This window comes from Chitinophagaceae bacterium (assembly GCA_016713085.1).
Classification (GTDB): Bacteria; Bacteroidota; Bacteroidia; order Chitinophagales; family Chitinophagaceae; genus Lacibacter.
In genome coordinates this window covers 1,557,129-1,723,344 of sequence record JADJPV010000002.1, presented here as the reverse complement: position 1 = coordinate 1,723,344, position 166,216 = coordinate 1,557,129, and the positions used below count along the sequence as shown (strand labels likewise).

Here is a 166,216-nt window from a genome sequence, read left to right as displayed (position 1 = left end):
AAGTAGGCAGGATAATCATAACAAATCCCTTCATTGGGAAGGTAACGGTCAATCCATCCAAGTCTTGCTGCTATCCATTCTTTTAAATAAATGATTTCTGTATTGTATGTAAAGGCAATTGGCTGAGGGTTGGGCCATACGTACTGGCCAAGTGTTGGCCATTTCTGAAAATGCCGTTGTCTTGCTTCTTCTGTTAATGTATAAACTGAATCAATCAATGTATTGATGCGTGATAAACTTAAACTTGTTGCACGGACCTGCTTCCAGCGGCAGCGAAGATTTGACTGAAAGGTTTTATCCTGCATAAAGTTTTTCCACCAGAATGGGTTGAGCCAGAAATCCTGAGGACAGGTGCTGTTGAAATTGTAAGCCCATCCAGATGTATCGCTTCCATTACAATAATTCGCATTGCGGAAGGCAAGATCATAATCCCACACGGGGCCTGCAATTATTTTTCCGTTCTTGCTTGCACGGTCTTTATAAAAATAAGAGCTCAGCCTGTAGCCGTCTACATTGCGGCTTAATTCATTCACAATAAAAAAATCAATGAAGGATGCTTCATCAGCAAACTTTCTCCATTCATTTGCTTTTTTTGGATCGGTTGAATTGTATAAAGCAGTTTCAAAACTGTCAACATAACTTACCAGGTAGCTCTGTTGTTGAGGTACAATGGCCGTTATTTTCGGGTATATATAACTGTACCTTATTTGCTGGTTGGCTGTGCCGTTTGGCGGCGTATAATCAGAATACCAGCCGTCGGCTTCCTTATCAATACTGAACAGGTAACCGCCTGTTACAGCATCGCCTGTAATATCTGTTGCTGCAATCTTACTGATGTTCACACGGCCGCTTCCACGTTTTATTTTTTCCATGAACACATAAATGCCGATATACTGTCCGTTTAAAATTACTTCCACATAGCGGCAGTTAGATGCCCAGTGTCCCATTTCCCTGCTCATGGTGTAAGCAAGAAAATTCCGCATCAGTGTTTTATCAGTATAGGGAGCATACAGTACCCAATCGCTTTCCTTGGGTAAACCAAACAATGATTTATCAACTGAATTACCGGTGGCATCCTGCAGTTCAATACTGTACGATTTCATGGGAAACATCTGTGATGACTGTCCTCTTATTTCAATCCCGATCTTTCCGTTATAATGATTAAATGCATCAGTGATATTGTTTCTGTTGCTTCCGTTATAAATAATTCCCATATCGGCACTGATCTTTGGTTCATCTGCAATGGTTTGCCCATTTGTATTGATGCTGATGATGGGAAGGTTGGAAGAACTTAGCATTTGCGCATTACCATAAGTAAAGGCAGAGATACAAATCAACAGCAGGCAGGTTCTGAAAGCAATCATGAGAAGGTAAAATTACAGCTAATACAAATCAATCGGCACTGATTGTTATCAATGCTGTTATAGGTAAAACAGGAATGATTATAAAAAAAAGTACCCGCTGCTGCGGGTACTGGTATTGAGTTTAATTTCTTCTGCTTTCGCTTTTCTTTTTTTCTACCGGTTTGTTTTTTTGCGGTGAAGGTCTGGTAGAAGGAGAGGGCTTTGTTGAAGGCCTGGTAACTGCCGGTCTTTTGTTGTCACTTGGTGCAGGCCTTGTTGTTACCGGTGGCTTTGGTTTGGAAGAAACTGTGTTGCCGGGTCTTGTAGAAGGTCTGTTAGGTTTGGTTGTTTCAGGTCTTGTACCCGGTCTGCCTCCGGGGTTAGTAACTGATGAATTATTTCCATTAGGCCTGTTGGGTCTGGATTGAGGAACCCTGTCGTTGGCAGTAGGGGCATTGGGATATTTTTTTCTGAACGATTCTGAACCAATTCTTGTCTGATCGGGTCTTGAATAGGTAGTTCTGTAATCGCCCCGCTGTACCCTGTTATATACATAAGGTGATCTTACTCTGCGTGTATTGTAATAGGAAGTTCGCCATGCCGGGTAACGGTAGTAATTGCTTCTCCTGTAATAACCATAGTAATGATAATTCCAGTGGTAATGATACCCGTAATAGTTATGCCAGTATAAGGGTCTCCACGGGTGCCAGTATGAAGGATAATAACCATAATGCCAGGGTGAATGCCAGATGGAGTAAGAAGGCAGGAAGATATATCTTACCACCGGCCACTGTGCAACTTCATATGTTGTAGTATTATGAATGATAACGGTTGTGTTACCTGTATAACCGGGATTTGGAGTAGATGTTTCGGCTATCTTTTCATCATCGCTATAATTGGGTTCAATGATATAATCTTTCCCGTACAGATCTTCATCACCAATTACCTGTATCTGCACTTTGCCGTTTTTGTCTTTCTGCACTACAAAAGAAGCAACATCCTGAACTTCATTTTTGTTGATTTCAACCTGCAGTACAATGGTGTGGATATCAGCATCAACATTATCAACCACTTTGATATAATCAATTTCGTTGTTGCCATCCAGATCAAGGTTGTTGATTTTTGAATCTTCTTCATTTAATTTCTTCTCAAAAATTTCAAGTGTTTCTGATTCCTGGAAAATTTTTAATACGGCATAGAGGTTCAGGTTATCGCCGGGTAAACCCAGTTGTCCCTGGTCCTTATTTTCCTGAGCTGTTGCCTGAAAGGCAAAAAGAAAAATACTGCAAGCAAAATAAGAAGTGAGTGCTTTTTCATAAAAAAAATATTATTGATAAATGTATTGCTTTTTAAATAAAAAACTTTGACCTGTTAAACACAGTTTGGTTTAATATGGCTGAAACAGAAACAGGATTAATACTGGGTTTAATCACAGTGCAAGTAAACAAAAAAAGATCCCGCCATAAAATGACGGGAATAAAACTTTGTTGTAAGAATGTTATTTTTTTGGCACAGGAAATTTCCTGGTCTTTTCATCCAGTACTGTAATTTTTCCGTTTTCAATTTTCGCATCATTTACAACTGACATGGAATCTACTTTTCCTTTTTTATCCGTTACAATCTGTTTGTACCAGAGTGTTACCCATTCATCTTTCTTGTCTTTGGAAATTACGGATTCGTAATCACCCATTACAATCTTTACACTGGCTGTATTTTTCCAGCCTTCCGTAAACATAGCCCTTAAGCTGTCTTTCGAAAGTTTCTGATCAAAATAATCACTGCTCCACCACACACTGTCGGCAAACCCGGCTAATGCTTCTTCTATATTGCCAGTTTCATAGCCTTTCAGTGATTTAAGAACAATGGCAATGTTTTTCTGATCACCCCTATCCCAATTGTCGGGTCCGTGATCTGATGGAAGATAAGCGTAATCAATTTTTTCTGATGAAGCTGTTTCTGTTCCTGCCTCTTTTGCTTCCTTTGAATCTGTGCTGTTGTTGCATGCTGCAAAAAATGATGCGCACACAATGATGAACATTTTTTTCATGTTTAGATTGGTTTGTTTGATGAATAAATCAGCAACCGGTTGTGTCAACTTGCAGCTGAATAACTTTCCTCAGAGGAGCGGACGATTCACAAGGAAATACGGGGGTGGAATTAAACGTGTGCAGTAAGATATACTAATTTTTGAAAGGAAGGAAATTAATAAGAAGAGATTTATAAACACTTCGGCATATATCAGAAAAGAGAAAGCTGCTGCTGATATACTTTCTTTTTTTGTTTCGCCGGTTTCTGTTGTGGAGCCCCGTTAAGGTTTTCTATTTTGAAAACAGGAGATTCTTCATAACGGGAAGCAACAATAATTACAGTTCCTGCGGCATGTTGTTTAAAGAGGTCATCTACGAGCTCAGGTTTATTATTATTTTTTGATAAATGTGAGAGGATGAGATGGCTCATGAATTTCGGCCGGTGTGTGTTGAATAATTCCAGTGCCTGTATATTCGACAGGTGACCCTGTCCGTTGGTAATACGCTTCTTCAGTATATACGGATAGTTCCCGGTTTCAAGCATATCCACATCATAGTTTGATTCAAGAAAAGCAGCATGGCATTGCTGAAAATGATGAACAAGGTTTTTGCAGGCAATCCCCAGATCAGTAAAAATTCCCACTGTTACTGTTGAAGAAGAAACGGTAAAACTGTGCGGATCATGTGCATCATGAAATTTTTGAAAAGGCGTAACTGTTAACTCTCCAACCTGTACGGGTTCATCTGCTTTAAACCGGTTGATGAGATGTTTTTCTAATTTTATTCTTGCCTTCTTATGGGTTGCTTCAGTAATGTAAACAGGGATCTGGTGTTTTTTTGATAACACAATAACACCATTAATATGATCGCTGTGTTCATGTGAAATAAAAACAGCTTTCACTTTTTCCATCGCCAGGCCAAGGCGTTTCATCCTGATTTCTGTTTCCCTGCAACTGATGCCTGCATCAATGAGCACAGCTTCACGTTCGTTGCCGATATAATAGCAGTTGCCGTTACTGCCCGAATTCAGTGAAGTGATGTATAGTGACATTTTTTGCAGCGGCAATATACTGCATGATGCAGGGGCTGACAAAAAAAGAATCCCGGTTGGGGATTCTTTATGATTTGAATACAGCGGGTGTTAAATGAACTGCTTAATTAAGTTCCAGTTCTTCAATGGGCAACGGTTTCATGCAGAAGAACCAGTCCTTGCAATAAACGTTTTCATCTTTCCCGGCCATACGGTCGGCTGCTACACCACAACTGTTGGCAGGAGGAACAATGACATCTTCACCGGGTTTCCAATCGGCAGGAAGTGCCACCGCATGTTTATCGGCAGTCTGCAATCCAATGATTACACGCTTCAGCTCATCAAAGTTTCTACCCAATGAAAGCGGATAGTAAATCATAGCACGGATAGTACCTGCAGGATCTATAAAGAACACGGCTCTTACAGCCTTGGTTGTGCTTTCATTTGGCTGAATCATGCCGTACATCTTTGCAACGTCCATACTGATGTCTTCAATGAGCGGGAATTTTACTTCAACGTTTTTCATATCCCTGAACTCAATTTTTTCTTTAATTGTACGAAGCCATGCAATATGACTGTACAGTCCGTCAACGCTTAGCCCTACCAGTTGTGTATTGAGTTTGGCAAAATCGCTTTCCAGTTTGGCAAAAGTCATGAATTCTGAAGTGCAAACCGGTGTAAAATCGGCGGGGTGGCTGAAGAGGATCACCCATTTGCCTTTATAATCATCAGGAAAGTGAATTGGTCCCTGAGTTGTAACCGCTTTAAAAGAAGGAGCAGCATCACCAATTCTTGGCATTGAGGTATGCACGCTGTCTGTCTGAGTTGTCATAATGTTTGTTTTTATTAGTGATTGAACAATGCAAGTTAATGGAGCATGATTCAGTAAAACAATGAGTGCTGTCATCCTGCTCATTGATTCTGCTCCCTTTTAAATTTTGCTTTGAACAAAGTACATGCATACAATAAATGAATATTGTGACTTATGTCTCATAACAAATCAGACAGTATTTTTAAATGATGATTTAAATCAGGAAAAATCAGTTTAAAGGCCCCCCCGAGTGGATAAAATTATTCTGCTGAAGGCTTTATTTCCGTTCTTCTTGTACCGGAATACAATTCATATTCAAACAAGCGGCAATCAATGGTACTGTTGTAAAATTCAATGCGCCGTTTGGCTTTCAACCCTATTTTTTTAGCCAGTTCAAGATTGCCTGTGAACACATACCCAAAATATCCACCGCATTTCTTTTTCATAAAATCACCAATGCGGCTGTAGGTTTCTTCCAGTTCTGTAATATCACCCAGTCGTTCACCATATTCAGGATTCACCATCATGATTCCTTTTCCATCTGCCGGGACTTCTGTTTCAGCAAAATCACATACAGCAAATTCAATCAGCTTATGCACACCTGCTGCTATTGCATTCTTTTTTGAATTTTCAATGGCTTTGAAATCATAATCGGTTGCAATGATGCGGAGACCGGGAACATCAACAATCTGTTCCTCTAGCAAAGCATCTTCTTTGTGATAAACAGTTTCATCGTATCCCTGTAAATGCATGAACGCATAATTGGTTCTGTACAAACCGGGTCTTCTGTTGGTAGCAATCAATGCAGCTTCAATGGCAATAGTCCCTGATCCGCACATGGGATTAATAAACGGTGACACACGATCCCAGCAGGTTGCATAAATAGTTGCTGAAGCTAATCCTTCCAGCATGGGAGCAAGACCGGGAATTTTTCGGTAACCATGTCTTGCCAGTGAATCGCCGGATGTATCAATAAAAATTTCTGCGTTTTCATTCTTCCAGAATAAATGAATGACCGTTCCGGTTAATTCAGATCCGGTTGATGGGCGGGTTCCTCTTTTATCACGGAGCCTGTCAACAATGGCATCTTTCACACGCAGGTTAGCAAACATGCTGTTGTTAATGGTTGGGTTGTTGACATTGCTTGTAACAGAAAAATATCCGGGATCGGGTAAAATATTTTCCCAGTGATAATTATGAAGATTATTGTAAATGTCATCCGCATTCTCTGCTTCAAACTGTTTGAGGCTGTACAATACCTGGCTGGCACAACGCAGGTTGAGATTGAGTTTAATACAATCGTTAATGGTACCTGTTAATTTAACACCGGTAATAAATGTTTCATCAACTGTAAAACCAAGTTCCTCTACTTCTTTTTCAAGATAGATTGCAATCCGCTTATGACAGGTGATGGTGATGGTGGAACTGGCTGTATATAAATTCATATTATTTATGTTGTCTGTCTTTTTTTGATCGATTGTATAATATGCAGCGCATGTTCTCTTGAATTTTCAATGAACAAACGATGTGTATTCATCCCTCCGCAAATAACACCTGCAAGGAATACATTCTTTACATTGGTTTCATGCGTCAGTTCATCATAACTTGGTTTTCTTACTTCATCATCAGACAACAAGATGCCGATGCGTTGTAAAAAATCAAGGTTGGGTTGATAACCTGTTGCAGCAATTACCCAATCGTTTGGCAGCGTAACAATTCCATCAGCTGTTTGAATTTCCACTTCCTGTTCTCTTATTTCAACTATTGTTGATTCAAAATAAGCTTTGATAGAACCCTCGCTGATGCGGTTTACAATGTCGGGCCTTGCCCAGTATTTTACACGTTCACCAATTTCTTTTTCACGGATCACCATGGTTACTTCGGCTCCTTTGCGCCATGTTTCCAGTGCTGCATCAACTGCTGAATTATTTGCACCAACCACCAGTACTTTTTGAAAAGCGTAAAAATGAGGGTCTTTATAATAGTGTGTTACTTTCGGTAAATCCTCACCAGGTACATTCAGCAAATAAGGGATATCATAAAACCCAGATGCAATGATGATATAGTTTGCAGTGTATCGGTTCTTTGATGTTGTGATGATGAAGTTTTCTGTTGTCTTTTCTGTCTGTAATACTTCTTCAAACAAATGAATGTTGAGCTTAAATGTATCAGCCACTCTCCTGTAATATTCCAGCGCTTCCGCTCTTGTTGGTTTGGGATTGTTACTTACAAAAGGAACATCACCAATTTCCAGCCGTTCAGAAGTGGAAAAAAAAGTCATGTTGGAAGGGTAGTGGTAAATTGAATTAACCAGGCATCCTTTTTCAAGTATGAGATAGGGAATGCCTGCCTTTTTTGCTTCAATTGCACAGGCCAGTCCAATAGGGCCACCCCCAATAATAATGATGGGATAATGCGTTGTTTCCATTACATAATAAGTTGCCAGCGAATAAAGTGTTTGATTGGTAATGAAACAATTTTTATTTCGCCACAGCAATCTTCACTTTTTTATTTTTAATTTTTTCATCCTTAATTAAGTGAAGTACATTATTTGCTTTTATTTTTTTTACAGCTACAAAGCTGAAAAAATCTTTTACTTCTATCAACCCGATATCTTCTTTTTTGAGATCCCCCTTTTGAGAAAGAAAGCCAACAATATCAACCTTGTTTACTTTATCTTTTTTCCCTGCAGCAATAAACAGCGTACTCCATTTTGGTTTCTCGGGTATAATGGCTGTTTCAGGTAATTCAACCGGCTCAGCATCTTTTGGAATGTAAGCAGGCATTTTTTCATCAGGCCCCAGTATTAAAATAGCTGTTCCACTTGCATCCATCCTGGCTGTTCTGCCATTACGGTGAGTGAACATATCTTCAGTATGCGGCAAATGATAATGAATAATGTAACGGATATGTGCAATATCCAAACCTCTTGCTGCAAGATCAGTTGTTACCAATACATTCGATGTGCCGTTTCTGAATTTACACAAAGCAGCATCCCGTTCCTGCTGTTCCATCGCACCATGATAGAAAACATTCAGGATATCTTTTTCTTTTAATAAAGCACTTGTACGTTCAACTGATTCACGGTGATTGCAGAAGACAATGGTAGAACGGTTGCCCAGCATACAGATCAACCGGAACAAAGTATCCAGCTTGTCTTTATCGGGGCTCAATAATGTTTTAATTGCTAACCCTGTATCTGCATCTTCAGTGCCGGTTAAAAAATCAAGTTTCGCCGGTTCAGTCAATCCTACAAAATTAGGAATCTCTTCCATTTCTGTTGCAGAAGTGAGTACTCTTTTATTAATAGCAGGTAATGAACCAATGATGAACGACATTTCTTCCTGGAAACCGAGTTCCAGAGATTTATCAAATTCATCCAGTACCAGTGTTTCAATTGTATCAACTGAAATGTTTCCCCTGCGGATATGATCGGCCAAACGCCCCGGCGTACCAATTAAAAGGGCAGGAGCCTGTTTTAAATTATTTTCTTCAATCTCTCTTTTATGACCGCCATAGCAGCAGGAAACTTTCAGGTTCAGCCCCATGCTTTTAAACACATGCTCAATCTGCATGGCCAGTTCACGGGAAGGAACAATGATAATGGCCTTTGTTTTTGACGGATCGGCCTGTAACATAGAAACAAGCGGTATCAAAAAGCCAGGGTTTTACCTGAGCCGGTAGCTGATAATAAAATGATGTCGTTTTTTGCGGAATGAGCTTCCATTGAGGCCAGCTGCATTTCGTTGAGGGCCTTAATTTTAACGTTGGCTAACACTTCTTCAAGCCATTCTTTATTCTGTTGCATAGGGGCGAAGGTAAACAAGTTTAGCCCGACAGCCGGTTTTCACCCTGAAACGCCTTGCAGCAATGGTTTTTAATCAATATCTTGATATAGAAACATTGTTTAACTCACCCAAACCAACCGCCATGACAGCCGCAGCTAAATCTGTTTATTACTTCGGTTTCTACCTGTATATGGTAGGAATTACATTGATGGCCGTACCCAATTTTTTATTAACCACCCTGAAATTACCTGAAACGAATGAAGTATGGATCAGGGTTGTTGGTGTTCTTGCTTTAGCCATCGGCTATTACTATCATCGTGCAGGGGCAGGGAATATTTATGCATTTTTTAAGCATACTATTCCAACAAGAGGGTTTGTTTTCCTTACATTTTTTTCTTTTGCATTGCTGGAGTATGTGTCTCCCATGTTGATTTTATTTGGCGCAGTTGATCTTTTAGGAGCTGCATGGACATGGATAGCATTGAAGAATCAGAAATAAACAGTTCTGAAAAAAAGAACCAATCTTAGAAATAAAAGAAGCCCCGATCCTTAAAAGGACCGGGACTTTTCACTCCTGGTTATTGTAACATGATTTTCTTTGTGACGGTTGTATTGGTTTTTGTATCAGTGATACTTAACAGATACATACCCGGATGAGCAGTTAACGGACGCAGCAAGGAGAAATTCTGCTGCGGCAGTACTGAGATTCTCTTTTCCTGTATCACTCTTCCATTGATGTCAGATAACTTCCATACAATTTCCTTCAGGCTTGTATTATTTAACTGTACGGTAAGCACATCTTTTACAGGATTAGGGTATGTGATGAAACTGTTTTCAGCGGCATCATTTCTGATTGTAATGAAGTTTGTATAAGCCGTATTGCCGTTTTGTTTTACCACACGAAGACGGTAATAGGTTTTTGAATGTCCCGGCTTAGTATCAGTAAATAAATAAATTCCATTTGTGCCTTTTACCTGCTGTTGGTAAATGGCGGTATACTGGCTTTCATCGCTTCGTTTCCTTTCAAGAACATATTCTTTCAGATCAGACTCGCTGTTTACTTTCCAGCTGATCAACACATCAGCACCTGATTTTTTGCCCTGCAGCTTAATATTACTGTCATCCAGAACCATGTCGCAGTAACCCGTTATCCTGTAATACGCTAACCTGGTAATACATCCGGTTTGTAACTCAACTTTACAAACATACATGGCTGTATCTGCAAGGGTGATAAAAGGAATATAATAACTGGAAGTATTTCCGATCAATATACTGTCAACTGCTGAAATCTTTTTGTACCAGCTGTAAGTAGCACCGGGTACAGGATCAACACTAAGATTTGCCGTATCGAAAATACATCCTCCCTGTACATTAATAACAACGTTTACAAGAGGCACTGTACTGATATCGTTGATAGAAGCGTTTCCGCATGCATCAAGTACTCTTAACCTCACCAGTGAATAAGCTGTTCCATTATTGATATTGAAAATAGGACTGCTTTGAGGCGGTGCAATGATGGATGGTGTGTTTGGAATGCTTCCGATGATTTCATACATGGCCGGAGTAATTCCTCCAGTTGTAACAGCTGTTATATTAAAACTGTTATCATCACAACGGTAAAGTGTTGAGTTTTGCAGTGATGGATATTGATAGGCAGTTACTGTAATTGTATCATACAAACTCAGGTTACATGAATTATTCACACGGCTCCTGATAATATAAGTTCCCGGCTCCAGGTCTTTAAACGTAAAGACTGTTTGTGAAGAATTGGAGAATGAATAGGATATACTCACCGTTGCTCCATCCTTTTTTATGATTGAAGGAAATACTTTCGCAAGATTTGAGTTCAGTGTCAATTCAATGTCGGATGATCCTTGTGTAAATGAACCACCCGGGCAATTTCTTGTAATAACAGAACTCTTTGTAAAGTAAGACGCTACCGGTGCAACTGTTGTTGTTGCAAGGTTTCCACAACCATCACTTACTGTTACCGTGTATCGGTCACCAGTTAGGAGATTTGATAAACTGTCAATAACAATCGTTGTATTGCTGGTATTAATAGTGGTTATGAGGGTGCCCGACTGATCAAAGATTTTTAATTCGAAAGGCCCCGTACCTGTATCAACTGTCACAGTAATTTTTGTTTGATCTATACTGCAGGAAGCTCTTGCTTTCACTGTAATATCAATTACATCGGCCAGTACTTCAAAACATTTTTCAATGGTTGTATCTGCACAGGAATCAGTTACTCTTATACAGTAGTTGCCAAAAGCAAGACTGTCAAAAACTCCTGTTGTATTGCAAATGATCAGTACATTATTTTGATACAAACAGAAGCTCGGATTAAACATGTTCTGTGTACCGGGTATGGTTGCTTTGAATAAGCTGCATGTTTTTTCAGTAATTACATCATCAACAGACGGAGCAGGTTTTGTTACCGTAAAGCATCTTGTAAAGGTGGTATCGGCACATGCTCCGGTAAGAATAGAAGTTTCAATGGTCATACAGTAAGAGCCAAATGCAAGACTGTCAAATACACCTGTGTAATTACATCCAATTAATACGTTAAGGCTATCGTATAAGCAGTAATGTGCATTGCCAAGTCCGGTAGTGCCGGTAATTGTACCTGTGAAAGAATTACAGTTGAAATTCGAAAAATCAACACCAACTCCCGGCCCAAGCTCAACAGGAGCAATGGTAAAGCAACGCTGAATCGTTGTGTCGTTACAGATTGAACCTGATATCTGCATACAATAATTGCCAACGGGCAAATTATTGAAAACGCCGTTGCTGTTACAGCCTATCAATACATTCAGACTGTCGTACAGGCAAAATTGCGGGTTGAATAAATTTGTTTGTCCACTTACCGATACATTAAAATGCTGGCAGTCATCTCCGTTTGTAACGGTTACATTGGCTGCAACATTTGGAATTGGTTTTACAGCAGTAAAGCAACGGGTAATTACAGTGTCAAAACAAACATCGGTCATTTTAATGCAGTAGGAACCATAAGCTAAACTATCAAACTGGCCGCTTGTGTTACAGGTAATTAAATTATCAACGCTGTCGTACAGGCAGTAATTCGGATTGGTAAGGTTTTGCTGGCCGGTAACTCTTACAGAGAAAAAATTACACTCCTGATTGAATTGTGTAACCGCAGAGGCAAGTGTTGGTTTCTTGTTGTCGGTCCAGTTTACCGTTTTAATATTACCGCATTTATCTTTTGCAAAGAGTTTCAGAGTCCTGAAATTTCCGAGCAGGATCTGGAAGTTGTTTGTGTTAAATGAAATCGTATCGCCGGCTGGTGTAATGGCTCCGTAAGTAAATCCATCAAACATATTTCCCGATGTATTTACGTTTCCGAAAATATCTTTCAGCTTAATGAAAATATCTGCACTGTCGCAATCAAACTTTGTAACAGATGATTGATCGATAAACCAGTCGTAGTTAAGAATGCTGATATTCCTTGTTTGAATACCACCGCAAGAATCTCTTTGCTGAATAAAATAGGAGCCGGCAACTAAGTCAGTAAACACACCGGTGGAATTGGTTGTGCCAATTCCGTAAGTTGATGGGGCTACAATTGTATAAGAAAAAGGCGGACGGCCAAATTGCACATTGTCAACTGTTATAGTTCCGTCAGTTCCGTTGATGCAGGTAACATTTGTTCTTAACAGATCAAAGCGTGGATCGTGATAAGATCCGCCAACTATTACACTTGGGATAGTATAAAAACAACCATCAACTACATCTTTTACAAAAACCTGGTACACACCGGCGGGTAACCCGTCAATCGTATCATTTGATGTATAGGGAGTAGAAACAGGACCTGTTACTGAATAGTTATAGGTACCCGACCCATTGGCGGCGGTAATAATAATTTTACCTGTTGCAGCACATCTCGATTCAATCGTTACAGCTGATGCAGTAAAATTATTACAAAACTGCGCAGAGGTCCCTGCAGCAAATAAAAGAAACAATAAAAAAAATGGGTAAAATTTTTTACTCATAAGCTACGGATTTTAAATTTCACACCAGGATCAGAAACTTGTTTTGGCTATCAGGGGGTGAGTGCAAGGTCCGACAAGTTCCGGTTAAAAAAAATAGGGGAACTCCCTTTTAATACAGTGTTTTTGCTGTATAAGGGTTCATTGCCGACGCCGTTCAGATGATTTACTAGGCAGGAAACAGGGTTTTTACTTTAGGCCAATGAACCTTAATGTCGTCTGAATTTAATTCCGGTTTGCCTTAATAGGCTAAAGTGAGCCCGGCTGAAAAAGAAACATACAGTTTACAGCCTTCTCCCGGTGATGATTCAATTTTCATGTGCCCTTTATACAATTGTAAACGGGTTTGAATATTTCGCAGGCCAAGGCCGGTTTGAATCTGCTTTGTATCAAATCCTTTTCCATCATCTGAAATACGGATATGTACATTGTCATTCCTGTTTGAAATAGTTATATCAATGTGACCTGCATCTGCGTATTTAATAATATTATTCAGCTGTTCCTGAACAATACGGTAAACCAGCAATTTGTGCTGATCGTCCAGTTCTCCCTCATCGAGATCTGTAGAGTTGAGATGAAAACCTATTTTTTTAACACGGATAATGTCAGCAATCAGTTTATCCAGTGCCTGGTTTAATGTTGTAAAAGAAAAAACCGGTGGTTTAATACTCGATGAAAGCAATCGGATTTCCTGCTGTGCTTCTGTTACCATTTCTTTTGCTTTGAGCAGCAGGGAAATATTCTCTTCCTGTTTCAATTGAATACTTGAAAGGTATAGATTGGACACTGAAAGCAGTTGCGATACATTGTCATGTAATTCCTCTGCCCAGCGGTTGCGTTCATTTTCCTGCGCTTTAATGATGGACGAAGCAAGACGTTGTTTATGTTTCAGCTGCTGATCATAATAGTCTGCCTGCAGATTTTTTAATTTACTGATATCCTGTATTTCGCCAATCAGTTGAATGGCATGGCCAGTTTCTTTATCATGTACGATGTAAATGCTGTTGACAACATGGTAGTAGTCGTTATCGCCTGCAAGAAGACTGTATTCGGTTTTCCAGATATCGTTCTGCGAGTTAATGATGTCAGTATACTCCTGTAACACTCTTTCCTTATCGTTTGGATGAATGCGATCGTAATAACGGTTCAAAAAATTATCAACAAAAGAAGTGGAAGAGGGCAGAAAGAACTTCATCTTTTCATTGATCGTTGCTGTTTGTGTAATTAAGTTCAGATCAATAATGCCACTGCGTGCAGCTTCATTCAGGGCTGCAAAGCTTTGCTCCATCATTTCATTTTTCTGAGTACTTAATTTCAGGTCGGTATAAAATTTATTGCTTAAGAGATATAAAACAGTGGCTGAAATTCCCACAAAAAGCAGCCCTTTCATCGACTGTAATTTTTCAAGCATGTTATGGTCATTGCTTGCAAATGTATAAACGGCCCAATCGCCAAGCAAAATCCAGGTAATGCTCAGGATGAGGTACACGTAAGTGAGTTTTGCTGCAGGAGTAACTGCAATTGAAAGTAGCTTTTTGCTGATAAGATTTTGTTGCTGTTGCATAGATAATGGGGAGCACAAAATTGGCATTTTAAAATAAGGGTAAAATGAGTAAGGTCATGAATTCAAATGATTCGGCTCATAAGCTTTGTTTTATAAATTACAACTGCTCGGATGGGTTTTGTTTAACAAAAACAGATTAGAGGTAAAACTTTAATTGAGGTTAGGCATATACATGAAGCAAAACCAGCTAGAACCGGGTTCGCTTTTCTGTTTCATTCACCTTGAATTTTCCGCCGTTTACAAGTTTGGGTGCAGGAACGGGAGGTTGTTTTAGGTTACCTTTGTGTCTCAATAATCAACGATTTGCAATTATGAAAGAAGTGTATATTATTTCGGCGGTTCGAACCCCGATGGGCAGCTTTGGTGGAAGCCTGAAACAGGTAAGTGCCACACAGTTAGGGGCTTCGGCAATTAAAGGGGCTTTACAAAAGGCAGGCATAAAACCTGAACAGGTACAGGATGTATTAATGGGCTGTGTAATACAGGCCAATCTCGGTAAGGCACCTGCAAGGCAGGCAGCAAAATTTGCCGGACTTCCCAACGAAGTGAATTGTACAACAGTAAATAAGGTTTGTGCCAGTGGTATGAAAGCTATTGCACAGGCAACACAAAGTATTTTACTTGGCGATGCTGACATTGTAATTGCCGGAGGTATGGAAAGTATGAGCAATGTTCCTTTTTATGCAGAGAATATGCGTTGGGGTCATAAATACGGGAATACCATGTTCATTGATGGGTTGGCAAAAGATGGATTAACTGATGTGTATGATGGAAAGGCAATGGGGAATGCTGCAGAGTTATGTGCAAAAGAATGCGGCATCAGCCGTGAAGAGCAGGATGCATTTGCAACTGAAAGTTATAAACGGTCACAGGCTGCATGGGAAAAAGGATTGTTTGATAATGAAATTGTGCCGGTAGAAATTCCGCAGCGCAAAGGCGATCCAATTGTGTTTGCAAAAGATGAAGAACCTTACAATGTAAAGTTTGATAAAATTGCCACATTACATCCTGCATTTATAAAAGAAGGAACAGTAACGGCTGCCAATGCAAGTACCATGAATGATGGCGCTGCTGCTTTGGTATTGATGAGTAAAGAAAAAGCAGATGAACTGGGATTAAAACCCATTGCTAAAATTCTTTCTTATGCAGATGCTGAACAGGCTCCTGAATGGTTTACAACAACTCCATCTGTAGCTGTTCCGAAAGCAGTTGCCAAAGCCGGATTGAAAATGGAAGACATTGCATACTGGGAATTAAATGAAGCATTTGCTGTTGTGGGAATTGAAAACAGCAGACGAATGAAACTCGATCCGGCAAAAGTCAATGTACATGGTGGTGCTGTATCACTGGGCCATGCATTAGGTTGCAGTGGTGCAAGAATTATCGTTACACTCATCAATGTATTAAAAGCGAATAATGCAAAGTATGGTGCAGCGGGAATTTGCAATGGCGGTGGTGGGGCAAGTGCGATGGTGATTGAGAATGTGAGTGGTAAGTAATGAGTTTGTTGTGAAGCTCCAAAGTACATGATAGAATAAATAACTATCCGGTTTTCGGAGTGTTATTTATTTCAACAGAAATTATACCTGTGAGCAGTAAAAAGACAAAGCCGGTTATTAACCGGCTTTGTCTGTAAATGATAATCTCAAGTCAGCAAGAAAGCTTTTTGATAAATTTTCCCCTGTGAATATCTGTTAATGTTGAGGCTCAGGTAATTTATTCTGGTAGTTTTCAAGCTGTTGTTTAGTGCTGGATTGGGATGCAGAAAAAAATGATTTCATTCTTTCAGAGAAAGACTTTTGCCGGGGTTCTTCCAGAACAGGTAGTTCCTCAGTGATCATTTTTGGCGCATCATCTTTATAGCCACATTCTTTAAAGTAATCCTTATAAGCGTTTTTGATTTCGTTATCTACATTGAACCAGCGGTTAAAAGGATTCCATTTCATGGTCATTTATTTTGAAGGTTAGTGAATAAAAAAAGAATTGATTCTTACAGTGTAAACTTAATTTATATCAGAACAGAACTCAAGCGGAAGTGTACCAATGGAAGCTTTGGATATATAAAGTGAGATTTCTTTGTATTGTGATGTTAACACTGCCACCACCTATTAGTTCAACAGATTTTTGCTGATGAAAGAATACTTCGATTGGGAGTTTGTATCAGAGTTTTGAAAACCGCTCCAGAAATTCATCTTTCCTGTTACGGGAAAGAGCAATAGAAGTGCCATCTTCCATTATGATTTCCCCACCTTCGCCACGGATGTATTTTTCAACAAATTTCAGATTAATAATATAACTTTTATGAGCCCTGAAGAAGAGTTCATTTTCTTTAAGAATATCTTCAGCCTCTCCCAGTTTTTTTGAAATGAGGATTTTCTTTTTGTCTTTTAGTATAAAATTACAGTAGTTGCCATCGCCTTCAATACGTATAAGTTCATTAAGGTTGATAAACTGCAGACCTGCGTTGGTAGAAAGCGCAATTCTGTCTGTTACTTTCTGCTTCTGCATTTCCGTTAGTGATTCAATCTGTTTTTTACTGGTGAGGGTTTTCTTGTTGTGTACCCGTTCCATCGCCTTTACGAGTTCGTCTTTATCTATGGGTTTTAGGAGGTAATCCAGTGCATTGAGTTTGATTGCTTTTACTGCATAATGATCGTAAGCAGTGGTAAAAATTACATCAAACGAAATGTCTTTTACCTGCTCCAGCATATCAATGCCATTCATTTGAGGCATTTCCACATCCAGAAATACAAGGTCAGGGCGATGGTGATTGATGAGAAAGATACCCTCAGAACCGTTTTGTGCAGTAGCTGCTACTTTTACATTTGGACAATATTCTTTCAAGTTCCAACGCAAAGTTGTAATGCAATGCTGCTCATCATCAATAATGATCGCTTTCATCGTTTCAGGTTTTACAGGTAAGTCTTTTATGTTTTGTTTGTAACTGTTTAGCTTACTCATTCGTGTGGTTATTCTTTTTTTACTGCTGAGTAGTTTACTGATGCTGATGAAAATAGTTATACGGGTACCTGCTGGTTGACCAACGTCATTTTTCAGGTCTGCAATTTCTATTCTGTTGTCGGGATGTAAGCTTGTAATTCTCTTGGAAGTTATTTCCATGCCGTAGGATTTTTGTTCATTACTTTTTTTACTGTTTAGTTGTGCAGCTTTGTCTCTTCCTATTCCATTGTCCAGTATTTCAATGTGTAGAAAGTTTGTTCCCATTTTAATGATAATATCAAGCCTGCCTTTTTTATCCTGGTGCATTAATCCATGCCAGATGGCATTTTCGGCATAAGGCTGAATAATGAGCGGTGGAACTCTTACGTATTGTTCATCTGTATTTTCATCAATTGAGATGTTGTATTCAAACTGATTTTTAAACCGCAGACTTTCCATCAGAAGGTAAAGCTTCATGGTTTCCAGTTCCTTTTCCAGTGGGATAAATTCATTTTTTGAGTTTTCCAGTATCAAACGAATAAGCCGTGAAAATTTTGTGAGGTAATCACTTGCCAGATGTGTCTTATTTTCAACAATAAAGCTGTTGATACTGTTGAGTGAATTAAAAATAAAATGCGGATTCATTTGCACGCTGAGCCACATCGTTTCATTCTCTGCTATTTTTTGTTTCAGTTTAGCTTCTTTACGGATATCGCCTATTCTTTTTTTTGATAAAAGAAAAATACTGCCGACTATAAGTGAAAAAAGGGAAGCATAGAAAAGAGAAGTTTGCCACCACGGTGGTTGAATGATTATTTTGAGTGTGGTAATGTTATTGTTTTTTACACCGTCACTGTTGGAGGACTGTAATTGAAATATGTATTCGCCGGGGGAAAGTGCCGTATATCCTGCCATATTATGATTGCCATTGTTGACCCACTCATTGTTTACTCCCAACAGCCGAAAGTAAAAATTATTTTTTGGCGATCCTGAAAAATTATTCACAGCAAAAACAAGGGTTAAAAAATTTTCATTGTACGGGAGTTTTAGTTCTTTCAGATGTGAAACTGATATTTTGCCATTCCAGGGATTGCCATTGATGATAATAGCTGTTAAGGTAGGTGGAGGGCTGAAGGTATTTGTTTTAAGTGCGGCCGGATTGAACTTTGTAATTCCGCCTACACCTCCGAGTATAATTGAGCCGTCTTCTTCTTTTAAAATGCAGGCTGTATTGTATTCAAGAAACGAAAGGCCATTACTTCTGCTATAATTGAGAAGCGTATATTTTTTGCCATCAATTTTATACAGCCCATTGTTACTGCTTGCCCAAAAATCACCGTTTCTGTCTTTTTCAATTGCATAAACAACACCCGATTGATTAATGGCTCCGTTTATACTTATTGAAATATGCCTTACTACCGTTTCGTTTTTGTAATTGTAAACGACTACTCCATTATCTGTAGCCAGCCAAAAATTACTCCCATCTCTGAAAATGTAACGTACATATTTACTGATTTTCCGTACCTGTTCACAAACGGTTATTTTATTGTTTCGAATATCGTATTTTAAAAGCCCCTGTCCAATACTGGATATCCACAAAATATTATTTTCATCTTCATGAATATATCTGGCAATATAGCTGAATGATCCAGCCTCTGGTTTGCATGGTTTCCATTGGTAATCTTTCAGTGAAAAGAAAGCTAATCCGTTTTCTCCTGTAATAAAGAGGCTGTCAGCATTTCTCAGTTTGAGTATGCCATATAATTTTTGTGAAGTAAGGAATTTCGGGTCTTTATAAAAGTCGAGTTTTCTGTTTTGAGTATTCAGTTTCAGCAAACCTCCCCAGCTTGCTACCCAGAGATTGTTTTTTTTATCTTCTGTAATGTCATAAATAGTATTGCTGATGTTGCCAAATCTGTACGATTCATTGAAAGGTATAAATTTATTCTGTTTGCCGTTCCATTCAATAAGCCCTTGCGTTTGTGTACCGATATAGTAGCGTTCATTTTTGGCTTTGTATATATCAAAGACCATATTGTCGGGAAGTGAATTGCTGTTGCCTGTTTCGTTGCCGAAATTCTGAAACTGATAATTTAATGGATCATGTTTGGAAACTCCACCTCCGCTTAACCCTGCCCAGATAATACCCTGTCTATCAGTAAACAGCGATAATACAAAGTTTTTGCCCAGAGTTCTGTCATTTTCTGATTTGCTTACTGTTGTAGCAAGATCTTTTGTTGCCGGGTCATAAATTTTTATGCCATTGCCACGGGTACCTATCCAGATTTTGCCTCCATTATCTACTGTAAAACATCCCGCTCCACCACTTGTAGACAGTGAGGTAATTATTGTATCCTTTCCTTGTGCTTCTGCTATATATATACCGTAATTTAAAGTGCCGATCCAGAGTTGTTTTTTATAGGAATAGAGTTCTTTTATTTCAGGAAATTTTGTCACAGGTAAGAGATTTTTGACACTCTTTCCTGCTGAAGACACATTTAGCTCATATAATCGCTGCTGTACTGATGCAATGATTCTTCCGTTCCATTTTGTTACACTTGTTACTTTTTTAGAATTAGCAGTATCTGAAAAGAAAACAACTTCTTTTTTGTCAAGTGTATTTAACCGGATGAGTCCTTTGCTGTAGGTAACAACCCAGTATTCGTCTTTATCGAACGATATAATTTTTTTACATCGCAGTCTTTAATGCTTTGAGCATAAGGATAAATATCTGTTACTTTATACAGGGAGTCGTGTGCCGGATTGTAAATACAAATTCCCTGTATAGTTCCCACCCATAATAACTTTTGTACTTTATCAAAATACAGAGATGAAATGAAGTTGGATGGTAGGTTGCGGCCAATTTGGTTCTGGGGCAAATAAACTTTAAACTGATTGCCATCGTAGCGGTTCAGTCCATCCTGAGTACCAAACCATATAAAGCCATCGCTATCCTGCTCAATACTATAGCAGCTGTTTTGTGACAGGCCTTTTTCGGAAGTATAATTTTCAAAAAAATAGTTCTGTGCCGATACAGGATTGCTAAACGCAGCTAAAATTATAAGTAAACCCGAAAGAAAAAATTTGCCGTCACCTGAATTCATGCTTTAAAGTAGGTAAAAGAAAACAGACTGCGGGTTTGAGTGTATAAAATGCGGGTTCTGACGTACGAAATAGGCAGAAAAGGATGGTTGACCCCGAGCAGGTAATAAATGTCTTTTTTTTACCACTTAGCTGTTACCATACAATTTCATATTTGTGTAACAAAAAATCATTGTTATGCAAAGAAGAAAATTTATTACTCTTTCAGCTCTTGCTGCAGTACCATTTTCAGCAATGGCAAAAATGGCAGGTCAGTTATCAGCTGCAGTTCCGTTTATTGTAAAAAAAGGGGAAAGCAGGTTTGGTGATGTGGTGAAATTTTTGGGTGTACATCCAAATGATCTCAAGATTTCTTCAAAAGATACTGACGGACAGTTATCTGTTTTTGAATACACAGGACTAGGCAAAGTGGGTCCTGCATTGCATGTGCATTTTAAACAGGATGAAATATTTACAGTAACAGACGGGGAATACCGTTTTGTTGTGGGCAATGAAACCAAACTGCTGAAAGCAGGTGATACTATTTTTCTCCCCCGCAATATTCCGCATACATGGATACAAATCAGTGAAAGAGGAAAAATGATTTATTTCTTGCAGCCTGCCGGGAAGATGGAAGAATTTTTTGTAATCATGAACGGGTTTAAAGAACGGCCAACACAGGAAGAAATTGATAAAATTCATGCTGCCCATGATATGAAAGTGATGGGACCGCCTCTGACTTTGTAACACTGTTTTCGTTTTTTGCCGAAATAGATTATCTTGAAGAAACATTAACCAATCAAACAGTGCTCTTCTTATAGCATGCTGCTGAAAGATTTTATACCATCTCCGGCTGTAAGTGAATTTGTACAGTTGTACAGGATTGTGCATTTGGTGTTTGAAAAAAATCAGGCACTGCCTTTTAAGGCATATCCTCCGAGGCCGGAACACTGTCTGGCATTTTATCCGTATGATACAGAAAAAGTGGAGTATGCTGATAACGGTAAACAGATCCATTCACTTCCTGTTGTACTGTATGGCCAGCAACTCGGAGTAACCAACCGGTTTGTTGGCAGAGAATTTCTTGTGTTTCAGATTGTTTTTCATCCCGGCGCTTTATACCGCATTACAGGCATCCCTGCATTTGAACTGAATAATGAATACCTCGATGCAGAACTTGTTTTTTCATCTGAGCTTAAACTGATCAATGAACAGTTGTATCATGCGAAATCTTATGATACAATGATCAGTGTTGCAAATAATTTTGTGCAGCAGCTCATCCGCAAAGTAAAAAAGGAACATCAACCGGTTGATAAGGTAAGCCAGCTGTTGATTGCACAGAATGGAAACCTGCCTGTCAGTTATATGGCAAAACATTCTTTCTTATCAAACAAACAATTTGAACGGAAATTTAAAGAACGTACAGGTATCAATCCCAAGCTTTTTGCAAGGGTTGCCCGCTTTGATAAAGCGTTTCGCTTAAAAAACTTATATCCTCACTACGATTGGCTGCGCATTGCATTGGAATGTAATTATCACGACTACCAGCACCTTGTAAAAGACTATAAAGATTTTACGAATATGACGCCCACTGCTTTTCATGAAATTGAAAACAAAGCACCTGAACGGAATTTTGGTTTGGCAGAAGTTTTCTATGATACGGCTTTGTAATTATTTTATTAATGCAGCTGAATTCTATTTTCAAAGCGTTTCTGTTAAAACGAAACAGCAGGTCATAAAAATCCCTTCTCAGCATTTGCCGGGAAGGGATAAAATATGATCAACACTTTTTGATTTATTTCGAACCGAGGTCAGCCCTCAGGAAAAGCATTTCGCTCCAACGGCTTTCCACAGCTTTTGCATAGTCCACCAGGAAATAATTCCATGCAGCTTCGCCATGTGCAGCATTAAAGCGTTCGGCCATTGGTTTTCTGTAACCGGTACTTAATTCTTTTAAACCGTTCTTTAATCTTGTTACAGTGGTGATTTGCGGGGCACCTGAGCCTATGGGATTATATACGGCAACACTTTCATTGCCGGCTACCCATACTTTTTTCAGCTTGCGTACAAGTTCTGTTGCCTGCACGATCATGCCGGGTTTCACAAACATGTGGTTGATAATGATCTTGTCACTGTAATCAGTTAATGCTACATTGCTCAGCTCAGCATTAAATTCTACATACGAAGAACTGCCACGGTCAACTGTAAGCGGCGCTACATTCTTTGCCCAGTCGGCAGTGTGTTCTGCACCAAGATCGCCCCTTGTATCATACTGTTCCCAGCTGAGCGGACCTTCAATTACATGAAAGCCTCCGCCATCAGGTCCGGTTTCAATGGAATACACACGCCATTTCCATTCACCTGTGTGATACTTTTGTGCATGTGCAGCAAATGCTTTTTCAAATTCCAGTAATTTTTCAGGTTTGGGGAAAACTCTGAATGTGCTGATTACATTTTTTGTCTGGCTTATTCCAATTACAGGAATAAGCAAACAGAGAAGAAGAATTTTTCTCATGTCTGGTTGGTTTAAATGTGTAAAAAAATTGAGGGTAGAGTTGGGATAGGGGGCGAAGCAATAGTAAGGTAGAGAACTAAACAACTAATTCAAAGCAAAAAAAATATTTGTTTCAAAAAATGTTTCCAGTTGCTGAACGGATATAGATGAAATCAGCAATGTATATTTCGTCTGGCTTATTTATTAGAAAAAAATTGCACATTTATTTTTTATGGAGAAACACTTTCATTGCTGAACGGTATTTCCCATTTTTGCATGGTTACCAGAATTTGCTCTTAACTTGCAGGAACGGTTTGCTGAAAATTAAACAAACGCTTTATGGATATTCAATTCAATAAGAACGAAGATGTGATGAAACTTTCGCTGAATGAAGTGAGAAATAGGTTGAAAAAAATTTATGAAGGCGGCGGACAAAAATCAATCGACAAACAACGGGAACGTAATAAACTAACTGCCAGGGAGCGGATTGAATACCTGCGTGATGCTGATTCTGCCTTTACAGAAATTGGTGCATTTGCAGGTTATGATATGTATAAAGAGCAGGGTGGCTGCCCTGCCGGAGGAACAGTTGCAGGTGTGGGTTATGTAAGCGGAAGACAATGTGTAATTGTTGCCAATGATCAAACCGTAAAAGCAGGCGCATGGTTTCCCATTACAGGTAAAAAGAATTTGAGAATGCAGGAAATAGCCATGGAAAATCATTTGCCTGTAATTTATTTAGTTGACAGTGCCGGTGTATTTCTTCCCATGCAGGATGAAATTTTTCCGGATAAAGAACATTTTGGCCGCATCTTCCGCAACAATGCAAGAATGAGCGCTATGGGCATTACTCAAATTGCGGCAGTAATGGGAGCATGTGTAGCAGGCGGTGCTTACCTGCCCATCATGAGCGATGAAACATTAATGGTGGAAGGAAACGGTTCTATTTATTTAGCCGGTCCTTATTTAGTAAAAGCTGCTATTGGTGAAGAGGTGGATACAGAAACCTTGGGCGGCGCCGTTACACATACAGAAATATCAGGAATAGCAGATTATAAATTCAAAACAGAAGAAGAATGCCTGGATGAAATTAAAAAGCTGATGGGTAAGCTCGGCAAAAAAGGAGAAGCCGGGTATGACCGTATTGCTGCAATTGCACCGAAGAAAAATCCGCAGGATCTGTATGGATTATTTCCTGCTGATGGAAAGCCTTATGATATGCTGGAGATCATTGAACGCATCGTTGACGACAGTGATTTCGATCAGTTTAAACAGGATTATGGAAAAACGATTCTCTGCGGTTATGCAAGAATTGATGGATGGGCTGTTGGGATTGTTGCCAATCAACGCACCATCATCAAAAACAAAAAAGGTGAAATGCAATTGGGTGGTGTAATTTATAATGACAGTGCTGATAAAGCAGCAAGGTTTATTCTCAACTGCAATCAAAAGAAAATTCCATTGGTATTTTTGCAGGATGTAACAGGATTTATGGTGGGCAGCAGAAGTGAACACAGCGGCATTATTAAAGATGGCGCAAAAATGGTGAATGCAGTTGCTAACAGTGTGGTACCTAAAATCACAATTGTTATTGGCAACTCTTATGGTGCAGGTAATTATGCGATGTGCGGTAAAGCATATGATCCCCGTTTTATTTATGCATGGCCTACTGCAAAAATTGCCGTGATGGGAGGTGATCAGGCAGCCAAAACATTATTGCAGATACAGGTTGCTGCTATGAAATCAAAAGGCAAAGAAGTAAGTGCTGCGGAAGAAAAGAAATTGCTCGATGAGATCAAAGGAAAATATGATGAGCAAACCTCAGCTTACTATGCAGCAGCACGGTTATGGGTGGATGGAATTATTGATCCGCTTGAAACAAGAAAAGTGATCAGTGAAGGAATTAAAGCTGCCAATCAGAATCCGCATATGGATGAGTTGAAAGTAGGCGTGTTCCAGGTGTGATGGAGGAAGCAGGAGGTAAGAAGTAAGAAGACTCTGCTTACAATAGTATCTTCAGTATTTCTTCCCAGGATGAAACTCTTGTATGATGTTTATCATCCTGCCCATGATTATGCGGCTGTGTAAACAAATATGTTTTCCCTGTAAAATAATCCAGGTTTTTAAAATGATCATCAATCATGATATCAGCTTTGATGATTGTCTTTGATCCGCAGAAAACAAATTGATGCCAGGTAAGAAAAGGAAAATGTTCTTTCAGCCATTCCAGTTTTTCAGGTAAACTCAACGGAAACTCCATAGCAGCCGACACAATAAACAGATCGTATTTCTCATTCAGTTCCTTAATCGCTGCAACAGCTCCATCAATAACAGGAGCGCCACTGAAAAAACCTTTCGTCATTACATATTTGCGTTCATGTTGAAATACTTCGCTTTCCGGTCGGCCCAATATATTTTCCCATGGCTGACGGATACCAAATTCTTCTTCTTCCATTTTCAGAAACTGGCTGTACACATCTGCCAGTACTCCATCCATATCTACAATGAGCCGTTGTTTTGTTTGCATGCTTATTCTGCTGTTTCGCTAAAATTATCTGTTTGAATTCAATTGAACAAGCAAAGCTTTATAAATGGAAAAACGAATTGTAATCAAGATGTGTGTTTTTTAAAACTGCAGAAGAGAAAATTCTGTTTAGTGCGGAATGGAGTAATATGATCTTCTGTAATACAACGGATCTTATCGAATCCTGTTTCCAGTTGATCTGTCAGCTGATCTTCTGTGTATTGCTTTACCGGAAGCCCGCTGCACTTCTCAGGTCCTTTGTCTGAAAAAGTACCAATGGTAAGAAACCCTTTTACAGCTTCACTTGCGGTACAGATGTATTGATTGATCTGTTCGGGAGTAGTAAGAAAATGAAAGGTTGCACGGTCGTGCCAGAGATCATAGGTTTGCTGCGGATGGAATTCTGTAACATCACTTACAACCCAGTTTACTTTTTTTGCCTTTTCACCGAGGCGTTGTTTCACTTTGTCCAGAGCTTTTGCAGAAATGTCAAGAACAGTAATGTTTTCATAACCTTCATTCAGTAAATGATCAACCAGTTTACTGTCGCCGCCTCCAACATCAATAATGTTTGCATTTTTCGGTAACTGAAAACCATGAATAAACTCAAGCGAAGTTGCAGGGTTTTCCTGTGTCCAGCTTACCTCGTTGGATTGTTTTGTGGTATATATCTTTTCCCAATGCTGTTGCTTTTCTCTGTTCATGAGTTTAAAATTACTCTCATTGAAGCAGTTGCCCTGTGATATTAATCACGGCAAACTGTGATATAAATCAAACTGAGAGAATAAAACTGAAAAGCCAGCGTATCCTGAGGTTTCAACGTTGAAAAAAGCATTTACCGCCAATCCTGGTAACCCCATTCCTGGTCTTCCTTCAAGTCAGCACCGTTATGTTTCCCATGCCTGATGACGGTATAAGCCAACCAAACCAGTACTGCAGGAGAGAAGAAAAAAAGCGCAGCAGTTACATTGGGCAGAAAACCCATTTGCAGGAAGATGACATAAACCAGCAGGTAAACTGTTGTAAACACAGCGGCAAAAATTGGGTTCTTATACATGACTGACTGTTTAATTAAAAACAACCGGTACTAAGATTTTGTTGCAGCGTAAAGTTAAAGATTGTAAAAATCAGTTCAATGGTTTTCGTTGACGGATGAAACGGACTGCCAGTGCAATGATGGCGGTAAACAGTAAGAGAACAGTAACCATTGTTAATATCCATTTAGCAGTTGTGGCAGCAGATCCAAATGCTGCTGTTGAATGTTTGATGATTGGGTAACTTTTCAACATGGCTGTCACAATTCTGTTTTCAATAAAGTCTGCCAGCATAATTAATGCGGGAAGTATAATGAAAAAGGACCAGTTTGGATTACTCAGCTCAAGTTTATTGATAAAAAATACGAGCAGTAATATCAGTAATGCAGTATAAACAAAAGGATAAATTGAATCGATAACATTCAGACCATATGAATAAGAGTTCCTTCCTTCAGTTCCCATCTTAGTAAAAAGATCCATCACATCTTCTTTTGAATAGCCCATCCTTAAATCCAATGGCTGTAAATCTGTCCCCTCGTATTTCACAGCAGTTGAAGGAAACAGGTAAAGATTAAAAAACAAAACCAATCCGGATAAGAAAAGAATAATCCGTCCATTGGCCGCTTTGCTGAGCAGTTGTTTCATTGGTTGAAGATAAGCAGAACCGGACTTGCTGGATGCTGACCAAAAAGTGTTGATTTTGATAATGGAGTGGAGTTGCCGCATGAAGCAGTGTGTCAATTCTTTTTCAAATTCCACATTCCCCAGCATGCAAGAATCAGTTCCAGTGCTAATCCAATTAAAAATAAAGTTGAAGGAACTCCATCAACAATTAAGCTGAATATTCTTCCTGCTGCCAAACCGCTCATGAAAAGAACATTGGCAATTGTTGCGCTTCGCCGGTAAGCAGGTTTGTAAATACCGGTAACCCAGAAGGCAGTCATGGCTAAATATAAACCCATTGTTGCCCGGAATACCTGCTTTAAATCAGTTGAATCAACGGTAAAAGAAAACAACCTGGATAAAACTTCGTTCGGAAACAGACCATATCCCAATGCAATGATAGTGATAAGAATTGCAGATACAGTTAAGTGAAGGTTTTTAAGTTTATTCAAAACAGTTTAGGTTGAATTCTGTGTAAGGTTGTCAATTCTGTAAAATGAAAATACAATAAAACTGGCTATTAGGCCATTGTTGTTCGCTGACCAACAAGAGTTGCTGTTTGTTAATCATTGTCGTTGGTCAGCGACCAGACGACGGCTTGCTTCTTATAGTAATGATCAAAAAGGCGAAAGACATATAGGATAACAATTTGAGCCTAATTTCATTTAAGGTAGTGCAGACGAAAAAAAGAATATTAACTTTGAAAATAATGATAAGTCTAATCTATGAGTTGGTTCTATAATTTATTAATTGGATTATTTGGCGCTATAATTGGCTTACTAGCTTTTGCTGATGAGATTGCAAAAAAGATTAAGTATTTAGAGCCTGTAAAATCATTGTTGTTTAAAATTCCTTTTTTTCTGTTGGCTACTTTTTTTATTATCTGGGCATCCATTCAAAAAGATTCTGAAAATGAGGATAATGCAAAAAATGAAAAGCAAGCTCTGGAGAAAAGAATAATTGAATTGGATAGTAGCTATAAAGTTGAAAAGAAAAAAAGTGATAGTATAACACAAAAGAAGTTGCAAGATATTGTCGATAGTAGTTATGCTAAAAGTATAAAGGCATCAAATGAGGCTTTAGCAAAATATAATTTAATTTTAATTGATTCGCTGCAAAATGTAGCAAGCTCTATTAATTTACGAACTGCTCAATCGCAACTTGCCGTTGAGCCTGTTATAAATGGAGTTCCACCTATTTATTTAATTGAGGATGGAAAGACTGTTCGAATTAAAATGCAGTCAATTAATGGAACCTCTTATAATATTAAAATCAATTCATATTTTGTTAAAATATTGGCTAATGGAAAAGCTAAAATCCTTCATTATGAAGTTGTTCCATTTACAGATAATTTCCTAGCAGCGGATAGGACTCGTACAATTGGTTTTGATATTAACTCCCTTGTTCGCAATGAAGAGCTTGTCTTTATTGTGTTACTAGGGTCATTTACAAGAGATAATCAAGGTAATGAGAAAGTAAATTATGGTGAAGCTTATAAATTTGATTTCAAGAATAATAAATATATAGGACGGGGTGCAGAATTGAATCTGAAATACTTTGAGGAATATGTAAAAAAAAATGAGCTTGATAAGAATTAAATCTATTTCCTGAAACTCTTACTCGCCACCAACTCTTTATTTCCCGCCACATAGGTATAAAATCCTTCCCCATTCTTCACACCCAATTTTCCGGCAGTAACCATATTCACCAGTAACGGACAAGGCGCATACTTCGGGTTGCCAAAACCATCCTGCAATACTTTTAAAATAGACAGACAAACATCCAGTCCAATAAAATCAGCTAACTGCAAAGGACCCATTGGGTGGGCCATGCCGAGTTTCATTACCGTATCAATTTCTTCCACTCCTGCAACGCCTTCGTACAAACTGTAAATAGCTTCGTTGATCATCGGCATTAAAATGCGGTTGGCAATAAAGCCGGGATAATCATTCACCACGCAGGGCACTTTACCCAGCTGCGTACTCAGTTCAACAATTTTATCAGTTACTTCTTTCTTAGTTGCATAACCATTAATGATCTCTACCAATTTCATCACCGGCACAGGGTTCATGAAGTGCATGCCAATCACCATACCGGCACGTTTGGTAACGGAAGCAATCTTTGTAATGGAAATAGAAGATGTATTGGTAGCAAGAATACAGCCTGGAGGTGCGGCTTTATCAATCTCTTCAAAAATATCCAGCTTCAGCTCCACATTTTCTGTTGCAGCTTCTATAATCAGTTCGGCTTTACTTACTCCTTCAAGCAAGTCGGCGGTTACAGTAATATTTTTAAAGGCTGTTTGTTTCTGTTCTTCTGTAATGGTTCCTTTGGCTACCTGGCGATCCATGTTTTTGCTGATAGCGGCCATTGCTTTCTCTAATTGCGAAGGGTTAACATCAAATAATTTAACATTGAATCCTGATTGAGCAAATACATGTGCAATTCCATTTCCCATGGTACCTGCACCTATAACAGTAATCTGTTTCATAAAAAATTACATTTTAGTATATGCAATATATGAAAGGAAAAGATAGAATTCGGGAGACAGCAATCAGAGAAGTGAATAACCCAGATCATTTGTTTGCCAAATGATGGCTTGTAAGATATACATACAGGTTTTGGGTAGTAAGGAAAAAAGAAAATTGCCGCTAATGCGCAAAGTCACGAAGCGGAACAAATAACTCTCAAAACATGTGATGATTAAAAAGAAGGACAGCAGCTTATGTATTTCCCTTTGAGAACTTAGAGCCTTAGCATCTTTGTGGCAAAAGGCGCTTAATCTTTCCGTTTAAAATCGCCCCGTTTCCATGCCTGTATAAATTCGTTCCAGGCAATTGGGTTGAAGATATTCTGCGGACGGTACTGCCCGTTGTAAGATTGCTGCTGTGCATACTGGCGCTGCACATTTCTTGAATTTTCACCACCATCTCTCGGTAATGATTGCTGCAGAATCCTTGATTGTGCGGTTAAGGTATTTTGCCTGGCCACTTCAATTTTATCGGCCGGTACATCTGCATTCACAAAATCCCGTTCAAACTGTTCCCTTCTTGGCCGGGCCTTGATGATTGTTGCAGGTAAATAAACGGTATCCACCACCATCAGCTGAATAATGCTGAATGCATTGCCTTCCAGGTTAGTGGGTATGGTAACAACTTTGGGTTTAAAACCAACACTTGTAAATTCAATGATATCACCTTTCAGCACCACCAGGCTGAACACACCCTGTTCATTTGTATAAGTGCCACGGTTCTGGTTGCGGAGCTTTACTGTTACGGAAGGGAGCCCACGAAGGCTATCGGCTGTCATCACCACACCATACAACTGTACAATTGAATCTTTAAATGATTCAAACTGGGCCTTTGCAGCAAAGGGCGCAAGCAATGAAATGACAATACCGAGGAGTAGAAATTTCTTCATCTGCATCAAAAATAGTGGAAAACATGATTTCACTCATTAAATGAAAGGGTTCAATGGTTAATTTTGCACTCTTAAATCTCTCTTTTAACAAATAATACGAATATGACAAAGGAACAAGTGCTGCAGGCTTTGAGTAATGTACAGGAACCCGACCTCGGAAAAGACCTCGTTACGCTGAATATGATCAAAGACATTGTAATTGATGGTAATAAAGTGTCTTTCACAATTGTATTAACCACCCCTGCCTGTCCCATGAAGGATATGATGGGTCGTGCAGCAACCAACGCCATCGAATTACTGGTGAATAAGGATGCCGTGGTGATTGTGAATTTCACTTCCAATACAAGCAGTAACCGGAAAGATCCAAAATCGGTATTGCCGAATGTAAAGAACATCATTGCAGTAGTGAGCGGTAAAGGTGGAGTAGGGAAGAGCACAGTGAGTGCCAACCTTGCAATTGCTTTGGCACAGGGTGGAGCAAAAGTTGGCTTGATGGATGCTGATATTTACGGACCGTCTGTTCCAATGATGTTTGGTGTAAGAGGTGAGCGTCCGAAAATGCAGGATGTTGATGGAAAGGGAATGATTGTACCCATGGAAAAATTTGGTATTAAATTCATGAGTATTGGTTTACTGGTAAATGAAAAAGATGCCATCGTTTGGCGTGGGCCAATGGCCAGCAGTGCCATTAAACAATTTGTGACAGATGTATTGTGGGGAGATTTAGATTATTTAGTAATTGATATGCCTCCCGGCACAGGTGATATTCATTTAACGCTGGTTCAAACAGTTCCTGTAACAGGAGCGATAGTTGTTACCACTCCGCAGGATATTGCATTGGCTGATGCAAAGAAAGCAGTTGCAATGTTTGGACAGGCACAGATCAAAGTTCCCATCATTGGATTGGTGGAGAACATGGCTTATTTCACTCCGGCTGAATTACCCAATAATAAATATTACATTTTTGGTAAGGATGGTGGTAAACGTTTGGCTGATGAATTTGAATTGAATTTCCTCGGCCAGATTCCATTGGTGCAAAGCATCCGTGAAGGTGGCGACTACGGCACACCGGTAATGGCAGGCGATGAAGCTATTACCAAAAAAGCATTCCAGGATTTTGCTTCAGCTGCAGTAAGAAGTATTGCGATGCGTAATGCAGAAATGCCGGCAACAAAGACACTGGAAATACTGGCGTAAAAGAATTTTTGTGTTACCGGCTTTTGTGCAGTTGGCATCTTTGTTGTGTCACTCACTTCAACTTTCTGTTGTCAATGAACAAAAAGATTCATTGCAATTGACAGAATGAAGTTGTAAGTTTAGTAGCAATGATCAGTTTCATTGTATTATTCACACAAAAAAGAATGTATGCATATTATCGCAACACTTTTAATTGGAGCAATCGCCGGTTGGCTGGGCAGCCAGATCTTTAAAGGAGGTGGACTTGGTTTGATCGGCAATATTGTTGTCGGTATTCTTGGAAGTTTTGTTGGCTACTGGTTACTGGGCAAACTTGGAATCAGTTTCGGTACAGGCTGGATAGGAGCTATCCTTACAGGTGCACTCGGTGCTGTAGTTATACTGGCCATTGTTAACCTGTTTACAAGAAGCAAATAAGAAACAAAATGAATTTAATAAGGCGGGCTTTGTCCGCCTTATTTTTTTGTTACCTCTTTACCAAACAATCGTCTCAAGTTTCCGCTTTCAATCTCTTAGCTTAACTTAGATTCATGTACAGTCCATCATATTCCAGGGAGCCCGATCAGGCAGTTGTCATTGATTTTATGAAACAGCATCCATTTGCAATGCTGATTGGTGTTGATGCAGAAACCAAACCTGTTGCAACACAGGTACCCTTATTTATTGATGAACGTGAAGGAACAATATATCTCACAGGGCATGTTCAGCAAAAAACCGATCATTACCATGCGTATGAACAAAACAGCAATGTCCTTGCCGTATTTACCGGTGCCCATACTTATATCAGTGCAAGCTGGTATGATGATAAACAGATGGCTTCCACCTGGAATTATATGAGTGTGCATGCGAAAGGTGTATTGCGGTTTTTGAATGATGCTGAATTACTGGAAGTGCTGAAGCGGACAACTTCACATTTTGAAAATGATCCGCATTCTCCTTCACTGGTAGAAAAAATGACAGATGAATATGTAGCAAAAAACATGAAAGCTATTGCAGCATTTGAAGTAGAAGTAAAAAACTGGATGCGGTGTTTAAACTCAGCCAGAATCGTGAAGAAAAAGATTATGATCAGATTGCCCGTCGATTAAAAGAGCAGGGTGGTGAAGCAGCTGAAATAGCCAAGCTGATGGAAGAACGAAAATCAAAAGTATTTCCATCATGAAAACTCAGCTTACTTTTTTGCTGTTCATTTTTATTCTTGCCTGTTCAAATAAGCTTATGCAGAAGAATGATACGAAAACTCCTCCCTCAAATGATTGGGGGGCTTTTGATAAACAGGGCCATCGTGGCTGCCGTGGATTAATGCCGGAGAATACCATCCCAGCCATGATCACTGCTTTAGGGTTAGGTGTTACTACTTTAGAACTGGATGTGGTTGTTACAAAAGATAAGCAGCTGGTTGTTTCACATGAACCTTTTTTCAATCATGAAATTGCAACAAAACCAAATGGTAAACTGGTAACGGAAGCTGAAGAAAAAAATTTGAACATTTACCAGATGAGTTATGCAGAAGTGAAAAAGTTTGATGTGGGGATGCGTCCTCACCCACGTTTTCCGCAACAGAAAAAAAATAAGGGCATACAAACCATTACTGCGTGAGTTGTTTGATACTGTTGCTCATTATATGACCATGAGCCGCAGACCTCATCCATACTTTAATATTGAAACCAAGTGTTTACCCGTTGGCGATAATCTTTATCATCCCAAACCGGATGAGTTTATTGAATTGCTGATGGCAGTAATCAAAGAAAAAGAACTGGATGACTATGTCATCATTCAGTCTTTTGATTTCAGAACACTGCAATACCTGCATCAGCATTATCCGAAAATTAAAACTGCAATGCTGATTGAAGATTTTGATAAACGTGGAATTGAAAAACAAATCGAAGCATTGGGTTTTGTTCCAACCGTTTACAGTCCGGCTTATTCATTGATAAATGAAACCTTGATCAACTATTGCCATGAACGAAAGATTAAAATCATTCCATGGACGGTGAATACCAAAGAAGAAATCGAACGGTTAAAAAAAATGGGCGTTGATGGAATTATCAGCGATTATCCAAACTTGTTTTAATAGTTTCGCCACATGCAGTTTCAATCAACACTTGCTTTTGCTCAACAGCTGGATCAGGATGATCCTTTACAATCATTTCGTCAGCAGTTTATTATTCCAACAGAAAACGGAAAAGAGAAAGTATACTTCCTCGGCAATTCATTAGGACTTCAACCCAAACGGACAAAGGATTCGATTCAAGCCATCATGAATGACTGGGCTGCCCATGGAGTGGAAGCATTCTTCGGTGCTGATGAACCATGGATGGATTATCATGATCAACTTACAAAACCTCTCAGCAAAATTGTTGGTTGTCTGCCACATGAGCTATCGGTGATGAATAATTTATCGGTGAACCTGCATTTAATGCTGGTGAGTTTTTATCGTCCACAGGGAAAGCGATATAAAATTTTATGTGAAGTCAAAGCATTCCCCAGCGATCAGTACATGATGGAGACACATGTAAAACATCACGGCTTTGATCCAGCTGATGCAATCATTGAAATAAAACCAAGAACAGGGGAGCATACCATCCGCAATGAAGATTTGTTGCAGATCATTGTGCAGCACAGGGAAGAGTTAGCATTGGTATTGTTTGGCGGAATTAATTATTACAGCGGACAGGTGTTTGATATGCAAACCATCACGCAGCTGGCACAACAGGCTGGTGCAAAAGTTGGATTTGATCTGGCACATGCTGCCGGTAATATTGAATTGAAATTACACGACTGGCATGTTGATTTTGCCTGCTGGTGCAGTTATAAATATCTCAACTCTGGTCCGGGTGCAGTGGCTGCTGTATATGTGCATGAACGTTATCACAAAGATGAAACCATGAATCGTTTTGCAGGCTGGTGGGGTTATGAAAAAGCAACAAGATTTAAAATGGAGAAAGGCTTCAAGCCCATGCAATCGGCTGAAGGCTGGCAGTTGGGTACACCTGCGATGCTGCTCTATGCAAGTCACCGTGCAGCATTGGAAGTTGTGGAAGAAGCCGGTTGGGAAAAGATCAATGCAAAACGAAAATTACTTACTGCTTATTTATGGTATATCCTTGATGAAGTCAATGCTTCTCAAAAGCAACCCATCATTGAATTTATTACTCCACGAAAAGAAACTGAACATGGCTGCCAGGTAAGTATGAATATGCTGCAGCGTGGTAAGGAAATTTATACTGAACTGATGAAGCAGGGGTTTTATGTTGACTGGCGTGAACCTTCTGTGATTCGTTTAGCGCCCGTTCCACTGTACAATACATTTGAAGAAGTGTGGAAGTTTGGAGAAGCGTTGAAGAAGATACTTAGTCGGTAAGTCAGAAAAGCCCGGAAGTCCGAAAGATTTGAGATTGATTAATCGTCCGGCTCATTCTTTCGGACTTGCCGTCTATTGACTTTCGGACTTTTCTGTCTTTTCCGACTTTACTTATCTTCGCCGCATGACAAGGCAGCAACTCGTTGAACAAATCTTTCAGAAGCAATCCTATCTCTGTGTTGTGTTAGATACCGACCTCACAAAAATCCCCAAACACCTGCAATCGCATCCCGATGCAATATTTGAATTCAACAAGGCCATCATTGATGCCACGCTTCCGCATTGTGTAAGTTATAAGATCAATACTGCTTTTTATGAAGCAATGGGTTTGAAAGGATGGGAGGCAATGGAACGCACGGTAAATTATATTCCATCAACACATTTTAAAATTGCTGATGCCAAACGTGGTGATATTGGCAACACTTCTACACAATATGCCAGGGCATTTTTTGAAACCATGAATTTTGATGCCATCACTGTTGCACCTTATATGGGTGAAGACAGTGTGCGTCCATTCTTAGAATATGAAGGCAAGTGGGCCATTGTGTTGGGCTTAACTTCCAATAAAGGAGCCAATGATTTTGAAATGAAACAGCTGCAAAGTGAAAATGGTGAGCAGCATCTGCGTGCTGAATATCTGTATGAAAAAGTATTGCGTACAGTTTCTAAATGGGGAACTCCTGATAATTTAATGTTTGTTGTTGGTGCCACACAGGCAGAAGAATTTGTAAACATCCGTGAAATGATTCCTGATCATTTCTTACTGGTTCCCGGTGTGGGTGCACAGGGCGGAAGTTTGAAAGATATTTCTGAAAAAGCTTCTAATAAAGATTGCGGGCTGTTGGTAAATGCAAGCCGTGCTGTGATCTATGCAAGTGGTAAAGAAGATTTTGCTGATGAAGCAAAGATTATTGCAGAGCAGTACCAGTTTGAGATGAAGGGGTATTTAAAATAATTTTATTCTTAACCGCCGTCAGGGTTTGCAACCGCTGACGGGGTTACTTCAACTCTTTCATCATGACTTCTTTCACTTTCTCCGCCCATCTCCCATAATCTTTTACTGATGGATGCAATCCATCTTTTGTAACCAATGTTTTATCATTTGCAGCTTCCTTTGTAAAGGCGGTGATGTTGATGTAATGAACTTTGTATTGGTTTGATATTTTTTCATTGATGGCGTTGAAAGCATCAATCTCTCTGGCAATCTTTGCCCTGTCTCTTCCCTCAGCAAACGGTGTAACACCCCAGTCGGGAATACTTAATACAATCACATGATTTGGTTTTTCTCCTGCAAAGCCAATTGCCTGTTGAAGCATTTGTGTAAACTGCACAGCATATTCATCAGCACTTCTTCCACGGTATTGATTATTTACACCAATGAGCAGTGTTATAAAATCGAATGGCACCTGCAGTCTTGTGCGGTTCAGCATTTCCTGCAGTTCATCTGTTGTCCACCCTGTTTTGGCAATGATGGCAGGATCTTCTATGGAAATCTTTTCTTTCCGTAACAGTGCAACAGTTTGATTGGGAAAGTTCTTATTCAATGCCACACTTTCACCAATTGTGTAAGAATCACCTAAAGCTAAATACCTGTATGATTTGGTTTGCATAAAAGCTGTGTTGGTAAATAACAAACTAAAGTAGAAGAATATTAGTGATTTCATTTTTTGTCTTTCAAGATGCTTAATAGGTATGCCATACCTATTGATGTATAATTATATTTATCAGTGTAAAAAGGTATGGCATAACTGTTTACAACTTTTTTTCAGGAATACCCGGTTTAAAATTTCCCGTTGGTGCTGTCCACCATGGCCTGATATCATAAGCTAATCTTCCTGATGAAACTGCCGGATCAGTTTTCAGCAGTTGTTCAACTTCTTCTTTTGTTTTACAATCGAAAATAAAAATACCCAGCCAGTTACCATTATCACCAAAAGGTCCGGCTACTTTTAATTTTCCTTCGTAATACAGTTTGTTGATGTTGGCCATATGTCCTTCCTGAATTTTGGCTGCAGTTGCAGAATCCTGTGTACGGTTATTTCCTTTCAGCAGCATCACAAACCAGTACTGCCGTATCTGGTCTTCCATCTTTTCTGTTTTTTGCTGGGCAAAGGAAATGTTCATGAATAATAATGCCGCAGCAAGAATGGTCAATTGTTTCATACAGAAGTTTTTGCAATCAGAAAAGTACAACTTTTTCCCTGTCGTGGCTGCTCCATTCGTACATTTGAAACCTCACCCTCTTTCCCTCTCCAAAAGGAGAGGGAGGTCGGACTATTAATATTCATGATCTTTTGTGCTGACAATTCATCAGCTCAATATATTTGCACAGTATTTAAAAATTGCTTCCGATATGTCAGTAAAACAAGACCTTTTCCAAAGCCCCGATTATTTCCAGGTAGATGAGTTATTAACAGAAGAACATATCATGATTCGTGATACTGTTCGTGCTTATGTAAAAAAAGAAATTTCTCCCATCATCGAAGAGTATGCACAGAAAGCAGAGTTTCCTGTACAGATTGTAAAGCAGATGGGCGAGCTTGGATGCTTTGGGCCAACAGTACCGGAGCAATACGGCGGTGGCGGTTTAGATTATATCAGTTACGGTTTAATGATGCAGGAACTTGAACGTGGCGATAGTGGTGTACGTTCAACCGCAAGTGTACAGGGATCGTTGGTAATGTTTCCCATTTATGCTTATGGCAATGAAGAGCAGCGTATGCGTTTCTTACCTAAACTTGCAAGCGGTGAATGGCTGGGCTGTTTTGGTTTAACTGAACCCAATCATGGCAGTGATCCCAGCAGTATGCTTACGAATATAAAAGATGCCGGTGATCATGTGATTCTGAATGGTGCAAAAATGTGGATCAGCAATGCACCGTATTCGCATGTTGCAGTTGTTTGGGCAAAGGATGAAGCCGGCATTGTAAGAGGTTTGATTGTTGAACGGGGAATGGAAGGTTTTTCTACACCAACAACTCATGGAAAATGGAGCTTACGGGCAAGTGCAACCGGTGAGCTGGTGTTTGATAATGTAAAAGTTCCCAAAGAAAATATTTTGCCGAATGTACAGGGATTGAAAGGTCCACTTGGATGTTTAACCAAAGCCCGTTACGGTATTGCATGGGGCGTTATTGGCGCAGCCATGGATTGTTATGATGCAGCTTTGCGTTACAGTAAAGAGCGTATTCAATTCGATAAGCCAATTGGTGCATTTCAGTTACAGCAAAAAAAGCTGGCTGAAATGATTACTGAAATTACCAAAGCTCAGTTATTAAACTGGCGATTGGGTGTATTAATGAGTGAAGGAAGAGCAACACCGCAGCAGGTGAGTATGGCAAAGCGCAACAGTTGTGAAATTGCAACGAATATCTGTCGTGACGCAAGACAGATGCTTGGCGGTATGGGCATCACGGGAGAGTATCCTGTAATGCGGCATATGATGAACCTGGAAAGTGTGATCACTTATGAAGGAACTCATGATATTCATTTATTAATTACCGGAATGGATGTAACAGGATTTAATGCGTTTAAATAATATACATGAAACAACTACTGCTGATATCAGTTTTTTTCTGCTCAATATTTCAATTAGCTGCACAGAAAAAACAGGCTTACCAGATCTTTGATGCAAAGGGAAAGAAAGTTTCTTATGAAAAGATGCTGAAGAAACTGAAGGAAAAAGATATTGTGCTGTTTGGTGAATTTCATAACAACCCGATCATTCACTGGCTGCAGCTGGAGTTAACACAGGACCTGGGTAAAACAAGAAACCTTATTTTAGGTGCTGAAATGTTTGAAGCTGATAATCAAACAGCACTCAGTCAGTTTGTAGCTGGCGAAATTGATGATAAACAATTAGCAAAAGATGCAAGGTTATGGAAGAATTATCCTACTGACTATGCGCCATTGGTGAAGTATGCAAAAACGAACAAACTTGTTTTTGTTGCAACAAATATTCCACGCATTTATGCATCAAGGGTTGCAAAGGGTGGCTTTGAAGTGCTGGATACATTACCTGAGAATCAGAAAATGTGGATTGCTCCATTACCAGTTTCTTATGATGCAGAATTGCCCGGGTACAAAGCAATGCTGAAAATGATGGGTGAACATGTAACACCAAATCTTCCGAAAGCACAGGCAATCAAAGATGCTACAATGAGTCATTTTATTTTAAAGAATTACAAAGAGGGTTCATTGTTTATTCATTACAACGGTTCTTATCATTCTGATAATTATGAAGGCATACTCTGGTATTTGAAAAAAGCGAAACCGGAATTGAAATATGGAACCATCGGGGCAGTTTCTCAAAAATCTGTGAATAAACTGGAAGCAGAATATAAAGGCAAAGCTGATTTTATTATTTGTGTGGATGAGGATATGACGACTACTTATTAAACAGGAAATAACTTTTATAATTTCTCTAAGTGTTCCCTGGTGAAATGCTGCAGACCGGGTTTGCCGGGGGTTTTTGGGGGGTTGGGGGGGGGGGGGCGGGCCGGGTTTGGCGGGGGGGGGGCGGGGGGGGGGGGGGTGGGGCCCTCCCCCCCCTGCCTGGGTTTTTTTTTTTTTTTTTTTATGGTGTTTAGGGGGGGGGTTTTTTTTTTTAGGGAGGTGTAACCTTTTTTTTTTTAAATCGTTTAGGTAAGATAAGATCAGCTGCATTCCATTTCAGATGAGCATGATCAGCTGCTGACGGAACAACTACGCATTTCATACGTGCAGCTTTGGCAGCAATCATTCCATTGAATGAATCTTCAAAAACAATACATTCTGTTGGTAATCTTCCCAGCTCATTGGCACAATTCAGAAAAACTTCCGGATGCGGTTTGCCAAATGCTAAGTGCTGTGCTGAAGTAAAAATCTGAAACTGTAAACGAATGTTCAGCTTGTCAACTACTACATCAATCAGTTCCATTGGTGATGAGCTTGCAAGTGCAATCTGAAAATTATTTTCCCGGAAAAAATGGAGGATATGATCAACTCCATCCATTGGTTCGGCCTTCGCAGCAATTTTATCAATGGCTTTTTGAATAATTGTATTGGTTGCTTCTGTTACATGCTGCATAGAAATATCAAAAAAACGAAACCAATGTGTGATCCATTCTTCTGTTCTTAACCCTGTTGAAGAACTGTACTGTTCCTGAGTTAGTACTTTTCCAAATTCTGCAAGTGTTTCACTGCCTGCTTCTTCCCAATAAGGCTCACTGTCAATGAGTAACCCGTCCATATCAAAAATAACTGCCTTGTAACGCATTGGTCAAATATAAGCCTGAAAAAGGCATGAAAAAGAGCGAAAGACAACCTAAAATTATTATTTGTGTATATTATCAAATTGTTATCTTGCAGCACCTGAATCAGACGTCAATCAACTTTAACCATGTCCACTTTCTTAGAAAGAATTAAGAATTTGAATTTATCACGTCGTATCATTTACGGGGTTGTTGGTATGATCACTTACCCCGGTGTTGCACTTATTAATAAGCTGCAGGTAAACGGTGCTGAAAAATTAAAGGACCTTCCCAAAAGGAATGTGTTATTTGTAAGTAACCACCAGACCTATTTTGCCGACGTAATGGTATTCCTTCATATTTTCTTTGCCGCTAAGTGGGGGAAATACAAAGGTCTTGGAATTCCTTATTATTTGCTGAACCCCGTTACAAAAATATATTATGTTGCTGCTGCGGAAACCATGAAAGATACATGGCTTACCCGTTTGTTTGCAAAAGCAGGAGCAATTACTGTAAAACGTACCTGGCGTGCCGAAGGCAAAGAAGTACAGCGTGGATTGGATCCGGGCGATACAAGAAAAATTGCAAGAGCACTGGATGACAGCTGGGTAATTACTTTCCCGCAGGGAACAACCAAGCCATTTGCACCGGGCCGTAAAGGAACTGCTTACATCATCAAACAGAATCAACCAATTGTTGTGCCTATCGTCATCAATGGTTTCTGGCGTGCATTTAATAAGAAAGGATTAAAGTTTAAGAAACGTGGAAGTTTACTTTCTGTAACAATTAAAGATCCAATGGAGATTGATTATAATGCTCCTGTTGAAACTATTCTCGACCAGGTGATGGATGCTATTGAACAGAGCAAAAAGTATATGCTGAAGGGTAAGCATCATTTGATGACGATTGTTGATAAGTAAGTAAAGTGATTCGATTTTTACTATTCATATTTTTTATATCTGTGCAACAGCTTGCTGTTGCACAGTCGTTTTATATCAGGGGCAAAGTGCTCGATGGTGAAACTCTTGCGCCGCTCAAAAATGCCAGTGTATATATTAACAATTCTACGAAAGGAGCAATTACAGATGATAACGGAGAATTTCAGCTTGGCCCATTACAGGCCGGCCATTATGAACTTGTAGCTTCCTATGTTGGATTTGAAGCATTGCTTTATTCGGTAGATATAACAGCCGGAGGATTTAAAATCACTTTTCAGCTCTCTAAAAAAGAAAAGCAGATGAGAGAGCTTCTCATTCTTCCCAATGAAACAAGAGTCCGTTACCTCAAAATATTTAAGGATAATTTACTGGGGTTTACCAATGCAGCACAAAGCTGTAAAATAAAAAATCTCAGTGAGGTGCAGTTTGCAGCAGGCAGTAATAAAAATGAAGTGATTGCTTATGCTGATACCTCACTCATAATAGAAAATCCTGAGCTGGGATATATTATTCATTTTACCATTATTGATTTTTATTATAACCGCAGTACAGGACTTTCTTATTTCTCCGGCTATACACGTTATGAAGATATGAATAAGGAAGGGGAACAAAAACGCAGATGGAAACGCCGGAGAAACGATACATATGAAGGCAGCACGCAGCATTTTTTTCACAGCCTTGTAAAAAGGAAACTGAACGATGAAGGATTTACTGTTCAACAGGTGATAGAAAAGAAAATCGCAGTAAAAGACAGCCTTCCAAAAAATAATTCTATTGTAATCAGGAGTGGTCCATCAAAAATAAATATTGCCAGAACAGTTACAGAAGACAGTTTGCTTTGTCTTTATTCTGATTCAGGATATAAAATTTATGAATTAAATGCTGCCGACTGGTTGCGTGTAATCTATAAAAAAAATACAACGCTGAAACAAGATATGCAGAAGAAGCAGTTATTAACCGGGCAACCACGTTCAGGAACCTTTTCTGGCTTGAGGTTAAATGTCAGGCCAATTCTGCTTGATTATAAAGGAAGGCTTTTAACTCCCCTTGCAGCTTACTATGATGGTATCTGGGCATTTGAACGCCTGGCGAATATGTTACCTGAAGATTTTGAGCCTGATTAATCTTTTACAAAAAAAGCTTTCAGTTCAACTGCATCATCAGGATTCATTTTTCCACCAAGAATTAAACGCAACTGCCTGCGGCGTAAAGCACCTTCGAACAATTTAATTTCATCTTCTGTTTCAGGAATCAGCTCGGGTACCTTTCTTACTTTGCGTTCTTCATCAAGTGCCACGAATGTATAATAGGCTTCATTGCTTTTGTACCTGTTCTGGTGATTGAAGTCTTCGCTCCATACTTGCATATGCACTTCCATAGACGTATTGAACGCTCTTGATACTTTTGCTTCTATATGAACAATGTTTCCCAGTTTGATCGGGCTTTCAAAGGAAATATTATCTACACTGGCAGTTACAACAGGGGAATTACAATGCTTGCTGGCTGCAAGCGCTGATGCAATATCCATCCAGTACATCAGTCGACCTCCCATTAAATTTCCAAATGTATTTGTATCGTTGGGCAGAACCAACTCCGTCATGATTATCTGTGATTCTTTTGCTGTTTTGCTCATGGCCTCATCCTCGGTCCTTCTCCAAAGGAGAAGGAAGCCAAACTTTTTTTATTTTGTTAAGCTTTGTTACTCATTCTTCAAATGTTGAATACAATTTCTACAATACAAGTGTGCGACGCAACAACAGCTTAATAGAAATCGGTAAGCTGGTAACACAAATGTATTTCTCCCTTTAGGGCCGGGGTTTTATATCACCAGCATCGCATCTCCATAACTGAAGAAACGGTACTTGTCTTTAATTGCTTTTTTGTAAGCTTCCATTGCTAAATCGTAACCGGCAAATGCACAGGTCATGATCAGTAAACTTGTTTTAGGCAGATGGAAATTCGTTACTAATGAGTCAGCAATATTAAAATTGTAAGGAGGATGAATAAAAATATTGGTCCAGCCTTCGCTTGGTTTTAATAACTGCTGTGCAGTAAAAGATGTTTCCAAAGCACGCATGGTAGTTGTACCAATAGAACAGATGCGGTTCTTGCCTTCTTTTGCTTTGTTTACAATCTTACATGCAAACTCATCAATCTTATAATATTCAGCATCCATTTTATGTTTGCTGAGATCTTCCACTTCAATCGGACGGAAAGTTCCTAATCCTGTGTGTAAAGTAACTTCTGCAAAACGTACACCCTGAATTTCCAAACGTTTGATTAGTTCCTGGCTGAAGTGCATACCTGCAGTTGGTGCTGCAACAGCGCCTTCATGTTTGGCAAACACAGTCTGGTAACGTTCACGGTCTTCATCATCCGGTTTGCGCTTGATGTATTTTGGAAGTGGTGTTTCGCCCATGTTGTACAGCACAGTGCGGAACTCTTCATCTGTACCTTCAAACAGAAAACGGATGGTACGTCCACGTGATGTAGTGTTGTCAATTACTTCAGCAACCAGGTCCTCAGTTTCTCCAAAATATAATTTATTACCAACACGGATCTTTCTTGCTGGATCAACAATTACATCCCATAAACGGTTCTGCTTGTTCAGTTCACGGAGAAGAAACACTTCAATCTTAGCACCTGTTTTTTCCTTACGTCCGTACATACGGGCAGGAAACACCTTTGTGTTATTTACAACAAATGCATCCTTATCGTCGAAGTACTCCATGATATCACGAAACGTACGGTTTTCGATTTGGCCTGTTTTACGGTGAACAACCATTAAACGGCTGTCTTCACGTTTTTTTGTTGGATTCTGAGCAATAAGGTTGAGAGGGAGATCAAAAGTAAACTGGGATAATTTCATACTGCGTAAAAAAAGATTTTGGTAACAGATACAAACGCAGCGTTGGGGTGAATACTAAGAGAACCCTTCCAAACCCCGTCTTACAGCACCGGGCTTGAACCTGTTACTTTTTAATGCGGGCAAAGGTAGGGAATTAAGGCCAAATTCGGGGAAACTTATCCACCCTTAACCCACCGGGCTTGCAATGCCGGGGATTGCAGCCAGTAATTGCCTGGTATAATCCGATTGTGGACGGTAGTAAATATCATCAGCCCGGCCCATTTCTTCAATGCGGCCTTTGTTCATAACAATGATCCGGTCGCAGATATAACGCACCACCGAAAGATCATGGGAAATGAAGATAGAGGTGAAACCGAATTCTTTTTTGAGATCATTGAGCAGGTTCAGCACCTGTGCCTGTACACTTACGTCGAGCGCAGAAACAGATTCATCCCAAACGATGAAGGAAGGATGAAGTGCCAATGCACGGGCAATAACAATTCGCTGCCGCTGACCACCGCTGAATTCATGTGGATACCGGTTAAACTGGGCAGCAGTGAGATTTACTTTCTCTAATAGCTCAATTACTTTCTCCTTAGCCTGCTTTCTGTTATGTTGTAAACCGTGTACCAGCATCGGTTCGGCAATGGCATCACCAATGCTCATGCGTGGGTTGAGAGACGAGTAGGGGTCCTGGAAAACGATCTGCAGATCTTTCCGCTGCTGTTTGAATGCAGCCATTGATTTGCTGAGAATATTTTCACCGTTTAACAAAATACTTCCTGATGTTGAATCAACCAAACGAAGTAGGGCTCTGCCCAAAGTTGTTTTGCCGCAACCGCTTTCGCCAACAAGTCCCAATGTTTCGCCATTATACACTTCAAAGCTTACATCACTCACTGCTTTGATATAGGTAGATGATTTACTGAAGAGTTTCTTTTGTTCCGGAAACCAAACATTCAGATTTTCAATTTTCATTAGTGGTTCGGCGTTGCTCATTGCCGGTTGGATGCTGTTACTAACGACTATCGCCTCACGACTAACGACTGAGGTTTCTTCAAGAAAATCACTTACCACCGGCAACCGTTTTCCTTTTGGATGCAGTGCCGGTCTGCAGGCGAGTAATGCTTTTGTATAAGGATGCTTGGGTTGATGAAAGATTTCAGCAACAGTTCCCTGCTCTACAATTTCACCTTTGTACATCACCACAATTTTATCAGCAATATCATGTACCACACCAAGATCATGTGTAATAAACAAAACACCCATGCCTGTTTCCTGCTGCAGTTCTTTGATAAGTTGCAGGATAGTTTTCTGTACCGTTACATCCAATGCAGTTGTTGGTTCATCAGCTATTAATAAAGATGGATTACAACTCATGGCCATGGCAATCATTACACGTTGTTTTTGCCCACCGCTTAATTGATGCGGATAACGGTGCAGCATGGCTTCCGGGTTTGGCAGTTTTACTTTTTCAAACAGTTGCAGGGTTCGTTTGGAAGCTTCTTCTTTATTTACTTTTTGATGGAGCTGTATTACTTCCATTACCTGTGATCCGCAGGTGAAGACAGGGTTTAGCGAAGACATTGGTTCCTGGAAGATCATTGCTATTTCATTGCCACGAATGGTTTGCAATTCAGTTGCTGATGCTTTCAGCATATTGATTGTTGATCCATCTTTCTTAGTGAATATGATTTCACCATTTGGATAAACAGCAGGAGGCTGGGGAATCAACTGCAAAGCTGAAAGTGAAGTAACCGATTTGCCTGAACCTGATTCACCAACAACAGCAACTGTTTCAGCTTTGTCAATACTGAATGAAATACCATGAATAGCTTTTACAAGGCCTTCTTCTGTTTTGAATTCAACTTCCAGGTTTTTGATATCAAGTAATACCGGCATTCTTATTCAAACTTCAGATGTTTCACAGTATGACCATTATTGATCAGCTGCTTGAGTGAATCAATCCCGATATTGATATGCCGTTCAACAAAATTGGTAGTTACTTTTTTATCGCTTTCTTCCGTCTTCACGCCTTCCGGTGTCATGGGACTATCACTAACGAGCAGCAAAGCACCAGTTGGAATATGATTGAAAAAACCAACAGTAAAGATGGTAGCTGTTTCCATATCAATCGCCATTACACGAATTTTTTCTAAGTAGGCTTTAAACTCTTCATCATGTTCCCATACTCTTCTGTTAGTGGTGTAAACTGTTCCTGTCCAGTAATCACTGTCATGATCACGGATGGTGGTGGATACCGCTTTCTGCAAAGCAAATGAAGGCAGTGCCGGAACTTCAGGAGGGAAATAATCACGGCTTGTTCCTTCTCCACGAACGGCAGCAATTGGAAGAATTAAATCACCGATTTTGTTTTTTGATTTTAATCCTCCGCATTTTCCCAGGAATAAAACAGCTTTGGGTTCAATGGCCGACAAAAGGTCCATTACAGTTGCAGCGGTTGCACTTCCCATACCGAAGTTGATAATGGTAATGCCTTCAGCTGTTGCACATTGCATGGGTTTATCGCCACCGGTTACTTCCACATTGTTCCATTCGGCAAATAAACTAACATAGTTGCTGAAGTTGGTGAGCAGGATATACTTGCCAAATTCATGTAATTGTTTACCTGTGTAACGGGGCAGCCAGTTCTTTACGATTTCTTCTTTTGTCTTCATCTTTGTGTAATTAAATTCTGCTAAATTAATCATTTACTTTTGAGCAATGATAAAAGTTGTGTTCCCCCCGGCCTCTTTCCAGATTAAAGAGAAGGATTCAAAGGAAATAATCTTTGATGAGATACGGAAAAGCTGGGTTGTTCTCACTCCTGAAGAATGGGTGCGTCAGAACTTTATTCGTTACCTGGTTCAAACAATGAATTATCCTTCAGCATTAATTGGAATTGAAAAAGAAATTGCATTGGGTGAATTGAAGAAACGTTTTGATGTACTGGTTTATGATACTAACCACAAGCCATGGATGATGATTGAATGCAAGGCAATGGATGTGGAGCTGAGTGAAAAAGTACTGGAGCAAATTGTCCGCTATCATGTTTCTGTTCCTGTTCCATACATTGTAATCACGAATGGAAGCTATACGTATGCATGGGAGAAAAAAGAAAGCCGGCTCATCGGTTTGAATGAATTGCCGGCTTTTGAATAGTTCTTTATTGAACGTTTTTATTTATTGATTTAATTTTTCATTGATCACTCCTTTGGCTTTGTCAAATTCTTTTGGTCCTTTTTCCGGTTTTGCTAATGTTAATCTGGGATTTGAAACAATCAACCCCGGATTAAGGCTGCACCAGATATAATATTTCTCACCAGGCTTCAGATCAACTTTCAGTTTAATTTTAAATTCCATTTCTGCAGACAGCATTCCCGGACCAAATTGTTTTACCGGAATAATGAAACGGTTATGATTGCGGACAGTGCAGAGTGTTGAGTCGTTGAGTTTAAGATCATACTTTACAATTCCCAAATCGAATTTGTCTGAACGGTAGATATACAACCAGGCATACTGGCTTGAATCAATTGATTCTGTTTTATCCTGTGCAGCAACAAATGAACTACTGAATGAAATCAGTATGATGACGAGTAATTTTTTCATGATTATTCAGTTTGGTTAATACTGCAGAAAAGGTAAGAAAAACTATGCACTCTCAAATATTATACAGAAGATTTATCCATCAAATCCCTGATAGCAACTGAAGCCACAACAGCCCCAAATACAGCAGGCATGTAAGAAACAGTTCCATACGCTGATTTTTTATAATTCTTTCCATCGGTAAGCATTAAGCTTTCCTTAATTGGTTCTTCCGGTGAGAACACAACTTTGACTCCTTCTCTGATTTGATGCTGCTTCAGCATTTTTCTGATCTGTTGTGCAAAAGGGCAATTGTATGTTTTTGAAATATCCACTACCTGCAATTTTGTGGGATCGAGTTTTGCACCTGCACCCATACTGCTCACCAAGGGCAAACCACTTTCAAAAGCCAGTTTAATAAAAGTAATTTTTGGTGTAATGCTGTCGATGGCATCAATGATATAATCGGGTTTAGTTTGCAGCATTTGCACAACCATTTCCGGGTTGATGAATTCTTTGATGACTGTTAATTCCAGTTCAGGATTGATTGCCTGCAAACGTTCAGCCATAATTAATGCCTTTGACTGACCATGATTGGTTGCAAGAGCAGGTAACTGTCTGTTTCGGTTTGTAGGATCAACCACATCTCCATCAATGATTGTCATTTTTCCAATACCGCTGCGTGCAATAAACTCGGCAGCATAGGAACCAACACCACCAAGCCCTACTATCATTACATGCGATTTTGTGAGAGACCGGAGTTTATCTTCACCAATTAATAAACTTGTTCTTGAAAGCCAGGAAATATCCATCATAATTGTATTGCCGCAACGCCAAAAACAGCAGCTGCATTTTTTTGGAGCTGCAAACTAAGTGAATCTCCGGTAATCTGTAAAGCTTCTGCTGCCAGGGTATAAATTTTTTCAATTTCAGTTTCAGAATCATCGGTTTCTAAAAAGAGATTTTCGGGAGATAGCGAAGCCATCAATTCACGTACACGCTGATGCTGTAAATCTTTTCCAAAAGAAATATAATATCCCTTGCTGATAATTTTAAGGGCAAGCTCTTTGTTCTTATTAAAACCATGAAAAATGACCGGTACTTTGTTTTGATGTTTTGATAAGAGTTGAAGTACATCTTCATGCGCCTTTACGCAATGAATGATCAGTGGCTTTTGCAGCTCGTTTGCCCATTGAACCTGTTTAAGAAAGATGACTTTTTGCAGAAGAAAATCGGTACTGCATACTTTATCCAGTCCGCATTCGCCAATTGCCAGCACAGTTGGCTGAACACTCCATTTCTTCAGCTCTTCAATATCTGAAATAACTGTTTCCTCATTCAAATACCAGGGGTGCAGACCAATAGAATAGTTTCCGGATACCGCAACCTGCTCAAAATGCTGATAAAGGTTTTGAACTGCCCATTCATGATGGGCTGCAGGTAAATGTGTATGTATGTTGATGAACAATAAGTACAGTTTAGAAAATAAAGGTAATAAGCTCTGCGAAAAGCAAAGGATTCTGTAAAGGAAACAGGTAAACAGCTGAACAAAATGCTCAGCTGTTTACCTGTAATTCAATAGCGAACTAATTCAATTAATCGTTTTCTTCAAAATGCAGATGCTGATGATGGGCGCCTGCTGCAATATGTAGGGCAAAACCAACAATGGCTGTATCCTTCAGTAAATTGATTAAGGCCCATTGCCTCATTTCGGGGGCACCGGCATTAAGTGCATTGGGCAGGTGGATGGTTAAAATAAAAATGATGAGTAAGCCTGCTAACAGGTAACTGGTGAATTTAACATACCGGTTGGTCATAAACGAAATACCTACAAGAATAAAAGCCCCGCCAACAACATAGGCCCAGCGGATACCTCCTAAAAGGAAGTCAGGCACATACACCAAAAGGTCGTAGGGATATTTGAAGTGGAAAATGCCGAAAATTATGAGCACAACAGATAGCAAATAGATTGCAATTCTTGATACAATGTGTGAATGTTTCATGTTCATATAATTTAAGGATAAGATATATCTGTTAAGTTACTCAAAAAATGATCTGTGTCATAGTTTCAATTTTGCACAGATGGTGCAGAAGCTATATAGAAGCAAACAGGCCTAATTCTGCACTTTTTGATATGCCTTGTTTCAGAAGGCCTTTCAATACAGGTATTGGCTGGTAAAAAGAGTCAACAAAAATGGGGTTACTTATGAACCGGGTTTCGGGAGAGGATGGTCAGCAGTTTCAAAATGGCAGGGTTTTCAATGTATCACCAGCGTTAAGAAGAATGTATATCAACTGAAAAGCCCCGCAGCAATGCGGGGCTTTTATGGGCTTCAATTTTTTTTGTTGTGTTTCTTTGTCCGTTTTACTTGGGGTACAGAAGCCATTCTTGGTTTTCATAGAACCGTGTTAACGGTCATTGGATTTTACTTGGTTTTTCAGGTATTGGTCAAAGGTTTTTCAGATGCTGGATCTTCGGTTTTTTAAGTATTGGATTTGTTTTATAAATGTAGACGGATCATTTTATGTTGCAAAACAATCTGTACTGTTTGTTGTAAAAACCAGTAACTACAGCAGTTTTCAGTAAGGGGTATTGCTTACTGACTTATTTATCGTGTTCTAAAATCAGGCTGCCGGAGCGCTAAAAACAGGCCGATATCTCTGAAACTTAACATAGCAATCGCTGAAAATGGGCTAACTTAGATACAAACGATCAAAGATGAACTGGTCAATTATCATTCCTGTTGGAATTGCTGTGATTGCACTGATTGTGTACCTGGTGATACGAAATCAAAAGGATGAAAAGCAATTTGAACAGCAAATTAAGAATGATTACCCCAAAGCAAAAGATGAAGAGGGTGATGCAGAAATTGATGAAGTATTAAAATAAACGATACTGAAGGAAGTATTTAAAAGCCCCGCAGTGATGCGGGGCTTTTCTATGGCTTCAATTTGTTGATATTTCTGTTGTCCGTTCTCTTTAGGTACAGAAGCCGTTTTTTGTTTCATAGAGCCGTGATTTAAACGGGCTGTTGGATTACCTGGTTTTCAGGAATTGGATTTGGGTAACTTCAATTGCTGGAGTAAAGGTATCCCTGCGTTTGCAGGCCTGCAACAATTGAAAGCGGTATGTTTCAAAAAGCAGTATCAATACTATATTGGCTTAAGTGCAATTCCTTAGTGTTGCCTGATTGGAATAAGGAAGATGCATCAGTTTTCTTTTACGTATTCACAATGTTCTTTTGTAATCAGCGGATGTTTCCCTTCCAGTTTGTTATCTGCCAGGGTTAAACTGAAATAAATAAAGTACACATCTGTGATCCATGGTTCAAGGGTAAATGTAAAATGATTGAAGTTTTTTGTGTTGAGACTGAATACAGATTCCCGTTCAGGCACAAATTCAAACAGCACATGAATTGAATCGGTTGTAACAGGAAGTTTGATGAGGCCGCTTCCATTTGCACGGACAGGATATTCGTCATTTTTCAGTTTGCCGCTATAGGCATAGATATAGTTATTCAGTACCGGGTTTTTCAAATCAAACTGGAGAAAGATAAATGCTCCATCTTTTTTACTGCTGTCGGTTAATTTAAAATCTTTACCCTGGTGAGGACTGCTGTTGAAGATGATTTTGTTTCCCTGCTGTTTCCATTTTCCTTTTCCGTAACGGTCAAGTGCGCCATAAGAAAAGAAAAACTCAAAAGTGGAGTCGGCTTTTAATTCAAAACCGGAAGCCATTTCTCTTACTCCCTGTAACAGATAAGTTCCAACAGGGCTTTTTTGCTGGGCGTTGGTCATAGCTGTTACAATAAGTAATAATAAAAAAACCAATGAATATTTTTTCATGTGGCTCATACTGTTTTGTTTAAAATTAAAAGTAAGAAAGTATAATAAAATCAAGCGAGCAGTATGAACAAATCAACTGAGGAATCAATTAATAATAAATCAACTCTTACAATGGAATATTGCCATGTTTTTTTCTTGAACGCTTGGCCACTTTGTTTTCAAGGATTGCAAAACTCTTTATCAGCTTTTTTCTTGTTTCTCTTGGCTCAATCACTTCATCAATAAATCCACGCTCAGCAGCAAGATAAGGAGTGGCAAATTTTTCTGCATACTCTGCTTCCTTTTCTAATAATTTCTTTGCGGGGTCAGCAGCTTCTGCAATTTCTTTTTTGAAAATAATTTCACTGGCACCTTTAGCGCCCATCACCGCAATTTCTGCAGTAGGCCATGCAAAATTCATATCAGCACCAATATGTTTTGAATTCATTACATCATAAGCACCTCCATATGCTTTACGTGTAATCACCGTTACACGTGGCACTGTTGCTTCACTTAATGCATACAGCAGTTTAGCGCCATTGGTAATAATGCCGTTCCATTCCTGATCAGTACCAGGTAAAAAGCCAGGTACATCAACCAGTACCAGTAACGGAATATTAAAACAATCGCAGAAACGTGTAAACCTTGCCCCTTTTTTTGAGCTGTCAATGTCCAGTACGCCTGCAAGACTCATTGGCTGGTTGGCAACAATGCCAATGCTTCTTCCTGCCAGTCTTGCAAAACCAACCACAATGTTTTCTGCGTAGTCTTTATGTATTTCAAAAAATGTTTCTTCATCACAAATTCCAGTAATCACATCCCTGATATCATAAGGTTGATTGGTACTTGGCGGAAGAATGGTTTCTAATACTTCTCTTGTTTCATCGGTAAATGTGTAAGGATCTTTTGGTGTAATGTCTTCACAGTTTTGAGGCATATAACTCAACAGCTTTTTAATCTGCTCAATGCATTCCATATCATTGGCAGAAGTTAAGTGTGTAACCCCGCTTTTGGTTGAATGAGTTGATGCGCCGCCGAGTTCTTCAGAGCTAACTTCTTCGTTGGTAACCGTCTTAACAACGTTGGGTCCTGTAACAAACATATAACTCGTGCCTTCCACCATTAAGGTGAAATCAGTCATAGCGGGAGAGTACACAGCACCGCCTGCACATGGTCCCATGATAGCAGAGATTTGCGGAATAACACCACTCGACCAAACATTACGGTAAAAGATATCGGCGTAACCACCCAATGAACGTACACCTTCCTGTATTCTTGCACCACCTGAATCATTCAATCCAATCATTGGCGCACCTGTTTTCATTGCAAGATCCATGATCTTGCAAATTTTTTCTGCATGCGTTTCTGATAGGGCACCACCAAACACTGTAAAGTCCTGTGCAAATACATACACTAAGCGACCATGTACTGTGCCATAACCAGTGATAACACCATCACCATAAAACTGCTGATCTTCCATGCCAAAGTCTTTGGTGCGGTGCAACACCAATGCACCGATTTCTTCAAATGAACCCGGGTCCATGAGCAGGCTGATGCGCTCTCTTGCAGTGAGTTTTCCTTTCTGGTGCTGTTTATTATTCCTGTCTTCACCACCCCCTAACTTTCCCTCTTCCAGTTTTTCTCTGAGTATATCAACTTTTGATTTCATGCGTTTGTATTTACTTTCTTATTTTTCATTTCTTATTTCTCATTCCTCATTTCTGATTTTATCTAAGCCAGCCTTCGTTTCCAGCTTGTGCCATTATGTTTAACAGGTTGCGTAATCGTTTGTTTTTCCATCCAGTATTTTAAAGCAACCAGTGCTGCAATCTCTGCATCGGCTTTATGTTTTTCTTTTATTTTTTCAGGTGTGTAATAGTTTTTTACAAAATGTGTATCAAAATGCCCGGAGAAAAAAGCTTCATGTTCAAATACAAATGTGCCGAAGGGAAGGGTAGTGGCAACACCTTCAATCTTATAATCTTTGATTGCCTGCAGCATTTTTTGAATGGCTTCAGTTCTTGTTTTTCCATGTACAACCAGTTTGGCAATCATAGGATCATAATAAATAGAAATGTCCATCCCTTCTTCATATCCATCATCCACACGAATTCCTTCGCCTGTTGGTTTTACATATTTGGTTAAAGTGCCAATGGAAGGAAGGAAATTATTCAATGGATCTTCAGCACATACACGCAGCTCAATGGCATGTCCATTTAGTACAAGATCTTTCTGCGAAAAACTCAATACTTCACCTCTTGCAATTTTAATCTGTTCTTCCACCAGGTCAAGACCGGTGATCATTTCTGACACTGCATGTTCTACCTGCAAACGGGTATTCATTTCCAGGAAGTAAAAATTCAGTTTGTCATCCATTAAAAATTCAACTGTACCGGTGCTGGTATAGTTACAGGCTTTTGCCACCATCACAGCAGCATCACCAATCTGTTCACGCAATTCAGGAGTGATGATAGCCGAAGGTGTTTCTTCAATTACTTTTTGATGACGGCGTTGTATGCTGCATTCACGTTCAAATCCATGAATGATATTTCCGTGCTGATCGGCTACTACCTGTACTTCAATATGACGGGGAGAACTGACATACTTTTCAATAAACACAGATCCGTCACCAAATGAAGCAGTTGCTTCACTAACGGCCCGCAGCATCTGTTCTTCAAAGTCTTCTTCTTTTTCAACAATACGCATTCCTTTACCACCACCACCTGCCGATGCTTTGATGAGAATGGGATAACCAATTTGTTTCGCTGTTTCTTTTGCCAATGGAATATCATCAATGGCTTTATCAATTCCCGGTACCATGGGAATATTGTATTTCTTTACACATTCTTTGGCTGCCAGTTTTGACCCCATGATCCGCATAGCTGCAGGGCTTGGACCGATAAATGTAATTCCTGCATCTTCCACCTTCTGTGCAAAGTCTGCATTCTCACTAAGGAAACCATAGCCGGGATGGATAGCATCCACTCCTAATTCCTTTGCAAAGGCAATGATCTTGTCTGCATTCAAATACGATTCACTTGATGGCGCCGCACCAAGGCATACTGCTTCATCTGCAAATAATACATGCGGGGAACGTCTGTCTACATCACTATAAACAGCTACAGACTGAATACCCATTTTTCGGATCGTCCGCATAATGCGTAAAGCAATTTCTCCACGATTGGCAACCAATATTTTTTTCATAAAAGAATTTCTAAAAATGATTAATCAAGTTCAACCAGTAACTGTCCTTTATCAACGGCCTGTCCTGCAGTAACGGCAATACGTTTAATTGTTGCACTGGTATGAATGAGAATACTGTTCTCCATTTTCATAGCAACAAGAATCAATAGCTTATCACCTTCTTTTACTTCCTGTCCTTCTGTAACAGCAATTTCCAGAACCAGCCCCGGCATTGGTGCTTTAATTTCTTTAATCTGTTTATTGGCAACAGCACCAAAGCCCATCTTGTCAAGCACCTGGTCCAGCTCATCTTTAATTTCAATATCGAAATTTTCACCATCCACTTCAATAGTCATTTTCTTGGCATCATTGTCAGCTTCTATCAGTTTTGCATTTACTGAGCGGTGATCTTTAATGAGATTAAATTCTGTGGAAGATTTTTTTACGAGGTCAACAGCATCAATCTGTTCTCTGGTGAAAGCAAATTCAAATTCGTTCACTTTTACTTTGTACACTGGCAGACTGTTCGGCATATATAAGGAGTTTGTTGTAAGTTAATTCATTCAGGAGAATAAAACAGCTGTTCTGTTTAGCTGAAACTCATAGATTGTTTGGGCTATCACTAACCGATTTACACCATATCACCTTACAATTCTACTGGCTAAGGTTGGTATTAAAATTCAATTTTGCTATGATTACACTCATTCATTTTTAGAATTCAGGTCATGACTATCAGGTTGTGTCATTTTTTATACTGCCATGTAAGCTTATTCAACACTCAACTGGGCGCTCATCCTGCTGGCTGCATTTATTATTGGCCTTTCCAAAGCGGGGTTAAAAGGCATGGACATGCTCAATGTAACCATTATGGCTATTGTATTTGGAGGCAAGGCATCCACCGGAATTGTATTGCCCTTGTTATGTGTGGCAGATATTGGTGCTGTATTTTTTTACAACCGTCATGCACAGTGGAAGCATTTCTGGAAACTGATACCATGGATGGCCATTGGAATTTTAATTGGCGTATTTGTGGGAAAAGATTTGAATGAAGAAGTGTTCAGAAAAGTGATGGCCCTGATCATTCTTATTACTGTAGTAATTATTCTTTACATGGAATTTCGCAAAACAATCAGCATACCAACGAATCCTTTATTTGTATCCGGTACCGGTTTGGTGGCGGGCTTCACCACCATGCTGGGCAACCTTGCCGGAGCATTCTCGAATATTTATTTTCTGGCCATGCGTTTACCTAAGAATGATTTTATTGGTACAGCTGCATGGGTGTTTTTGGTCATCAACCTCTTTAAACTTCCTTTCCAGGTTTTTTACTGGAAGAATATTACTGCATCCAGTTTACAAACGGATATTGTGTTATTGCCTGCTTTGGGAATTGGTTTCTGGATGGGATTGAAAATTGTTCATAGAATTAAAGATGAGAATTACAGGAAAGTGGTGATAGTGTTAACACTGATAGGTGCTGTGTTTATTTTTTTGAAACAATAAACAACCCCTGTTTTATTCAGATCATTCTTCTTTATTTTGCAGCCATGCTTGACTGGTGGATTTATGTAATCATTTGCTTTGGTGCTTTGTTCGCAGGGTTTATTGATGCTGTTGTTGGCGGTGGCGGCTTAATACAGGTACCCATGCTGCTCATCCTGTTTCCCGAACTTACACATGTGCAGGTAATTGCCACCAATCGGTTTGCATCGGTTGCAGGTACAGCTGTTGCTGCATTTCAGTATATCCGCATGGTAGGGGTTGATCTTTCTGTTGCAGTTGTTACAGGTATAACTGCTGCCATTGCATCTTTCAGTGGAACCTTTGTCATGGAGCTGATTCGCCCGGAGGTATTTAAACCATTGCTGCTTGTAGTAATTATTGTGCTGGCTGTTTACACATTTATCAAAAAAGATTTTGGCGCTGTGCATGAAGTGAAATACAAAGGGAAAACCTTTCTTTTTGTTTGCGGAGCTATTGGAGCGGTGATTGGTTTTTACAATGGTTTTATCGGGCCCGGCACAGGCAGTTTACTTGTATTTGCATTTGTAAGCGTAGCCGGAATGAATTTCCTGCATGCATCTTCCACTTCAAAAATTATTAATGCTATTGCTGATGCAGCTTCATTGATTGGTTTTTTACTCAATGGAGCTGTATTGTTTAAACTTGCTTTGCCTATGATGGTTTGTAATATGCTCGGCGGTTATATTGGCAGCAAAGCTGCAATCTTAAAAGGCAATGTGTTTATCCGCTATGTATTTCTGCTGGTTATTAGTTTACTCATTATCCGTTTGGGCAGGGATGTAATTATGGAATGGAGGTAAGACAAACTCCAAAATATAATTGGGAGAAATAAAAAGCCCCGCAATGTTGCGGGGCCATTATGAGGCTTCAAGTTTTTCTGTTTCTGGTCCTTTCATCCTTGGGTACAGAAGCCATCCTTTGGTTTCATAGAGCCGTGATTTAAACGGGCTTTTGGATTTGTTTGGTTTTCACCGGTATTGGATCCTGAATTTTTCAGGTATTGGATTTGTTTAGTAAATGTAGGCTCAGTTTTGAAGCGAACAAACAAAATGGTATGTTATGTTTCAAAAACCAGTAGGTACAGTAAGTTTGACTAAGCATGTTTACTTAGTTATTTACAGAGCAGTTACTAAAAAAATGAAGAAATAAATTAAATGATAAAACTACCAGGTAAAACTACTTACGCAGAAACATACCGTAAACAGTTGTTTCATTTCAATTATATACAGAAGCCTCAAAATCTTTTCACATCAGTTCCTGCATACGTCCTACTTTTGACAGCAATACAGAAGAACAATTCATTTTATGAATCAATCAAACGACCCGCTGCATGGCAAAACATTAGAGTTTATTGTAACTGAACTCGTGGCACATTTCGGCTGGGAGGAGCTGGGCGAACGCATCCGCATCAATTGTTTTATCAGTAACCCCAGCATTAAATCGAGCTTAACCTTTCTGCGTAAAACTCCCTGGGCAAGGAAGAAGGTGGAAGATTTGTATGTATCGATCCTGTAATTGATTATAATTCTCCATTATTTTTATTTTCCTGATTAATTTGTTATTTTAGTATCAGTTCTTCATCCTTCCTTTTGATCACTTAAGATTTGGCTTTGCTGCTGAAACCGGTTTATTTAACAGGAATCTTCATCCTTTAAATACATGGTTATGTCTACTAAAAATTCCCACATCCGCATAAGCAGCTGCTTGCTGCTTATCCTGCTTTGTACAAATTCTATTAATGCTCAAAAGCCACGGCTTATCATAGAACCGGCAGTACCTGTAACAGTAATTGGGTCTGAGCAAATACTGGAAAAAAGATCATTTTCCATTGGCAACCTTACTGAAACCATTCTCCGTTCGCCGAAAACACATAATGTGGTTCAGCGCACTTCTCAGTATGATTATAAAACTGCCGGTGGAGGTATGCGGATCGATAATTTTTATTTTGATAATCAACATCAATCTGCCTATTTAAACTCAGTTGTTTCAGATATCAATTCAATTCCCATCAGTGTTATTGAAGAAATAAGATCAGTGAATGTTATTCAGCAAGGATATAAATGGACTGATTTGCCCGGTTCACAAAGCTCTTTTCAGTACAACATAAATACTAAAAAGTACAGCCAGGTTACATTTGCACCCGGATATAAACTCCAATGGAAAGCTCCTGCTTACAGTGATATGGGGGCAACTGTTTCAAGTACGTTGTGGAAAGAGAAATTGAACAGGATCATGGAGAAAAAGACGGAGACGGAATCAAAAGCTGATGATACATACGGGGCAGGGGGAATTGCCGAGTATAAATACAAACCTTTTACAGGTTATAATAATGTTGAAACAGAAACCATTCAGTACAAATACTTAAATGGTACTGTACGTAAAGAAATTTACCGTGAGTATTACAGCGATGGATTTATGTATGAAGAAGTAACCTATTATGATTGTAACGGGAAACCTGTTCATTTCGACAGTTCAATGTATGATGATTACGGGGATGAGTATGAGTATACAGAAATTGAATACAAGAATGGAGTTGCTGTTGCCGGCTACCGTGATATAGAAGATGAAGACGAAGAAGGTTATTATGATTACAGGGAATATTATAATCCGCTTACCGGACAGTTTGAACAAAACAGAATGGGTGATGGTGGTTGGTCTTTTTATAAGCATTATCAATATGAAGGACCTTCTTTAAGTGTATGTGGAGATTTTCCCCGCAACCAGATATTTCTGGCAGGATCACTGCTGCGTGAAGACGCTAAGCCTGGCTTTAATTTGTATGGAGGATTACTTGAGTATACAAGATTTCTGAATCCAAAAATCGGTATTACTGCAGATATACGTTTTAATGCAGGATCAATGAACAGTACAAAATATACAAAGTTAAATTTAATGGCAGGAATCACTTATGTGCCGCTTAAAGATGCAGGGCTGGATGATCGTTATACCTTCTCTGTTCATGCATTGGCAGGGGTTGTAAACTTAAAAAGTAAATACAGCGGCGGTATGTACAGTAACAGTCAAACACTGTTTAATGCAGTTATTGGACCCAGGTTTGATTATAATTTCTGCAGCGGTCTTGGAGCAGGGATACAGCTTGAACTGAACCCGGTATTTCCAAAGGGTGGAGGAAATACATCTTATAATTTCAGTTCAGCTATTGGTGTTAGGTATAGTTTTTAAACTGATAAAAAACAGATTCATTTCAAACAATGCTTCTGCAGCAATACTGTTGCAGAAGCATTGCTGTTTAATATAAGGTTCAGTATGCCAGAAATTACGGACATTTATACAACCCGGAATTCTTCATGCAGGTTCTGTATTTCGTTTTGGTAACCGGTACTCTTAATGGGCAATCTTTTCCTGCTTCTTTTTTTTCAATACCCAATACAATCCTTTTACATTGGCTTCCCAGTTTGGCAGGAGGCTGACCATAATAATTTCTTCAATCAGTTCCAGCCCGGTAAGAATTACTGCTGCATAAAATAATGGAAGAACAGGCTCTGGCAAAAAGAAAACAAGAATCAGGAACACACCCTGTAAGATGGCAGCTGTTTTTGCAAAATAAGTATGGAAGCTGGTTATTTTGCCGTAGCGGATAAATGAATAAATGATCTGTGTAAGATGCAAGGCTAAAAGCAGACCAATAAGAACCATGTGCTGTTTGAGGAAAAGGGGTTTTATTACAATCAAGCCAACAATGGCCGCAACAATTAGTCTTGTGCCGAAGATGCTCGTTACTCTGAACTTTCTTGCCAGGAAACCATCAATGAAATCCGTAAAAAAACTGAAGACGAGCAGCCATTTAAAAAGATCATACTGTTTGAACAGCAGTATCAACAGTAAAACTGGCGCAGCAATAACCCTGTAAATGGTTATGCCGTTGATGACATAATAAGCGGGTTTATGTGTACTGCTTTTCATGGAGCAATTGTAAGATGAACTGCACAGCAGAATTTATTTACTCAACAATGTAAGTAAATAGTCTGATCAGAAAAATGATTGCAGGTTTCTTATTTCTTCTTCAGCATCTACAATTTCCTGATCCAGATATTTCTGAATTGTACTTTGGAATCGTGATCCTGTAAAGAAATCACATCTTCAGTATGTGCAGAATGGTAGTTGTGTAAGCCGGTATAATATGTAAGGCCGTGAATGGTTACATTGTTCTGCACCACTACACCATTATGTAACACGGTAATTCTTGCAGGAGCATCTAATTGTCCATCGGCTTTAAACCGTGGTGCAGTATAAATTACATCATACACGTTCCATTCCTGCGGGGTACGCATAGCATTTACTAACGGAGGATGATCTTTATAAATACTTCCTGCCTGGCCGTTACTGTAAGTTCTGTTGTTGTACGAATCGAGTATCTGCAGTTCATACCGGTTCTGAAAAAACAAACCACTGTTTCCTCTTGCCTGCCCGCCGTTTTCAACCGCATCAGGTGCACTCCATTCAATATGCAGCTGGCAATCACCAAATGCCATCTTTGTTTGAATACCACCAGAAGCGGGAACCACTTCGAAGTAATCGTTGTTGATTATTTTCCAGGGAGCAGGTTTTGATTTGTCTTTCTGACTTATCCACTGATCAAGATTTTTACCATCAAATAAAATGATAGCATCAGAAGGGGCTTCGCCAGTTTTTTTGCCGGGAGTAACCAGTTTTACTTCAGGGTTCCAGATCTCCGTCATTTCCGGTTTCATGGGCATTGGTGAAATTTCAGGTGGAGTATTCACATATGTTTTTTGTGCGGTAGAAACATTTGTACATAAAACAAAGAAGAGCATCAGGCTGGTTGATATTGATTTCATATAAAAAGTTACAAACGTTAAAAAAAAGCTGTGTTTATTTTCTTCTGTTACTTTCTCATCCCTCATTTTTAATTCTTCATTTATTATTTCTTTTACTATCCCTGCACAATCTTTTTTCCAAATGGCATCAATGAAATTTCAAGCAATTTAAAATGTTGCCTGCCCCAGGGAATGCCAATGATAGTAATATACAAAAGAGCACCCATTACAAGATGCGTAACGGTAACACACAATCCGCCAACTAATATCCAGATGATATTGGCCACAACAGACAGGCATCCAGTTTGACTTGTATTGCTCACCACCTGTTTGCCAAATGGCCACAGCACAAGACCTGCCAATTTAAAACACTGCAGTCCGAATGGAATCCCAACAATGGTGATGCAGAGAACGATTCCTCCAAAAAAATAACCCAGTGCAGCGAAGAAGCCGCCAAAGATGAGCCAGATAAGATTGCCAAGAAAGTTCATGTGTGCACTGTTATGTGAATGATTCTGCTAACTTAAATGAAATGTTGGAATCTATTAGTTAAAAATTTGCTGTCGTCCTTATTGTTTTATCAGTGTAAAGTTCTGCTTAGCGATTTTTGATAAACAATCTTCTCCCGTACAGGCGATGACAACAGTTCCTTTGAATTCTTTTATCCGTTGCAGGAAATAAGTCTGGTTACTGTTACTTTCTTTTTCTGTTGCTGTATTTGTACGCTTACCAAACAAGGCATCTGCTTCATCAAAAAACAATACCCAGTTCTTTTCTTCAGCTGTGTTAAATATGTGTTCCAGGTTTTTTTCCGTCTCGCCAATGTATTTACTTACTAAATAAGATAAGTCCACCCTGTACAAATCCTGTTTTTGCCGGGCAGCAAGCCAGCGCCCGGTATTGATGTTTGCATTTTTATCTGCACCATTAAAAATCAAATGCTGTTGCTTTGTAACACTGATTAATTTGGTCAGCTGATTTTTAACCGGTTCTTTTAGTTTGAGCAAACTGTCGCCCGGTAATATTTTTATATAACGGGCAAATGTTGTGTTATTATCAGCCTGAGCAAATGCTCCTGCGAAATAAACAAGACAAAAAAAGAAGAACACAGTTTTCAGCATGGTGTATTTTTTATAAATATAAAAAATCTGCCATTGCCGGTTGCAGAATAACAGCGACTTAATAAATTTAATTTGTACTTACAGCATATTTCAGCATGGCTTTATCACCCTTCGGCATTTGTGCCGATTGCGATACAATGATGTTACCCTCAATTTCTTTTTGGATTGCCGTTATCTTCACCTTTCCGGTAAAATGCCAGTACAGGTATTTGGTTGCTTTCATGCAGGGGCTTCCCTGTTTAATTAATTCAAATGTGCAACATCCCTCTTTGCATTTAGGAAAGCTGGTTTCTTTTACTCTTCCCTTTAAAATAAAATTTCCATAAGCATCAACTCTTCCCTGGAAATCGGTACACTCGGCCAGCATTCCATCCTTTGGATATTCCATGTGAAATTCGATGCTTCCTGTTGCCTGGTTTTTTTCATCAATGATGATGTGCAGATCTGAAAGGGTAATACTGTATTTCGATTTCATCTTACTGTTATCATCGCCAAATTCAACCTTCCCTTTATAATCACCTTCGGCCATTACTGCATCAATAACAATGAGACTTGCTGTTGCTGTTTCACCATTGGAAGCATTGATGGATACAATGTCGAGCCATTGCCGTTTATCCTGGTAATGAAAGATCAAACTGTCACCGGTTAAAGCAGAACGCAGGGTCATCAGTTCTTTTCTGCTTCCGGGTATGCAACTGTAAACATACATCAGCACATTCTCCGATTGCGTATTGTTTTTTACAATGATGGTTTTCTTTTTGATCTCCATATTTTTTAACCGGTAGATTTTTGCAGCCATATAGGGGATGGTAGTTGTAACTGTATCAGCTGTAAACTTTTCATCAAGCCTGATCAGTTGCGTATGTGCATTTCCTGCAAGGGCAGCAGGTGACGTGTCAATGGCGGCAAACCCTTTATTGTCGTAACACCACTTAATATAGTTATGATATTCCCGGCCAATGCTTACAGCTCCCAGTTCTTTTACATAAGTATCAAGCACGGTTCTGGTATAAGAAGTTTTATTCTGAGTGGGGCGAAAAAAGAATTCTTTGAAATCGGCATGTGCACCGGGCCTGTAATACAGTAGATAACTGAGAAAACCACCTGCTGTATACCAGTTGGGTTCTTCGTTGCAATCATCCCATGAACGGTGCAGAACGAATGAAAGATTCTGACTGCTTTCACCCGCATACTGCTCTGCTTCATACGGTTTGTTATTGGGAAAGACCAAACGGTCGGCCTGAACAGCCAAAGCTTCCCACCACCATTTGGTAGCCATACCTGCAGCTACAAGACTGTAGTGTTTCATGGTTACATAGTGCAGCAGTTCATGTGTGCAGGTTTTCTGTAAAGCAAGGGCTGTACTCATGCCACGTTCGGGTGGAACCAATGTGTTGATCTTAATACTGGCCGATGAGGTTTCGCCATCAATTGATTTTCCATTGGCGTCTTTGATATCTTCCACATAAATGAGAATCTTCAACAAAGTGGGGGCTGCTTTTTTTTCTTTTACTTCACGCTCATAAAATTCGGCTTCCTGCATTTTTGCTGTAAGACCAAGTGATACATATTTATCAAAGGCAGTCTGCAGGTAGAGACCCATATCCTGGATATAATAGGGAACGGCTGCTGTTGTATGCTTTGCCTGCAGCGAAGTATACCGGTGATCCTTATTCGATGGAACGTCAGACGAATCGTAATGAATAAGAAAGTTATCTGTTTTATAAACCCTTTGCTGCGCAAAAGATAACTGCACACCTGCAAGCAGAATGAGCAGGGAAAGAGGAAGGTATTTCATGCTGTGCTCTCCGTTTCATTGGAGCCACCTAATGTTAGGTGAAAGAAATTAAATGACCACTGAGATTTGTCAATCATTGCAATGATTTGCATCATTCAGATTCATTGTCTTTGCTGAACGTTCAGCTGCAAAGATTCCTTACAACTTAATTACCTGATATAAACGCATCATACAAACAGTTCACCGTTTTCCTGATTGTTGTCTGAAAGCCATCAGTATAACCGGGGTTGCACCCATTGGTAATAACAACGATCCCGAATTTTTCTTTTGGATGAAAAAACATGGTGCTGTACAGACCGTACGCTGAACCCGTATGCCCCTTCATTGTTTTTCCATTGATGAGATTGTCTGATGTCATAATGGCCATACCATATCCTTCTTTATCAGAAAGTTTCGTTTGCATTTCATGTGCACTCTTCTTCGATATGATTTTTGTTCCTTTTGAACGTCCCTGTTTCATGTGCATGATCATGTACTTTGCCAGGTCGGTGGCAGTAATCTTCATGCCACCTGTTGGGGAAAAGATGGGAGTGCTGTAGCCCATAACATAATTGGCAATTTCTTCACTGCGGGGATTATAAGCCGCAGGTGCAGCCTCTAATTTCTTTGTTGAATCATTGTATTCATAAATAGTAGCAAAGCGGGTTTTATCAAGTGAGTCAACACAGTAACCGCCATACAATCCGAGTGGATCGAGAATATGATGTTTCACATACTGATCAAAACGTTCACCAGAAATTTTTTCTATGATTGTACCCACCATATTATAATTCAGATTGCAGTAACGGTAACCTGTTCCCGGTTCGTAATCGCTGTAACAGTTTATCCAGTTAGGATTCTTTGCAGGATTGATTGCATCGAGTGTAAAATAGCCCTGGCTGTCGTTAATGCTTGAACGGTGCGATAAGATCATGCGGAGTGTGATCACTGTTTTGGGAAACCTGGGGTTCCGTACTGCAAAGTCAACCAGCTTGCTTACATCATCATCTAATGAAAGTTTTTTTGCTTCCACTAATTGCATAATGGAAGTTGCCGAAAAGGATTTAGAGATAGAGGCTATGCGGAAAAGACAATCATCTGTTAAGGGAGTATTCGATTCTACATCTTTCATACCGAAGGAATGCGTATAAATGATCTTTCCTTTTTTAACCACTGCAACTGAAAGACCAACTACATTATTTTGCTGCATAATTTCCTGAATGCCTGCTTCCGCTTTTTCTGTTTGTGCAAAACTGTGCAGGGAAACAAAGAGCAGGAGAAAAGCAGTGATAAAAAGCGGAAAGGGAGATGGTTTGGTCATTACAAAAGAATTAAAGGATAAATATCCGGCATTGTTAGTAGCCAGCCAACAAAGATTCAATAACAGGGATGCTGAGAGAGAAGAGGATGTCTTTACAAATCATTTTCTAAAGTAACCGTCACCTGTACATGGGTGCCTTCGCCGGGTTCACTGTGAATGCTGAAAACGCCGCCAATCATAAATGCCCGTTCACGCATACCAATTACACCCAGTGTTTTCCGTTGTGTAAGTTCTTCTATTGAAAACCCTCTTCCATTATCACTCACTGATAAGAGCAAGGTGCCATCGTGCAGATCAAGTGATGATTCAACCACAGTTGCTTTTGCAAAACGGGCAATATTGGTTAAACATTCCTGGTAAATACGGTAAAGTGCAGTAGCTGTTGCAGAAGAAAGTTGCAGCATGTCGAGCTCGGTATAAAAATTTACGTTGATGCCTGTTTGACTTTGAAATTCTTTTGCAGAAAGCTTCAATGCTTCTGCCAAACCGAGATCATTAATTACGGGCGGGCGGAGATCAGTAGATATTTTACGGATGGTATGAATGGTTTTATCCGACAACTCCATCATTTTTGCCAAACGTTCCTGTTTCTCTGCTTTATCTGCTTCTGCATTGTTCTGCAGCCAGCCCAAATTCACTTTTAACACGGTTATCTGCTGTCCCAGTTCATCATGAATTTCACGGGCAATATGCAGACGTTCTTCTTCACGCAGGTTTTCCATATGTTTGGTCAGTTCCCTTAACTGTGCATTTACCAACTGCACTTCTTCCTCAGCTTTTTACGTTCAGAAATATCCAGGCCTGTACCAACAACACAGGGCTGCCCGTCGTACATCATCCTTACGGCTGTAAATAACATGGGTATTTTGCGGCCGCTCTTGGTAACGAACAGTTCTTCTGCTGTAACACTACCTTTCTCAAAAACGGCTGCAATGAGTTGCTGCATGCGTTGTTTTTTTGTTTCTTCAAAAAAATCGAGAGGATGCATGCGTTCAATTTGCTGCTCTTCATAACCGGTTATTTTGGCAAAGAGGTTATTTTTTTTTAAGAGTGTTCCGTTGGAATCGAATAGATAAAAGATACCGGGAATACTGCCCAATACATTTTCTGACAGTTCTTTTTCCCGTTTAATCTGTTCTTCGGCCCTGTTTAAGCGGATGGTATTGAAACGGGTAATATAGATAAGCATGAGTACAATAAAAAAACCCATGAGCACAATGCCGAAGTTATGTACATACAAACCGTAGAGCTCGCCCTGTAAACGGAGCCATCCAAAGGCCAGGCTTAAAAAAATACTGATGATAAGTGCACGGCCATTTACTTTTGCGGCACTTGTTTTTTTAGTAAAAGGTGCCAAAAAACCATTTTCCGATTTGCCAAAGAAGACAGCGCTTATAAGCAGGAAGCTGATCAATACTGCAAGCAGCGACAATTTGGAATAACCGTTAAAGGAAACCGATTTTCCCAACTGGAAAAAATACCCCATTACAATGATGAAGGAAACACTCCACAGCGGAATAAGCAACAATTCAGTAATGAACTTTTCTTTTTTATACGCAATGCTCAGCAATACAAAGGGCAGTACCAAAAATTGCAGGGCCGAACCAAGCGACATACGGCCGGGGTAGTTTGCAACGGGTGTAACAGCATCTTTAAAAAACAATTCATCAATGCCTGCATTAAAATGAAAAGCATATTCAGCAAGCGTAATACAGCTGATAAGCAAAACAAGCAGTGCAAGAACCAACGCAGTTCTTTTCTGTTTACCGAGAGTGATGAGCAGGAAAGAAATGCCGGTTAATAAAGCTGAGAGTGCTGTATTGAATTTTGTTATTGACTGATGCATACCGTATTTCATGAGACCGGGTAAATCGGCCACCCATAAAAAAATCACTGCCAGCGAAAGCAACAGCGCTGTAACTAAACAGAGCAATGAGATACGGGTGAAATTGCTTTCTTTGATTGTAGTAAACGGCATGGTACGGTTTAACGAACGTAAAACTCGTGTATTCGATTTGATTTTATTGTACCATATAAATAAAATAAGTGGAAACAGGTAGTTGCATGTAGCAGGGCAGGGGAAATGGTTGTAGCAGCATTGCAGTTTACTCACCGGAAGGATTCGTTCAGGAGGCCACAAGCCTTCCTGTTGTCAGGCAATAATGAACAGGCATCTTATTTCTTTTGCGCATTCCCAAATATTCCAAACAAATCATAGGGCTTTTCTTTAAACTTTTCATTGAACAGCGATGCAGTAATAAAAATGTAAGCAATAAAGCCTGCTACAATCAGTAATTGAACAAGAGATGTTTTTTGAATGTCCTGTTTTGCTTTTACATCGCACACTTCACCAGGGCAGTACTGGGCCTTTTCTTTATACACCCACTTATAAACAATACATCCCAGGCAAATACCAAATGCTGATTCAAAGAACAGGAAGATGAGGCAGATTAAACAAACAATACCTGTTATGGGGCTGTATGAATTTACCAGCACCATAAAAATAAACATGGTGAATGAAAGCACCAGGCCAATGATCCATGCGAATTTTTTTTGTTTTGCACCCACATATTCGGGGTTCTGGTTTCGTACAATCAAGCGCCCGATGATTAAAGTAGGCGCATATTTGGGGTTAATAAACACACGGATGATAAAATCGGTGAGAAATAAAGTGATGACATACTTGATGGGTACAAAATTATTCTGGAATATGATCATCATTAAAGAAATGAATGTGGCTAAGAACAAAATACCTGCAGCTGCCCTTATTTCACGTTCATTTAAAACTGGAATGTTATAACCTGCTACTTCCTCTCCAAACTGAATTGTTTTACGCATGGTATTTTTTTGTGGTTGATGGTGAATGCAAAGATGGGGGTATTTCTGATTGCTAATCAAATGTGGCTTTTTATTTATCACTGCTTAAACCGGCCCGCCACAATCGCAAAGAAACAGGTGGATAACTGACCATGGACATGCGGATAAACTGAATGCTGCTGGCTTTATTTTTTGTCTGATGAAAATCATTTCCTGCTTTATTGGGGTGAAGTAAGTTCATGCAATGAAAACGCTTTTAACTGCCACTGCACTTTTTTTGGCTATCAGTTGCTTTGCACAGGAACCTAAACTGATGTTACCCGATGGACACACTGATTATCCTGAAAAGATTATTTATGACAGGAATCTTGATGTTGCAGTAACATTCGGCGGGTTTAGAGATCAATCAATCAAAGGGTGGGACAAGAAAACAGGATTACTGCTTTACACAATTGACAAAGGAAGAACGCCTGTTTATCATTTGCCGACTCAAAGAATAGTAACTGTTTTAAGTGACAAGGTTGCAGTATTGTACGCTTTAAAAACAGGAAAGGAAGTTCATCGTTTTTTGGAAAATGCGGCCACTTTTTATTTATTCAGCTTTACACCCGATGGAAAAAGTTTACTGGCTTTTTCATCCATATCTGACAGTACCTTTCTGCATTTGTATGATTGTAATACAGGGCAACATATATACAAACTGTTTTGTGGTGATGGAGGTATTACCCCGTGGGCATATCCACAATTGCTTATTACTCCCAACGGTAGAGAAGTTGTTACTACCACGGCAAAAGACCCGGGAGTAAAATTATGGGAGATAAAAAACCGGTAAGCAGCTGCATGTTTTTTCAGGAAATAAAACAGAGATACTCACATTTTCTATGAGTCCTGACGGATCGAAAGTATATTCTTATTCATGGCGTGATTCAACCGGTTTTATTTGGGATATCAAAAACAGGAAAGAAATCAGCAGACTGAAAGTTGAAACAAGTTTGTTTTCTGCATTTGCCGGAGTATTATCCAACAATAACCTTTACCTCATTACACAGAACAAAATCATGCCCGAAGAAATTGCTGTATGGGAGGTGAGTACTGGTAAGAAACTGTACGAATTGGGGAAAGGGGATGATTATGACAGAAAACAATATCCGGCCATGGCTGTTTTCAATAATGCTGGTAACAGTATCCTCTGTAATGATAAGGGATGGGTAACCCACTTGATGAACCTGAAAACAGGCAGGATACAATTGACTATTTCCGATTCAAGTAAAATTGCATTTCGGGATTCGGCACAAACCATTCCTTCAGCAGCTACTGAATTTTCATTTTCGCCCAATGGTGAATATATCATTACAAGAAATATTCATGAAGTGTTGAAAGTGTGGAACGTAAAAACCGGGAAAATGCTGTATTCTTTTGGAATCGGTGATGCAGTTATCGCTTTTCAGTTTTCAATTGATGGAGAATATTTGCTGGTAAGAAGTAAAATGAAAATAAATGTATTGGATCTTGCAACGGGTAAACTAATTCAAACCTTTTCTGTAAAAGGGCATACAACGGAAATAACTGCATCCTGTATCAGCAACGATCATTCCCTTCTTGCAACTGCAGGAAAAGATTATCACATCAGGTTATGGAACCTGCAAACCGCACAAATGATGAAAGTAATGAGCGGACATTCAACACTAATTCGGGCAATGAATTTTAATCCGGCTAAAACTATGCTAGCAACAGGTGTTGAAGGAAAAGCTGCCTGTACATGGGATATTGAAAAGGGCTGGGTTGACAAAAAATTTGAACACGGGCACCAGGTGACGGATGTTTCATTCAGTGCAGATGGAAAAACATTGCTGACAGCATCAGCTGATAGTTTTGTAAGGACATGGAATGCTGAAACAGGGAAACTGATGAATAAGATGCGGCATAATGGTTCTGTTTTTTCGGCAAAGTTCAGTCCTGATGGGAAGCATATCATTTCCGGATCGTATGATAAAACAGCAAAAGGTTGGGATGCAGTAAGTGGTCAGATACTGTTTACATTAAATCATACAGGTTGGGTTGATGCAGCTGCCTATTATCCTGACGGAGAATCCATTTTAACACATGACATAACAGGAAAGTATTTTGTATGGAACAGTGATTTCCGTAAGGATAAAATGGAACTGATTGAAGAACACGGAGGCACAGGTCTTTCATTTACCTGGCAGTTAACTCCCGATGGTAAATATGATGTGGCATGGTTCAGGGATACATTATGGAAATGGAACAGAAATACAGGTAAGCTTCAGAAAAATTATTTCCCCGATGGTAAGTATAAGATGAATTTCAGTAACGATGGGAAATGGCTGTATACAAACGCCGGTTCAGAACTAAAGTTTTATTCAGCCAACGATTTTACATTCAGGTACAGGATTGTTGCAATTGACAGTGCTGATTATTTTACACAACTCCCTTCCGGCTATTACCAGTGTACACCTGCAGCTGCCAAACAATTGCATTATGTAACCAAAGACCAGAAGATCATCACTTTTGATCAGCTTGATGTAAAATATAACCGTCCCGACAAAGTACTGGAAGCAATTGGAAATACAGATACTGCTTTTATCAACTCCTTTAAACGGGCTTATATTAAACGCATTAAAAAACTCGGTATCGATACCGCACAGTTTACGGATGGATACAGCGTGCCTGAAGCTGATTTTGTAAACAGGGAACAAATTACTTATCAGCAAAAAAAAGAAGTACTGACAATCAGGATTCATGCAGCCGACAGTATGTACAGGCTCGATCATTTTAATGTATGGATCAATGAAGTGCCGCTGTTTGGGTTAAAGGGCATCAGCATCAAACATCGCCGCAGCAAGTTATACGATACAACCATTGCCGTGCATTTATCGCAGGGCGAAAACCGTATTGAAACATCTGTTACCAATGTTAACGGAACAGAAAGTTATCATATGCCCATGTATGTGAATTATACTCCTGTAAAGGCTGTTACAGAAACGGTTTACTTTACCGGTATCGGCATCAATGAATTTGCCGACAGTACACATAACCTTCGCTGGTGTGTAAAAGATATCCGCAATTTAGCACTGAAGCTGAAAGAAAAATATCCCGCAATTGTAATTGATACATTATTCAACAAAGATGTAACCATCAGCAATGTGCGCCAATTAAAACAACGCTTACTCAAAACCGGCATTAACGACAAAGTGATTATTGCCTACTCAGGTCATGGTATGCTCAGCCGGCAGTACGATTATTATCTGTCTGCTTACAATGTAAACTTCAGTGAGCCCGGTGAAAACGGAATTGCCTATGAAGAAATTGAAAACCTGCTCGATGGAATTCCTGCACGTAAAAAGTTATTACTGCTCGATGCCTGTCACAGCGGCGAACTTGATAAGGACGAACTTTTGGCCATACAGGATAATAAACTGAAAACAGGTAACAGGGGTTTGCTGGTGAACCGTGGATCGAGTGAAGAAGGGAATAATCAACGAAGAACCGTAGGACTGCAGAATAGTTTTGAACTCATGCAATCCTTGTTTGTAAATGTAGGAAAGGGAACAGGTGCAGTTGTAATTGCAGCAGCAGGCGGTGTACAGTTTGCACAGGAAAGAGGCGATCTGCAAAATGGTGTATTCAGTTATGCGTTGCTTGAAGCGATGGAGCAATACAAAACCATAACTGTATCGCAGCTGAAAGCCTATGTTGGAAAGCGTGTTGAAGATATTACCAGGGGAGGGCAGCGGCCAACCACAAGAAATGAATTGAAAGAAACAGACTGGACAGTGTGGTGATAAAAAGAAGATTTGTTTTGGGAGGCCACCAATTACACAAATTGACACGATGCGACCCGCTTTTGATCAGGAGACTGAATTCTGCAACAGGGTAGGGAAAACCATAACCCCTACTTTTGCAAAAAAAGAACATGAACATTTCAGCATTGAATCAACAGTTTGGCAGTAAGGATCATTTGGATTTTTTTGAAGGACCCGGCTCTCTTCCCTGTGTAAAAATCAAGAATGCACATGCAGAATGCACCCTCTCTTTATACGGTGCACATGTGTTAAGTTTTCAACCGGCAGGCCAGCCTGATTTATTATGGATGAGTGATACAAGTGCGTTTGAAAATGGAAAAGCCATTCGTGGTGGTATTCCACTTTGTTTTCCCTGGTTTGGTCCGCATGACAGTGACAGCAGCAAACCTCAGCATGGTTTTGCAAGGTTATCAGAGTGGAAAGTAAAATCAGCACAGCAGTTACAGGATGGAAGTACAGAATTGGTGCTTACGTTAAAAGAGAATGAAGAAACCATGAAACTGTGGCCTTATTTATTTGAAGCAGAGCTCACAGTTATTGCAGGTGCTGCTTTTAGCATCCGTCTTCAAATTAAAAACACAGGCGATCAAACCTTTACTTATACAGATGCCCTGCATACCTATTTTAATATCAGCGATCTTACCAATATTCAAATCGCAGGATTAGCCGGTACTTCCTGGTACAATGGATTTGCATCCACAACAACGGAGCAGCAGGAAGAAGTATTAACCATTGCCGCAGAAGAAAACAGGCGCTATATCAATCATGAAAAGGATTGTGTTATAACAGACTCCGGGTATCAACGCAAACTCATTGTATCAAAAACAGGAAGTAAGGTGACTGTTGTGTGGAATCCATATATTGAAACGGCCAAAAATATTGGCGATATGCCCGATGATGGTTACAAAACATTTATCTGTGTGGAAGCTGCAAATGCTTATACCGATGCAGTTGTATTAGAGCCGGGACAACTGCATACGATATCACAAACATTCAGTGTGCAGTAAAATAGTTGATGTTACAGGGTTTGCGGCCACTAACCTGCCTGCCGACAGGCAGGTTACACGAATTTACACGAAAGGCTTCGACTTTGTTTGTGAGACCGAACCGGTGCATTGGTATGAGTTTATTTAATAAGTATTTTGCTGACGTCATGAGCGGGACTTTTAACCCAACCTCAAAACTTTTTTAACTGCTCAGCAATAATCCTTCCTGCTTTTTCTTTCAGTGGATAATCAAATGAGCCCATGGAAGATTCAATGCGGATGGAAGCAATGGTTCCCATTTTTATTTTTTCAACAGCAGAAGAAGACAGGGTATAAAATGCAAAGAGCCAGCAGCCATAACCCATCGAAGATTTTTTTGAACTGTAATCAGCACGGCTGGGTAAACTGATGACTGATCCATCACTCATGATTAATTTGGCAACCTGCCCTGCATAAATAGAAAAACTATTCGTTCGTCCCGTTTGTATAGAAAACTCCAGTGCAAAACCACTGGCATATTTCAACACCGTACTTTTTATGTAATCGCCAACGGTGCTTCTTTTATCCCGGCCTGACCCATAGGTATCACCGGCTGAAACAGAGAGCCGTTCTTCGCTGGTATAAAACACCGTGTCGCCGCTTTCTTTACTGATAGTATATTTTAATTTTCGCTGGGCGAAGGCGGTTGTTTGCAAGAGTAAACATATCAGTACATATTTCATGCAGTTGGTATTGTATTTTAAAGGTAGGAATGATTTTTTTTATACCCTGGTTGCTGAGAGCCAGGGTTCTATCTTCTTTAAATCTGTTTTGCCTTTGGATTGTACTATCGCTAATTCTATTATTTATCCAGTAATTTATTTCGTTCTATCCTTTCTTTTGCTTCTATCAGGATACTGTGTATTTTTTGTTCTAATTGTTTTTTGGGTGGCAGTTCTGTCCAGTATTCAGCTACCATTATACCGTCTTTGTACATTTCCAGTAATTCAATTTGCTCCCGGCTGCTTTCGGCACAAAGTATTAAGCCTACTGGTGACAACTCTCCTTCTTTCTTTTCGTACTTATCCAGCCATCTTAAATACAATTCCATTTGCCCTTTGTGACTGGCTTCAAACTTTCCTAACTTCAATTCTATGGCTACCAGGCGTTTTAAATTACGATGGTAAAAAAGCAGGTCCAAATGAAAATCTTCCCCGTCGATTATCATTCGTTTTTGACGATCAACAAAAGCAAAGCCTTTGCCTAATTCCAGTATAAATTGTTCTAATTCTCTTAAAATGACCTGTTCTAAATCTTTTTCCAAATATGTATTTTGCAATCCTAAAAAATCTAAAAAGTAAGGGTCTTTAAATGTATTGTGAATAGCAGGATGGTTGCCGGTATTTTGTAAATTAGCTATGCTGCTTCGTTCAAAAGCTTTCGTACTGATTTGTTTGCGTAAATCTCTTATACCTAATGTTTGGTTGGCAGATGCCCGGGCATAGTACAGTCTTGCCTCCTGGCTTTTGATCGGTAATAGTGTTACAAAATGCGACCAACTCAATTGTGTAGACAGTGTCGACACAATCTCAATATCGGTGAATAGCCCGGCAAACTGCATCATTCTTTGTACGTTTCTCAATTCAAAATTTTTGCCGTACTTATCCCTCAATTGTGCCGACAGTGTCGGCACAATTCGTTTTGCATACTCTGCCCGTTTGTTTTGCAGTATGTTTTCATTGATGCGTTTGCCTACTTGCCAAAACAGCAAGGTAAGGGTGCTATTGGCCTGCGCCACCACCTGCTGCTGGCTTTGCTCAATCAATAGGGCCAGCTCCTTCAGCAGGTTTGCTTCAGTTTGTATTACCCTCTTCTTTTTTACTGCTTTTGCCATGGCATATTATTTATTCTTTTTCATCACTTTCCAATTCCTTACCCATACGGTATTTTATATCCATAATTAATAATGAAATCAATACTGACTGTATAAAAATAATGAAATAACAGAGAAAGTACTTTGTGCTTTGTAATTGATGACGCTTCAAAGGCTGATGATTCTTGTTTACGTCTCCTACGCCTTGGTTCGTGTCTCACGAACCAAGTTTAATCACTTTTCCAGTTCGTGAGACACGAACCGGGGCGTTGAACTCGCCTGTGAAGAAAAGGACAATGGATATCCACCCAACGTTTTAACAAATCGTATTCAAACTTAGCCCGCCGTTTGCCATCTAATGGTTGTAATTATTCATCTTAAAAACAATCATTATGAAAAAAATTTTTACTTATTCAATTTTAGCTGTAATGGCAACACTGCTGTTTACCAGTTGTGTTAAAGACAGAGTATATCAAAACGACAACTCCTACTGGCTTTCACAGGAACGGGGCGATGTGATATACAGTAATAACAGCTGCGGGTACTATGTGGTAGAAACCAATTATGGCTATACCATCATCCGTAACCTGGATGGATTAAGGACTTACGACGGCGATGTGCTGTATGGCGACTTTGGCGCTTATGGCAGCCGTAATTTCTATAATTACACAGTGGATTTAATTACCAGGGGAACCGTGGTGGAATACGATCTTTCCTATAACGAAGCACTGGATGCCATTGATTATTATTGTCCTTTATTCAAATCCAGCGGGGCAACCATCAGGCAAAGTACCAATGCTGCAAAAAAAGTACAGCGAAACGCAGTTCCCGCCAAGCAATAAATTATTTTCTTCAACAACGTCTCTTACGGGACGTTGTTTTTTATTGCTGCGGAAGGTTTGGTATGCCACGAACCGGGAATTAGAGGAATACCTGCAGCAGCGAAATAAATGATGTTACCGGCAGCATAGTTTCATGGCATCAACTGTTGCATCGCACTCTTGTACGTTCCATATTTCAAGGCAACAGGCAAACCGGTCGGCACGCTGCAAGCGGTCTGAACGATTTGTTCAATGGGGGAAATGCGTAATCCTGTTCATATGTAACGAAGCCCGCCGCACTGCTATAATCCAAGCGGACAATCTGTTGATAATTATATGTAGCTGAAAGAGTAAAAACAAGTAACGTCTTAGCATCAAGTCGGCAGACCTGCGCAATAAGGGCATTAATACATGTGATCAAATTGCCGATTACAGGAAAATGATCGACTGATAAACCGGAGGAATTTTGTATCTTAAATAAAGAAATGAATGCACTGTATGGGGTTGAGTTTACATTATAATGGAAAGTTCGGCAATCCGGAATTGTTAATGCAAATGATTGACGAAGTGGAAGATATTGTCCGTATTTATAAATGGAAATATACAGTTCGCCATACCGAATTTCCAATAGGGAGCTTTCAAAACAAAGCGCATGATCATAAAGTATATGGAATAAGTTTTACTCCGCCAGACTGTGAAACCGTTTCAATCTGTTTTTTATCTAATGGCCGGATGAGTAGCTCTTCTCTTTTACAATTTTATGGCGACAGCACAGATAAAACCAGCAAGGAATGTTTATATATGCTTTCGGTAAAAACACAGTTTGCCGGCTGGCAAACACATTTGTTCATTGTTCACTTGTTAAAATATTTATCAGGCAAATATTTTCAGAGTTGAATGTGAGCGATGAAGGAGAATATTGGGAAACAGGCAATGAAGAAATTTTAAAACAAAACTTTAGCCGCTATAATAACTTACTGAATAGTGTTTCTACAGCTTTTGAAACCTTTCCTGTGAATGAAGGCGAAACGATGGACAACTATATTCAACGGATGATGGAATTTGTGAGTAAGAAATTACCGGACGATTAAGGTAAGAGTTGCCAACCTTTAAAGGTTGGCAACTCTATGAGGTTGGCAACCCTGCTTATTCATTTGTTTTTAAGGAGACTTGTATGGAAGAAAGGATTCTCTTTTACGCCACCATCCCCATTTCAAATACTTCTACAAACTCCTTCATCTTGAAAATAATCCTTTCACCAATTGCACGAGCCTGTAATATGCTGGGTCGGTTTCCTATACATTTAAATACATCGTCACGTAAAGGGTCTTGACCGCTGAAGATGTATGCCTCTATCAATGCTTTAACCTGTTCTTTATCTAAATGCTTTTCATTACACAGCTTCTCTAAAGCCAATACCTTTTGTTCCTGCCAGTATTTTTCAAACTCATCCTGTATGTTGTCGGCATCATCAATAAGCGGTAAGTTCTCTAAAATAAATTTCTCAATCAGTTCACGTTTGCTTCTTAATTCAATATCGCCACCTAACAAATCCATAATGGCTTTTTCTGTTGTTGTGCTTCACTGGCTTTTGCCTGCTTCAGTTTTGCCAATAGCTTAATGATATAAGCTACATTGATCAAATCCCTGTGTATAAGTTCTAACTCAAAATCAATATCATCAAGGATAGAAGTTTTTTCTTTTTGATTTTCACTTTTCACCTTTTGATATAGATCCAAATACTTGCTTTGTAGTTTTCAAAAGTTTGTTCATCTATGCCCAAACCTTCCCAGCTAAAATCGGTGTAAGATTCCAATACATTTTTTGCACGCAGCAAGGCTCTGAATGCCTGGATGAATGCCAGTTCATCATCTTCAGTTAACAAGTCATCAACGCTTTGCCATGTGGGTGTAATGGAAAGTAAAGCTTTAAGAGCTTCATCAAATTTTGCGGCAATTACATGATAAGGTGGTAAAATAATTTCTTCGATGGCTTCTTTATTACTAAAAAGCGTAATGGCATCATCTGTTGCCTTTTTTAAATTGCGGAAGCATAAAATATTGCCCTGCGATTTTTGTTCTCCTAAAATGCGGTTAGTTCTTGAGTAAGCTTGTATAATGCCGTGATGTTTCAGGTTCCGGTCTACATAAAGTGTGTTAACCTTCTTGGCATCAAAGCCGGTAAGGAACATACTTACCACCAGTAAAATATCCAACCGATCCTCATCTTTAGCAGTTTCTTTTTCTCTTTCTTTTAATCGTTTGCTGATGTCTTTAAAATAATTTTCAAATGCCTGGCCGTCCTTTGTTGAAAAACTACAACCGTACATTTGATTGTAATCAGCTATGCATTTTTCTAATTTATCTCTTGTGTGACTTGACAAATAAACAACCTTTGCTTCTGCTGCCATTGTTAGCTCTTCTTCATCGCCCGGTAAATAATCCTGTGCATCTTCATCTTCTTCATTGGTGCCGTAAGTGAAAATGGTTGCAATACGCAGATCATGTTCGCCTGCTTCTTTTTTCTTTTGCAGGATGTCATAGTATTTTATAGCGTTGGCAATACTGCTTACGGCAAATATGGCGGAGTAATCTTTGTTGAATGTTTTTTGCCCGTGATAGGCAATGATATAATCGGCAATTTTGCCAGGCGCTTTTCATCATTAAACACTTCTGTTTTATCAATGTCTTCTACTTCAATATCAATAAAGGTGTTGCCTTTTTGTTTGTATTTACCAATGTACTCAATACCAAAGCGCAATACATTCTGATCCCTGATAGCATCGGTGATCACATATTTATGCAAACAGGTACCAAACAGGTCTTTGGTGGTGCGTTTGCCCAAATCATTTTTGCTGGCGTTGGCTGCAAAGATGGGTGTGCCTGTAAAGCCAAACAATTGTGCTTTTCTAAAGTACTCAGTAATTCTTGCATGTGTATCTCCAAACTGCGAACGGTGACACTCATCAAAAATGAAAACGATCTTTTTATCTTTTAAATGCCCCAGTTTGCTTTCGTAATGATGTTTGCTGATGGCATTGTTCAGTTTCTGAATGGTAGTAAGCACCAGTTTGGTATCATCGGTTAATTGTTTTACCAGCGAGGCGGTATTATCCGTTACATCCACACTGTCTTTTTTAAAAGCGTTGAACTCCTGCATCGTTTGGTAATCCAGGTCTTTTCTGTCTACCACAAAAACCACTTTGTGTACCTCCGGCAATTCCATAATAACCTGGCTGGCTTTAAAGGAAGCAAGGGTTTTGCCCGAACCCGTAGTATGCCAGATATAGCCGTTATCATTACCTATTTTAACCTGGTTGATGATGGCCTCTGTTGCAAAATACTGGTACGGCCGCAGCACCATCATATTCTTAAAGGTTTCGTTCATTACCACGTAATGCGAAATCATTTTTCCTAAATGATCAGGATTTAAAAACGCATAGGCAAACTCCGTAAGGCCGGTTATATTTTTATTGTTGGCATCCGCCCAGTAAAAGGTTTGTTTTACAGATTGCAACCTGTTATTGGCTAAATATTTTGTGTTTACGCCATTGCTGATTACAAACAACTGCACATACTGAAACAAACCGTGATTGCTCCAGAAAGAATGACGCTGGTAACGGTTGATCTGATTGAAAGCTTCTTTGATTTCTATCCCACTTCGTTTGAGTTCTATTTGCACAAGCGGCAACCCGTTTGCCAAAATGGTAACATCGTAACGGTTCATAAAGGAACCCTGTACCTGCACCTGGTTGGTAACCTGGTATTTGTTTTTGCTCCAATCTTCGTTATTAAAGAAGCGTACATACAAAGAAGTGCCGTCTTCTTTATTAAGCACAAAACGATCTCTTAATGTTTTGGCCTTATCAAATACATTGCCTTTTGCTAAGTGATTTAAAATGGCATCAAATTCTTTGGCAGTAAATGTTGTGTTATTAAATGTTTCTAATTGTGTTTTGAGATTGGAAACAAAAGCATCACCATCATGGATATTTACAGACTCATAACCTAAACTAACGAGTTGCCTGATTAAATTAGCTTCCAGTATGGCTTCGCTTTGATGACTCATACAAACATTTTCTGCAACAAGCCTTTTTTAAAGGATTGGGTTTGGGTTATTTGATTATTTACGATTTCTATTTTGTTATCGACACTGAATAAATAATTGGCAATCTTTTTTTGTTCCTCTTTTGAAGGGAATGGCAATTTTATTTCGGAGAAATATTTATAACTTATCATTTTACCATCTCTGATACCTTCCAAATTCTTTTGTAATTGCATTATATATCCTGGAGTTTTAAAATAGTATTTATAAAAGTCCCCTTATTATAAAATCACCAACCTGTACTACCTTATAACTTGCAATGCTGCTATCAGTAACTGTCATTTGATAGTTAATCATTTCTCTCGGTATTGCACCTTGGTCTTGGGTAATCGCAAGTATTGGTAAATCAGAATTATGTTTCTTATCAGATATACTATCAAATAATTTATTACCACCAACTAAGTCCCACTTCGGAAATACCTTTCCCTTCTCATCTTTAAACCTCAATTTACCCAAGAAGAGTTGTTGCATCACCCCTTTTTTGTATTTCTCCAGCAATTCTTTTTTGCGGGTAAGCTGTAGTATCTTTTCATCAACCGCTGATAAGAAAGATGCTATTTTCTGTTGTTCTGGAAGAGAGGGCAAGGAATAATAAACTGAGGATAGTTCTTTCATATTTAGAACTGGTTGGGCTCCACCAACTTGATTTAAAAAAATCAGCTTGTCAATTTTCTTTTCAAGAAAAAATTGACATACTTTGAACAACTAAGTTTTTTATGCTAATTCGTGCAACAGACCGTGATATGTTTGAATTATCAGATATTCTGGAACCACTGCGAGCTTTCAACATTACCTCCAACTACTGTTATTATAATGTCATCTTTTATTACTCTTGATCTTTGATAAGGTTTATCTATAGCTTTTGAAACTTTATACATTGTTCTAACGTCATTCCACCCAGTAGAATAGTCTTGACTTCTAATCATTATAACGCCATTTGGATCATATTCGCCAGGCTGAACAATACCATAAGTGATTTTTTTATCATCGTTTAATAAATCTGAAATTGATTTAGTTATAACCTGGTTATTTTCAAATCCCTTAAATCTCAATTTAGGAACAAGTGTTTCTTTCTTATGTAAAATTTTAGTTGCTCCCATAATTAAAACGGCGTATCAATTCCCAATTCCCTGCAATATTTTGCAATACTGGCATCAGTGGTTCGTATTTCTTTTTCTAAGTTCTTTAATTCTTTTGATACTATTTTTAAATTCACGGCTTCTTCTTCTTCAAAAGTATCTACATACCGGGGTATGTTCAGGTTATAATCGTTTTCGGCAATTTCGCTTAACAGGGCCACATGGCTGTATTTGTCTTCATCTTTTCGTGTTTTATAAGCTGTAATAATTTTATTAATGTCGGCAGGCCGCAATATATTTTGTGTTTTTACTTTTTCATAATGCTGGCTGGCATCAATAAACAATACATTGCCGCTGTGCTCTCTTTTTTTCTTCAATACTAAAATGCAGGTAGGTATGCCGGTGCCATAAAAAATATTGGCAGGCAAACCTATAACGACATCCAACTGGTTTTTATCTTTTATTAAGTACTCCCGTATATGTCCTTCGGCACCGCCTCTAAATAAAACACCATGCGGCAATACACAGGCCATGGTGCCGTTACCGGCCAACTGATGTATCATGTGTTGCACAAAAGCAAAGTCGGCCGTGCCTTTGGGAGCTAAACGGCCATAAGGTGCATAGCGGTCATCGCTCATAAACAAAGGGCTGGCGCTCCACTCTGCACTAAAAGGCGGGTTGGCTACAATGGCTTCAAAGCGCTTGTCAATATGTTGCGGTCGCTCCAGGGTATCTTCATTTTTAATGTCAAACTTTTTGTAATGCACATCATGCATGATCATGTTCATGCGGCAGAGGTTGTAAGTGGTAGGGTTACTTTCCTGTCCGTAAAATGCAGCTACTTCTTTTACTTCTTTGGCAACACGCAGCAATAAAGAACCGGAGCCGCAGGTTGGGTCGTACACACTTTTTAGTTTAGTTTTGCCAATGGTTACCAAACGCGCCAATACACTACTTACTGGTTGTGGTGTATAAAACTCGCCAGCTTTTTTACCTGCACCGCTGGCAAACTTACCAATCAGGTATTCGTAAGCATCGCCCAATACATCGCTTTCGGTATTTTTTAAATCAAAATCAATTTCGCTTAAATGAGAAAGTACTTTTACAATGAGTTCGTTTTTTTGCGGTTTCGGTTTTGCCAAGTTTGCTGCTTGTTAAATCTAGGTCTTCAAACAGGTTTCCAAAATCTTCCTCGCTTTCGTTGCCCATGGTGCTTTGCTCAATGGCGGTAAGTACTTTAGATAAATCATCTAAAATAAATTTGCTTTTGCCTTCGGCATTGCCCCGGCGGGCCAGTTCGTTAAATAGTTCGGATGGTTTTAAGAAGTAGCCGAGTTTATCCAGTGCTTCTTCTTTAACGGCTGCCAGTAATTCTTTTTTGTCTTTATGTTTTTCTACCTGGTCGTAAGTTATTTTATCGGGCTTTAAAACAGTGTTGGCATAAGCCTCCATTTTTTCGCTCAGGTATTTGTAAAAGATAAAGCCCAGTATATAATCCCTGAAATCATCTGCATCCATTTTACCACGAAGGGTATCGGCTATTTTCCAGAGTTGTTGTTCGAGTTGTTGTTTTTTATCGTCGGCCATTATTCTACAATCTATTATTAAGTATTGACAATTGAAGTTGGTAGCCAAATATACAACAGCATACATTTAGTTGAATAGAATTACCGAATGATAAAAGCCCGCCTGACCGGACAGGTGGTTGCCAACCTTCAAGGTTGGCAACCCTGGTGCCCCGATTAATCTTCAATCGCTGCGTTGGATTCTTCGTAGTACTGAATCATGCTTTTATGTGCTTCAATAAAGCGGTCCTTATTTCCGAACCATGTAAGCACCTCATTGCGCAGCAAACGAGTAGGAGATGCTGATACCATTGTTTGCCAGGAGGACCATTGCCAGCCTGTAAAATCTTTTACCAGTTTATGTTTGAGCGGATTGGCATGAATGTAAATAATGGCTTGCGTAAAATGAGTTTCTTTTTCCAGCTTTAACCGTTTAAATGGTTTGTAAAACAGGTTGCCCTTCCTGTTATGCTGTTTATTAAATGCAAGTGAATAAGACTGAAAGAAACGTTTAAAACATTGTTCTGTCAGTTCGCTGAGATTGATTTGCTGATCTGTGAATTTCTTTTCGGTAGGTGTAAGTTCTTTCAGTTCTTTACTTTTCAGATATGCCTGAATATTTTCCACCGATTTTATCTTAATCAAAAAGTGAAAATGATTGGGTAATAAACACCAGCAAAAAGTATCAGCAAATGAGGAAAGGTATTGATCATACTTTCTGAGAAAGAAGCGCCTATTCTCATCACTCAGAAACAATTTTTCTTTGTTGTTGGTTCGGTTGTACACATGATACATACAACCTTCCTCAAAGTCGGCCAGGTATTTTTCAGGAATAGGCATTCAACAAAATAATCATTTTTGTGAAGTGTTCATAGGGTTGCCAACCTTTTAGGGTTAGGGTCAGGGTTGCCAACCTTTCAAAGGTTGGCAACCCTTTTCAAAAACGCCATCACATCAACTCCATCTGCATAATCCATCAGCGATGGTTGCTGTGCCTGCCCAAATGGTAATCCGCCAGCACCAACAATTGCCTGGATTTCTTCTTTGGTTTTGAGTTCGGTTTGCAGTGCAGTAAAATCGGTATAAAAATCGTAATGCAGTGTGCCAATGGGCGAGAAGGGGTTGGGATTTTTTACGAGTACAATGCAATCGTTGGTCATGTAATAAATATTATTCATGAGGTAGATGGCGAGCTGGTAATCGTAATTATTGCGGTACTTATGATGATCGAACATCCACTGGTATTTACGTAATGCGCCAAGCAGGGGAACAAAATCATAATCGGCGGGTGTATAAATCTGTGTTACGTTGCGGCAGCCGAGACCAAAGTAAGTCATGATATCATCGGCGAGTAAGGTTAGTTCGTTTGCTGTTTCTTTACCGGTGAGGATGGCAACAGAGGTTCTGTTTTTACGGATAACGGAAGGGTAGCGGCCAAAATAATAATCGAAATAACGTGCACTGTTATTGCTGCCGGTGGCAATATAAGCATCGCAGCCTTTGAGCATGGCTGCAAAGCTTACGTGGTTCTTCATGTCTGGGTTCCACTCAATCATTTTATCAACGAGATGTTTGAGCAGGAACTGATCTTTACTGCTTAGTTTGATGAGTTGTTTGTGCCCGCTGATGAACACACATAAAAAATCATGAAAGCCCACTAAGGGAATATTGCCGGCCATGATGATGCCAACTGTTTTGGGAATAATGTTATCATCGAGATGATAGTGGTCAGTCCACTGCAATAATTTTTGTTTGTCTAAAAATTCAGTGGCAATGGTTTTTGCAGCGAGTTGAGTGTACTGATGGGTGAACCAGTTGTTGTGCTGTAAGGATTTTTCCTGAATATTTTGCCAACCTTCGTCAGTACTGGAAATATATTGTTGAAGTTGTTGTAAAATTTCTACTCTTTCTTGTAAGTTCATTCAACTGTTTATTTTACATTTGAGCAGCAAAGTAACTGAATAAGGTACGGGCTGTGCAGATAAGGAGGAGAAAGTTAACAACGGGCCCGCAGTACGGATTATAACGATTGACTTACTGACAATTCAAGATAAAATCCTAAAAATTAAAGATCATGGCTATTAAAATTACAGAAGAATGTATCAACTGCGGGGCCTGCGAACCTGAGTGTCCCAACAATGCTATTTATGAAGGCGGGGTAGAATGGGCCGTTGCCGATGGAACTGCCGTAAAAGGAAGTTTTACATTGATTGACGGAACAAGTGTAGATGCAGATGCAAAGAATGCACCTCTTGCAATGGATGTTTATTATATTACTCCCAACAAATGCACCGAGTGCCAGGGTTTTCATGAAGAACCACAGTGCGCCAGTGTTTGTCCGGTTGATTGCTGCGTACCTGATGAAGCGTATGTGGAAACAGTGGATACGCTGATGGCAAGAAAGGCTGTGTTGCACGGGTAAGACCCCAACCTGAGTTTGCCTGAGTTGTGTCGGATAATCCGACTTCGCCAAGGCTGAGTCGGATGAAAAAGGTGCATAAGTATTTGAATCATTTGTTGACGAAACAATCTGCTTTGAGTAACTTAACAGCAGATATTGTAAAGAAACATTTTTTTCACGATGGATGAGTTCCCGTAAGGATGATTCCAGAATACGGCGGGTGATATTTCCCGTTAAGAAAAAGGTGAAGGCTTGAAAACCTTCACCTTGCTTTTTTTATACAGGTCTGTAAATTCGGGAGCTGTGAAATTGCTCATAATGTACGGGCTTCCCCTCTCTGAAATAAACCCTGAATCATTATCTTGCATACATGCGGAAGAATTTACTTTTTTTGTTGACAGCTGCATTACTGTTTACGGGTTGCGGTTTTTTTGAGGAGAAACCTGTTGATCTGTTGGTTGAGAAAAAGGACCCGGATACTGAAATGGCCATGCAGGAAATGGTGGATACAGATATTGCTTTTTCGGAAGCGAGTGCAAAGGAGGGGATGAAGAATGCGTTTCTTTATTATGTGGCAGATGATGCAGTGCTGCTACGCCCGGGTTATTTACCGATTGTGGAAGGAGATGTGATTCAGTTTTTAAAAGCACAGGAGGATACTTCGTTTACCATGACATGGGTGCCGAAGGGTGCTGATATGTCGGTGGCACATGATCTTGGATATACGTATGGTGTTTATACCGTAAAGACAAAGGATACAACGATGCAGGGAACTTATTTATCGATCTGGAGAAAACAGAAGGATGGGAAGTGGAAGTTTGTGGTGGATACGGGGAATCAGGGGGTTGGGGAAGGCAAATAGGCAACGAGGCAGAGGCAAAGGCAAAGAGGGAAGACAAAGGCAGGGCTAAGAGTTGAAAGGAGGGGAAAGAGGGAAAGGAGTGAAGGCAACGAGGCAGAAGCAAAGAGGGAGAACAAAGGCAAATAGGGAATACAGAGGCAAAGAGTGGGGAAAGGCAGGGCTAAGAGTTCGAAGGAGGGTCCTTCGACTATCGCTCAGGATGACAAAGAAGAGAAAAAGAGGGAGAAAAGCGGCATTGTTTTGGAAGAGAGAAGAACATTCGATTTTTATACACAACCATATGCAGAAAAATATTGCCCTTGTTACGGGCGGGTACAGCGGTGAGGCGGTGATCTCTTACAAAAGCGCCAAAACCATTTACAGTCATTTAGACAAACAGAAATACAATGTATTCTTAATTGATATTTCCAAAGAGGGTTGGACGTATACAGATGCTCATGATCATAAACAGATCGTTGATAAAAACGATTTCACGGTAAAGGTGGATGGAGAGAAGGTTCATTTTGATTGTGTGTTTATTGGTATGCACGGCACTCCCGGTGAGGATGGAAAACTGCAGGGCTATTTTGATGTACTGGGTCTTCCTTATACTTCCTGCAGTGCGGCAACTTCTGCAATTACTTTTAATAAACGGTATACAGTAGCAGTGGCTGCTTTTGCCGGTATCAATGTGGCAAAGAGTGTACACCTGTTCGAACATCAGCCGGTTGATGCAAACAGTATCCATTTAAAATTTCCTGTGTTTGTAAAACCAAATAACGGCGGCAGCAGTATTGGAATGAGCAAGGTGAGCAAACAGGAAGATCTTGCAGCAGCCATTGATAAAGCATTTGTTGAAGATGACCAGGTGCTGGTGGAAGAAATGATTAAGGGCCGTGAGTTTACGATTGGTGTGTTTAAAAGCAAGGGCGAAATTATTGCGATGCCGATGACGGAAGTAAAAGCTGACCCTGATATGGAGTTTTTTGATTTTGTGGCGAAGTATCATGGCAAGAGTACAGAAATCACTCCTGCTGAAGCAAGTGATGAAATTTATCAGAAGGTAAGTGCGGCGGCCAAGAAGGTATATGCAGTTTTTAACTGCGGTGGTGTGATACGGATCGACTTCATTTACAATGAAGAAAAGAATGAACCGTTTATGTTAGAGATCAATACTATTCCGGGGCAAACGGATGCCAGTATTGTTCCGCAGCAGGTGAGGGCCATGGGCTGGGAACTGGAAGAGTTTTATTCAGCATTGGTGGAAGAGGCATTGGCAAAACATTCATCTTAATATTATTACCGATATTCGGCAACCAAATTCAATTTCCGTGTTTCAATCAATTACAAGTCGTTCTTTTTTGTTAAACCTGCTCATTGCTATTGCATTGGGACTGGCTATTTTCTTTATCTTTTTCCTGCTGCTGGATAAGATTACACAGCACGGGGATTATATTAAAGTGCCCGAAATCAAAGGAAAAAATATTGAAGAGGCAAAGAAATTACTGGAGTCGCAGGGCTTCCAGGTGCAGGTACAGGATAGTGTGTATTTCGACAGCTTACCAAAACTTTCTGTTGTAAAACAATCACCTGCTCCCAATGAAATGGTGAAGGTGAACCGTACTGTTTATTTAACGGTGAACCGTTCAGAAGCACCGCTGGTGGCGATACCCAACTTTGTTGGTCAAACCTACCGCAGCGTTTTGTTACAGTTGAATACATTGGGATTGAAGTTCGGCGATACTACTTCCCGTCCCGATTTTGCAGTTGGGTCCGTACTTGAACAACTATACAATGGAAATACAATTGTGCCGGGAACAAGAATCCCGATGGGAAGCCGCATCAGTTTTGTATTGGGCGGAGGTATTAAGCAACATGAAATGCTGGTACCTGATTTACTGGGAATGACCTTTGCAGAAGCGAAAGTATTTTTAGAAAGTAATGAACTGTTGCTGGGTGCGGTGATTGTGGATGGTCCGGTGGGAGATAGCTCTGGTGCATTTGTGATCAGGCAAAGTCCGGCAAGAAGGGATGATGAAGGAAGACCAATCCGCATTCGTGGAGGTCAGCTGATGGATCTGTACATCAGTATGGATAAATCGAAGATGGATACTACACAAAGACCCAAAGCGGTGATGCCGAAAACAGAAAATGAATACTAAAACTATCAATCATGCGAACAATAACTGTTGAAGAATTAAAGGCAAGAATCGATGCTGGCGAACAATTGAATATTGTAGATGTCCGTGAACCAAATGAACATGAAGAATTTAATATCGGGGGCATCCTTCATCCGTTGGGAAATATCCGCAATATGGATGTGGAAGTCATTGAAAATTTAAAAGACCAGGAAGTGATTTTCTATTGCCGCAGTGGTAACCGCAGCGGACAGGCCTGTATGTTTGCAGAAACATTGGGTTTTGAAAATGTAGTGAATGTAACGGGCGGGATGCTTGCGTGGAGAGAGAAGTTCGGAGGGTAGTTTCAACACAGAGGAGTGGAGGAAAGAAGAAACACAGAGAAGAAAATAGTTTTGGTGAGGCTTGAAGAAGTGCTCACTTTTTTATGTTGTGATGTCCCGTAGGGACGGTACCGAGTAATAAACTAATAAGAAGCATGAAACGTTCCGAAGGAACGTGTGATGCTTTCATTAATGATTCAACCTATGAGATGTACCTACGGCACATGGTTTCACGCAGAGGAGAGGAGGAAAGGAGAAATACAAGGAAAATATATAAAGAGGTGATCGAATGAATTCGATCACCTCTTTTCTTTTATCAGAGTTTTATATTGATACCGGCGAGGAAATTTATTCCGGCCATGGGATAATAAAAATTCTCGGTGATGGTTTGTGCACCATAGATATAGCTGAAGGTATAGCCATTGGTTTCGTACAGTTCATTAAACACATTGTTGAGCTGGAATGTCAAATTAATTTCTTTAATTCTTTTTAAATGGATGCCATATTGCAGCCGTAAATCGGTCACAAATGGTATACCGTAATTCCCATATTGATATTGTTGTCCGGTGTTTAAGCTTAAGTTAGGCTGCTTGTCACGTGAACTATATGGATCAATACTTCTTTTTACATCTCCTGTGTTATCCAGAAATTGGCGTGATACATATTTGTTAAGTAAGCTGATCTCCATATTCTTAAAAGGAATAAAGTTAAGCGTAAGTCCAGCAACTGCAGCAGGCGAGAAGGAAAGTGGTGTAGAAGTAAATTTATTTTCCTGCTGTCCGCCATTATCATAATCATCAACAAATTCTGTAAAGTTGAGGATGCGGTTTCTGCTCAGCGTTAGATTACCGCTTGCATTAAACCAGCTGATGGGTTTTATACCTGCCTGTAATTCCACACCCGCACGATAGCTTTTTGGAACATTGATACGATTGTAAGCACCAACGTCATTAACCTTTCCGGTAAGGACAAGTTGATTGTTATAATGCATGTAGTAACCCGTAACGCTCCAGTTATACATTTCTTTAGGCTGTTCAATATTTAATTCAAGATCGTATACTGTTTCGTGTTTTGGTTGTTGGTTTACACCTGCTTCAAAATCTTCACGGTTGGGTTCTTTATTTCCAACACTATCGGATATAAAACCAAGTCATCCTTTACTATCCGCCTAAGACAATCCAACTTTCGGGTTAAAGAAATTGAATTGGTTATCGAGTTTCAGGGTTGGTGTTTTACGGAAGCCATTAATGGTATATGTTACAGAACGGAACTGCAGATCTGCAAATGCTTCCCATCTTGTTGCAATGCGGCGCTGGTATTTTGTATAGATGTTGAAATCATTTTTAAATGCATTCAAATCATACCATTTATAATCTTTGGGTACAGATACTTCACTCCAGATGATTTTTCCATAGTGCAAACCTTTGTAACGGGTATATGCTCCGCCAATGGTTAGCTGGTCCTTGTCTTTTTTGTATTGAGCAGAAAAGGTGGTTCCGTAAAACCAGTTGTTGAGCCAGAGCTGACGGATGATGTCTGCATCAACTGCACTGCTTAGTCCATAATCGCCGAGGTCTTCCTTGTATTTGTATTCTTCATAATAACCACGGCCTCTTGTTAAGAAGAAAGCCGCATTGAAATTCCAGGCTTTGTTCAGTTCATGATTGAAGAATAACTGGTAATGATCCTGCTGGTAATTATCGGTTTGATTTTTATAAGTGAATACATTGTAGGTTCTGTTATTATTATTATCAAACAGGTTCAGTGAATCTGCTGTTGTTGGATAACTGTTGTTCCAGTAATGCTCCATGAGCTTTGCATCGTTGCGATGCAATTTATATTCAGGAATACCATTCCATGACTGGTAGGTTTTTTCTTTACCGGTGATGGCATTAAAACGGATGGATGTTTTATTGTTGATATAAGCAGTTGAGAAATACAATGAACTGAGCTTCGATGCGCCTCTGTCGATAAATCCATCACTGTTGATAAATGATAATCTTGCATCAACGGTAAAATGATTGCCCATCAAACCGCTTCCTGCTTTAATGGTTTGCCTCCATGTGTTAAAACTGCCGAAGCCATTGTTCAGTTCTGCATAAGGCTTATCGTTAAACTCATTGGTGCTGAGATTTAATGTGGCACCAAATGCACCTGCACCATTGGAAGATGTACCAACCCCTCTCTGGATCTGGATAGAACTTACCGAAGAAGAGAAATCAGGAAGGTTCACAAAAAACAATCCCTGGCTTTCCGGATCATTGTAAGGAATGCCATTCAATGTCATGTTGATCCTTGTTGCATCAGTACCACGGATGCGGATACCGGTGTAACCAATTCCGTTTCCTGCATCAGAATTTACCACCACGGATGGAGTTTGATTGACAATGAAGGGAAGGTCCTGCCCGAGGTTTACTTTCTCAATTTCTTTTTTGTTGAGATTGGTTTTGCTGAAGGGCATACGGTCGCCTGCACGGATGGCGGTTACTTCAATGGGTTTTAAAAACAGCTTATGCTGTTCCAGTGAAAAACTGAGAGTTGTTTCTTTGTCGGATACGACAAATACCTGTTCCCATGTTTTGTACCCTACGCTGCTGATGCGGATCCGGTAGGTTCCTTTTTTTGATAGTCCGGTATTGAATACTCCGGCACTGTTGGTTTGCGTAACTGCAGTTTGATTGATTTCTACAGTTGCATTTTCAAGCGGAGAATTGGTTGCTCCGTCGTTGACTTTTCCGCTCAGTTTGTACTGAGCCACTGAAATTTGTTGTGATACAATCACCAACATTCCCAGCATCAATTTTTTCATCATCATTTACACTTTTTACAGTTAAAAATTGAGTCGGAAATGCTGCGAAACGAAAAGAGGGGAAATATAGAACCTCCTTCCCTGCGCAGGCATTACCCTGATCAGGTTCTACGGGTTTGATCTCAGCTCTCCTGCGGTTGGCAGGAGTTTAGCACCCCGGGGAATCTGTGTCAAAACCGGCATTCACCGCTTTTTGACGGGTCAAAGGTAAATTGTTTTAGGATACCTGTAACATTCTGCTTTGGTGAGCCGTATCATACAAAACGAATATTATGCAGAAATTGATGTTCACCCTTATCGCTATGTCTTTTTTCCTGCTGGCAAAGGCCCAGGAAACCAAAATTGAAGATCCGAATGCTGAAACAAGGACGGTGAAGCCATTCCGTTCCATTAAAGTAACCGACGGGATTGACTTGTATCTTACCCAGTCAAATGAAGATAAAGTGGTGGTAAGTGCCTCCAGAGATGAATACCGCTCCCGCCTGAAAACAGAAGTGGAAGATGGCCAGTTGAAAATTTATTATGATCGTGAATCTTTCAGCGACTGGACAAGCACCGGCAAAAAACTCAAAGTATATATCTCTTTCAAAACTCTGGATAAACTTACTGCCCATGCCGGAAGCTCTGTGAAAGTGGAGGGTGTAATAAAGGAAGAAGTGCTTAGTCTCTATCTTCAATCGGGTGCCGATTTTAAAGGGAAGGTTGAAGCAGGTAAACTGATTGTTGAATCAGAAAGTGGTGCGAAGGTTTCAGTGTCGGGTTCAGTTGGAACATTTAATGTGCATGCCAACAGTGGAGGCAGAGTGGAAGCATATACTTTGTCTGCCGGTAAAGCAGATATCCGTTCGACCACAGGTGCCAAAATAGAAGTAACAGTGAACGATGAAATGAAATTATATTCATCCACCGGCGGAAGTATTTATTATAAAGGCACAGCAAAGATCAGTGAAGTGGGAACTAATGTTGGTTCTATCATCCGCCGTAAAGACGATTAATCTTAACATCAAAACATATACACATGAAAAAAATAATCTTATCATTTGTTGTACTGGTTGCTGTATTCAGCATTGTATCTGCACAGGATGTAACAGTGATCAACGATAAAAATGCACAGGCAAGAACAGTGGGCAGTTTCCACGGTATTAAAGTGTCGAATGCATTTGATGTCATCATTCAGCAGGGGAGCAGTGAAGGTGTTGTAGTAAGTGCCAGCGAAGAAAAATTCCGCAGCCGTATTAAAACCGAAGTGATCAATGGTGTTCTCCGTATTTCTTACGATAATGATAATAAAGTATGGAAATGGAGCAGTGAAAACAGGAAACTGAAAGCCTATATTTCAGTAAAGAATCTTGATTATATTGAAGCTTCCGGTGCATGTGATGTAAAAGTGGATGGTGTACTGAAAGGCAGTAAACTGAAACTAGAATTAAGCGGTGCTTCCAGTTTAAAAGGCGAATTGAATTATACTGATCTTGTGGTGGATCAAAGCGGTGCATCAGATGCAAATATCAAAGGAAGTGTAACCAATCTTACTATTGAAGTAAGTGGTGCCAGTGATTTTAAAGGATTCGACCTTGTAACTGAAAATTGTAAAGCCGAAGCTTCCGGCGCATCTGATATCAGGATTACTGTTAATAAAGATCTGCGTGCAAATGCAAGCGGGGCAAGTGATATAGAATATAAAGGATCAGCCATGATCAGTGATTTTAAAACAAGTGGTGCTTCCAGTTTAAAGAAAAGAAATTCAAAATAAGTTTCATACTTGATGATGAGCAGAGAGGCAGAATAAAAGTTCTGCCTCTTTGTTTTGGGTGCAATGCTATTTACCCTTACTTTTGCCGTCCATTCCGCGAAGTAGAGCAGCGGTAGCTCGTCGGGCTCATAACCCGAAGGTCGGGAGTTCGATCCTCCCCTTCGCAACAAAGTCCCGCCTCTGGCGGGATTTTCTTTTTAAGTTAATAGCGTGTAGCTTGCAGCTTACAGCAAGCAGCTTCTTTTATGAAAGTTGGATTTGTAAACATATTTGGTAAACCCAATGCAGGCAAAAGCACTTTGCTGAATGCTCTGTTGGGAGAAAAATTAGCCATTGTTTCACCAAAGGTGCAAACAACCAGGCATCGTATTAAAGGGATTCTTACTACTAAGGAATACCAGATTATATTTTCTGATACGCCCGGTATCATTGATCCCAAGTACAAACTGCAGGAAAAAATGATGGGCAGTGTTAAGAGTGCACTGGAAGATGCTGATGTGGCGTTACTGTTACTCGACATCAAAGACAACTGGCAGGAAAATGATGAGTTATTTGCATCACTGAAGTTAAAAGTTCCTACAGTTGTTGTACTGAATAAGATTGACCTGGTTGATACAGCGAAGCTGGCTGAAGCCAAGGCTTTTTTTGAAGCAAGGCCTTATTGCAAACAGGTAATCACCATCACTGCTTTATCAGGTATCAATATCAAAGCATTTATCAAACCTATTCTCGACCTGCTTCCTGAAGGCGAGCCTTTCTTTGAAGAAGATCAGCTAACGGATCTGAGCACCCGTTTTTTTGTAGCCGAACTGGTTCGTGAAAAAATATTTGATCTCTTCAGTGATGAGATCCCTTATCATACCACCGTAGTTGTTACTGCTTTTGAACAAAAAACATCCTTAATTAAGATTTCAGCTGAAATTATTGTACAGCGTGAAAGCCAGAAAGGTATTTTGCTGGGCACAAAGGGTGAAATGATCAAGAAACTCGGCAGCCTTGCAAGGGTTGAAATTGAGAAGTTTGTGGATTCAAAAGTGTTCCTTGAACTCTTCGTGAAAGTAAGACCCAAGTGGCGTGATAGTGACATGTTTTTAAAGGAATACGGTTACAATTAAGAGGGCATCGTGACGCCCGGATTGAGATAGACCGGTCTTCTTACTGTTTAATTCAGTACCTTCGCCAACTTTATAATTTTATTATGGCAGGTTTTACCGTTGCAATTGTGGGCAGACCCAATGTGGGAAAAAGTACATTCTTCAATCGATTATTGCAGGAGCGTAAAGCTATTGTGGATGATGAAAGCGGGGTTACCCGTGACCGCCAGTATGGTGTGGCCGACTGGAATGGAAAGTCGTTTAATATCATTGATACGGGTGGATTTGTTCCCGACAGCAAAGATATTTTTGAAACAGAGATCCGTAAACAGGTGAAAATAGCTTTGGATGAAGCAAATGCAGTTGTGTTTATGTGCGATGCTGCAACAGGAGTTACTGACCTTGACGAAGCAATGACCGATGTATTGCGCCGTTCCACCAAACCGGTTTTTCTGGCGATTAACAAAGTAGATAATCATGAACGCCTGCTGGAAGCAAGTGAATTTTATACGCTTGGTTTCGACAAGATTTTTTTTCTCAGCAGTATGTCTGGTAGCGGCACTGGTGAATTATTAGATGGAATTGCAGAGTTGATTCCTGCTGACCAGGAAGATGAAGTTGAATCAACAATTCCAAAGATTGCGATTATTGGTCAGCCGAATGTTGGTAAATCATCTTTGTTGAATTCTTTACTTGGTGAAGAAAGAACCATTGTAAGTGATATTGCAGGTACAACAAGAGATACGATTCATACAAAGTATAAACTGTTTGGTAAGGATTTTATTCTCATTGATACAGCCGGGATACGCCGTAAAACAAAAGTGAATGAAGATCTGGAGTTTTATTCTGTGATCCGTGCCATCCGTGCACTGGATGAAGCAGATGTTTGTTTGCTCATTATTGATGCAGAGAAAGGAATTTCCCAACAAGATTTGAATATTTATTCTTTAGCAGTAAAGAAAGGAAAGGGGATTGTGATGCTGGTGAACAAGTGGGACTTGATTGTAAAAGAAACCAACACTGCCCGTGATTACGAAAAGGAATTAAAGAACCGTCTTCTTCCGTTTAATGATATTCCGATCCTGTTTATTTCTGCAACTGAAAAAACAAGAATCATGCAGGCTATTGAAGCTGCCTTGCAGGTTGTTGATAACAGGCAACGTAAAATTGCAACCTCTGAATTAAATGAAGCGGTGCAGAAATCGATCCAGGCTTTCCATCCGCCGGTTGTAAGAGGCGTACCTGTGAGTATTAAGTATGTAACACAGTTGCCAACGCCGGTTCCATCGTTTTCATTTTTCTGTAACCACCCGGATGATGTAAAACAACCTTATAAGAATTACCTGGAAAATCAGCTGCGTAAAGCATTTGATTTTACCGGAACATCCATGCGGTTATTTTTCAGAAAAAAATAACAACTGTATCCTGATTTATTTCCGGCGATTACTAATTTCACAGTTCAAAAAAATAACAAATGAAAAAATTATTCATCGTTCTATTGTTAGCGTCTTTCTTTATTGCCTGCAATAACGAAGCAGAAAATAAAACCGATAACCAAAAGGTAGAATCTTCAGAAGCCGCTGAAGCAGCTGATACATCCAATGCAATTGACAAAGCACAGGAAAAAGCAAATGAGATTGTGGATACCCTGCAAAGCAAGGGAAACAAAATAGGCGACACCCTTCAGAAAAAAGTGATTGAACCGGTTAAGAAAGATGTGAAGAAAGCTGGTGAAAAATTAAAAGAAAAGGTGAATGAGATTGAAGAAAAAATAAAACAATAAGAGATTACGAAGGCCGCCTGAACAGCGGCCTTTTTACATTGAAAATGTTTTTGCTGCATTCAGCTGTACGATTATCTTTGCCATCCTTTACGGGTCACTCTCCCGATAGCTATCGGGATGGATAGACGGTCCTGCTTATAAGCAGGAAGTTTGTCGGTTCTGAGAAGGATAAATTGAAATGATAAATGGGGGGTTAGCTCAGTTGGCTAGAGCGCTTGCATGGCATGCAAGAGGTCGTCGGTTCGACCCCGATACTCTCCACCAGCAATGGACAATTCTGAATTTTTAAGAGTTGTCCATTTTTGTTTTCTTCTGTCAGCTAACAGCATTGTATAAAAGGAGTGTCAATGAAATCTACAGAAAATAATCTTCCATTCTGCTTGATAGTTGTTCATATGGATAAACAGGGAAGTTTATTTCAATAAGGTGAAAACTCTTTGATACCTGTTCCGGTGTTTTTTTAAGCAAGTGTTTTACGGATACGACTGAGTGTTTCAGGCTTAATACCTGAAAGTGAAGCAATATGTTTCACCGCAAAGGAATTGAAAATGTCAGGAAAAGAGTTATACAGGTAGTCGAGTTTCTCCTTACTGTTCATATAAAGCATACTGGTAAGTTTTTTTTGATAGTAAAGAGATTTGTCATTTAAACTATAGAGCAGATGCAGATAAGAAGGGTTTAACTCTGACTGCATAATCTGCTCAAAGCGATCTTTTTTCAATACCAGCATTTTCGTTTTCTGGCAGGTTTCCATAAAAATATCAGACGGTTGGTTTTTCAGGAATGAAGTAACAGATGTTGCAATATTCCCTTCATTTGAGAGAAGAAACACCTGCTCATAATTGTCAACTGTATAAGTGAAAATTCTTGTTGAACCGCTGATGATAAAAAAAAGCGAATTACAGGAATCGCCCTTCCTGATTAACTGAGTACCTTTTTTAAATTCAATGTATTCATAGGAGCTTCTTAAATGTGCTTTCATATCGTCTATACGGGGAAATCCCAGAAAATAATATAGTTTCTCAAGTTGTGTGAAACCAAAGTCAATCGTATTATTATGTGAGCCTGCATGGAACTTATCGTTACTGTACTGTTCAAAAAAAAGATTCATCATGCTGCAAATATATTGCGGGAATTTATCTGACTATCAGGTCAGGGTCAGGACGATTTTTTAATTTACAAAGTTGCAGTTGTTTCAAAATAATGACAAAAGTCATGAAATAGATTCTTAGCCACTTTGCCTGCAACCGATATGAATCTATTCAGGTCTTTAAGCTTTACAATTCCCGCCAGGGAGTGATTCAACCCAATGGAAATCCAACCAAAATATTCATGATTGAAAATCAGTAAAGTGCAAAAACAGGGGATTGCCCTGATTGACGGACCAGATATTTATAAACCTTATCATCAGTTTTTTTGCAACGTACAACTGAATTGTTGCAGCGTTCCTGTATAAGCCAGGATATTAAATTAAATTTTAAATCGTACAACATGAAACAAAATTTTACCCAATTTCTAACGCTGGGATTTTCTCAAATGAGCCGTAAGAATTCAGAGCACCTGCTTTCAGGAACCAAGGCTGGAAATTGCAATCAGTCAAATGTGTGCAGCCAGAAAAAGGTTATTGTAAAAGCAAAGACGAACATCAGTACACTTGTGAAAATGCTGCTTGTATTGTGTTTAACAGGCATGAGTTTTAAACCGGTTTTTGCCGCCACCGGCCGCATAGGAATGTCGGCAACTATGTGTAAGGGAACTTCTGTGGTATTCCCTCTTAATAATCTGGCTAAAGCCGGTAATAGCAATTATCCGGCACCCTTTTTTGCTTTGTCACTTTATCTGCATAATGGCGCTTTATATTTATTAGTGCCGGCCGCCGATCCTATATACAGTCTGGTAGATACAGATGGTAATGGAACTGCTGATGCTTTAAGGGTGCAAATGAATAATGCATCATCTTTTACTGGGAATGTGATGCTGCGTATTAATACAGGAGATGGCAACAATAACGCAGTTGTATTTGATTTGCTTTTAACTGTTGTTGACTGCACTGCAATGAATAGTGGTTTGAATCTTGATTATGGTGACGCTCCGGATATCCCCGGTGGAGCAAGTACAGGAGCTGGTAATTATAATACACTGGATGCTGACAATGGGCCAAGACATCTTTTCAACAATGAATTATACCTCGGCAATTCTGCACCGGATGCTGATCCGGGAACTCTTCAATCTGTTGCAGCGCAGGAAGATGATATCAGCAATACAGGTTCAACTGATGATGAAGACGGTGTTAGTGTGTTTCCGGTTATATCTACAACTTCAACCAGCGTTTCTTTTACAGTTAGTGTGTTTAATAATACCGGTGCAGACGCAACGCTGGCATGCTGGTTTGATTTTAACCGTGATGGTGATTTTCTTGATGCCGGTGAAATAACTTCTGTTACAGTTCCCCCAAGCGCTTTACAACAAACTGCCAGTGTAACATTTACTGGATTTACAACGCCGGTTGCAGGAATAAGCTATTTGCGTTGCAGAATAGCGGTGAACTCATCTGAAGTGTCAGCTCCTACAGGACTGGCATCAACAGGTGAAGTAGAAGATGTAGCCGTTAACATACTTGCAAATATCAGTGGGTATGTTTATAATGATGCAAACGGGTTAACTGATCTTACCGTAAACGGTACAGGAACGAATGTTGGCGGGTCTATCTATGCGCATTTATTTTCTACCGGAATAGAAATTGCTAAGTTTGATGTTTTAGCAAATGGAAAGTATGAATTTTTAAATCTTACAGCAGGTGCTTACACCGTTCTGATTAACAATTCTCCTTCGCCCTCTTCCGGTACAACATTACCTCAGGGCTGGATCAATACCGGCGAAAACATAGGAGTATCTGAGGGAAATGATTTAACAGTAAATGGAACAGTGAACCCTGTAATAATCACTACAGCAGATATTACGGATGTTAATTTTGGAATAGAAAAATTACCGGAAAGTATCACACAGTCATATACAATTTCACAACCCGCAGCAGGAGCTTTGATTTCATTAAATGGTTCCGGTTCTGCAGGCAGTCCCGGTCCATTAACAGGAAATGATTTTGAGGATTTATATACGACTGCTTTTCTCATTGGGAAGACAGTACAGATAACAACGGTTCCTTCAAATGCAGATTTACTGTATGATGGAATTAAATTGAGTAATGGGGATATCATCAGCAATTATAATCCAGCATTATTATCTGTTAAATTAACCAGTGCAACCGTTGGGGCACTCAGCACAAGTTTTACATATGCTTATAGAGATGCTGCAGGAGCAGTTGATAATACTCCGGCAACCTATACAATCAATTGGGCAATTGCATTACCGGTAACACTGAAATTATTTACTGTTCAGGTGAATTCAGATTGTTCAGCTATCATGTTAAAGTGGAGCACAGCAGCAGAACAGAACAGTAAACAATTCCTGGTAGAGCGAAGCAGTAATGGAAGAGACTGGAAAGTGATCGGCAATGTTGCTGCTTCCGGTAACAGCAGTTCCGAAATGAACTATCAGTATGCTGATGCATCAGTGACTGCAGGTAACTACCTCTATCGCTTACGCATGGTTGATGTTGACATGCAGGAAAAAATCAGTGAAATTGTGAGTGTAAACTTTAACTGTTTTAAAGTGCAATATTCTGTTTACCCTGTTGCTGTTCGTGATATGCTTACTGTAGAGCTGAAAGGTAAAGGGCTTAAGCAACTTTTGATTTATAATAGTATGGGGCAGATTATAAAATCTGAAACAGTTAATGGAGCTTCTGTTTTGCAAATTAATACGAATAACTGGAGCAATGGGATATATGAAGCAGCAATTATACAGGATAACAGGAAAATATATACAAAACGGATCATTAAGCAATAGAGATGGAAATCTGCAGAAAACCGTTTCAATTGCGCTCATTAATTCACTAGTGCAATACGCATTAATCAGTAGTAATTTTTCATGGATTAATAAGGTACAGGTTTGATGGAACGCCTGCTATTTCCATAGCGGGCTATTTTAAACAGTATAAGTATTGTCGTCAGTTGCTTTTTAAAATTTAGCAGTCATATATATAATGCTATAAGAAAAACTATCCGGAGAAAACCTGAAATTAGAAGTTAAGCCAGTTGTTTCAACAGCCGGCTTTTACGTTTTAATTCACCAGAGGTTGTTTTTTTTACGGACTGCAACTTTTTCAGCAGTACAGTCGTCTTTACCGTTAAGGCTTGATGAATTGTGTAAAATATTCTGGCAGTTACCTGGCTTTTGTTTGCAGGTGGGCAACGGGTTGCGAAAGTGGCCCGTTTATTTGCATGCAGTAAATTTTATATGTACTGAACAACCGGACAATCAACATCAGGCAGTTATTGTTCGATTGTAACAGGATTGGACAGATAACAGAGATATTTGCAATGAAGTGCAGACCAATTAAGACACCATATATAGTTTAATCCGTATTAAAAATACTCAGATGAAACCGTTTCAGTACAACTGAAGAAAACCTGCTGTTTGCAAAAAAAAAGTACAGGTTTAATGGTTAACAGTAACATCATCAGACAAGCTTATGAATGACGTTTTGGTTATCTGATCTATTTATAGACGATCAGACCAACAGAAAAGTTTCTAAGTGATAACTATTTAATACGGATAAAGGTCAAAAAAAATATGGGAAAAGAAAGTGACCAGTCAGCAGAAACCAGAGTCTTAATTGAGAAAAGTATAATTGGTGATGAGCGGGCATTTAAGAAGCTATATGATATGATAGCAGGAAAAATGTACAGTTTGTGTTTGCGGCAAACCGACAACACACAGGATGCCAATGACATTTTTCAAAGTGCTTTCACGAGATTATTTCTAAATCTGAAAAGCTTCAGATATGAAGGATCATTTGAGGGTTGGGCCAGGCGAGTTTTCGTTAATACCTGTCTTGATTTCTATAAGAAGAAAAATATTCATTTTATAGAAAGCAATGAAGATTTACCAAGCGAGGCAAATGGCTTTACCGGGTTTGACAAACTTGCACTTGAAGACCTGTTTTCATTAGTCAAGAAGCTGCCACACGGTCAACGAACTGTTTTTAACCTTTATCTTGTTGAAGGCTATGATCATAAAGAAATCGCTGAAATGCTGCAGATATCTGAAAGTGGCAGTAAAGCACAGTTGCACAGGGCAAAAAATCAATTAAAGAAATTATTGGCTGATGAGCAACAATAACTACGATATTTTCAAAAGACTGAAAAATTACAGTGTAACGCCTCCCCCTAAAATATGGGAAGCTTTGCAAGATGAGTTTTTTGGTAAACCGGGGGATGCGTACCTGAAAATAAAGAGCAGGGAGTTGCAGAATTTTGAACAAAAACCTCCGGAAATACTGTTTGAACAAATCAAAGTCAATTATCAAAGAGAAAATATACAGGCCCAGCAAAGGGTGACAGGAAATGAAAGAACCTCGGGAAGAATTATTTTTCTTTTCAGGAAGTATGCCGTTGCTGCAGCTATTTTTATTTTCATACTGGCAGTGCCATTTCTATTAAAGAAATACAGCCCTCAGAAGCAGAAGGGACCAGATACTGTTAAAGTGAAAAGTGCTGATAAGTTACTGGAAAATCAACCGAAGCTTAATGAAAAAAAAACACAAGCAGAACTTACTGCAAACAAGTCACATCAAACAGCACCTGGCAAATTAAGCTTTCACAAGCAGACCGATAATTGGCTGGCTGTTTCTTATGTACAGATAAATGGAGATAATCTGATAGTATACGAGAATGATCTGTTGTACACATTTGCAAAACTTAAACCCAAAACAGTGCCATCCTTTTTCAGAAGTTCGGATGGGAAAGAGATACAGATTTCGATTAATGAGTTCACGAATATTTCTGTTTCCTCCTATATGCAGACCATAATTTCTGAATTGTATAAGACGGGTCGAAAAGGGAAACCAACCTGGAAAGCAAGAAGAGTGAAAGGAAGAATTGAGAAATGGAGGAAGAATGATGTGAAACTGTTTGATAAAAAAATGAATGCAAATCCACTTGATATTATTGATATGGGTGATAGCCTGTTTAATTACTGATCCATGAGTAAAAAAATCTGGTCATATATTATTTTAATTTTCGGGTTACTCCTCTCGTGTGAGCTATTAAGCGCACAGATACAGGAGAATTTACCTTTTATTGATACAAGCGGTGAATCCGATTTAACGGTTTCCTACTCACTGAATATCAAATCACTTCAAAAAGAAGGATATGCTGAAACGTATAATGGCGGATTAAAAACGTTGTTTATCAGTAAAGGAAGGGTAAGAAACCGGTTGGTTTCATTAATGCGTATGCAAAGTGTTTTTTATTTTCGGGAAACAGGTAACAGGGAAAGAACAATCGCTATTGTAAATGAATCAGGTAAGGATAAATACAAAACCTACCTGTCGCTGAAAGAATGGCAGCAATACAACCGTAAATACGACAGCAGTACCTGTATACTAAGTAATGACAGTATTCTTATTTTGGGTTATCAGTGTAAAAAAGCAACAATTATTCTGAGTGAAGAACAAAAGATCGTTGTTTTTTATACTGAATTGATCAGGAATTCAATGTTTGAAATTGCTGAACCGGCATTTGCGGGTATTCCAGGGTTGGTATTACAATATACGTACGAAAATGAAAGAGCCGTTTTAACATATACTGCTGTAAGTATATCTGATCTTGCAATCGCTCCTGCTGTTTTTCAGATTCCGGCAATGGGTTACCCGGTGAGGAAATTTGTACAGACTAATAGCAGATAAAAATGCAGATATCAGAATAGAAATTTAAGTGCTCCTGTATTTAGTTTTTATATTTTTCCAGCCCTGTCATTCAGATTTTCAAAAAAGGTGTGAAAATCAGATATGTTTACAGAATAAATAAAGCCGTTTTGGTCAGCCAGACTCACTGTATTCTTGTGTTGATATCTTACATACAGTACATCATCTTTTTTAATATCAAGCCTTCCCAGTTTTATATATTCCTCATCAATGCAATCTTTACAGGGAATGCCTGTTTGACAAACGACACAGTTTGTTCGGTTGTGTGGTTGAAAGAAGCCTGTTTCAATATTTTTTATCGTAGTTAGTGCTTTTACCAACACTTCGTTTTTTTTAGTCAGTTGTTTTTTTTTACTTCAATTTCCCGGGAATTTGTTTTAGATAAACTGAACAATGAACGGGAAGCTGTTTAAAATCAGGTTCATAGGTTAGAAGGAAATACTTCCTCAAATCATTTATAGTAGAATTTAGAGAAAGGGCCTCAACAGAAACCTGCAAAGGCGCCATTTCTGTCATTAACCACCAACAGTATCCAATCTGCAAGTGAAACTTTTTCATTAATAAGACTTTTTTGTTAGAATATTAGTTGCAGGTAAATACTTATTCAGCAAAATAAAACAGACGATAGTCTTTTTATTTTACAAACAGCAACTATTCCATTTATTTAAAAGTCATAGTGTAAAATATTTTTTATGAAAAGAGTATCCTGTTTAGTTATGTGTTTTCTGTTTATGACTATTATTGTTAATGCACAAAGTAAATCAACCAAGAGCAGTAGTTACAAAACAGCTTTGGGTGTAAAAGCCTGGGATGGGGCTGGCATAAGCTTTAAACATTTCTTTCATTCTAAAGATGCAGTTGAGCTTACAGGTTATTTTTGGGGCCATGGGATGCGATTAACCGGTTTGTATGAAATACATACTCCCATTGCTAACGTAACCGGTTTGAAATGGTATATCGGACCCGGTGCCCATATTGGATTTTACAATACGAATTACGGTGATGGCGTGTTTGCCGGAATTGACGGGGTCTTGGTCTTGATTATAAATTCAAATCACTGCCACTAAATATGTCTGTTGACTGGCAGCCGGCTTTTGAATTTGGGAATAACAGAGGTTTTGTTGGGAATTGGGGAGGGCTTGGAATTCGATATACATTTTAAGTTATGTATTTAAGGAGCAGTTTGACTAAAATTTAATGAAATTAAACTTGTAAATAATGAAATATCGAATAATGTATAGTTGCAATGTAACAGATGAATGTATGTAGATTTTTTTTTCGTTTGAAAGAAAAAAAATTGCCAAGCAAACTGCCTTCCACCCCCCACACACACCATAGCGGGTTTAAGGTTTGTCAGTATTCTTCACAAAGCACAGTACATTGCCGAAGCCCTTCCCTGTGAAGGGTTTCGTCTTTTACTGCATATCCGGTTTGTGTAACAACAACCTGCATTCCGAGCACAAAATTTGGGTATTGAATGGGTGTCAAAAATCAAAGAAACGGGAAGTATTGAAAAGATTACCGGCAAATAGAATTGCAGTTAAAACCGAAAAAGATTTGGCAGCAGATGAATTTGATGAAATGCTGAACAGCTACACGCTTTCTGAACAACAGCCACAAATATTTCTTTAAAAGAAATACTGATTGAGCAGCGAGCATTTATTCCCGTTACTTTTAAAGTCAGTACTTGTTTATGTACATTCTCAGCTGGCCTGAGCAACCGGGTTATATTTTCATTCCTGAACTGAAACAGATAATGGAAAAGAAGTTAAGTTGAAACTGCTGCCGAAAGGAACATTTATTTATCTTACAGCTATTGTATTGGATGAGGTTGATCGTATTATTGAACTGTATTTAAAATGATAACCGAAACGGCTCAAACATATTCTGTGTAATAATAAGGAAGCCGTCCTGAGTAAAGCAGAAGGGTATGTTTTATCGAAAAAAAGGATAAACAGAAATGAAAAATAGTCAGAAGAAAGTTATTCAATCAATCACCATTTATTTCCTGCTGTTTGTATTTGGTTTTAGTGCTCCTGCACAAACTAAGTACTCCGGCTTTGTGAATCCTTTCATCGGTACGGGCGGCCATGGACATACATATCCAGGCGCCAGTATGCCCTTTGGCATGATGCAGTTGAGCCCTGATACGAGGCTGGAAGGATGGGATGGTTGCAGCGGTTATCATTATTCAGATTCGCTGATCTATGGGTTTTCTCATACGCATTTGAGCGGTACAGGTATTGCCGATTATTGTGATGTACTGGTAATGCCGTTTACAGGTAATGTAAAATGGAAAAACACTGAATACGCATCTCCCTTTTCGCATAAAAAAGAAAAAGCAGCTCCCGGTTACTATGAAGTAGTGCTTGATAAACACAATATCAAAGCTGAACTCAGTACATCTTATCGCTCCGGTATGCATGCATATACATTTGATGCAAAAACAACCGATGGTAAAATACTTCTCGATCTTCAGCACCGGGATGAAGTACTTGAATCGTCAATGGAAGTTGTAAATGCATATGAAGTTAGAGGTATGCGCCGGAGTAAATCGTGGGCAACTGATCAGTCTTTGTTTTTTTATATCCGTTTTGAAAAACCAATCAGGGAATATGGGATTGCTGTGAATGATGTATTGCAAAAAGGGATACAATCTGCTGCAGGAAAAAACCTGAAATCATATTTTGTTTTTGACCTGCAGGATAGCAGGCGTGTGCAGATGAAAGTGGGTATTTCCGGAGTAAGTATGGAAAATGCAAAGCTTAACCTGGATACGGAAATTACAAATTGGAATTTTTCAGCACTTAAAAAGAAAGCGGAAGACGAATGGAATAAGGAGTTGGGTAAAATTGAAATTAAAGGGGGAACAAAAGACCAGCAGGTTTCTTTTTATACAGCGTTGTATCATGCCTCGTTAAGTCCGAATATATATACCGACGTTAATAATGAATACCGGGGAACCGATCAACTTATTCATAAAACAGATGGGTTTACGAATTACTCTGTTTTTTCATTGTGGGATACGCACAGGGCATTGCATCCTTTAATGTCAATCATTAACAGTAAGCGAACAGGAGATTGGATTAATACTTTTTTAATGCAATACAAATACGGAGGGATGTTGCCGGTTTGGGAGTTAAGCGGAAATGAAACATTCTGTATGATCGGCTATCACTCGGTTTCTGTAATTGCAGATGCATACCAAAAAGGAATCAGAAATTTTGATACACAGCTGGCGTTAAAAGCAATGATGACTTATGCAGAAAGCGAGCGGTTTGGTTTGCAGCAATACAAGAAGCAGGGTTTTGTAAGTAATGATTTTGATCATGAAAGCAGCTCTAAAACAGTAGAGTATGCTTATGACGATTGGTGTATTGCACAGTTTGCACAATGGCTTGGCAACGATGATGTGTATCGGAAGTATTTACTGCGATCACTCAACTACCGAAATCTGTTTGATCCTTTTTCCGGTCATATCCGGGGTAAAGTACAGGGGTTTTGGTTTTCGCCATTTAATGCAACAGAAGTTAATAATTTTTTTACCGAAGGTAATTCCTGGCATTATTCTTTTTCAGCGCAGCAGGATATAGAAGGATTGATAAAGCTGTATGGAGGCAAAGAGAAATTTTTGCAAAAGCTGGAGGAGCTATTTAGTACTACACAAACACTAAGCGGTCGTGACCAGGCAGATGTAACAGGTTTAATTGGACAGTATGCACATGGAAACGAGCCAAGTCATCACATCGCCTATCTGTTCAATTATGCAGGTAAACCCTGGCGCACACAGGAGTTGGTGCATAAGATATGTACAGAGTTTTACCCAAACAGCCCCGATGGTTTAATAGGTAATGAAGATTGCGGGCAGATGAGTGCCTGGTTTGTGATGAGCTCGATGGGTTTTTATCAGGTAACCCCCGGAAGCGGAATATATGCATTAGGTGTAGCATTGTTTGATGAAGTGAAGATTCATCTTGAAAACGGGAAGACATTTACAATTACTGCGAACAACAGGAAGCCATCGAATTATTATGTAAATAATGTAATACTCAACGGAATACCATATGCTGCAACCTTTATAAAAAATACAGATGTTGAAAATGGAGGAGAACTTGTATTTGAAATGAGCAATCAACCCAATTTAACACGTGGCGTGAAGAAAAGTGAAATGCCTGTTTCGTTTGTGAATGATGAACAGTTTGTTGCAGTGCCTTTTTTTAAAATGCCCAGTAATAAATTTAAATATAATCTGAATATTGTGTTGCAACATCTTGATGCCAAAGCAACACTCTTTTACAGTATTCAAAGAAAAGGTGGAAGCCCATCAGCTTTTATTCGCTATACTAAGCCTTTTGCAATAAATGAAACGGCTGTTGTAAAACTGTATGCAGAAAAGAAGGGCTTTAAAAGTGCGGTTATCACGCAACAATTTCATAAAATTCCTTCCGATAGAAGTATTAATGTATTAAGTAAAGTGCATCCGATGTATACGGGAGGAGGGAACAATCTGTTAATCGATGGAATTACAGGAGCAGCCAATTGGAAAACCGGTGACTGGCAGAGTTATTATGATACGGATTTTATAGCTGTTATAGATTTACAGCAAACAAGACCCATTAACTATGTAGGAGTTCATGTATTGCAGGAGGTTAGCCCTTGGATTGTTTTTCCTGGAGAAGTGTTCTTTGAAGTGAGCAAAGATGGTAAAAATTTCATACCGCTTGCAAGGGTTGTGAATACGGTTACAATGAATGAACGGGGGCCTATTGTGCAGGAGTTAGGCAGTAATGTAAAAGCAAGTGCAAGGTTTATACGGGTGGTTGCAAAAAGTGGCGGCAAATTACCTGCATGGCATGAGAGTGCAGGATCGCCTTCGCATATTTTTATTGATGAAGTGATTGTGAAATAAGTTGATGGCAGATTTTAAACTAAATTGGAAAAGGCATTTAACAGGTATCAGGCTATTGTGCTGATTATACTATTATAAATGTAAAACACACAAACGTAAGACTGCTATTTTGTAATTTCTGTTATTCGCAATGCGATATAAGGTTTTGCTGGCAGTCTGATTTTTTTTCTATCCTTATCATATAAACGGTAATCTTCTGCCGGAGTTGTTTCAAATACAGCAGTAACAGGTGTAATCGTCATATCCCAGGTGTCAATAATTTCTACTTTATATTTTTTTCCTGCGGTAAGCCTGGTGAATGAACCATTTCTTTGCGGAAGATTGAAATACCAATACTCATTCATCTCTTTTCCGAAATAAACAATGAAGTGTCCGTTGCCGCCTGATGCTGTTTTAAAATCACGGCTTCCATCAGATGCTTCTAATGGGCCGGGTGCTTCTTCTAAAATCTTCCTTAAAAACCCTGCTCTCTTCCAGCTTGTACCTTTGAATGTTCCGCCTTTTGCCCAGAAGATGGTATCAGTTGCATCTTTAAACATATACGATTCGCCATGCGTAACATAAGTACCCCCAATAGCACCCATCCACATCAGGTAGTTCATCTCTTCGCCACTATAGCGGCCCCAGCGGCTTACAAGGTTTCCTTCATAACCCACTTCATCATAAATAACAGGTTTATAATAGGCATTGCGTAAAATAACAGCCGCACCCCAATGCAAAACCGGGCCTTCATCCTGTATGCTTACATGCGTATAATACGGCAACCAGTATTCAATATATTTTGCAGTGCTTCCATGTATAGAAGTTAAATGATGATAGGGGTCAGTTTCGGCTACAGCTTTTGACAACGCAATCCAATCGTCATGTGATTTATATTTTACCAAATCCCATTCGTTTGCAAGTGACCACCATACATTCCGGAACGAGCCTAACCTTGCAACAATGTATTTGATGTATTTGAAATTTACATCCATTGGTAATGAATCAAAACCCCAGCGGCCTTTATCATACGGATGAAAAAGAATCAGATCAGCTTCAATGCCCAATTGATTCAATTCATCAATTTGTTTTTCCAGCACACGGAAAAAAGCGGGGTTAAAGGTGGTGAAATCCCAGACCTTTCTTTCTTTTCCATTCGGCCCTTTTTCTATTCCGGCTGAAACGAAAGGGTATATTTCGGGTTCTTCTTTTACCAGGTTGTAATCTTTGGGAAATACACACATACGCACTTTATTGAAACCAGATTGTTTTAATGATTGCAAAGTCATTTCCTGCACTGGCTTACTCATGTGGTTCCATGCATAAGCAGTAGTACCTACAGGATAGTATTGTTTGCCATCTGCATACTTGAAATTATACGTATTGCTTACCCTTACTATTCCATGATTATTGCCTGATGCAGCTACACATTCAAAATTTCCTTTTTGATTGTTGAGTTGCTTTATGTTACTGCTGGTAACGTAAGTCCAATGGCCGGGTTTTTCCGGCATAAAACGGATTATAAACGTATTATCGCCATCATAAAATCCATCTGCAATATATGTCGTGTCTTTGCTGATAAATTTAGCGGTAAGCTTTACATTGGCAAAAGCATTGCCATTGTATATTTGTTTTAATACAACTTCAAACCTGTTCCATTGCTGTACTTGCTGTTGGGCAAAGAAAAGAACCGCACAGCAAGAATAATAAAGTAGCTGCTAAGCCGGCTTTGAATTTCTGTTTCATATGCCTGAACTGATGTGATTATTTTTTATGATTAAATACTGTTGAATTTCATGCTGCCAACCCTTATATTTTTTTTCTGCATCAACAGTATTGGCTGGAGTGTAATGTTTTTTATCTGTTTTCATTTTCTTCAGAGCATCAATACTTTCATATACCCCGGAGCTAAGGCCTGCCAGCAATGCTGCCCCCAACGCAGAAACGTCAGGCATGCCAATGGTAGCTACCTTTTTATTCAGCAAATCAGCGATTAACTGAATCACAAACAGGTTGGAGCTGATACCTCCATCCGCATTGAGCTCTTTTAATGACAGTCCTGCGTCTTTTTCCATAGCAGTTACCACGTCCATTATCTGATAGGGGATAGATTCAAGTGCCGCTCTTACAACATGATTTTTAGTTGTGCTGAAACTCATTCCTGAAAGCGAGGCCCTTCTGTCCATTTGCCAATGTGGAGAACCCAAACCACTGAATGCCGGAATTAAATACACCCCGCCATTATCTGCAACAGCATTGGCCATGGCTTCTGTTTCTTTGCTGTCATTAAAAAGATGTAATTCGTTTTTCATCCATTCAATTGCAGCGCCGCATGAAACAATCACACCTTCGTAAGCAAAGTCAATTCTGTTTTCTATACTCCAGCATACGGTTGTAACCATTCCGTTTTTTGAAGGCAATGGTTTGCTACCTATATTCAGTAAAATACTGCAACCTGTTCCTAATGTGGCTTTGGCGGTGCCTGTTTCAAAACAACCTTCGCCAAATGCGGCTGCATGTGAATCTCCGATAAGTGCAGTTATGGGAACAGCATTTTTAAACAATCCGTTGAGCAGCGTTTCTCCAAACAAAAAGGAGGATGATTTTATTTTCGGTAATTGAATACCTGTCAGTCCATAAGCATCAATTAATTCTTTATCCCATTGCAGTGTATGCAGGTTAAAAAGTAATGTACGGGATGCATTTGTGTAATCTGTTGCGTATTCTTTTCCGTTTGTTAATTTGTATAATAACCAGGTATCAATTGTTCCGAAAAAAGCATTGCCGCTTTTAACTGCATCTCTGATGGTTTCATTATTCTGAAACAACCAGATAAGTTTAGTAGCAGAAAAATAGGGGTCAATCACCAGGCCTGTTTTTTGCTGTATGCTTGCTGACAAACCTTTTTCTTTTAACTGCTCACATACCTGCACCGAACGTTTGCATTGCCATACCACGGCTGGATATAGTGGTTTGCCATCTTTATCCCAGATAACAAATGTTTCCCGTTGATTGTCTATACCTATGGCAGCTATATCTGTTTCTTTAAAACCCTTTTCGTAAAATTGTTGTAAACATTTTTTTACTGATGTCAATACATTCTGATATATAGCTTCAGGGTCCTGTTCCACAAAACTATTATCAAGGTAATTGCTGTGAAGGGGTTCTGAACCTTTGGCAATTGCGTTGCCATCTGAATCAAATATTAGCGACTTCGTAGAGCTGGTACCCTGGTCTATTGCCAGTATATATTTTTTGTTTTGCAAAATAGTTTATTCTTTTTTATCACCCATTTTATCAATAATAACTGCCAGTAATATCACTCCACCTTTCACTACCTGCTGCCAGAAAGGAGAAACATTCAGCAATACCAAACCATTATTTAATACGCCGATAATTACAGCGCCAATAACAGTACCCCACACACTTCCTTTACCACCATTTAATGAAGTGCCGCCAATGACAACTGCTGCAATAGCATCCAGTTCGTAACTGATACCGGCATTGGGTTGTGCAGAATCTAACCTTGAAGTAACAATCACACCACCAACAGCAGCCAGTGCTGCACCCAAACTATACACTATTAATTTTACCCTGTTAATGCGAATACCCGAAAGTTTAGCGGCAGTTTCATTGCCACCAATGGCATAGATATATCTTCCGAGTTTTGTTTTTTTGGTAATAAAAACCGCCAGCAAAACTACAATCGTTGCAATCCAAACCGGCACAGGTATACCAATAAAAGAACCTGCACCGATATATGCAAAATTATTTCCAAGGTTGCTGATAGGGTGGCCTCCTGTATACAACATGGTGAAACCTCTTGCAATAGTTAGCATGGCTAAAGTGGCCACAAAGGGCGGTACTTTAAATTTGGTAATCACAAGTCCGTTGAATAAACCCAGTAAACCACCAATAATAATTGCACCCAGTACAGCACCTAAAATTGTGAAGCCAATAAAAAGGTCTGCTGAGGGAAACTGCATGCCATTTTTTAATAAACCGGCAGTGATAGCGCCGCATAAAGCTAAAACAGAACCGACAGATAAATCAATACCTGCTGTAAGTACTATTAACGTCATACCGGTGGCGATGCAAACATTTACTGCAACCTGTCTCAGTACATTTACTCCATTGGCAGCAGTAAAAAACTTATCGGTAAGAAAACTTAATACAATGCATAATACCAGCAGTGCAATCAGCGATTGAAATTTACTTAAGTTACTTTTATATGATAATGCAGTTGTTGTCATTCGTTCAATCAGTTTTTATGGATGGCATATTTTAGAATTTCCTGTTCGTTAGCAGCAGCAATTGGCAGATTGGCTGTCAGCTCTCCTTCACACATTACCAGAATTCTGTCTGATACAGCCAGTATTTCAGGCAGCTCAGATGAAACCATGATGATACCAAGACCCTCAGCTGCAAGTGATTTCATCAACTTGTATATTTCTGATTTTGCAGTAATGTCGATACCACGGGTAGGTTCATCAAGCAACAATATTTTTGGATTGGTGGCCAGCCATTTTGCAATAACAATTTTTTGCTGATTACCACCACTCAGGTTTTGTGCAGCATTATTGCCCGATGACGTTTTAATGCCAAGCCTGCTGATATAATTTACCGATAACGCTTTCTCTTTTGTATTACTCAGCATAATGCCCCATTGCTGCAATTGCTGTAAAATGGTAAGGCTTATGTTTTTACTTACAGATTGATTAAGAATTAAGCCCTGCAATTTTCTATCCTCCGGTACCAAAGCAATACCGGCCTTAATAGCGTCGCAGGGGGACTTGATTTTTTTTACTGACTCTTCAACGAATATTTCACCACTTGCATTTTTAGGATGAAGTCCAAAAATGGTTTCCATCAGTTCTGTTCTGCCTGCACCCATCAATCCATAAACCCCTAAAATTTCGCCTTTGTATAAATTGAAGGAAATATTACTGAGCAAACAGGTGGTTTTTATTTCAGGATGACGGAGGTATATTTTATTAGCAGAAAGTAATATTTCTGCTTCAGTTGCATTCCCTGTTCGCTTTTGCAGTGTAACATCTCTGCCTGTCATTTTTTGAATCAACGATTCCTGTGTTGCCTGTTGCATATCGCCAGCATCTGCAGTAGCGCCATCTCTTAATACAACATAGTGGTCGGCAATGGCAAAAAGCTCTTTAAACTTATGAGAGATATAAGCGATTGTTTTTCCTTCACTTTTTAACTGAGCAATAATGGCAAACAGGTTATCCACTTCTTTGTCGCTGATGGCAGAAGTAGGTTCGTCCATTATAATAACAGATGCATTGGAATATAATGCTTTTGCTATTTCCACTAACTGCTGCTGGCCAACTTTTATTTCAACAATTTTTGTATCGGGGCTTATGGAAAGATTTAATCTTGAAAGTAATTGCTTTGTAATTTCATTCATCCTTTTTTTATCCAGCACACCAAAGGCATTGGTAAGCTCCCGGCCCAGAAAAATATTTTCTGCGATGGTTAAATGCGGAACAAGGTTCAGCTCCTGGTGAATGATGGCAATGCCTGCATCTTCGGCTGCTTTTGTACCGGAAAATTTAACCGGCTTTCCGTTATAAATAATCTGGCCTTCATATTGAGTGTATACTCCTGAAAAAATTTTCATCAAAGTAGATTTACCTGCTCCATTTTCACCAATGATTGCATTTACCTTGCCGGGATGCAATACAAGATTGATGTTTGAAAGGGCAGTAACACCCGAAAATTTCTTTGATATATTTTTTGCTTCCAGCATTTAGTTTACTATTTGCAGGCGGAGAGGAAGCAGTTCCAATCCGTTCCATTTAATATGCTCTTTGTTTAATTCAACTGCAGCAGTGATTTTCAGTTTATCTCCTTTCTTTACACTTTTCCTGAATATGGGCAATACAGTTGTTCTCACTGTTTTATTCAGTTCTTCAGAAATACTGTTTAAATCGGATGTGTTAGAGAAATCTTTCAGATCTACCAATGCAGAGGCATCACGGATGGCATTGCCATAGATATATTCTGTGGCAAGTACAGCATTCAGTGCAGAGTCGGAAACAGATATTTGAATCAGTAATTCATCTTCATTTACAGCTGTAACAGTTGCCTGGGTTTTAATCAATGCGTACCGGTAATTACCAATGCCCAAAGCATTTGAATAATTGTTAAGTGCAGCTTCTTTGTCAGCAGTAACTGCGTTTATCAAAACTGCTAAATCAACAGCACTGTCAAGTTTTTGTGGCATTTTTTCGGACCACAATTGTTTAGAAAAAGTTACGGCATCAAATTTCTCAACAGATGAGTTTCTTACATCACTAAGCTTTTTAAAGTAAACTGAGTTATAACCCACTAAACCTGTGATGGCTGCAATAAGAATATATGCTACAAGTTTCTTCATTGGTTGTTTATTTTTTACCGTAAGCAATGTAATCGGCAATATTTTTTACAGTAACCAATTCAACTGCAACAGGTATTTTTTCCGGAAAATCTCTTCTTCCTTTTATATATTCATCTGCAAACTGTGCGGCCGTTTCGGCCATTACTTTAGGGAACTGCATGCCGGTTGCTGCAATTTTATTTTCGCCAATAGATGTAATTACATCTTCTGCACCGTCAAATCCATATACTTTTATTTTATTTGCCTTTCCGATTGAAACCAATGCCTGGTAGGCTCCGCTTGCCATGCCATCGTTACCACAAAAAACGGCATCAATACCAGGGTGGGCCTGCAAAATGGATTCCATTACTTCCATTGCTTTGTTGCGGTCAAAGTCGGCACTTTGCTGCGCAACCATTTTTAACCCCGTGTAATTATCCACCACACTGTGAAAACCCTTGCTTCTTGCCCAGGTATTATTATCACCCACAATACCGAGCAGTTCTACATAGGTTCCTTTTTTATTTAATTGCTGAGTAAAATATTTTCCAATAGCAACTGCACCGGAATAACTGTCGCTTAAAATTTGTGAGGTGGGATCGTTGCTGTTTACTTCCCTGTCCATGCAAAACACCGGTACACCGGCAGCTTTTGCTTTTAATACATTGGCTACAGACCCATTTGCATCGGTAGAATTAAAAAGAATTGCATCAAAACCCGAAACAATGATATTTTCGAAATGATCACTTTCTAAAGCTGTGTTGTTTTGGGAATCAAAAATCTTCGCTTCATAACCCAGCGCCTTTGATTTTGCAGCAGCTGTTTCTGCAAGGAAAACAAACCAGGGATTATTGAGTGTAGAAACAACAATAGCAATCTTGTGCTGTTTTTTGTCTGTTGTTTTGGTTTTACATTGAGTAAAAAAAAACAGCATTAACAATAATAGCAGCAATGGAGAAAATGGCACCCGTTTTTGCATTGAACAAATTTTACTTTGTAATTCAATCGTTAAAATATATTCCTGTGGCCGGTACTTAAAATAACCTGTTAATAGTCTCTAATGCAACAAATAACTTAAGAGTGCACCGGTTTTTTTTCTAATAATTTATTCACCTCTTCAGCAATACCTTCTTCATTTATTCCATAATGATTAAAAATATCCTGTTGTGATCCTGTGACGGTGTACTCATCAGGTATTCCAATAATTTTAAATGGTTTTGCAAACTGGTTCTGCAGCAGGTAAGAAGCACAGGCTTCACCCAATCCACCATTCACACTATGCTCTTCTACCGTTACAATTGCTTTACATTTACCGGCAACAGTCTGTAATAATTCTGTATCCAAAGGTTTAATGGTATGCATACTGATGACGGTAGCATAAACTCCTTCACTTTTTAATTTAGCCGCCGCCTGTAATGCCGGGTAAACAGTTTCTCCGGTTGCAATGATTGCAACATCATTTCCTTCTGTAATTATTCTTCCTTTTCCAAATACAAATACATCATTATTTATTGCTTTCAAAGGAGGCATTGGCTTTTTGCCAAAGCGCAGATAAATTGGCTGATTGGTTTTAGATGCCAGCTCAATAGCCTGTTCGGTTTCAAAATTATCAGCCGGTGCTACAATCATTATATTATTGATTGCTCTTAAGGCAGCATAATCATGTAAACTGTGATGTGTACTTCCCAATGCACCATAACTGACGCCAGCACTTATGCCAATCACATTAACGGGATTATCACTGTAGGCGACATCATTCTTTATTTGTTCTAATGCCCTTGCGGTTAAAAAACAGGCAGGTGAAACGGCGAATACTTTTTTGCCGCATGCCGCTAACCCGGCAGCAACACCCACTAAATTTTGTTCAGCAATACCAATTTCCACAATCTGTTTCGGGAATTTTTTCCCAAAGGGCACCAGTTTTCCTGAGCCACGGCTGTCACTGGTTACAGCAATAACATTCTTATCATCTGCAGCTAAGCGCTGTAATGTTTCTGAAAATATTTCTAAGTTTGCCTTGTAACTATTTGTATTGATCTGATCTGCCATTTTATATCAGGGTTAATGCATGATCTAATTCTTTCTGCGCTGATTCGTACTGTTCTTTATCAGGTACACCATGATGCCATTTTACATCGTTCTCCATATAGCTTACACCCTTACCTTTTATCGTGTGTGCAATGATTACCGAAGGCTTTCCCTTTTCAAAGGGTAAGCTGTTGAACGCTGCTTTTAATTCATCCACATCATTGCCGTTTATTTCTTTTACGGCCCAGCCAAAACTCTCAAATTTTTTATCCAATGGGTCTGTATTGCAAACTTCAGCAGTAGTGCCGGAAATCTGTAAATTGTTTTTGTCAATAACAGCACAAAGGTTATCCAGTTTGTAATGTGCCGCTGTCAAAGCCGCTTCCCAGTTTGAGCCTTCAGGTAATTCGCCATCTCCCAGTAATGTAAATACTCTGTAATCTTTTTCATCCATTTTTGCAGCGAGTGCTGTTCCAACACAAATAGGCAATCCATGTCCTAATGCACCGGTATTTTGTTCAACGCCTTTTATTTTTTTTGTTGGATGGCCAATGTAGTGGGATTTATATTGGCAGAGGGTATTCAAATCATCTTCAGGAAAAAAACCTTTGTCTGCAAGTACTACATATAATGCTTCCACACAATGCCCCTTGCTTTGCACATACCTGTCCCTGTCAGGTGAAGTGAAATTTTGCGGAGATACATTCAAAACTTCGTTATACAGTACATTTAAAATATCGATACTCGACAAACTGCCGCCGGTATGCCCGGCTTTTGCTTTGGTGATGTACTGTAAAATCTTCTTACGGTATATCAGCGATTTTTGTTTTAATTCTTTTGTTGTCATTTTACCTGTTCAGTTTCCAAGTCAGGAATGAGAATAGGTTTCCCATCCCAAATAATTTTCAAATGCTTCTTTTAAAATGCCTGCTGTTTTACTGGCATTCATTACAACATGGTGTTCAAAGCCATTACGGCACACATACTGCATTAAACCCTGCAGGTTGTCAATTTGCGCTACTGCTCTGTTACCAAATGTGTTTAATGCATCGTTGGTTAATTCACCTTCACCAATATATGCTTTGATAATTCCTTTACAATCATCTGTACTGATTCGGCCATAAGTAAGAGGCATGGCTGGTGTACGTCCATCTAATGCTCCATATGTATTTTCAGTACCTACAGAAGTACCAAGGATTGGAGCGGTGCTGATGGTTATATCGGGCAAAAATGACTTGGCCCAGTTACCACAGTGAAACAATACGCATTTTGTATCGTCATCTGCATAGTTATTATTCCAGTCAACCAGGGCAGAAGGGGAGCCGCTTGCCAATTGCATAGCATACATACTTAATGTTCCGGTAACATCTACTTCACAGGCAGATGGCAGCATATGCTCACTCATCATACTCATACTGGTGCACACATTACAGCCATAGTTTTGCTGCAACGATGTCCAGCATTGAATAGCAGATGCGTCCAGATAATTTTCAGCCATAAAATTGGCCAGCACTACATCCAGTTTTGCTATCTGTACTAATTTATCCGGTGGCGTTAATCCTGTATTTGTATACGCATGAATTTTTTCTAATTTTTCTTTTACTGATTTATCATCAGCAGTTAGTTTGTTGGCATTGCCTAATATTTCTGATAAATCAACCGTAGTAACCGAAATACCATTGCGCTGTAAAATCTTTTCACTGTAACGGACTGTATTAAATGCTCCCGGTCTTGCTCCAACTGCACCAATGCGCACTTTACGTAAGCCTTTCACCACACGGCATACTGCTGTAAATTGTTTTAAGTCGCTGATAAACGATTCGTTTTTCGGACTTACTACATGCTTTGTTGTTAAGGAATATTTTATACCAAACTGATATAAATTATTGCAAACTGAAATCTTACCACACCAGGCATCCCTTCTGTTTACAACATCCATTTTGCCCAAATCATCAGGATAAGCCTGTATTAAAACAGGAACATTCAAGCCTGACCATTTAATGGTTTCAGCCACACCTTTTTCGTCACCAAAGTTGGGAAGGACTACAAGGATACCGTCAATTTCTTCCGCATGTTTATTGAACAGAGCCGCACATTTTTGTGCTTCTGCAAAAGTTTCTACACCACCCAGTTTTGAATCGGCATCGCTCAATAAAACGGGAGTGATGTTAAGTTTTTTGAACAAGTCAAGAATTTCGTTTCTTGCCTCAGCAACCAGTTTGTCAGGAAAGAAATCACGGTTGCCAATGATTACGCCCAGTGTTGTTTGTTTAGTATTTGCCATTGTTATCAGCTTGCTATTATTAATTCAATTTCATTATCCTTAAATACCTGTTTGTGCTTTTCTTCAATGCCGGCATCTGTTATGATGTAATCAATCAGGGATAAAGCACCCAGGCTTGCAAAAGCGGCTTTGCCTATTTTAGTAGAGTCGGCCAGCAGATATGTTGTTTCGGCTGCTTCAATCATTGCTTTTTTAACTACTATATCACTTATACTTGGGTAGGTAAGACCGGCTTTTAATGATATACCCGCTGTAGCCAAAAACAACTTTTGAACATGCAGCCCTTTGAAAAAATCTGCAGCCTTTTGGCCTGTTAATGACAGAGTAGGCGGTTTAAACTCTCCGCCGGTAACAATCACTTCAATTCCAGGCTCTGCTCCAAGCATTAATGCTATATTGAGCGCATTGGTAATTACGGTAAGGCCTTTCATGCCTTTCAGTTTTTTGGCCACTTCGGTAGTGGTGGTACCAGAATCCAATATAATTGTATCCCCGCTTTCAATGAACTCAATGCATTTTTCTGCGATCAACTCTTTTTATCAAGGTTCTCCTGGTGCACTAACGAAAAAGTCTGAACCTGATCTTTAATGTTTTTAATATAAGCTCCACCATGTTCACGGGTTATGGAGCCATCCTTTTCCAGCTTTTCAAGGTCCTGCCGGATGGTTACCTCGGTTACCTTAAAGATTTTTGCCAGATTTAATACTTTGGCCGAACCATCTTCCCTCAGTAAGTCTAATATCTTCTCTCTTCTATGCGTTGCAAGCATAATCGACATTTGACCAAAAATAAGCCAATAATGAAAAAAAAAAAAAAATAATCGTAAAAAACGAAAATATTATAAAGCCAGTGAATACGGCTTACGCATTTAAGTAATGATTTGCTTGTTTTTAAAAGGATTTATTAAGTGAGTTGAATCTCATCACCAAGAATGGAAAGCAGTGGTATAAAATATGAATGGTGTGGAAGCACCACCACTTTGGTTAACGGTACATCAGGAAATCGTTGATTTTCCCGGAAACGAATTATATGAAAGTAAATGAAGTTGTAAATGCTGGAACTGTTAATTTTACAGCAGTTTAATTTTATCTCTCAGGAGATCAACATGTGTGGAGCACTTCTGCAACACCAATGACATTTAAATACAACAACCAATCAAGGGTAGCAACCAATTTGGCATTTACAGCCTGTAACAAATTTGTATTTTCCAGTAATGGTTCTTACGATATAATTTACAAGGTAAATGCGTACGGCAAACTGGTATTGCTGGTCTGCCAAACCGGGCGGTAATAATATCAGCGCACCAGGCACAGGTTCTTACAGGGTAATATTTATAAAATTCAAAAAAGTAAATGAGAAAAATACTTTATACAGCAGGGCTTTTATTTGCAGCAGTTGCATTGTCATCTACCTGCAAAAAAAATAAAATGACTCCGGATCCGGTTCCTCCAGTTGTTGAAACAGGATTTGTGAAAGGAGCTGATATTGGCTGGATAACAGAGATGGAAGCATCAGGTAAAAAATTTTACAATGCATCGGGTGCAGAAACAGAGTGTTTTGCATTGATGAAATCACTTGGCATGAATACCATTCGCCTGCGAGTATGGGTTAACCCAAGTCCTGCCTGGAACAATGCTGCTGATGTAGTGGCAAAAGCGCTGCGTGCAAAAAATCTTGGTTTGCGTGTAATGATTGATTTTCATTACAGCGATTCATGGGCCGATCCTGGTCAGCAAACAAAACCGGCAGCATGGGCAGCAATGAGTTTTGCAGATATGAAAAATGCATTGTCAGCACATACCACTGATGTGTTGAATCAGTTAAAAACAGCAGGTGTAACTCCCGAATGGGTGCAGGTGGGTAATGAAACCAACAATGGTATGTTGTGGCCCGAAGGAAGAGCATCCACCAACATGAGTAATTATGCGCAACTCGTAAATGCAGGTTACGATGCTGTGAAAGCAGTGTTTGCTTCTGCAAAAGTGATTGTACATGTTTCAAATGGCTGGGATAATTCTTTATTCCGCTGGAATATTGGCGGACTAATCAGCAACGGTGCTAAGTTTGATGTAATTGGCATGTCTCTGTATCCTTCTTATGTAGCGGCGGGATGGGGGAGTGCCAACCAACAATGCCTTGTGAATATGAACGATATGGTTTCACTTTACAATAAAGAAGTGATGGTTGTTGAAGTTGGGATGCCCTGGGATAATGCGGCAGAATGTAAATTGTTTATAACAGATCTTATAACAAAAGTAAAATCAGTAACAGGCAGTAAAGGTTTAGGTGTACTGTATTGGGAGCCTCAGAGTTATGGTGGATGGAAAGGCTATACACTTGGTGCGTTTGATAACAGCGGAAAGCCAACTGTTGCAATGGATTCATTTAAGAATTAAGTTTCCTTCAGGTGAATATTATTTGCCGGATAACGGCATGAAAAAGCTGATTTTGTAAAATCAGTAGTTTTTAAATTCTTCCTCTGTTTCTACAGGGAATTTTTCAGATTATACACTGTTAAATAATAAGCTGTAATGATTTATTTCAAGAAAGCAGTCTTTTGTTTTGTGTTATTTTTTTCTGTTACAATGCTTGCTGCACAAAAAACAAAGCAGGCTAATCTTGTTTATGCAGATAAACAGGGAGTACTGCGTTACACTTCAACGAAAGCAGAGGCAAGTTTTTTTGGCGTAAACTACACTACCCCCTTTGCACATGCATATCGTGCACACAAAGTATTAAATGTTGATCTGGAACAGGCTATCCGTAATGATGTTTATCATTTTTCACGGCTTGGATTAAATGCATTCCGGGTGCATGTATGGGATAATGAAATAAGTGATACAGCAGGTAACCTTATTGAGAATGAACACTTACGTTTATTTGATTTTTTACTGGCTGAATTAAAAAAACGAAATATCAAAACCATTATTACTCCCATTGCTTTTTGGGGAAATGGTTATCCTGAACGGGATGAAGCAACTCCCGGTTTCTCCCGTTATTTTGGAAGGGGAAAACTTACCACAAATGATACGGCGATCCGTGCACAGGAAAATTACCTGAAGCAGTTTTTTAAACATATTAATCCGTACACCAAACTCAGTTACGAAAATGATAAAGATATTATTGCTGTTGAACTGAACAATGAGCCCTCGCATAGTAACCCCAAAAAAAGAGTGACGGATTATATAAACCGTTTGGCAGCAGCGGTAAAAAGTACAGGCTTTACCAAACCTTTATTTTACAATATTGCACAAGGCCCATACTTCAGCGATGCTGTTGCAGCATCAGTTGTAGATGGTTTCAGCTTTCAATGGTATCCATCGGGATTGGTGGGCAATCAAACAATCAAAGGAAATACATTGCCAAATGTAGATCTGTATCAAATTCCATTTCGTGATACAGTTACAGCATTTAAAAACAAAGCATTGATGGTGTATGAATTTGATGCAGCAGATGTAATGGATAGTTATATGTACCCGGCAATCGCAAAAAGTTTCAGGGGAGCCGGCTTTCAATGGGCGACACAGTTCGCTTACGATCCAATGGCGATTGCCTATGTAAATACAGAGTATCAAACCCATTATCTCAACCTTGCTTATACTCCTTCAAAAGCCATCAGCATGATGATTGCTGCTGAAGTGTTTCACCGTGTACCACGTATGAAAAACTTTGGTGCATATCCGGCCGACAGTGTGTTTGATGTGTTTCGGGTGAGTTATGCAAATGCATTAAGTGAAATGAATGCGGCTGATAAGTTTTATTATTCCAATAACACAACCACTGTACCTGTTAATAAAAAAGAATTAAAACATATTGCAGGAGTTGGCAGTTCACCTGTAGTACAATATGAAGGAACAGGTGCTTATTTTCTTGATAAAATTTCAGATGGAGTGTGGATACTCGAAGTAATGCCCGATGTAATTTATGTAAGGGATCCGTTTGAACGTGCATCACCCAACAAAGAAGTTACGCAGATTAAATGGAATAAAAACAGGATGAAATTATTTCTTGATGGGCTGGGCGGAAACCTGATTGTACGTGCAGTCAATCAAGGTAACAATTATACAATACAGCAAGGAGTTAATCTGGAAGATGGCTTTGATATTACTCCGGGCAAATACATTATCAGTCATTTATTAACAGATGAAAAATGGTCTTATAACAGTGAGTTTGTTGCACCTCTATCTTCTAAAAAAGAAGTTGTTGTGCGGCATGAACAATTTACAGAGGTAAGCGCCGGTAAATCTTTTTTGATCAAAGCGATTGTTGGAGGAGTTGATTCTGCACGTGTTTCTGTACAATTATCAAAACTCGGTGGCGGTTTATTCCGGAATATACCCATGAAGAAAAACGGTTATGAGTATACGGCTGAAATTCCTGCTGATGTTGTAGTAACCGGCCAGCTGCCATACCGCATACTGGTACAAGAAGGAAATGAGTTTGTTACCTATCCCGGTGCAATCAAAGGGAATCCTTTTGCTTGGGATAACTACAGTTTTGAAACATATAAAACCAATATTGCAGCAGCAGGTTCTTCGCTGGAATTATACAATCCTTCAACCGACAGAACAGTACATGTTTTACCCAATTTCAGAAGGGGATTTCAAACGGGGTATGCATCAGGCAGCAGCACAGGAACCCTGATTCATAAATTCAGCATTACCGATATAAAGGAGGATGAAGTAATGGGTCTGCAGCATTTCATTGGTAATAAATTACAACAAAGAAGCTCTGAACTTAACTCATTTACAAAAATCATCCTACGGGCACGAACAGAAAACAAGGAACCGCTGAATGTAAAAATTACACTGGTTAGTAAAAATGGTTTTGCATTTGCTGCAATTGTTTCTTTAAGCAATCAGTTTCGGGATATGGAAATTCCACTGGTACATTTCAAAAACGATAAGGCGTTGCTGATGCCAAGGCCGTATCCCGGTTTTCAACCGCTGTATTTTCAATTGTCGGCAGTTGATGAAGCGCTGAATTTAAAAAACATCGAAAAAATTGAAATAACGGTCAGTCCCTTAATTCAACAATCAAACAATAAATCGTACAGTCTCGAAATAGAAAAAATAGTACTTCAATAAATAAATCCGTAACACAGGCGTACCTTGCTGTCCTTCGTGTTACCTGCAAAAACTGAATATGAAACATAAGATTATCGCATTTATCCTTTGCGTTACAGGATTAAGCTTGTCAGCATCAGCACAACGGTCTCATGTCAACTTCGATAACAACTGGAAATTCGCATTTGGCCATGCCGCCAATCCCGATAAAGATTTTAACTACAGTATAAAAACAATCTTTTCTAAATCGGGTGGTGCTGCAGGTACTGCTATCGATCTGCGTTTTAACGACAGCAGCTGGCGTTCGCTCAATCTCCCGCATGACTGGGCAGTGGAACTTCCTTTTGTGCAGGTGGAAAATTTCGATGTGGAAAGTCATGGATACAAACCTGTAGGTGGTTTATTTCCTGCAACGAGCATTGGCTGGTACCGTAAACATTTCACTATTGCAAAAGCCGATTCGGGCCGTCGTTTTCAATTGCAGTTTGATGGAATTTTCCGTGATGCGCAGGTTTGGGTCAATGGATTTTATCTTGGAAATAATAAAAGCGGTTATGTTGGGGTGAATTACGATGTAACTGATTTTATTAACTACGATCGTAACAATGTCATAACGGTTCGGGTTGACGCTACACAATATGAAGGTTGGTTTTACGAGGGTGCCGGTATTTACCGCCATGTATGGCTGAACAGTTATGCCAACACACATATTGCAACGGATGGTGTTTTTGCTTATGCTGCTATCACCGGTAATAAAGCAATATTGAGCGTTGAAACAACTATAGCCAATGAATACAGTGTCGGCGGCAGTTACTCTGTCAACACCTATTTAACTGACAGAAGCGGTGTTAAAATCGGCACTGCAAAAGAAGCACCAGTTACCATCAATTCAAATGAAGAGAAAACAAGTAAGCAAATCATTAATGTTACAAACCCAACACTTTGGTCATTAGAGAATCCATATCTCTATCGTGTGGTGGTTGAGTTAAAGCAGAATGGAGTTGTTGTTGACAGCAAAAAGCTCCGCTTTGGTTTCCGTACTATTGAAATCAAACCAAATGGTGTTTTTCTTAATGGAAAGTATATAAAACTGTTTGGAACAAACAATCACCAGGATCATGCAGGTGTAGGAAGTGCATTGCCTGATTATCTGCAATACTACCGTATTAGTGTGTTGAAAAATTTTGGCAGCAATGCATACCGTACAAGTCATAATACACCAACCCCGGAGTTGTTAGATGCATGCGACAGTTTGGGTATGCTGGTAATGGATGAACAGCGATTGCTGAACAGTAGTGCTGAATACATGGATCAGTTTGAACGCTTAGTAAAACGTGACCGCAGCCGCACATCTGTATTTATGTGGAGCATTGGTAATGAAGAAGGCTGGATTCACACTACATCACATGGCAAACGAATTGCTGAAACATTTATCAGTAAATTAAAGCAGCTCGATCCAACCCGTACGTCTACCTATGCTGCTGATTTACCCAATGTGTTTAAAGGAGTGAATGAAGTAATTCCTGTACGCAGTTTTAATTACCGCCAGTTTGCTGTTGCAGATTATCACAACGATCATCCAACTCAACCGATCATTGGAACAGAGATGGGCAGCACCGTTAGTACCCGTGGTATTCTGGAAAAAGATTCTATCCGTGGGTACTTACCCGATCAGGATATTACAGCACCGTGGTGGGCAAGCAGGGCAGAAGAGTGGTGGAAACTTGCTGCAACAAATGATTTCTGGCTTGGCGGTTTTATATGGACTGGTTTTGATTATCGTGGTGAACCTACACCATTCAAATGGCCCAATATCAATTCGCATTTTGGTGTGATGGATGTATGCGGCTTTCCAAAAAATATTTATTACTACTATCAAAGCTGGTGGACAGATAAGGATGTGTTACATATCTCTCCACATTGGAACCATCGTAACGAATGGGGTAAACCAAAGAAACAAATTGATGTGTGGGTGAACAGTAATGCAGATGATGTAGAACTGTTCTTAAACGGAAAAAGTTTAGGAAAGAAGGATATGCCACGCAATGGACACCTGCAATGGAAGGTGGAATTTGAACCCGGCAAACTGGAAGCTGTTGCCAATAAGAAGGGAAGAATCCTTAAATCAAAAGTAGAAACAACCGGTGCAGCAACAGAAGTAGTGTTAACGCCTTATAAAACTACTATGCTTGCTGATGGTAAAGATGTAACAGTGATGAATATAACAGTTGTTGATCGTGAAGGCCGTGAAGTTCCGGATGCAGATAACATGATCAAGTTTAAAATTGAAGGCGATGCAAAAATTATCGGCGTTGGTAACGGCGATCCCAGCAGTCATGAACCCGATAAATGTGTGGATGGTGCGTGGCAACGGAGTTTATTCAATGGTAAATGCCAGGTAATTGTGCAGGCAGGAACAAAGCCCGGCATCATTAAGTTTGAAGCAGGTGCCAGCGGATTGTTCACCGGGTCAACAGATATTATTACTGTTTCACCTGAGAATGTAAATACGGTTACAATCGATGAGAAATATAAACTGAAAGGGGAAGCAGCTAAGCCAAGAACAGTTGATCAAATGCTGGGAGCTGATATTTCTTTTCTTCCTCAATTAGAAGAGCGTGGAATGAAATTTTCAGATAAAGGCGTTACCAAAGATGCGATTGAGATATTAAAAGATCATGGAATTAATTATGTGCGTCTCCGCATTTTTAATGACCCTGCACAGGAAGCTGGTTACTCGCCTAAGAAAGGTTTCTGTAACCTGGATTACACAAAACAAATGGCGAAGCGTGTAAAAGCTGCCGGTTTAAAACTTCTGCTCGATTTTCATTACAGCGATTACTGGGCCGATCCCGGAAAGCAATACAAACCTGCTGCGTGGAAAAATCTTTCATTTGAAGAATTAAAGCAAGCATTATATGACTATACCAAAATGGTGATGGAAGAACTGAAAGCGCAGGGTACCACTCCTGATATGGTGCAGGTAGGTAACGAAATCAATCATGGCATTGTATGGCCCGAAGGGAATGTGAGCAATATTGATCAAACAGCACAGTTGCTTTGTGCAGGCACAGCAGCGGTAAAAGCAGTTGATCCAACTGTACAGATGATGTTGCATGTTGCATTGGGCGGACAAAACGATGAATCTGTTTTCTTTATCGATAACATGATTGCCCGTGGTGTACAGTTTGATGTAATTGGGGAATCGTACTATCCAAAGTGGCATGGTACATTAGCTGACCTGGAAAATAATCTCAACGATCTTGTTCGTCGCTACAATAAAGATGTGATTGTGGTAGAGTATTCAGCATTAAAAGAAGACGTCAATAAAATTGCCTTCAGTTTACCCAATGGAAGAGGAAAAGGAACCTGCATCTGGGAGCCATTAAGTACATGGGAGAAGTTTTTTGATAATGATGGGAAATCCAATCAATATTTACTGCTTTATGATGCAATGAGTAAACTTTTTTTACGGGAAAAATAAAGCTGCATCCTGTACCGGAGGGGTAGGTTGATCAGTACTCTGTTTGAATAAAATAAATTGAATTTAAGCAGAGAGCATATTATGCTAAAATAGTTTGCTGCATGATCCAGGAAAAATATCCAGTTTAGTGCCATTACATGTTCTTCTGTATGCAGACGAAATGCAGCCATTTAATAGCCTGGTTTCAGGTTTTGGATATTCTGTAGTGCTCATATCTTTTTACTTAGCAATTTATGAGTCGGATTAGAAAAGTATACCTGCCATCTCAAACAAAAAATTGAATGAAAAAATTTCTTACTGCAGTTATTTTTTTTGTGATTGTATATACCGGTGCAATCTCTTATCTACAGGCACAGCCTGCATTCAACCCTGTTATTTATGCTGATGTTCCTGATATGGCGATGATCCGTGTGGGCGATACTTACTACATGAGCAGCACAACCATGCATATGAGTCCGGGTGTGCCAATAATGAAATCGAAAGATCTGGTTAACTGGAAGCTGGTGAACTATGCATACGATACTTTGGCAAATGTAGATGAATTGAATCTCGCCAACGGCAAAAGCACTTATGGCAGAGGTTCCTGGGCAAGCAGCATTCGCTATCATAACGGTACTTTCTATGTAAGCACATTTGCACAAACAACCGGTAAAACCTACATCTACAGCACAAAGAATATTGAGAAAGGTCCATGGAAAGCTGTTTCTTTTAAACCAAGTCTGCACGATCATTCTTTATTTTTTGATGAAGATGGCAAAGTGTATATGTTATATGGTGGAGGTAAACTCACCCTTGTTGAATTAAATGAAGATGTATCCGGAATAAAACCTGGTGGAATAAATCAGGTGGTAATAGAAAATGCAAGTTTGCCATCTGGTGATAACGGAGGTTTAAATGCAGAAGGCTCACAACTGTTTAAAATGTATGGAAAATATTACCTGTTCAATATTACCTGGCCAAAAGGAGGGATGCGTACTGTTGTTATACATAGGGCCGATAAAATTACAGGACCTTACGAGGGCCGTGTTGCCCTTCAGGATAAAGGCGTGGCACAGGGTGGTCTTATCAATACATCGCAAGGTGATTGGTATGCATATCTGTTCAGAGATTACGGAGCAGTTGGTCGTATTCCTTATCTTGTACCTGTTAAATGGGAAAATGGATGGCCGGTAATTGGCAGTAATGGTAAGGTGCCTGATACATTGAATCTTCCATCCAGCAAAGGGTATATTCCCGGCATAGTAGCTTCTGATGAGTTCAACCGTAAGCCCGGTGATATATCTTTCCCGCTGGTTTGGCAATGGAATCATAATCCTGATAATAAAAACTGGTCACTTGCTAAGCGCAAAGGATATCTCCGCATTACAACAGGAAGAGTTGACACATCTATTCTTCTTGCCCGTAACACACTTACGCAACGAACATTTGGGCCTGAATGTTCGGGTACAACTGTTATTGATATTAGCAATATGAAAGACGGTGACTTTGCAGGTCTTGTGCTTTTGCAGAAGAACTATGGATGGGTGGGAGTGAAATCAACTGAAGGAACAAAATCAATTGTTATGATTAATGCTGAATCGGGAAAGCCTGTTGAAGTACAAAGTCTTCCATTGGTGCAGAAGAAAATTTATCTGAAAGCAGACTGCGACTTTGTTAACCGAACAGATAAAGGGTATTTCTATTACAGTCTTGATGGAAAAAAATGGACAGCAATTGGTTCTCCATTGCAAATGACTTACACATTACCTCATTTTATGGGTTACCGTTTTGGATTGTTCAATTATGCAACTAAATCAACAGGTGGTTATGTTGATTTTGATTTTTTTCATATAATGGATACAATCATCCGGTAAACACAGGCAGATCAGCAGTAGGCTACTTGGTTATGTTTTACCATTCGTTAATATGTTCAGCAACTGTGATCATGGGCGCAACCCAGATGCTTTCTTGTTTTTGCTTTAAATAAGTAAGCAATTTATGGTGATCTGTCAGCGAAACATTTAAACTGTTGCCACCGCCTACACCGTGAAAAAGTATAACAAGCAGTGAGTTGGTTTCAATTGCTTTATCTACCCATGCTTTCATTTCTTCAAAGCTGTTATTGTTTACCATGTAGCAATCTATATTGTACAGATCCACTTCGTTAATCTTATGCATTTCGTTACGTACTGCTCTTGCCGCAACAAAATCTTTTTTCATTCCATTAATGAAAGAGGAGTCAGCAATCTTCATATCGCCGCAGGTGAATGCAAATGTGCGTTTGATTTTTCCATCAAGTGCCTGCAGAAAGGTATTCGTCATGCGTATTTCATTTTCCATACGCTTCACGGTATAATTATTCAAATTGTTTTCGGGTGAAACCCACTCACGGCCGGGGCTGTTACCAATACAGGGATGAAACAATGTATGATTACCTAATTCGTGACCCGTAACAGAAAGTTTTTTCCAGTCATTTATTCTTGTTTGTACTGATTGTGAAAAAGCAGTTATATAAAACGTTGCTTTCAATCCCAGTGAATCCAACAATGGAACTGCATTATCCAGGTGCTGATCTATTGCATCGTCATATGTAAGTACAACGGCACATTTTTTTCCATACCATGGAGATTGTGTTTGTGCATGTAAAATAACTGTAAACAAAAATGCAGAAGCTGTAAGTAGTATCCTTTTTTTGAGCATGATTTTCCTTTTCAATAATGTTATAGAATCAGCAATACAATTAACGGGCAACTTTTTCATACTTCAACACACGGTTGGCCCATGGTATAAAGAATTTAAAGTTAGGAGCATCAGTATGTCCTCCGTCGTGCTGCCGCCATGCCAGTTCACCATCGAGCAAGCCTGTAAGCACCGGCGGCATTTGTTCTGTGTTATAATCATTGCTAACACCCAAATCTTTTGCTCCTAATAATTTAAATACGGTACCTGCTGCAATGGTTGCTTTATAGCTTCCCATTTGATCGAGCCAATTGGCATCTCCTTTCTCCGGTATTCCATAACTGACGAACACTGGCCTTGGTGCACAAAGTGCCAACAGTTCATGTGAGTCAACGGGAAGATCGCAACCTGTTTTACTGCCAAAGGAAGATTCTGCAGTTGCGTATTTTAAATAATTTCCCGACATCCAGTGATACTCACCACTGCCTGCAAGACTTTCAACCGCTTCACCAAAAACACGGCGCTGCAGTGTTGCACCACCTTTTCCTGAAGAACCGATTAATACAATTGCAAATCGCTGATCAAAAGCCATTGTTACCAATGCTGCTTTTCCATAACGGGATACGCCTTCAATACCAACTCTTTTTGTGTTGATCAATGTATCTGTTTCAAAATAATCCAATGCACGTGATGCACCCCAGCCCCATGCTCTTAATGAACCCCAATCGTCAGGCTTACGTGGTTGTCCTTTATTTACTAAACCAATAATACCTCTTGTTAAACCTGCACCATTATCAGCCTGGATACTGTTTGGCTCTATCACACAGTATCCCCAACCTGCAGCCAGCAATTGTTCAGTAGGGGGTGAGTCGCCTGTTGGGGCAGGTGCAAAAAAGTTTGAACCGGGCAATCGTGTAACAGGTGAATAAGCAGGATAGCGATCGAAGATGGCTTTCATCTCCGGGTTCTGCTGTATCATCATCTCTTTGAAAGTTGAATTGAGCTTTTCCATGTCTGCAGGGTTGGGTTGTGCAGGAGATGGTAATGAAGGGAATCCAAACATGATCAATACAGGAACAGGGCCTTTTACATTCAATGGTAATACAAGTACCATGTTGATGTTTACATGAATGAGAGGATATTCGCTGTTATCAACATGACCCACTAATTGTTTTGCAATAACAGGAATGCGTCCAACAAATTCATAATCGGTGATTTTTGCAGTCCATGTAACGTTTGGTGTTTTTGATGGAATTCTGCCATACATTTCAGTTTCAAAATCTTCCACAATTTCCGGGCGTCTCTGTTGCCACCACTGTTCAGCATTGGTTACTTTTTTACCTTTTTTGGTAATCAGTGCATCAGGTAATAACGGACAGGGGTTTGCTATTGCTTCATCGTAATTAGCATGATTGGGAGCGGACGCATTACCGCTTGGGCCGGGTCTTAATTTTTTAATACCCAACTGCTGCATCATTTGTGCCTGATCCTGTTGAGCAGTGAATGTAACGAGTCGGGGATACTTACTGCTGTCAACAGAAACAGACTGTGCAGTTATCTCTGATGTAAAGCAGATGCATAATAACAATATCAAATAATTTTTCATACAGAAGTTTATAGTATTAGAGATACTTTTTTATTTATCAGTTCTGAATGGTGATGCCGGTAATCCATCTTTGTTAAAAAGATTTGGATTAACAGGATTATCTGCCCAGGCATAACGCATATACATTGGTTCTTTAACTTCATCACTCCATACAACAACTTTGTTGCCTTCTATTTTTGCTTTTGCCCATACAAATTTTTTATCGGCCCCTGCAATAGCAAACTCACTTAACTCTTCGCCATCATTAGTTACTAAGCCACTGCCTGTATTTGAAAATTCTATTATAATCTTGTTTGACTCAATAGTTGCCGATTGAAAAAGCGGACCTGAATAAACAATGTTTTCATTGTAAGCAGTTTTCATTGCAGCTAAGGCTAAGCGCTCACCAACATCTTTTTTATTGTCGGGGTGAATATCATTCCATTCGCCAAGTTCAATAGTAACTGCCATCGCCGTATTGGGAACGGAAAGAGTTTTTAGTTGCCCTTCACGTAACTCAGCCCATTGGCTTTCGGTAGGGAGGTAGTTATAATCCATAAAGCCCGGAAGCTGTATGTACAGAAATGGAAGTGAGCCCTGGTTCCATTTGCTTCGCCAGTCATTAATTAATGCGGATAAAAGTTTTTCATATTCCTTTGGCCTGCCTGCATTGCTTTCACCCTGGTACCAGCAAAAACCTTTAATAGTATAATTGATCTCCGGTGCCACCATTGCATTGTACAATGCTGCCGGTTGATTTTGTGCATTGATGCCTCCACCAAAACCTCCGCCTGTGAAAGGTTTATACACAAGACCAACTTTGTATTGCCAGTAGCCTTTCAAATCAACTGTATCAGTACCTGAAAAAATACAGTAAGGTTTGTCTGATACAAAACCGCCTTTGCCAGACGAGTTTGTTACACGAATAACAAAAATGTTTTTCCCTGCTTTTAAAACATCTGCTGGAACTGGATATCTGCGTTGCGGATATTGATAAGTAGTTTTACCAACTAATTTTCCATTGATGTATAATTCATCTGCATCAACAATTCTTCCTAAAAAAACTTTTGCAACTTTACCAGCCATTGATGCCGGAATTTCTATTTCTTTTCTAAACCAAACAACACCATTCAGATCTTTAATGCCCTGGTCTTCCCAGTAACCGGGAAGATTGATATTGCGCCAGCCTTTAGGTATATAGTTGACATCAAGCCATTTAATGGCAGCTGATAAACCTGCATCAACAGGGGGCGGCATGCGGTTCGTAGTGGGAGATCTTCGGTTCAGACTGTTGAGATAAGCTGTGTCTTTATTTTTTTCGATGGTATTTTTCAGTGAAGTAAAATCTTTTAACCCTTCTTCACTTGTCCAAGCTTCAACAGGTGTGCCGCCCACACTTGCATTGATGATACCGACAGGTACTTTGTATTTTTCGTATAAACGCTTTGCAAAGAAATAGGCAACTGCAGAAAATGGACGAACATCTTCACCAACTGCTGCTTTCCAGTAACCGCCCGGCAGGTTCTGTTGTGCTCCCTGTAAGCCGGTAAGTGTTGGTATCCAGAACTGTCGTATCTGCTGATCGTTTGCTTCTGCAATTTCTTTTGCATAGGTTACATCATGAATATTCAGTTGATGCACCATGTTTGACTGACCACTGCAAAACCAAACATCGCCAAATAAAATTTCTTTCAGACTGATTTTATTACTTGCAGTAATATTAATCGTATACGGGCCGCCTGCTTTGGTTGGAGGAAGTTTGATGATCCATTTACCATCCGCATTACCTTTTGTTTTATATGTTTTTCCATTAAACTTCACGGTTACTTTTTCATTTACAGACGACCATCCCCAGATATTTACGGGTACATCTCTTTGCAGGATCATGCTGTCTCTTACAATTTGAGGAAGTTTTACCTGTGCACCTGACTGATTAGATAACAACAAAAGAATACAGCAGATGAGCAGGCATGTTGTTTTTATTTTGCTATTCATTTTTCTTAAATAAACATATTTAACAATAATATGCCGATCAATCCCAGAATTGAAATGATCGTTTCCATAATAGTCCATGATAAAAAAGTTTGTTTCAGAGTTACTTTGAAAAATTCTTTGAACATCCAGAATCCCGAATCATTGATGTGAGAACCAAATACACTGCCGGCACCTACAGCCAGTACCATCAATTCAGGTGAAACTGCACCTGCAACAACAATGGGGGATACAATGCCTGCAGCAGTTAAACCTGCTACTGTTGCAGATCCTATTGCGACACGTAATAAGGCAGTTACCACCCATCCAAACACCAATGGATGAATCTGCCAGTCACTGCTGAATGAAGTAATGTAAGCTCCGGTTCCGCTGTCGGTTAATATTTGTTTTAATACACCACCTGCAGTAATAATGAGCATGATGACTGCAATACCTGATATGGCATCATTGAGCCATTGCATAATTACCGGCATTTTGTTATTCATCCTTATACCAAAAAAGTAAATGGCGCAAAGCACTGATAGTAATAAAGCAATGGTGGAATCACCAGTAAACAGAATAACATTCTTTATGAGTGAGTCATCTGATAAAAAGTATTTTGCTATCACAGACAGTGTAATCAAAAATACCGGAAGTAATGCGATGATAAAACTTGGAGTAACGGAGGGTAATTTTTTGTCAACGATTATGTTATCTCCAATAGAAAAGGGAGCCAGTACACCTGTCGTTATTTTTTGCAGTAAGCGACCTAAAAACGGTCCGGCAATAATTACAATCGGTATTACAAGTATCAATCCGTAAACAAGGGTTTTGCCGAGATCAGCTTTAAAGGCATTTACCAGTACAACAGGCCCGGGGTGTGGGGGTAAAAAACAATGTGTGGTTGATAAAGATGCCGCCATAGGAATAGCGAGATACAGTAAAGGTAATTTTGTTCTTTTGGCAACAGAAAATACAAGCGGCACAAGAATGATAAAACCTGCATTATAATAAAGTGGAAGTCCAACTAAGAAACCTGTAAGCAGCATGGCCCACTGAATATTCTTTTCGCCAAAACTGTTGATGAGTGTACCCGAAATTTGTTCAGCAGCACCACTTGCTTCCAGTATTTTTCCAAGAACAGCGCCAAGGCAAAGGATCAATGCAAGCCCGCCCAATGTACTGCCAACTCCTTTTTCTACAGAAGTAAGGATGGCAGAGGGTTGCATGCCCAATAAAAAACCAATGAAAATAGCTACGATCAGTAACGATAAAAAAGGGCTGACTTTTTTAACCGTTAAAAAAATCTGCAAAGCAATTCCCAGTAAGATGATTAGTAAGGGCATTCGTCTTATTGTTTTTATTCTGATTGATTTTATTCTCTCATTTTAAACCGCAGTACATACATATCGTTTGTGATGTACAATGTTTTTTCATCGGGTGATAAAGCACAATTCGATGAAGAATTTTCTAATTTCAGTTTACCTAATAATTTTCCGCTTTCATTAAATATATAAATTCCGCCCGGGCCTGTTGCAAATACATTCCCATTCTTATCGATCTTCAATCCGTCCGGCAGACCATTTAACTTTTTATCATTACCAGCAGCACTGAAAAATAGTTTTGGAGGGAAAATAGTATCACCAGGATTTATATCAAACAGATACCAGTTAGGTTTTTCGGGATCAGAATTAGCAACCAGCAATCTTCTTCCTCCGGGGAAAAATGCAAGACCGTTGGGGCGGGAGAGGGAGTCGGTAATTAAGGTTACCCGACCTTTTTTTGTTAATCTATAAACTCCATTGAAAGGAATTTCTTTTTCAGTGTCCTTATCATCCTGTGTACTTAATCCATAAGGCGGATCAGTAAAAAATAATTCGCCAAAATTATACACTGCATCATTTGGACTGCTGAGCCGTTTGTTATTATACTTATCGGCAAGTGTAATAAATTTTGCTATTGGTTTATCTAATGCAGCATCCATTCTCGCCATTCTTCTGTCGCCATGCTGACAAAGAATAAGGCTGCCTTCAGCGTCCAGTATTAAACCATTGCTGCCGGGTTCTTTGCAGATGGATGGAAGGCTGTCTGTATAGCCGGATGGCTTCAGGTAAACTTCTTTTCCTTTTTCTTCTGTCCATTTGTAGATTGTATTAGCAGGCACATCAGAAAATAACAACATCTTTTCCTTTTCGATCCACAACGGTCCTTCACTCCATTCAAAGCCCTCAGCAATGATCTCTGCTTTGGCGTTTGGAGAAATAATTATATCCAATGCAGGATCCATTCTTTCAATAGCGCCAATCGATTTGTATTGTGGCTTACTGTTACAACTTACTATGAAGACGATAAAGCAGAAAAGAAAAATTTGTTTCATACTCTGTATATATTTTACTTAATACTATTTTTAATTTAAAACCTAAACTTCCCCTTTAGGGGCAGGGCTTAATGTAAATCTCTTGTTACTTCACTTCCGCTGCCGCCCTGCAAAATATCAAGGTCTGCTCCGAGATGTGCCTGCTGCACATGGTCAATATAAAATTTTACATAACCTCTTGTTGCCATTGGTTCAGGTGCGACCCATGCCAGTTTCCGTTTGTTTAATTCTTCATCGCTTACATCAAGATGAAGTTTTCTCTGATCGACGTCAAGTTCAATCATATCGCCATCTTTCACTAATGCAAGTACTCCACCAATGGACGATTCAGGTGAAACATGCAGCACCACAGTTCCTGCAGCTGTGCCACTCATTCTTCCATCTGAAATGCGGATCATATCTTTAACACCTTTCCTCAGTAATTTCTCAGGAAGATCAACATTGCCAACTTCAGGCATGCCGGGATAACCTACCGGCCCAACACCTTTTAATACGATCACAGAGTTTTCATCAATATCCAGATTTGGGTCATCAATTCTTGCATGATAATCTTCCATCGTTTCAAACACAACCGCTTTGCCCCTGTGCTTCATTAATGATTTTGTCGCAGCAGATGGTTTAATGATGGCACCATCGGCACATAAATTTCCTTTCAGCACAGCAATACCTGCTTCCGTTTGCAAAGGCGTATCAACAGATGCGATCACTTCACGGTTGTAGCAAACGGGTTTGCTGTTGTTATCACCGATTGATTTTCCATTAACTGTAATCACATCATTGTGCAGATATTTTTTTAGTTCATTGATCACAACAGGTAATCCACCGGCATAATAAAAATCTTCCATCAAATATTTTCCTGAAGGTTTCAGGTTGGCAAGCAATGGAATTTTGCTTCCGATAGTATCAAAGTCCTCCAGATTTAATTCAATACCTATTCTTCCGGCAATCGCAAGCAGGTGAATGATTAAATTGGTTGAGCCACCAACACCGGCATTTACTATAATCGAATTCTCAAACGCTTTTCTTGTAAGAATTTTTGAGAGTTTCAAATCTTCTTTCACCATCTCTACAATTATTCTTCCTGATAATTGCTCCCTTACTTTCTTTCTTGAATCAACAGCAGGAATAGCAGCAGCACCCGGTAATGTAAGACCCAGTGCTTCCACCATGCAGGCCATAGTTGAAGCAGTACCCATACTCATACAATGTCCCTGACTTCTTGCAGCGCCAACCTCTGCTTCATGAATATCTTCTGCTGTATAATTCTCTACTAATGTTTTTTCCTTTACCATCCAGTTGAATGAGCCGCTGCCAAGGCATTCGCCTTTGAATCTTCCATTCAGCATTGGACCACCTGGAACAACGATGGTTGGCAGATCAACACTGCATGCACCCATTAAAGTAGAAGGAGTAGTTTTATCACAACCTGTAAGTAAAACAACACCATCAATCGGATTGGCACGAATGCTTTCTTCTGTATCCATACTCGCCAAATTCCGAAAGAGCATGGTTGTGGGCCGCATGATTGTTTCACCCAATGATGTAACCGGAAACTCTAATGGAAATCCTCCAGCTTCAATTACACCACGTTTTACGATTTCTGCAAAATCACGCAGGTGACCGTTACAGGGTGTCAGTTCGCTCCATGTATTGCAAATACCAATAACGGGTTTGCCCTGGAAATAATCATCAGGATATCCCTGGTTACGTAACCAGGAACGATGTACAAATCCCATCTTATCAGATTTGCCAAACCAATCGTAGCTTCTGAGTTTGTAAGAATCTCCGCCCTGCTGAGAGTTATTATCTTTTTCGTTTTTCATTTTTAAAAGTATTGTTCTTTCTCAATAATGCACTTGCACACCAAAGCACAGGAGCCTGTCCATGAAAATCACCTGTAATGTGTTTTCGGTCCATATAATATTGCCGGTCGTTCTTTTTCCCGGTTCCTTCACACACTCAGTGATTTCATTATTTTCATTGATATAAGAAATTAAGCCAAGCCATCCTTTCCTTGCGGCTTTGCTGTATGTTTTTTTATCAAGCCATCCATTCTTTACACCAGTGATCATTGCAAAAGTAAACATGGCTGAGCAGGATGTTTCAGGCCAGAAAGCAGGATCATCAACCAATTGCCGCCACATACCGTTCTCACTTTGATACTTTAATAAAGACCCCATCATTTTTTTATAACCATTCATGATTGCTTTATAGTTCGTATTGTTTTTTGGTAACACTCTCAGCAATTCAGTCATACCTGCTGCCATCCAGCCATTTCCTCTTCCCCAGAAGAAAGGAGCATCGGGGGCATGATAAAACAATCCATTTTCTTTTTGCAGCTCATGTAAATAAAAAACCATTTCAGTTGCAGCACGATCAATATATTTCTGATCGCCTGTTGCACGAAATGCCTGAGCCTGTATCATTGTAATCATATACATGTCATCAATCCACAATCTTGTTTGCCAGCTTAGCCCATTATTGTAATAGGTGTAAGATTCAGGAATTACTCTTGGACCTTCGGGAGCAGCCCATTGTTTGTCTGCATAATGTTTACCGAGGTTAAAGTATTTTTTGTCTTTTGTCTGCAGATAGATCTCTAATGGTAGTGCACCAAAGACTGTGTAGTCTACATGGTCAGGAACTGTAAGCAAAGATGAATCCTTATCAAACAGCGGAGTAAACCTGTCAATCAATTTTGTTCGCAGGTCATTATTAGCAGTAAGATCAGCAAATGTTAAAGCTCCGTACCAGGTACAAACTTCAAAATAGGGGATATGCGGTTTTGTTCCCGGCGAATTATATACGCCATGTGCTGAAGAAATGAAACGCTCTGCAATACGAAGGCCAACTTCTTCTGGCGACTTGCCTTTTGGCCAATCATTGAATTGGCCGTAACTGTTTGCAACCAGTATACAGAAAGTTAAGATGATAAAAAAAAATTGCTTCCGTAACATTCTTTAGTTAATCTTTTTTAATAAATCAGTCCCGCCAAATCTTTCCAATTGCAAGGCACTTGCTTTGCCGTTTTCTATTTTGAAATCAATGTTCAGAAATTCTGACGTTGAATAAAAGCCTGTTTCAGTTGATGCATACAGCTGGTATTTATTGAAAGGGGAATAGAATAAAACGAGGCTGCCGTTTTCCTTTTTTATTTCAATTCTGTTTCCCGTTGCTGATACATAAATACCGGCATATTTATCCAGCAGCTTTGTATCAAGACTCAGCTTCGGCCGTTCAAAAATATATTGAAGACCTCTGCTGTATGTTTCTGATTTTGTTCCTGAATGCCCGGTGTTTTCTAATATTTTTGATTGAATGCTTACTGATGAGTAGTTCCTGCCGATCATTTGTGCGGCAAATTTTTCATAAGCAGGTCGGCTGCTTTCCACATCTCCAACCGTCATATACAAACGCACAGGTTTGGATAATTTTTTCTGATAAAACTCTTTTTCAAACTGGTACATTACTTCCCTATCCCAGCCAATAGCAGGGCTGGCAGCGGCATAGCCTGTAAACAGTTCCGGTTGAGTGAACAATGTATATACTGTAAATAATCCTCCAAGTGAACAGCCCATTAATATTCTGTTTGCACTATCGGCTTTATAATTTTTTTCAATAAACGGGAACAGTTCATTTTTTATGAAGGAAAGAAATTTATCTGCACCACCACTTTGCGGAGCTCTTGTTTCTTTAGTTGAAGTATAATCTCTTGCTCTTAAACTGTCGGGGTTTGGTTTTATTCCTCCCCATGTTACGCCCACAATAATCAGTTCAGGAATAAAGCCATCATAATACTGCTGACCGAAAATTGATTTTACCAGTGAGAAATCCCATTGAGAATCCATCAGGTACACAACAGGAAATTTTTTTGTACTGCTCCTGTAACTGCCCGGTAACAGGATATGCAATTCATATTCCTGCCCGGTAACAATGGAAGAAGTAATTTTTCTTACTTCAGAACCGGGGATATCCACACGGGGATATTGAGCAAAACTATTCATCGAAGTACAGATGAATAAAATGAATAATATTTTTTCATTCTTTATGCTTTAATGAAATGTTCATTTATCATTATTCAAACTGAATGGCAAAATACATGCAGGGTTTTGTACCAATATTTTTTATTCCATGAAGTATATTACTTCCAAGATAAAAGAAATCACCTGTTTTTCCTTTGGCGAAATTTTCACCTATCTGCATTTCGGTATCACCTTCTATCATGATTATTATTTCTTCTGCACGGTGCGTATGTGGATCGTGGCTTCTCAGTCCTTCTTTCAGCGTGGTAACATGCATTTCAAATCTTTTCTGCATGGCAGTAGGATGTTCAAAAAAATCTCTTCTGCCACCGCCGTTATTGTTTGGTTTAAACGGAATGGCTTCCCAGAATTTTATAAACGAGCCTCCATTGTTTTTTCCCCTTTGCAGATCCTTTGGGGCTTTGCTCCGGTATTTCATAATATAAAAACTGCAGGGCTTTATACTGTTGAGTAAAATCTTTTTTCCGGGCATTAATATTGCTACACTTCCGGCATTCAGTGCAAAGGTTGAATCGCCCAAGCCAATTTGCAGGGTACCTGTTTTCACAATAATTAATTGTTCCTGGTTTTTGGGAACAGTTTGTTTGATTCTTACAGGTGATGGATTTAAACTGTTTGCAGTTAACTGTATCCATTTAAAGTCATGGGTTTTTCCTTCCAGCAATACAGTGGAAGAAATTTTATTGATTGTTGATGAAGCTAGCTCAGCCCAATTGTAAACTCCTGATAAGACTGAGTCCTGCTGCGCCAAAGTGTAAAGCGGGAGCAGGAATAATATGGCAAGTATTTTTTTCATGTTATGGTTGATTAAATTCAGTAAAAAAATCTATTTCACTTCATAGCCTTTGCGTTGTGGCCTCGACAGGAGTTTATTTGCTTCATCATCATTATTAAATTGCTCCTTTGCGGGGTCCCAGTATAATTTCCTGTTTAGCTTCATAGCTATATGATGCAGCAGGCAGGCTGAGCAGGCACGGTGTGCTTCTTCAACCGGTGCAATTGTTTTTTTATTATCACGGATCGCTTCCAGCCAGTTGGCATGATGATCTTTACTTACAGTAAAATGAAATTCGTTTTCAGCTATTACAGATGTAAGGAGCTTTGGATCGCTGGCATCAATTTTCTTCGCCTGTGCTGTTCCGGCATTGCCATCAGATGATGTAACCTGGTAATCTCCTCTTGAAACAAAAATCCATCCGGTTGTTCCTTCAAATTTTATCCCGTTTTGAAACTCGTTGCTTACAATCATTGTAACACCGTTTGCATAGGTTGCACCGGTTTTAAATACTCCATGTACATTCCACAATCCACCTGTTGCAAACTCAGCTTTTTCATTCCAGATTTCAACAGGTCCGCTGCTTTCCATACCCATGCCCCAATGTGCAGAATCAATATGATGTGCACCCCATCCGGTTATCATACCTGCACCAAACTGCTCACAACGTAACCAACCGGGACGACCATAACCAACTTGCGGATGTACACGGTCTTCAGTATAATACACTTCAGGAGTTGATGCAAGCCACATATCATAATCCAAGTTTTTTGGAACAGGCATTTCGTCTGTCTTTCCTCCGGGCGGATCACCGGGCAAACCAACATAAACAGTTTTCAGTTTTCCAATGCGGCCATTACGAACCAACTCTGCTGCATAACGGAATTGTTCACTGCTCCGCTGCTGACTTCCTATCTGAAATTTTACGCCGCTTTTCTGTATCACATTGCTGATGATTCTTCCTTCAGCAATCGTAAGTGATGCAGGCTTCTGCATATAAATATGTTTACCTGCACGTGCTGCTGCAGCTCCAATCATGGCATGAGTATGATCGGGTGTACTTATCAATACTGCATCAATATCTTTATTCTGTAACAGTTCACGGTAATCTGTATAAACTTTTACACCGTCAAATGGTTTGCCATCTCTTTTTGAGTAAAAATCATTCACCAATGTTTTTCCTTCCGCAGCTCTGTTTGAATCCAGGTCACACACTGCCATCAGCTGAGCATAATTCTGACCCCATACACCGGGCATATCGTGAATGCGTGAAATACGGCCGGAGCCAATTGCCGCAACGTTAATGCGGTTACCTGGTGCATTTTTTCCAAACACACTGAAAGGAACAATTGACGGCAACGCAAATATTGCAGATGCTTTAATCGAATTGCTCAGAAACTCCCGGCGGGACTGTGTTCTTTTTTTCATCATTCAACTTTTTAGTGATTGATAATATGATAACAACTTCAGTTTTTCACAGCATCAGTTATTGCGCCACATCCCTGTGCGATTCACTTTATTCTTTTTAGATTTAACTATCTCAACTCTATTCAGATTACAGAACCGTTATTGAATTGCTTACCACATTGCCTGATGTTTTATTTTTTACACCCGGTTGCCCGCCGCCAATGCTGATCATTATTTTTCCTGAAGGCTGAAACAGTTTTCCATCTTCTTCACTTACAAGAGATAATTCTTCCGGCGTTAGTGTAAACGAAACAAGTTTACTTTCACCTGCTTTTAAAGCGATACGTTTAAAACCTTTCAATGCTCTTACAGGTGTTTTTCCCTTGATGTATTGATGTGATATATACAACTGTACAACTTCTTCACCTGCACGGGCGCCGGTATTTTTTACAATGACTGATACGGTGATTTTTTTATTCTTTGCTGTTGCTTTTGGAAGTTTCAAAGCACTGTAGTTAAAGGTAGTATAACTTAATCCGTAACCAAATGGATATAGTGCTTTACCTCTGAAGTAACGGTAGGTTCTTCCATCCATTGAGTAATCACTGAAGCCTGGAAGATCATTGTCGCCTCTGTAAAATGTAACGGGTAAACGTCCTGCAGGATTATAATCACCAAACAATACATCTGCAATGGCAGTGCCTGCACTTTGTCCGCCATACCATGTATTGACGATGGCAGGAATGTTTTCATCTTCCCATGGAATTGCAATTGCACTTCCCGTCATCATCACAAACACAACAGGTTTGCCTGTTGCTTTTAAAGCTTTCATTAATTCTGTTTGTACAGCTGGCAACATGATGCTTGTGCGGTCGCCTCCTTTAAAGCCCGGAACATTAACGGGCATTTCTTCACCTTCCAGCTGAGGTGAAATACCTCCTGCGAAAATGATAGCATCTACATCTTTTAAGCGATTGGCTAAAGCAGTGAAATCTGTTTTTACATAATTACCTGCCCGCAGTTTTACGGTAGCATCGCCTTCACTCTGGCGGAAACTCATTTCAATTTTGTAAGTAACACCTTTTTTTACCGGCAGGTTAAATTGCTTACTGCCCCAGCGGTTGCGTTCCCATACATCTACTACTATACTGTCATTAATTAAAACCCTGTAGCCGTCATTGGCTTCACTTTCAAAACTCATTACTTCATCTTTGGTTGCTGTAATGGCAGTAGTATAACGGGCAGAAAAATGTACAGATGGTACACCCGGAAAAGGAATACTTCCTTCCTGCCAGTAATGATTGATTTCTTTTTCTGTTTGCGTAAGAACAGGACTGCCTTCCAGTTTTTCATTGGAGAAGTATTCTGCTTTTACACCTGGTTTGCCATCATAACTGTACAGTGTTGAAATATCTTTGTGTACCAGCAGGGTATCGTTTGCAAAGTTGATGGCCTTTTCATAAATCACTTCCACATCTTTTCCCAGTTTTTCTTTGATGCCTTCCAGTACTGAAACAATATTGGAAGGGGTGCCATTGTAATTACCAAGTACTGCAATTTCATTGTCTGCATTAGGACCAAGTATGGCAATCTTCTTTATCTTTTTGCTTAAGGGTAAAATGTTATTCTGATTTTTCAGCAATACGATTGACTGCTGCGCCATCTTTAAAGCATGTGCTTTGTGTTGTGGAGCTTCCAGCACGGAAGAAGGAGTTTGTGCATACTTCACCATCGATACAGGATCAAACACACCCAACCGGTAACGGATAGTAAACAGCCGTTTAACAGAGATATTAATTTGTTCTTCACTGATCAAACCTTTCTTAACTGCATCAACAAGTGTGTAGAAAGCAGCCCGTCCGCATTCAACATCTGTTCCGTGCAACACAGCATCAACAGAAGCTACTGTTGCATCTTTATGCGTTTTATGAAAACGGAAGAAATCATCAATACCACCACAATCACTCGTTACATAGCCGGTGAACTTCCATTGCTTACGGAGAATATCATTCATCAACAGATCACTTCCGCAGCAGGGTTGTGTATTTACTGCATTGTAAGCGCACATTACACCGGCAACATTTGCATTTACGATCAGTTCTTTAAATGCCGGTAAATACGTATCCCACAAATCATAAACAGTTGGATTGAAATTATCGGAGTGGCGGCTTGGTTCAGGTCCGCTGTGTACAGCAAAATGTTTGGCACAGGCTGCTGCTTTTAAATATTTCGGATCGTTGCCCTGCAGCCCATTTACAAAAGCACTGCCAAGCATAGCAGTTAAGAATGGATCTTCGCCATAAGTTTCCTGTCCACGACCCCAGCGTGGATCACGGAAGATATTAATATTGGGTGTCCAGTAGGTAAGACCAACATAGCGGTCCTTTGTTCTTCCCAATTCAATTGCTTTGTTATTGATAGCTCTTCCTTCCGTTGCAGAATAATCGGCCATGCGGTACAGTGAATTTGTATCCCATGTAGCTGCCATACCAATTGCCTGTGGATAGGAGGTAACCTTATAGGGAGTTCTTGCAACACCATGAAGTGTTTCATTCCACCAGTCATAAGCAGGGATGCCAAGTCTTTCAACAGCAGGTGTTGCATTCAGCATCTGTGCTACTTTTTCTTCCAGTGTTAAACGGCTTACTAAATCATTCACCCTTTGTTCAACAGGTAATTTGTAATTCCACATAGGGAATGATTTGTAATCCTGTGCAAACAGTTTTGCAGCGAATAAGCATAATAACAGCAAACTAAATTTTCTCATCTTTTGTTTTTATTATAAATTCATTTATAGACTTCATCGTTATTCTTAATCTCAAACCAATCGAAAGAAGCTGTATTGTCTGAAGCGTTCCCGTTTGATGTAGCGTACATCGCATACATGCATCCCACAAAACCTCCTGCTGATTTGGTGCTGAGATATTTTCCATCGGCATTATCCAGTACTACCTGCCAATGATTTTTTTTCGTGGCGAAGTAAAATGCATATTTATCTGCTTTCGCTTCAATTTTCAGGAAGATGTTCTTATTCACTTTTACGTTCACCTCTTTACTGACCAATAGCTCTGTTCCTTTATACAATTCTACTGTTTGTTTTCCATTCTTTATTGATTTGCACAGGTAGTAATAATTTTTTTCATTTTGAAATGCCAGTAACCCGGCTTTTTCATATTCCACTTTTGGTATAAAGTTTAATGATGCAGCAGCGTAGCCTTTAATATGTGGCTGATGAAATCCGACAAATGAAGGGTTGTCTGTTCCGGCGCAGGTTCCCGGGCGAAGCTTCAACGTTAATGAACCAGGTTTATCTGTAAGATTGTACCATTGATTATGTACTGTTCTTAAAAACTGGTAACGGATGTTGAGAACATTGTTAGTGAAGTCATCATGGAAAAGATAATTGCCGTTGAAGAGCTCTCTTTTCTCATCTGCAACAGCATTGATATGATAAGAGTATTTTACTTCATCTCCTCCAAGTTCAAATTCAGGCCAGCCATTTTTCCATACTACGGGTGCCATAAATGTTTCTCTGCCTGTATTATAAAAATCGCCTTCATACGGACGGCAGCCTAAAAACACTCCCCACCATTTACCATCTTTCCCTTCAACAAAATCTGCATGACCTGTGGTCGTAATTGGGTTCATTCTTTTTGGATCAAGATGACGTTGTGTAAGGATTGGATTCTTTTCATAAGAAACAAAGGGACCTTCGGGTGATTTACTTCTGAAGACTACTTCCGAATGATTATAACCGGTGCCACCTTCAGCACAGATTAAATAATACCAGCCATCTTTTTTTATCAGGTGCGGTCCTTCAATCCACACAGGTTTTTTGGCCATATCGGTTCCGCCATTAATCAATAATTTTTCTTCACCAACCACTTTCAGGTTCACAGCATCAAATTCAAACATACGTATGGTGCGGTGTCCATCGTGCATAGAAATATTATTCGGAGGGATGCTGTTAAACAGAACATATGCGTTTCCATTGTCGTCAAAAAAAATAGAGGGGTCAATGCCATTTACCTGTGGTAATGAAACAGGATTGCTCCAGGGTCCTTTGGGATCTTTTGCTGTGATAACAAAATTGCCAAGCTTACTTACTTCCGTACAAATAATATAAAATGTACCGTTGTGCCAGGTAATCGCAGGTGCAAATAAACCTCTTGATACACCTGCACCATCAAGGTTTAACTGTTCCGGTCTGTTCATGGCATAGCCAATCTGTTTCCAGTTCAGTAAATCTTTACTGTGAAAAAGAGGCAAACCGGGGTAGTATGCAAAAGAAGAGTTGACAATATAATAATCATCGCCTGCACGACAGATACTGGGGTCGGGATAATAGCCGGCCAATATCGGGTTTTGAAACGACTGTGCATTTGCAAGTATGAATGCAATGTTCAATAGTATTACTGAAAGAAATTTCTTCATTACGTTTTTAACGTTTAATTGTTGTAAGGCTTAATTGTCTGGATAAATCCATTCTCATCATGAATAAGTTCCGTCACTTTTACACTTCGCAAATGTGTTACTCCTTTGCTTAAACTGCTGTCGTGATAAAATAAGTACCACTTGTTTTTAAACTGGCAAATGGAGTGGTGTGATGTCCATCCAACAACGGGTTCTAAAATTCTTCCTGCATAAGTAAACGGTCCGTAAGGATTATCACCAATGGCATAACAGATATAATGCGTATCACCTGTTGAGTAAGAGAAATAATACTTACCATTATACTTATGCATCCACGATGCTTCAAAAAACCGGCGGTCTTTATCGCCTTGCAAAAGAGGTTGACCATGTTCATCAGTGATCACAATATCTTTTGGTGTTTCAGCAAACTCCAGCAAATCATCTCTGAGTTTTACAATCTTCGCACACAATGCAGTTTCATGATCTTCCGGTAAGAATGCAACAGGACTTTCTGCCTGTTCACTTTTAAATGCGCCTGTTCTCCAGCGTTGTAACTGACCTCCCCAGATGCCGCCAAAGTACATATAGTAACTTCTATCATCATCTTTAAAAACGGCAGGGTCAATCGAAAAACTTTTTTTGATCGCTTCCGGTTGCGGTTTAAAAGGGCCTGTTGGTGACGCACTTGTTGCAACACCAATACGGAAGATACCGTCATGTCCTTTCGCAGGAAAGAACAAATAATAAGTGCCGTCTTTTTCCGAAGCATCAGGGGCCCACATTTGTTTATCGGCCCACGGTACATCCTTTACATGCAACGCAACACCATGATCAATTGTTTCTGCAGTTGGGTTATCCATGGAGAGAATATGATAATCTTCCATAGCAAAATGACTTCCCAAATCATCAAAAGCATCACCTGCATCAACATCATGCGATGGGTAGATGTAAATCTTCCCATCAAAAACATGTGCTGATGGATCAGCTGTGTAAATATGCGAAACAAGCGGCTGGGAAATTGCCTTCTTATTTAAATCATCAAAATCAATATGATCAATACTGTCTTCAGGCATGAGAAAGTTTTATGTTATAAGTTTAAGTTATGCCGTTCTTCTTTGTTTTAAATCGGCTTCAATCTGCACTTCCTTCTTTTTATTTATTTCATAGAAGAACAATAATGCAACTGCTATAAGAAATGGTATTGCAGGGAATATACTAATGAGCATTTTAGTGCCATTAATGGCAGTTGCTGTTTGCCCTGAAGTACTATTGGCCACATATTCGTATTTGCCCAGTATCCAGGACACTAATGAACTGCCAATACTTAAGCCGGCTTTTAAACCCACCATCATGGCAGAGAATATAATGGCAGTTGCCCGACGGTTATTTTTCCATTCACTAAAATCAGCCACATCAGCGATCATCGTCCATAATATTGGTGTGCTTATACCGTAAAAAAAGCCGTGCAATATTTGTGCGCCAAAAATTATTCCAATTGATTTTGGCTGAAAAAAGTAAAATAAAATAATGAACAGGGTTGATATAAACAGCGATGCCATAAATACATTTCGCTTGCCATATTTATTTGCAAATTGTTGCGACAACATGATACCAACCAAACCCACTAAAATACCACCACCATTAAAAACCCCCAAACCTAAGGAAGTGTCATTTTCAAAAGTGGGAAGAAACTTTTTGAATGGGTCTAAAAATGAAGTCAACTCTGCTTTATCAACATAGTTTTCAAAATAATAAACATAAGAACCACCTTTCATGGCCAGGGTAACAAACACCAGCGTGGTAACGGTTAGCATTATGATCCATGGCTTATTTTTAAACAGGTCGGATAAATCTTCCTTTAAGCTCGATTTCTGTTCTGGTTTTGGTACAATTCTTTCTTTAGTTGCTAAAAAACAAATGATCAGCATGATGGTTCCAATGATAGCCAACACCGTCATTACGTTAGATATGCCAACTTTCATTGATTCAGCATCTGTTCCTCCTCCTGCTTTAATAATAAAGTTGTACATAAATACCTGTACAAAAAATTGTGCAAACATTACTGCAACAAAACGATAGGATGACATGCTGTTACGTTCTTTCATATCTCCGGTAATTACACCACTCAGTGCAGAGTAGGGTAAATTATTGGCTGCATATAACATTAACAACATAGCATAAGTAATTACAGCATAAATAACTTTACTCTGATACTCCTCAAAGTGAGGAGTTCTGAATGCTAAAAGAGCAACCACTCCAAGCGGAACAGCGGTCCATAATATCCATGGCCTGAACTTTCCCCATCTTGTATTTGTTCTGTCTGCTATTGCGCCCATTACAGGATTAAAAGCAAATGCAGCAATCAAGCCCACAACAAGTGTTAATGCAGATGCATGTTCAGGTTTTAAGCCGTAGATATTTAAATAGTAGTAAGAAATCCAGGACACTAATGTTTGAAAAACCAAATTCGCAGCAAGGTCGCCAAGGCTGTAGCCTACTTTTTCTAATACCGATAATTTCTGTGATGATTCCATGTTTTGAATTTAATGAGCTGGCAAGTGATTTATTTTTTTAAAGCTATTACTGCATCAAATGCCGGTTTGGGTTTGAAATTTCTATCGAAGAGTAACGGGTAATTTGTTCTGCCGGGAATGGGCCATCCGTTCAGCCATGATTGTCCATCGTTAACACCCCAGAAGGTTACACGGCTGATGTTGTTTTTGTGTTTGATAAAAAGTTTGAATAAATCTTCATAACCTTTTGTGAGCTTTACCTGCATTGAATCTGGCAGACCAGTCGTGTAAGGATTCATCTTTGCACTATATTCGGCTTTCATGTTTACATCAGCTGCATCATTGTCCCAGGGATTGGGCAGCACACCTAAATCCAATTCGGTAAACATTACTTTGATGCCCAGTTTTGAATATTCAATTATACTTTCTTCTATCTCTTTCAACGGCACATTGTATGCCCTCCAGTGACCCTGAATGCCAACACCATCAATGCTAACACCTGCTGCCTGTATCTTTTTGATCAGGGCAATGGCTCCCGCTCTTTTCTTTGGTTGTTCAATGTTATAATCATTGTAATAGAGTTCTGTATTAGGGGCTGCTTTTTGTGCAAGACGAAAAGCTTCCACTATATAATCTTCTCCCAGTTTTTGTAAGAAGACAGATTTACGCAGGCTGCCGTCTTCTTCCAGTGCTTCATTCACAACATCCCATCCTTTTACTTTGCCATCATATCTTGAAGCGATTGTATTGATATGATTTGTAAAAAAAAGCCTGAACGAATCTTTGTTTGAAATTTTAGAAACAAACGGTGCCAGCTGACTGTGCCATATTAATGTATGACCAAATACCGGCATGTTATATTTTTTTCCATAATCAACAATTTTGTCAGCCAGTGTAAAATCAAACTTTTCCCAGGCTGGATGAATGATTACACACTTCATAATATTTTCAGGAGTAATGGCATTAAATTGCTGAGGCACCAACGCCGCTGCATTGGGTTCCTTTTCTTCTATTTGAGCAGCATTTAAAGCTGCGCCAATCAAAAAATCATTTTTGTATGCATCTTTTAAAGTGGAAGATTTTAAGTCTGCCTTTTTTCCGGGGGCGCAACTTAAATTGTATAAAGCAACAATACTAATTGCCAACAGGAGGAATGTATACTTTTTCATATCGAAGCATTTTTGGTATGTTAAAAAAAATTATTTCACTATTAATGTTTCAGGAGGCCCGAGATAACTTGGTTTCATGCCTCCAAAATCCAACACCAGTTTTTGCAACACCACGCCACTGTTCACCATCCAGTACTTCACTATATGTCTTCCCGGTTGGCTGATGGTATGTTTTGTTGTTTTGATGATAATATTTTCACTCACCCACTTGTTCCAGATTCCGCTGATGCTGTTTTTATCTTCTTTGTTTATACTGATGATCTGCGGGGCTTCATCATCAATTGAAACAGCATACTGCAAACCATTTTCTGTATTATGAAAATTGAGGGTGGGAGAGAAGTATGCATTGATTTTAAACTCACCCTTGCTGTAAGTATAAACCTCATATTGCAAATGAGGAGAATTGCCCCCGGGTTTTTGTTCAGCCGCAGTAACTGGGAATGTGGTAATGGCTGAACCTGTTCTTCCATGATCGGGTAGTATTTTCCAGTTGATGCTATTGCTGTTGATTGCTTTGGTGAAATGAGCTGCTTCTATCGATATGCCAATGTCTTCTCTTTCAAAAAATAAATTTCCTTTAGCATTTTCTGGAATTTTAGCAGTCTTGATATTGGGAAGCATCTTAAATTCCTCTGCACCGGCTGAATCATGTAATACATATTTTACTTCCGGCATTTTTTGCCGTATGGGTTGTTGCCAGTAGCTATAGCCAATATGAGTTTGATCCATCATGTGGTTCCATTTTCCATTGTTTATCTGGTGATAATCTAATGTAATTAAGGAATCGGTATAATAGGCCATCTTTACCCTGTCTGCATAAAGGTTAGCAGTTTCATAACTATTTTGATAGTCCCTTTTATTTAATGCAGTATTTAAATAAAGGTTGTATAAATTGGTCATTGCTTTAACAGGGTGAAGCACCAGTTGGAAATAAGCATCATGGTAAGCAATTGGAAGTTGTACTTTTATTTTCTCTGCTTTTATATACAGGTCGTTATAATTATTTGCAACTGTAAACCATTCATCGTAATTGAAACTGTAAGTTTTGTCATCAAGCATTTCGGGCTTTCTTTTTCCATTGTATTTCGTGTACTTCGAAATGATTTCTGCAATTTCTTTTGCATATTGTTTTCCAAACTGTGCAGCACTCCATTGTTCTGTATATTTCTGCAAATCATCAGCGCCAATCCTTTCCGGGTTCCATGCATAATCTAAAAAGAAAGAGATGGGAAACTCCATTGGTTTAATATCACCCACATTCACAATCCAGATGTCTTTTACCTTGTATTCATAAGCTAAATGCATCTGCTCCCACACTCTTGCAATAGGATTTGTATTAAGCCATTTGTAATTACGTGGCCCACCCACATAATCGAAATGATAATAAATGCCGTATCCTGCTTTGCGTGGGGCATCCGTAAGTTTTGGAAGTTTGCGGATGTTTCCCCAGTTATCATCGCATAACAATAGGGTTACATCATCAGGCACTCTCATTCCTTTATCATAATAATCCTGCACTTCTTTATACAAAGCCCAGAGTTGTGGTGTTTGCGATGCGGGTTTGTTTGTTACTTCTGTAATGATCTGCCGTTGGTCTTTTACAGTGCGTTCCAATAATGCTGTTGCAGTTTCACGACTCATTGGCTCATCACCATCGCCACGCATTCCAACGCTTACGATTTTTTCATTGGTTGCACGTTGTATGCCTGCTTTCCAGAATTCTTTCAACCTCACTTCATTACTGTCGTAGTTCCATTTTCCTTTTCCGAAACGCCGCCATTCATCATGTGCACGCATCAATGGTTCGTGATGAGAAGTGCCAATAACAATTCCATACTCATCGGCTGTTTTCATATTCAGGCTGTCGTCAGCATAAAAAGCATTGCCCCACATGGCGGGCCAGATATAGTTGGATTTTAAACGAAGCATCAGTTCAAACACATTTGCATAAAAAAGATGATTGAACCCTCCGAATTTTTCTTTACTCCAGCCAGAGAGGGCAGGAGCTTCATCATTAATAAAAATGCCACGGTATTTTACTTTCGGTGCATCAGTGATGAATGTATTCTTTTTAACATAGATATCTGCTTTCTTCTTTACAGGAACATCGGCCCACCAGTACCAGGGTGATACGCCCATTTGTTTTGAACATTCAAACACAGCAAATGCAGTTCCTCTTCTGTCGCTGCCGGTAATTACCAATGCCTGTTCAACTCCTTTGAATGGATTGCTGATAGTTTGTATTTGATAGGCTTCCCATTTATTTTTGATGGAAGCGGTGCTGATTCTTTTTGCTGTACTAATTGTTTAATGAGAGATGATTGTACAACTGATCCAATGATGATGACTGTTTTGCCCGTAACTGCTTTACTGTGACTGATTGGTATTTTTTTACCCACTATGTTTTCAATATCCTGCTGAAAAAGCAGAGCAGATTTTTTTACTAAGGCCGCATCATTGCTGTCAACATAAATAACTGCGTTGGAAAGTGAAAATGTATTGGCCTCTTTCTTTTCAGATAGAAACTGTGCATTGCTTTTTAATAAGCCTGTGCAAATAACTATAGCAAGCAGAATCGTTTTTTTCATACTATTAATTTTTCATCTCTTTCAGATGAATCAGAATCCAATGCTATTACCACCATCAACCGGCAGTATAACACCTGTAATATATTTTGCCGCATCACTTACCAGGAAAACGGCTGTATTACCAATATCATCAGGCTGTCCCATATGCCCCATGGGGGTACGTCCAAATACTTTTGCTTTGCGTTCGGGATCACTGTTGAGTGCCTTCTCCGTCATAGCAGAATAAATAAATCCCGGTGCAATTGCATTTATACGAATTCCTTTCGGTGAAAGTTCAACGGCCATTGCTCTTGTCATTCCATCAATTGCTGTTTTACTTGCAGTATAGGCAATCACTTTTGGTAAACCGTATTGTGCGGCCATAGAACTGATGTTGATGATATTACCTGTTCCTCTTGGCAGCATATGTTTCACTACTTCACGGCTCATAGAAAAAACTGCTGTAACATTTGTGGTGAGAATATTATGAAACTCTTCATCCGTTACTTCTGTAAATTCTTTTTTCAGATTGATGCCTGCATTGTTCACCAGTATATCAATTTGCCCAAACTGTTTCAGTACTCCTTCTACAAATGCAGGAATGGAAGAGAGGTTACTTACATCGCAGGGAATAGCATAGCATAAGTTCCCCAACTGTTCTTTCGCTTTGGTCAGTTTTTCTTTATCCCTTCCGGCAATGATGGTTGTAATTCCACCTGCAATAAATTTTTCAGCAATGGCAAAACCTAAACCGGATCCTCCACCCGTTACAATTGCTACTTTTTTCCCTGTGTTCATATTTTGATATTAGTAAATTTCTATAAATCAATCTTTTGCCTGTTTTAATCTGTGTCATCAGTGTTTCTATCTTTATCAGTTACCCGGTGCAAACGGGAAACGTAAACTTTTATAATATTCCAATGTTTGGTTGGGTTGTTCATAGTTTGCAGGAATGGGCATTTTTGAAAACGTCTGGAAATACAGCAGGCATGCATTACGCCACCATACAGCTTCTTTTTCCTGAACGTTTAATAACATTGTAACCTGCCTGAAACGTTCAGCATCTACTTTGTTTTTTTGTTTATTCCATAACTGCTGCATCCATCTTACACTGTCAACTCCATGATTATATTGATAGCATAACTCATCCCACAATGTCCTTCTGCTTTTCATCTGATAGGTCCATGGAACATGATGAAACCAGAGTAAATATTTTTCATCACATGTTTTCAGTTCATTCCATTGTGCGGCAGCTTCCGGTTTGTATTGACTGATTGCATTGCTGCCTGTTGCTGTACGGTTAAAACCAATTCCAGCAGAATCGGCTTTGTGGTAATAAACAGGATTCCAGTCGGCTCTTGATAAATTATTCACCCATGGACCTGGCCCATAATGATGACCTGTTGCCATGATATGATGCAGACCGACAGGGTTCATATAGCTCACTGTTATTTCCCTTGAAGACATCATCATTTTTTTTGCATCAGCTACAAATGAATTGTTATTGCTGAAACTCATCCGTAACCATTCATCTGCTATCTGTTCAGATGTTAACCGGTGATCCCAGCTCAATCTTCCTAACGCATACCAGTTGGCCTGTGCAAATGGATGACCTGTCCAGTTGATATCACTCCCAATGTTTGCAACACCTGCCATTCCGCTTAATACATGATTGTCAATACTGCCATCAACAATCTTTACAACTGTACTTCCTTTCCCGTTGCTGTAGGTATCGCTATCCAAACATTCTTTGAATAAGGGAGCTAAATAAACAAGATGTGTTGCCTGACCTAAATATTCCTGTGTAACCTGAAACTCCATCATCAAAGGAGTTTTAGGCATAGCGCCAAAGAGAGGATGAAATGGTTCTCTCGGCATAAAATCAATCGCACCGTTTTTTACCTGCACCATTACATTGCTTCTGAATGTTCCATCAAGCGGAACAAACTCATTGTATGCCTGTTTGTGCCGGTCATCGGGTACATCATGGCTATATACAAATGCACGCCACATAATAATTCCTTTATGTGGAGCAACTGCATCGGCCAGCATGTTTGCCCCGTCAGCATGTGTGCGGTTATAATCCTGCGGTCCAGGTTGCCCTTCACTGTTAGCTTTCACCAGGAAACCGCCGAAGTCAGGAATCAGCGAATAAATTTCATTGATTTTAGTTTTCCACCATTGCTGCACCTCCGCATTTAACGGGTCAGCTGTTTTTAATTCGCCAATTTCAATAGGTGCACTGAATCTTGCTGTCAGGTAAACTTTAATTCCATACGGACGGAATACATCAGCCAGTGCTTTTACCTTTTCAAGATAAGGTAGTGTAAGCGTGGTTGCATTAGCATTTACATTGGTTAATACAGTACCGTTAATGCCAATGGAAGCGTTGGCTCTTGCATAGTCAATATATCGCTGATCAATATAACCGGGTAATGTATGCCAGTTCCAGATTGAGAAACCTGCATAACCTCTTTCAACGGTGCGGTTTAAATTATCCCAGTGATTCAGTAAACGAAGTTTGATGCGTGGAGCAGAAATAATATGTAACTGTTCAAGCGATTGTTGTGTTTGCAGTAGTCGCAGAAAATGAAAAACTCCATACAGAACACCAATGTCTGTATTTGCAGTGATGATAATTTTTTTTGTTGTGATGTTGTTGTGAAAATCAGGAAGCCTTCCGTTTCAATTTTTTTCAGGTCTTCTTTATTAATCAGGGAAGAAATTTCTTTTAATGAAGAGGCCGAACCAATGATAAGTGATGATGAAGCTGCAACAGAAAAAGAAGGGGATAGGGAAGTGCCAGTTAAACCCTTAACTGCTTTTATGATTTCTTCTTTTGCAACATTGATGGTAGCAGAGTTGCCAACAACTGCAAAGGACCTGATATTTTTTTTATACAAACTCAGCACACGGGCATCCGTTATTTTTTCATACCTCAGCCAGAGACGATAGCCATCTTCAGCATGAAGAGTTACAGGTGTTACTGAAACAAAGAAATATATGATGGCAAGTAATCTGAACATTTAAACCTGTTTTAAAAAAAAGTACTTACTTTTTTTTGAGTGATGATTTACGGATAATCAAATCCGATTTTACAATAACTGTATTTGTCTGCATCATGCTGGTGTCATTCTTCATCAGCCCAATGAGGTTTCTTGCAGCTATTTCGCCAATATCAATACCCGGATAGTTGATGGTTGTAAGCTGTGGCTCAACAATTTTACTGATAGCATCATTGTTAAAACCAACAATGGCAATGTCTTCAGGAATATTTATTCCGTGTTCTTTCAGCGTTTGCATACATACTGCTGCAGAAAAATCATTGGTAATAAAAGCGCCATCAGGCATCGGCTTCATTTTTATGATCTGGTGAGCCGCTTCAATTCCGCATTTTTCACTGAGATCTTTTATAAGAAGATTTTTTTCTTCAAACTTAATTTTATTATCAAACAGTGCATCTTTATATCCCCTGAAACGCTGGGCATACACATTGCGGCTAAGGGTGGCTGTTACCATAACGATCCGTTTGCAGCCCTGTTCAATTAAATGCTGTGTTGCTTCGTAGCCACTCTTATAGTTGTCAATAACCACTTTCGGACTTTCAGAGCTTTCATCTACACGGTCAAAAAAAACAAGCGGAATTCCTCTGTCAACGTATGACTGAAAATGATCCAGTGATTCTGTGTCAAACGAAAGCGATGCAATTAAACCATCTACCCGTTTATGAAAAAGGTTTAGTGCATTCGCTGCTTCTTTTACAGAACTTTCGGAAGAGTGTGCTATAATCAAATCATAACCGGCTTCCGTACTTACTTTTTCTATACCTGCCAGTACAGAAGTAATAAAGTTACTATTGAGTTCATGCACGATGATGCCGATGGTATGTGATTTCTGATTGCGAAGACTGCTGGCAAAACTGTTATGCCTGTACCCAAGATCTTTTGCTGTTTCCTGAATTTTTTTCCGTGTGTTTTTGCTGATGGCGGGGTGATTCTTTAATGCCCTGCTTACAGTTGCTGTTGAAAGATCCAGCTTCTGTGCAATATCATAAATTGTTATTTCTTTCTTTCCTTTCATATACTTACGTGCAGATGTAACTAACCATTCAGGTTATTTTACTTCTTTCTTTTTTAAAGATGATTCACGAACAATCATATCCGATTTTAAAATAATTGTATTTGTATTTTTAGAACCGGATTGATTTGTAAGCAGGTTAATAAGGTTCATCACTGCTACTTCGCCAATATGGTATCCTGAATAATTTACTGTTGTGAGGTTGGGCTCTATTACTTTGCTGATGGGATCATTATTAAAACCGGCAAAGGCAATATCAGCAGGTATTTTAATACCATTCTCTTTTAAATGGATCATGCAGTGAACAGCAACAGTGTCATTGGCACAAAAGACAGCATCTGGTCTTTTTGCCGGTTTCATTTTAAGGATCTCTTTTGCAGCTTCGGTGCCAGCATCTTCATTTAAAACACTTATACTTATAAGCTCTTCATCATATTTGATGTTATAATCTGCAAGTGCTGTTTTATAACCACGCAGCCTTTCCTTATAAACATCCCTCAGCAAATTACCGCCAAGGTGCATAATACGCCTGCAACCTTGCTCAAGCAGGTGAGACGTAACAGTATAAGCTGCTTTATAATTATCTATCAGAATATTAACACTGTTTGCATGTTCAAAAGTTCTGTCAAAAAAAACAACCGGAATTTTTTTATCAAAGAAAGGTTGAAGATGAGTGATGCCGGAAGTATCATAAGCAAGAGAAATCAGCAGCCCGTCCACTCTTTTGTTAAACATGATATGGGCATTGGTTTTTCTTTTTCTTCCTTCTCCAATGATTGTGTAATGATAAGATTGTAACCTTCCCTGCTCGATGCATCTTCCATACCAGCCAGAACAGATGACATAAAATTACTGTTAAGCCGGGGTACAATTACGCCAAGAGTATTGGTGCGTTTATTTCTCAGGCTGCTGGCAAAATTATTATGCCGGTATCCAAGTTCATCTGCTTTTTCCTGAATCCGTTTAACCGTGGCCTTATTAATATTTTTATTGTCTTTCAAGCCACGGCTGATGGTGGCAGGTGAAAGATTAAGCTCCCTGGCAAGGTCGTATATCGTTATTTCTTTTTGCAATTGCAGCGTAATGTAAAACCCCTTTGTCTGACTAAGGTAGAATTTTTTTTAAAAATAATGCAATCGGTTGCAATTTTAAAAAAATATCCTACTTTAGCTCAGGAAATCGAATTTGCTGCCGGGGTAAACAGTGAACAAGTTCGCTGTGATCCTTGCAGAATAAGGGTTGCGCCAATATGATTTCGGTGTTGGTGCAAAAAAAGAGAAAGGAAACGGAAATAGAGAAAGCATTTTTGAAACTGTAATACAGTAACCTGAATGCTATTTTTTTGATCAGAAAATGCAACCGATTGCATTGAATTTAGAAGAATTTTTGAAAGATTGATACTAAAACGAATTGCTGTTATATGAGAAAGGTAATTGCCAAACTTCCCTCACATCTTTTACATGAAGAAGAGAATAAAAGAGAGTTGTCTTTTTTATTCTCCGCTGGTTTTGTCAAACAGACGCAACGGCCTTATCATTTATCTTCTCCCGAAGCATACCCTGCAAAAGAATATGCCGGCTTGTTAACTGCTGTGCTTAATCATTCTGTATATATACGTGGATTTCGCAGTGAAATAAATATCTGTAGCCGTGATTTGAAATCTGATGCCAGGTGTACAGACGATGAGTACTTCTTTTCTTACAGGGAACCTGCAAACAGTATACATATTAATAGAAACAGATTTACAAATATTAAAAGCAAAACGTTTACCTGATCGTTTTTGCTGATTGTTATGCTATGAACACTTACCCTGATTATATACAAGTTTAAAAATTAAAAACCTGAATTGACTATGCCAAACAAAAAGTTCACTTTACCATTTTTCAGGCGAATGATGGTAAATGCAGTTGCACTTAGTGCAGCACTGCTATTACAGTTTCTGTTTTTTACGCAAACAATTTTTGCACAAGACCTTACAATTAAAGGTAAAGTAACCGGTGAAGCGGGTACTCCTTTAGCAGGGGCTTCCATTTCACTAAAAGGAACCAGCAAAGGAACTACAACCGATAACAACGGTAATTTTTCTATTTCTGCAGTAAAAGGAAATACGCTGGTTATTTCTGCAATCGGATATGTAGAAAAAGAAGTGAAAATTGGGAATGATATTAATTTATCTATTCGTCTTGAGTCAGCAGAAAAATTACTGGGCGAAGTTATCGTTGTAGGTTATGGTACACAACGGAAAGAAGCTGTTACGGGTTCAGTTGCTTCTATCAATGGCGATAAAATGCGTGAAGTACCTTCACCTAATATTTCTCAAGCCTTACAGGGACGCATAGCCGGTGTGGAAATGTCACAAACATCAACCAGGCCGGGTGCTACTATGCAAATTCGTATTAGAGGTATCCGTTCACTGAGTGCAGACAATAATCCGTTGATTGTACTTGATGGTATACCTTTTATGGGGTCTATTGCCGATATCAATCCAAATGATGTTAAGAGCATTGAGATTCTTAAAGACGCTTCGTCTACTGCCATTTACGGTTCACGTGGTTCTAATGGTGTTATTCTTATTACAACAGATAAAGGAAACAGGAATAGAAAGCCACAGATAAATTACAGTGGTTATGTAGGAGCCCAAAACGTTTTTGCTAAATACCCCATGATGAATGGTCCGCAATTTGTTGCACTCCGTACAGCAGCAGGCCAATATTCTAATGGGCAGGATGAAGCAAACGATATCAATACCGATTGGCAGGATTTATTTTACAGAACCGGTATAGTTTCAGATCATAACATCAGCCTTTCAGGCGGTTCCGAAACAGGCAGTTACAACTTTGGAGGCGGCTATTATATTAACCAGGGTGTAATCCCCACACAGCAATACAAACGCTATTCAATAAGGGGTTCAGTTGATCAGTTGGTTGGAAAAAATTTCCGCTTTGGATTTACCTCAAATACCAACTATAACGAAAGCCAGGGAAACCAGGTGGGCTTATACAGCTCATTAAGCATGTCGCCTATTTCTACTCCGTATAATGCAGATGGTACTATGAAAAGATCCATACGGATGATTCTTGACAACCAGTATATATTTACAAAAGACGTTGTTGAAAATTTAAAAGATAACAGCCAATGGCTGAATGAATCACGTGGTTTTGCATCTTACAATGCGGTTTATGGTGAAGTGAAAGCTCCATTTATCAAAGGATTAAAATACAGAGTAAACCTTGGCCTTGATTACATACAATCCAATAATGGAGCTTATACAGGAGCGGGAGTGGGCGACGGGCTCAATCCTAATACGGTATCATCTGCTTCTGTTGATAACAGATACACATATCACTGGACAGTTGAAAATATTCTCAGCTACGATCAGACTTTTGGCGGAAAACACACGATAAATGCTGTGGCTCTTTACTCTGCCGAGCAGAATAAATACAACAGGTCAAATATGTCAGCTCAGGATATACCTGCTGATGCATTTTCATTTTATAATCTTGGTCAGGCTGCAGGACAGTTAACGATCAATCCTGCCAACCAGGATTACCAGTTATGGGGTCTACAATCTGCAATGGGTCGTATTATGTATTCTTACGACAACCGTTATATGATCTCTGCTACAGTACGTTCTGATGCATCATCAAGGCTGGCTCCGGGACATCAATGGCATACCTATCCTGCCATATCTGTGGGATGGAATATTGCCAACGAATCGTTTATGAAGAATTTTGATTTCATAAACAATCTGAAACTGCGTGCAGGGTTTGGACAAACTTCCAATCAGTCTATTAATCCTTATGCTACATTGGGGTTGTTGAGCACCAGGCCTTACAACTTTGGCCCTACAAACTATGCAACCGGTTACTATGTTACGCAGCTACCTAATCCAAATTTAGGATGGGAATTCTCTAAGACTCTGAATTTCGGTCTTGACTTTTCTATACTCAAAAACCGTTTGTCCGGTACTGTAGAGTACTATGTAACTAAGACTGAGGACATTCTTTTGAATCTTAGTCTGCCTCTTACATCTGGTGTTAGCAGTATTGCTTCAAACATCGGGGCAACTGAAAACAAAGGGTTTGAACTTAGTTTAAATGGTACAATTATAAACAATGTAAATGGCTGGACATGGGAAGCAGGGGTTAACTTCTATACTAACAAAAATAAGTTAGTATCACTTGCTTCTGGCCAAACCAGGGATGAAGGTAACTGGTGGTTTGTTGGTCATAATATCAATTCCATTTTTGATTATAAAAAGATAGGACTTTACAGCACGGCAGAAGATAGTGCTGCAACCCATTTAAATATTCTTGAACCGGGTGGAAAAGTAGGTATGATAAAAGTGCTTTATACCGGCACCTACAATCCTGATGGAACACCAACAAGAGCAATCGGGCCAGCCGACAGGCAAATTATGGATGTGGATCCCGATTTTCAGGGAGGCTTCAATACCCGTGTATCTTATAAAGGTTTTGACTTGGGTATTGTTGGTTTTTACAGACATGGCGGCATTCTCTTTAGTACTATTCATGGTTCAAACGGGTATCTTAATCTGTTGAGTGGACGCAGAAATAATATAAATGTTGATTACTGGACACCAACAAATACCGATGCGAAGTACCCAAGACCTCCAAGATCAGTTGACCTTGTTAGCAGTGATAATCCCAAATACGGAAGCACGCTAAGTTATTTTGATGGCTCCTTCCTGAAAATTCGCACCATTACACTTGGGTACGATTTCAGCAGAAACCTGATAAAAAACTCAGCTATTAAATTGAGGATGTATGTTACCGCTCAAAACCCATTTGTCATGTTATCTCCATTCCATAAGGAATCGGGTCTGGATCCTGAAACCAACTCCTTTGGAAATGAAAATGCGGCAGTAAATCTCAATCAAAGTCTGAGACGCATTCTTACTGTAGGGTTTAACACCCCTTCAACCCGTAACTATATTGTTGGAGTTAATTTGACATTTTAAAACATAAGAATATGAAACATATACAAATAAAAATATTTATTGTAACGGCGGTTTTAATGCTGTTGTCTTCTTCAGGGTGTAAGAAAATTCTGGAAGAACAGCCCCGCAGTACTTATACTCCCGAATTTTTCAAAACCGAAAAAGGCGTTCAGGGCGGTATCACATCCATGTATGGTCATCTGCGTCTTTTATATGGCCAGCCTTATTACTATAACAGTTTAGAAACAGGAACCGACGAATATACCTGGGCCGCAAGTGCTGATGGTAACTTTAAAGATGCGGATCTGAGCGGTGTGGGAAATCTGACACCTACCAGCAGCCGTTCTGATGCATTATGGGGAACCGCTTTTTCTAATATTAATACTGCCAGCGGGATTATTGAAAATGCTGCAGCAGTAGGTACCATCCCGGTTTCACTAATTGCTGAAGCAAGATTTTTCCGTGCATTTGATTATTTTCAGTTGGTACAAACATTTGGCGGCGTGCCATTAGATTTAGGAGCCGGGGAGTTAAAATTCAATACAAGTGCTTCAAGAACATCTGTACGTAACACAGTGCCGCAAGTGTATACTAAAGGAATATTCCCTGATTTGCTGCAGGCAGTAACCGATCTGCCTTCAACTCCAAGAATAACTGGCGGTGCTACTAAAACAGTTGCACGTCTTTACCTGGCCAAAGCATACTTAACTTACGCATGGTGGTTGCAAAATCCGAACAACATTCCTACTTATCCAGCATCAGCAAGAACTGACCCTGATGGACATGATGCGGCATGGTATTTTCAAAAAGCGTATGACGTAGCTACAGCCGCTATTGACAACCCTGGTGTTTATTCCGGTGCTGTTAATTTTGGCTTGGAGAATACCTTTTATGACCTGCATGTAGGAGGTAACGACCGCAACAAAGAAATGCTGTTGTATGCAGATCATACTCAGGAAAACGAAACCTATAACGGAGCCTGCTTAAGTTGTTTTGACAGTGAATCAGGAAATGGCAGGAATGGAGCTTTTTGGATGGTAAACTGGAACTATACAGTGATTAGAAGTGCTGCAAACCCTGACGGAACTGGAACTGCTATCAGTTCAGTGCAAAGGGAAGCAGTTCAGTCTTTAGGTCGTCCATATACCCGTATGGCTCCACCTGTAGGAGTTTTTACAAACACATTTACCGATAAAACACTTGATTCCCGTTACGATGGTACTTTCACTACAGTTTACAGAGGTAACTGGCCTAAAGGAGGAACTACTAATGCAACACTTTATAATGCTAATGATCTGGCGATTACTCCGGGTCAACCTGTATTGAGTTTTCTGGAAGATGAATCAGAGACACCCAATATTGTTTATCCTTCCGGAGCAAATTTCCCCGGCAAAAGTTCTAATAACGTTGGAGCTGGCAGATTACCCGGCAGAGCAGATTTTGTAATCAATCCTCTTGGTATAAGCAGGATAGTATTTCCGGGTTTATGGAAATTGGGAGTATATCGTACTGATAATGGTACCGGGCTGGGACAGCCAAATGCTACCAGCACCCGTCCATTCAAAATTGCCAAATTCTCCGAGCTGTATCTTATAGCTGCTGAAGCGGCAGTAAAAGGTGCCGTAACTGTAGCTGGTAAATCTGCCCGTGAACTTGTTAATGTGCTCCGTGCACGTGCGGGCAAGTGGAAATTTTCTAATAAAAATAATGCAGCATTTGTTGTAGATAATAGTGCGGTTTTGACAGCTGCCACACCTGCAGTTATAGACATTAATTATATTTTGGCCGAACGTTCACGTGAATATTTTGGTGAAGCCCACCGTTGGTTTGACCTGGTTCGTACTCAGAAGTGGAACGAACTTGCCGGTTCATACCAGATTGGCAGCGCAGCTTATGGAAATCATACGCCAACAACATATACACGAACTATTCAGCCTTTTCATTACCTCAAACCAATTCCACAGGGTCAGCTTGACGGGATGAATATGACTCCAGAAGAAAAGGCGGCGTATCAAAACCCAGGCTATTAAGAAAATAAAGAAATGCTAAGTATACAGATCTAAAATAAAAACCGGGAATAAGGTTTCATCTATTCCCGGTTTTTAAATTCACTGTAAGAAAAAAACTGCTGTTTATTCTTTACTATCCAAAGGAACTTAGGTAATAAACTTCACGACTATTGTATTATTTTTTATGCTGGGAACCATGAAATATAACTGTTTAATCTTTTTTGCAGTACTGATAAGTGCCATATCCTGTAAAAAAAGCCGTTCAACGAATCCAACACCTCCGACCCCGCCACCTGCTGATACTGCTACTATAAAAGGAACTGCATCTTTTACAACGGGCATAGCCATCAACTACAGCCTGATGAAAAATAATTCTACCTATGCATCATTGGTAAAAAATCAATTTGACCGTGTTACGTTTGAATACCAGATGAAGCACGGAGCTAATGTGCAGAATAATGGAACTTATAATTTTACCAATACGGATGATTTGGTAAATATCGCCCAGGCCGCAGGTCTTGAAATATACGGGCATACATTGGTTTGGCATCAGAACAATAATGGAAACTATTTACGATCATTAACTGCTGCAAGCGGTCCTAATCTTTCAGCTAACCCGGATTTTGAGAATGATTTCACTAACTGGTCCGCACAGGTATCATCCACAGCACCTACTTCGGGAAATATTTCAATTATCAGCAGTGGTGCCCAAAATGGAACAAAAGCTGCAAGAGTTTTAGTAAACACGCCCGGCCCGGATCCCTGGAGCATTCAGTTATATTCAGACAATATAAATGTTACAGGTAATGCTGCCTACACATTAAAATTTTGGGCAAAAGCGGCATCTGCAAGCCAGTCGTTTCGGGTAGTGGTGCAGGGCTCATCTTTTTATGCCCAGCAAAATCAAACATTAACGACAAGCTGGACTGAGTATTCTTTTCCATTTACGCCAACTGAAAATGCTGTGTCAATAAAATTTCATTTTCCCACTGCAGGCGATTTTTATATAGATAATTTATCTGTAATGCAGGCTGGTAGTGTACTCAATCCTACGCTGGTAAAAAATGCTATGCAGGACTGGATTACCACACTTGTTACACGATATAAAGGAAAAGTAAAGGCATGGGATGTGGTGAACGAAGTTATTGACGAGGCTGGTAATTACCGTACAGGAACCAGTGCTAACGATATTTTCTATTGGTATGCGGTTCTGGGCTCATCATATATTGCAGATGCATTTAATTATGCTCATGCGGCAGATCCCGATGCTGTATTATTTATCAATGACTATAATCTTGAATCAAGTCCGTCAAAATTGAGTGGTATGATAACGCTGGTGAACCAGCTGAAGGCTGCTTCTGTGCCTGTGCACGGTATTGCTACGCAAATGCATATCAGCATAAATACACCGAATGCAAGTATTGACAATATGTTTGCTCAACTGGCTGCCACAGGATTAAAAGTGCATGTATCGGAACTGGATATCAGAATTAATCCCGGTAATGCCACTCCTTTTACGGCCACTCCGGCATTACTTGATCAGCAGGCACAGAAATATAAATACGTAGCTCAATCCTATAAGAATAATGTGCCAGCCGCTCAACGCTATGGTATTACTGTATGGAATGTTACAGATGCAGACAGTTGGATAGTTACCAGCATGGGACAGCTTGATTTTCCCTGTTTGTTTGATGCAGGCTATAATAAAAAGCCGGCTTATACTCAATTCAGGGATGGATTAAAGTAATGACTTGATTTACAAATAAAGTAGTTATAAGCTGGTGTAAATAAAGGTTGATCATAACAAGTGCACCTTACTTTAAAAAGGCAGAGTGTAAATTTTATTTTCATGAAGATTAAAAATATTTTACTGCATTCAATTTTAGTATTGCTATTGCTTTCCTGTAAGAAAGACAAGAATAAAAATACAGGAGGTGGTAATACAACCACTACGGTAGATGCAGCAGTTACCATTTTAGGAAACGACAGCAAACAGGTAATTCAGGGTTTTGGATGTGCCACCGTTTTTACTCCGCCAAATACAAGTGCATTAACTTCTGAAGAATTTGACAAGCTTTTTGGTTCCGGTAGCGGGCAGGTAGGGTTGAATATATTGCGAATCAGAATTGCTTCGGATGATGCGTGGCGTGCAACAGAACTGAGTTATGCCAAGGCAGCTATACAGCGTGGGGCAAAAGTATTTGCATGCCCCTGGAGCCCGCCGGCAAGAATGAAAACAAATAACAGTATTATTGGCACTGGCGGAAAATTGATTGCAGACAGTGCTGCAGCCTACGCAAAATATTTAAATGATTTTGCCTTATATATGGCGGCCAATGGTGCTTCACTTGAAGCTGTTTCAGTACAGAACGAACCTGATTGGGAACCAAGCTATGAAGGCTGTGCATGGACTGCAACTGAAATGAGAGACTTTTTAAAAAATCATGGGAGTGCAGTTACTGCCACCCGTTTAATGGCTCCTGAACTGGTGAATAATAATCAAACACATCTGAATACCATTTTAAATGATGCAGGTGCTGTTGCAAACCTGGATATTATAGGTACACATTTGTATGGTGGTGGAATTGTTGAAAATGCAACCGCCAAAACTTTGGGTAAAGAAGTTTGGATGACGGAGCATTTAGATACGCTGACTAACTACACAGCTAATATGAATACAGCAATTGAAATACACGATTGTTTTACAAAAGCAAATTTCAATGCTTATATCTGGTGGTATGGCAAGCGGTTTTATGGCCTCATAGGACAGGATGGAGCTGTTACTCAAAGAGGCTATATTATGTCGCATTTTGCAAGATTTATAAAACCGGGTGCAGTGCGATTGGGTACAGGTACAAACAGCAGAACAGATGTATTAATATCAGCTTATAAAAACGGCACTAAAAAAGTTTTGGTACTTATCAACCGGGGCGATTATAATGTAAAGCAAACGATTACTTTTCAGGATGCCTCAGCTGCAACAGTTATTCCTTATGTAACCACCTCTTCAAAAAATGTGGAACAGGGTTCAGCAGTAACAGTTACCGGCAACAGTTTTGCATATACGCTGCCGGCTAAAAGTGTAGTTACTTTTGTGGAGCAGTAATGGCA

At 39.5% G+C, this 166,216-nt stretch carries 131 protein-coding genes, 2 tRNA genes, 10 pseudogenes and 1 riboswitch; of the genes and pseudogenes, 55 read left to right on the top strand and 88 right to left on the bottom strand.

The genetic code is table 11. The features are described from left to right. The 8 genes and pseudogenes from IPK31_20425 to IPK31_20390 all read right to left on the bottom strand — a co-directional run. The coding region (locus IPK31_20425; GenBank protein MBK8090090.1) for a CotH kinase family protein at positions 1-1,364 on the bottom strand (1,364 nt) is incomplete at its 3' end. 121 nt (positions 1,365-1,485) lie between these two features. Next, entirely contained in the window at positions 1,486-2,415 is a 930-nt protein-coding gene (locus IPK31_20420) for a hypothetical protein (GenBank protein MBK8090089.1), read from the bottom strand. A gap of 426 nt (positions 2,416-2,841) precedes the next feature. Next, positions 2,842-3,390: a hypothetical protein gene (locus tag IPK31_20415; protein ID MBK8090088.1), complete on the bottom strand. Its 549-nt coding sequence runs from the start codon at positions 3,388-3,390 to the stop codon at positions 2,842-2,844. 191 nt (positions 3,391-3,581) lie between these two features. Beyond that, positions 3,582-4,421 (bottom strand): MBL fold metallo-hydrolase, encoded by an 840-nt coding sequence (locus IPK31_20410; protein MBK8090087.1) that lies wholly within the window; start codon positions 4,419-4,421, stop codon positions 3,582-3,584. Positions 4,422-4,524: 103 nt separating this feature from the next. Continuing rightward, positions 4,525-5,232, bottom strand: coding sequence for a peroxiredoxin (locus IPK31_20405; GenBank protein ID MBK8090086.1), 708 nt, complete (start codon positions 5,230-5,232; stop codon positions 4,525-4,527). 239 nt (positions 5,233-5,471) lie between these two features. Then, positions 5,472-6,656, bottom strand: a complete 1,185-nt coding sequence (locus tag IPK31_20400) for a class I SAM-dependent RNA methyltransferase (protein MBK8090085.1) — start codon at positions 6,654-6,656, stop codon at positions 5,472-5,474. A gap of 5 nt (positions 6,657-6,661) precedes the next feature. Then, complete coding sequence (gene ypdA, locus IPK31_20395; protein ID MBK8090084.1) at positions 6,662-7,639, bottom strand: YpdA family putative bacillithiol disulfide reductase; 978 nt, start codon at positions 7,637-7,639, stop codon at positions 6,662-6,664. A 52-nt stretch (positions 7,640-7,691) separates the two neighbouring features. Continuing rightward, positions 7,692-9,019 (bottom strand): annotated as a pseudogene (locus IPK31_20390) (DEAD/DEAH box helicase). Between the two features lie 62 nt (positions 9,020-9,081). Here IPK31_20390 and IPK31_20385 point away from each other — a divergent pair. Next, a complete protein-coding gene (locus IPK31_20385; GenBank protein ID MBK8090083.1) occupies positions 9,082-9,498 on the top strand; it encodes a hypothetical protein in 417 nt (138 codons plus the stop codon). Positions 9,499-9,577: 79 nt separating this feature from the next. Here the strand turns inward: IPK31_20385 and IPK31_20380 are convergent, their stop codons facing one another. After that, a complete protein-coding gene (locus tag IPK31_20380) occupies positions 9,578-13,009 on the bottom strand; it encodes a T9SS type A sorting domain-containing protein (GenBank protein MBK8090082.1) in 3,432 nt (1,143 codons plus the stop codon). Positions 13,010-13,247: 238 nt separating this feature from the next. Further along, a complete protein-coding gene (locus IPK31_20375; GenBank protein ID MBK8090081.1) occupies positions 13,248-14,570 on the bottom strand; it encodes a PAS domain-containing protein in 1,323 nt (440 codons plus the stop codon). A 311-nt stretch (positions 14,571-14,881) separates the two neighbouring features. Here IPK31_20375 and IPK31_20370 point away from each other — a divergent pair, with 311 nt between their 5' ends. Then, positions 14,882-16,069: an acetyl-CoA C-acyltransferase gene (locus IPK31_20370; GenBank protein MBK8090080.1), complete on the top strand. Its 1,188-nt coding sequence runs from the start codon at positions 14,882-14,884 to the stop codon at positions 16,067-16,069. A 195-nt stretch (positions 16,070-16,264) separates the two neighbouring features. Here IPK31_20370 and IPK31_20365 read toward each other — a convergent pair whose 3' ends face one another. The 3 genes from IPK31_20365 to IPK31_20355 form a co-directional block, all read right to left on the bottom strand. Beyond that, positions 16,265-16,516: a hypothetical protein gene (locus IPK31_20365; GenBank protein MBK8090079.1), complete on the bottom strand. Its 252-nt coding sequence runs from the start codon at positions 16,514-16,516 to the stop codon at positions 16,265-16,267. Positions 16,517-16,730: 214 nt separating this feature from the next. After that, on the bottom strand, positions 16,731-19,967 hold the full coding sequence (locus IPK31_20360) for a response regulator (protein ID MBK8090078.1): 3,237 nt from the start codon (positions 19,965-19,967) through the stop codon (positions 16,731-16,733). A 164-nt stretch (positions 19,968-20,131) separates the two neighbouring features. Next, complete coding sequence (locus IPK31_20355; protein MBK8090077.1) at positions 20,132-20,614, bottom strand: hypothetical protein; 483 nt, start codon at positions 20,612-20,614, stop codon at positions 20,132-20,134. Positions 20,615-20,789: 175 nt separating this feature from the next. Here IPK31_20355 and IPK31_20350 point away from each other — a divergent pair, with 175 nt between their 5' ends. Together IPK31_20350 and IPK31_20345 are read left to right on the top strand one after the other, a co-directional pair. Beyond that, positions 20,790-21,338 carry a cupin domain-containing protein gene (locus tag IPK31_20350; GenBank protein ID MBK8090076.1) on the top strand — a complete coding sequence of 183 codons (549 nt, stop codon included), beginning with the start codon at positions 20,790-20,792 and terminating at the stop codon, positions 21,336-21,338. Positions 21,339-21,413: 75 nt separating this feature from the next. Next, positions 21,414-22,262 (top strand): AraC family transcriptional regulator, encoded by an 849-nt coding sequence (locus IPK31_20345; protein MBK8090075.1) that lies wholly within the window; start codon positions 21,414-21,416, stop codon positions 22,260-22,262. 124 nt (positions 22,263-22,386) lie between these two features. Here IPK31_20345 and IPK31_20340 read toward each other — a convergent pair whose 3' ends face one another. Beyond that, positions 22,387-23,106, bottom strand: coding sequence for a hypothetical protein (locus IPK31_20340; GenBank protein ID MBK8090074.1), 720 nt, complete (start codon positions 23,104-23,106; stop codon positions 22,387-22,389). A gap of 318 nt (positions 23,107-23,424) precedes the next feature. Here IPK31_20340 and IPK31_20335 point away from each other — a divergent pair, with 318 nt between their 5' ends. Beyond that, positions 23,425-25,050, top strand: a complete 1,626-nt coding sequence (locus tag IPK31_20335; protein ID MBK8090073.1) for an acyl-CoA carboxylase subunit beta — start codon at positions 23,425-23,427, stop codon at positions 25,048-25,050. Between the two features lie 37 nt (positions 25,051-25,087). On the opposite strand, the gene IPK31_20330 is transcribed toward IPK31_20335, so the two are convergent. From IPK31_20330 to IPK31_20310, 5 genes are all read right to left on the bottom strand, one after another. Further along, positions 25,088-25,612 carry a 5'(3')-deoxyribonucleotidase gene (locus IPK31_20330; protein MBK8090072.1) on the bottom strand — a complete coding sequence of 175 codons (525 nt, stop codon included), beginning with the start codon at positions 25,610-25,612 and terminating at the stop codon, positions 25,088-25,090. Positions 25,613-25,695: 83 nt separating this feature from the next. After that, positions 25,696-26,313 (bottom strand): class I SAM-dependent methyltransferase, encoded by a 618-nt coding sequence (locus IPK31_20325; GenBank protein MBK8090071.1) that lies wholly within the window; start codon positions 26,311-26,313, stop codon positions 25,696-25,698. Between the two features lie 131 nt (positions 26,314-26,444). Further along, positions 26,445-26,666 carry a hypothetical protein gene (locus tag IPK31_20320; GenBank protein ID MBK8090070.1) on the bottom strand — a complete coding sequence of 74 codons (222 nt, stop codon included), beginning with the start codon at positions 26,664-26,666 and terminating at the stop codon, positions 26,445-26,447. Between the two features lie 70 nt (positions 26,667-26,736). After that, positions 26,737-27,288, bottom strand: coding sequence for a hypothetical protein (locus IPK31_20315; protein MBK8090069.1), 552 nt, complete (start codon positions 27,286-27,288; stop codon positions 26,737-26,739). Positions 27,289-27,380: 92 nt separating this feature from the next. Beyond that, positions 27,381-27,758, bottom strand: coding sequence for a DUF4345 domain-containing protein (locus IPK31_20310; GenBank protein MBK8090068.1), 378 nt, complete (start codon positions 27,756-27,758; stop codon positions 27,381-27,383). Positions 27,759-28,031: 273 nt separating this feature from the next. On the opposite strand from IPK31_20310, the gene IPK31_20305 reads away from it, so the two are divergent. Next, on the top strand, positions 28,032-28,904 hold the full coding sequence (locus IPK31_20305; GenBank protein MBK8090067.1) for a hypothetical protein: 873 nt from the start codon (positions 28,032-28,034) through the stop codon (positions 28,902-28,904). A gap of 2 nt (positions 28,905-28,906) precedes the next feature. Here the strand turns inward: IPK31_20305 and IPK31_20300 are convergent, their stop codons facing one another. Both IPK31_20300 and IPK31_20295 read right to left on the bottom strand, forming a co-directional pair. After that, entirely contained in the window at positions 28,907-29,797 is an 891-nt protein-coding gene (locus IPK31_20300) for a 3-hydroxybutyryl-CoA dehydrogenase (protein ID MBK8090066.1), read from the bottom strand. A 287-nt stretch (positions 29,798-30,084) separates the two neighbouring features. Beyond that, a complete protein-coding gene (locus tag IPK31_20295) occupies positions 30,085-30,726 on the bottom strand; it encodes a carboxypeptidase-like regulatory domain-containing protein (protein ID MBK8090065.1) in 642 nt (213 codons plus the stop codon). A 102-nt stretch (positions 30,727-30,828) separates the two neighbouring features. Here IPK31_20295 and IPK31_20290 point away from each other — a divergent pair, with 102 nt between their 5' ends. The 6 genes and pseudogenes from IPK31_20290 (at position 30,829) to pyrF (ending at position 36,242) form a co-directional block, all read left to right on the top strand. Then, complete coding sequence (locus IPK31_20290; protein ID MBK8090064.1) at positions 30,829-31,923, top strand: Mrp/NBP35 family ATP-binding protein; 1,095 nt, start codon at positions 30,829-30,831, stop codon at positions 31,921-31,923. A gap of 168 nt (positions 31,924-32,091) precedes the next feature. Further along, complete coding sequence (locus IPK31_20285) at positions 32,092-32,340, top strand: GlsB/YeaQ/YmgE family stress response membrane protein (GenBank protein MBK8090063.1); 249 nt, start codon at positions 32,092-32,094, stop codon at positions 32,338-32,340. A 113-nt stretch (positions 32,341-32,453) separates the two neighbouring features. Then, the gene (locus IPK31_20280; GenBank protein MBK8090062.1) at positions 32,454-33,011 is read left to right on the top strand and encodes an FMN-binding negative transcriptional regulator; all 558 of its coding nucleotides are present in this window, start codon (positions 32,454-32,456) and stop codon (positions 33,009-33,011) included. Positions 33,012-33,141: 130 nt separating this feature from the next. Further along, positions 33,142-33,997, top strand: a pseudogene (locus IPK31_20275) (glycerophosphodiester phosphodiesterase). A 12-nt stretch (positions 33,998-34,009) separates the two neighbouring features. Next, positions 34,010-35,287 carry a kynureninase gene (gene kynU / locus IPK31_20270; protein MBK8090061.1) on the top strand — a complete coding sequence of 426 codons (1,278 nt, stop codon included), beginning with the start codon at positions 34,010-34,012 and terminating at the stop codon, positions 35,285-35,287. 124 nt (positions 35,288-35,411) lie between these two features. Further along, complete coding sequence (pyrF, locus tag IPK31_20265; GenBank protein ID MBK8090060.1) at positions 35,412-36,242, top strand: orotidine-5'-phosphate decarboxylase; 831 nt, start codon at positions 35,412-35,414, stop codon at positions 36,240-36,242. A gap of 43 nt (positions 36,243-36,285) precedes the next feature. On the opposite strand, the gene IPK31_20260 is transcribed toward pyrF, so the two are convergent. Together IPK31_20260 and IPK31_20255 are read right to left on the bottom strand one after the other, a co-directional pair. Next, positions 36,286-36,897, bottom strand: a complete 612-nt coding sequence (locus IPK31_20260; GenBank protein ID MBK8090059.1) for an SGNH/GDSL hydrolase family protein — start codon at positions 36,895-36,897, stop codon at positions 36,286-36,288. 142 nt (positions 36,898-37,039) lie between these two features. After that, complete coding sequence (locus IPK31_20255) at positions 37,040-37,450, bottom strand: hypothetical protein (GenBank protein ID MBK8090058.1); 411 nt, start codon at positions 37,448-37,450, stop codon at positions 37,040-37,042. Positions 37,451-37,640: 190 nt separating this feature from the next. On the opposite strand from IPK31_20255, the gene IPK31_20250 reads away from it, so the two are divergent. Then, the gene (locus tag IPK31_20250) at positions 37,641-38,825 is read left to right on the top strand and encodes an acyl-CoA dehydrogenase family protein (GenBank protein ID MBK8090057.1); all 1,185 of its coding nucleotides are present in this window, start codon (positions 37,641-37,643) and stop codon (positions 38,823-38,825) included. A 5-nt stretch (positions 38,826-38,830) separates the two neighbouring features. Then, the gene (locus tag IPK31_20245; protein MBK8090056.1) at positions 38,831-39,685 is read left to right on the top strand and encodes a ChaN family lipoprotein; all 855 of its coding nucleotides are present in this window, start codon (positions 38,831-38,833) and stop codon (positions 39,683-39,685) included. A 208-nt stretch (positions 39,686-39,893) separates the two neighbouring features. Here IPK31_20245 and hxpB read toward each other — a convergent pair whose 3' ends face one another. Then, entirely contained in the window at positions 39,894-40,544 is a 651-nt protein-coding gene (hxpB, locus tag IPK31_20240) for a hexitol phosphatase HxpB (protein MBK8090055.1), read from the bottom strand. Positions 40,545-40,667: 123 nt separating this feature from the next. On the opposite strand from hxpB, the gene IPK31_20235 reads away from it, so the two are divergent. Beyond that, positions 40,668-41,438: a 1-acyl-sn-glycerol-3-phosphate acyltransferase gene (locus IPK31_20235; GenBank protein ID MBK8090054.1), complete on the top strand. Its 771-nt coding sequence runs from the start codon at positions 40,668-40,670 to the stop codon at positions 41,436-41,438. A gap of 41 nt (positions 41,439-41,479) precedes the next feature. Next, entirely contained in the window at positions 41,480-42,580 is a 1,101-nt protein-coding gene (locus IPK31_20230) for a carboxypeptidase-like regulatory domain-containing protein (protein MBK8090053.1), read from the top strand. Here IPK31_20230 and IPK31_20225 read toward each other — a convergent pair. The 4 genes from IPK31_20225 to IPK31_20210 form a co-directional block, all read right to left on the bottom strand. Beyond that, positions 42,577-43,089, bottom strand: coding sequence for an acyl-CoA thioesterase (locus IPK31_20225; protein ID MBK8090052.1), 513 nt, complete (start codon positions 43,087-43,089; stop codon positions 42,577-42,579). The genes IPK31_20230 and IPK31_20225 overlap by 4 nt on opposite strands. 186 nt (positions 43,090-43,275) lie before the next feature. Continuing rightward, positions 43,276-44,325, bottom strand: coding sequence for a tRNA preQ1(34) S-adenosylmethionine ribosyltransferase-isomerase QueA (gene queA, locus IPK31_20220; protein ID MBK8090051.1), 1,050 nt, complete (start codon positions 44,323-44,325; stop codon positions 43,276-43,278). Between the two features lie 165 nt (positions 44,326-44,490). Beyond that, complete coding sequence (locus tag IPK31_20215) at positions 44,491-46,206, bottom strand: ABC transporter ATP-binding protein (protein ID MBK8090050.1); 1,716 nt, start codon at positions 46,204-46,206, stop codon at positions 44,491-44,493. 2 nt (positions 46,207-46,208) lie between these two features. Next, positions 46,209-46,982 carry an AMP nucleosidase gene (locus tag IPK31_20210; protein ID MBK8090049.1) on the bottom strand — a complete coding sequence of 258 codons (774 nt, stop codon included), beginning with the start codon at positions 46,980-46,982 and terminating at the stop codon, positions 46,209-46,211. Positions 46,983-47,028: 46 nt separating this feature from the next. Here IPK31_20210 and IPK31_20205 point away from each other — a divergent pair, with 46 nt between their 5' ends. Continuing rightward, complete coding sequence (locus IPK31_20205) at positions 47,029-47,466, top strand: type I restriction enzyme HsdR N-terminal domain-containing protein (GenBank protein ID MBK8090048.1); 438 nt, start codon at positions 47,029-47,031, stop codon at positions 47,464-47,466. 21 nt (positions 47,467-47,487) lie between these two features. Here the strand turns inward: IPK31_20205 and IPK31_20200 are convergent, their stop codons facing one another. The 4 genes from IPK31_20200 to IPK31_20185 form a co-directional block, all read right to left on the bottom strand. Then, positions 47,488-47,913 carry a hypothetical protein gene (locus tag IPK31_20200; GenBank protein ID MBK8090047.1) on the bottom strand — a complete coding sequence of 142 codons (426 nt, stop codon included), beginning with the start codon at positions 47,911-47,913 and terminating at the stop codon, positions 47,488-47,490. A 59-nt stretch (positions 47,914-47,972) separates the two neighbouring features. Continuing rightward, on the bottom strand, positions 47,973-48,704 hold the full coding sequence (locus IPK31_20195) for a tRNA threonylcarbamoyladenosine dehydratase (GenBank protein ID MBK8090046.1): 732 nt from the start codon (positions 48,702-48,704) through the stop codon (positions 47,973-47,975). Beyond that, on the bottom strand, positions 48,701-49,357 hold the full coding sequence (locus IPK31_20190) for a TatD family hydrolase (protein MBK8090045.1): 657 nt from the start codon (positions 49,355-49,357) through the stop codon (positions 48,701-48,703). The genes IPK31_20195 and IPK31_20190 overlap by 4 nt, the downstream gene beginning before the upstream one ends. Before the next feature lie 127 nt (positions 49,358-49,484). Further along, a complete protein-coding gene (locus IPK31_20185; protein ID MBK8090044.1) occupies positions 49,485-49,892 on the bottom strand; it encodes a hypothetical protein in 408 nt (135 codons plus the stop codon). Positions 49,893-50,608: 716 nt separating this feature from the next. On the opposite strand from IPK31_20185, the gene IPK31_20180 reads away from it, so the two are divergent. Continuing rightward, positions 50,609-50,779: a hypothetical protein gene (locus IPK31_20180; protein ID MBK8090043.1), complete on the top strand. Its 171-nt coding sequence runs from the start codon at positions 50,609-50,611 to the stop codon at positions 50,777-50,779. Between the two features lie 320 nt (positions 50,780-51,099). On the opposite strand, the gene IPK31_20175 is transcribed toward IPK31_20180, so the two are convergent. From IPK31_20175 to IPK31_20160, 4 genes are all read right to left on the bottom strand, one after another. Then, positions 51,100-51,744, bottom strand: a complete 645-nt coding sequence (locus IPK31_20175; GenBank protein MBK8090042.1) for a hypothetical protein — start codon at positions 51,742-51,744, stop codon at positions 51,100-51,102. A gap of 97 nt (positions 51,745-51,841) precedes the next feature. Beyond that, on the bottom strand, positions 51,842-53,383 hold the full coding sequence (locus IPK31_20170; GenBank protein MBK8090041.1) for an acyl-CoA carboxylase subunit beta: 1,542 nt from the start codon (positions 53,381-53,383) through the stop codon (positions 51,842-51,844). Positions 53,384-53,445: 62 nt separating this feature from the next. Continuing rightward, entirely contained in the window at positions 53,446-54,918 is a 1,473-nt protein-coding gene (locus tag IPK31_20165; GenBank protein ID MBK8090040.1) for an acetyl-CoA carboxylase biotin carboxylase subunit, read from the bottom strand. Positions 54,919-54,938: 20 nt separating this feature from the next. Then, complete coding sequence (locus IPK31_20160) at positions 54,939-55,430, bottom strand: biotin/lipoyl-binding protein (GenBank protein MBK8090039.1); 492 nt, start codon at positions 55,428-55,430, stop codon at positions 54,939-54,941. Positions 55,431-55,689: 259 nt separating this feature from the next. On the opposite strand from IPK31_20160, the gene IPK31_20155 reads away from it, so the two are divergent. The 4 genes from IPK31_20155 to IPK31_20140 all read left to right on the top strand — a co-directional run bounded on the left by IPK31_20155 (position 55,690) and on the right by IPK31_20140 (position 59,604). Then, on the top strand, positions 55,690-56,400 hold the full coding sequence (locus IPK31_20155; GenBank protein ID MBK8090038.1) for a sulfite exporter TauE/SafE family protein: 711 nt from the start codon (positions 55,690-55,692) through the stop codon (positions 56,398-56,400). 44 nt (positions 56,401-56,444) lie between these two features. Continuing rightward, positions 56,445-57,221, top strand: coding sequence for a TSUP family transporter (locus tag IPK31_20150; GenBank protein ID MBK8090037.1), 777 nt, complete (start codon positions 56,445-56,447; stop codon positions 57,219-57,221). Positions 57,222-57,726: 505 nt separating this feature from the next. After that, on the top strand, positions 57,727-57,936 hold the full coding sequence (locus tag IPK31_20145) for a DUF2132 domain-containing protein (GenBank protein ID MBK8090036.1): 210 nt from the start codon (positions 57,727-57,729) through the stop codon (positions 57,934-57,936). Positions 57,937-58,086: 150 nt separating this feature from the next. After that, the gene (locus IPK31_20140) at positions 58,087-59,604 is read left to right on the top strand and encodes a hypothetical protein (protein MBK8090035.1); all 1,518 of its coding nucleotides are present in this window, start codon (positions 58,087-58,089) and stop codon (positions 59,602-59,604) included. 162 nt (positions 59,605-59,766) lie between these two features. Here the strand turns inward: IPK31_20140 and IPK31_20135 are convergent, their stop codons facing one another. The 10 genes from IPK31_20135 to IPK31_20090 all read right to left on the bottom strand — a co-directional run bounded on the left by IPK31_20135 (position 59,767) and on the right by IPK31_20090 (position 68,497). Beyond that, entirely contained in the window at positions 59,767-60,345 is a 579-nt protein-coding gene (locus tag IPK31_20135; GenBank protein ID MBK8090034.1) for a CDP-alcohol phosphatidyltransferase family protein, read from the bottom strand. Between the two features lie 107 nt (positions 60,346-60,452). Then, complete coding sequence (locus IPK31_20130) at positions 60,453-61,241, bottom strand: DUF1080 domain-containing protein (GenBank protein ID MBK8090033.1); 789 nt, start codon at positions 61,239-61,241, stop codon at positions 60,453-60,455. Between the two features lie 95 nt (positions 61,242-61,336). Beyond that, positions 61,337-61,711, bottom strand: coding sequence for a YccF domain-containing protein (locus IPK31_20125; GenBank protein MBK8090032.1), 375 nt, complete (start codon positions 61,709-61,711; stop codon positions 61,337-61,339). A 78-nt stretch (positions 61,712-61,789) separates the two neighbouring features. Beyond that, a complete protein-coding gene (locus IPK31_20120) occupies positions 61,790-62,341 on the bottom strand; it encodes an AAA family ATPase (GenBank protein MBK8090031.1) in 552 nt (183 codons plus the stop codon). Positions 62,342-62,408: 67 nt separating this feature from the next. Next, positions 62,409-64,139 (bottom strand): hypothetical protein, encoded by a 1,731-nt coding sequence (locus tag IPK31_20115; GenBank protein MBK8090030.1) that lies wholly within the window; start codon positions 64,137-64,139, stop codon positions 62,409-62,411. Between the two features lie 145 nt (positions 64,140-64,284). Continuing rightward, positions 64,285-65,439 (bottom strand): beta-lactamase family protein, encoded by a 1,155-nt coding sequence (locus IPK31_20110; protein ID MBK8090029.1) that lies wholly within the window; start codon positions 65,437-65,439, stop codon positions 64,285-64,287. Positions 65,440-65,531: 92 nt separating this feature from the next. After that, positions 65,532-66,203 (bottom strand): sensor histidine kinase, encoded by a 672-nt coding sequence (locus IPK31_20105; protein ID MBK8090028.1) that lies wholly within the window; start codon positions 66,201-66,203, stop codon positions 65,532-65,534. Next, positions 66,191-67,417, bottom strand: a complete 1,227-nt coding sequence (locus IPK31_20100; GenBank protein ID MBK8090027.1) for a PAS domain S-box protein — start codon at positions 67,415-67,417, stop codon at positions 66,191-66,193. The genes IPK31_20105 and IPK31_20100 overlap by 13 nt, the downstream gene beginning before the upstream one ends. A 197-nt stretch (positions 67,418-67,614) precedes the next feature. Beyond that, positions 67,615-68,277 (bottom strand): DUF4395 domain-containing protein, encoded by a 663-nt coding sequence (locus IPK31_20095; GenBank protein ID MBK8090026.1) that lies wholly within the window; start codon positions 68,275-68,277, stop codon positions 67,615-67,617. Positions 68,278-68,347: 70 nt separating this feature from the next. After that, positions 68,348-68,497, bottom strand: coding sequence for a hypothetical protein (locus IPK31_20090; protein MBK8090025.1), 150 nt, complete (start codon positions 68,495-68,497; stop codon positions 68,348-68,350). Positions 68,498-68,500: 3 nt separating this feature from the next. On the opposite strand from IPK31_20090, the gene IPK31_20085 reads away from it, so the two are divergent. The 3 genes from IPK31_20085 (at position 68,501) to IPK31_20075 (ending at position 73,087) form a co-directional block, all read left to right on the top strand. Continuing rightward, the gene (locus tag IPK31_20085) at positions 68,501-69,088 is read left to right on the top strand and encodes a hypothetical protein (GenBank protein ID MBK8090024.1); all 588 of its coding nucleotides are present in this window, start codon (positions 68,501-68,503) and stop codon (positions 69,086-69,088) included. Between the two features lie 49 nt (positions 69,089-69,137). Next, on the top strand, positions 69,138-72,059 hold the full coding sequence (locus IPK31_20080) for a caspase family protein (protein MBK8090023.1): 2,922 nt from the start codon (positions 69,138-69,140) through the stop codon (positions 72,057-72,059). 131 nt (positions 72,060-72,190) lie between these two features. Then, on the top strand, positions 72,191-73,087 hold the full coding sequence (locus IPK31_20075) for a D-hexose-6-phosphate mutarotase (protein MBK8090022.1): 897 nt from the start codon (positions 72,191-72,193) through the stop codon (positions 73,085-73,087). A 170-nt stretch (positions 73,088-73,257) separates the two neighbouring features. Here the strand turns inward: IPK31_20075 and IPK31_20070 are convergent, their stop codons facing one another. Next, the gene (locus IPK31_20070; GenBank protein ID MBK8090021.1) at positions 73,258-73,788 is read right to left on the bottom strand and encodes a hypothetical protein; all 531 of its coding nucleotides are present in this window, start codon (positions 73,786-73,788) and stop codon (positions 73,258-73,260) included. A 119-nt stretch (positions 73,789-73,907) separates the two neighbouring features. Then, positions 73,908-74,939 carry a DUF1016 family protein gene (locus tag IPK31_20065; GenBank protein ID MBK8090020.1) on the bottom strand — a complete coding sequence of 344 codons (1,032 nt, stop codon included), beginning with the start codon at positions 74,937-74,939 and terminating at the stop codon, positions 73,908-73,910. Positions 74,940-75,310: 371 nt separating this feature from the next. Between IPK31_20065 and IPK31_20060 the strand changes: the two genes are divergently transcribed. The 3 genes from IPK31_20060 (at position 75,311) to IPK31_20050 (ending at position 76,830) form a co-directional block, all read left to right on the top strand. Next, positions 75,311-75,760 (top strand): hypothetical protein, encoded by a 450-nt coding sequence (locus IPK31_20060; GenBank protein MBK8090019.1) that lies wholly within the window; start codon positions 75,311-75,313, stop codon positions 75,758-75,760. Between the two features lie 477 nt (positions 75,761-76,237). Next, positions 76,238-76,636, top strand: coding sequence for a hypothetical protein (locus IPK31_20055; protein MBK8090018.1), 399 nt, complete (start codon positions 76,238-76,240; stop codon positions 76,634-76,636). A 2-nt stretch (positions 76,637-76,638) separates the two neighbouring features. Further along, on the top strand, positions 76,639-76,830 hold the full coding sequence (locus IPK31_20050; protein ID MBK8090017.1) for a hypothetical protein: 192 nt from the start codon (positions 76,639-76,641) through the stop codon (positions 76,828-76,830). 103 nt (positions 76,831-76,933) lie between these two features. On the opposite strand, the pseudogene IPK31_20045 reads toward IPK31_20050, so the two are convergent. From IPK31_20045 to IPK31_20015, 7 genes and pseudogenes are all read right to left on the bottom strand, one after another. Then, positions 76,934-79,807, bottom strand: a pseudogene (locus tag IPK31_20045) (type I restriction endonuclease subunit R). Beyond that, the gene (locus IPK31_20040) at positions 79,804-80,019 is read right to left on the bottom strand and encodes a restriction endonuclease subunit S (protein MBK8090016.1); all 216 of its coding nucleotides are present in this window, start codon (positions 80,017-80,019) and stop codon (positions 79,804-79,806) included. The pseudogene IPK31_20045 and the gene IPK31_20040 overlap by 4 nt, the downstream one beginning before the upstream one ends. 28 nt (positions 80,020-80,047) lie before the next feature. Further along, a complete protein-coding gene (locus IPK31_20035; GenBank protein ID MBK8090015.1) occupies positions 80,048-80,548 on the bottom strand; it encodes a restriction endonuclease subunit S in 501 nt (166 codons plus the stop codon). Positions 80,549-80,598: 50 nt separating this feature from the next. Continuing rightward, positions 80,599-80,943 carry a hypothetical protein gene (locus IPK31_20030; GenBank protein ID MBK8090014.1) on the bottom strand — a complete coding sequence of 115 codons (345 nt, stop codon included), beginning with the start codon at positions 80,941-80,943 and terminating at the stop codon, positions 80,599-80,601. A gap of 2 nt (positions 80,944-80,945) precedes the next feature. Then, positions 80,946-82,509: pseudogene (locus tag IPK31_20025) on the bottom strand (type I restriction-modification system subunit M). A gap of 155 nt (positions 82,510-82,664) precedes the next feature. Beyond that, the gene (locus IPK31_20020) at positions 82,665-83,327 is read right to left on the bottom strand and encodes a hypothetical protein (protein ID MBK8090013.1); all 663 of its coding nucleotides are present in this window, start codon (positions 83,325-83,327) and stop codon (positions 82,665-82,667) included. Positions 83,328-83,404: 77 nt separating this feature from the next. After that, positions 83,405-84,409: an acyl-CoA reductase gene (locus tag IPK31_20015; GenBank protein MBK8090012.1), complete on the bottom strand. Its 1,005-nt coding sequence runs from the start codon at positions 84,407-84,409 to the stop codon at positions 83,405-83,407. A 152-nt stretch (positions 84,410-84,561) separates the two neighbouring features. Between IPK31_20015 and IPK31_20010 the strand changes: the two genes are divergently transcribed. The 5 genes from IPK31_20010 to IPK31_19990 all read left to right on the top strand — a co-directional run bounded on the left by IPK31_20010 (position 84,562) and on the right by IPK31_19990 (position 88,211). Next, positions 84,562-84,909 carry a 4Fe-4S dicluster domain-containing protein gene (locus IPK31_20010; protein ID MBK8090011.1) on the top strand — a complete coding sequence of 116 codons (348 nt, stop codon included), beginning with the start codon at positions 84,562-84,564 and terminating at the stop codon, positions 84,907-84,909. Between the two features lie 349 nt (positions 84,910-85,258). Next, positions 85,259-85,750, top strand: a complete 492-nt coding sequence (locus IPK31_20005; GenBank protein MBK8090010.1) for a DUF4440 domain-containing protein — start codon at positions 85,259-85,261, stop codon at positions 85,748-85,750. Positions 85,751-86,030: 280 nt separating this feature from the next. After that, a complete protein-coding gene (locus IPK31_20000; protein MBK8090009.1) occupies positions 86,031-87,023 on the top strand; it encodes a D-alanine--D-alanine ligase in 993 nt (330 codons plus the stop codon). Between the two features lie 37 nt (positions 87,024-87,060). Next, entirely contained in the window at positions 87,061-87,891 is an 831-nt protein-coding gene (locus IPK31_19995) for a PASTA domain-containing protein (protein MBK8090008.1), read from the top strand. Positions 87,892-87,902: 11 nt separating this feature from the next. Further along, positions 87,903-88,211: a rhodanese-like domain-containing protein gene (locus IPK31_19990; GenBank protein ID MBK8090007.1), complete on the top strand. Its 309-nt coding sequence runs from the start codon at positions 87,903-87,905 to the stop codon at positions 88,209-88,211. Between the two features lie 295 nt (positions 88,212-88,506). Here the strand turns inward: IPK31_19990 and IPK31_19985 are convergent. Next, positions 88,507-90,999: pseudogene (locus IPK31_19985) on the bottom strand (TonB-dependent receptor). A 61-nt stretch (positions 91,000-91,060) separates the two neighbouring features. Next, positions 91,061-91,168, bottom strand: a riboswitch (TPP riboswitch). Between the two features lie 103 nt (positions 91,169-91,271). Between IPK31_19985 and IPK31_19980 the strand changes: the two are divergent. The 7 genes from IPK31_19980 to IPK31_19950 all read left to right on the top strand — a co-directional run bounded on the left by IPK31_19980 (position 91,272) and on the right by IPK31_19950 (position 95,893). Beyond that, positions 91,272-91,994, top strand: a complete 723-nt coding sequence (locus tag IPK31_19980) for a DUF2807 domain-containing protein (protein MBK8090006.1) — start codon at positions 91,272-91,274, stop codon at positions 91,992-91,994. 23 nt (positions 91,995-92,017) lie between these two features. Further along, positions 92,018-92,752: a DUF2807 domain-containing protein gene (locus tag IPK31_19975; GenBank protein MBK8090005.1), complete on the top strand. Its 735-nt coding sequence runs from the start codon at positions 92,018-92,020 to the stop codon at positions 92,750-92,752. 95 nt (positions 92,753-92,847) lie between these two features. Next, a tRNA-Met gene (locus IPK31_19970) sits at positions 92,848-92,919 on the top strand. Between the two features lie 78 nt (positions 92,920-92,997). Then, positions 92,998-93,867 carry a GTPase Era gene (gene era / locus IPK31_19965; protein MBK8090004.1) on the top strand — a complete coding sequence of 290 codons (870 nt, stop codon included), beginning with the start codon at positions 92,998-93,000 and terminating at the stop codon, positions 93,865-93,867. Between the two features lie 83 nt (positions 93,868-93,950). After that, on the top strand, positions 93,951-95,261 hold the full coding sequence (gene der, locus IPK31_19960; GenBank protein MBK8090003.1) for a ribosome biogenesis GTPase Der: 1,311 nt from the start codon (positions 93,951-93,953) through the stop codon (positions 95,259-95,261). Between the two features lie 59 nt (positions 95,262-95,320). Next, entirely contained in the window at positions 95,321-95,629 is a 309-nt protein-coding gene (locus IPK31_19955; protein ID MBK8090002.1) for a hypothetical protein, read from the top strand. Positions 95,630-95,816: 187 nt separating this feature from the next. Further along, positions 95,817-95,893 (top strand) — tRNA-Ala (locus tag IPK31_19950). 196 nt (positions 95,894-96,089) lie between these two features. Here IPK31_19950 and IPK31_19945 read toward each other — a convergent pair. Then, positions 96,090-96,743, bottom strand: a complete 654-nt coding sequence (locus IPK31_19945; protein ID MBK8090001.1) for a Crp/Fnr family transcriptional regulator — start codon at positions 96,741-96,743, stop codon at positions 96,090-96,092. A 377-nt stretch (positions 96,744-97,120) separates the two neighbouring features. Between IPK31_19945 and IPK31_19940 the strand changes: the two genes are divergently transcribed. From IPK31_19940 to IPK31_19925, 4 genes are all read left to right on the top strand, one after another. Beyond that, positions 97,121-99,535, top strand: coding sequence for a T9SS type A sorting domain-containing protein (locus tag IPK31_19940; GenBank protein MBK8090000.1), 2,415 nt, complete (start codon positions 97,121-97,123; stop codon positions 99,533-99,535). Positions 99,536-100,321: 786 nt separating this feature from the next. After that, a complete protein-coding gene (locus tag IPK31_19935; GenBank protein MBK8089999.1) occupies positions 100,322-100,870 on the top strand; it encodes an RNA polymerase sigma factor in 549 nt (182 codons plus the stop codon). Then, entirely contained in the window at positions 100,857-101,729 is an 873-nt protein-coding gene (locus IPK31_19930; protein ID MBK8089998.1) for a hypothetical protein, read from the top strand. The genes IPK31_19935 and IPK31_19930 overlap by 14 nt, the downstream gene beginning before the upstream one ends. 3 nt (positions 101,730-101,732) lie before the next feature. Beyond that, positions 101,733-102,437, top strand: a complete 705-nt coding sequence (locus tag IPK31_19925) for a hypothetical protein (protein MBK8089997.1) — start codon at positions 101,733-101,735, stop codon at positions 102,435-102,437. Positions 102,438-102,484: 47 nt separating this feature from the next. Here the strand turns inward: IPK31_19925 and IPK31_19920 are convergent, their stop codons facing one another. Beyond that, positions 102,485-102,775, bottom strand: coding sequence for a hypothetical protein (locus tag IPK31_19920; GenBank protein MBK8089996.1), 291 nt, complete (start codon positions 102,773-102,775; stop codon positions 102,485-102,487). A 372-nt stretch (positions 102,776-103,147) separates the two neighbouring features. Here IPK31_19920 and IPK31_19915 point away from each other — a divergent pair, with 372 nt between their 5' ends. Next, positions 103,148-103,522, top strand: a complete 375-nt coding sequence (locus tag IPK31_19915) for a hypothetical protein (GenBank protein ID MBK8089995.1) — start codon at positions 103,148-103,150, stop codon at positions 103,520-103,522. 893 nt (positions 103,523-104,415) lie between these two features. Further along, positions 104,416-107,364, top strand: coding sequence for a GH92 family glycosyl hydrolase (locus IPK31_19910; protein ID MBK8089994.1), 2,949 nt, complete (start codon positions 104,416-104,418; stop codon positions 107,362-107,364). A gap of 104 nt (positions 107,365-107,468) precedes the next feature. On the opposite strand, the gene IPK31_19905 is transcribed toward IPK31_19910, so the two are convergent. The 10 genes and pseudogenes from IPK31_19905 to IPK31_19860 form a co-directional block, all read right to left on the bottom strand. After that, positions 107,469-108,971 (bottom strand): DUF5605 domain-containing protein, encoded by a 1,503-nt coding sequence (locus IPK31_19905; GenBank protein MBK8089993.1) that lies wholly within the window; start codon positions 108,969-108,971, stop codon positions 107,469-107,471. Between the two features lie 114 nt (positions 108,972-109,085). Then, the gene (glpK, locus tag IPK31_19900; protein ID MBK8089992.1) at positions 109,086-110,609 is read right to left on the bottom strand and encodes a glycerol kinase GlpK; all 1,524 of its coding nucleotides are present in this window, start codon (positions 110,607-110,609) and stop codon (positions 109,086-109,088) included. Positions 110,610-110,615: 6 nt separating this feature from the next. Further along, positions 110,616-111,596: a ribose ABC transporter permease gene (gene rbsC, locus IPK31_19895; protein MBK8089991.1), complete on the bottom strand. Its 981-nt coding sequence runs from the start codon at positions 111,594-111,596 to the stop codon at positions 110,616-110,618. A gap of 8 nt (positions 111,597-111,604) precedes the next feature. After that, positions 111,605-113,110 (bottom strand): sugar ABC transporter ATP-binding protein, encoded by a 1,506-nt coding sequence (locus tag IPK31_19890; GenBank protein ID MBK8089990.1) that lies wholly within the window; start codon positions 113,108-113,110, stop codon positions 111,605-111,607. Then, positions 113,111-113,740: a DUF2291 family protein gene (locus IPK31_19885; protein MBK8089989.1), complete on the bottom strand. Its 630-nt coding sequence runs from the start codon at positions 113,738-113,740 to the stop codon at positions 113,111-113,113. It lies immediately after the preceding gene. A gap of 7 nt (positions 113,741-113,747) precedes the next feature. Next, the gene (locus tag IPK31_19880) at positions 113,748-114,698 is read right to left on the bottom strand and encodes a D-ribose ABC transporter substrate-binding protein (GenBank protein ID MBK8089988.1); all 951 of its coding nucleotides are present in this window, start codon (positions 114,696-114,698) and stop codon (positions 113,748-113,750) included. A 95-nt stretch (positions 114,699-114,793) separates the two neighbouring features. Continuing rightward, on the bottom strand, positions 114,794-115,768 hold the full coding sequence (locus IPK31_19875) for a transketolase family protein (protein MBK8089987.1): 975 nt from the start codon (positions 115,766-115,768) through the stop codon (positions 114,794-114,796). Position 115,769: 1 nt separating this feature from the next. After that, positions 115,770-116,594 (bottom strand): transketolase, encoded by an 825-nt coding sequence (locus IPK31_19870; GenBank protein MBK8089986.1) that lies wholly within the window; start codon positions 116,592-116,594, stop codon positions 115,770-115,772. Between the two features lie 21 nt (positions 116,595-116,615). Continuing rightward, the gene (locus IPK31_19865; GenBank protein MBK8089985.1) at positions 116,616-118,031 is read right to left on the bottom strand and encodes an L-fucose/L-arabinose isomerase family protein; all 1,416 of its coding nucleotides are present in this window, start codon (positions 118,029-118,031) and stop codon (positions 116,616-116,618) included. Between the two features lie 5 nt (positions 118,032-118,036). Then, positions 118,037-118,800 (bottom strand): annotated as a pseudogene (locus tag IPK31_19860) (DeoR/GlpR transcriptional regulator). Positions 118,801-119,383: 583 nt separating this feature from the next. Between IPK31_19860 and IPK31_19855 the strand changes: the two are divergent. The 4 genes from IPK31_19855 to IPK31_19840 all read left to right on the top strand — a co-directional run bounded on the left by IPK31_19855 (position 119,384) and on the right by IPK31_19840 (position 128,434). Further along, positions 119,384-120,427 carry a glycosyl hydrolase 53 family protein gene (locus tag IPK31_19855; GenBank protein ID MBK8089984.1) on the top strand — a complete coding sequence of 348 codons (1,044 nt, stop codon included), beginning with the start codon at positions 119,384-119,386 and terminating at the stop codon, positions 120,425-120,427. A 135-nt stretch (positions 120,428-120,562) separates the two neighbouring features. Then, positions 120,563-123,118, top strand: a complete 2,556-nt coding sequence (locus tag IPK31_19850) for a cellulase family glycosylhydrolase (GenBank protein MBK8089983.1) — start codon at positions 120,563-120,565, stop codon at positions 123,116-123,118. Between the two features lie 58 nt (positions 123,119-123,176). After that, positions 123,177-126,581 carry a glycosyl hydrolase 53 family protein gene (locus tag IPK31_19845; GenBank protein ID MBK8089982.1) on the top strand — a complete coding sequence of 1,135 codons (3,405 nt, stop codon included), beginning with the start codon at positions 123,177-123,179 and terminating at the stop codon, positions 126,579-126,581. Positions 126,582-126,862: 281 nt separating this feature from the next. Continuing rightward, the gene (locus IPK31_19840; GenBank protein ID MBK8089981.1) at positions 126,863-128,434 is read left to right on the top strand and encodes a glycoside hydrolase 43 family protein; all 1,572 of its coding nucleotides are present in this window, start codon (positions 126,863-126,865) and stop codon (positions 128,432-128,434) included. Positions 128,435-128,471: 37 nt separating this feature from the next. Here the strand turns inward: IPK31_19840 and IPK31_19835 are convergent, their stop codons facing one another. From IPK31_19835 to IPK31_19740, 20 genes and pseudogenes are all read right to left on the bottom strand, one after another. Beyond that, positions 128,472-129,260: a polysaccharide deacetylase family protein gene (locus IPK31_19835; protein MBK8089980.1), complete on the bottom strand. Its 789-nt coding sequence runs from the start codon at positions 129,258-129,260 to the stop codon at positions 128,472-128,474. Between the two features lie 40 nt (positions 129,261-129,300). After that, on the bottom strand, positions 129,301-130,845 hold the full coding sequence (locus IPK31_19830) for an acetylxylan esterase (protein ID MBK8089979.1): 1,545 nt from the start codon (positions 130,843-130,845) through the stop codon (positions 129,301-129,303). 30 nt (positions 130,846-130,875) lie between these two features. After that, entirely contained in the window at positions 130,876-132,819 is a 1,944-nt protein-coding gene (locus tag IPK31_19825) for a sialate O-acetylesterase (GenBank protein ID MBK8089978.1), read from the bottom strand. A 5-nt stretch (positions 132,820-132,824) separates the two neighbouring features. Next, complete coding sequence (locus tag IPK31_19820) at positions 132,825-134,141, bottom strand: gluconate transporter (protein MBK8089977.1); 1,317 nt, start codon at positions 134,139-134,141, stop codon at positions 132,825-132,827. 29 nt (positions 134,142-134,170) lie between these two features. Then, a complete protein-coding gene (locus tag IPK31_19815) occupies positions 134,171-135,172 on the bottom strand; it encodes an SMP-30/gluconolactonase/LRE family protein (protein ID MBK8089976.1) in 1,002 nt (333 codons plus the stop codon). 68 nt (positions 135,173-135,240) lie between these two features. After that, positions 135,241-136,995, bottom strand: coding sequence for a dihydroxy-acid dehydratase (locus tag IPK31_19810; GenBank protein ID MBK8089975.1), 1,755 nt, complete (start codon positions 136,993-136,995; stop codon positions 135,241-135,243). Beyond that, a pseudogene (locus IPK31_19805) lies at positions 136,976-138,129 on the bottom strand (glycoside hydrolase family 88 protein). Before IPK31_19805 ends, IPK31_19810 begins: the two are co-directional and overlap by 20 nt. Positions 138,130-138,132: 3 nt before the next feature. Continuing rightward, complete coding sequence (locus IPK31_19800; GenBank protein MBK8089974.1) at positions 138,133-139,176, bottom strand: alpha/beta hydrolase; 1,044 nt, start codon at positions 139,174-139,176, stop codon at positions 138,133-138,135. A 70-nt stretch (positions 139,177-139,246) separates the two neighbouring features. Beyond that, entirely contained in the window at positions 139,247-140,011 is a 765-nt protein-coding gene (locus IPK31_19795; protein MBK8089973.1) for a cupin domain-containing protein, read from the bottom strand. Positions 140,012-140,041: 30 nt separating this feature from the next. Next, positions 140,042-141,421 (bottom strand): Gfo/Idh/MocA family oxidoreductase, encoded by a 1,380-nt coding sequence (locus IPK31_19790; protein MBK8089972.1) that lies wholly within the window; start codon positions 141,419-141,421, stop codon positions 140,042-140,044. Between the two features lie 124 nt (positions 141,422-141,545). Beyond that, entirely contained in the window at positions 141,546-144,164 is a 2,619-nt protein-coding gene (locus IPK31_19785; GenBank protein MBK8089971.1) for a glycoside hydrolase family 3 C-terminal domain-containing protein, read from the bottom strand. 20 nt (positions 144,165-144,184) lie between these two features. After that, positions 144,185-145,831, bottom strand: a complete 1,647-nt coding sequence (locus IPK31_19780; protein MBK8089970.1) for a glycoside hydrolase family 43 protein — start codon at positions 145,829-145,831, stop codon at positions 144,185-144,187. Between the two features lie 14 nt (positions 145,832-145,845). Continuing rightward, entirely contained in the window at positions 145,846-146,883 is a 1,038-nt protein-coding gene (locus tag IPK31_19775) for a glycoside hydrolase family 43 protein (protein ID MBK8089969.1), read from the bottom strand. Positions 146,884-146,910: 27 nt separating this feature from the next. Beyond that, entirely contained in the window at positions 146,911-148,344 is a 1,434-nt protein-coding gene (locus IPK31_19770) for an MFS transporter (protein MBK8089968.1), read from the bottom strand. A 29-nt stretch (positions 148,345-148,373) separates the two neighbouring features. Beyond that, positions 148,374-149,492 carry an endo-1,4-beta-xylanase gene (locus IPK31_19765; protein ID MBK8089967.1) on the bottom strand — a complete coding sequence of 373 codons (1,119 nt, stop codon included), beginning with the start codon at positions 149,490-149,492 and terminating at the stop codon, positions 148,374-148,376. Between the two features lie 30 nt (positions 149,493-149,522). Further along, positions 149,523-152,080 (bottom strand): annotated as a pseudogene (locus IPK31_19760) (glycosyl hydrolase 115 family protein). A gap of 30 nt (positions 152,081-152,110) precedes the next feature. Next, entirely contained in the window at positions 152,111-152,857 is a 747-nt protein-coding gene (locus IPK31_19755) for a glucose 1-dehydrogenase (GenBank protein ID MBK8089966.1), read from the bottom strand. A gap of 75 nt (positions 152,858-152,932) precedes the next feature. Beyond that, positions 152,933-155,085 (bottom strand): annotated as a pseudogene (locus IPK31_19750) (alpha-glucuronidase). 25 nt (positions 155,086-155,110) lie between these two features. After that, on the bottom strand, positions 155,111-156,139 hold the full coding sequence (locus IPK31_19745; GenBank protein MBK8089965.1) for a LacI family DNA-binding transcriptional regulator: 1,029 nt from the start codon (positions 156,137-156,139) through the stop codon (positions 155,111-155,113). Between the two features lie 33 nt (positions 156,140-156,172). Continuing rightward, positions 156,173-157,209: pseudogene (locus IPK31_19740) on the bottom strand (LacI family DNA-binding transcriptional regulator). 347 nt (positions 157,210-157,556) lie between these two features. On the opposite strand from IPK31_19740, the gene IPK31_19735 reads away from it, so the two are divergent. The 5 genes from IPK31_19735 to IPK31_19715 all read left to right on the top strand — a co-directional run bounded on the left by IPK31_19735 (position 157,557) and on the right by IPK31_19715 (position 166,211). Continuing rightward, positions 157,557-157,910, top strand: a complete 354-nt coding sequence (locus IPK31_19735) for a hypothetical protein (protein MBK8089964.1) — start codon at positions 157,557-157,559, stop codon at positions 157,908-157,910. Positions 157,911-157,988: 78 nt separating this feature from the next. After that, positions 157,989-161,117, top strand: coding sequence for a TonB-dependent receptor (locus tag IPK31_19730; GenBank protein ID MBK8089963.1), 3,129 nt, complete (start codon positions 157,989-157,991; stop codon positions 161,115-161,117). An 11-nt stretch (positions 161,118-161,128) separates the two neighbouring features. Then, positions 161,129-163,126, top strand: a complete 1,998-nt coding sequence (locus IPK31_19725) for a RagB/SusD family nutrient uptake outer membrane protein (protein MBK8089962.1) — start codon at positions 161,129-161,131, stop codon at positions 163,124-163,126. A 175-nt stretch (positions 163,127-163,301) separates the two neighbouring features. Further along, a complete protein-coding gene (locus tag IPK31_19720) occupies positions 163,302-164,852 on the top strand; it encodes an endo-1,4-beta-xylanase (protein MBK8089961.1) in 1,551 nt (516 codons plus the stop codon). 102 nt (positions 164,853-164,954) lie between these two features. After that, the gene (locus IPK31_19715; protein MBK8089960.1) at positions 164,955-166,211 is read left to right on the top strand and encodes a glucuronoxylanase XynC; all 1,257 of its coding nucleotides are present in this window, start codon (positions 164,955-164,957) and stop codon (positions 166,209-166,211) included. Positions 166,212-166,216: the final 5 nt, after the last annotated feature.

Coding starts and splice junctions, on each gene's coding strand:
- IPK31_20415 (MBK8090088.1), bottom strand. CDS start 3,390: ATGAAAAAAATGTTCATCATTGTGTGCGCATCATTTTTTGCAGCATGC.
- IPK31_20410 (MBK8090087.1), bottom strand. CDS start 4,421: ATGTCACTATACATCACTTCACTGAATTCGGGCAGTAACGGCAACTGC.
- IPK31_20405 (MBK8090086.1), bottom strand. CDS start 5,232: ATGACAACTCAGACAGACAGCGTGCATACCTCAATGCCAAGAATTGGT.
- IPK31_20400 (MBK8090085.1), bottom strand. CDS start 6,656: ATGAATTTATATACAGCCAGTTCCACCATCACCATCACCTGTCATAAG.
- ypdA (MBK8090084.1), bottom strand. CDS start 7,639: ATGGAAACAACGCATTATCCCATCATTATTATTGGGGGTGGCCCTATT.
- IPK31_20385 (MBK8090083.1), top strand. CDS start 9,082: ATGGTTTTTAATCAATATCTTGATATAGAAACATTGTTTAACTCACCC.
- IPK31_20380 (MBK8090082.1), bottom strand. CDS start 13,009: ATGAGTAAAAAATTTTACCCATTTTTTTTATTGTTTCTTTTATTTGCT.
- IPK31_20375 (MBK8090081.1), bottom strand. CDS start 14,570: ATGCAACAGCAACAAAATCTTATCAGCAAAAAGCTACTTTCAATTGCA.
- IPK31_20370 (MBK8090080.1), top strand. CDS start 14,882: ATGAAAGAAGTGTATATTATTTCGGCGGTTCGAACCCCGATGGGCAGC.
- IPK31_20365 (MBK8090079.1), bottom strand. CDS start 16,516: ATGAAATGGAATCCTTTTAACCGCTGGTTCAATGTAGATAACGAAATC.
- IPK31_20355 (MBK8090077.1), bottom strand. CDS start 20,614: ATGAATTCAGGTGACGGCAAATTTTTTCTTTCGGGTTTACTTATAATT.
- IPK31_20350 (MBK8090076.1), top strand. CDS start 20,790: ATGCAAAGAAGAAAATTTATTACTCTTTCAGCTCTTGCTGCAGTACCA.
- IPK31_20345 (MBK8090075.1), top strand. CDS start 21,414: ATGCTGCTGAAAGATTTTATACCATCTCCGGCTGTAAGTGAATTTGTA.
- IPK31_20340 (MBK8090074.1), bottom strand. CDS start 23,106: ATGAGAAAAATTCTTCTTCTCTGTTTGCTTATTCCTGTAATTGGAATA.
- IPK31_20335 (MBK8090073.1), top strand. CDS start 23,425: ATGGATATTCAATTCAATAAGAACGAAGATGTGATGAAACTTTCGCTG.
- IPK31_20330 (MBK8090072.1), bottom strand. CDS start 25,612: ATGCAAACAAAACAACGGCTCATTGTAGATATGGATGGAGTACTGGCA.
- IPK31_20325 (MBK8090071.1), bottom strand. CDS start 26,313: ATGAACAGAGAAAAGCAACAGCATTGGGAAAAGATATATACCACAAAA.
- IPK31_20320 (MBK8090070.1), bottom strand. CDS start 26,666: ATGTATAAGAACCCAATTTTTGCCGCTGTGTTTACAACAGTTTACCTG.
- IPK31_20315 (MBK8090069.1), bottom strand. CDS start 27,288: ATGAAACAACTGCTCAGCAAAGCGGCCAATGGACGGATTATTCTTTTC.
- IPK31_20305 (MBK8090067.1), top strand. CDS start 28,032: ATGAGTTGGTTCTATAATTTATTAATTGGATTATTTGGCGCTATAATT.
- IPK31_20300 (MBK8090066.1), bottom strand. CDS start 29,797: ATGAAACAGATTACTGTTATAGGTGCAGGTACCATGGGAAATGGAATT.
- IPK31_20295 (MBK8090065.1), bottom strand. CDS start 30,726: ATGAAGAAATTTCTACTCCTCGGTATTGTCATTTCATTGCTTGCGCCC.
- IPK31_20290 (MBK8090064.1), top strand. CDS start 30,829: ATGACAAAGGAACAAGTGCTGCAGGCTTTGAGTAATGTACAGGAACCC.
- IPK31_20285 (MBK8090063.1), top strand. CDS start 32,092: ATGCATATTATCGCAACACTTTTAATTGGAGCAATCGCCGGTTGGCTG.
- IPK31_20280 (MBK8090062.1), top strand. CDS start 32,454: ATGTACAGTCCATCATATTCCAGGGAGCCCGATCAGGCAGTTGTCATT.
- kynU (MBK8090061.1), top strand. CDS start 34,010: ATGCAGTTTCAATCAACACTTGCTTTTGCTCAACAGCTGGATCAGGAT.
- pyrF (MBK8090060.1), top strand. CDS start 35,412: ATGACAAGGCAGCAACTCGTTGAACAAATCTTTCAGAAGCAATCCTAT.
- IPK31_20260 (MBK8090059.1), bottom strand. CDS start 36,897: ATGCAAACCAAATCATACAGGTATTTAGCTTTAGGTGATTCTTACACA.
- IPK31_20255 (MBK8090058.1), bottom strand. CDS start 37,450: ATGAAACAATTGACCATTCTTGCTGCGGCATTATTATTCATGAACATT.
- IPK31_20250 (MBK8090057.1), top strand. CDS start 37,641: ATGTCAGTAAAACAAGACCTTTTCCAAAGCCCCGATTATTTCCAGGTA.
- IPK31_20245 (MBK8090056.1), top strand. CDS start 38,831: ATGAAACAACTACTGCTGATATCAGTTTTTTTCTGCTCAATATTTCAA.
- hxpB (MBK8090055.1), bottom strand. CDS start 40,544: ATGCGTTACAAGGCAGTTATTTTTGATATGGACGGGTTACTCATTGAC.
- IPK31_20235 (MBK8090054.1), top strand. CDS start 40,668: ATGTCCACTTTCTTAGAAAGAATTAAGAATTTGAATTTATCACGTCGT.
- IPK31_20225 (MBK8090052.1), bottom strand. CDS start 43,089: ATGAGCAAAACAGCAAAAGAATCACAGATAATCATGACGGAGTTGGTT.
- queA (MBK8090051.1), bottom strand. CDS start 44,325: ATGAAATTATCCCAGTTTACTTTTGATCTCCCTCTCAACCTTATTGCT.
- IPK31_20215 (MBK8090050.1), bottom strand. CDS start 46,206: ATGCCGGTATTACTTGATATCAAAAACCTGGAAGTTGAATTCAAAACA.
- IPK31_20210 (MBK8090049.1), bottom strand. CDS start 46,982: ATGAAGACAAAAGAAGAAATCGTAAAGAACTGGCTGCCCCGTTACACA.
- IPK31_20205 (MBK8090048.1), top strand. CDS start 47,029: ATGATAAAAGTTGTGTTCCCCCCGGCCTCTTTCCAGATTAAAGAGAAG.
- IPK31_20200 (MBK8090047.1), bottom strand. CDS start 47,913: ATGAAAAAATTACTCGTCATCATACTGATTTCATTCAGTAGTTCATTT.
- IPK31_20195 (MBK8090046.1), bottom strand. CDS start 48,704: ATGATGGATATTTCCTGGCTTTCAAGAACAAGTTTATTAATTGGTGAA.
- IPK31_20185 (MBK8090044.1), bottom strand. CDS start 49,892: ATGAAACATTCACACATTGTATCAAGAATTGCAATCTATTTGCTATCT.
- IPK31_20180 (MBK8090043.1), top strand. CDS start 50,609: ATGAACTGGTCAATTATCATTCCTGTTGGAATTGCTGTGATTGCACTG.
- IPK31_20175 (MBK8090042.1), bottom strand. CDS start 51,744: ATGAGCCACATGAAAAAATATTCATTGGTTTTTTTATTATTACTTATT.
- IPK31_20170 (MBK8090041.1), bottom strand. CDS start 53,383: ATGAAATCAAAAGTTGATATACTCAGAGAAAAACTGGAAGAGGGAAAG.
- IPK31_20165 (MBK8090040.1), bottom strand. CDS start 54,918: ATGAAAAAAATATTGGTTGCCAATCGTGGAGAAATTGCTTTACGCATT.
- IPK31_20160 (MBK8090039.1), bottom strand. CDS start 55,430: ATGCCGAACAGTCTGCCAGTGTACAAAGTAAAAGTGAACGAATTTGAA.
- IPK31_20150 (MBK8090037.1), top strand. CDS start 56,445: ATGCTTGACTGGTGGATTTATGTAATCATTTGCTTTGGTGCTTTGTTC.
- IPK31_20145 (MBK8090036.1), top strand. CDS start 57,727: ATGAATCAATCAAACGACCCGCTGCATGGCAAAACATTAGAGTTTATT.
- IPK31_20140 (MBK8090035.1), top strand. CDS start 58,087: ATGTCTACTAAAAATTCCCACATCCGCATAAGCAGCTGCTTGCTGCTT.
- IPK31_20135 (MBK8090034.1), bottom strand. CDS start 60,345: ATGAAAAGCAGTACACATAAACCCGCTTATTATGTCATCAACGGCATA.
- IPK31_20130 (MBK8090033.1), bottom strand. CDS start 61,241: ATGAAATCAATATCAACCAGCCTGATGCTCTTCTTTGTTTTATGTACA.
- IPK31_20125 (MBK8090032.1), bottom strand. CDS start 61,711: ATGAACTTTCTTGGCAATCTTATCTGGCTCATCTTTGGCGGCTTCTTC.
- IPK31_20120 (MBK8090031.1), bottom strand. CDS start 62,341: ATGCTGAAAACTGTGTTCTTCTTTTTTTGTCTTGTTTATTTCGCAGGA.
- IPK31_20115 (MBK8090030.1), bottom strand. CDS start 64,139: ATGAAATACCTTCCTCTTTCCCTGCTCATTCTGCTTGCAGGTGTGCAG.
- IPK31_20110 (MBK8090029.1), bottom strand. CDS start 65,439: ATGACCAAACCATCTCCCTTTCCGCTTTTTATCACTGCTTTTCTCCTG.
- IPK31_20100 (MBK8090027.1), bottom strand. CDS start 67,417: ATGCCGTTTACTACAATCAAAGAAAGCAATTTCACCCGTATCTCATTG.
- IPK31_20095 (MBK8090026.1), bottom strand. CDS start 68,277: ATGCGTAAAACAATTCAGTTTGGAGAGGAAGTAGCAGGTTATAACATT.
- IPK31_20090 (MBK8090025.1), bottom strand. CDS start 68,497: ATGAACTTACTTCACCCCAATAAAGCAGGAAATGATTTTCATCAGACA.
- IPK31_20085 (MBK8090024.1), top strand. CDS start 68,501: ATGAAAACGCTTTTAACTGCCACTGCACTTTTTTTGGCTATCAGTTGC.
- IPK31_20080 (MBK8090023.1), top strand. CDS start 69,138: ATGAGTCCTGACGGATCGAAAGTATATTCTTATTCATGGCGTGATTCA.
- IPK31_20075 (MBK8090022.1), top strand. CDS start 72,191: ATGAACATTTCAGCATTGAATCAACAGTTTGGCAGTAAGGATCATTTG.
- IPK31_20070 (MBK8090021.1), bottom strand. CDS start 73,788: ATGAAATATGTACTGATATGTTTACTCTTGCAAACAACCGCCTTCGCC.
- IPK31_20065 (MBK8090020.1), bottom strand. CDS start 74,939: ATGGCAAAAGCAGTAAAAAAGAAGAGGGTAATACAAACTGAAGCAAAC.
- IPK31_20060 (MBK8090019.1), top strand. CDS start 75,311: ATGAAAAAAATTTTTACTTATTCAATTTTAGCTGTAATGGCAACACTG.
- IPK31_20055 (MBK8090018.1), top strand. CDS start 76,238: ATGGGGTTGAGTTTACATTATAATGGAAAGTTCGGCAATCCGGAATTG.
- IPK31_20040 (MBK8090016.1), bottom strand. CDS start 80,019: ATGCAATTACAAAAGAATTTGGAAGGTATCAGAGATGGTAAAATGATA.
- IPK31_20030 (MBK8090014.1), bottom strand. CDS start 80,943: ATGGGAGCAACTAAAATTTTACATAAGAAAGAAACACTTGTTCCTAAA.
- IPK31_20020 (MBK8090013.1), bottom strand. CDS start 83,327: ATGCCTATTCCTGAAAAATACCTGGCCGACTTTGAGGAAGGTTGTATG.
- IPK31_20015 (MBK8090012.1), bottom strand. CDS start 84,409: ATGAACTTACAAGAAAGAGTAGAAATTTTACAACAACTTCAACAATAT.
- IPK31_20010 (MBK8090011.1), top strand. CDS start 84,562: ATGGCTATTAAAATTACAGAAGAATGTATCAACTGCGGGGCCTGCGAA.
- IPK31_20005 (MBK8090010.1), top strand. CDS start 85,259: ATGCGGAAGAATTTACTTTTTTTGTTGACAGCTGCATTACTGTTTACG.
- IPK31_20000 (MBK8090009.1), top strand. CDS start 86,031: ATGCAGAAAAATATTGCCCTTGTTACGGGCGGGTACAGCGGTGAGGCG.
- IPK31_19990 (MBK8090007.1), top strand. CDS start 87,903: ATGCGAACAATAACTGTTGAAGAATTAAAGGCAAGAATCGATGCTGGC.
- IPK31_19980 (MBK8090006.1), top strand. CDS start 91,272: ATGCAGAAATTGATGTTCACCCTTATCGCTATGTCTTTTTTCCTGCTG.
- IPK31_19975 (MBK8090005.1), top strand. CDS start 92,018: ATGAAAAAAATAATCTTATCATTTGTTGTACTGGTTGCTGTATTCAGC.
- era (MBK8090004.1), top strand. CDS start 92,998: ATGAAAGTTGGATTTGTAAACATATTTGGTAAACCCAATGCAGGCAAA.
- der (MBK8090003.1), top strand. CDS start 93,951: ATGGCAGGTTTTACCGTTGCAATTGTGGGCAGACCCAATGTGGGAAAA.
- IPK31_19955 (MBK8090002.1), top strand. CDS start 95,321: ATGAAAAAATTATTCATCGTTCTATTGTTAGCGTCTTTCTTTATTGCC.
- IPK31_19945 (MBK8090001.1), bottom strand. CDS start 96,743: ATGATGAATCTTTTTTTTGAACAGTACAGTAACGATAAGTTCCATGCA.
- IPK31_19940 (MBK8090000.1), top strand. CDS start 97,121: ATGAAACAAAATTTTACCCAATTTCTAACGCTGGGATTTTCTCAAATG.
- IPK31_19935 (MBK8089999.1), top strand. CDS start 100,322: ATGGGAAAAGAAAGTGACCAGTCAGCAGAAACCAGAGTCTTAATTGAG.
- IPK31_19930 (MBK8089998.1), top strand. CDS start 100,857: ATGAGCAACAATAACTACGATATTTTCAAAAGACTGAAAAATTACAGT.
- IPK31_19925 (MBK8089997.1), top strand. CDS start 101,733: ATGAGTAAAAAAATCTGGTCATATATTATTTTAATTTTCGGGTTACTC.
- IPK31_19915 (MBK8089995.1), top strand. CDS start 103,148: ATGAAAAGAGTATCCTGTTTAGTTATGTGTTTTCTGTTTATGACTATT.
- IPK31_19910 (MBK8089994.1), top strand. CDS start 104,416: ATGAAAAATAGTCAGAAGAAAGTTATTCAATCAATCACCATTTATTTC.
- rbsC (MBK8089991.1), bottom strand. CDS start 111,596: ATGACAACAACTGCATTATCATATAAAAGTAACTTAAGTAAATTTCAA.
- IPK31_19890 (MBK8089990.1), bottom strand. CDS start 113,110: ATGCTGGAAGCAAAAAATATATCAAAGAAATTTTCGGGTGTTACTGCC.
- IPK31_19885 (MBK8089989.1), bottom strand. CDS start 113,740: ATGAAGAAACTTGTAGCATATATTCTTATTGCAGCCATCACAGGTTTA.
- IPK31_19880 (MBK8089988.1), bottom strand. CDS start 114,698: ATGCAAAAACGGGTGCCATTTTCTCCATTGCTGCTATTATTGTTAATG.
- IPK31_19875 (MBK8089987.1), bottom strand. CDS start 115,768: ATGGCAGATCAGATCAATACAAATAGTTACAAGGCAAACTTAGAAATA.
- IPK31_19870 (MBK8089986.1), bottom strand. CDS start 116,594: ATGACAACAAAAGAATTAAAACAAAAATCGCTGATATACCGTAAGAAG.
- IPK31_19865 (MBK8089985.1), bottom strand. CDS start 118,031: ATGGCAAATACTAAACAAACAACACTGGGCGTAATCATTGGCAACCGT.
- IPK31_19855 (MBK8089984.1), top strand. CDS start 119,384: ATGAGAAAAATACTTTATACAGCAGGGCTTTTATTTGCAGCAGTTGCA.
- IPK31_19850 (MBK8089983.1), top strand. CDS start 120,563: ATGATTTATTTCAAGAAAGCAGTCTTTTGTTTTGTGTTATTTTTTTCT.
- IPK31_19845 (MBK8089982.1), top strand. CDS start 123,177: ATGAAACATAAGATTATCGCATTTATCCTTTGCGTTACAGGATTAAGC.
- IPK31_19840 (MBK8089981.1), top strand. CDS start 126,863: ATGAAAAAATTTCTTACTGCAGTTATTTTTTTTGTGATTGTATATACC.
- IPK31_19835 (MBK8089980.1), bottom strand. CDS start 129,260: ATGCTCAAAAAAAGGATACTACTTACAGCTTCTGCATTTTTGTTTACA.
- IPK31_19830 (MBK8089979.1), bottom strand. CDS start 130,845: ATGAAAAATTATTTGATATTGTTATTATGCATCTGCTTTACATCAGAG.
- IPK31_19825 (MBK8089978.1), bottom strand. CDS start 132,819: ATGAATAGCAAAATAAAAACAACATGCCTGCTCATCTGCTGTATTCTT.
- IPK31_19820 (MBK8089977.1), bottom strand. CDS start 134,141: ATGCCCTTACTAATCATCTTACTGGGAATTGCTTTGCAGATTTTTTTA.
- IPK31_19815 (MBK8089976.1), bottom strand. CDS start 135,172: ATGAAACAAATTTTTCTTTTCTGCTTTATCGTCTTCATAGTAAGTTGT.
- IPK31_19810 (MBK8089975.1), bottom strand. CDS start 136,995: ATGAAAAACGAAAAAGATAATAACTCTCAGCAGGGCGGAGATTCTTAC.
- IPK31_19800 (MBK8089974.1), bottom strand. CDS start 139,176: ATGAATAGTTTTGCTCAATATCCCCGTGTGGATATCCCCGGTTCTGAA.
- IPK31_19795 (MBK8089973.1), bottom strand. CDS start 140,011: ATGAAAAAAATACTTGCCATATTATTCCTGCTCCCGCTTTACACTTTG.
- IPK31_19790 (MBK8089972.1), bottom strand. CDS start 141,421: ATGATGAAAAAAAGAACACAGTCCCGCCGGGAGTTTCTGAGCAATTCG.
- IPK31_19785 (MBK8089971.1), bottom strand. CDS start 144,164: ATGAGAAAATTTAGTTTGCTGTTATTATGCTTATTCGCTGCAAAACTG.
- IPK31_19780 (MBK8089970.1), bottom strand. CDS start 145,831: ATGAAGAAATTTCTTTCAGTAATACTATTGAACATTGCATTCATACTT.
- IPK31_19775 (MBK8089969.1), bottom strand. CDS start 146,883: ATGCCTGAAGACAGTATTGATCATATTGATTTTGATGATTTAAATAAG.
- IPK31_19770 (MBK8089968.1), bottom strand. CDS start 148,344: ATGGAATCATCACAGAAATTATCGGTATTAGAAAAAGTAGGCTACAGC.
- IPK31_19765 (MBK8089967.1), bottom strand. CDS start 149,492: ATGAAAAAGTATACATTCCTCCTGTTGGCAATTAGTATTGTTGCTTTA.
- IPK31_19755 (MBK8089966.1), bottom strand. CDS start 152,857: ATGAACACAGGGAAAAAAGTAGCAATTGTAACGGGTGGAGGATCCGGT.
- IPK31_19745 (MBK8089965.1), bottom strand. CDS start 156,139: ATGAAAGGAAAGAAAGAAATAACAATTTATGATATTGCACAGAAGCTG.
- IPK31_19735 (MBK8089964.1), top strand. CDS start 157,557: ATGAGAAAGGTAATTGCCAAACTTCCCTCACATCTTTTACATGAAGAA.
- IPK31_19730 (MBK8089963.1), top strand. CDS start 157,989: ATGCCAAACAAAAAGTTCACTTTACCATTTTTCAGGCGAATGATGGTA.
- IPK31_19725 (MBK8089962.1), top strand. CDS start 161,129: ATGAAACATATACAAATAAAAATATTTATTGTAACGGCGGTTTTAATG.
- IPK31_19720 (MBK8089961.1), top strand. CDS start 163,302: ATGAAATATAACTGTTTAATCTTTTTTGCAGTACTGATAAGTGCCATA.
- IPK31_19715 (MBK8089960.1), top strand. CDS start 164,955: ATGAAGATTAAAAATATTTTACTGCATTCAATTTTAGTATTGCTATTG.